At 71.4% G+C, this 224745-nt stretch carries 231 protein-coding genes, 7 tRNA genes and 1 pseudogene (1 of these 239 only partly in view); 110 read left to right on the top strand and 129 right to left on the bottom strand.

Features of this window, described 5'->3' with window-relative positions; translation table 11 throughout:
* Positions 1–340, bottom strand: the 5' portion of a protein-coding gene (locus tag LCG91_RS01195) for a metal ABC transporter ATP-binding protein (RefSeq protein ID WP_224442216.1). 287 nt of this gene lie to the left of the window's left edge; only the first 340 of its 627 coding nucleotides appear in the window; its start codon is at positions 338–340; its stop codon lies off the left edge, out of view.
* Between the two features lie 50 nt (positions 341–390).
* Here LCG91_RS01195 and aztB point away from each other — a divergent pair, with 50 nt between their 5' ends.
* Genes aztB through aztD form a run of 4 tightly spaced genes read left to right on the top strand, consistent with a single transcriptional unit; the run spans position 391 to position 4638 of the window.
* Positions 391–1323: a zinc ABC transporter permease AztB gene (gene aztB, locus LCG91_RS01190; RefSeq protein WP_224442215.1), complete on the top strand. Its 933-nt coding sequence runs from the start codon at positions 391–393 to the stop codon at positions 1321–1323.
* Positions 1320–2525, top strand: a complete 1206-nt coding sequence (locus tag LCG91_RS01185; protein WP_224442214.1) for an ABC transporter — start codon at positions 1320–1322, stop codon at positions 2523–2525. Before aztB ends, LCG91_RS01185 begins: the two co-directional genes overlap by 4 nt.
* Entirely contained in the window at positions 2522–3427 is a 906-nt protein-coding gene (locus LCG91_RS01180) for a metal ABC transporter solute-binding protein, Zn/Mn family (protein WP_411955820.1), read from the top strand. Before LCG91_RS01185 ends, LCG91_RS01180 begins: the two co-directional genes overlap by 4 nt.
* Positions 3428–3453: 26 nt before the next feature.
* A complete protein-coding gene (gene aztD, locus LCG91_RS01175; protein ID WP_224442213.1) occupies positions 3454–4638 on the top strand; it encodes a zinc metallochaperone AztD in 1185 nt (394 codons plus the stop codon).
* A gap of 76 nt (positions 4639–4714) precedes the next feature.
* On the opposite strand, the gene LCG91_RS01170 is transcribed toward aztD, so the two are convergent.
* On the bottom strand, positions 4715–5329 hold the full coding sequence (locus LCG91_RS01170; RefSeq protein ID WP_224442212.1) for a GNAT family N-acetyltransferase: 615 nt from the start codon (positions 5327–5329) through the stop codon (positions 4715–4717).
* A 90-nt stretch (positions 5330–5419) separates the two neighbouring features.
* Here LCG91_RS01170 and LCG91_RS01165 point away from each other — a divergent pair, with 90 nt between their 5' ends.
* Positions 5420–6043, top strand: a complete 624-nt coding sequence (locus LCG91_RS01165; RefSeq protein WP_224442211.1) for a TetR/AcrR family transcriptional regulator — start codon at positions 5420–5422, stop codon at positions 6041–6043.
* A gap of 34 nt (positions 6044–6077) precedes the next feature.
* Here the strand turns inward: LCG91_RS01165 and LCG91_RS01160 are convergent, their stop codons facing one another.
* Positions 6078–6338, bottom strand: coding sequence for a hypothetical protein (locus tag LCG91_RS01160; RefSeq protein ID WP_058727471.1), 261 nt, complete (start codon positions 6336–6338; stop codon positions 6078–6080).
* A 231-nt stretch (positions 6339–6569) separates the two neighbouring features.
* Here LCG91_RS01160 and msrA point away from each other — a divergent pair, with 231 nt between their 5' ends.
* From msrA to LCG91_RS01130, 6 genes are all read left to right on the top strand, one after another.
* Positions 6570–7091: a peptide-methionine (S)-S-oxide reductase MsrA gene (msrA, locus tag LCG91_RS01155; protein ID WP_058727470.1), complete on the top strand. Its 522-nt coding sequence runs from the start codon at positions 6570–6572 to the stop codon at positions 7089–7091.
* Positions 7092–7247: 156 nt separating this feature from the next.
* On the top strand, positions 7248–9266 hold the full coding sequence (gene glgX, locus LCG91_RS01150; RefSeq protein WP_224442210.1) for a glycogen debranching protein GlgX: 2019 nt from the start codon (positions 7248–7250) through the stop codon (positions 9264–9266).
* 120 nt (positions 9267–9386) lie between these two features.
* Complete coding sequence (locus LCG91_RS01145) at positions 9387–10097, top strand: GntR family transcriptional regulator (protein WP_224442209.1); 711 nt, start codon at positions 9387–9389, stop codon at positions 10095–10097.
* A complete protein-coding gene (locus tag LCG91_RS01140; RefSeq protein ID WP_224442208.1) occupies positions 10094–11110 on the top strand; it encodes an ADP-ribosylglycohydrolase family protein in 1017 nt (338 codons plus the stop codon). Before LCG91_RS01145 ends, LCG91_RS01140 begins: the two co-directional genes overlap by 4 nt.
* A 104-nt stretch (positions 11111–11214) precedes the next feature.
* Positions 11215–12699, top strand: a complete 1485-nt coding sequence (locus LCG91_RS01135) for a purine-cytosine permease family protein (protein ID WP_224442207.1) — start codon at positions 11215–11217, stop codon at positions 12697–12699.
* Positions 12696–13619 (top strand): PfkB family carbohydrate kinase, encoded by a 924-nt coding sequence (locus LCG91_RS01130; RefSeq protein ID WP_224442206.1) that lies wholly within the window; start codon positions 12696–12698, stop codon positions 13617–13619. Before LCG91_RS01135 ends, LCG91_RS01130 begins: the two co-directional genes overlap by 4 nt.
* Before the next feature lie 93 nt (positions 13620–13712).
* Here the strand turns inward: LCG91_RS01130 and LCG91_RS01125 are convergent, their stop codons facing one another.
* The gene (locus tag LCG91_RS01125; RefSeq protein ID WP_224442205.1) at positions 13713–14618 is read right to left on the bottom strand and encodes a carbohydrate kinase family protein; all 906 of its coding nucleotides are present in this window, start codon (positions 14616–14618) and stop codon (positions 13713–13715) included.
* 129 nt (positions 14619–14747) lie between these two features.
* On the opposite strand from LCG91_RS01125, the gene LCG91_RS01120 reads away from it, so the two are divergent.
* A complete protein-coding gene (locus tag LCG91_RS01120) occupies positions 14748–15167 on the top strand; it encodes a BLUF domain-containing protein (RefSeq protein ID WP_224442204.1) in 420 nt (139 codons plus the stop codon).
* Between the two features lie 90 nt (positions 15168–15257).
* Here LCG91_RS01120 and LCG91_RS01115 read toward each other — a convergent pair whose 3' ends face one another.
* The 6 genes from LCG91_RS01115 to LCG91_RS01090 form a co-directional block, all read right to left on the bottom strand.
* A complete protein-coding gene (locus LCG91_RS01115; RefSeq protein ID WP_224442203.1) occupies positions 15258–17021 on the bottom strand; it encodes a hypothetical protein in 1764 nt (587 codons plus the stop codon).
* Positions 17022–17105: 84 nt separating this feature from the next.
* On the bottom strand, positions 17106–17327 hold the full coding sequence (locus LCG91_RS01110; RefSeq protein ID WP_318010447.1) for a LacI family DNA-binding transcriptional regulator: 222 nt from the start codon (positions 17325–17327) through the stop codon (positions 17106–17108).
* Between the two features lie 77 nt (positions 17328–17404).
* Positions 17405–19327 carry a glycoside hydrolase family 127 protein gene (locus LCG91_RS01105; protein WP_058728137.1) on the bottom strand — a complete coding sequence of 641 codons (1923 nt, stop codon included), beginning with the start codon at positions 19325–19327 and terminating at the stop codon, positions 17405–17407.
* 32 nt (positions 19328–19359) lie between these two features.
* Positions 19360–20253, bottom strand: coding sequence for a carbohydrate ABC transporter permease (locus LCG91_RS01100; RefSeq protein WP_411955819.1), 894 nt, complete (start codon positions 20251–20253; stop codon positions 19360–19362).
* A 1-nt stretch (position 20254) separates the two neighbouring features.
* Positions 20255–21226, bottom strand: a complete 972-nt coding sequence (locus LCG91_RS01095; protein ID WP_224442202.1) for a carbohydrate ABC transporter permease — start codon at positions 21224–21226, stop codon at positions 20255–20257.
* Positions 21227–21288: 62 nt separating this feature from the next.
* Entirely contained in the window at positions 21289–22539 is a 1251-nt protein-coding gene (locus tag LCG91_RS01090; protein ID WP_224442201.1) for an extracellular solute-binding protein, read from the bottom strand.
* Positions 22540–22722: 183 nt separating this feature from the next.
* Between LCG91_RS01090 and LCG91_RS01085 the strand changes: the two genes are divergently transcribed.
* Positions 22723–23772, top strand: coding sequence for a LacI family DNA-binding transcriptional regulator (locus LCG91_RS01085; protein WP_224442200.1), 1050 nt, complete (start codon positions 22723–22725; stop codon positions 23770–23772).
* 876 nt (positions 23773–24648) lie between these two features.
* Positions 24649–25017: a hypothetical protein gene (locus LCG91_RS01080; protein WP_224442199.1), complete on the top strand. Its 369-nt coding sequence runs from the start codon at positions 24649–24651 to the stop codon at positions 25015–25017.
* A gap of 15 nt (positions 25018–25032) precedes the next feature.
* Here LCG91_RS01080 and LCG91_RS01075 read toward each other — a convergent pair whose 3' ends face one another.
* Entirely contained in the window at positions 25033–26157 is a 1125-nt protein-coding gene (locus LCG91_RS01075) for an N-acetylglucosamine-6-phosphate deacetylase (protein WP_224442198.1), read from the bottom strand.
* Entirely contained in the window at positions 26154–27095 is a 942-nt protein-coding gene (locus LCG91_RS01070) for an ROK family protein (protein ID WP_224442197.1), read from the bottom strand. The genes LCG91_RS01075 and LCG91_RS01070 overlap by 4 nt, the downstream gene beginning before the upstream one ends.
* Before the next feature lie 132 nt (positions 27096–27227).
* Here LCG91_RS01070 and LCG91_RS01065 point away from each other — a divergent pair, with 132 nt between their 5' ends.
* From LCG91_RS01065 to LCG91_RS01045, 5 genes are all read left to right on the top strand, one after another.
* Positions 27228–28016 carry a DeoR/GlpR family DNA-binding transcription regulator gene (locus LCG91_RS01065; RefSeq protein WP_224442196.1) on the top strand — a complete coding sequence of 263 codons (789 nt, stop codon included), beginning with the start codon at positions 27228–27230 and terminating at the stop codon, positions 28014–28016.
* Positions 28017–28210: 194 nt separating this feature from the next.
* Entirely contained in the window at positions 28211–29452 is a 1242-nt protein-coding gene (locus LCG91_RS01060; protein ID WP_224442195.1) for a Gfo/Idh/MocA family protein, read from the top strand.
* Complete coding sequence (locus LCG91_RS01055; protein ID WP_224442194.1) at positions 29449–30768, top strand: ABC transporter substrate-binding protein; 1320 nt, start codon at positions 29449–29451, stop codon at positions 30766–30768. The genes LCG91_RS01060 and LCG91_RS01055 overlap by 4 nt, the downstream gene beginning before the upstream one ends.
* A gap of 114 nt (positions 30769–30882) precedes the next feature.
* A complete protein-coding gene (locus tag LCG91_RS01050; RefSeq protein WP_224442193.1) occupies positions 30883–31836 on the top strand; it encodes a carbohydrate ABC transporter permease in 954 nt (317 codons plus the stop codon).
* Positions 31833–32741, top strand: a complete 909-nt coding sequence (locus LCG91_RS01045; RefSeq protein WP_224442192.1) for a carbohydrate ABC transporter permease — start codon at positions 31833–31835, stop codon at positions 32739–32741. The genes LCG91_RS01050 and LCG91_RS01045 overlap by 4 nt, the downstream gene beginning before the upstream one ends.
* A gap of 239 nt (positions 32742–32980) precedes the next feature.
* Here the strand turns inward: LCG91_RS01045 and LCG91_RS01040 are convergent, their stop codons facing one another.
* The 5 genes from LCG91_RS01040 to LCG91_RS01020 all read right to left on the bottom strand — a co-directional run bounded on the left by LCG91_RS01040 (position 32981) and on the right by LCG91_RS01020 (position 38551).
* On the bottom strand, positions 32981–33883 hold the full coding sequence (locus tag LCG91_RS01040) for a carbohydrate ABC transporter permease (RefSeq protein WP_224442191.1): 903 nt from the start codon (positions 33881–33883) through the stop codon (positions 32981–32983).
* Positions 33880–34830: a carbohydrate ABC transporter permease gene (locus tag LCG91_RS01035; RefSeq protein WP_224442190.1), complete on the bottom strand. Its 951-nt coding sequence runs from the start codon at positions 34828–34830 to the stop codon at positions 33880–33882. Before LCG91_RS01035 ends, LCG91_RS01040 begins: the two co-directional genes overlap by 4 nt.
* A 9-nt stretch (positions 34831–34839) precedes the next feature.
* Positions 34840–36174: an ABC transporter substrate-binding protein gene (locus tag LCG91_RS01030; protein ID WP_224442189.1), complete on the bottom strand. Its 1335-nt coding sequence runs from the start codon at positions 36172–36174 to the stop codon at positions 34840–34842.
* A 47-nt stretch (positions 36175–36221) separates the two neighbouring features.
* Positions 36222–37538, bottom strand: coding sequence for an alpha-galactosidase (gene melA, locus LCG91_RS01025; RefSeq protein ID WP_224442188.1), 1317 nt, complete (start codon positions 37536–37538; stop codon positions 36222–36224).
* A 224-nt stretch (positions 37539–37762) separates the two neighbouring features.
* A complete protein-coding gene (locus LCG91_RS01020; protein ID WP_224442187.1) occupies positions 37763–38551 on the bottom strand; it encodes a DeoR/GlpR family DNA-binding transcription regulator in 789 nt (262 codons plus the stop codon).
* A gap of 158 nt (positions 38552–38709) precedes the next feature.
* On the opposite strand from LCG91_RS01020, the gene LCG91_RS01015 reads away from it, so the two are divergent.
* The 4 genes from LCG91_RS01015 to LCG91_RS01000 are packed head-to-tail and all read left to right on the top strand — an operon-like array spanning position 38710 to position 43691.
* A complete protein-coding gene (locus LCG91_RS01015) occupies positions 38710–40041 on the top strand; it encodes a D-tagatose-bisphosphate aldolase, class II, non-catalytic subunit (RefSeq protein ID WP_224442186.1) in 1332 nt (443 codons plus the stop codon).
* Positions 40038–41171, top strand: a complete 1134-nt coding sequence (locus LCG91_RS01010) for an SIS domain-containing protein (protein ID WP_224442185.1) — start codon at positions 40038–40040, stop codon at positions 41169–41171. The genes LCG91_RS01015 and LCG91_RS01010 overlap by 4 nt, the downstream gene beginning before the upstream one ends.
* The gene (locus LCG91_RS01005) at positions 41168–42154 is read left to right on the top strand and encodes an N-acetylglucosamine kinase (RefSeq protein WP_224442184.1); all 987 of its coding nucleotides are present in this window, start codon (positions 41168–41170) and stop codon (positions 42152–42154) included. The genes LCG91_RS01010 and LCG91_RS01005 overlap by 4 nt, the downstream gene beginning before the upstream one ends.
* A 31-nt stretch (positions 42155–42185) precedes the next feature.
* A complete protein-coding gene (locus LCG91_RS01000) occupies positions 42186–43691 on the top strand; it encodes a glycoside hydrolase family 36 protein (RefSeq protein ID WP_224442183.1) in 1506 nt (501 codons plus the stop codon).
* A gap of 66 nt (positions 43692–43757) precedes the next feature.
* Here the strand turns inward: LCG91_RS01000 and LCG91_RS00995 are convergent, their stop codons facing one another.
* Positions 43758–44687: an NADP-dependent oxidoreductase gene (locus LCG91_RS00995; protein WP_224443183.1), complete on the bottom strand. Its 930-nt coding sequence runs from the start codon at positions 44685–44687 to the stop codon at positions 43758–43760.
* A 105-nt stretch (positions 44688–44792) separates the two neighbouring features.
* Between LCG91_RS00995 and LCG91_RS00990 the strand changes: the two genes are divergently transcribed.
* On the top strand, positions 44793–45305 hold the full coding sequence (locus LCG91_RS00990) for a MarR family winged helix-turn-helix transcriptional regulator (RefSeq protein WP_224442182.1): 513 nt from the start codon (positions 44793–44795) through the stop codon (positions 45303–45305).
* Here LCG91_RS00990 and LCG91_RS00985 read toward each other — a convergent pair.
* A complete protein-coding gene (locus LCG91_RS00985; protein ID WP_224442181.1) occupies positions 45229–45588 on the bottom strand; it encodes a hypothetical protein in 360 nt (119 codons plus the stop codon). The genes LCG91_RS00990 and LCG91_RS00985 overlap by 77 nt on opposite strands.
* A gap of 274 nt (positions 45589–45862) precedes the next feature.
* Here LCG91_RS00985 and LCG91_RS00980 point away from each other — a divergent pair, with 274 nt between their 5' ends.
* Both LCG91_RS00980 and LCG91_RS00975 read left to right on the top strand, forming a co-directional pair.
* A complete protein-coding gene (locus LCG91_RS00980; protein WP_224442180.1) occupies positions 45863–47011 on the top strand; it encodes a hypothetical protein in 1149 nt (382 codons plus the stop codon).
* Between the two features lie 995 nt (positions 47012–48006).
* A complete protein-coding gene (locus LCG91_RS00975; RefSeq protein WP_224442179.1) occupies positions 48007–48741 on the top strand; it encodes a hypothetical protein in 735 nt (244 codons plus the stop codon).
* 158 nt (positions 48742–48899) lie between these two features.
* Here the strand turns inward: LCG91_RS00975 and LCG91_RS00970 are convergent, their stop codons facing one another.
* From LCG91_RS00970 to LCG91_RS00960, 3 genes are all read right to left on the bottom strand, one after another.
* Positions 48900–49181 (bottom strand): hypothetical protein, encoded by a 282-nt coding sequence (locus tag LCG91_RS00970; protein WP_224442178.1) that lies wholly within the window; start codon positions 49179–49181, stop codon positions 48900–48902.
* A gap of 882 nt (positions 49182–50063) precedes the next feature.
* Complete coding sequence (locus tag LCG91_RS00965) at positions 50064–50324, bottom strand: hypothetical protein (protein WP_224442177.1); 261 nt, start codon at positions 50322–50324, stop codon at positions 50064–50066.
* A gap of 66 nt (positions 50325–50390) precedes the next feature.
* Positions 50391–50609: a hypothetical protein gene (locus LCG91_RS00960; RefSeq protein WP_224442176.1), complete on the bottom strand. Its 219-nt coding sequence runs from the start codon at positions 50607–50609 to the stop codon at positions 50391–50393.
* Positions 50610–51022: 413 nt separating this feature from the next.
* Here LCG91_RS00960 and LCG91_RS00955 point away from each other — a divergent pair, with 413 nt between their 5' ends.
* Positions 51023–51625, top strand: coding sequence for a recombinase family protein (locus LCG91_RS00955; RefSeq protein ID WP_224442175.1), 603 nt, complete (start codon positions 51023–51025; stop codon positions 51623–51625).
* Between the two features lie 516 nt (positions 51626–52141).
* Here LCG91_RS00955 and LCG91_RS16495 read toward each other — a convergent pair.
* Positions 52142–52345: a PspC domain-containing protein gene (locus LCG91_RS16495; protein ID WP_411955818.1), complete on the bottom strand. Its 204-nt coding sequence runs from the start codon at positions 52343–52345 to the stop codon at positions 52142–52144.
* Positions 52342–52833 (bottom strand): DUF6998 domain-containing protein, encoded by a 492-nt coding sequence (locus LCG91_RS00945; protein WP_224442173.1) that lies wholly within the window; start codon positions 52831–52833, stop codon positions 52342–52344. The genes LCG91_RS16495 and LCG91_RS00945 overlap by 4 nt, the downstream gene beginning before the upstream one ends.
* A gap of 102 nt (positions 52834–52935) precedes the next feature.
* Here LCG91_RS00945 and LCG91_RS00940 point away from each other — a divergent pair, with 102 nt between their 5' ends.
* The 5 genes from LCG91_RS00940 (at position 52936) to LCG91_RS00920 (ending at position 56000) form a co-directional block, all read left to right on the top strand.
* Positions 52936–53331, top strand: a complete 396-nt coding sequence (locus LCG91_RS00940) for a hypothetical protein (protein WP_224442172.1) — start codon at positions 52936–52938, stop codon at positions 53329–53331.
* 659 nt (positions 53332–53990) lie between these two features.
* Positions 53991–54299: a hypothetical protein gene (locus tag LCG91_RS00935; protein ID WP_224442171.1), complete on the top strand. Its 309-nt coding sequence runs from the start codon at positions 53991–53993 to the stop codon at positions 54297–54299.
* A 22-nt stretch (positions 54300–54321) separates the two neighbouring features.
* The gene (locus LCG91_RS00930) at positions 54322–54954 is read left to right on the top strand and encodes a uracil-DNA glycosylase (RefSeq protein WP_224442170.1); all 633 of its coding nucleotides are present in this window, start codon (positions 54322–54324) and stop codon (positions 54952–54954) included.
* Between the two features lie 76 nt (positions 54955–55030).
* Positions 55031–55354, top strand: a complete 324-nt coding sequence (locus LCG91_RS00925) for a hypothetical protein (protein WP_224442169.1) — start codon at positions 55031–55033, stop codon at positions 55352–55354.
* A gap of 34 nt (positions 55355–55388) precedes the next feature.
* Positions 55389–56000 (top strand): hypothetical protein, encoded by a 612-nt coding sequence (locus LCG91_RS00920; protein WP_224442168.1) that lies wholly within the window; start codon positions 55389–55391, stop codon positions 55998–56000.
* Positions 56001–56015: 15 nt separating this feature from the next.
* Here LCG91_RS00920 and LCG91_RS16380 read toward each other — a convergent pair whose 3' ends face one another.
* From LCG91_RS16380 to LCG91_RS00905, 4 genes are all read right to left on the bottom strand, one after another.
* A complete protein-coding gene (locus LCG91_RS16380) occupies positions 56016–56144 on the bottom strand; it encodes a hypothetical protein (protein ID WP_263480168.1) in 129 nt (42 codons plus the stop codon).
* A gap of 45 nt (positions 56145–56189) precedes the next feature.
* Positions 56190–56879, bottom strand: a complete 690-nt coding sequence (locus tag LCG91_RS00915; protein ID WP_224442167.1) for an HNH endonuclease — start codon at positions 56877–56879, stop codon at positions 56190–56192.
* A gap of 400 nt (positions 56880–57279) precedes the next feature.
* The gene (locus LCG91_RS00910) at positions 57280–58572 is read right to left on the bottom strand and encodes a HEPN-associated N-terminal domain-containing protein (protein ID WP_224442166.1); all 1293 of its coding nucleotides are present in this window, start codon (positions 58570–58572) and stop codon (positions 57280–57282) included.
* Positions 58573–59469: 897 nt separating this feature from the next.
* Positions 59470–59559 (bottom strand) — tRNA-Ser (locus LCG91_RS00905).
* A gap of 143 nt (positions 59560–59702) precedes the next feature.
* Between LCG91_RS00905 and LCG91_RS00900 the strand changes: the two genes are divergently transcribed.
* Both LCG91_RS00900 and radA read left to right on the top strand, forming a co-directional pair.
* Positions 59703–60749 (top strand): SGNH/GDSL hydrolase family protein, encoded by a 1047-nt coding sequence (locus tag LCG91_RS00900; protein ID WP_224442165.1) that lies wholly within the window; start codon positions 59703–59705, stop codon positions 60747–60749.
* Between the two features lie 9 nt (positions 60750–60758).
* Positions 60759–62120 (top strand): DNA repair protein RadA, encoded by a 1362-nt coding sequence (gene radA / locus LCG91_RS00895; protein WP_224442164.1) that lies wholly within the window; start codon positions 60759–60761, stop codon positions 62118–62120.
* A 156-nt stretch (positions 62121–62276) separates the two neighbouring features.
* Here the strand turns inward: radA and LCG91_RS00890 are convergent, their stop codons facing one another.
* Positions 62277–62660 (bottom strand): SseB family protein, encoded by a 384-nt coding sequence (locus tag LCG91_RS00890; protein ID WP_058729307.1) that lies wholly within the window; start codon positions 62658–62660, stop codon positions 62277–62279.
* A gap of 343 nt (positions 62661–63003) precedes the next feature.
* Between LCG91_RS00890 and LCG91_RS00885 the strand changes: the two genes are divergently transcribed.
* Complete coding sequence (locus LCG91_RS00885; protein WP_022904520.1) at positions 63004–63210, top strand: cold-shock protein; 207 nt, start codon at positions 63004–63006, stop codon at positions 63208–63210.
* A 320-nt stretch (positions 63211–63530) separates the two neighbouring features.
* Here LCG91_RS00885 and LCG91_RS00880 read toward each other — a convergent pair whose 3' ends face one another.
* Positions 63531–63692 (bottom strand): hypothetical protein, encoded by a 162-nt coding sequence (locus tag LCG91_RS00880; RefSeq protein WP_224442163.1) that lies wholly within the window; start codon positions 63690–63692, stop codon positions 63531–63533.
* A 269-nt stretch (positions 63693–63961) separates the two neighbouring features.
* Here LCG91_RS00880 and LCG91_RS00875 point away from each other — a divergent pair, with 269 nt between their 5' ends.
* Together LCG91_RS00875 and xerC are read left to right on the top strand one after the other, a co-directional pair.
* The gene (locus LCG91_RS00875) at positions 63962–64258 is read left to right on the top strand and encodes a helix-turn-helix domain-containing protein (RefSeq protein ID WP_224442162.1); all 297 of its coding nucleotides are present in this window, start codon (positions 63962–63964) and stop codon (positions 64256–64258) included.
* Between the two features lie 102 nt (positions 64259–64360).
* On the top strand, positions 64361–65380 hold the full coding sequence (gene xerC, locus LCG91_RS00870; protein ID WP_224442161.1) for a tyrosine recombinase XerC: 1020 nt from the start codon (positions 64361–64363) through the stop codon (positions 65378–65380).
* A gap of 67 nt (positions 65381–65447) precedes the next feature.
* On the opposite strand, the gene LCG91_RS00865 is transcribed toward xerC, so the two are convergent.
* Together LCG91_RS00865 and LCG91_RS00860 are read right to left on the bottom strand one after the other, a co-directional pair.
* Positions 65448–65630, bottom strand: coding sequence for a hypothetical protein (locus LCG91_RS00865; RefSeq protein ID WP_224442160.1), 183 nt, complete (start codon positions 65628–65630; stop codon positions 65448–65450).
* Positions 65631–65789: 159 nt separating this feature from the next.
* A complete protein-coding gene (locus tag LCG91_RS00860; RefSeq protein ID WP_224442159.1) occupies positions 65790–66365 on the bottom strand; it encodes a hypothetical protein in 576 nt (191 codons plus the stop codon).
* 106 nt (positions 66366–66471) lie between these two features.
* On the opposite strand from LCG91_RS00860, the gene LCG91_RS00855 reads away from it, so the two are divergent.
* The 5 genes from LCG91_RS00855 (at position 66472) to LCG91_RS00835 (ending at position 68983) form a co-directional block, all read left to right on the top strand.
* A complete protein-coding gene (locus LCG91_RS00855) occupies positions 66472–67026 on the top strand; it encodes a hypothetical protein (RefSeq protein WP_224442158.1) in 555 nt (184 codons plus the stop codon).
* A gap of 159 nt (positions 67027–67185) precedes the next feature.
* Positions 67186–67479, top strand: a complete 294-nt coding sequence (locus LCG91_RS00850) for a hypothetical protein (RefSeq protein ID WP_224442157.1) — start codon at positions 67186–67188, stop codon at positions 67477–67479.
* Complete coding sequence (locus LCG91_RS00845) at positions 67479–67748, top strand: hypothetical protein (protein ID WP_224442156.1); 270 nt, start codon at positions 67479–67481, stop codon at positions 67746–67748. Before LCG91_RS00850 ends, LCG91_RS00845 begins: the two co-directional genes overlap by 1 nt.
* A 118-nt stretch (positions 67749–67866) precedes the next feature.
* On the top strand, positions 67867–68598 hold the full coding sequence (locus tag LCG91_RS00840; RefSeq protein ID WP_224442155.1) for a hypothetical protein: 732 nt from the start codon (positions 67867–67869) through the stop codon (positions 68596–68598).
* Positions 68599–68671: 73 nt separating this feature from the next.
* Entirely contained in the window at positions 68672–68983 is a 312-nt protein-coding gene (locus tag LCG91_RS00835; RefSeq protein ID WP_224442154.1) for a hypothetical protein, read from the top strand.
* On the opposite strand, the gene LCG91_RS00830 is transcribed toward LCG91_RS00835, so the two are convergent.
* The 7 genes from LCG91_RS00830 to LCG91_RS00800 all read right to left on the bottom strand — a co-directional run bounded on the left by LCG91_RS00830 (position 68980) and on the right by LCG91_RS00800 (position 73731).
* Positions 68980–69453, bottom strand: coding sequence for a hypothetical protein (locus tag LCG91_RS00830; protein WP_224442153.1), 474 nt, complete (start codon positions 69451–69453; stop codon positions 68980–68982). The two genes, LCG91_RS00835 and LCG91_RS00830, sit on opposite strands and share 4 nt — an antisense overlap.
* A gap of 99 nt (positions 69454–69552) precedes the next feature.
* Positions 69553–70644 (bottom strand): SGNH/GDSL hydrolase family protein, encoded by a 1092-nt coding sequence (locus LCG91_RS00825; RefSeq protein WP_224443182.1) that lies wholly within the window; start codon positions 70642–70644, stop codon positions 69553–69555.
* A 12-nt stretch (positions 70645–70656) separates the two neighbouring features.
* Positions 70657–70869: a hypothetical protein gene (locus LCG91_RS00820; protein WP_224442152.1), complete on the bottom strand. Its 213-nt coding sequence runs from the start codon at positions 70867–70869 to the stop codon at positions 70657–70659.
* An 86-nt stretch (positions 70870–70955) separates the two neighbouring features.
* Positions 70956–71549, bottom strand: a complete 594-nt coding sequence (locus tag LCG91_RS00815) for a hypothetical protein (protein ID WP_224442151.1) — start codon at positions 71547–71549, stop codon at positions 70956–70958.
* Between the two features lie 69 nt (positions 71550–71618).
* Entirely contained in the window at positions 71619–71972 is a 354-nt protein-coding gene (locus LCG91_RS00810) for a hypothetical protein (RefSeq protein WP_224442150.1), read from the bottom strand.
* A gap of 415 nt (positions 71973–72387) precedes the next feature.
* Positions 72388–73098: a hypothetical protein gene (locus LCG91_RS00805; RefSeq protein WP_224442149.1), complete on the bottom strand. Its 711-nt coding sequence runs from the start codon at positions 73096–73098 to the stop codon at positions 72388–72390.
* A 90-nt stretch (positions 73099–73188) separates the two neighbouring features.
* Complete coding sequence (locus LCG91_RS00800) at positions 73189–73731, bottom strand: amino-acid N-acetyltransferase (protein ID WP_224442148.1); 543 nt, start codon at positions 73729–73731, stop codon at positions 73189–73191.
* Between the two features lie 145 nt (positions 73732–73876).
* Between LCG91_RS00800 and LCG91_RS00795 the strand changes: the two genes are divergently transcribed.
* On the top strand, positions 73877–74329 hold the full coding sequence (locus LCG91_RS00795; RefSeq protein WP_058729305.1) for an SRPBCC family protein: 453 nt from the start codon (positions 73877–73879) through the stop codon (positions 74327–74329).
* A 105-nt stretch (positions 74330–74434) separates the two neighbouring features.
* On the top strand, positions 74435–75244 hold the full coding sequence (locus tag LCG91_RS00790) for a hypothetical protein (RefSeq protein ID WP_224442147.1): 810 nt from the start codon (positions 74435–74437) through the stop codon (positions 75242–75244).
* Positions 75245–75528: 284 nt separating this feature from the next.
* Here the strand turns inward: LCG91_RS00790 and LCG91_RS00785 are convergent, their stop codons facing one another.
* Positions 75529–78045: an ATP-dependent Clp protease ATP-binding subunit gene (locus tag LCG91_RS00785; RefSeq protein ID WP_224442146.1), complete on the bottom strand. Its 2517-nt coding sequence runs from the start codon at positions 78043–78045 to the stop codon at positions 75529–75531.
* 202 nt (positions 78046–78247) lie between these two features.
* Between LCG91_RS00785 and LCG91_RS00780 the strand changes: the two genes are divergently transcribed.
* Positions 78248–79180 (top strand): NAD(+)/NADH kinase, encoded by a 933-nt coding sequence (locus LCG91_RS00780; RefSeq protein WP_224442145.1) that lies wholly within the window; start codon positions 78248–78250, stop codon positions 79178–79180.
* A gap of 142 nt (positions 79181–79322) precedes the next feature.
* Here the strand turns inward: LCG91_RS00780 and LCG91_RS00775 are convergent, their stop codons facing one another.
* The 22 genes and pseudogenes from LCG91_RS00775 to tilS form a co-directional block, all read right to left on the bottom strand.
* Positions 79323–80393, bottom strand: coding sequence for a sigma-70 family RNA polymerase sigma factor (locus LCG91_RS00775; protein ID WP_058749395.1), 1071 nt, complete (start codon positions 80391–80393; stop codon positions 79323–79325).
* A gap of 347 nt (positions 80394–80740) precedes the next feature.
* A complete protein-coding gene (locus tag LCG91_RS00770) occupies positions 80741–81079 on the bottom strand; it encodes a hypothetical protein (RefSeq protein WP_224442144.1) in 339 nt (112 codons plus the stop codon).
* Between the two features lie 67 nt (positions 81080–81146).
* Positions 81147–81350 carry a hypothetical protein gene (locus LCG91_RS00765; protein WP_058749396.1) on the bottom strand — a complete coding sequence of 68 codons (204 nt, stop codon included), beginning with the start codon at positions 81348–81350 and terminating at the stop codon, positions 81147–81149.
* 116 nt (positions 81351–81466) lie between these two features.
* Positions 81467–82972, bottom strand: a complete 1506-nt coding sequence (gene lysS / locus LCG91_RS00760; protein ID WP_224442143.1) for a lysine--tRNA ligase — start codon at positions 82970–82972, stop codon at positions 81467–81469.
* Positions 82973–83013: 41 nt separating this feature from the next.
* Positions 83014–83706: a class F sortase gene (locus LCG91_RS00755; protein WP_224442142.1), complete on the bottom strand. Its 693-nt coding sequence runs from the start codon at positions 83704–83706 to the stop codon at positions 83014–83016.
* Positions 83707–83762: 56 nt separating this feature from the next.
* The gene (gene wecB, locus LCG91_RS00750) at positions 83763–84890 is read right to left on the bottom strand and encodes a non-hydrolyzing UDP-N-acetylglucosamine 2-epimerase (RefSeq protein WP_224442141.1); all 1128 of its coding nucleotides are present in this window, start codon (positions 84888–84890) and stop codon (positions 83763–83765) included.
* Positions 84887–86686, bottom strand: a complete 1800-nt coding sequence (locus LCG91_RS00745; RefSeq protein WP_224442140.1) for a hypothetical protein — start codon at positions 86684–86686, stop codon at positions 84887–84889. Before LCG91_RS00745 ends, wecB begins: the two co-directional genes overlap by 4 nt.
* Positions 86679–87527, bottom strand: a complete 849-nt coding sequence (locus LCG91_RS00740) for a septum formation family protein (RefSeq protein WP_224442139.1) — start codon at positions 87525–87527, stop codon at positions 86679–86681. Before LCG91_RS00740 ends, LCG91_RS00745 begins: the two co-directional genes overlap by 8 nt.
* Positions 87527–88135: an exosortase S gene (xrtS, locus tag LCG91_RS00735; RefSeq protein WP_224442138.1), complete on the bottom strand. Its 609-nt coding sequence runs from the start codon at positions 88133–88135 to the stop codon at positions 87527–87529. Before xrtS ends, LCG91_RS00740 begins: the two co-directional genes overlap by 1 nt.
* Position 88136: 1 nt before the next feature.
* Positions 88137–89495, bottom strand: a complete 1359-nt coding sequence (locus LCG91_RS00730; protein ID WP_224442137.1) for a glycosyltransferase family 2 protein — start codon at positions 89493–89495, stop codon at positions 88137–88139.
* Between the two features lie 264 nt (positions 89496–89759).
* A complete protein-coding gene (locus LCG91_RS00725; protein WP_224442136.1) occupies positions 89760–89945 on the bottom strand; it encodes a hypothetical protein in 186 nt (61 codons plus the stop codon).
* Positions 89945–91207, bottom strand: coding sequence for a choice-of-anchor G family protein (locus tag LCG91_RS00720; protein WP_224442135.1), 1263 nt, complete (start codon positions 91205–91207; stop codon positions 89945–89947). Before LCG91_RS00720 ends, LCG91_RS00725 begins: the two co-directional genes overlap by 1 nt.
* Positions 91208–91403: 196 nt before the next feature.
* Positions 91404–92096: a Rossmann-like and DUF2520 domain-containing protein gene (locus LCG91_RS00715; protein ID WP_224442134.1), complete on the bottom strand. Its 693-nt coding sequence runs from the start codon at positions 92094–92096 to the stop codon at positions 91404–91406.
* A complete protein-coding gene (locus LCG91_RS00710; RefSeq protein ID WP_224442133.1) occupies positions 92093–93856 on the bottom strand; it encodes a PH domain-containing protein in 1764 nt (587 codons plus the stop codon). The genes LCG91_RS00715 and LCG91_RS00710 overlap by 4 nt, the downstream gene beginning before the upstream one ends.
* An 8-nt stretch (positions 93857–93864) precedes the next feature.
* Positions 93865–94386 carry a PH domain-containing protein gene (locus LCG91_RS00705; RefSeq protein ID WP_224442132.1) on the bottom strand — a complete coding sequence of 174 codons (522 nt, stop codon included), beginning with the start codon at positions 94384–94386 and terminating at the stop codon, positions 93865–93867.
* A gap of 22 nt (positions 94387–94408) precedes the next feature.
* A complete protein-coding gene (locus LCG91_RS00700) occupies positions 94409–94894 on the bottom strand; it encodes a DUF3180 domain-containing protein (RefSeq protein WP_224442131.1) in 486 nt (161 codons plus the stop codon).
* Positions 94891–95103, bottom strand: coding sequence for a hypothetical protein (locus LCG91_RS00695; RefSeq protein WP_224442130.1), 213 nt, complete (start codon positions 95101–95103; stop codon positions 94891–94893). The genes LCG91_RS00700 and LCG91_RS00695 overlap by 4 nt, the downstream gene beginning before the upstream one ends.
* A gap of 74 nt (positions 95104–95177) precedes the next feature.
* A pseudogene (folK, locus tag LCG91_RS00690) lies at positions 95178–95483 on the bottom strand (2-amino-4-hydroxy-6-hydroxymethyldihydropteridine diphosphokinase); the annotation flags it as partial.
* Complete coding sequence (gene folP / locus LCG91_RS00680; RefSeq protein ID WP_318010446.1) at positions 95480–96868, bottom strand: dihydropteroate synthase; 1389 nt, start codon at positions 96866–96868, stop codon at positions 95480–95482. The gene folP and the pseudogene folK, both read right to left, overlap by 4 nt.
* 6 nt (positions 96869–96874) lie before the next feature.
* Complete coding sequence (gene ftsH / locus LCG91_RS00675; protein WP_224442128.1) at positions 96875–98863, bottom strand: ATP-dependent zinc metalloprotease FtsH; 1989 nt, start codon at positions 98861–98863, stop codon at positions 96875–96877.
* A 165-nt stretch (positions 98864–99028) separates the two neighbouring features.
* Entirely contained in the window at positions 99029–99580 is a 552-nt protein-coding gene (gene hpt / locus LCG91_RS00670) for a hypoxanthine phosphoribosyltransferase (RefSeq protein WP_031272831.1), read from the bottom strand.
* 9 nt (positions 99581–99589) lie between these two features.
* Positions 99590–100609, bottom strand: coding sequence for a tRNA lysidine(34) synthetase TilS (tilS, locus tag LCG91_RS00665; protein WP_224442127.1), 1020 nt, complete (start codon positions 100607–100609; stop codon positions 99590–99592).
* Positions 100610–100660: 51 nt separating this feature from the next.
* On the opposite strand from tilS, the gene LCG91_RS00660 reads away from it, so the two are divergent.
* Positions 100661–101152 (top strand): inorganic diphosphatase, encoded by a 492-nt coding sequence (locus tag LCG91_RS00660; protein WP_058730187.1) that lies wholly within the window; start codon positions 100661–100663, stop codon positions 101150–101152.
* A gap of 116 nt (positions 101153–101268) precedes the next feature.
* Here LCG91_RS00660 and LCG91_RS00655 read toward each other — a convergent pair whose 3' ends face one another.
* Together LCG91_RS00655 and LCG91_RS00650 are read right to left on the bottom strand one after the other, a co-directional pair.
* The gene (locus LCG91_RS00655) at positions 101269–102729 is read right to left on the bottom strand and encodes an NlpC/P60 family protein (protein WP_224442126.1); all 1461 of its coding nucleotides are present in this window, start codon (positions 102727–102729) and stop codon (positions 101269–101271) included.
* Positions 102730–102762: 33 nt separating this feature from the next.
* Positions 102763–104028 (bottom strand): M23 family metallopeptidase, encoded by a 1266-nt coding sequence (locus LCG91_RS00650; protein ID WP_224442125.1) that lies wholly within the window; start codon positions 104026–104028, stop codon positions 102763–102765.
* Between the two features lie 255 nt (positions 104029–104283).
* Here LCG91_RS00650 and LCG91_RS00645 point away from each other — a divergent pair.
* The 3 genes from LCG91_RS00645 (at position 104284) to LCG91_RS00635 (ending at position 104557) form a co-directional block, all read left to right on the top strand.
* Positions 104284–104356, top strand: a tRNA-Glu gene (locus tag LCG91_RS00645).
* 50 nt (positions 104357–104406) lie between these two features.
* Positions 104407–104483, top strand: a tRNA-Asp gene (locus tag LCG91_RS00640).
* Between the two features lies 1 nt (position 104484).
* Positions 104485–104557 (top strand) — tRNA-Phe (locus tag LCG91_RS00635).
* A 155-nt stretch (positions 104558–104712) separates the two neighbouring features.
* Here the strand turns inward: LCG91_RS00635 and LCG91_RS00630 are convergent.
* The gene (locus LCG91_RS00630; RefSeq protein WP_058729706.1) at positions 104713–105723 is read right to left on the bottom strand and encodes an aldo/keto reductase family protein; all 1011 of its coding nucleotides are present in this window, start codon (positions 105721–105723) and stop codon (positions 104713–104715) included.
* A gap of 173 nt (positions 105724–105896) precedes the next feature.
* On the opposite strand from LCG91_RS00630, the gene LCG91_RS00625 reads away from it, so the two are divergent.
* Positions 105897–106892 carry an SDR family oxidoreductase gene (locus LCG91_RS00625; protein WP_224442124.1) on the top strand — a complete coding sequence of 332 codons (996 nt, stop codon included), beginning with the start codon at positions 105897–105899 and terminating at the stop codon, positions 106890–106892.
* 281 nt (positions 106893–107173) lie between these two features.
* Here LCG91_RS00625 and rocD read toward each other — a convergent pair whose 3' ends face one another.
* The gene (gene rocD, locus LCG91_RS00620) at positions 107174–108427 is read right to left on the bottom strand and encodes an ornithine--oxo-acid transaminase (protein ID WP_224442123.1); all 1254 of its coding nucleotides are present in this window, start codon (positions 108425–108427) and stop codon (positions 107174–107176) included.
* 2 nt (positions 108428–108429) lie between these two features.
* The gene (ddaH, locus tag LCG91_RS00615; RefSeq protein WP_224442122.1) at positions 108430–109317 is read right to left on the bottom strand and encodes a dimethylargininase; all 888 of its coding nucleotides are present in this window, start codon (positions 109315–109317) and stop codon (positions 108430–108432) included.
* A 235-nt stretch (positions 109318–109552) separates the two neighbouring features.
* On the opposite strand from ddaH, the gene LCG91_RS00610 reads away from it, so the two are divergent.
* The 5 genes from LCG91_RS00610 (at position 109553) to LCG91_RS00590 (ending at position 113444) form a co-directional block, all read left to right on the top strand.
* Complete coding sequence (locus LCG91_RS00610) at positions 109553–109990, top strand: Lrp/AsnC family transcriptional regulator (RefSeq protein WP_058729711.1); 438 nt, start codon at positions 109553–109555, stop codon at positions 109988–109990.
* 23 nt (positions 109991–110013) lie between these two features.
* Complete coding sequence (locus LCG91_RS00605) at positions 110014–110385, top strand: hypothetical protein (RefSeq protein ID WP_224442121.1); 372 nt, start codon at positions 110014–110016, stop codon at positions 110383–110385.
* Positions 110386–110413: 28 nt separating this feature from the next.
* Entirely contained in the window at positions 110414–111244 is an 831-nt protein-coding gene (locus LCG91_RS00600) for a nitroreductase family protein (protein ID WP_224442120.1), read from the top strand.
* Between the two features lie 26 nt (positions 111245–111270).
* Complete coding sequence (locus LCG91_RS00595) at positions 111271–112023, top strand: YqjF family protein (RefSeq protein WP_224442119.1); 753 nt, start codon at positions 111271–111273, stop codon at positions 112021–112023.
* A gap of 149 nt (positions 112024–112172) precedes the next feature.
* On the top strand, positions 112173–113444 hold the full coding sequence (locus LCG91_RS00590; RefSeq protein ID WP_224442118.1) for a phosphatidylserine decarboxylase family protein: 1272 nt from the start codon (positions 112173–112175) through the stop codon (positions 113442–113444).
* Between the two features lie 22 nt (positions 113445–113466).
* Here the strand turns inward: LCG91_RS00590 and LCG91_RS00585 are convergent, their stop codons facing one another.
* Positions 113467–114090, bottom strand: coding sequence for a hypothetical protein (locus LCG91_RS00585; RefSeq protein WP_224442117.1), 624 nt, complete (start codon positions 114088–114090; stop codon positions 113467–113469).
* 84 nt (positions 114091–114174) lie between these two features.
* On the opposite strand from LCG91_RS00585, the gene LCG91_RS00580 reads away from it, so the two are divergent.
* Positions 114175–115170 (top strand): SDR family oxidoreductase, encoded by a 996-nt coding sequence (locus tag LCG91_RS00580; RefSeq protein WP_224442116.1) that lies wholly within the window; start codon positions 114175–114177, stop codon positions 115168–115170.
* Positions 115167–115532, top strand: a complete 366-nt coding sequence (locus LCG91_RS00575; RefSeq protein WP_224442115.1) for a hypothetical protein — start codon at positions 115167–115169, stop codon at positions 115530–115532. Before LCG91_RS00580 ends, LCG91_RS00575 begins: the two co-directional genes overlap by 4 nt.
* Positions 115533–115548: 16 nt before the next feature.
* Here LCG91_RS00575 and LCG91_RS00570 read toward each other — a convergent pair whose 3' ends face one another.
* Together LCG91_RS00570 and LCG91_RS00565 are read right to left on the bottom strand one after the other, a co-directional pair.
* On the bottom strand, positions 115549–115761 hold the full coding sequence (locus tag LCG91_RS00570) for a hypothetical protein (protein ID WP_058729718.1): 213 nt from the start codon (positions 115759–115761) through the stop codon (positions 115549–115551).
* A 92-nt stretch (positions 115762–115853) separates the two neighbouring features.
* Positions 115854–119420 (bottom strand): proline dehydrogenase family protein, encoded by a 3567-nt coding sequence (locus LCG91_RS00565; RefSeq protein WP_224442114.1) that lies wholly within the window; start codon positions 119418–119420, stop codon positions 115854–115856.
* 118 nt (positions 119421–119538) lie between these two features.
* Here LCG91_RS00565 and LCG91_RS00560 point away from each other — a divergent pair, with 118 nt between their 5' ends.
* On the top strand, positions 119539–120003 hold the full coding sequence (locus LCG91_RS00560) for a MarR family winged helix-turn-helix transcriptional regulator (protein ID WP_161968438.1): 465 nt from the start codon (positions 119539–119541) through the stop codon (positions 120001–120003).
* An 11-nt stretch (positions 120004–120014) separates the two neighbouring features.
* Here the strand turns inward: LCG91_RS00560 and LCG91_RS00555 are convergent, their stop codons facing one another.
* The 5 genes from LCG91_RS00555 to LCG91_RS00535 form a co-directional block, all read right to left on the bottom strand.
* The gene (locus LCG91_RS00555) at positions 120015–120890 is read right to left on the bottom strand and encodes a serine hydrolase domain-containing protein (protein WP_224442113.1); all 876 of its coding nucleotides are present in this window, start codon (positions 120888–120890) and stop codon (positions 120015–120017) included.
* A gap of 7 nt (positions 120891–120897) precedes the next feature.
* Positions 120898–121647 (bottom strand): anti-sigma factor family protein, encoded by a 750-nt coding sequence (locus tag LCG91_RS00550; RefSeq protein WP_224442112.1) that lies wholly within the window; start codon positions 121645–121647, stop codon positions 120898–120900.
* Positions 121644–122159, bottom strand: coding sequence for a sigma-70 family RNA polymerase sigma factor (locus LCG91_RS00545; RefSeq protein ID WP_066651360.1), 516 nt, complete (start codon positions 122157–122159; stop codon positions 121644–121646). Before LCG91_RS00545 ends, LCG91_RS00550 begins: the two co-directional genes overlap by 4 nt.
* On the bottom strand, positions 122156–122854 hold the full coding sequence (locus LCG91_RS00540; protein WP_224442111.1) for a YceI family protein: 699 nt from the start codon (positions 122852–122854) through the stop codon (positions 122156–122158). Before LCG91_RS00540 ends, LCG91_RS00545 begins: the two co-directional genes overlap by 4 nt.
* A gap of 133 nt (positions 122855–122987) precedes the next feature.
* Positions 122988–123668 (bottom strand): hypothetical protein, encoded by a 681-nt coding sequence (locus LCG91_RS00535; protein WP_058750528.1) that lies wholly within the window; start codon positions 123666–123668, stop codon positions 122988–122990.
* A gap of 237 nt (positions 123669–123905) precedes the next feature.
* On the opposite strand from LCG91_RS00535, the gene LCG91_RS00530 reads away from it, so the two are divergent.
* The 3 genes from LCG91_RS00530 (at position 123906) to LCG91_RS00520 (ending at position 125419) form a co-directional block, all read left to right on the top strand.
* Complete coding sequence (locus LCG91_RS00530) at positions 123906–124235, top strand: hypothetical protein (protein WP_224442110.1); 330 nt, start codon at positions 123906–123908, stop codon at positions 124233–124235.
* 80 nt (positions 124236–124315) lie between these two features.
* A complete protein-coding gene (locus tag LCG91_RS00525; RefSeq protein WP_224442109.1) occupies positions 124316–124501 on the top strand; it encodes a hypothetical protein in 186 nt (61 codons plus the stop codon).
* A 45-nt stretch (positions 124502–124546) separates the two neighbouring features.
* Complete coding sequence (locus LCG91_RS00520) at positions 124547–125419, top strand: NAD-dependent epimerase/dehydratase family protein (RefSeq protein ID WP_224443181.1); 873 nt, start codon at positions 124547–124549, stop codon at positions 125417–125419.
* A 24-nt stretch (positions 125420–125443) separates the two neighbouring features.
* On the opposite strand, the gene LCG91_RS00515 is transcribed toward LCG91_RS00520, so the two are convergent.
* From LCG91_RS00515 to LCG91_RS00500, 4 genes are all read right to left on the bottom strand, one after another.
* Positions 125444–125956 carry a GNAT family N-acetyltransferase gene (locus LCG91_RS00515; RefSeq protein WP_224442108.1) on the bottom strand — a complete coding sequence of 171 codons (513 nt, stop codon included), beginning with the start codon at positions 125954–125956 and terminating at the stop codon, positions 125444–125446.
* A 102-nt stretch (positions 125957–126058) separates the two neighbouring features.
* Complete coding sequence (locus LCG91_RS00510; protein WP_058750533.1) at positions 126059–126247, bottom strand: hypothetical protein; 189 nt, start codon at positions 126245–126247, stop codon at positions 126059–126061.
* Between the two features lie 35 nt (positions 126248–126282).
* Positions 126283–126885, bottom strand: a complete 603-nt coding sequence (locus LCG91_RS00505) for a GNAT family N-acetyltransferase (protein WP_224442107.1) — start codon at positions 126883–126885, stop codon at positions 126283–126285.
* Between the two features lie 61 nt (positions 126886–126946).
* The gene (locus LCG91_RS00500; RefSeq protein WP_411955845.1) at positions 126947–127855 is read right to left on the bottom strand and encodes a DNA-3-methyladenine glycosylase family protein; all 909 of its coding nucleotides are present in this window, start codon (positions 127853–127855) and stop codon (positions 126947–126949) included.
* A 164-nt stretch (positions 127856–128019) separates the two neighbouring features.
* On the opposite strand from LCG91_RS00500, the gene LCG91_RS00495 reads away from it, so the two are divergent.
* The 4 genes from LCG91_RS00495 (at position 128020) to LCG91_RS00480 (ending at position 131810) form a co-directional block, all read left to right on the top strand.
* Positions 128020–129048 (top strand): 6-phosphofructokinase, encoded by a 1029-nt coding sequence (locus tag LCG91_RS00495; RefSeq protein ID WP_058729356.1) that lies wholly within the window; start codon positions 128020–128022, stop codon positions 129046–129048.
* Positions 129049–129224: 176 nt separating this feature from the next.
* Entirely contained in the window at positions 129225–130202 is a 978-nt protein-coding gene (locus LCG91_RS00490; protein ID WP_224442106.1) for an MDR family oxidoreductase, read from the top strand.
* Between the two features lie 89 nt (positions 130203–130291).
* Positions 130292–130984 (top strand): GntR family transcriptional regulator, encoded by a 693-nt coding sequence (locus LCG91_RS00485; RefSeq protein ID WP_058729358.1) that lies wholly within the window; start codon positions 130292–130294, stop codon positions 130982–130984.
* Between the two features lie 40 nt (positions 130985–131024).
* Positions 131025–131810 (top strand): ABC transporter ATP-binding protein, encoded by a 786-nt coding sequence (locus tag LCG91_RS00480; RefSeq protein ID WP_224442105.1) that lies wholly within the window; start codon positions 131025–131027, stop codon positions 131808–131810.
* Positions 131811–131869: 59 nt separating this feature from the next.
* Here LCG91_RS00480 and hemL read toward each other — a convergent pair whose 3' ends face one another.
* From hemL to hemE, 11 genes are all read right to left on the bottom strand, one after another.
* Positions 131870–133219: a glutamate-1-semialdehyde 2,1-aminomutase gene (hemL, locus tag LCG91_RS00475; protein WP_058729360.1), complete on the bottom strand. Its 1350-nt coding sequence runs from the start codon at positions 133217–133219 to the stop codon at positions 131870–131872.
* Positions 133216–134271 (bottom strand): porphobilinogen synthase, encoded by a 1056-nt coding sequence (gene hemB / locus LCG91_RS00470; RefSeq protein WP_224442104.1) that lies wholly within the window; start codon positions 134269–134271, stop codon positions 133216–133218. The genes hemL and hemB overlap by 4 nt, the downstream gene beginning before the upstream one ends.
* Positions 134268–134864 carry a uroporphyrinogen-III synthase gene (locus tag LCG91_RS00465; RefSeq protein ID WP_411955817.1) on the bottom strand — a complete coding sequence of 199 codons (597 nt, stop codon included), beginning with the start codon at positions 134862–134864 and terminating at the stop codon, positions 134268–134270. The genes hemB and LCG91_RS00465 overlap by 4 nt, the downstream gene beginning before the upstream one ends.
* A gap of 291 nt (positions 134865–135155) precedes the next feature.
* Positions 135156–136190, bottom strand: a complete 1035-nt coding sequence (hemC, locus tag LCG91_RS00460) for a hydroxymethylbilane synthase (protein WP_058729381.1) — start codon at positions 136188–136190, stop codon at positions 135156–135158.
* Positions 136191–136288: 98 nt separating this feature from the next.
* The gene (locus LCG91_RS00455) at positions 136289–137527 is read right to left on the bottom strand and encodes a ferrochelatase (protein ID WP_224442102.1); all 1239 of its coding nucleotides are present in this window, start codon (positions 137525–137527) and stop codon (positions 136289–136291) included.
* Positions 137524–138309, bottom strand: coding sequence for a hydrogen peroxide-dependent heme synthase (gene hemQ / locus LCG91_RS00450; RefSeq protein WP_224442101.1), 786 nt, complete (start codon positions 138307–138309; stop codon positions 137524–137526). Before hemQ ends, LCG91_RS00455 begins: the two co-directional genes overlap by 4 nt.
* A gap of 72 nt (positions 138310–138381) precedes the next feature.
* Positions 138382–138612, bottom strand: a complete 231-nt coding sequence (locus LCG91_RS00445; protein ID WP_058729362.1) for a DUF3618 domain-containing protein — start codon at positions 138610–138612, stop codon at positions 138382–138384.
* 34 nt (positions 138613–138646) lie between these two features.
* Positions 138647–139081, bottom strand: coding sequence for a phage holin family protein (locus LCG91_RS00440; protein ID WP_058749147.1), 435 nt, complete (start codon positions 139079–139081; stop codon positions 138647–138649).
* Positions 139078–139332 carry a hypothetical protein gene (locus LCG91_RS00435; RefSeq protein WP_058729364.1) on the bottom strand — a complete coding sequence of 85 codons (255 nt, stop codon included), beginning with the start codon at positions 139330–139332 and terminating at the stop codon, positions 139078–139080. Before LCG91_RS00435 ends, LCG91_RS00440 begins: the two co-directional genes overlap by 4 nt.
* A gap of 98 nt (positions 139333–139430) precedes the next feature.
* The gene (locus tag LCG91_RS00430) at positions 139431–140810 is read right to left on the bottom strand and encodes a protoporphyrinogen/coproporphyrinogen oxidase (RefSeq protein ID WP_318010445.1); all 1380 of its coding nucleotides are present in this window, start codon (positions 140808–140810) and stop codon (positions 139431–139433) included.
* Positions 140807–141937, bottom strand: a complete 1131-nt coding sequence (gene hemE / locus LCG91_RS00425; protein ID WP_224442100.1) for a uroporphyrinogen decarboxylase — start codon at positions 141935–141937, stop codon at positions 140807–140809. The genes LCG91_RS00430 and hemE overlap by 4 nt, the downstream gene beginning before the upstream one ends.
* 122 nt (positions 141938–142059) lie before the next feature.
* On the opposite strand from hemE, the gene LCG91_RS00420 reads away from it, so the two are divergent.
* Positions 142060–143379, top strand: a complete 1320-nt coding sequence (locus tag LCG91_RS00420) for a glutamyl-tRNA reductase (protein ID WP_224442099.1) — start codon at positions 142060–142062, stop codon at positions 143377–143379.
* Positions 143376–143810, top strand: coding sequence for an NUDIX hydrolase (locus tag LCG91_RS00415; protein WP_224443178.1), 435 nt, complete (start codon positions 143376–143378; stop codon positions 143808–143810). Before LCG91_RS00420 ends, LCG91_RS00415 begins: the two co-directional genes overlap by 4 nt.
* A gap of 36 nt (positions 143811–143846) precedes the next feature.
* On the opposite strand, the gene LCG91_RS00410 is transcribed toward LCG91_RS00415, so the two are convergent.
* Positions 143847–144125 carry a hypothetical protein gene (locus LCG91_RS00410; RefSeq protein ID WP_224442098.1) on the bottom strand — a complete coding sequence of 93 codons (279 nt, stop codon included), beginning with the start codon at positions 144123–144125 and terminating at the stop codon, positions 143847–143849.
* Between the two features lie 104 nt (positions 144126–144229).
* Between LCG91_RS00410 and LCG91_RS00405 the strand changes: the two genes are divergently transcribed.
* Complete coding sequence (locus LCG91_RS00405; RefSeq protein ID WP_224442097.1) at positions 144230–144913, top strand: DUF4232 domain-containing protein; 684 nt, start codon at positions 144230–144232, stop codon at positions 144911–144913.
* Between the two features lie 95 nt (positions 144914–145008).
* On the opposite strand, the gene LCG91_RS00400 is transcribed toward LCG91_RS00405, so the two are convergent.
* Entirely contained in the window at positions 145009–145302 is a 294-nt protein-coding gene (locus tag LCG91_RS00400; RefSeq protein ID WP_224442096.1) for a hypothetical protein, read from the bottom strand.
* 148 nt (positions 145303–145450) lie between these two features.
* Between LCG91_RS00400 and LCG91_RS00395 the strand changes: the two genes are divergently transcribed.
* Entirely contained in the window at positions 145451–145945 is a 495-nt protein-coding gene (locus LCG91_RS00395; protein ID WP_224442095.1) for a MarR family winged helix-turn-helix transcriptional regulator, read from the top strand.
* A 13-nt stretch (positions 145946–145958) separates the two neighbouring features.
* Here LCG91_RS00395 and LCG91_RS00390 read toward each other — a convergent pair whose 3' ends face one another.
* Positions 145959–146942: a serine hydrolase gene (locus LCG91_RS00390; RefSeq protein ID WP_224442094.1), complete on the bottom strand. Its 984-nt coding sequence runs from the start codon at positions 146940–146942 to the stop codon at positions 145959–145961.
* Complete coding sequence (locus LCG91_RS00385; RefSeq protein WP_224442093.1) at positions 146942–148906, bottom strand: M13 family metallopeptidase; 1965 nt, start codon at positions 148904–148906, stop codon at positions 146942–146944. Before LCG91_RS00385 ends, LCG91_RS00390 begins: the two co-directional genes overlap by 1 nt.
* Before the next feature lie 103 nt (positions 148907–149009).
* Between LCG91_RS00385 and LCG91_RS00380 the strand changes: the two genes are divergently transcribed.
* The 4 genes from LCG91_RS00380 to LCG91_RS00365 all read left to right on the top strand — a co-directional run bounded on the left by LCG91_RS00380 (position 149010) and on the right by LCG91_RS00365 (position 153684).
* Positions 149010–150584 (top strand): APC family permease, encoded by a 1575-nt coding sequence (locus LCG91_RS00380; RefSeq protein ID WP_224442092.1) that lies wholly within the window; start codon positions 149010–149012, stop codon positions 150582–150584.
* Between the two features lie 16 nt (positions 150585–150600).
* A complete protein-coding gene (locus LCG91_RS00375) occupies positions 150601–150972 on the top strand; it encodes a tRNA-dihydrouridine synthase (protein WP_224442091.1) in 372 nt (123 codons plus the stop codon).
* Positions 150972–152273 (top strand): glutathionylspermidine synthase family protein, encoded by a 1302-nt coding sequence (locus LCG91_RS00370; protein ID WP_224442090.1) that lies wholly within the window; start codon positions 150972–150974, stop codon positions 152271–152273. The genes LCG91_RS00375 and LCG91_RS00370 overlap by 1 nt, the downstream gene beginning before the upstream one ends.
* Positions 152274–152346: 73 nt before the next feature.
* Positions 152347–153684 (top strand): uracil-xanthine permease family protein, encoded by a 1338-nt coding sequence (locus LCG91_RS00365; RefSeq protein WP_058729376.1) that lies wholly within the window; start codon positions 152347–152349, stop codon positions 153682–153684.
* Positions 153685–153957: 273 nt separating this feature from the next.
* Here LCG91_RS00365 and LCG91_RS00360 read toward each other — a convergent pair whose 3' ends face one another.
* A complete protein-coding gene (locus LCG91_RS00360) occupies positions 153958–154620 on the bottom strand; it encodes a GAP family protein (RefSeq protein WP_224442089.1) in 663 nt (220 codons plus the stop codon).
* A gap of 91 nt (positions 154621–154711) precedes the next feature.
* On the opposite strand from LCG91_RS00360, the gene LCG91_RS00355 reads away from it, so the two are divergent.
* Positions 154712–156046, top strand: a complete 1335-nt coding sequence (locus tag LCG91_RS00355; protein WP_224442088.1) for an MATE family efflux transporter — start codon at positions 154712–154714, stop codon at positions 156044–156046.
* Entirely contained in the window at positions 156043–157257 is a 1215-nt protein-coding gene (locus LCG91_RS00350) for a lipopolysaccharide biosynthesis protein (RefSeq protein ID WP_224442087.1), read from the top strand. Before LCG91_RS00355 ends, LCG91_RS00350 begins: the two co-directional genes overlap by 4 nt.
* 50 nt (positions 157258–157307) lie before the next feature.
* Here the strand turns inward: LCG91_RS00350 and LCG91_RS00345 are convergent, their stop codons facing one another.
* Positions 157308–158399, bottom strand: a complete 1092-nt coding sequence (locus LCG91_RS00345) for an alpha/beta hydrolase (protein WP_224442086.1) — start codon at positions 158397–158399, stop codon at positions 157308–157310.
* A 195-nt stretch (positions 158400–158594) separates the two neighbouring features.
* Here LCG91_RS00345 and LCG91_RS00340 point away from each other — a divergent pair, with 195 nt between their 5' ends.
* The gene (locus tag LCG91_RS00340) at positions 158595–158981 is read left to right on the top strand and encodes a DUF4190 domain-containing protein (protein WP_224442085.1); all 387 of its coding nucleotides are present in this window, start codon (positions 158595–158597) and stop codon (positions 158979–158981) included.
* 46 nt (positions 158982–159027) lie between these two features.
* Here the strand turns inward: LCG91_RS00340 and LCG91_RS00335 are convergent, their stop codons facing one another.
* Positions 159028–160182: a LacI family DNA-binding transcriptional regulator gene (locus LCG91_RS00335; RefSeq protein WP_224442084.1), complete on the bottom strand. Its 1155-nt coding sequence runs from the start codon at positions 160180–160182 to the stop codon at positions 159028–159030.
* A 207-nt stretch (positions 160183–160389) separates the two neighbouring features.
* On the opposite strand from LCG91_RS00335, the gene LCG91_RS00330 reads away from it, so the two are divergent.
* The 4 genes from LCG91_RS00330 (at position 160390) to LCG91_RS00315 (ending at position 164554) form a co-directional block, all read left to right on the top strand.
* Positions 160390–161748 carry an MFS transporter gene (locus LCG91_RS00330; RefSeq protein ID WP_224442083.1) on the top strand — a complete coding sequence of 453 codons (1359 nt, stop codon included), beginning with the start codon at positions 160390–160392 and terminating at the stop codon, positions 161746–161748.
* Between the two features lie 9 nt (positions 161749–161757).
* A complete protein-coding gene (nucS, locus tag LCG91_RS00325; RefSeq protein WP_058730155.1) occupies positions 161758–162453 on the top strand; it encodes an endonuclease NucS in 696 nt (231 codons plus the stop codon).
* 177 nt (positions 162454–162630) lie between these two features.
* A complete protein-coding gene (locus tag LCG91_RS00320) occupies positions 162631–163296 on the top strand; it encodes an HAD hydrolase-like protein (RefSeq protein ID WP_224442082.1) in 666 nt (221 codons plus the stop codon).
* A 10-nt stretch (positions 163297–163306) separates the two neighbouring features.
* A complete protein-coding gene (locus LCG91_RS00315) occupies positions 163307–164554 on the top strand; it encodes a CynX/NimT family MFS transporter (protein ID WP_224442081.1) in 1248 nt (415 codons plus the stop codon).
* Between the two features lie 75 nt (positions 164555–164629).
* Here LCG91_RS00315 and LCG91_RS00310 read toward each other — a convergent pair whose 3' ends face one another.
* The 3 genes from LCG91_RS00310 to LCG91_RS00300 all read right to left on the bottom strand — a co-directional run bounded on the left by LCG91_RS00310 (position 164630) and on the right by LCG91_RS00300 (position 165676).
* Positions 164630–165226 (bottom strand): TetR/AcrR family transcriptional regulator, encoded by a 597-nt coding sequence (locus tag LCG91_RS00310; RefSeq protein WP_058728288.1) that lies wholly within the window; start codon positions 165224–165226, stop codon positions 164630–164632.
* 64 nt (positions 165227–165290) lie between these two features.
* Positions 165291–165464, bottom strand: a complete 174-nt coding sequence (locus tag LCG91_RS00305) for a hypothetical protein (protein WP_161968382.1) — start codon at positions 165462–165464, stop codon at positions 165291–165293.
* On the bottom strand, positions 165461–165676 hold the full coding sequence (locus LCG91_RS00300) for a hypothetical protein (RefSeq protein WP_137766105.1): 216 nt from the start codon (positions 165674–165676) through the stop codon (positions 165461–165463). Before LCG91_RS00300 ends, LCG91_RS00305 begins: the two co-directional genes overlap by 4 nt.
* A gap of 278 nt (positions 165677–165954) precedes the next feature.
* Between LCG91_RS00300 and LCG91_RS00295 the strand changes: the two genes are divergently transcribed.
* Positions 165955–166908 carry an AraC family transcriptional regulator gene (locus LCG91_RS00295; protein ID WP_224442080.1) on the top strand — a complete coding sequence of 318 codons (954 nt, stop codon included), beginning with the start codon at positions 165955–165957 and terminating at the stop codon, positions 166906–166908.
* 14 nt (positions 166909–166922) lie between these two features.
* Entirely contained in the window at positions 166923–167888 is a 966-nt protein-coding gene (locus LCG91_RS00290) for a helix-turn-helix transcriptional regulator (protein WP_224442079.1), read from the top strand.
* Between the two features lie 258 nt (positions 167889–168146).
* On the opposite strand, the gene LCG91_RS00285 is transcribed toward LCG91_RS00290, so the two are convergent.
* Together LCG91_RS00285 and LCG91_RS00280 are read right to left on the bottom strand one after the other, a co-directional pair.
* Positions 168147–168980: an NmrA family NAD(P)-binding protein gene (locus tag LCG91_RS00285; RefSeq protein WP_058728291.1), complete on the bottom strand. Its 834-nt coding sequence runs from the start codon at positions 168978–168980 to the stop codon at positions 168147–168149.
* 72 nt (positions 168981–169052) lie between these two features.
* Entirely contained in the window at positions 169053–169712 is a 660-nt protein-coding gene (locus LCG91_RS00280) for a nucleoside/nucleotide kinase family protein (RefSeq protein ID WP_224442078.1), read from the bottom strand.
* Between the two features lie 37 nt (positions 169713–169749).
* On the opposite strand from LCG91_RS00280, the gene LCG91_RS00275 reads away from it, so the two are divergent.
* The gene (locus LCG91_RS00275) at positions 169750–170118 is read left to right on the top strand and encodes a VOC family protein (RefSeq protein ID WP_224442077.1); all 369 of its coding nucleotides are present in this window, start codon (positions 169750–169752) and stop codon (positions 170116–170118) included.
* Here LCG91_RS00275 and LCG91_RS00270 read toward each other — a convergent pair.
* Together LCG91_RS00270 and LCG91_RS00265 are read right to left on the bottom strand one after the other, a co-directional pair.
* Positions 170099–170464 carry a hypothetical protein gene (locus LCG91_RS00270; RefSeq protein ID WP_224442076.1) on the bottom strand — a complete coding sequence of 122 codons (366 nt, stop codon included), beginning with the start codon at positions 170462–170464 and terminating at the stop codon, positions 170099–170101. The two genes, LCG91_RS00275 and LCG91_RS00270, sit on opposite strands and share 20 nt — an antisense overlap.
* Positions 170446–170880: an NUDIX hydrolase gene (locus LCG91_RS00265; protein WP_224442075.1), complete on the bottom strand. Its 435-nt coding sequence runs from the start codon at positions 170878–170880 to the stop codon at positions 170446–170448. Before LCG91_RS00265 ends, LCG91_RS00270 begins: the two co-directional genes overlap by 19 nt.
* 315 nt (positions 170881–171195) lie before the next feature.
* Here LCG91_RS00265 and LCG91_RS00260 point away from each other — a divergent pair, with 315 nt between their 5' ends.
* The 3 genes from LCG91_RS00260 (at position 171196) to LCG91_RS00250 (ending at position 174843) form a co-directional block, all read left to right on the top strand.
* Positions 171196–172497 (top strand): alpha/beta hydrolase, encoded by a 1302-nt coding sequence (locus LCG91_RS00260; RefSeq protein WP_224442074.1) that lies wholly within the window; start codon positions 171196–171198, stop codon positions 172495–172497.
* A 13-nt stretch (positions 172498–172510) separates the two neighbouring features.
* Positions 172511–173251: a DUF4184 family protein gene (locus tag LCG91_RS00255; protein WP_058728295.1), complete on the top strand. Its 741-nt coding sequence runs from the start codon at positions 172511–172513 to the stop codon at positions 173249–173251.
* A gap of 101 nt (positions 173252–173352) precedes the next feature.
* Positions 173353–174843 (top strand): insulinase family protein, encoded by a 1491-nt coding sequence (locus tag LCG91_RS00250; protein ID WP_224442073.1) that lies wholly within the window; start codon positions 173353–173355, stop codon positions 174841–174843.
* A gap of 50 nt (positions 174844–174893) precedes the next feature.
* Here LCG91_RS00250 and LCG91_RS00245 read toward each other — a convergent pair whose 3' ends face one another.
* Positions 174894–175478 carry a TetR/AcrR family transcriptional regulator gene (locus LCG91_RS00245; protein ID WP_224442072.1) on the bottom strand — a complete coding sequence of 195 codons (585 nt, stop codon included), beginning with the start codon at positions 175476–175478 and terminating at the stop codon, positions 174894–174896.
* A 161-nt stretch (positions 175479–175639) separates the two neighbouring features.
* Between LCG91_RS00245 and LCG91_RS00240 the strand changes: the two genes are divergently transcribed.
* Both LCG91_RS00240 and LCG91_RS00235 read left to right on the top strand, forming a co-directional pair.
* Positions 175640–176278, top strand: a complete 639-nt coding sequence (locus LCG91_RS00240) for an AmiS/UreI family transporter (RefSeq protein WP_224442071.1) — start codon at positions 175640–175642, stop codon at positions 176276–176278.
* 466 nt (positions 176279–176744) lie between these two features.
* Positions 176745–177578, top strand: coding sequence for a hypothetical protein (locus LCG91_RS00235; RefSeq protein ID WP_224442070.1), 834 nt, complete (start codon positions 176745–176747; stop codon positions 177576–177578).
* A 70-nt stretch (positions 177579–177648) separates the two neighbouring features.
* Here LCG91_RS00235 and LCG91_RS00230 read toward each other — a convergent pair whose 3' ends face one another.
* Together LCG91_RS00230 and LCG91_RS00225 are read right to left on the bottom strand one after the other, a co-directional pair.
* Positions 177649–178971 (bottom strand): carboxylesterase family protein, encoded by a 1323-nt coding sequence (locus LCG91_RS00230; RefSeq protein WP_224442069.1) that lies wholly within the window; start codon positions 178969–178971, stop codon positions 177649–177651.
* 157 nt (positions 178972–179128) lie between these two features.
* A complete protein-coding gene (locus LCG91_RS00225) occupies positions 179129–180424 on the bottom strand; it encodes an MFS transporter (RefSeq protein ID WP_058728300.1) in 1296 nt (431 codons plus the stop codon).
* Positions 180425–180676: 252 nt separating this feature from the next.
* On the opposite strand from LCG91_RS00225, the gene LCG91_RS00220 reads away from it, so the two are divergent.
* From LCG91_RS00220 to LCG91_RS00210, 3 genes are all read left to right on the top strand, one after another.
* On the top strand, positions 180677–181477 hold the full coding sequence (locus LCG91_RS00220; protein ID WP_202596780.1) for a sugar phosphate isomerase/epimerase family protein: 801 nt from the start codon (positions 180677–180679) through the stop codon (positions 181475–181477).
* On the top strand, positions 181453–182589 hold the full coding sequence (locus LCG91_RS00215) for a Gfo/Idh/MocA family protein (RefSeq protein WP_411955816.1): 1137 nt from the start codon (positions 181453–181455) through the stop codon (positions 182587–182589). Before LCG91_RS00220 ends, LCG91_RS00215 begins: the two co-directional genes overlap by 25 nt.
* Positions 182590–182934: 345 nt before the next feature.
* Entirely contained in the window at positions 182935–183387 is a 453-nt protein-coding gene (locus tag LCG91_RS00210; protein WP_224442067.1) for a hypothetical protein, read from the top strand.
* Positions 183388–183408: 21 nt separating this feature from the next.
* Here LCG91_RS00210 and LCG91_RS00205 read toward each other — a convergent pair whose 3' ends face one another.
* Positions 183409–184227 carry an SDR family NAD(P)-dependent oxidoreductase gene (locus tag LCG91_RS00205; protein ID WP_224442066.1) on the bottom strand — a complete coding sequence of 273 codons (819 nt, stop codon included), beginning with the start codon at positions 184225–184227 and terminating at the stop codon, positions 183409–183411.
* Positions 184228–184373: 146 nt separating this feature from the next.
* Between LCG91_RS00205 and LCG91_RS00200 the strand changes: the two genes are divergently transcribed.
* From LCG91_RS00200 to LCG91_RS00190, 3 genes are all read left to right on the top strand, one after another.
* A complete protein-coding gene (locus tag LCG91_RS00200) occupies positions 184374–185894 on the top strand; it encodes an MFS transporter (RefSeq protein WP_263480167.1) in 1521 nt (506 codons plus the stop codon).
* Positions 185887–186885, top strand: a complete 999-nt coding sequence (locus LCG91_RS00195; RefSeq protein ID WP_224442065.1) for an alpha/beta hydrolase — start codon at positions 185887–185889, stop codon at positions 186883–186885. The genes LCG91_RS00200 and LCG91_RS00195 overlap by 8 nt, the downstream gene beginning before the upstream one ends.
* A 100-nt stretch (positions 186886–186985) precedes the next feature.
* Positions 186986–188689, top strand: a complete 1704-nt coding sequence (locus LCG91_RS00190; protein ID WP_224442064.1) for a beta-N-acetylhexosaminidase — start codon at positions 186986–186988, stop codon at positions 188687–188689.
* 103 nt (positions 188690–188792) lie between these two features.
* Here LCG91_RS00190 and LCG91_RS00185 read toward each other — a convergent pair whose 3' ends face one another.
* The 3 genes from LCG91_RS00185 to LCG91_RS00175 all read right to left on the bottom strand — a co-directional run bounded on the left by LCG91_RS00185 (position 188793) and on the right by LCG91_RS00175 (position 190264).
* On the bottom strand, positions 188793–189410 hold the full coding sequence (locus tag LCG91_RS00185; protein ID WP_058728310.1) for a TetR/AcrR family transcriptional regulator: 618 nt from the start codon (positions 189408–189410) through the stop codon (positions 188793–188795).
* A 66-nt stretch (positions 189411–189476) separates the two neighbouring features.
* On the bottom strand, positions 189477–190034 hold the full coding sequence (locus tag LCG91_RS00180; protein WP_058728311.1) for a MarR family winged helix-turn-helix transcriptional regulator: 558 nt from the start codon (positions 190032–190034) through the stop codon (positions 189477–189479).
* Between the two features lie 47 nt (positions 190035–190081).
* Positions 190082–190264, bottom strand: coding sequence for a hypothetical protein (locus LCG91_RS00175; protein ID WP_058728312.1), 183 nt, complete (start codon positions 190262–190264; stop codon positions 190082–190084).
* 141 nt (positions 190265–190405) lie between these two features.
* Here LCG91_RS00175 and mgrA point away from each other — a divergent pair, with 141 nt between their 5' ends.
* A complete protein-coding gene (gene mgrA / locus LCG91_RS00170; RefSeq protein WP_058728313.1) occupies positions 190406–191449 on the top strand; it encodes an L-glyceraldehyde 3-phosphate reductase in 1044 nt (347 codons plus the stop codon).
* Between the two features lie 131 nt (positions 191450–191580).
* On the opposite strand, the gene LCG91_RS00165 is transcribed toward mgrA, so the two are convergent.
* Positions 191581–192372 (bottom strand): alpha/beta hydrolase, encoded by a 792-nt coding sequence (locus LCG91_RS00165; RefSeq protein ID WP_224442063.1) that lies wholly within the window; start codon positions 192370–192372, stop codon positions 191581–191583.
* Positions 192372–192899, bottom strand: coding sequence for a phenolic acid decarboxylase (locus tag LCG91_RS00160; protein ID WP_058728315.1), 528 nt, complete (start codon positions 192897–192899; stop codon positions 192372–192374). The genes LCG91_RS00165 and LCG91_RS00160 overlap by 1 nt, the downstream gene beginning before the upstream one ends.
* Positions 192900–192962: 63 nt before the next feature.
* On the opposite strand from LCG91_RS00160, the gene LCG91_RS00155 reads away from it, so the two are divergent.
* The 3 genes from LCG91_RS00155 (at position 192963) to LCG91_RS00145 (ending at position 194340) form a co-directional block, all read left to right on the top strand.
* A complete protein-coding gene (locus LCG91_RS00155) occupies positions 192963–193433 on the top strand; it encodes a MarR family winged helix-turn-helix transcriptional regulator (protein ID WP_224442062.1) in 471 nt (156 codons plus the stop codon).
* 134 nt (positions 193434–193567) lie between these two features.
* Positions 193568–194011, top strand: a complete 444-nt coding sequence (locus LCG91_RS00150; protein ID WP_058728361.1) for an Hsp20/alpha crystallin family protein — start codon at positions 193568–193570, stop codon at positions 194009–194011.
* A gap of 14 nt (positions 194012–194025) precedes the next feature.
* Entirely contained in the window at positions 194026–194340 is a 315-nt protein-coding gene (locus tag LCG91_RS00145; RefSeq protein WP_224442061.1) for a hypothetical protein, read from the top strand.
* A 99-nt stretch (positions 194341–194439) separates the two neighbouring features.
* On the opposite strand, the gene LCG91_RS00140 is transcribed toward LCG91_RS00145, so the two are convergent.
* Entirely contained in the window at positions 194440–195321 is an 882-nt protein-coding gene (locus LCG91_RS00140; protein WP_058728317.1) for a manganese catalase family protein, read from the bottom strand.
* Between the two features lie 38 nt (positions 195322–195359).
* Positions 195360–196085, bottom strand: a complete 726-nt coding sequence (locus tag LCG91_RS00135; RefSeq protein WP_224442060.1) for an SDR family oxidoreductase — start codon at positions 196083–196085, stop codon at positions 195360–195362.
* Positions 196086–196356: 271 nt separating this feature from the next.
* Here LCG91_RS00135 and LCG91_RS00130 point away from each other — a divergent pair, with 271 nt between their 5' ends.
* The 3 genes from LCG91_RS00130 (at position 196357) to LCG91_RS00120 (ending at position 199231) form a co-directional block, all read left to right on the top strand.
* Entirely contained in the window at positions 196357–197040 is a 684-nt protein-coding gene (locus LCG91_RS00130) for an SDR family oxidoreductase (RefSeq protein WP_224442059.1), read from the top strand.
* 206 nt (positions 197041–197246) lie between these two features.
* Entirely contained in the window at positions 197247–198563 is a 1317-nt protein-coding gene (locus tag LCG91_RS00125; RefSeq protein WP_058728320.1) for a sensor histidine kinase, read from the top strand.
* Complete coding sequence (locus LCG91_RS00120) at positions 198560–199231, top strand: response regulator (protein WP_058748792.1); 672 nt, start codon at positions 198560–198562, stop codon at positions 199229–199231. The genes LCG91_RS00125 and LCG91_RS00120 overlap by 4 nt, the downstream gene beginning before the upstream one ends.
* 205 nt (positions 199232–199436) lie before the next feature.
* Here LCG91_RS00120 and LCG91_RS00115 read toward each other — a convergent pair.
* Positions 199437–199523: transfer RNA gene (locus tag LCG91_RS00115), tRNA-Leu, on the bottom strand.
* A 110-nt stretch (positions 199524–199633) separates the two neighbouring features.
* On the opposite strand from LCG91_RS00115, the gene LCG91_RS00110 reads away from it, so the two are divergent.
* From LCG91_RS00110 to pknB, 7 genes are all read left to right on the top strand, one after another.
* The gene (locus LCG91_RS00110) at positions 199634–200314 is read left to right on the top strand and encodes an FhaA domain-containing protein (protein WP_058728322.1); all 681 of its coding nucleotides are present in this window, start codon (positions 199634–199636) and stop codon (positions 200312–200314) included.
* Positions 200311–200877 (top strand): FHA domain-containing protein, encoded by a 567-nt coding sequence (locus LCG91_RS00105; protein WP_058748791.1) that lies wholly within the window; start codon positions 200311–200313, stop codon positions 200875–200877. The genes LCG91_RS00110 and LCG91_RS00105 overlap by 4 nt, the downstream gene beginning before the upstream one ends.
* A gap of 7 nt (positions 200878–200884) precedes the next feature.
* Positions 200885–202249 carry a Stp1/IreP family PP2C-type Ser/Thr phosphatase gene (locus tag LCG91_RS00100; RefSeq protein ID WP_058728324.1) on the top strand — a complete coding sequence of 455 codons (1365 nt, stop codon included), beginning with the start codon at positions 200885–200887 and terminating at the stop codon, positions 202247–202249.
* Positions 202249–203697, top strand: coding sequence for an FtsW/RodA/SpoVE family cell cycle protein (locus LCG91_RS00095; RefSeq protein ID WP_058728325.1), 1449 nt, complete (start codon positions 202249–202251; stop codon positions 203695–203697). The genes LCG91_RS00100 and LCG91_RS00095 overlap by 1 nt, the downstream gene beginning before the upstream one ends.
* Positions 203694–205148, top strand: a complete 1455-nt coding sequence (locus LCG91_RS00090; protein ID WP_224442058.1) for a peptidoglycan D,D-transpeptidase FtsI family protein — start codon at positions 203694–203696, stop codon at positions 205146–205148. Before LCG91_RS00095 ends, LCG91_RS00090 begins: the two co-directional genes overlap by 4 nt.
* Positions 205145–206866 (top strand): protein kinase domain-containing protein, encoded by a 1722-nt coding sequence (locus tag LCG91_RS00085; RefSeq protein ID WP_224442057.1) that lies wholly within the window; start codon positions 205145–205147, stop codon positions 206864–206866. Before LCG91_RS00090 ends, LCG91_RS00085 begins: the two co-directional genes overlap by 4 nt.
* A gap of 130 nt (positions 206867–206996) precedes the next feature.
* Positions 206997–208820 (top strand): Stk1 family PASTA domain-containing Ser/Thr kinase, encoded by a 1824-nt coding sequence (gene pknB / locus LCG91_RS00080; RefSeq protein ID WP_224442056.1) that lies wholly within the window; start codon positions 206997–206999, stop codon positions 208818–208820.
* Between the two features lie 225 nt (positions 208821–209045).
* Here the strand turns inward: pknB and LCG91_RS00075 are convergent, their stop codons facing one another.
* The gene (locus LCG91_RS00075; RefSeq protein ID WP_058748789.1) at positions 209046–209690 is read right to left on the bottom strand and encodes an anthranilate synthase component II; all 645 of its coding nucleotides are present in this window, start codon (positions 209688–209690) and stop codon (positions 209046–209048) included.
* A gap of 82 nt (positions 209691–209772) precedes the next feature.
* On the opposite strand from LCG91_RS00075, the gene LCG91_RS00070 reads away from it, so the two are divergent.
* A complete protein-coding gene (locus LCG91_RS00070) occupies positions 209773–210027 on the top strand; it encodes a cell division protein CrgA (RefSeq protein ID WP_022907010.1) in 255 nt (84 codons plus the stop codon).
* A gap of 359 nt (positions 210028–210386) precedes the next feature.
* On the opposite strand, the gene LCG91_RS00065 is transcribed toward LCG91_RS00070, so the two are convergent.
* Positions 210387–211253, bottom strand: coding sequence for a rhomboid family intramembrane serine protease (locus tag LCG91_RS00065; RefSeq protein ID WP_058728329.1), 867 nt, complete (start codon positions 211251–211253; stop codon positions 210387–210389).
* Between the two features lie 5 nt (positions 211254–211258).
* A complete protein-coding gene (locus LCG91_RS00060) occupies positions 211259–211798 on the bottom strand; it encodes a peptidylprolyl isomerase (RefSeq protein ID WP_058728330.1) in 540 nt (179 codons plus the stop codon).
* Between the two features lie 116 nt (positions 211799–211914).
* Between LCG91_RS00060 and LCG91_RS00055 the strand changes: the two genes are divergently transcribed.
* Positions 211915–212490, top strand: coding sequence for a hypothetical protein (locus LCG91_RS00055; RefSeq protein ID WP_058728331.1), 576 nt, complete (start codon positions 211915–211917; stop codon positions 212488–212490).
* 552 nt (positions 212491–213042) lie between these two features.
* Here LCG91_RS00055 and LCG91_RS00050 read toward each other — a convergent pair.
* The 10 genes from LCG91_RS00050 to dnaA form a co-directional block, all read right to left on the bottom strand.
* A tRNA-Ala gene (locus LCG91_RS00050) sits at positions 213043–213115 on the bottom strand.
* 32 nt (positions 213116–213147) lie between these two features.
* A tRNA-Ile gene (locus LCG91_RS00045) sits at positions 213148–213224 on the bottom strand.
* 76 nt (positions 213225–213300) lie between these two features.
* A complete protein-coding gene (locus tag LCG91_RS00040; RefSeq protein WP_058728332.1) occupies positions 213301–213708 on the bottom strand; it encodes a DUF3566 domain-containing protein in 408 nt (135 codons plus the stop codon).
* Positions 213701–216379 carry a DNA gyrase subunit A gene (gene gyrA, locus LCG91_RS00035; protein ID WP_224442055.1) on the bottom strand — a complete coding sequence of 893 codons (2679 nt, stop codon included), beginning with the start codon at positions 216377–216379 and terminating at the stop codon, positions 213701–213703. Before gyrA ends, LCG91_RS00040 begins: the two co-directional genes overlap by 8 nt.
* Before the next feature lie 131 nt (positions 216380–216510).
* A complete protein-coding gene (gene gyrB, locus LCG91_RS00030) occupies positions 216511–218520 on the bottom strand; it encodes a DNA topoisomerase (ATP-hydrolyzing) subunit B (RefSeq protein WP_152998982.1) in 2010 nt (669 codons plus the stop codon).
* Between the two features lie 131 nt (positions 218521–218651).
* Positions 218652–219152 carry a DUF721 domain-containing protein gene (locus LCG91_RS00025; protein WP_058748787.1) on the bottom strand — a complete coding sequence of 167 codons (501 nt, stop codon included), beginning with the start codon at positions 219150–219152 and terminating at the stop codon, positions 218652–218654.
* Complete coding sequence (gene recF, locus LCG91_RS00020) at positions 219152–220399, bottom strand: DNA replication/repair protein RecF (RefSeq protein ID WP_224442054.1); 1248 nt, start codon at positions 220397–220399, stop codon at positions 219152–219154. Before recF ends, LCG91_RS00025 begins: the two co-directional genes overlap by 1 nt.
* Positions 220400–220432: 33 nt before the next feature.
* Complete coding sequence (gnd, locus tag LCG91_RS00015; RefSeq protein ID WP_058728335.1) at positions 220433–221320, bottom strand: phosphogluconate dehydrogenase (NAD(+)-dependent, decarboxylating); 888 nt, start codon at positions 221318–221320, stop codon at positions 220433–220435.
* Between the two features lie 69 nt (positions 221321–221389).
* Positions 221390–222535: a DNA polymerase III subunit beta gene (dnaN, locus tag LCG91_RS00010; RefSeq protein WP_058728336.1), complete on the bottom strand. Its 1146-nt coding sequence runs from the start codon at positions 222533–222535 to the stop codon at positions 221390–221392.
* Between the two features lie 743 nt (positions 222536–223278).
* Positions 223279–224745, bottom strand: coding sequence for a chromosomal replication initiator protein DnaA (dnaA, locus tag LCG91_RS00005; protein WP_058728337.1), 1467 nt, complete (start codon positions 224743–224745; stop codon positions 223279–223281).

Raw genomic sequence — 224745 nt, 5'->3', positions numbered from 1 at the left:
CGTGGTCCGCTCGTCCGAGCGATCGCCACCAGGGCCGTGCCCGCCACCGCCCCATCACGACGGTCGACCGCACGGTCAGCGGGAGCGCGGACGGCGGGACCGCCTGGGTCACGTACGCGACACCGCCGGACAGGAGGCCCGACACGCCTCCGCCGACGGGCGTCACCACCCCGGCGAGCGCGTCGAGCAGCGTCGACTTGCCGGATCCGTTGGGTCCGGTGAGCGCCGTGACGGCCCCGGCGGGGAACGTCGCGTCGAGACCGTCGAGCACCGTCCGGTCACCGCGTCGGACGACGAGACCGGAGGCCTGGAGGGCGCGGGGTTCCACGGTGGTGAGCACCTGTGCACGCTATCAGTATCGATAGTCGTTTTCATGTAGCGTCTCTCAGCGTGACCTGGCTGACCGACCCGTTCTCCGTCGACTTCATGCTGCGCGCCCTCGTCGGCGGCACCCTGGCAGCGGTGCTCTGCGCGGTCGTCGGCACCTGGGTGCTCGTGCGTGGGATGGCGTTCCTCGGTGAGGCGCTCGCGCACGGCATGCTCCCGGGCGTCGCGGTCGCCACGCTCACCGGGATCCCCGCCGTACTCGGCGCCGCGGTCAGTGCGGGCGTCATGGTGCTCGGCGTCGGCGCACTCCGTCGGCGCGCACGGCTGTCGTACGACACCTCGATCGGCCTGCTGTTCGTCGGCATGCTCGCCCTCGGGGTGATCATCGTGTCGTCATCCCGGTCCTTCGCCACCGACGTGACCGCGATCCTGTTCGGGGACGTCCTCGCCGTGACCCGCACCGACCTGGGCGGACTCGCCGTCGCCGTCGCCGTCGCGCTCGTGCTCGCCGCGGTCTTCCACCGGCCCTTCACCGCCGCCGCGTTCGACACCCGGAAGGCCGCGACGCTCGGACTCCGCCCACGCCTGGCCGAGGTCGTGCTCGTCGGGCTCGTCACCCTCGCGGTCGTCGCCTCCTACCGGGCCGTCGGGACGCTCCTGGTCGTCGGACTCCTGCTCGCACCGGCCGCCGCGGCCCGGGCGTGGACCCGCCAGGTCGGGTCGACCATGCTCCTCGCCGCCGTGATCGGCAGCGCGGCCGTCGCCACCGGCCTGCTCGTCTCCTGGCACGCCGGGACCGCCGCCGGCGCGAGCATCGCGGCCGTCGCCGTCGCCGGGGTCGCCGTCTCACGCGGGCTCGCTGCCCTGACGTCGATCCCGCGACGAGGCACGCGCACCGCCAGGACGCCCGCTCCAGCACCGGAGCCGACTCCGGCACCAACACCGGCACGAGCACCACGCACATCAGCACGACCAGCACCACGAGAGGGAGCATGAACCAGCCCACGACCCGTCGCGCACCGGCGCGACGCATCACCACCGCGGCGGTCGCCGCCGGGCTCGCGCTCGGCCTGACCGCCTGCTCGACCGAGGACACCGCCGGGCCGTCGGCCGACGGGACGACCGCCACCGCGAAGCCGCACGGCTACGTCGAGGGGGCGAGCGAGGCCCAGGAGCCGCAGGTGCGCCTCCTGGCCGTCTCCGCGGACGGATCCACCATCGTCCACGACCTGATCGCCGACGAGACCACCGAACTCGACGACGTCGAGGCACCGGACCACTCGACGACCGACGGACGCTTCCTCGTCACCAGCACCGAGGACCGCACGACGATCATCGACGGCGGGGCGTGGACGGTGGACCACGGCGACCACACGCACTACTACGCGGCCGAACCCCGGGTCGTCGGCACGATCGACGGTGGCGGCCCCGTCGAGGTGCACTCCTCGGAGACGATGACGACCATCACGTGGCTGGAGCGCGGCGAGGGCGTCGTCCTCGACCGGGCGGCGCTCGGCCAGGGCGACGTCCAGGAGACCGCCCGGGTCGACGCGACCGTGCTGCTGCCGTTCGGCGAACTGCTCGTCGCCGGGACGGGAACCGGCGTGCGGGTGCTCGATGCCGTCGGCCAGCCGACCGACGGGAAGCCGACCGACGGCGCGGCCGCGTGTGCGGACCCGGCCGGCGGCATCGTCACCCGTGCCGGCGCGGTGGTCGGGTGCGCTGACGGCGCAGTCGTCGTCAGCGAGGACGGCGAGCCCTCCACCGTCGCACTGCCCGAGGGCGCCGAGCGCCCGACGGCGTTCTCCGCCCGTGCGGGCAGGCCGACGGTCGCGGGGCTCGCCGGCGATCGCGGCGCCTGGCTGCTCGACAGCCGCGAGGGCAGTTGGCGGCTGGTCGAGACCGAGCGCCCCCTGCGCGCCGTGAGCGCCGTCGACGACGAGGACGAGCACGTCGTCGGCATCGACGACCAGGGCCGGGTCGTGGTGCTCACGGCGTCGACGGGCGCGGTCGCCACGACCGAGCCGCTGCTCGACCCCGACGAGCAGCCGCTCCTGCAGCTCGACGCCCAGCGCGCCTACGTCGCCGACGCCTCCGGGCCGCAGGTGCACGAGGTCGACTTCGCGGACGGTGCCCGCGTCGCGCGGTCGATCGACCTGACCGCAGCCCCCGTCGCGTTCGCCGAGGTCGGACTGTGACGCGCCGGTTCCGGGTCGGGGCCGCACTGGCCCTCGCCGCGGGACTCGTCACGACCACGGCGGGGTGCTCGTCCGTGGGATCGGACCGCCCGGTCGTCGCGGTGACGACGAACATCCTCGGCGACGTCGTCTCCGAGGTGGTCGGGGACGCCGCCGACGTGATGGTCCTCATGCCCCCGGGCGCGGACCCGCACTCGTTCGAGGTGTCCGCGCAGGAGGCCGCCCGACTCCGGACCGCCGACCTCGTCGTCGAGAACGGCCTCGGGCTCGAGGAGGGCGTCGCGCGGCACGTCGAGGCGGCGGCGTCGGACGGCGTCCCGGTGTTCACCGCCGGCGACCACGTCGACGCACTGGAGTGGACCACCGAGGACGACAGCGGCCCGGACCCGCACCTGTGGACCGACCCGGCGCGCATGGTCGACGTCGTCGAGGCGCTCGACGGGGCCCTGCGCGAGGCCGGCGTCGAGCCGGGCGGTACCGAGGCGTACCTCGACGAGCTCGCGACGCTCGACACCGCGATGTCGGACGCGTTCGACGCCGTCCCGGAGGACCGGCGGGCCCTCGTGACGAACCACCACGTGTTCGGGTACCTCGCCGACCGCTACGGCTTCCGCGTGGTCGGCGCCGTGATCCCCAGCGGCACGACCCTGGCGTCGCCGAGCGCCGCCGACCTGCGGGACCTCGCTGCAGCGATCGACGAGGCCGGGGTCCCGACGATCTTCGCCGACCTGTCGCAGCCCGCGCGCCTGGCCGAGGTGCTGGCCGACGAGGTCGACGTGCACGTCGAGATCCGCTCGCTCGCCACCGAGTCGCTGACCGAGGACGGAGCAGCGTCGACCTACCTCGGCATGATGCGCTCGAACACGGACGCGATCGTCGACGGCCTGTCGATTTCTAAATGAGAATGAGAATCAGTACAGTGAACGACATGACATCCCTGCGCACCACGCTCGCGCCCGCAGCCCTGCTCGGCGCCGCAGCCCTCGTCCTCACCGGCTGCTCGACCTCGCCCGCCGACGCGGAGGCCGAGGGCGGCCGCACCGCGACGGCCGCCTCGACCGACGGGGACCGCATCGTCCTCACCTACGACGGCGGCCTGCTCACCCTCGACCAGGACCTGCGGGTCGTCGCCGACGACGGCATCGACGGCTTCACCCGCGTGAACCCGGCCGGCGACGGCCGCCACGTGCTCGTCACCGTCCCCGAGGGCTTCCGGGTCCTCGACACCGCGGCCGACCCCGCCCTGACCGACGCGGTCTTCCCGGCCGACACCGGCGGGCACGCGGTCGTGCACGGCGAGAAGACCGCGCTCTTCGCCGACGGCAGCGGCGACGTGACGGTGTTCGACCACGACGACCTCGACGGCGACACGCTCCCCGACGTCGAGACGACGGAGTCCGAGGCCGCCCACCACGGCGTCGCAATCGTCCTCGAGGACGGGACGCTCCTCTCCACGATCGGCACCGAGGAGTCCCGCTCCGGCGTCCGCGCGCTCGACGAGGACGGCCAGGAGATCGCGCGTTCCGAGGAGTGCCCGAGCGTGCACGGCGAGGGAGCGGTCGAGGACGAGGTCGCGGTCTTCGGCTGCACCGACGGAGCCCTCGTCTACCAGGACGGCGCCTTCACGAAGATCGACGCCCCGACCGAGTACGGCCGCACCGGCAACCTCTTCACGACCGAGTCGAGCTCGATCGCGGTCGGCGACTACAACGACGACCCGGACAGCGAGGGCTACCTGCTCGACCAGGTCGCGCTCATCGACGCCGCGGCGGGCGAGTACCGCGTGACCGACATGCCCGAGGGCGTCGGGTTCACCTTCCGTGACATCGCGCGCGGCCCCGCTGACGAGGCCGTGATCCTCGGCTCCGACGGCGCGCTGCACAGCTTCGACGTCGCGACCGGCGAGCCGACCGACACGGTCGACGTCATCGACGCGTGGGAGGGCCCGACCGAGTGGCAGGACGCCCACCCGGCCCTGAAGGTGGCCGGTGACATCGCCTACGTCACCGATCCCGCGGAGCGGAAGATCCACGCGGTGGACCTCACCACCGGGAAGGTCGTCGCCTCGAGCGACGAGCTGCCGGGCGTCCCGAACGAGATCGCGGTCGCCTGACCGGCAGCGTCACCACCTGACGGACGGGAGGCGCGGTACCGGCTGGTACCGCGCCTCCCGTTCGTCGTCGCACGGTTCAGGCGACCGCCGGTCGCCACATCGAGACGGGCGCCGCCACACGGAAGCCGGTGATCGGTGCCCCGTCACCGAAGCCGTGGCGACGGTAGAGCCGACGGTTCTGCGGCGTCGAGGACTCGAGGTACGCGCACGCGCCGAGTCCGTCGACCCGCCGCAGCGCGTGCTCGAGCAGGAGCCCGCCGACCCCCTGGCCCCGGGCCGCGGCGGCGACGCCGATCTCGGCGAGGTACCAGTGCGGCGCGTCCGGTCGCGCACGGTCCATCCGGCGCAGGTGCCGCAGCGCGCGGAACGCACCACCGACCCCGAGGACCCGGAGGAGCTCCGGGACCTGCCGGAGGAACGCGACCGTGCCACCCGCGTGCGGTCGTGGCGCCTGCCAGAACGCTGCACCGACCACACGATCGCCGTCGACCGCGACGTCGAGCGCGCGGGCGTGCTCGGGGACCGCGCGGACCAGCGCCGCGAAGAGGGCGCCGAGCACGGCTTCCCGCTGCTCACCGGGCCGCGACGGGCGGATCTCGGCGAGGACGGGGTCGGTCGCGAAGGCCTCGGCCAGCACGGCCGCCGCTGCGAAGACCTCGGACCGGGACGCGGGACGGACGGTGATCGACATCGGGACTCCTCTGCTGGTGGCGGCACATTCGGCCGCCTGGCCAGATCAGCTTCCCGCTGCTCGCTGCAGGCGACCCGTACGCTTCCTGTGATGACGCAGGACCAGCAGACGCAGGACCAGCAGACGCGTGCGTACCGCAGCCGAGGGGAACGCCGCGACGAGCTCCTCGACGCGGCCGCCCTCGTCGTGCGCGAGCACGGCCTGCCGGGCCTCACCACGCGGGCGGTCGCCGAGCGGGCCGGCGTCGCACACGGGGTCGTGCACTACGTCTTCGGCGCCCGGCGGAACCTCGTCGTCGCGCTCCTCGAGCGACAGGCGCGGGACGTCCTGCCCCGCGTGCTCGCCGCTGCGGACCAGCACGACGAGCTGGTCGACGCGCTCGACGCCGGGGTGGCCGCGTACCTCGACCTGGTGCGCCGGGAACCGGAGCGCTTCCGCCTGCTCGAGGCCGTCAGCGGCACCGCCCTCGACGGTGACGACGAGCTCGCCGCCGCCGAGCGGACCCTCTGGCGCGACGGGGTGGCGGCCGGCATCACCCGGTGGAGCGCGCGGCACGGGGTCGACCTCGCCGAGCCGGTCCCGGTGGCTGCCGACGCCGTGCTCGCCCTGGTCGACGGCCTCGGCCGCGCGGCGTGGAGCGACCCGGACGACTCCCCCACCGACCGTGCCCGCGCGGTGCTCGTCCGCGGCCTCGCACACGCCCTCACCCGCTGATCCGGGCCGCGTCAGCGCACGACCGATCCCGCGGTCAGCGCCAGGTGCGGGCGACCACCCAGCCGTCCCCCTCGGGCACGATGTCGACCACGACCGCGTCACCCTCGGCACTGACCTGGAAGCGCCAGCCGACCGTGCGCTCGGGCGCGTGGGTCATCGCCGACGGCAGGAACTCGGCCGTCGCCGTCAGCCGCGTCGGGGTGTCGCTCACCCGCCAGCGCCGGTCGCGCCACACCATCCGGTCCGGCACGCCGCGCTCCCACCACACCGTGGCGACCTCGTGCGTCAACATCATCTCGACCTCCCGATTCGAACGTGTGTTCGAATGGTAGAGCACCGCGACGACACCGGCGAGGGCCTCCGGCATGGTGGCGGTCGGTGGACAGCGGGCACTCCGCGCGGGCCGTCGGACAGCCACCACGCGGGTCGACACGGCACGATGGACACCCGGGAACACCTGCGTCCACACGTGGGTTGCACCCGGTGATGCCGCAGCCAGCGGTACGACGACCCCCAGGAGGCCACCATGACCACGACCGAGACCGCCATCCTCGCCGGCGGCTGCTTCTGGGGAGCGCAGCAGCTCCTCCGTCGCCGTCCAGGTGTCATCAGCACACGCGTCGGCTACTCCGGCGGCGACACCCCGAACGCCACGTACCGGAACCACGGCGACCACGCCGAGGCCGTCGAGATCGTCTTCGACCCCTCGCAGATCTCGTACCGCGACCTGCTCGAGTTCTTCTTCCAGATCCACGACCCGTCCACGAAGGACCGGCAGGGGAACGACGTCGGCCGCAGCTACCGCTCGGCGATCTTCCACACCTCCGACGAGCAGCGCCAGGTCGCGCTCGACACCATCGCGGACGTCGACGCCTCCGGCATCTGGCCGGGCAAGGTCGTCACGGAGGTCGAGCCCGCCGGCGACTTCTGGGAGGCCGAGGAGGAGCACCAGGACTACCTCGAGAAGTACCCCGCCGGGTACACCTGCCACTTCGTGCGCCCGGGCTGGAAGCTCCCCCACCGTGACGAGGCGACCGCCTCGGTCTGACCACCGGCGGGTGATCGCGACGATCACGTGACGACGTGACCGGACGACGGACGGGAGGCGCGGTGCCAGCTGGCACCGCGCCTCCCGTCCGTCGTCTCGTCGCCGGGGTACGCACCCGGTCCGAGGACACAGCCGCCGACCACTACAAGTGGCGTCATGACCTCTTCCTCCCGTACGCCCCTCGGTGTCACCCTCGTCGAGGGCGGCGCCAACGTCGCCCTCTTCTCCAGCACCGCCGAGCGCGTGGAGTTCTGCCGCTTCGACGAGGACGGCACCGAGCACCGCACCGAGCTCCGCAACCGCACCGGCTACACGTTCCACGACGTCGTGCCGGACGTGACCGTCGGCACCCGCTACGGCTTCCGCGTGCACGGCGCGTGGGACCCGGCCAACGGCCTCCGCCACAACCCGGCCAAGCTCCTCCTCGACCCCTACGCCACCGCGATCGACGGCTCGTACGAGTGGGGCCAGGCGCTGTTCGGGCACGACATGGACAACCCCGAGCAGATCGATGAGACCGACTCGGCGAGCGCCATGCCGAAGTCCGTCGTCGCCGACCGCGAGTTCGACTGGGACGGCGACACGCTGCTCCACACCCCCTACCGCGACACCGTCGTCTACGAGGTGCACGTCAAGGGCTTCACGAAGCAGCACCCCGACGTGCCCGAGGAGATCCGCGGCACCTACGCGGGCCTGGCGCACCCCGCGGCCATCAAGCACCTGACCGACCTCGGCGTCACGGCGGTCGAGCTGCTGCCGACGCACCAGTTCGTGCAGGACTCGACCCTGGCCGACAAGGGCCTCCGCAACTACTGGGGCTACAACAGCATCGGCTTCTTCGCCCCGCACGACGAGTACTCGTCCTCGGGCACCGCGGGCCAGCAGGTCACCGAGTTCAAGGAGATGGTCAAGGCCCTGCACGCCGCGGGGCTCGAGGTCATCATGGACGTCGTCTACAACCACACCGCCGAGGGCAACCACATGGGCCCGACGCTGTCCTTCAAGGGCATCGACAACGCCTCGTACTACCGCCTGGTCGAGGGCGACGAGGGCAACTACTTCGACACGACCGGCACGGGCAACTCGCTCAACGTGTCGCACCCGTCGGCGCTCGGGCTCATCACCGACTCGCTGCGCTACTGGGTCGAGGAGATGCACGTCGACGGCTTCCGCTTCGACCTGGCGACGACGCTGACCCGCCAGGACGGCGAGGCCGAGAAGCACTCCGCGTTCCTCGACATCATCCACCAGGACCCGGTGCTCCGCGAGGTGAAGATGATCGCCGAGCCGTGGGACACCGCCGGGTACCAGGTCGGTGGCTTCCCGGCCGACTGGTCGGAGTGGAACGGCAAGTACCGCGACGACCTCCGCGCGTTCTGGCGCGGCGACGAGGGCACGCTCGGCGACGCCGTGCAGCGCACCCTCGGCTCCCCGGACGTGTACGAGGGTTCCCGCCGCTCCCCCCTGTGCTCGGTGAACTTCGTCACCGCGCACGACGGCTTCACGCTGGCCGACCTGACGATGTACGCCGAGAAGCACAACGAGGCCAACGGCGAGGACAACAACGACGGCGAGAGCAACAACACCTCGTTCAACGGCGGCATCGAGGGCCCGACCGACGACGGCGCCGTGAACGACTACCGCGACCGCCAGCGCCGGAACTTCCTCGGCACGCTGCTGCTCTCGGCGGGTATCCCGATGATCCTGGGCGGCGACGAGATCGCCCGCTCGCAGGGCGGCAACAACAACGCGTACTGCCAGGACGACGAGATCTCGTGGTTCGACTGGCACGCCGCCGACCGTGACCTGCTCGCCTTCACCACCGCGGCGATCGCGTTCCGCAAGGAGCACGAGGCGCTCCGCCCGGAGTGGTACCGCACGGCCCCCGGCGACTCGGAGTCCACGGTGCAGGTGCTCCGCGCCGACGCGCAGGGCTTCGAGGACGGCGACTGGGCAGACGGCGGCAACCGCGCGGTGATCCTCGTGCTGCAGCGTGGGGACGACACCGTCGCGGCGCTGCTCAACGCGTCGGACACCACGGTCGAGTTCACGCTGCCGGAGAAGCCGGGCGGCGGTTCGTGGTCGCTCGGCCTGTCGAGCGACCCGGACCAGGCCGTCGAGGGCGACGCGACGACGCTGCTCGTGCGCGACGCGTCCTTCACGGCGCTGGTGTAGCGGGGACGGCACGCAGGACGAGACGGACGGGAGGCACGGTGCCGGCTGGCACCGTGCCTCCCGCCCGTCGTGCGGGGACGAGTGGTACTGGACAGGATTTGTACATGTACACTGCTGTCCATGCCCGTCTCATCGAAGCGACGCCTCGTCGCCGACGCCCTCCGCGACGCGATCGCGACGGGTCGGTACCGCGCCGGTGAGCGCCTGCCCGGCGAGCACGACCTCGCCGCCCGCTTCGCGGTGAGCCGCGGCACCGTCCGCGCCGCCCTCGCCGATCTGGCCGACGACGAGTACATCTCGACCCACGGGGGCGTCGGCTCGGTCGTCACGTTCGACGGTGCCGCTCTCGACCCGCGGGGAGGCTGGGCGCGGTCGATCGCCGCCTCGGGCACAGTGGTGACCACCCGCATCCTGCGACTCGCCCGTGTGGACGATCCGGGCCTCCAGGCCGAGGTGGACGCTGCGGACGCGGCGTTCGTCACGGTTGATCGGCTGCGCACCGTCGTGGGCGGGCGGGCGGTGTCGCTCGAGCGGAGCATCCTGCCCGCCGTCGGCCGCCTGGCCGCTGCACCGACCGACGGACTGGTCGAGGACTCGCTCACGGCGACCATCGCCGAGGCCGGCCTCGTGCCGGCGAGCGCCGAGCAGTGGGTCGACGTCGTGCCCCTCGACGCCGAGGACGCCCGCCTGCTCGACCGCGCCGAGGGGACCCCGTTCCTCCGGAGCCGACGTGACTCGCGCACCGCCCAGGGCGCGTTCGTCGAGCGCGTCGACAGCCTCCTCGACCCAGACCGGTTCCGCCTGCACATGCGCTTCGGGACGACACGATGACGACCCGACAGGACACCGTGAACGACCAGCCCCACGCCCTCGCCGCTCTGACCGGACTCGCGATCGGCGACGCCCTCGGCATGCCAACGCAGTCGATGTCCCTCGCGCAGATCCGCGCCGACCACGGGAGGATCACCGGGTTCGCCGACGCCGGACCGCACCAGCGGATCGCCGCCAGCATGCCCGCGGGCACGATCACCGACGACACCGAGCAGGCGGTCATGGTCGCCGAGCTGCTCCTCGAGGGCGACGGACACATCGACCCCACCCGCTTCGCCGAGGCGCTCATCGCCTGGGAACGCTCGATGGAGGCCAAGGGATCGCTCGACCTCCTCGGTCCCAGCACGAAGACGGCCGTGCAGCGGATCCTCGACGGCGTCCCGGCGTCCGAGGCCGGATCCACGGGCACCACGAACGGCGCCGCGATGCGGATCGCGCCGGTCGGGATCGCCGTCGCCTCCGGTGACCTCGTCCACCTGGTCGACGCCGTGCAGGACGCGTCGCGCGTCACGCACGACACCGGAATCGGCATCGCCGGAGCGAGCGCGGTCGCCGCCGCGGTGAGCGCCGGCGTCGACGGTGCCACCCGGACCGAGGCGCTCGACGCCGCGGTGGCCGCCGCCACGATCGGCGCGGCCCGCGGTCACTGGGTCGCCGGTGGCGACATCGCGGCCAGGACCACCTGGGCGCGCGGCTTCCTGCCCACCGTGCCGGCCGACGACCGGATCGACACCGTCGCGCAGCTGATCGGCACGAGCGTCGCCAGCCAGGAGTCCGTCGTCGCCGCACTCGCCCTCGTGGCGCTCGACCTCGACCCGTGGGAGACCCTCTGCACGGCAGCGTCGATCGGCGGCGACACCGACACGATCGCCGCGATGGCCGGTGCGGTGCTCGGCGCCGTGCACGGGCCGCCCGCCTGGCCCGCCGACGCCGTCACCACCGTGACGGCCGTCAACCACCTCGACCTCGGCCCGCTGGTCGACGGACTGCTCGCGCTCCGTCACCGGGCCTGACCCGACCCCGGACTGCGGTGGTCCCCCTCCGCCGCCGTCCGGTCATCCCTCCCCGCACACCCCACCTCCCCTGCAGCACCCTTCCGACGACGTAAGAGGACCCCATGGCCCAGGACACCACCACACGCTCCGGCGGCACGCTCTCCAGCGGCACGCTGACGAGCGTCGAACAGCGCGGCATCGAGCCCGTGCCCCACGACGAGCGGAACGGCGCCCCCGGCGCGCTGTTCTGGGTCTGGTTCGCCGCGAACATCTCGATCCTCGGACTCCCCCTCGGCGCGACCCTGGTGGCGTTCCAGGGCCTGACGATCTGGCAGGCGCTCGTCGTCGCGGTGATCGGTGCCGCCGGCTCGTTCGCGGTCGTCGGCGTGATCTCGATCGCCGGGCGACGCGGCGGCGCCCCCGGGCTGACCCTGAGCCGTGCGGTGTTCGGCGTGCGTGGGAACATCGGCCCGACCGCGGTGTCACTGCTCTCCCGCCTCGGCTGGGAGACCGTGAACACCACGACGGCGGCGTTCGTGCTGCTGTCGCTCTTCACGATCCTGTTCGGCACCGACGGCGACGCGAAGGCGAACCCCGTGTTGACGATCGTCGCCATCCTGGTGTTCGTCGTCGCGACCGTGCTCATCTCCGGGCTCGGCCACGCGTTCATCGTCGCCGTGCAGAAGTGGGCGACGTGGGTGTTCGGCGCACTCAACGTCTTCGTCGCCGTCTTCCTGGTGCTCCGCGTCGACTGGGACGTCGTCGGGTCGCAGCCCGCGGGTCCGGTCGCCGCGATGGTGATCGGCATCGGCACGATCGCCGCGGGCACCGGCATCGGCTGGGCGACCGCCGGCGCGGACATCGCCCGGTACACCCGCATCTCGGTGAAGGCGGGCGCGCTCGTCAGCGCGAGCGCCGCCGGCGCCGGCATCCCGCTCGTGGTCCTGGTCGGCCTCGGCGCCCTCGTGTCCGCCGGTGACCCGACCCTCGCCCAGGCCGGCGACCCGGTGGCGGCCATCCGCGACCTGCTGCCGAGCTGGATGGCGATCCCGTACCTGGTCGCGGCGTTCGGCGGCCTGCTGCTGTCGAACCACCTGTCGGTCTACTCGGCGAGCCTCACCACGCTCACCCTCGGCATCAAGGTGCCCCGGGTCTGGGCGGTCGCCGTCGACGTGGTCGTCACCACCCTCGGGGCGATGTACTTCATGCTCGTCGCCGACGGCTTCTACGCACCCTTCATCACGTTCATCTCGGTGCTCGCGGTGCCGATCACGGCCTGGCTCGGGGTGTTCATCGCCGACATGGCGAAGCGACGCTGGTACGACCCGGTCGCCCTGCTCGACCTGCGCGCCGGGGGCCGCTACTGGTACCGCGGCGGTGTCGCGTGGGGTGCCCTCGCCGCCTGGGTCGTCGCGATCGTCGTCGGCTTCCTCTTCACCGCGGTGCAGGTCGGCGACGCGGACCCGGTGTTCGTCGGGGCGCTCTCGGACAGCTGGATCGGTGCGAACGGCCTCGGCTGGATCGTGACGTTCGTCGTCGCTGCCGTCGTCTACCTGCTCAGCGGCGGCGCCCGCGGCCAAGTGCACGCGCCCGAGGAGCGCGCGTGAGCCGCCTCGTCTCCGTCGGCAACGTGATCGTCGACATCGTCATGCGCGTGGGCGCGATCCCGGAGCCCGGTGGCGACGTCATCGCCTCGGCGTCGGAGATCACCGCCGGTGGCGGGCTCAACACGATGGTGGCCGCCGTCCGCGACGGACTCCCGGTGGTCTTCGCCGGGCAGTACGGCACCGGCCCGTTCGGTGACGTCGTCCGAGCCGCGCTCGTCGACTCCGGGGTCGAGGTCCTGCAGCCGGGGCTCGACGACGTCGACAGCGGGTACTGCGTGGCACTCGTCGACGCGACGACCGAGCGGACCTTCGTGACGAGCGTCGGCGCAGAGGGCCGCCTCGGTCGCGCGGACCTCGACCGCGTCGCGCTCCGGTCCGACGACACGGTCTTCGTCTCCGGCTACGGCCTGGCACACACCGTGAACGGCCCCGCGATCGCCGACTGGCTGACGACGGTGCCCGACGGGGTCCGCGTCGTCCTCGACCCGTCGCCGCTGGTCGACACGCTGCCTCCGGCGGTGCTCGCCCCCGTCATCGCCCGTGCGGACGTGGTCAGCGCCAACGGCCGGGAGGCGCGGCTCATGGCACCGACGGCCGCGGGACTCGCGGACGCGGTCACCGAGATCGCCGCGTCCGCCCGCGGCACCGCGCTGGCCCGCGACGGCGCAGCGGGCTGCTGGGTCGCCGAACCGGGGCGCGCCCCGGTCCTGGTGCCCGGGTTCCCCGTCGACGCGGTGGACTCGAACGGCGCGGGTGACGCCCACGGCGGGGTGCTCGTCGCAGCCCTGGCGCGCGGGGGCTCGCTGGTCGACGCGGTCCGGCGTGCCAATGCCGCGGCCGCCCTCGCCGTCACGCGGCAGGGGCCGGCGACGGCCCCGACGGCAGCGGAGACCGACGCGTTCCTGGCCGCGCACGCCTGAGGCGCGCGGCCAGGCCGGTGCGCGGTCGCGCGGGTCGACGGCCGCGCGGTCGGCGGTCGGCGGTCAGGCGGTCAGGCGGTCAGGCGATCGGGGTCAGGCACCCAGGACCTCCGCGGCGTCCGCGTCGAGCTCCGCCCGTGTCGGCGGGTCGGCACCCGGGCGGGACACCGTGACCGCGGCACAGGCCAGGGCGAGCGACGCCAGTCGGCCGAGCTCGTCGGCGTCGAGCGCAGTCGGGGCACTCCCCCGCGCCAGGACCCCCGCGAGCAGCCCCGCCATGAACGAGTCCCCCGCCCCGATCGTGTCCGCGACGTCGATGCTCGGCGCCGGCACGGTGATGCGCGCCCGCGTGGACGCCACCGCGCACCCCGCTCCGCCGAGGGTCACCGCGGCGAGCGCCGTCCCGTGGGCGAGCAGCCCGTCGAGCACCTGGTCGACGCTGCGGTCCGGCCAGAGCCACGCGGCGTCCTCGTCGCTGAGCTTGACCACGTCGGCCTCGGCGAACAGCGGCTCCAGGGTCGCGAGCACGGCGTCCCGGTCCGGCGTGATCGACGGCCGGACGTTGGGGTCGACGGACACGAGGGCGTCGACCGGGCGGACCCGCAGCGCCTCGAGCACGGCGCGTGCCCCCGGTTCGAGCACGGCTCCGATCGAGCCGACGTGCACGAGCGGCGTCCCGGCCGGCACGTGCACCGGGTCGAGCCGCCAGTCCAGGTCGAACTCGTACGACGCGCCGCCGTCCTCGCCGATGGTCGCCACGGCGGTGGACGTCCGGTCGATCCCCGTCGCGTCGACCTCGACGTCGCTCGCGCCGACGTGCGCCCGGATCGAGGCCCCGCGGTCGTCGTCGCCGAGCGCGCAGACCAACCGGGCCGGTCGGCCGAGTCGAGCGAGGCCGACGGCGACGTTCATCGGGCTGCCGCCCGGGTGTTCGACGCGACCCTCGGGGCGGTCGACCACGTCGACCAGGGCTTCTCCGATGACGATGACGGTGTCCACGGGTCCAGCGTGGCAGACCGGGTGCCCGTGCGACGTCGCACTGTCCGGTCGTCCCCCGGTGGTCCGCGGACGCACGGGTGCGGCGGAGTTGACTGACGGACCCGGCACGACCCCCACCAAGGAGCCCCGATGCTGTCCCTCATCTACTCGAGCGTCACCACCCGCCCCCTCGGCGACGACGACCTCGCCGCGCTGCTCGCCCAGAGCCGCCGGGCCAACGCCGAGAACGACATCACCGGGGTGCTGCTCTTCCGGAACGGGTACTTCCTGCAGCTGCTCGAGGGGCCGGACCAGGCCGTCCGCACGAAGATGGCGACGATCAAGCACGACGACCGGCACACCAAGGTCACCGTGCTGATGGAGGAGCTCATCGAGGAGCGGCAGTTCCCGGAGTGGACGATGGGCTACCCGGCCGAGGACACCGACGTCGAGCAGGCACCCGGGTACCGGACGACCTTCGACGACCTCGACGGCACGGACGGCACGCAGATCAGCTCGCTGCCGGCGCTCCGCGAGCTCATCCGGTGGTTCCGCCCCGCGACCAGCTGACGATCGGCACCGCGCCGCCCGCGCTGGGGACGGGCCGTCGCCGAGGACGGGCCCGCGCGGTGGTGCGCGACCCCGTCCCGGCGGTGGTGCCTACTGCAGGCGGATGCTGTCGAGCTCGGCGTAGCCCGTCCCACCGCCGTAGTTCGGCGCTCCCTTGGCGAGGCGGATCACGTTGTAGCCCGCCTTCAGCTGCACCGCGACGTCGACGCTGCCCGTGGGGTTGCCCCACCCGGAGGTGGTCGGCGGGTAGCTCACCGTGGAGAACCCGCCGCCGTTGTAGGCGAGCCCCTGCGTCGCCGTCGCGCCGGTGGCGTTCGCGTACTTGATCGTCATCGTGTACGCCTTCGCGGTGGGCACGTTGACGAGGAAGTCCACGAAGCTGTCGGTCCGAGCATCACCGGAGTTGTCGATCCGGCCGACGTAGCCGCCGTTCGACGCGGTGGACGAGGACAGGCGGCTGGCGTTGACGACGGTCGCGTTCTCCGCCTCGTACGTCTGCTGGTAGGTGGGCACGCCGGTCGTCGGCGTGATGAGCAGCTGGTAGGCGGCGACCGCGTCCATGTTCGACACCGGGACGCTGATCGAACCGTTGACGACGCTGTAGGTCGTGGTCGAGACGAGGTTCGGGGCGGCCTGGTTGGTCATCCGGCCCGTGGTGTTCGTCGACGAGAGCTGCACCGACACCTGGTTGCCGAGGCCCGCCAGTCCGTTGACCTTGACCGTGTTCGATCCGCTGTCGCCACCGAAGACGACGTTCACCTGCTTCCGGCTGGCGTCGTACGAGGCGACACCGTCGAGGTACGACTGCGGGACGGTCTGCACGACGTTGCCGGACTGGTCGCCGTACCACTTGTAGGCCCAGTAGGACGCCGTCGGCAGGTTGTTGTACAGGAGCCCGTCCATGGTGCCGGCTTCGTACCAGTACGCCCGCTCGGCGTCGTGGATGCCGGCACGTTCGAACGCTGCCATGTAGTGCACGCCGATGCTCGGCTGGTCGACCTGGCCGGGCGAAGCGTACTCGTTGATCGAGATCGGGATGTGCGGCAGCCCGAGGGAGTCCTCGATGCCACGGAAGTCGGCGACGTGTGCCTGCACGTCCTGGTAGCTGAAGTCCCCGAGCTCGTGCCAGACCGCGACCGACGGCAGCGTGTTCGTGTTCTTCGCGTTCGTCATGAACCCGACCATGAAGTCGTGGTCGTACGCGCTGGCGCCGGGTCCGATGATCGGCGTCTTGGTGTCGATCGCGCGGATGTCGCGGTAGGTCCGCGTCCAGGCGTTCAGGTAGGTGCCGGCGTTCGGGTCGTTCTTCGTGCTCTCGGCCCAGTTGGCGTCCGGCTCGTTCCAGATCTCGTACCCGGCGATGTTCGTGGTGCTGGTGGCGTTCACCCGGGCCGTGATCATCGTCCTGATCTTCGATTCCCAGTCGGACCAGCTGACCCAGTTGTAGGGGAAGGTGCTGAAGATGTCGGGGAGCCGGAGGTACTGCTGACCGCCGGCGGCGGTGATCTTGTCGGCGACCTGCAGACCGTCGCAGCAGGGGTGCGTTGCACCGTTGCCGAGCTGCTGCGTGCCGGGCGGCGGCTGCGTGAAGGTGTTGACGTGCAGCGGGTAGAGCTGCTCCAGCGGCGGGGTGTCGCCGGTGTCGACGCCGTACAGGCCGCCGGCCGCGACGTGCGTGACCGGGCGGACGGTGGTCCCGACGTTCACCGTCAGGGTGTTGCCGGCGGCGAAGGCGGGGGCGCCGAAGCCGAAGACCGCGGTCCCGGCGACGGCGATCGCCGAGAGGACCGCTGCGGTCCGGCCCGGTCGACCCCGAGTGCGCTCGGATCGGGTGGATGGTCGAAGATGCGTCATTGCTTCCTCCTCGTGGTGCTCCGGGTGGTCCCGGAACGGTGTGGTGCCCGCTCGGCGTGAGCGTCGAGCAGGAGGCTTGTGGGGTCAGTCCGCGTTGTCGGCAGTGTGCTTGTGGAGTCGGCCGAGGCGTTCGGCTTCGGTGTTGCGTTCGTAGCCCAGGTAGGCGATGACCGCGAGGACGCGGTGGCGGTTTGCGGGCCGGACGGTCTCCGGGCAGTTCAAGACACGTGAGACCGTTTGGTGGGACACGCCTGCGACGTTCGCCACGTCGTAGATGGTCGGTCTCTCGGTGCCGTCGAGCGTCATCGCTCCTCCTCTCGGCTCACCCTCCGGCGTGTGGGACCCGCAGCACCGAGCGGATCAGGGACTCGGCGCTGCGGGAGCTACTCCACCGGGATGAACACCCGCATGGTCGAGGGGCCGCGATTGCCCCAGGACGCGTAGGGGACGAGGCGCACGGTCCGGCTCTCTGCAGGCTGGGCCGAGCTGGCCCGGTCGGCCGGACCTGCTCCTTCCCGGTAGGGCAGGGACGTGGGTTCCGGTACCGCATGCACCCGCACCGCGATGCGCACGTCGTCGGACCCGCCATCGACGGGTTCGGCGTCGGCCGGCACCGTGACGTCGCGGACGTCGGCGCCGAGGTCGGTCGACTCCAGGGCGTACACCAGCGGGCCGCGCTCCACCGCGACGGTGCCGCGCACGGCGTCGATGCGGACGTCCGGCACGGTCACCCGCGCGCGGACCGGCACGTCGAGGACGACGCGGTCCCCGGCGGTGAAGGACCTCGTCACGGTCACGGTGTCCCCCTCCACGGGCACCGCCTGGTCCACCACGTCGAGCGTGGCGCCCGAAGACCAGCACGGCACCCGCAGCCGGAGGGCGACCGGCCCCTTCGAGTCGGCGGTCGCGACGACCTCGACCGTGCCGGAGTACGGCCAGTCCGACCGCACCGAGAACGCCGCACGGGTGCCGTCGCCCACCACGGTGTCGACCTCGTAGTCGCCGTACTGGTGCAGCTGCAGGCCGTCGTCGCTCACCGTCGCGAACACCGACTGCACGTTGGCGAGCGTGCGGGACAGGTTCGTCGGGCAGCACGACACCTCGAACCAGGGGGCGCGCAGGCTCGACAGGGCACGCCGGACCACCTCGTCCTCCGGCGGCACGGTGCCCTCGACCCGCTGGTGCATGGTGTTCGCGTAGAAGAACGCCCTGCCGTCCTCGCGCGGCGCGACCATCACGGCGTTGTACAGCGTCCGCTCGATCAGGTCGGCGTACTTCGACTCCCCCGTCTCGAGCAGCAGCCGCCACGAGAGCATGTTCGACGCGATCGCCGCACAGGTCTCGCCGTACTCGCGGTCCGGCGGCAGCTCGAAGTCGGCGCCGAAGGCCTCGTCCTGGTGGTGGGCGCCCATCGCACCGGTCAGGTAGGTGCGCTTGGCGACCGTGTTCGCCCACTGCGTCTCGACGGCGCGGAGCAGGTCGGCGTCGCCGGTCTCGACCGCGACGTCGACCGCGCCCGCCGCGAGGTAGAGCGCCCGCACGGCGTGCCCGCGGAGGACGTCCGCGTCGCGGACGGGCACGTCGTCCTGGAAGTACTCCTGGCCGTACTCGATCGGCGCGAGGAGACCGTGGCCCCGTCGGTCCACGAAGGTCCGCGCCAGGTCGACGTACCGGCGATCACCGGTCGCCCGGCCGAGTTCCACGAGAGCCGGCTCGATCTCCGGGTGGCCGCACACCGCCTCCCGTCCATCCGTGCCGAACACCTCGACCAGGTGGTCGGCGAGGCGGACCGCCACGTCGACGAGCCGTCCGCCACCGGCGGTGCGCAGCCGCGCGACCGCCGCCTGGATCAGGTGCCCCATCGAGTAGAGCTCGTGTCCCCACTCCATGTCGGACCACCGCGGCCGCTGCCACGGTCGACCGAAGCTGGTGTGCAGGTACCCGTCGGCGTCCTGCGCCCCGGCCACGCGCTCGACGAGCCGGTCGTAGCGCTCGGCCAGGTCGTCGTCGGGCTGCACGCCGAGCTGCCAGGCCATCGCCTCGAGGAGCTTGTAGACCTCGGAGTCGACGAACTCGATGCCGGCGTGGTCGAACGGTTCCCCGGTGGCGGCGGCGTCGAAGTTGCCGGTCCAGCCGATCCGCTCCATCCAGGTCTCGCAGTGCCGGATCACGGTGTCGGCGTTCCGCTGCTGCCAGTCGGCCCAGTAGCCGCCGGTCAGGCGGAGGTCGCCGAGCGGCAGGGGGCGGAGCGCGCCGGTCGACGGCACGACCGGACCGGCCGCGACGGTGGTGTGGGTGATGGTCACGATGTCCTCCTGGGACGTGGGGTGCGGGTACGTCAGTCCTTCACCGCGCCGGCGGTGACACCGGCGGCGACGTAGCGCTGGGCGAGGACGAGGAGCACCGCTGCGGGGATCGACGCGACGACGGCGGTCGCCATGATCGAGTTCCACTCCTGGTTGTTGTTGCCGATGTAGGCGTAGATACCGAGGGTGATCGGTTTCGCGTTCCCGCCGCCGTCGAGCGTGTTGGCGAACAGGAAGTCCGACCACGCCCACAGGAAGCTGAAGAGCGAGACCGTCACCACCGAGTTGCGGCTGACGGGCATGACGACCGCGGTGAACGTGCGCCACGTGCTCGCGCCGTCGATGCGCGCGGCGTTGAGCAGTTCGTCGGGGATGCCCCGCATGAAGGCCGTGAAGATGAGCACCCCGAACGGCACCGCGATCGTGGAGTCGGCGAGGACGAGCCCCCAGACGGTGTCGAGGATCCCGAGCTGCACGTAGATCGTGTAGAAGCCCATCGCCATGATGATCGCGGGGATCATCTGCGCGATCAGGAGCACGAAGCTCATCGCACCGCCGCCACGTGGGTTCAGCTTGGCGAGCGAGTACGCGGCCGGGGCGGACAGTCCGAGCGTGAGCACCACGGTGCCGAGGCCGACGACCAGGCTCGTCCCGAGGAACGGCAGCTGCTGGCCGAGCACGGTCGTGTACCCGTGCAGGGTCCCGTCGATCGGGATGAGGTTCGGCGGGCTCTTCCGCATGTCCTGGTCGCGGGTGAGCGAGACGTTCACCATCCAGTAGACGGGGAACAGCATCACCGCCGTGAAGACGATCCCGAGCGCGGTCCGCCACCAGCGCTTCGTCGCGGGCGGTGTCCCGATTCCGCGGGGTCGTGCGCCGCGGGCAGAGCGGGTCGTGACGGCTCGGGTGACGGTCGTGGTGGCCATCTCACACCTCCAGGCGGCGCTGGACGCGCGCGTAGATCAGGCCGACGACCAGGGCGATGACGATGAGCACGTTGCCCACGGTCGCGGCGGAGCTGAAGTCGGGCAGGAGCGATCCGAAGCCCAGTTGGTAGGACCAGATGGCGAGCGTGGTGGACGAGCCGGAGGGGCCGCCCTTCGTCATGATCCAGATGATGTCGAACACCTTGAGCGTGTAGACGAAGCCGAGCAGCAGGGTGATCGCCGTGACCGGACGGAGCAGCGGGAACGTGATCCGCCAGAATCGCTGCCAGCCGTTCGCCCCGTCCAAGGACGCCGCTTCGTACAGCTCCCCCGGGATGCCCTGCAGGCCGGAGTACATGATCACGAGGTTGAACGGGATGCCGATCCAGATGTTCGCGACCAGGACCGCGAAGAGCGACCAGTCCGGCGAGGTCAGCCAGTTGATCTGCCCGATGCCGACCGCCTCGAGGAACGCGTTGATGATGCCCGAGTCGCTGTTCATCATCCACGACCACGTGCTCGCGGACACCAGCAGCGGCAGGAGCCACGGCACGAGGAACAGGGCGCGCAGCAGCCCCGACAGCGGGAAGTGGTGGTGGAAGAACACCGCCAGGGCCAGCCCGAGGCCGAACTGCACGACGATCGACACGAGCACGAAGACCGTGGTGTGCCAGATCGCCGGTCCGAAGGTCGCGTTCGAGAACACGTCGACGAAGTTCTGCAGGCCGACGAAGGGGGCGTTGCCGGAGACGAAGGACGCCACCGTGTAGTGCTTGAGGCTCAGCTCGATGTTCTTCCACAGCGGGTACGCGTAGAAGAGCACGAGGTACAGGGCGACGGGGGCGAGGAACGCCCAGGCCGTGAGCTGCGCTCTCCGCTGCGCGTGGGCGCGGCGGCCTCGGGCCGAGGAGGTGGTCTCCTCGGCCCGGGTACGCGCAGCCGACGGTCGCAGTGACGTCGTGTCGGTCGTCATGGTCGTGTCGGCTTCCGTTCGGTGGTGCGGGTGGTGACGGTGCTGGGTGCTGCCGCTACGGGCTACTTCTGCAGCTTCGAGTCGACGGCCTGCTGCGCCGCCTGCAGCGCGTCGGACGTCGACGCCGACCCGGACTCGGCCTTCTGCACGGCCGTCCAGAGCTGCTCGGAGATGACCGGGTACTTCACGCCGAGGTTGTCCCCGGTCCGGGCGCGGGCGGCGCCGACGGCCTCGATCCAGGTCTTCAGGTCGGCGTTGCCGGACAGCTGCTGCTGCTGGAGGTCCTTCGACGCGGCGATGTAGTTGAGCGTGTTGTCGGTCTTCACGACGTTGTCGCCCGACGACAGGCACTCGACGATCTTCTTGGTCGTGGCGTAGCGGGCGTCGTCCTTCTGCACCGGGATCGTGAAGAACTCACCGCCCGTCGGCACCGGGGCGGCACCGCCGTCCTTGGCTGGGATGGTGATCACGCCCGCGCCCATCTCCTTGGCGGCGTCCTTCTGCCACGTGCCGTTCTCGCCGAAGGCGAAGTCGCCCGACTGGAACTCCTGCCAGCTGGTGGTCTGGGTGTTCTGGATGACCGAGTTCGGCGCGTAGCCCTCGTCGATCCAGCCCTTCCAGAGGTTCAGCGCTTCTTCTGCCTTTGCTGAGTCGAGCTTGGTCAGGTCGGCGTCGGCGCCCCAGAACCAGGGCAGGAACTGGAACGAGCCCTCCTCGGTGTTGATGCCCGAGAACGTGATGCCCTTCTTGCCGGCCGCCTTCACCTTCGCGAGCGCCGCCGTCAGCGAGTCCCAGTCCTTCACGGACGCCGGGTCGACGCCGGCTGCCTCGAGCACCTTCGGGTTGTAGTAGAGCGCAAGGGTGTTCGCGCCGATCGGGACGCCGTACGTCTTGCCGTCGATGACACCGGCGCCGAGGATGTTCTCGGCGATGTCGCCGGTCTTCAGACCGTTCGTCCCGGTGTCGGTGATGATGCCGGCCTGCGCCAGCGTCGAGACGACCGGGTTGTCGACGAGCAGGACGTCGGGCGACTTGCCCTGCTGTCCGGCGAGCAGCGCCTTGTTCGTCAGGTCCGAGGTGTCGTACCCGGTGCGCTTCACGGTGACGCCGGCGTCCTGACCGCACTGGGTGACGAGCTTGCCCCACGCGGACGAGGCGTCGTACTGGGGGTACGGGTCCCAGAACGTGTAGGTGCCCTTCGCGGCGTCGGACGAACCGGAGCCGGAGGACTGGGCAGAACATCCGGTGAGACCGGCGACGACGCTGGCTGCTGCCACCAGCGCGCCGATGCGGACAACAGTCTTGGTGCGCATGATCACGGGTTCCTCTCTGAATGCGACGTGATCGCCGTTCGGGTCCGGCCGCGTCCACCCCACCGAGTGCACCTCCGGGGAGGAACTCGTCGTCGAGCGGAACCGAAACCGGTTTCGGGAGCAATGTACGAGCAGGCTTGCAGCGGTGTCAAGAACTTTCGTAAACTGGTTTCGGAGGGGCCGATGGACGACGAGGATCACCGCACCGCGACGACGGTCGAGACCGTGACACTGGCCGACGTCGCCCGCGCCGCCGGCGTCTCGGTGGCCACGGCGTCGAAGGCGCTCAACGGTCGCGCCCACGTGAGCGCCCGCTCGCGGGAGGCCGTGCTCGCCGCCGCAGCCGCCCTGTCCTTCACCCCGAACCCGTTCGCTCGCGCCCTGAACCGTGCCTCGACGAACACCATCGGCATGCTCACGAGCGACCTCGACAACCGCTTCGTGCTGCCGATCCTGCTCGGGGCCGAGGACGCCTTCGGCGCCGGGTCGCTCAGCGTCCTGCTCGCCGACGCCCGCGACAGCGCGATGCGCGAGCAGCTCCAGCTGCAGTCGCTGCTCACCCGGCGGGTCGACGGGGTGCTCATCGTGGGTCGGACCACGAACCCGCGGCCCCCGCTCCAGGCGAAGCCCGACGTCCCCGTCGTGTACGTCTACGCACCCTCGACCGACGAGCAGGACCTGTCCTTCGAACCGGACAACGAGCTCGCCGGACGGATCGCCGTCGACCACCTGGTGGAGACCGGTCGGAAGCGCATCGCGATCGTCAACGGTGAGGACACCTACGCCGCAGCACGGGATCGCCTCCGGGGCGCCGCCGCCGCGCTCGACGAACACGGGCTCGAGCTCGTCGGGAGTCCCGGGCTCGTGTTCGGACAGTGGAACGAGACGTGGGGGCGACAGGCGGCCGAGCGGCTGCTCGAGCGCCATCCGGACCTCGACGCGATCGTCGCCGGCAGTGACCACATCGCCCGAGGCGTCATGGACGCCGTGCGCGAGTCCGGGCGACGCATCCCCGAGGACGTCGCCGTCGTCGGGTTCGACAACTGGGACATCCTGGTCGAGGGTGCCCGCCCGCAGCTCACCAGCGTCGACATGGACCTGCAGCAGCTCGGTCGGCTGGCGGCCGGCGCGCTCGTCGACACGATCGAGGGCACGGTGCGGCGGGGGCGGGTGCGGAACCCGGTCTCCCTGGTGGTGCGGGGGTCCACCGTGGCGGGGGCCGACGGGACCTGAGCCGTGCTTCGCTCCGCCGCGACCGGCGCGGGGCGTGCGAGGATCGGCTCGTCGGACAAGGGTCCGACGAGCGGCGGCGCGGGGTGCACGACACGACGGACGAGCAGACCGGGCTGCGGGCATGAGCGCACGTGCTCGGCGCGACGGCGATCGGCCTGGGCGCCGCGCAGCTCACGCGAGGGGCCACCCTCCTCACGCACTTCACTGCGACGGCAGCGCGGTGCAGCCGACCGGTCGAGCGCGTCACCCCCCGGTGGCGGTTCCGAGCCGGAGACGTCCTGCGCCGAGGGCGGCGAGGTCGTGCGGCGGACGAGCGAGCACGGCCACGAGGTCTTCGCGATCGTGGGCGGCGGCACGGACGGCACGCAGATCAGCTCCCTGGCGGCGCTCCGCGAGCTCATCCCGTGGTTCCGCCCCGCGACCAGCGGACGACCGCTAGCCTCGCTGCATGGGGGCCGGTCCACGGAGTGTGAGCGCGCTGCTGTCGGAGGTCCGAGCGGCGATCGACGAGGTACGTCGAGCAGCGGAACTCGACCACGACGGACCCCGCCGTCAGGCGGCTGCCTGGCTGGACGACGAGTTCGCCGAGGTCCGTACCCGTCCGGAGCTCCGTGCCGCTGCCCGGCGGGCGTCGGGGCTGTGGGGCGGCATGGGGTCGTTCTCCGACGCCGGTTCTCCGGCTGGAGGTCGTGCCGTGGACCGTCTCGGTAGGGCACTCTCGAGAGCTCGGTCGTGGTTCGTCAGCGAGGGATGACGCGGGAGCGCCGTACGGTGCGTCGGCCTCGGGTCCTCGGCTTCCTGGCTGTGACGGCCGTTGCGGTCCTCGCCGGATGTGCCGCACCGCCGAACGACAGCCCCTCGGGCGAGAGCGTCCGGGTGCGCCACACCGGATCGAACCCGACCGCGATGCGTCACGAGGACGTGATCATCTCCCAGGGACGGCAGTTCTGGCTGCGCGTGGACGACGTGACCGAAGAAGGGGTCGACGCCGGTGTGGACGCCTTCCGCGACGCCCTGGAGCAGACCGACCTGCCGACGATGAAGGCGGACGAGCTCCGCGAGCGTGCCAGCTCGCCTGCTGCCACCGCTGACACCCCGAGCACGAAGCGCATCGGTGAGAGTGTCGACCTCCCCGACGTGCAGGGAGCGACGGCGTCCGTCAGCTCCACGTTCGGGCCGCGGCCGGACGTGCTGGTCTTCCAGCTGCAGTTCTCCCTCGACTGGGACCCCGTCCCGATCCCGTGAGCAGCCGGGTCGGGGTCAGGTCGTGGACCCCGCTGGCGCGAGCGGCAACGGCCCGGCGGATCCCGAGGGACCGAGGACCACGAGGTCGGCGGCCGCCCCGACGCTGAGCGGCGGACGCAGCCCGAGCACCGACACCGCACGCACGGAGGACGCGCGCACGGCCGACGGCAGCCGGTCCGGACGACCGTCGACGAACCTGGCCACGGCGTCGGCGACCGTGATCGTGCTCCCGGCCAGGGAGGAGCCGTCGGCGAGCCGGGCGACCCCGTCGGAGACCACGACCTCCGAGCCGGCGATCCGGTAGCGGCCGTCGGCGCAACCGGTCGCCGCCATGGCGTCCGAGACGAGCACGAGCCGGTCACCGACGGCGCCATGCACCAGGTCGACGGTCACCGGGTCGAGGTGGTGACCGTCCACGATGCACTCCACCGTGAGTCGTTCGTCCGTCAGCGCGACACCGACCGGTCCCGGCTCACGGTGGTGCAGCGGAGGCATCCCGTTGAACAGGTGCGTGACGAGGGTCGCACCGGCGTCCACCGCGGCGCGCACCGGGTCGGCGTCGGCATCGGTGTGGCCGACCGCGACGACGATGCCCGACGCGACCAGTCGGCGGACGGCGTCGAGCGCGCCCGGGAGCTCGGGCGCGAGGGTGACGATCCGGAGCGCTGCACCGCCGGCGTCCACGAACAGGTCGACCTCGTCCGGGCTCGGTGGGTGGAGCAGCCCGGCCGCGTGCGCTCCCCGTCGGGCCGGAGCGAGCCAGGGGCCCTCGAGGTGCAGCCCGGCGAGGGTGCCGTCGTCGACGAGCGGTCGGAGGCGGTGCAGGGCGGCGACCGTGTCCGGGACCGTGCCCGTCGCGATCGACGCCACCAGGTGGGCGGTCCCCCGCGCGGCGTGGTGGGCGGCGGCCGCTCGGGCCTCGGCGACCGAGCACGAGGCGAAGTCGTACCCGAGTGCGCCGTGCGCGTGCAGGTCGACGAAGGCCGGCAGGACGGCGCCCGGCGCCTCGACCACGAGGTCGTGGGCGGGCGCCACACCGGTGCCGAGCGCGACGACACGGCCACGGTCGACCGCCAGCCAGGCGTCGGGGAGGTCGACCTCGGCGGTGACGATCCGTGGGGCACGGACGAGGACGGTCACGCGATCACCGTCACGGGCGCCGTCGACGCGGCGCGCGCCTGACGCCCGAGCAGCACCGCACCGATGGCCCCGGCGGCGTCGCCGTGGCGCGCGCCGACCAGCTCGGGCAGCCTGACCCCGGTGAGCCGGTCGGCCACCGCGGCGCGCAGCGGGTCGAACAACAGCGGCCCTGACCGGGCGAGGCCACCGCCGACGATCACCGTGTGGCAGCCGGCCACGGCGGTCAACCACGCCAGGGTGTCGGCGAGCACCTCGACGCAGTCGTCCCACACTGCTCGCGCCACCGGGTCCCCCGCCACGACGCGGAGCACGGTGTCGTGGGCGCTCGGGGCCCCGCTGCGACGGGCCACGGCTCCGGCCGAGGCGACCTCCTCGATCCGGAGGCCCGCGTGCACGCCGTCGCGGATCCGGACCTGGCCGACCTCGCCGGCCCAGCCGCCGCCGGGCACGACGGCGCCGTCGACCACCAGGGCACTCGCCAGTCCGGTGCCCACCGGGACGAAGGCGACGGTGCCGTGGCCGAGGGCGGGGTCCGCCGCCTCGGACCGGACCTCGGCGAGCGCCCCGGCGCGGACGTCGTGCCCGAAGGCGAGCGGCACGTCGATCCCGGCGTCGTGCAGGGTCCTGGTGACGCGGTCACGGACGGGCACGTCACGCCACCCCAGGTTCACGGAGAGCACCGACCGCCCGGATGTCTCGTCGACGACGCCCGGCACCACGAGCCCGACGGCGTCGAGGTCACGGCCGGCACGTCGGGCCGTCGCACGCGCACCGACCGCGAGGCCGGCGACGAGGTCGGCCAGCGCGGTGGCCTCGGGGTCGTCCCGTGGGGTGGGGACGCGCTGCTCCTCGAGCACCCGCCCGTCGTCGGCGGCCAGGCGCACCTTGATGCTCGTGCCCCCGACGTCGATGCCCAGGACGGTGTCGTCAGCGGTCATCGCGGGCCCTCTCGATCACGCCGACCAGCACCGATCGGACGCCGTCAGCCTGCCGACCGATCATGATCAGTGCAAACAACGCGCATCAATTCCGCTCACATGACGGCGGAAGCCCGCCCGTAGGATGACGTTATGACCCCGCAGCAGAGGCTCAACGCGCTCCTCGAGCTGGTGAGCGACCGCGGGAACGTCTCCATCGCCGAGATCGGTGAGGCGCTGGGCATCTCCGCTGCGACCGCACGACGCGACCTCGCGACCCTGGCCGACCAGCGGCTCGTCACCCGCACGCACGGTGGCGCCGCGGCGCTCGGCGCTGGGTACGAACTGCCCCTGCAGTACAAGATCGCCCGACAGGCCGAGGCGAAGACCGCCATCGCCCGCGCGACCGCCGCACTCGTCTCGCCGGGTGACACGGTCGGCCTGAACGGCGGGACGACGACGACCGAGGTCGCGCGGGAGCTCGGCAAGAGCGAGCGCTTCATCCGCGCCGACGGCGAGTGCGGCATCACCATCGTCACGAACGCGCTGAACATCGGCTACGAGCTGTCCGTCCGCGCCAACGTCAAGATCGTCGTGACCGGCGGTGTGGCCCGGCGGCAGTCGTACGAGCTCATCGGTCCGACCGTGCGGGACACCCTCGACGGCTTCGCACTCGACGTCGTCGTGCTCGGCGTCGACGGCCTGACGAGCCAGTACGGCGCGACGACGATGCACGAGGGCGAGGCCGAGGTCAGTCGGCACTTCGCGTCGGTCGGTCGCCGGGTCGTGGTCGTCGCCGACTCGACGAAGATCGAGCGCGCCACCTTCGCGCGCATCTGCCCACTCGAGCGCATCGACGTACTCGTCACGGACCAGGCGGTACCGGCGTCGTTCGCCGCCGAGCTGACGTCCGCCGGCGTGGAACTCGTCGTCGCGAGCTGACTCGCGGGGACCGCCCCGGCGATCCCACGGTCACGGCCGCAGCCGTCCGTCGCCGCGCCACGAGCACCGCTGTCCCGACGTTGCCGGCGTGTAACAACCTCAGATGCACGCTTCCGTGATCGAGCCGTGCGTGCTTATTGTGCACTCATGATCGATTTGGCATCATTGCCGTCACATTCACGCAAGGGAGCGAGATGACCACCACGAGCACACGCCTGCTCCGGGTCGCCGTCGTCGGCATCGGCCAGCGATCGGCCATCGCCGACCACGTGTCCGCCGCAGGCCTCGACGCCGACGGGGTGGACGCCCGGATCACGGCCGCAGCAGACACCACCGCCGCGGGACGCGAACGGGCCGCAGCGCACTGGCCGGAGGCCGAGGTCGTCGCCGGCCACCGGGCACTGATCGGCACGGACGGCGCGCCGAACCTCGTGGACGCGGCGATCGTCACCACCCCGGACTGGACCCACGCCGAGATCGCGATCGACCTGCTCCGCGCCGGCATCGCCGTCTACCTCGAGAAGCCCCTGGCGATCACCGTCGAGGACGCCGACGCCGTCCTGAACGCTGCCGCCGAGACCGGTACGCCCCTGTACGTCGGCCACAACTTCCGGCACGCAGCCGTCGTCCGCCTCATGCGCGAGGTCATCGCCCGCGGGGAGATCGGCGAGGTGAAGGCCGTCTGGGTCCGCCACTTCGTCGGCAACGGCGGCGACTACTACTTCAAGGACTGGCACGCCGACCGCAGCCGTGTGAACTCGCTCCTGCTGCAGAAGGCGAGCCACGACCTCGACGTCGTGCACGCCCTCGCCGGCGCGTACACCAGCCGGGTCGTCGGGATGGGGTCGCTCTCGGTGTACGGCAACGTCACCGACCGGCGTGACCGCAGCGACGAGCTCATGACCGACTGGTTCTCGTTCGACAACTGGCCGCCCGCCGAGCAGACCGGCCTCAACCCCGTCGTCGACGTCGAGGACGTCTCGATGGTGATGATGACGCTCGAGAACGGCGTGCAGGCGAGCTACGAGCAGTGCCACTTCACGCCCGACTACTGGCGGAACTACACGGTGATCGGCACCCACGGCCGCCTCGAGAACGTCGGGGACACCGGCGGCGGGGTCGTCAAGGTGTGGAACCACCGCCGCAACTGGGACGTCGCCGGTGACGTCGAGTACCCGATCGACGGCGTCGAGGACGGCCACGCCGACGCCGACCTGCTCACCATGACCGAGTTCCTCCGCTCCGTCGCCCTCGGTGAGCCGACCACCCTGTCCCCGATCGCGGCGCGCGCCGCGGTCGCCGCGGGAGCGCTCGCGACGCGTTCCCTGCGGAACGGCTCCGTCCCGCTCGACGTGCCGCCCCTCCCCGAAGCCACCATCCGTCACTTCACGGCCGCAGCCGGCCACGACGACCCCTCCGGAAGGAACACCCGATGACCCTCCCCTCTCCCCGCCACGGCGGCGGCCGCGGCCGCCGCCGTGCCCTGCTCGGTCTCGCTGCCGCGGTCAGCGCCGTCGCCCTCCTCGCGGGGTGCAGCAGCGCGTCGTCCGCCGGTTCCGACTCCGGGACGGGCACGGTCGCGAAGGACACGAAGGCCGACCTGACCTACGCCGTCTGGGACCAGAACCAGGTCGACGCGATCAAGGCGAACATCAAGGGCTTCAACGAGGAGTACCCGGACATCACGGTCAACGTGGACGTGACGCCCTTCGCCAACTACTTCACGAAGCTGCAGACGCAGGGTTCCAGCAACACGCTGCCCGACCTGTTCTGGATGAACGGCCCGAACTTCCAGCTCTACGCGGCCAACGGCAAGCTCGCGCCGATCACCGGCGCGGTGGAGTCGGGCGCGATCGACCCGTCGAAGTACTCGAAGGCGCTCGACGACCTGTACACCTACGACGGGACGCAGTACGGCGTGCCGAAGGACTTCGACACCATCGGCGTCTGGGTGAACAAGGCACTCTTCGAGAAGGCTGGCGTGCCGCTGCCCTCGAAGGACTGGACCTGGCAGGACTTCCAGGACACCGCCGCCGAACTGTCGCAGAAGCTGCAGGGCGACGGCGCGTACGGCGCCGCCGGCGGCATGGACGGCCAGACCACCTACTACGACACGATCTTCCAGGCCGGCGGTTCCGTGGTCGACGACGGGAAGTCGGAGTACGACACGAAGGCCGCGCAGGAGGGCATCCGGTTCTGGACCGACCTGATCGGCTCCGGCGCCTCGCCGTCGATCAAGCAGCTGACCGACACCACGGCGGACCAGTGGTTCACCTCCGGCAAGCTCGCGATGTACCAGGGCGGCAGCTGGTTCCGGTCGGCGCTGATCGGCACCGACATGGAGCAGGACGTCGTCGTCTACCCGCTGCCGAAGGGCAAGGAGCAGGCGACCGTGATCCACGGTGTCTCGAACGTCGTCGCCGAGGGGTCGAAGAACAAGGCGGCCGCCCAGGCACTGCAGGCGTACCTCGCGAGCGAGCCGGCCCAGCAGCAGCAGGGCGACATGGGTGCTGTCATCCCCGCTTACGAGGGCACGCAGGGCGCCTTCACGAAGACCATGCCCGACGCGGACCTGCAGGTCTTCCTCGACGCGGTCGACTACGCGAAGCCGCTCCCGGTGTCGAAGAACACCGCCGCGTGGAACACCCTCGAGACGAACCTGCTGCCGAGCGCCTTCGACGGGTCGCGCCCGGTCGACCAGGTGACGGCCGAGCTGGCGAAGGAGATGGACGCCGCGCTCGCCAAGGAGTGACAGTCGCGCCGATCGGCCGGGTCCGCCCCGGCCGATCGGCGCTGTCCGTCCCACCGGACACCCACACCCACACCCACACTCTCGATCCGCCCGCCCCGGCGTAGGAGCGACCCGATGACGACCACCACCCGGCAGACGACGGCGACCCGCCCGCCGTCCCGACCCCACCACGACGAGCGGCCCAGGCCGACCCGCGCCCACCGCACCGACGGCATCTGGCCGTGGCTGTTCGTGCTCCCGCTGCTGATCGGCGTCGGCACGTTCTTCATCTGGCCGATCCTGCAGACCTTCTGGTACTCGTTCACCAGCTGGGGCGTCTTCGGCGGCGCCACCTTCACCGGGCTCGCGAACTACGTCCGCCTGCTGACCGACCCGCAGCTGTACCAGTCCCTCGTCAACACGATCGTCTACACGGTGATCGTCCTGCTCGGCATCCCGATCGCGGTCTGGCTCGCGAGCCTGCTCAACACACCGGGCCTGCGGTTCGCGCAGTTCTACCGCGTGCTCTTCTTCCTGCCCTACGTCGCGATGCCGGCTGCGATCGCCCTGGTCTGGCGGATCATGTTCAACGGCGACTTCGGCATCGTGAACTGGTTCCTCGGGCGCTTCGGCATCGACGGCCCGTACTGGATCTCCACCCCGGGCTTCGCCCTCGTCGCGGTGTCGCTCGTCGGCCTGTGGTCGTCGCTCGGCTTCTCGATGATCATCCTCGGCGCCGGGCTCAAGGACATCCCGCCCGAGCTGTACGAGGCCGCCGAGCTCGACGGCGCGAGCCGCTGGCGCCAGTTCCGCTCGCTCACCGTGCCGCTGCTGACGCCGAGCATCTTCTTCGTGCTCGTGGTCACCACGATCTCGAGCTTCCAGCTGTTCGACCTGCTCTACGCCATCCTCGGCTCCACCAACCCGGTCATCCCGCAGACGACGTCCCTCGTCTTCTACTTCTACAACGCCGGGTTCATCGACAACGACAAGGGATTCGCGGCTGCGATCGCGATGGTGATCTTCGTGCTCATCGGCATCATCACCGTCGTGCAGTTCCGGGTCCAGCGGAAGTGGGTCCAGTCATGACCGGCATCATCGACGCACGCGGCAGCAGGGTCGCGGCAGCCACGAAGGCGGCGGGCCGCACCCGCGCGACGACCGCAGCTCGTCCCGGTCGCCGCGGCGGCAGCCACTGGTGGATCCACGTGGTGCTCGGCATCGGCGGGTTCGTCATGGCGTTCCCGTTCCTGTGGCAGATCGTGATGGCGCTCTCCACGAACGCACAGGTCACCTCGCCGACGCCGACCTTCTGGCCGGGCGAGCTGCAGTGGGGGAACTTCGCCCGGGTCTTCGAGCGGCTCCCCTTCCTCGACCAGCTGGCGACCTCGATCTGGGTGACCCTGATCCGCACCCTGGCGCAGATCGTGCTGTGCACCCTGGCGGGCTACGCGTTCGCCCGCATGCGGTTCCGCGGACGCGCGATCATCCTCGGCATCGTGCTGTCGATCCTGCTGGTGCCGTCACAGGTCTACCTCATCTCGCAGTACCAGATCGTGCAGGGCCTCGGGTGGCTGGACACCCTGGCCGGCATCGTCGCGCCCGGCCTGTTCAGTGCCTTCGGCACGTTCCTGATGCGGACGGCGTTCCTCAACATGCCCGCCGAGCTCGAGGAGGCCGCGCGCATGGACGGCGCGAACCCGTTCCAGACCTTCTGGCGGATCATGCTGCCGCTCGCACGTCCGTCGATCAGTGTGCTCGCGATCACGACGGTGCTCTGGTCGTGGAACGAGCTGCTCTGGCCGCTGGTGGTCTCCACCCGCGCCGAGGACATGCCGCTCGCCGCCGGGCTCGCGACGCTCTCCAGCGACCGCACCATCGACTACCCGCTGCTCATGGCGGCGAGCCTGATGGCGATGGCGCCCGTCCTGGTCCTGTTCATCGTGCTGCAGCGGCGGGTGATCGACGGGCTCGCGTCCTCCGGCCTGAAGTGAGCGGTGGCCGGGACGGCCACCGGACGACAGCGCCCCTCGGGATCCGAGGGGCGCTTCGTCGTGCCCGGCGGAGCGTCCGGACGGGAGGCACGGTGCCGGACCGCCCCGCGCCTCCGGGCCGACCGCACACACGACGGGAGGCACGGTGCAGGACCGCCACGCACCTCCAGGCCGACCGCACACACGACGGGAGGCACGGTGCCCATGGGCACCGTGCCTCCCGTCTGCTGCGACCCGCTTCAGCCCTTCAGGCCGGCCGACGCCATCGTCGCGACGAACTGCTTCTGCGCCACCAGGAACAGCAGGATGAGCGGCAGCGTCGCGACCACGTTGCCGGCCATCAGCAGCGACCAGTCGGTCCGCCGTGCCCCCTGGAAGTTCGTCAGACCGAGCTGCAGGGTGAAGGAGTCGGCGTCGTTGATCGCGACGAGCGGCCAGACCAGGTCGTTCCAGGACCCGAGCAGGGTGAAGATCGCGAGCGTCGCGAGCGCCGGACGGGCGAGCGGCAGGACGATCCGGAAGAACACCTGCAGGCGGGTGCAGCCGTCGATCTGACCGGCCTCCTCGAGCTCGGCGGGCAGGGACAGGAAGAACTGCCGCATGAGGAAGATGCCGAAGGCCGACGCGAGCCACGGCACGATCGCCGCACCGAGGCTGTCCACGAGGTGCAGCCGGGCGAACATCACGTAGGTCGGGATCATGAGCAGCTGCGACGGGATCATGATCGTCGCGAGGATCGCCAGGAAGCCGAACGTCCGTCCCGGGAACCGCAGCCGCGCGAACCCGTAGCCGGCCAGCGAGCACAGGACGAGGTGCGAGACGATCGCCGATGCCGACACGACGACCGTGTTGAGGAGCCAGTGCAGGATGTCCGACTCCGCGAACAGGCGCGTGTAGCCCGAGAACGTGAACTGCGTCGGCAGGAACGACGGCGGGAACTTGTTGATCTCCGACGCTGGCTGGAGCGAGGTGAGGAACATCTCGACGAACGGCAGCAGGAACAGGAGCGCCACCGGAGCCAGCAGGAGGTGCCACGGACTGAACGGCAACCGACGTCGGCGGCGGGGCGCCGTGCGCGCGGCGGGAGCCGCGACGGCGGCCGGCCGGTTCGGGGTCTCGAGTACGCGGGTCTCGACGGTCATCGGGACGCCTTCCTTCCGGCTCGGCGCTGCACGACCGTGACGATCACGGTCGCGGTGAGGGTGACGAAGAACATGCCGTAGGCGATGGCCGACCCGTAACCGAACTGCAGGTTCTGGAAGGCCGTCTTCCACAGGTAGTAGACGATCGTCTGCGTCGCGTCGAGGGGTCCACCACGGGTGGTCGCGTAGACGAGGTCGAAGAGCTGCACGGCCTGCAGGGTCTGGTAGATCCCGACGAACGCGGTGACCGGTGCCAGCTGCGGCCACACCACGCGCCAGAACGTCTGCCAGTTGTTCGCACCGTCGATGCGCGCCGCCTCGAGCACGTCGCCCGGGACGTCCTGCAGCGCGGCGAGGTAGATCACGGTCGTGAAGGCCGCCTGCCCCCACAGGGACATGATCACGATGACGACCATCGCCTCGGCGCGGTCCTCCAGCCACCCCTGCGGTGGGACGTGCAGCACGCGCAGGACGTTGTTCACGATGCCGAACTGCGGGCTGAACAGGTAGGTGGTCAGGATGCCGGTCGCGGCGGCGGACGCCACGAACGGCACGAAGATCGCCGTGCGGTACAGCCCGATGAACCGGATGCGCCGGTTCAGGGCGACGGCCAGGGCGAGTCCGAGCAGCAGGGACGCGGGGACGAAGAGCACCGTGTAGAGCAGGGTGTGCACGGCAGCCGCGAGCGCACTGGCGTCGGTGGCCAGGTCCTGGTAGTTCTCGATGCCGGCGAAGGACGGCGGACTGAAGCCGTCCCAGCGCTGGAACGACAGCACGAGCGCCCAGACGCCGGGGAAGATCGTGAGGCCGAGCACGACCGCCAGCGCCGGGGCGACGAAGCCCCAGCCGGCGAGGCCCTCGCGGGCGGCGGCGGACCGGCGTCGGCGCCCGGGTCGCGGCGGCTCGGCGTCGGTGGTCGGACGGGTGCGGAGTGCGGGAGTGGTCACGGGGGCCTCCTAGCCCTGACGGAGTGCCTTGTCGGCGGCGACGGTCGCCTGCCGGAGTGCCTCGGCCGGTTCGCCCTCGCCCTGGAGCACGCGGGACACCGCGTCACCGAACGCCTCGGACAGGCCGTTGTACCCGGGCAGGGTCGGGCGGACCTGCTTCGCCTCAGCGGAGTTCGCCTGGATGACGTCGAGCCCGGGCAGGGCTGCGACCTGCTCGCGGAAGGCCGGGCTGTCGGCCTCGCTCGACCGCAGCGGCAGGTTGCCGACCGCGACGTTGAACCGTTCGTCCTGTTCGGGCGAGGTCAGCCACTTCGTGAAGTCCTTCGCCCAGTACGCCCGGTTCACGTCGTGGTTGTCGAACAGGGTCCAGAGGTCGGGCCCGGACACCGTCTGGTGGTCGCCGTCCGTCCCCGGGAGCCGCACGACGCCGTACGAGGTGCCCGCGGTCTTCAGGGCGGAGAGCTCCCACGGGCCGGAGGTGATCATGCCGATGCGGTCGCTCTCGAACAGCTGCGCGAACTTCGTGTCCGTCTGGTCGAGGTAGACGCTCCGGTCCGTGACGGCCATCGACCGCATGAACGTCAGCGCGTCGACGCCGGCCTCCGAGTCGAAGGCGGCGTGCTCGCCGTCCTCGGACAGGATCGAGCCGCCGTTCTGCCAGAGGTGGGGCCACATCTGCCAGGTGGTCTCCTCGCTGCCGGACACCGAGTAGCCGTACCCGAAGGTCTGGCTGTCCCGGTCCGTCAACGCCTTGGCGGCCCGCCGGAAGTCGGACCAGTCCCAGTCCGCCGTCGGGTAGGGCTCGCCGGCGGCGTCGAACACCGTCTTGTTGTAGAAGAGCGAGATGTTGTCGACGACCGCGGGGAAGCCGATCACCTTCTTGCCGGTCGGCTGTGCGGTCCCGCGGGCCGCCGGGGAGAACTCGTCCCAGCGGGTGTCCGGGTCCTCGGCCTCGGCGCGCAGGTCGAGCGTCCGTCCGGAGCGCTCGAGCTGGCTCGCCCACGACCCGAACGTGTACGAGATGTCCGGCGAGTCGTTCCCGGCGAACGACGCCGCGAGCTTCTGCAGCAGTTCGTCGGTCGACGACGCCCCGGAGGACATGTCGATCGTCACGTTCGGGTGCTCGTCCTCGTACTCGTCGACGAGCCCCTGCAGGAGCTTGGCCGCCTCGTCGCTCTGGCCCGACCACATGGTGAGGCGGACGGGCGCCGCGGTGTCGAGGACGGTTGCGCCCTGCGGGGCACAGCCGGTGAGGACCGTGGCGGCGACCGCGATCGCGACGGCGAGCGCCGTGCGGGTGGTGCTGCTGGTGCGTGTCCTGGTGCTCGTCCTGGTGCGTGTCACTGCGGACTCCTTCGTCGTCAGTGGTGCGTCGTCGGCGATCGGCCGGGTCAGATGCCGCGTGCGGGGACCGTCGCCCGGAGCGGCTCGGGCAGCAGGTCGCCGTGCGCGACCACCAGCTCGTCGCACAGCTCCCAGATCTGCTCCGGCGTGAGCGTCGAGGACGCGTTCGGGTCCATGAGCACCGCCTGCCGGATCGCGACGGGGTCACCCGTCCGCGCGGCGTGCACAGTGAGCTCGTTCACGGAGACGTACGAGCGGTTCAGCGCCGCGGCCTGCACGGGGAGCGCCCCCATCGGGATCGGGGCGATGCCGCCGGCGCCGACCGTGGTCGGGACCTCGACGACGCAGCCCGCCGGGAGGTTGTCGATCAGTCCGGTGTTCGGCACGTTCGCGTGGACCTCGCGCTCTGTGCCGGTCACCAGGGAGTGGATGACCTGCGGGGCGTACTCCGACGCGCCCTCCTCGAGCTGCACGGGTCGACCGGCCGCCAGGTCACGCTCGGCTGCCTCGAACTCCGCGACGTTGTCCTCGGAGATGCCGACGTACTCGAGCGGACGCAGGCGGAAACGGTCGACCTGCTCGGGAGACCGGAGGAACCACGACAGGTACTCCGACGAGTGCTCGCTCGTCTCCGTCGGGTAGAAGCCGATCCGCTTGTACACCTCGACCCGGACCCGGCGTTCGAGTTCGGGGTCCTGCCGGATGCGCTCGCGGAGCCGAGGGTAGAGGTCCTCGCCCTCGTGCGTCCACTCGAGCAGCCACGACTGGTGGTTGACGCCCGCCGCGCGGAACCGGGTCTGCTCGACGTCGAGGCCGACGAGCTCGGCGAGGTCGTGCGCGGTCCAGTAGACGCTGTGGCAGAGCCCGAGCGCGGTGATGTCCGGCGCGACGGTGTTCGCCCACCAGATGTTCATCGCCATCGGGTTCGTGTAGTTGAGCAGGACCGCGCCCGGGGCGACCTCGCGCATGTCCGCGGTCAGCTCCATGAGGAACGGGAAGGTCCGGAGCGCCCGGAACACGCCGCCGACACCCGTGGTGTCACCGATCGTCTGGTGCAGGCCGTACCGCTCCGGGATCTCGAGATCGGTGCGGGTCGCGGCGATCCCGCCGATCTGCACCATGTCGACGACGAAGTCGGCGTCGGCCAGGGCACGACGGCGGTCGGTCGTCGCGGTGACGGTGACCGGACGCCCGAGGCGCTCGCTCACCTGGTGCGCGGTGGCCTCGGCGACGGCGAGGCGGCGCTCGTCGACGTCGAACAGCCGGAGGTCCAGCTGGGGGAGGTCGTCGTAGCGGAGCAGGTCGGCGAGCAGCTGTCGGGTGAAGACGACGCTGCCGGCGCCGACGAACACGATGCGGGTCACGGGAAGCCCTTCGTTCGGGGTACCGCCGAGGGTCGGCGGACGGAACCACCTGCGGTGGCAGAAGGCACGGAGGGGTGGGAGGGCGCGCTACCCGACACGGTTCCCTGCGGTGCGCGGCCTCGACGGGGTTCGCCGGCCGGGCCCCACGGTAGGGCGCACCGGCCACGACCACCACGCGACCTGGTGAAACGCGCAGGACGGATGCGCGTTCGGGCACGGGCCGTTCAGGCGATGAGGACCTCGACCCCGGCCGCCGCGATCTGCTCGAGCGCCTCCCGCGGGGCGTGCTCGTCGGTCACCAGGACGGACACATCGCCGATGTCGGCCATCCGCGCCATCGTCTGCCGGCCGACCTTCGACCCGTCGCACACGACGACCACCCGGTCGGCGTGCGTCACCATCACGCCGTTCGTCCGCGCCTCGGTGTCGTCGTGGGTCGTGACGCCGCCCGCGGCGCTGATGCCGTCCGTGCCGAGGAACGCCGTCGTCACCCTGAAGGCCGAGAACGCCGCCTCGGCCAGGGGGCCGACCGCCTCGAGCGAGGTGGCGCGGAGGGTCCCGCCGGTCAGGATCGTCTTCACCCGGGGGCTGCGCGAGACCTCGAGCGCGATGGTGACGGCGTTCGTGATGACGGTCAGGCCGTTCCGGTCGCCGAGCGCCCGGACGACCTCCATCGTCGTGGTCCCCCCGCTCACGGCGACGGCCTGGCGTCCCGACGGCAGGAGCCGCGCGGCCAGCCGACCGACCGCGCGCTTGGCGGCGTCGGCCGCGGACGCGCGCATCACCACGGGCAGCTCCGGGAGCACACCGACGGCCTCGACCCGGCCGTAGCTGCGCTGGACGAGCCCGCGCGCCTCGAGCTCGCTGAGGTCGCGCCGGACGGTGGCGGCGGAGACACCGCACGCGCGGATGAGCTCGTCCGTGGTCGTCGACCCCTGCTCGCGCACCCGCTCGAGGATGTCCCGCATCCGGTCCCGCCGCTTCCGGCCGACGTCCGGGGTGTCGTTGTCCATGGACCCATCATGCGGCAGAACGATCACTGCGAATGACCGGAGTGATCGTTACGGCAGCGGAAGTGATCGGTCGTTGCCGACACTGAGACCGGACGCGGCGCCGGACGGTGCCGCGTCGGCAGCGCCGCCGACCGCGGCGCACGCACCAGGAGGACCACGTGAACCCCATCACTGCGCTCGTCGCTCGTCACCGTGCCGGATCCGGTGAGGGCATCACCTCGGTCTGCTCGGCGAACCCCTACGTGCTGCGGGCCTCGATGCGCCAGGCGCTCGAGGACGACGCACCCCTGCTCGTCGAGGCGACCTCGAACCAGGTCGACCAGTTCGGCGGCTACACCGGCATGACGCCCGCGGACTTCCGCAGGGCGGTGCTCGACCTCGCCGACGCCGAGGGCTTCCCGGCCGAGCGGTTGATCCTCGGCGGCGACCACCTCGGCCCGAACACGTGGCAGGACCGCCCGGCCGTCGAGGCCATGCCGCTCGCCGTCGACCTCGTCCGCGCGTACGTCACCGCCGGCTACACGAAGATCCACCTCGACTGCAGCATGCCGCTGCAGGGCGAGACCGCTCCGCTGACCGACGCCGTCGTCGCCGAGCGGGCCGCGGTGCTGCTCGCCGCCGCGGAGTCCGCCGCGACGGACGCCGGGATCGACCGCGACGGCATCGTCTACGTCATCGGCACCGAGGTCCCGACCCCCGGCGGTGCAAAGGAGACGCTCCACGACCTCGAGCCGACCCCGGCGACCGCGGCGGTCGGCACGCTCGACGTGCACCGTGCGGCGTTCGAGCGTGCCGGGCTCGCCGACGTGTGGCCGCGCGTCGTCGCCCTCGTCGTGCAGCCGGCGGTGGAGTTCGACCACCTGCAGGTCATCGACTACGTCCCTGAGGCCACGGCCGCCCTGCAGGAGGTCATCGAGGCGACGCCCGGGCTCGTGTACGAGGCGCACTCGACCGACTACCAGACGCCCGAGGCGCTCCGTGCGCTGGTCGACGACCACTGGGCGGTGCTCAAGGTCGGCCCGGGTCTGACCTTCGGCCTCCGCGAGGGCCTGTTCGCCCTCGACGCCCTGGAGTCGGAACTCGTACCGGAGGGCTCCGCCACCGACCTGCGCGGTGTCGTCGAGCGCCGGATGCTCGCCGAGCCCGGCCGCTGGGAGCGCTACTACGAGGGCGACGAGCACGAGCAGCGCATCGCCCGCACCTACAGCTACAGCGACCGCATGCGCTACTACTGGCCGGACCCGGAGATCACCGCCGCGACCGAGGCGCTCCTGGGCAGCCTCGACGAGGTCGGCATCCCGCTCCCGCTGCTCAGCCAGTACCTGCCCGTGCAGTACGAGCGCGTCCGCGAGGGCCTACTGCCGAACCGTGCCGAGGACATCGTGCTCGACCGGGTCCGCGACGTCCTGCGCCCCTACTCCGCCGCCGTCGCCCCGCGCTCACGCGTCGCCGACGCGGTCCCCGCCACCACCAGCAAGGAGTCCCTGTGACCACCTCCGCCCCCGCCCGCGCCGACGAGACCGCGACCCACCGCGAGATCGTGCAACAGCCCGACAGCTGGCAGCGCCTCGTGGTGTCGCTCGACGACCGCCGTGCCGAGCTGGACGCCTTCCTGCAGCCGCTGCTCGCCGACCCGGAGCTGCGCATCGTGCTCACCGGGGCCGGCACCTCGGCCTTCGTCGGGGACATCGCGAGCGTCGACCTGCGCCGTCACCTCGGCCGTCGCGTCGAGTCGATCGCCACGACCGACGTGGTCGCCGACCCGCACGGGTCGCTCGGTGCCCCGGGCCGGGTGCTCCTGGTCTCCTTCGCCCGCTCGGGCAACAGCCCGGAGAGCGTCGCCGCGACCCGCGTCGTCGACGACGTCGCACCCGGCGCGCACCACCTGGTCGTCACGTGCGACCCCGCGGGCGCCCTCGCCCGCGAGCACCGGGGGAAGGAAGGGTCGTTCGTCCTCGAGATGCCGTCGGAGACGAACGACACCGGCTTCGCGATGACGTCCAGCTTCTCGACGATGCTGCTGGCCGTGCTCCTGGCCTTCCGGCCGGAGCTCGTGGCCGGCACCGGCGCGCTGGTCGCTGCGGCACGGACGATCGCCGGCCTGGAGGCACGGATCACCTCGCTCGCGGAGGGCACCGAACGCGTGGTCTACCTGGGCAGCGGTGCGCTGCAGGGCCTGGCACGCGAGTCGGCACTGAAGCTGCTCGAGCTCACCGCCGGCGGGGTCGTGTCGTTCTTCGACACCCCGCTCGGGTTCCGGCACGGTCCGAAGGCCGTCGCGGGTGCCCACACCCTGGTGGTCGTCTACGGCTCGGCCGACCCGTACACGGCGCAGTACGACGCGGACATCCTCCGTGAACTCCGTGCGGACGGGGCCGTCCGGGTCGTCTCCGTCGGCGGCGACGCGGACGACGAGCGCTCCTTCCCGCTCGACGACCTCGCGGGCCTCGACGATGCACTCCGGAGCGTCGCCCTCGTCGGCTTCGCGCAGCTCCTGGCCCTCGCCACGTCGGTCGCGCACGGGTGCACGCCGGACAACCCGTTCCCGGGCGGCACGGTCAACCGCGTCGTCCAGGGCGTGACCATCCACGACCACCGCGAGGGAGCCGCCCGACCATGACCGTCTTCCTCGGCATGGACGGCGGCGGCACCAAGACCGCGTTCCTGCTCACCGACGGCGAGGGCACCACGCTCGCCGAGTCACGGCAGCCGACCTGCTCCTGGTTCGACGCGGGTACCGGTCTCGTCGGCGACGTCGTCCGAGCCGGCGTCGACGCGGTGACGGCGGCGGCCGGCATCACCTCGGCGGACATCACCTCCGCGTACTTCGGGATCCCCGGACACGGGGAGTCGAGTCCGGACACCCCCGTGCTCGACGCCCTCCCCGCGGCGGTACTCGGCCACGACCGGTACTCCTGCGGCAACGACATGATCGGCGGGTGGGCCGGCTCCCTGGCGGGTCGGGACGGCGTGAACGTGATCGCGGGCACCGGCTCGATGGCCTACGGCGAGCGCGGCGGCAGCGCCCACCGCGTCGGCGGCTGGAGCGAGGTCTTCGGCGACGAGGGCTCCGCGTACTGGGTCGCCGTGCAGGGGCTCAACGCGTTCTCGCGGATGGCGGACGGTCGGCTCCCCCGGGGTCCGCTGCACGCCCTCCTGCGCGAGCGGGTCGGGGTGTCCGAGGACCTCGACCTGATCGGCGTCGTCATGGAAGAGTGGGCGGCGGACCGCGGCACGGTCGCCGACCTGGCGAAGGTGGTCGTCGCGGCCGCCGACGCCGGCGACGAAGCCGCTGCCGACGTCCTGCACCGTGCCGCGGCGGAGCTCACGACCCTGGTCGTCACGACCGTCCGCGCGCTCGACTTCCCCGCCGACGAGGCCGTCCCGGTGTCGTACTCCGGCGGGCTCTTCCGGGCGCCGCGGCTCCGCGAGGAGTTCGCCACCGCCCTGCACGCGCAGGACGCGGCCGTCGAACTCGTCGAGCCGCGCCACGACCCGACCGTCGGCAGTGTCCTCGTCGCGATGCGCCGCGCCGGGGCACCGATCCCCGAGCGGTTCGCCGCGGACGCGACCCCGGCGATCAGCTCCGCCCCGGCGCGCTGATCCAACGACCCGACACCACGAGGAGACCACCGTGCAGACCACCTTCGCGTTCGACGGCCTCCGGGTCCCCGCGAACGTCTCCGGGCCACCCCGCCGGACCACGGGCGGGTGGATCGTGCCGGCGGGTCCCGTCGCGCTGCTCCACCCGTTCGGTCCCACTGCGGAGTTCTACCGGCACGGCTGGAACTCGTGGAGTCCGAGCGGGTGGACGCGGCTCGACGGCGACACGATCGGGATCAAGGACAGCCCCGAACGCCTGCTGACCGCCGACGACGCCGCGAACGAGACCCCCCACGCCCACTCCGGCAGCGCGGTGGGAGCGGTGACCAGCCCGGACGGCGGCACGCTGCTCGTCGGATCGCTCGGGCTCGGCACCCCGCGGGTCGGCGCCGACGGCAACGTCCTGTGGGCGAGGAGCGAGCACGACGACGCGGAGTGGTTCGTCGCACACGGCACCGAGCAGGACGTCTTCGCCGCCTACGCCGACCAGGTCGCCGAGCGGCTCGGCCGCCGGACCGCCCGCGCCGGCACGGTGTGGAGCAGCTGGTACTCGTACCACGAGGACATCACCGAAGAGCGGATCGCCCGTGCGGCAGCCGACCTCGAGGGGTACCCGGTCGACGTCTTCCAGATGGACGACGGGTGGGAGCCGATCGTCGGGGACTGGACGGCGGGACCCGACTTCCCGAGCGGGATGACGGCCACGGCCCGGACCATCGCACGGCACGGTTTCCGCCCCGGCATCTGGCTCGCGCCGCTGATCGCCCTGCCCGGCTCGACGATCGCCACCGAGCGCCCCGACCTGCTCGTGGCCGGTGCCGACGGCCGTCCGCTCGTCACCGGGCACAACTGGGGGTCGCACTACCACTCGCTCGACACGACGCACCCGGAGGTGCTCGACCACCTCCGCGGGGTCTTCGACCGCATCACCGCGGACGGCTACAGCTACCTGAAGCTCGACTTCATGTACGCCGGCGCCGTCGCGGGACACCGACACGTCGACCTGCCCCGCGAGCAGGTCTACCGGCGGGCGATCGAGCACGTCCGGGCCACCGTCGGCGACGACGTCTACCTGCTCGGGTGCGGGGTCCCGATGATCCCCTCGGTCGGGGTGTTCGACGGCGCTCGCGTCGGCCCGGACGTCGCACCGTTCTGGGACAACGCCGAACGCGTGGGCGACCCGTCCGGCGAGGGCGCCCGCAACGCGCTCGTGTCCTCGATCAACCGGGTGTGGATGCGGCGGCTGTACGAGGTGGACCCGGACTCGGTCTACTTCCGGAGCGAGCGGAACCTGCTCGGGCCGGACGAGCGTCGAGCACTGCAGGACACCGCGGCGGTCCTCGGGTTCCGGTCGACGTCCGACCCCGTCGAGTGGCTCCGGCCGGAGGAGCGGGTCGAGGCCGCGAACTGGCTCGGCGGGACCGCGGTGGTCGAGCAGCTCGGCCGGTACGTCTTCCGTGTCGACGACCGGCTGGTCGACCTCACCCCGTCCGTCACCGGCGAGCGGGCGGTCGACGCGGCGTCGTTCATCGGCTGACCCGCTGGCGGGTGCTGCTGCGTGCGACCTGCAGCGCCCGTCCGGTGGCCGTCGTCGGGCGTCGTCTCAGACGGTGACGACGACCTTGCCGGCGATCCGGCCTGCAGCGCCCTCGGCGTGCAGCGCCGGGAGCTCCGCCAGCGGGACGCGTCGGGTGACCTCGACGGTCAGCTCGCCGGCGTCCACGAGCGCGACGAGCTCCGCCAGTCGCTCGCGGTTCGGCAGGACGAACACCGTCGCGGCTCGGACGCCCCGGGACGCGTCGTCCGGCGTCGCCATGAACGCCGTGGTGCTGACCACGGCGCCGCCGTCACGGACCGCCGCGACGAGCGCCCGGAAGCGCTCCGGCTCGATCGGCGCGAGGTTGAGCAGCACGTCGACCGGCTCGTCGAGCGCCGCGAGGACGTCCGTCGTGGTGTGGTCGACGACCTGCTGGGCGCCTGCTGCGCGGACCGCGTCGGCGCTCCGCGGGCTCGCGGTGGCGACCACGTGCACGCCGGCGCGGACGGCGAGCTGGATCGCGTACTTCCCGACCACCCCTCCGGCGCCGTTGACCAGCACACGCTGGCCCGCCTCGAGGTGACCCTCGTCGAACAGGGCCTGCCACGCGGTCAGCGCCACGGACGGCAGTGCCGCCGCATCGACCAGCGGGACGGTCGTCGGGGCGGTGACCAGTGCCTCCGCGGGCGAGACGACGTACTCTGCGGCACCGCCGTCGCGCTCCATCGGCAGGAACCCGACGACCGCGTCGCCGACGGCGAGGCCCTCGACGCCCGCGCCCAGCGCGGCGACCGTGCCGGAGACGTCGTAGCCGGGGACGTGCGGGAGCTGGACCGGGATCGGCAGGAAGCCGCCGCGCATGCCGTTGTCCGCGGCGTTGTAGGCGGAGGCCGCGACCTGCACCAGGACCTCGCCGGCGCCCGGCTCGGGGCGCTCGACGTCCTCGATCCGCAGGACCTCCGGTCCGCCGACCTCGTGGAACCGGACCGCCTGCATCGTGTTCTCGTTCATGGTCTTCCCCTTCGTAATGTGCTTCGAATTCGAAGCGATGAGGCAACCGTACACCTACTTCGAGTTCGAAGCAACGGGTAGGATCGATCCATGACCACTCCCCCGTTGGCACTCACCCGGACCCAGCTCGACGCATACCTGTCGTTCACCGAGGTCGCGGCGCTGCTCCGCCCCGCGGTCGAGCAGCAGCTCCGGAACGCCGGCGAACTCAGCTACGTCCAGTTCCAGCTGCTGGCGCGGCTGGGCGATGCGCCGGACGGGCGGCTGCGGATGACGGACCTGGCGGACGGGGTCGTCTACAGCCGCAGCGGGCTGACGTACCAGGCGCAGGTGCTCGAGCAGCGCGGGCTCGTCACGCGGGGGCCGTCACCGGACGACGAGCGGAGCACTGTCGTCTCCCTGACGGAAGCCGGGCGTGACATCCTCACGGCCGTCTTCCCGGGCCACATCGCGACCGTGCACGGGCTGCTGTTCGCGCAGATCAGCGACGACGATGCAGCGACGTTGGCAGACGTCCTCGGGCGCGTCAGCGGGCACCTGCGACAGCACCCGCCGCGATCCGCTGGTCGGGGGCGGCGGAAGGCGACGCCGCCCACTGGTTGAGCGGCCAGGACAGCGCCAGCACCGTGACGACCGAGACGATCGAGACGAGTGGCACCCACCAGAAGCGCAGACCCTTGCTGCGACGAGCGAGTCCGCCCCACAGCGGCAGCACGATGCTCGAACCCACCGCGAGGACGAAGGCGACGGAGATAACCTGCTGAGCTCCCAGCGAACACGTCCCCGCTCCCCCGCAGGGCGTGTAGACCATCAACGTGAACTGGTAGAGGTACCAGACGATGACCGCCGTGACGACCGCCACGAGCTCCAGGAGAGCGAAGGTCACGTCCTGCCACGGAGCGGTCGCTGTCTCGCCCCTCCGCTTCATCGTCGACCCGTGTGCATGCAGGAAGCCTGTCGGCTAACCGGTCGCCGCACCAGTCCGCCTTGTCGGGGACAGGGCACCGCTCGCGGTTGCAGCCGTCTCCGCCGCGTCCGGACGGGAGGCGCGGGGCGGGCTGGCACCGCCCCTCCCGTCCGGCAGTGGCGAACCGGCACGCGTGCGGTCCGTCCCGAACAGGGGCCTGCGGCGGCGAGCGCCGCTTCACTAGCCTCGCCGCGTGAGTCACCTGCCGATGAGGACGTCCGTGCGGGTCATGCGCGCGCAGATGCCGTCGCGGCGGCCGATCGAGGTGGCGCGGTGGGTCGGTCTCGGTCTCGTGGTGGCCGGCGTCCTGCTCAGCGTGGTCGGGTCGGGCGTCGTCGCCCTCCTCGGTGCGCTCCCGATCGTCGCGGGTGGCGCACTCTACGTCGTGGCGACCGTCCGCTGGTGGGACCGCGCCGTCGACACCGCACTGGTGATCGGCGCTCGTGACGACCGCTCCGCACGTTCCGCGGGATGGCGCCCGACGGTCTCCGTCACCGATGTGCGCAGCGCCCGCCGTATCGCCCTGTGGCTCGCCGCGGTCCTGCCGGCCCTGGCACTCGTCGCCGGGATCGGCAGCTGGGCGATCCCGGCAGTCGAACCGACGCCGGCGCCGGCGATCCCGGCGGCCGCACCACCCTCGACACCTTCGCCGACACCGGCCACTGCCGCTCCGCGCGGGGCCCGCGGTCTCCCCGTCGCACCGTTCACCGTCGAGGACGGGGCCGTGCACATCGCGCAGATCGACGACGAGGACGCCTGGGCCGCCGTCTGTGAAGCAGCGATGGGCGACTCCGACTGCCAGGCGTGGGGCGTCGCCTCCTCGATCGAGTGCGACCTGCGGATGACGATCAGCTTCGCATCGACCGAGACCGGGCCGGTCACCCGCACCCAGGAGCGCTCGGTCCGCGTCCGGCCCGGGACACCCGCGTACCTGGCCTCCGCGGCGGCGGAGCCGTGGAGCGGCGTCGAGGCCGCCCGGTGTCAGCCGAGGCCGGAAATCGACGACCACGTCGCGACCTGGTTCGCCACGCAGGACTACGAGGCCCAGCCCGAGGGGTGCTGGAGCCTCGGCTGCATCGGGTTCGACGTGATCCCCGAACGGGACTGCCCGGCGGCGGACGTGCAGTACTCAGTGTTCGACGACTACGGGCGGCTCGGGAACCCGCACGATCTCGTGGTCCCGGTCGAGCTGCACGCGGACGAGCTCGTCACTGTTTGGGCGGGTGGGGTCGAGAGCTTCGCGGGCGACGCCGTGCTCATCCGGATCTCGTGCCCAGGGGCCGACGACGACAGGACGACCTCTGCCGCGAGTTCGCGGAAGCAGGCGAGCGGCTCGCCGTGACCGCGTCCGGACGGGAGGCGCGGGGCGGGCTGGCACCGCTCCTCCCGTCCGGCAGTGGCGAGCGTGCTCGCGCGTCAGGTGCCCACCCGGTCCGGCGGCGCGGCTGCGCTCTTGAGGTGTGGGGGTCAGGTACGGATCGCGGTCGACCGGCTCGGAGCGGGCGCAGCACCTCCAGGAACACGAAAACCCCGCCGAAGCGGGGTTTTCTGTGGCGGTACCAGTGGGATTTGAACCCACCCGCGAGGCCCCGAGCGGCTCTCATCAGGCGTCCAATCCCCCTGAGTACGGGGCTTCCGCCGACCGGTCCGGCCAGGCTGAGCCATGTCGAGCCAACTGGCGGTGCACCAGAATGCACCACGAGCACGCCTCGACGACGCTGCCCCAGGCAGCTGCGATCGTAACTGCTTGCGGACCACCTATATGAGACGGGTGTCACGAGCCGTGCCGGTGCGACGTGGCTCGTATGCCGAAGGACCAATCAACGCCCTTGGCCGCTTGACAGCAGGGCATGGAGACTTTGTTGAAGTCGGGTCACGAGACCGGTGGGGCCGGTGGAAGCGCCGCAACGCGTCGGGCGTTCGGGCGGCTGATTGCGATGCCGACCAGCAGATCGCAGCGAGGTACCGGCGCCACCTTGCGCCTCGCCAGGGCTGCCACCTCTTGCGGTGCGACCGAGCGCAAGGGGCGCTCAACTCATGCCAACCTGCGAACGGTGATCCGCAGCGCTGTGCAGGAGGAAGAACGCGCAGGGGCAGCGGAGCCGTCATGCGGTCATCGCACGGAGCACCCGCGACTGGACACGAGCCCTCACTTCTTGGCGGCCGCTGACAAATCGCCCTGACCGGTAGCAACCGCCCGTCGTCGTCGGTCGCTCGTGCGAGAGTGGCCGCGTGAACGCCGATGGCCTCGGACCGAAGACGCCGAACGCTCTCGACATGTCCAAGCTCCTGCCCGCGCTCGACGTGCTCCGCGACTACAAGGCCCCGACGGTCGACATGTCCAAGCTCCTGCCCGCGCTCGACGTGCTCCGCGACTACAAGGCCCCGACGGTCGACGTGTCCCGACTGCTGCCAACAGTCGACGTGTCGCGACTGCTGCCAGCAGTCGACGTGTCGCGGCTGCTGCCCGCTCTGGACATCATGCGGAACGTGAAGGCCCCGACCTATGACGTGTCGCGGCTGTTGCCGGCGCTCGAGGCGATGCGCGGGGTGATGGTTCCGACGTTCGATGGGACCCGTCTCCGCCTGCTCGACGGCTACAGCCGACTTACCGGCACCGGGCTAGACGCCGTCGGTGCCCTTTACGCGTCGCTCGACAGTACGCAACTTCTTCCGCACCTGGACGACGCAGCCGGCGCGCTCGCCCATCGCGGCGCACTGCGCTGGAAGTACGACGAGATTCACGCCGCCGCCGGTGCACTCGTCGAGGACTTCCACACCCTTGAGCCGGCAGTGCAAGCAGAGCTCGAGGACCGCACCGAGGGCGCTCGTGACGCGCTCTCCGTCACCGACAGCCAGCTCGAGCAGAGCCTCGACCTTCTCGGCGTCCGCGACGCCCTGCGCTTCTACGGAGCAGCAGCGCGGACCCCGCTGGCAACGTTCGCCGCCATCTTGGCGGGCAGCGGCTGGTACCTGCTGAGCTGGGGTTCCGCGGGCGACGCGATCCTGGTCGGCGCCGGCGTCTTCCGCGAGGCGCGGAAGCGACTCGGAGCACTCGATCCCGACAAGTGAGGTCGAGGCGCCCGGCGCCCACCCAGATCACGGCCGCTTAAGAGCTCCATCCCCCCGCAAGAGGAGGCACCCCCGAAGATGGGGGTGCGCCCCGAATCTAGACCGGGCCTCCGACGCCACCGGCGCTTGCGAGGGCGCGTGCCCCTCGCGCTCCCCCGCTACCCGAAGAGCGAGGCTTGGACCACGCGCAGCACCAGCAGACCCGCGATCGCAGCAAGGTATACGGCTACGAGGTTGAGCCCTTGGAGTACGAATTGCCACCACTTCCGGTTATCGGCGAGGTACAACGATGCCGTCGCCGTCGCCGCGGCGATCAGGCCAGCAGCGCCGACCAGGTAGAGCGCGAGCCCCGAAACCACGCCGTTGAGCTCGTCGCCGGGTTCCGACGACACCGGCGGCGGGTTCAGCGCTTGAAGCCCCACAGTGATCACGACGCTCAAGAACAACGCGACGAACGGGGTCAGGACTCGGTACCGCAAAGCGACTCGGTCCGATTGATTGGGCATGGGTTCCTTCCAGGGCTGACACCGAGGGAACCACTCCGCTCCCCCAGCGGGCGTCACGGCTTGATGAGGGAAGCCATGACGCGGTCGCGCGGCCGCACGCCCCCGCGTGCGCCTCGGCGCCGCCCTATCGGCCGGCCGCGCTCCGTCCGACCGAGGCACATGAACGCTGTCGGACAGTAGGCGGCCGTCGTTAGTCAAAAGTCGGTAGCTGCGGCCGCGATACCGCGGCGAGCATTATGTCGACGCAGGTGAGCGGAGCTCGCGCCACCGACGACAGAGGTCAATGGATAGAGCCGGCACAGCTGACCGGCTCAAGAACTGGTCATCGACCTGCAACGGCAGTGCTCGTCGTGGTCGTCGTGCTAGCCGCTCTCGCGTTCTTGCAGGTGCTCACCGTGGGCTGGTGGTCACTCGGCGTCGCCGGGACCGGGGCGCTTGTTTTCGACGCAATTTGGCTGCTACGGATCACGCCGGCGTACGTCCGGCTTGCAGCAGATCGATACGCCGATGCACTCCTGGGGACAGCTAACGAGCCAACCGCAACGATCTGATCGGAGCGGGTCGCTGATAACGCAGGCGCTGGCGCAAGGAATCCACGGCTAGCTCGCTGATTGACGGATCCGCAGGCCTCGAACCGAGACTGCTGGTCCCCGCCTGTTGCATCAGCTCTAAATCCGCGCCAAAATTTGCCCCGGAAGCCTGTTCCTGAAGGGCGGGCGAGGTGGTCGGCTGCTCAGCGCTTCCGAACCGGCATCCGTAACGCAGCAGAGCCGCTCGCGCGCGGGGCGCTGAGCGGCTCTGGTGCATCACACGCGTTCAGGTCTGCAACGACTGGATCCAGTTGATCAGGCGTGTGAAGAAGTTGTCGTCCGGGTTTTGTTCGATGTCGTCCATCGCTGTCTCGACGAGGCGCTTGCCTCCGGAGAACGCAACGCCGTTGGCGAGGTGCTTGCCGAGTTCACGCGCAGCCTGCAGCCGCGGGTCCCTTGGGCTTGGGTTCTGGGTTGGTTCGTCTGGTTCGGAGTTGTCTCGCTTTCGGATTGAGGGTGGGTCGAGGGGTTCGTTGGCGCCGGTCATGGCTTTCTCCAACGCGGGTACCCGGCACGGTCGTGCGCGGGGACGCAGCCTGCGCGGGCTGCACCTCTAGTCCGACTGCTCACCTTCGCTCTGCTGGTGCCGGTAGCCATCGATGAGGGCTAGGAGACCGGCCTTCGCAAGAGCAGGCTTGGTGATGTTGAGTTGCTCCGCGATGCGTTCTGCTTCACGGTCGTCCTCAGCGGACAGTCGGAAGGAGATGGGTGGGCCGCTGGTGCTGCGCCGCTGCATCTCCTTGATACGTGTTTCGGTGAACGAGTCACTCATCGGTACTGAGCGCCCCCTCCCGAGGGGGCTGAACTCTGTTAGTGCTCGTTGTGATGTTCGCCATGTTGACCTCCTTCGATCGATTTCTCGGCAGTCCTTCTGCCATCTCTGCCCCTGAGTCGGCGGCTCGCGCCTCTGTCACGAGATGCAAGCTTGCCGACTGTGGGCATGACAACAGTCTAGCACACTGTTTACGTTTGTAAACATTCGAGTGATTCGCTGTCAGCGAACCGACGACAGCGACCTCGAGTGGAAGCTAGGTCCACGCGTGCCGAATAGGACCGTTTGTGGCACAAGCGGGAGGCCTGAGCCGGTGAGGGCTCCTCAGGCGGCGAGTCGTGTAGCGATACTCAGTGCCGGTATCTATGAGTCGTTACCAGCTGTGCGCGGCGAGTTCCGCTACGTTCTCGAGCATGGGAGAGCTCCTCGGGTACGCGCGAGTGTCGACGACCGATCAAGATGCGTCGCTGCAGCTTGATGCGTTGAACGCAGCGGGCTGCTATCGAGTGTGGGTCGACACGATGTCAGGCTCGCTCGAGCATCGCCCCGAGCTGACGAAGCTCCTCGACCAGCTCCGCCCAGGCGACACGCTCGTCGTCTGGCGTCTTGATCGCCTGGGCCGCTCGATCCGGCACCTCATCGACCAGCTCCAGGCGCTGGGGGAGCGGGGTATCGGCTTCCGGTCACTACAGGAGACCATCGACACCACCTCGCCTGGCGGTCGACTCGTGTTCCACGTCTTCGCCGCACTGGCCGAGTTTGAACGGGACCTGATCCGTGAGCGCACACACGCCGGTCTCGCCGCCGCGCGAGCACGCGGGCGGACCGGTGGCCGACCCCCGCGGCTCTCCGTGGAGCAGGTGCGAACTGCTCGGCGCCTCTACGAGCAGCAGGACATGACCGTCGCCCAGATCGGTGACGTCCTCGGCGTCAGTCGCACCACGGTGTATCGAGCGCTCCGCCGGGAGAGCGAACCTCTCACGGGGCGGCGACGGAAGTCGGGTGAGGCGCCGTGAAGAAGCGACCTGGACTGAGCGACCGGCCTGAGGTTGCTCAGCACCTCCACGACGACATCGTTGTCACTCGCGAGAAGCTCAACGCCTTCATACGCGATGACGACGCCGTTCAGCTGCTGGTCCTCGCCGAGCTCCGCTCTCGCGCTGCCGATCAGGAGACGACCCTGGTTCTCACGCTCCAAGCAGCGACGGTCACGATCCTCGCTGTGATGCTGCCCCGGATCCCTGTGGGATCCGCAGCACCGAGTTCGAGTGGATGGACGGGGTCAGTCGCATTCGCGATCGCAGCTCTTGTCCTGGCGGCCTTCGCAATCCTGCTGATCATGCCGTCTGTGAGGAATGCCGTGATCGGAAACCGAAACCGGCAACGAGCAGTCGTGTGGCTTGCCGCCTACGAGCAAGCACTCTCCGAATCCGCTCCTGATCGGGTAGCCCCTGCCGTCCGATCGGAGCTTCGTCGTCTTGTGCGTGCGCTGAGTCGGGCTCGCTCCCGCCATCCGTCCGGTTGACCACTGGCTATAGAGATGAGTTCGGTTCCCCGTCGATCAGGTCTCGGTATTCGGACGCTGTTGCGATCCGAGGTACGAAGAGGAGCGCGATCAGGTACGCGAGCCCGAGCAACCCGCCGGTGAGCAGCAGTAGGAAGAACGCGATAGTGCGGAGCCAGTCGACTCGGAGCTGGGCTCGGGTAGCGAGGCCCAGGCAGAGGCCGGAGATCATGCGGCCCTGGTCGATCCTGCACAACCTGCGTGGGCGATGTCGCGGACGAGCACAGCGGACGAGTTTGTGTGCTCGACTCGACGGCCGAGAGACTGCGTCTCGTCGCGATCGACCTCGCGCGCCCACACCAGGTCGTACGTCGCAGCATCGAAGAGCAGGAACAGCGCAGCGTCGAAATCCCACGAGCGCACGGCCGAAAAGTTCTGCGTGCGCTTGTCGTCGGCGCGCACAGTGCGCGCCTTGACCTGGATGCGGCGGCCGTCGTCGGCGACGAGGTCGTAGCTCTTTTCGGAGTTCGGCGCGAGCGATCCGCCGTAGGCGCGCACGGCGAGGCTCTCCGCGAGGTCACCGAGTGGGGAGTTGCGCGTCCGGACCAGGCCGCGTTGCATGAGCTCGTCGAGGATCGCGACGTAGCTCGCGAGGAGCTCCCGCACCGACAGCGTCGTGGGATCGAACGGCGGCCGCGGCACAGGGGCTGGTGCAGTCATGGTCGCAGCCTACGAGTGCGGGCGAGAGCGGCGAGGGACGACGGTCGAGGCGAGCGATCTTCACCGATAGGCTCCTGCTGATTCAGTTCGACAGGGGGCGTCGTGGCCAAGTTCTCCGAGTACCAGTGGTTCTCAACCATCGCGCCGAATTTCGGCGGTCCGAAAGGCGTCCTCGCCGCCGCCGCGTTGGTCGGCATCGCTCTCTACAAGGGCGGCGAGTTCGGGTGGAAGAAGCTCAAGGACGCCTCCCAGCGCACGAAGAAGAAGGTCGACGACGCCGCGGAGAGTCCCACGTATACGTTTCGGCGCGACGCCGAGGACGGCCACGGCCTCGTCGTGAAGGAGGGGGACCAGTTCCGGGTGCTGAGCGACATCGGCAAGACGGACTTCGGTGAGACCCGCGGGATCGAAGTGATCGGGGACGAACGGTTCCACTACGTCGAGGCCGCCTTCCTCGAGAGCGTCTCGGACTGGCGGCGCGGCAGCCACTCGATCTGACGGAGTGACTCGCGCCCCGACGAGAACACCCCGCAGCCGACGAGGCTGCGGGCGTTCTCGTTGTTCAGGCAATCGTGGTCTCGCGTGCACCCGCTCACGCCACGAGGTCGTGGCGCAGACGGCTCGGCCCGCCGGCCGCGCAGCGGGCGCTCTCGCACCGGCTCGTGCACGATCGGTGGCGCTCGTTCGTTCCGCCGGCGAAGCGCCCTTGCGTCAATGGCCGGTCCCGCCCCGGCGAACAGGACAGCGCTCCCGCGGCCGACGAACGTCGCCTGGGATCATCGACACATGGGGTGGTTGCGACGAGTGTCCGGCGGGACGTACAACGACCGCGACCGGAAGCAGCAGCTGCGACGGTACGTCGCTGCGGCCGAGCGGCTCGTCGCGTTCCTCGACGAGCACGGCGACGAGCACGCCGCGGGGATCCGCGAGCGGGCGGCGTTCACTCGCGAGGTCCTCGAGCGCGGCTGGACGCGCGACGACCTGCTCGCGCTCGCGTACCCGTGCGCCCGCCGTGGCCCGCCGGCAAAGGGCGAGACTTCGGCGCCGTCGCGCCGGACTACGCCGATGAGGGCGACCACCTGTACGCCCGGGTCAACGACGTGGCGCTCGAGCTCCGTGCACTTGGGGAGTGGCCGGCTCGTCGGTACGCTCGCAGGATGGGGAACCAGCCACGAACCGTCAGCGCTCTGCTCGCCGAGGTCCACGGCGCGGTCGACGAGGTGCGCGCTGTCGCGAAGGCCGAACACGACAGCGCGCGCCAGGGCGCCGCGAACTGGCTCGACAGGCTGTTCGGTGACGTTGGGACGCGCGCGGAGCTCCGGGTCGCCGCGAAGATGGCCCTCGTCCTGTGGGGCGGCATGGGCTCGTTCTCCGACGCGAACACCCGCGAGGACGGAGCCGCGATCGACCGCCTCGGCAGGGCGCTCACGCGCGCCAGGCGCTCCTGGTTCGTCCGGGAGGGCTGAAGCCCGTCGGTACGCTCGCGTCATGTTCCTCGACGCACCCCGCGGCTTCCGTGATTCTGCTCGCATCGCTGAGCGGAATGAGCTGCTCACTGTGGCCGAGGACACCGTGCCGCTCGAGGCGTGGGCGCGCGACGTCGAGGATCGTCGACGAGGGCGGCAGCCCGGCATCGTCGTGCCGCACTTCGACCCGGCGGAGACGGGCGTTCGGTCGCGGGCGCTGCTGCTCCTCGAAGCGCCGGGCCCGAAGACGGTGCCCGAGTGGGGTGGATCGGGATTCATCTCGGTCGACAACAACGACCCGACGGCGGAGAACGTCTGGCGGACCCGCAACGACGTCGGCCTGCACGGAGGCGTGCTCGCCTGGAACATCGTGCCGTGGGTCTTGGGTCGGGCGTCGGTGAAGCCGTCGCCGGCGGATCTCGCGCAGGGCGCGGTCGAGTTGCGGGGGCTGCTCGAGCTGCTGCCCGACCTTCGCGTCATCGTGCTCGCGGGCCGGAAGGCGGAGGCCGGTTGGGACGCGCACCTCGACCTCGCGGTCGGGGACCGGTACCGGGTGCTCCGCACGGTGCACCCCGCAGGTCAGTCCTTCGCGCAGGCGGGTGCGAAGCAGCGGTTCACTGCGACGCTCGCGAAGGTCTTCGAGCTCGTCGCGTAGCCGCCGGTCGTCGCAGAAGCCCCGACGCCCGAAGGCGGGAGCGCGGCAGCCGCTGACCCCTCCCTACGCTGGGCGCATGGGGAAGATCGACTGGCGCAGCCTGCTGCGCCTGCGTGGCCGCCGGGGGACTGAGCCACGCGAGAGCATCGAGCCGCCCGACCACCATCTCGGTACCGAACTCATCATCCGAGCCGCCCGGCATGTGGTGACGACGCGGGTGGCAACCACCGCGAGCGTCGCCCGCCACCTTCACGTGTCACCGGTTGTGGCGGATCGGCTCCTTGCGCGGCTCGAGCACTGCGAGGTCGTCGGACCGTCGCAGGCAGGGGAGCGACGGCCGGTGCTTCCGACGTCGGGTCAGTTGCCGGGCATCATCGAGGAGTTCCGGCGCCGTGGGTGAGCAGCGAGGCCGAGGCCGGATGACGCGCGTGGTCTTGACCTCGTACATCGCTGTCTCAGTCGTTGTCGCCGTCGCAGCTGTCGTGCTGGCCGGACTGCCGGGTGCTCACTCCACTGCGACGGAACAGGTCCCCATCACCAAGTCGTCGCCGAGCCCGACGGTCACGTGCGTCGATGCGACGTACCTGACGGCGGCCGTCGACCATGTCATGACGGCGGCTGCCACGACCGAGCCGGTGCAGGTCTACGGGCCTCCCGGCGGTCGTCACTCTCGCATGCTCGCCGACGCTCGACGCGAGAACCTCGCGGCAGAGCGCAACCCACGCGGCGAAGGCGTGCTGGTGACGCTCGTCTACGGCGGTGATGGCGTCTTCGCAGCCTCGTCTGCGCATCGAGCCGGCTGGCTCGTAGTGCATGGGTCGATCTACCCCGCCGACGTCGATGCGGCTCAGGCGTTCGGCCGACTGTACGACGGGTACCCGGCCGACGTGCAGGCAGCCGCTGGCCTCAGCTCCAGCGCCTTCGGACTCGACGCGTTCGGCGTGGAGGACTTCATCACCTACAACGCCGACACAGTCGAGCAGTTCCGTGCGTTCGTCGACGCGGGGAACGATCTCTGCGGTCCGAGGGCCGTCTGGGGCTCGTAGCGCCCTCGCTGGCCCTCAGTCCGCTACGAACCCGAGGTCCTCGTCCAGCATGATCCGCGTGCGTTCGAGCAGATTGATCGTGCCGCGAAGGCGGAAGACCTTCTCGTCGCCGTCGGCGCGACGGGCGGCGAGCTTCTCCTGCATCCGGCGCGTCACGGCGTCGAGCTCGAAACGCTCGTCGTGCAGCGACTAGTCGATCTTCCGTGAGCGCGCCTTCGGGTAGCACCAACGAGCCCGGGCCTCTGCGTATCGCGCCCATGCCGCGGCGGCCGCGGGACCCGCCTCCGCGATCTCCCGCTCGACCTCGGGGCGGTAGTCCTCCCACTCGAGGTCCGTCATGCGGAGCCTGGCACGGCCAGTCGGCCGATCGCCGAGGCGGAGCGTCCGCTTGCTCTCGTCGAGCGCCTCCTGTGCGTCCCTGGCACGACGCAACGCGACTGCGGCGGAGCTCTCGTGGATGAAGAGCGCGTCGGCGAGCTTCTGTCGGTAGATCGCCGGCTCGCGGGCGCCGGCGCGGAGGTCGTTCTTCGACGAGTTGCACGTCCGGTGCGCGAGGGCGACGTTGCCCCAGGTGTACGAGCCTCCCGCCGACTTCGGAGTCAGGTGATCGATCTGCGGAGCGCCGGGATGTTCCACTGGGAGCGTCATGTCGATCGGCTGATCGCAGAGGTGGCACGTGGCACTGAACAGACGCGCGAGGTACTCCCGCGTCTCCTTCGCGGTGCTGGTGATCTTCTTCGCACGCCAGACCGCGAGACGAGCCTCATCGCCCGCTGGGTAGGGCGGGAGCTTTGCGATCTCGAGCTCGACATCGATCGCAGGGACGGCGCTCAAGCGCACCGTCTTCCCGCCCAGCGTGATGTCGCCCCGGTCGTTCATGCGCTCAGCCTAAGGAGAACGGGTGTCATCGGCTGCCGAGCCGGCCCCGTTACAGCGGCTCCTCGGTCACGATCTCGATGCGAACGTTTAAATTCGTCCTTCAAGGACGGGACGAGCGGGCCCGAGTCTGGTCGCTCTGCATTGGAGTTCGGTGATCCGCCGCGCGACGTGGGACGGAATCTGCTCAAATGCGTGCTCCCGGCCTCGACGAGCTTCCGCAGGGCCGTGAGAGCGTCCTCATCCGAAATTGACTGGACGTATCGGAGCAGGTCTGGGACGTCGACGTGGTCCCGGACCAGACGTTCAACGGACACGGGGTGCACAGTCTGCGGCTACCATCCGCCGGAGCGCCGAGAGTTCGTCGCGAACCTGCAGGGCGAGTCTCTGGAAACGTCGCGGTTCAGAGCGGAGCAGGGATCACCTTGACACTGTTCGGGTCCAACTCGAGGACCGTAGCATCATCAGCAAATCCAAGATCGGACATCCTCTCATTTGGGGCGAAAATGACGCAGTTCTGGACGGACGGGTCCTTCGATGACGACCAGAGCAGACCAGTCACCAGGGCCCCGTCGAGACGCAATGAGTAGCGGAAATGCTCGGCGACGATCTGCGTCGGGATGTATTCAAGATTTTGGAGATCCGAGGGCGATGCCACAGCCGAGACATCACGGATGAAATCACGCATGAAGATCGCGGCAGCGCGCCGATGCCGGTTCAAAGCATCAAAAAGGGATGGGACCCCCATGAGACGGCTGAGGTCGACCACCGCGATGTCATGTCGAAGAGTGAACTGCCCCACTGTGCCGTCGAGCCCACCAGCCGCGTAACCGGCAACCTCGGCTCGCGCCCCAACTGCCGTCGAGGCGCCATAGAAGGCTCCGACTCCCTTAGGGCTCATACGGTTGTCTCTCGCGACGCCGTCGGGTGGAGTGCCAAGTTCCTTCGCGGTCCGATAAACCTCGCCGGGGGCGTGAGGGCGTATACGCCACCACTGGGTGCCGGCAGACAGGACTCGGACTGCCCCAGCGTCACTAGCAGCCTTGGTGAGCGCGGCGGGAATGGCGGACATCGAGAACTCGCCACCCGCGGGTGCCACGCCGTCGCCGGCCAAGAATGTGAAACGTCGGCGATGCTTCACGAATGTCCGGAACTCCGCCCACCCCCAGCGAAGCGCGTCAGCCGGCGAGGCGGCGTACGGGTCGCGTTGTACCCACTCGGTTTCTTCGATGGCGTCCGCAAGTGCTTGCATCAGTTCCGGATTATCGGTGACCTGCTCGTGCTCGAGGAGATCCGCCGTGTCGGACGTTCCCATCTGATAGCCACCGTCGCGTGACGACCAGGCAACCTGATCGACCGGGGGCTCATACTCGTATCGGAGACCATCGACGATGAGCGCGAGGATCACATCAACATCGGCGCTCGCATCAGGGACCACCGGCAAAGTTCCGCAAAAACTGCATCGCTCCTGACCGGCTGCAGATCGAATCGCTGACTGAAGTTCGGCATCAATCACGCACTGGGAGCACACCACCCCGTCAATGCTCGACCACCCTCGCTCTTCAACGGCTTCGAGGTATCGCTTCGCGTGTCCCACAGGACCAATATAGGGCTCACCTCGTTCGATCTGCCTTGGAAGCGCTTGCTGTCGACGGCGTACTTCATCGCTGATGAGGATCTGTAATGGCTTGCTCATAGCCAGCATCACAGTCGGCGTCTTCGGGGCCGCCGCGGTCGTGTACGCCGAACCTCACCAGAGGCGCACGCATTGGCGCCGGCGACGCGCCGGCCTGGACCCGCTATTGAACGTCGTGGACGTGTGACGCGATGACGACACCCGCCCGCCACGGCGTACACGCAAGCAAAAGCGCACTGACTCGGGCGAGAGCGACGCGGGAGCCGATATAGGCTATTCACCCACCCAGTGCTCCATGACCAAGGCCACGTCGGTCGCTAGCGACGGGGGCCTTCGTCGTGGAAGCGCGTCACAACGGCAGCCACCCCTCGAGGGCAGGCCGCTGCCCTGGACGCTCAGCTCGACGCCCTTTCGCTCGGCGTCCTGCCGCAGCAGGTTCATGCCGGTGTTCGGCACGTCGACAGGGTTCGTGCCGACTGCCTCGAGGTCGGCGTCGACGATCTGCTCTTCGGGATGCCAAACAGCGACAGGGCGGTGTACTGCGGTACTGCGGGATCGCGGCTGTCACGACTGATGTGGTGCGCTCCCCCGAGACTCGCGATCACCGCCCTCGTGACGGTGATGCCACGCCATCCTCGGGGCAGCCAGATGATCCGCTTCGGCAGGTGCCGGTTTCCGAAGTGGTCGCGTTGGTAGAACGTGTGCAGCTCTACCTCTGTGTGCAGCGCGAAACAGCGGTGAGATTCGTGCCGTCGGCCACGAGAGACAGAGACTTCGCTGCGCACGATCGTGGAACGGATGGGGCGCCTGAAGCACGGCCCGAGGCGAACGTTGGCGTTCATCTGCCGAAGAAGAGGCAGCCGCGGCTCGGAGCGGTGCCCTCTGGAAAGAGCACCAGATGTGCACCAGCGACGCTCCTTGAAACAAGAAAACCCCCGCGTGAACGGGGGTTTTCTGTGGCGGTACCGGTGGGATTTGAACCCACGGTGGAGTTGCCCCCACACATGTTTTCGAGACATGATCCTTCGGCCGCTCGGACACGGTACCGGGAACGAGTTTACACGACTCCGGCGGTGCTCACGACCACCGGCGGGTGCCTCCCCCCTGCACAGACCGCACCTCCGCAGCGCTCATCCACCGGCAAGCTCCGACAGAGTCCGAGATGAGCGGGGCCGCGTACGGTCTCCGGCATGAAGACCCGCACCCTCGTCGCCCTGCTCACCTCCGTCATCGGCGGACTCGCCGTCGTGGGTGGCGGCGCGTTCGGGGCTCGCGCGGGGATCCGAGGGCAACGAGCCGCGTCCCAGCGTGTGGTCGACATGCTGCCCGTGCACGCGGACTGGTGGCGGGAGCGACTGCAGCACGAGGGCCAGCTGACGTACCTGGCGATCGGCGACTCTGCTGCCCAGGGCGTCGGTGCCACGGCGCCGGGGCGGGGGTACGTCGGGCTCCTCGCCCGAAGGATCCGGCACCGGTCGCGCATGTCGGTGCGGGTCGTGAACCTCAGCGTCTCGGGCGCGACGACCTGGGGCGCGAAGCAGGACCAGCTCCCGAAGCTCCGGCAGTACTCGCCGGACATCTGCACCGTGTCGATCGGCGCGAACGACATCGCCGACTTCCACCCGGACAAGTTCGAGCGGAACATCCGGGCGATCTACAGCGCCGTGCCGTCGCACGCGATCGTCGCCGAGCTGCCGTGCATGTTCGTGCCGGACCGGGAGCGCAAGGTCGCGCTTGCGAACGAGATCGTGCACCGCGTCGCCGCCGAACTCGGGCTCACCGTGGCGCCGCTCCACGTCATCACGAAGCGCGTCGGACTCCGTCGGACCTTCTTCAACAGCTACGGGGACCTGTTCCACCCGAACGACCGCGGGTACGAGATCTGGGCGAGCGCGTTCGAGCCCGCCGTCGACGCGCGGGTCGACACCGTCGCGGCGATCCGGCACTACCTGTCCGCGCGCGAGGCCGAGGACCTCGGTCGCGACGCAGGTGCCGTCGCGAGCGCCCGCGCCGAGCAGGACACCGAGCACGCGGCGGAGCTCGACCACGGCGACCGGCCCGGTCGCGTCGAGCGCCTGCGCCAGCGGATGACGGGCGGGATCCCCCTGCCCGAGCAGGCACGCGGCCGCGACCGGGCGCCTGAACACGACGAGGACGACGAACAGCACGCGGAACACCAGCACGACGCGCACACCGGGCACGCGTCGCGGCACCGCGGTGTCGGCGGGGCGCTCTAGCCTCGAGCCATGGCCCGCACCCAGTCCCTCTACCGCTGCACCGAGTGCGGCTGGACCAGCATCAAGTGGGTCGGCCGCTGCGGCGAGTGCCAGGCCTGGGGCACGGTCGAGGACACCACCGCAGCCGCTGCGAGCTCGCGCGGGACCGCCGCGGTCTCCGTCGCCGGTACTCGGGTCGCCCGCCCGATCACCGAGGCCCGGGGTACCGCCGTGCAGCGCTGGAACACCGGCATCGGCGAGTTCGACCGCGTGCTCGGCGGCGGCATCGTCCCCGGAGCCGCCGTGCTGCTCTCCGGCGAGCCGGGCGTGGGCAAGTCGACACTGCTGCTCGAGGTCGCGTCGCGCGCTGCGGCGACCGGCAAGCGCGTCCTCTACGTCAGCGCGGAAGAGTCGGTGGACCAGGTGCGACTCCGCGCCGAGCGCACCAACGCCATGCACGACCAGCTCTACCTGGCGAGTGAGGTCGACCTCGGCGTCATCCTCGGGCAGATCGATCAGGTGCAGCCGGACCTGGTGATCGCCGACTCCGTGCAGACGATCTCGTCGAGCACGGTGGACGGCATCGCCGGTGGGACGTCCCAGGTGCGCGAGGTCGCCTCCACCCTGATCCGGGTGGCGAAGGAGCGGTCGCTCCCGGTCCTGATCGTCGGTCACGTCACGAAGGACGGCACGATCGCCGGTCCGCGACTGCTCGAGCACCTGGTCGACGTCGTGTGCCACTTCGAGGGCGACCGACAGACCGCACTCCGCTTCGTCCGCGCCCTCAAGAACCGCTTCGGTCCGACGGACGAGGTCGGCTGCTTCGACATGGCCGGCGACGGCATCCACGAGGTCCCCGACCCGAGCGGCCTCTTCATGTCCCGCAACGGCACCCCGGTGTCCGGCACGTGCGTGACGGTGGCGCTCGAGGGCCGCCGTGCGCTCCCGGTCGAGGTGCAGGCGCTCGTCGTGCCGAGCTCGGCACCGCAGCCGCGCCGGGTCGTGAACGGTGTCGATGCGTCGCGCGTCGCGATGCTGCTCGCGGTGCTCGAACGACGTGCCGGCCTGAAGCTCTCCGACGCGGACGTCTACGTCTCGACGGTGGGCGGGATGAAGCTCACGGAGCCGGGCGCCGACCTGGCGATCGCGCTGGCCCTGGCGAGTGCGGCTCGCGACCGTCCGTACCCGCACACGCTCGCGGCGGTCGGTGAGATCAGCCTGGCGGGCGAGATCCGACCGGCGACCGGTGCGAAGCAACGGGCGAACGAGGCCTCGCGACTCGGGTTCACGACCGTGCTCGGCGCGGACGCCGAACACCTGCGCGAAGCGCTGCGCGTCTCGTTCTCACTGACGCAGTCGGTGCGCGAACGCGAGCTCGACCGCGCGTTCTGACCCGCCGCCACGAACCCGGCCACCAGGGACGGTGCGCAACCCGGCCACCGGACACGGTGCGCAACGCGGCGGAAGCGACCAACGCCTCCAGGCCGGAGCAGCGGCGGACGACCGCGACGACGGAGCAGCGGGGCGGACGAGGGAGACGGAGCGCGACTACGCGCGGAGCGCCGCCAGCAGGTCCGACGGAGTCGCCTGCATGGTGTGCGGGCCGGCGATGTCGAAGAACACGCCCTCGAGCGAGTCGAGGTGCGCGGCCAGGAACTCCTCGAGCCGCGGCCCGTCGTAGACCATGACCTGGCGGATCTTCTCGTCCGGAACCATCGCCGTGTAGGCATCGGCGGAGGAGAAGAGCAGCAGGATGCGCTTGTCCGAGCCCTCGCGGCCGAACACCCGGACCTGCATGTCCTTCTTGCCGGTGACGAGCCGGGGGACGATCACGATGTCGTTCCGCAGGGCGAACGCGACCGCTGCGACGTCCTGCTTCGCGAGGGCCTCCTCGAGCTGCTCGCTCCGGAAGCGCTGTTCCTTGTCTGCCATCGCCCCTAGTCCACCAGACTTCGACGCCGTCGGCGAACAGGAACGGCTGCGGGGCGGAGATGATGCACAGAAGTGGGCGCTGCCTCTTCCATTGCGGCCGCAGCACGGTAGGTTGGTCTCAACCGCTTCGGCGGGAGTCCATCGTTCTTCCGGTGCTCTGCACCTTCGAGCGCCATCGGTCACTGATCTTCCCAGGTCGCCTGGCCCCGAACCCGTCCCACCGGCCCATGCCCGCGGGACGCACTGATCTGACGACAACCGTCGGTGGATCGGCGGCAGCAAGAGCCGTCTCGCAAGACAGGCAACGAACGTGGCCTGGCAAGAAAGTTAAGGAAACGCCATCATGGCAACTGGCACCGTCAAGTGGTTCAACAACGAAAAGGGCTTCGGCTTCATCGCTCCGGACGACGGCAGCGCCGACGTCTTCGCGCACTTCTCCGCGATCGCTGGCAACGGCTACAAGTCGCTCGAGGAGAACCAGAAGGTGGAGTTCGAGATCACCGAGGGCCGCAAGGGCCCGCAGGCCGAGAACATCTCGGTCATCGGCTGACCTCAGCTGCTCGGAACGGGCTCGTCGTCTTCGGACGGCGGGCCCGTTCACATGTCCAGGCCCCTTCGTGTGCTGGCCCGGCCGGTCGTCGCGACCGGTCGCATGCGTGCGTGGGAGATCACTCCACTTCTGGACAAGTCGCTAGACAACCTAGCGATGTGACGTACCGTTGTCGTATGACTTCCACGCACCACGGACCGGAAGACAGCGCGCAGCCGTTCGACATGCAGACGTTCCTCGACGACTTCATGACCGGACTCGAACCGGGGTCGGTCGACGAGAAGGCCTAGGCGACAGCCAGGGTCAGAGGCTCGACGCTGCTACTCGCTGCGGACGCCATCCGACCAGATCGTGTCGCTGGCGGGCTCGAACAGACCGCGCTTGGCGCGCTTCCGCAACCCTTTGAGCGTCGCGATCTTCACCGGTTCGACACCGCGGTCGCGCTCGTACGCCGACTCTTGCACGATTCCCTGATCCGACACTCTGTCAGCATGGCGCAGAGTGGACCGCTCCGACGGCAGAGTGCGGTGAACGGATGACCGCCGGGCGCGGCGTGCGGTGGTGCTCAGTTCAGCACGAACGGTCCGCCGGTCGCAGTGTATTGGTGTGGGCGGGAGTGAGGCCCGCAATTTAAGGGAAGTGGTGGCAGCCCTAGGGTGCCCCCCTGGGCGCCGAAAGGCCGTTTTGCGGACTCGCTGCGGACTGCCACCCTGCGGGTCAGACTGACATCAAGAGCATCATCCGGACCGTCGTGCGCGAAGAACTCGAGCGCATCACCGGCGGTCAGCTCGAGCCGCCCGCCGAAGGGGTACGCAAATCTGAGTACCCTCCGCTCGGCCGCCGTCCGACGTCGGCGGGCGTCGGCGGCGAGATCCTCGCGCAGCTTGCCCGGATGCGGCAGACGCAGACCTGGCTCGCCGAGCAGACCGGCATGCCGATCGCGACGTTGTCCCGTCACCTACGAGCGCCCGGCCGGTTCCGGCTTGAGGAGCTGCTCGCGATCGCTTATGTGCTCGGGCTCGAACCGGCGGCGCTGCTCGCCCGATGAAGGGTACTCACCAGACGAGTGCCCCGGGGGTCCGCACCAGACGCGGACCCGCGAGGGGGGGTGGGCGTCCCGTGCCTCCCCCTCACGGCGCACGCTGGCCCCATGACCGACCTCGAGACCACCGTCCGACGCATCGTCCGCGAGGAAGTGGCTCGCGCGCTCCACCCCGCTCCCCTGCCCGGCGGCCCGACATTCGCCGACGCCGGGGACGCCTGGCTCGCCGACCTCGAACGGCTCCGACGCCCGGCGAACACGCTGCGTCGCTACGAGGAGCAGCTCCGTCTCCACCTCTACCCCGACCTCGCAGACCAGCCGATCGCCGCGATCGATCGGCGTCGGCTGCAGGAGATCCTTCGCCGGTACGTCACCGCGGACCGCCATGCGCGAGCACGAGGCATCCGATCGGTCATGATCTCCGTCTGCGAGTTCGCGTTGCAGCAGGAGTGGGTCGATCACAACGTCGCGCGCACGACGACGTCGATCCGAGTGCCGCGTCACCCCGTCTCCGTCCCCTCCGCCGCCGACGTGGCCGCTCTCCGCCGGGCCGCAGGCGCCCGCCACGACGATCCGCGTGCGACGATGCCGCTCGGCCTCATGATCGACGTGATCATCGGCGCTGGCGGGCTCCGCCTCGGTGAGATGCGCGGCCTTCGCTGGGCCGACGTCGACCTCGCAGGAGCGGTGCCGTCCGTCGTGGTCGCCGGCACCGTCGTGCAGGTGCGTCGCGGCGACCGGGCATGGGAGCGGGGCCTGCACCTGCAGCCGACGCCGAAAACGTCGACGTCTCGCAGGCAGATCGCGATCCCAGCCTGGCTCGCTGAGGAACTGCGCCCGCTCGAGCAGCCGGGCGTCCTCGTCTTCCACACCCGCGGCGGCGGACCCTATTCACCCGCCAACGTGCACTCCCGCTGGCGACAAGCCGCTGCTGCAGCCGGCGTGCCCGAGCTCGGCCCGCACGACCTCAGGAAGTACGTCGGCACCCTAATCGCGGATGCGCTCGGCGTCGATGTCGCGTCGCGTGTGCTCGGTCATGCATCCGGGCAGGTCACCGAGCGGCACTACATCGCGCGTGCGACCGCCGTACCGGACGTCACTACCTTGCTCGACCAGCTCCGGGGCTAAGCTGCGCCGGAGTACGGCTGCTGATTCTCCCGGCCGAGACGACTCGCGCCCTGCCCCGGGAACCACCTCAGACGCGACGGAGAATCACGACCGGACATCCTGGGCCTTTCACCCAAGACAGCACTCCGCCGCCATGCACCGGGACGCTCGCGATCCCCTCGCCGGAGAGCAGCTGTTCGGGGACCTCATCGAACGGGATCGCGTCGATCTCGTACTCCGAGCCGTTGACCAGTGCGAACAGTTGAGTCATACCCGCACGCTACCTACGAGGACCCTCCCCTGGCCGGTCTGCCCCTTAACACCGATTTCAACGCCGCCGCCGCTCTCGCTGACTGAGGCTGTGCGGACGATGATCGCGACCGCGGCGATCGCGTCCGACAAGGTGACGAAGTACCTCGAGAAGGACACGTCATGGGTCGCGACGGCTCACTCGCTGCTCGACACCCTCGCCGCCGGCTTCGCTGCCGCCGCTGCGACGTACGATCCGCCAGCGACGGAATAGGCCTCGCCGCTCGATCACCGGCTCCGACGCAGCGGCAGGGGCGAGTTGATCGGCGAGCCGGGCCGTCTGTCGCTGCTGAATTGCTGGTCCGGCAGCTAGTCCCACGAGGAAAGCGCCGACGCCTGCCAACGCGCCGACGGTGTAGATGATGCCGTTCCCCCAGTCCCAGTATCGGTAATGCTCCACCGCCTGGAACGCCGAGATCACACCGACAACCGCGACGACCGTCATCGCGGTCCATCCCCAGACCCCAAGTCCAGGAGTCAGCTCCGCGACGACCACGCGTCGCACCAGGTGCTGACGAGCGGATCGGAGCAGGAAAACGTGCTCATCGTCCAGGTCAGTTCCGCGGAGAAGCTGGTCGATGCGCTCGAGGCGCTGCAACACCGCGCGGTCGCGAAGTGGAAGCAGCGCGGTGATGAGCAGCGCCGGCACCCCGAGGAGCGCTGCTAGGCCCGCGAGGTCCATCCCAGAGAGATCCACGGACCGATCGTAGGGGACAGCGCAGACGCCCGGTCCGGCGGTGTTCGGGTCGCGGCCGGATCGGTGCACGACCGGACGTGTCTGCCGCGCTGTGTACCGTCGCCACATGAACTGGTGGTCAGAGCCATGGTGGGCCGGCGTGCAGGGCGTCTGCTCCGTGATCGGCGTCCTTGCGATCACAATCGCCGTCGCCGACTTCCTCATCCGCATCAACCACGAGCCACCAACCGCCATGGCGTTCGGGCTCAAGCGCGAAGGCGAGTACGTACGGGACGAGCGGCATCCGTACGTGACCGTGACCCTCACTGCTCGCCCGATGGGCGCTCACGTGCTCTACGAGCCAGAGTGGCGCGTGTGGGGCACTGACGCCGTCACGATCCCTGAACTCCCGCCGGTTCTCGACGTCCGCTCCGACCCCGCGAGCATCACGCTCTACCTGCCCCACGACGTGGACCTCGCGAAGGTGCATGTCGGCGTGCTCTGGGTCGTCCCTCGACGCTTCGGCCCCTACGCTGCCGGAGCGCGCACGACGCTCGATGCCGACGCCGAGTACGAGCGGTGGCTGATCTTCCGATGGCGATACTGGCCCCGCAAGACGAACGGTCGGTGGGTCACAACGAAGGAGGCCGGCAAGCGAAGCCCGATGCGCGGCCCGTTCTGATCCCTTCGAGGAGGTGCCGTGTCCGCCCCGGCGCTCTCCCCGAAGCAGGTCTGGTCGATCACCGCCTCCACAACCCGGAAGCTGGCCCTCTAAGCTGACGCCGACCGCGAGCGGATGCTGCAAAGAGCAGATGTCGGACCGGCCCCCGATGATCGAGGGGTGAGCGAGCACCGTTGGGCACCTCCCGAGCATCCGGACCTCGCGGTCGCCGCTGCCGACTCGCTGCCCCTCGGCCAGATCGGCAGCCCGGAACCGGTCGACCCGCCGCAGCCGGTCACCGTGCACGGCCTCCGCTTCGACCAGATCGGGGTGCTCGCCGAGGTAAAGGCGTTCGCGGTCGCCGGATCCGACGTCGCCGTGTTAGTGGAGATCTCCTGGCAGGGACGGCTGCAGCGCGCGTGGGTGCCTCGGGACGCCGTCACGACCCGCACGTTCCGGCCGCGGTACCGCTGATGGCGAAGCGTCGCCGCGACCGTTGGGTGATCGGCGATGCCTACTCCCTCCCCGAGCTCGCGCGCGGCGGCCCCGAGGTCGACCTGCTCGCGCCCGACCCGGTGCTCGCTTGGGTGCAGTTCCCCGACCGGGTGCTCGAGGTCGAGGCTCGGGCGCTCGCGTACACGGAGCAGGCCGTGCTCGTCGAGTGGGGCTTCGGGCAGGGTGCTGACACGGCGTGGGTGTGGCGTGACGCCGTGCGGCGGAGGAGCTGCATTCCGAGCAACTAAGGTGGAATCAGACATGTAGGAGGGGGGCGCAGTGCCGTACGATCTCGTCGTTCGGGGGCAGCTCAACGTCAACACCCTCCATCAGTGCCTGCGCCCGTCCGATAACCAGGATGCGGCAGTGATCGACCTCCGTGATGCTACCTTCGTCACTCCCGCGGGTCTGCTCGCCATCGTCTCGTTCGCTCACTCCTGCATGAAGGACGGGCGGAACGTGCGCTTCCACCGTCCGAGCAGCGTGTCCGTCGCGTCCTACTTGTCGCGAACCAGGTTGGGCCGCAGGCTAGGCGCGGTAGGAGTGCAACATGACCTCTTCGCCGTAAACGAGCACGCCGTTGGCCTAGGGCTGCTCGAGGTGACCTCGTTCACCAGCACGTCAGGCGCGGACAGGCTCGCGCAACACGTCGAGAGTGTCGTGTCGAAGACAGATGGTGAGACGGCACGCACGATCTACAAGGCGATCGTCGCCTTGGGGGAGAACGTGGAGGCGCACTCCGAGCAGACTTACGGTTACGCCGCAGCGCAGCAGCTCCAGAACAGCTTTCACTTCGCCGTCGCCGATCCTGGCGTCGGGTTCCGTCACGCGCTCCGCGCACACTCGCCAGAGACGGACAGTGCTGCGCTCGAGCTAGCGCTGCAACCCGGCATCAGCGGGCTGAGCGCGGCGGGGCGCGGGTACGGACTCGAGGAGCTGAGGCGAGCTATCCAGAAGCTCGGTGGTTCCTTCCGCCTGCGGTCGGGAACCGGCGTGGTCGACGTTGGCCCCCAGGGGGGGCTAGCAAGAACAGACCGGGTGGCGTCGCTAGCTGGATCCGTGCTCGAGGGCAGCATCCCGACTGGCCCGACGCGATGATCGCTTTGCGCGTCGCTTCGTGGAACACTTGGGTGTATAAGCGCGTTGGAGCAGATGGAAGGAGACGCTGGTCATGACAGTCAAGATCACGCTGCCTCGTCTGGTAGGCACCCGCGAAGCAGCAGACCGGATCGTAGGAGACTCGATCGGTCAGGGCGTTCGTGAGGACAATGATCGTCGCGTTCTGGTGCTGAGCAGGGCCCTTGCTGCCTCGACGATCTCTTTCGCGGACGAGCTCGTGTCGAAGCTTGAGCAGGAGGGCTTCAACGAGATCCTGGTGGTCGGCGCTCCTGAAGAGTTCACCGAACAGCTTTCGCAAGCAACGTCCCGACGCACGACCATCACCTGGCGCAAGGCGACTTCCGACGAACTAGCCCTGGCTTAGCGGGCGGACTTCCTCGCCTTCGCGATCAATAACATAAGCGCGCGGAACTGCTGCGCTTCGCTCATCGCGCTCGTTTCTGGATCGTGAATCGCGAACCGCTGTGCAATCTCGGTGTACGAGTCCAACGCGGAGACGATCTCCTCGCCGTCGATCAGAAGGCACCGAGCGTAGGCGTCGTTCTGACGGGCGGCCAGCTTCCGGTCTCGAGCATCGTCAGGCGAACCATCCCCCTCCTGCGCGTACTTGAGGACAACGCCTCTGTATCGGCGCAGGGCTTCGGTCGCTGTGGACGTGTCTTCGTAGCGACGGGTCTGCTTCACGGCTCGCCGGTCGCGAAGCCCGACGATGAACGAGCTGAACGCAGCTGAGCCGATCAGAGTCGCGATCAGCCACGGCAGCAGACTCACGAGGTCGATCGCGTTCGATCCTGAGCCGGGGGAAGGTGGCTCGGAGGGCACAGCGATGACCATGCCGCAAGACTAATGCGAGCCGCGACAATCTCGGCTTCAACGACGAAAGACCCCCTCGAGCTCCCAAAGGAACCCGAGGGGGTCTTGTCGTTCTGGGCTTCAGACGAGCGACTGCGCGGTGAGGTCGTACGCGGTGAGCTGCCCGACCGCGATGGTCGCGGTTCCCGGCTGCACGGCCAACTTGATGTCGATGCTGTTGGTGTTCGCCGGCACGGTCAGCTCCATCGAGAAGCGTCCGCGCGTGACTGCTTCCGTGACGTCGAGGAGCTGGTTGTACGTGTCGGTCTGGTTCGAGGTGTTGATGTACGCCTGGAAGCCAGCAGCGCCCGTCGTCTTCGTGACCGTCCCGGAGATGACGATGCGGTGTCCCGGCGTGGGCGTGATGCGCTTGTAGAGCGTCGCGCCGGCCGTGGTACCCGCCAGGGCGAGCTGCTGCATCTTCCCGGGCACCATCGGGTCCGTGACGACTGATGGGGTCGCGCCTGACGGCAGAGTGCCGTACACCCCCCACGGGGCAGCGAGGCCGCTTGAGACGGTGCCGAAGTTCAGGCCGTCCGGGACGAGGTTCAGCGAATCCGTCCCATCCGACGAGACCCGCGTTGCGGGTGCTCCAATGAGCGGGCCGAGTGTGTCCGCGACGTACTTCCCGAGGAGGGCGTTGCCTACGTTGCCCGGGTGCGTGCCGTCCTGGTTCCCCATCGCCGACTGCAGCAGGTTCCCGGTGGCGGGGTCCACGCTGAGGGCGTAGTAGTCCAACAGGGGGATGCCGTTCTGCGCGGCGAACCGGCGGAGCCACGCGTTGTAGTTACCGATGGTCCGACGCTGCGGGGCCGAGTTGATCGTTGGGATCGTGCACAGGACCGGAGCGATACCGGCCTTCCACAGGGCTCTGACGATGCCCGTCATGTTCGCGGCGAAGTCCTTCAGCGAGACCGGTGATGCGGAGTCGTTGGTCCCACCGAGCACGACACACATCGACGGGTTGTAGGCGACAACGTCGGTCTGGATCCGGGCGAACATCTGCGCCGTCGTGTTGCCGCTGATGCCCGCGTTCGCCGTCTTCGCAAGCTTGCCGCCGGAGTAGAGCATGGCGTAGGTCGGGATGCTCTCGCCGGCAACGGCGATTGTCGTGCCCGTGAGAATTGGCGGCCACGAGTCGCCGCGGCTTGTCGCGCCGAGGCCACGCGTGATCGAGTCACCCAGTCAGGCGACCCCAGAAGCGAGACGGGCCTTCGGGTCGGCGGTCTGCAGCGCGGACCACAGCGCGTTGAAGTCGCTCGTTCCGTCTCCGGCGAGCAGGTCCTTCGTGTCAGTGACGTACGCCGGCTCACCAGCTGCGAGGACAGGATTGGCGGCCTGCCAGTTTGCGAGGGTGTCGCGGCGGAAGAGGATCTGGACGTCGTTGATCGTGGCCATGCGGTGCTTTCCTGGTCGGGCACCTCGGTGCCGGGTCACCTCCAGCGTGACGGGGCACCGGGCCCTGGTTCCCGTAGCGGAACTCGCTACCGGAGGCTGGAGGGCAGCTCGCGCTCACCGACCGTGACGACCTGCTGGCTGTAACCCGCTGTCTCGCCGTCGTCTTGATATGTCACCTGGAACTCCCACTTGGCGACCCACCTCGTGGCACCAAGTGTGCTGCCGTACTCCACTTCGAACCGGTCCGTTCCACTAACCGGACCAGGCGCAGGTTCCACCTCGAGCGTGACACCCGGGCCCTGATGGCCAAAGCTCAGGCCTTCGCTCTGGAGCGTGTCCGCCCGAAGGTCACCGAGGTTGCGTCGCTCTGAGCGGCCGTCTCGGAGCCGCCACCGGACGACGACGTCGACTGCAGGCTGCAGCGAGCCGTTCGCGACGTACACAGTCAGCTCGCCGGTCGTCGTCGTGCGTACATCCAAGGAGAGCGTCGGCTTGGTGGCGTAACTCAGCGCGCGAACGGACTCCCGGGCCGCAGTGGAGCTCGACGACGCGGAGGCGAACGCGGCGATCGCAGCGATCGCGGTTGCCACGGCGGAGATGGCGTTGGCGTTCAGCCCTAGCAGCGTCAGCGCCGAGTAGCCAGCGACAATCACCAACAGTGCAGCCAGGGCGACGAGCACGGTGCGGAGGACGGGATCTGCTCTCAACGCACTGCCGAGACGGAGGAACTTGTCGGGCGGGGCACGGGCTTAGCTAGTGGGCGCCTCAGGACCTTGCGGAGGCTGCTGTTGACCCTGGCTCTGTCCGAACCCGCCGAGCATCTGCTGCATCAGCATTGCGCCGAATTCTTGACCCTGCGCGTCGTTCGCAATGCGCTGGTCAAGGATCTTCGTGATGCGTTCATTGATGTCGCGCTTGAGGTCCGCCAGTGTCTGATCTGACTGCCGAGAGAGGGTCCGGATCTCCTCGAGCGCTCGCTCCGTGCGGCCCTCAGTGTCCCTCGCCAACTTGAGCTGGTCGCGTGCCATGACGCCTTGCCAGATCGCTATTGCCACCGACACCAGGGCAACGATGAGAGCGGCGACTCCGATGGCGATATCCACACGATCAGAGTAACGCGAGATCGATGTCCGTTTAAAGGCCGGGCTTGCTCCGTCCCCATGACGCACAACCCCGGCCGGTCTTCGATCAGGCCTGGGCCGGCTCCCCGAGCTCGGCGCCCGCCTGGTGTGCCGCGTACTTGATCCCCATCTGCGTGCTCGCGACAACCTCGTTCCGCGGGATGCCACTTCTACGCGTCGGGCCTGATCGCTGCCGGCTGCGACGTCGTCACGGTGCAGCGTGCGCTCGGTCACTCGTCCGCGTCGATCACGCTGTCGACGTACAGCCATCTCTGGCCGGACGCCGGCGACCGCACCCGTGCCGCGGCTGCCGGACTGATTCGCGCAGTTTCTGCGGACTCCTCGCGGACTGAGCAGACCGATTCGGCTGCTGTAGCCCGGTTCTAGGCGGGTCGCCTCAGTTCAGCACGAACTGCGCCGACTCCTTCGACTCCAGGCTCCCCACGGCCACCTGCAGGTGGTAGCTCGCCCCGCCCCCGGGCACCGACGGCCGCGCACTGTCGCACGTGGTGGTCGACGAGCGCGTGCGGTCCCAGGCGATCGCCGGCGTCGTGAGCTCCTGCCCCGCCTTGATCGTGACGTCCTGGTTCGTCCCACCGGTCTGGCAGTCCTTCGACGACCAGTACTGCTCCTGGCCGGAGCTGATCGTCAGGACCTGCTGCGCGGAGCCGAGGTCCATGTGGCACGCGTCGGAGCCGGTGTTCTTGATCGACATGGCGATCTGCGGGTCCTCGGTCGGCCCGTAGGTGCTCTTGTCGACGACCGGCGTCAGCTCGATCTGGTCCTTCGAGCACGTCGCCGCGTCACCAGAGGACGACGCAGCGGCCGACGAGCCCGAGGACGGTGCGGCGGACGGCGACGCCGACGGGTCAGCCGAGCTGGACCCGGACGAGGACCCGGCAGCCGACCCAGCACCGTCGGCGGCCGCAGGGGCCGACGGAGACGCCGACACCCCAGGCGCAGACGCCGATGAGGCCCCGCTCCCCCGGCCCACGACGATCAGCACGACCACCACGACGACGAGCAGCAGCACGCCGGCGACGAGCGCACGACGGCGCCAGTAGACGCTGGACGACTCGGGTCCGACGGGGTGACGGAACGACGACATGCGCACAGGGTAGGGCGAACACCGCGCCCGACCACGGAGCGACGCCGCGGCACCCGCGAAAGCGTCAGACGATCCCCAGGTGACCGGCGATCAGAGGATCTTGAGCATGCGGGTGTTGCCGAGCGTGTTCGGCTTCACCCGGGCGAGGTCGAGGAACTCCGCGACCCCCTCGTCCGACGAGCGCACGAGTTCGGCGTAGACGTCCGGCGACACGACCTGCTCGCCGATCTCCAGGTACCCGTGCTTCGCGAAGAACCCGACCTCGAACGTCAGGCAGAAGATGCGCGCGACGCCGAGCTCGCGCGCGTCGTGCTCGAGTGCCTCGAGCATCCGGTGTCCGACGCGCTTGTGGATCCAGTCGGCGTCGAGGGCGAGCGTGCGGACCTCGGCGATGTCGTCCCAGAACACGGCGAGGGCACCGCAGCCGATCGGCACACCGTCGGGCCCTTCGGCGATCCGGAACTGCTGGATCGAGCCGTACAGCGCGACGTTCTCCTTGCCGAGCAGGATGCGCCGGTCGACGTACGGCGCGATGAGCCGCTGGATGTGCGGCACGTCCGACGCCAGGGCCGGACGCACCCGGATGCCGTGCTCGTCCCGCTCGTCGAACGCGTGCTTGCCGTGACCAGTCATCCCGTCGAGCATACGGCGCAGCAGACGGGCACCGCCCAGAGGGCAGCACGGCGCAGCAGGGGGACACCGCCCTGGAGGGCCTCCAGCCACACGGGCATAGCGTCGGTCCCGAACCCGAAGAGCACGACGAAACGAAGGAGCGAACATGCCCCAGATCATCGAGACCGTCGACGTCAACGTCCCCGTCCGCCAGGCCTACGACCAGTGGACCCGGTTCGAGGAGTTCCCGCACTTCCTCGACGAGGTCGAGAAGATCGTCCAGGTCGACGACAAGACCACCGACTGGACCGTCAAGGTCGCCGGTCAGGAGCGCGAGTTCCGCGCCGTCATCACCGAGCAGCACCCCGACGAGCGCGTCGCGTGGACCGTCAAGGACGGCGACGTCGACCACGCCGGCGTGGTGACCTTCCACAAGCTGTCCGACAACGAGACCCGCGTCACCGCGCAGATCGACTGGGAGCCCTCGGGCCTGCTCGAGAAGCTCGGCTCCGCCGTCGGCGTCGGCGGTCACGCCGTCAAGAAGGACCTGCAGAACTACAAGGAGCGCGTCGAGAACGCCCCGACCGAGCCGGGCTGGCGCGGCGACGTCCAGGCCTAGGACACAGAACACACTGACGGGAGGCGCGGTGCCAGCTGGCACCGCGCCTCCCGTTCTGTCGTGGGCCGCACCGTTCGCACACGTCCCGCTGGCAGGGTGGGCACCATGCAGCTCGTCCGCACCGCCGTCACCGGCACCGTGATCGCCACCGCCGGGAGCGTCGCCCTCGGGGCCGCCGCCGCACGCCGCCTCCTCCGCCCCGCTCCCTTCGTGCCGCCGGAGTCCGAGCTGGTCTGGACCGACGAGCACGACGTCCCCGGTGAGGAACCGGACGGCGTCGTCGGACGCACCCACGTCGTGCACGTGCACGGGCAGTCGCTCGGTCCGCAGCAGGTCCTCCGTGGCCTCCGGGTCTGGCGGGAGCTCGGCGCCTCGAACCAGGTGGTCGACACCAGCGCGCTGCCGCTGCGGTCCCTCGACCCCGCCGCCGTCGACCGGGTCGCCGCCGCCGCGCACGCTGCCCGGGCACGGGGGGCCGAGCGCGTGGTGCTCCAGGGCTGGTCCGCCGGCGCCCTCGCCGCCTCCGCTGCCGCGGCACGCACACCGGTCGACGGCATCGTCGGGGTCGCACCCCTGCTCGACGTCCGGTCGGCCCTGCGCGGCGCCGTGCGGACCGCTCGCTTCCCCGCGGCCGTCGGCGTCGTCGCCGGACGCATCGCGACCACGCCGGGCCTCAGCCGCCTGGCCGGTGTGCCCTACCCGCTGTCCGTCACGCGCTGGCAGGACGAGCGCACGCCGACGCTGCTGCTGCACTCGGCCGCCGACCCACTCGTGGACGCAGCCGACGTCGCCGCACGACGCGCACGTGGCGCGCGAGTCGAGACGTTCACGGACGCCCGGCACACGCTCGAGTGGAACGAGGACCCGGAGCGCTGGGAGCGTGCCGTCCGCGACTTCGCCGCGACCCTCGACTGACCACGACCACAGCGGGCGAGGCTCCCCCGGAACGAAGCGGCCCGGAACGAAGCGTGGCCCCGGTCGGGGGAGACCGGGGCCACGGACGTCCGACCTGTTGGGGGAACCAGCCGGACGCCGTCCGCGAGGTGTTGGGGGAACCCTCGCAGCAACAACGGTACCCCCCGCCCGGGGGTCGCGTCCGCCGCGCACGCCGGAACCCGCACATGTGGTCGCCACCACGAACGGACGGGAGGCGCGGTGCCAGCTGGCACCGCGCCTCCCGTCCGTCGTGTGGAGGAGTCCTAGGACTCGATCTCGCCCTGCGTGGTCTCCGCGGCCTCGACCGCGGCAGCCCCGGCGAGGACCTCCTCGCGACCCGGCTGACGCCCGGTCTCGAACTGGAACCCGCCCTCGGCGAAGTCGACCTTCACGTGGTCACCGGCGTTGAGCTCACCCTGCAGGATGTGCTCGGACAGCTGGTCCTCGACCTCGTGCTGCATCGCGCGACGCAGCGGACGAGCGCCGAGTGCCGGGTCGAAGCCGACCTTGATGAGCTGCTCCTTGGCGGCGAGCGTGAGCTCCACCGTCATGTCGCGGTCCAGCAGGCGGTCCGACAGACGCTTCACGAACAGGTCCACGATCTGCAGCAGCTCGGACTGCGAGAGCTGCGGGAACACGATCGTGTCGTCGACGCGGTTCAGGAACTCCGGCTTGAAGTGCTTCTTGAGCTCCTCGTTCACCTTCGAGCGCATGCGGTCGTAGCCGACGGCCGAGTCACCCTCGACCTGGAAGCCCACCGGGCCACCGGCGATGCCCTGCGAACCGAGGTTCGTGGTCATGATGATGACGGTGTTCTTGAAGTCGACCACGCGGCCCTGACCATCGGTCAGGCGACCCTCTTCGAGGACCTGCAGCAGCGAGTTGAAGATGTCCGGGTGGGCCTTCTCGATCTCGTCGAACAGGACCACGGAGAACGGCTTGCGGCGCACCTTCTCGGTGAGCTGGCCGCCCTCCTCGAACCCGACGAACCCGGGAGGGGCACCGAAGAGTCGCGAGACCGTGTGCTTCTCGCCGAACTCCGACATGTCGAGGGAGATCAGCGCACCCTCGTCGTCGAACAGGAACTCGGCGAGCGCCTTGGCGAGCTCGGTCTTCCCGACGCCGGTGGGGCCGGCGAAGATGAACGAGCCCGAGGGGCGGTTCGGGTCCTTGAGGCCGGCGCGGGTGCGGCGGATCGTCTTCGAGAGGGCTGAGATCGCCTCTTCCTGACCGATGACGCGCTCGTGCAGGGCCTTCTCCATGAAGACGAGACGCGAGGTCTCCTCCTCGGTGAGCTTGAACACCGGGATGCCCGTGGCCTGCGCCAGCACCTCGGCGATGATGCCCTCGTCGACGGTGCCGGACGCGGCGACGTCACCCGCACGCCACTGCTTCTCGAGGCGCAGACGCTCGCCGAGGAGCTTCTTCTCCTCGTCGCGCAGGCTCGCGGCCTTCTCGAAGTCCTGCTCCTCGATCGCGGCTTCCTTCTGCCCGCGGACCGTCGAGATCTTCTCGTCGAACTCGCGGAGCTCCGGCGGCGCCGACAGGATCGACAGACGCAGGCGGGCGCCGGCCTCGTCGATCAGGTCGATGGCCTTGTCCGGCAGGAAGCGGTCCTGCACGTAGCGGTCCGCCAGGTTCGCCGCGGCGACGATCGCGCCGTCGGTGATGGACACCTTGTGGAACGCCTCGTACTTGTCGCGGAGGCCCTTGAGGATGTTGATCGCGTGGGGCAGCGACGGCTCGTTGACCTGCACCGGCTGGAAGCGGCGCTCGAGTGCGGCGTCCTTCTCGAAGTGCTTGCGGTACTCGTCGAGCGTGGTCGCACCGACCGTCTGCAGCTCACCGCGGGCGAGGAGCGGCTTGAGGATCGACGCGGCGTCGATCGCGCCCTCAGCAGCGCCGGCACCGACGAGCGTGTGGATCTCGTCGATGAAGACGATGATGTCGCCGCGGGTGCGGATCTCCTTCGTGACCTTCTTGAGGCGCTCCTCGAAGTCACCGCGGTAGCGGGACCCGGCGATGAGCGACCCGAGGTCGAGCGAGTAGAGCTGCTTGTCCTTCAGCGTCTCCGGGACGTCTCCCTTGACGATCGCCTGGGCGAGGCCCTCGACGACCGCGGTCTTGCCGACGCCCGGCTCACCGATCAGGACGGGGTTGTTCTTGGAGCGGCGCGAGAGGATCTGCATGACCCGCTCCATCTCCTTCTCGCGCCCGATGACCGGGTCGAGCTTGGCGTCGCGCGCGGCCTGGGTGAGGTTCCGACCGAACTGGTCGAGGACCTGCGAACCCTGCTGGGCGTTCTGCTGCTGCTCACCGCCGACGGCGACCGCTTCCTTGCCCTGGTAGCCGGACAGGAGCTGGATGACCTGCTGACGAACGCGGTTGAGGTCCGCGCCGAGCTTGACGAGGACCTGGGCGGCGACGCCCTCGCCCTCGCGGATCAGGCCGAGCAGGATGTGCTCGGTGCCGATGTAGTTGTGGCCGAGCTGCAGCGCCTCGCGCAGGGACAGCTCGAGCACCTTCTTGGCGCGTGGCGTGAACGGGATGTGCCCGGTCGGCTGCTGCTGGCCCTGCCCGATGATGTCCTGGACCTGCTCGCGGACGGCATCGAGCGAGATGCCGAGCGACTCCAGCGCCTTGGCGGCGACGCCCTCGCCCTCGTGGATGAGGCCGAGGAGGATGTGCTCGGTGCCGATGTAGTTGTGGTTGAGCATCTTCGCTTCTTCTTGAGCGAGGACGACAACACGACGGGCTCGGTCGGTGAATCTCTCGAACATGTGCTCTCCCTTGCCGGGCTCGTGGGAGCTCGGTGACGTACATCGAGACTAACCAGCGGACCCCCGGAGGGCTGCCCCTGTTCGCCGTGGGCGTGACCTCGTTGCGCACCGGGCACAGCGCCCGGCGACGGTGCCCGCAGCGGACCGCCCGTCACGGCTCCCCGCCAGGAGTCGACTCGGCGTCGCCGGGTACGATCTGGGCATGGAGCAGCCCGTCGTCGGCCTCGTCGTCCACCCCACCAAGAACGTGCGTGAGTCGATCACGACCCTGCAGCGGTGGAACGCATCGGGTGCCGGGCGACTCGTGGCCCGACGGGCGGACGCCCAGCGCATCGGCGGCGACGTCGAGGTGATCGGCGACGACGACTTCACCGACCAGGTCGACCTCGTCGTCGCGCTCGGCGGGGACGGCACGATGCTCGGCGCGATGCGACTCGTGGCGAAGCGCCCCGTCCCCGTGCTCGGCGTGAACTACGGCAACGTCGGGTTCCTGGTCGAGATCGAGCCGCCCGAGCTCGAGGCCGCACTCGACCGACTGTCCGCCGGTGAGTACCAGCTCGAGCCGCACCACGCGCTCGAGGCCCGGCTGTCCTGGAGCGGCGCCCGCACGGACTACCTGGCGTTCAACGACCTGACGATCGTGCGACGCCCCGGAGCCGGGCAGGTCTCCGCCGACCTCAGCGTGAACGGGCTCGGCTACGGCTACTACCGTGCCGACGCGATCGTCGCCGCGACCCCGGCGGGCTCCACCGCGTACAACTACGCCGCCGGCGGACCCGTGCTGTCCCCGGCGCTGTCGGGTTCGGTCGTGACGCCGGTCGCCCCGATGGCGGGTATCGACCGCGCCGTCGTCCTGGCGGCGCGCGAGCGCTACCGCTTCGACATCGCCGAGGGGACCCGGAGCGCCGCCCTCGAGGTGGACGGGCTCGTCGTGGGCGAGGTCGCGACCGGGGCGCAGATCGACATCAGGCTCCGGAAGGACGCCGGCAGTGTCGTCCGCCTCGACGCCGAGCGCCACGGACGCACCGGCCGGGTTAAGCTCAGCCTGCTCGACCTGCCGGTCCGCCCGGACCAACTGATCGAGCTCATCCCGCAGGACCTGCGCCAGAAGCTCGGCCGCGAGCTCGAGGACTAGCGCCGACCGGCGCCCGGACAGCGGAGTGGCCCGCCCAGGCAGTGCCTGGACGGGCCGTCCCATCACCCCACCGGACCGCCTTCCCACAGGACGGCCCGGTTCCCCGTGCCGAGGTCGAGACCCCGGCCGAAGCCTGCTGACCTCAGTCGGTCAGGTACAGCTGCATGTCCTGGCTCACGGCCTTCGCGAACAGGCGCAGCTTCGCACGCGACTCGACGCGGCTGACCGCCTGGCGCGTGGTGTGCACGATCTTCGAGATCTCGTCGAGCGTCATCGGCTTGTCGTCGTCCAGGCCGTAGCGCATGCGGATGACGTTGGCCTCGTCGCTCGGCAGCTCGGCGACGATGGAGCGGATGTCGCGGTGCAGGAGCGTCGTCTCGGTGAGCTCGTTCGGGCTCGCGGCGTCCTCGTCCTCGATGAAGTCGCCGAGCTCGCTGTCGTCGGAGTCGCCGACGACGGTGTGGATCGACACCGGCTCGTGCGAGCGGCCCTTCAGGTCGAGGAGCTCCTCGGTGCTCATGCTGAGCTCGGCGGCGACCTCGTCGGGCATCGGCGCGCGGCCGAGGTCCACGGTCAGGTCGCGCTCGGTGCGCGAGATCTTGTTGATGAGCTCGACGGTGTGCACCGGGATGCGGATGGTGCGCGCCTTGTCGGCGAGACCACGCGAGATCGCCTGGCGGATCCACCAGGTGGCGTAGGTCGAGAACTTGTAGCCCTGGGTGAAGTCGAACTTCTCGACCGCACGGACCAGGCCGAGGTTGCCCTCCTGGATGACGTCCATGAACGGCAGGCCGCGCTGCGAGTAGCGCTTCGCGATGCTCACGACGAGGCGCAGGTTCGAGGTGATCATGCGCTCCTTGGCGCGCTCACCGTCGCGGACGAGCCAGCGCAGCTCGCGCTGCAGGGTCTTGTCGATGCCGGCCTCGGTGGCGAGCTTCTCCTCGGCGAACAGGCCGACCTCGATGCGGCGGGCGATGTCCGCCTCCTCCTCGGCGGTCAGGAGCGAGAGGCGGCCGATGTGGCGCAGATAGTCGCCGACCTGGTCGACCGAGGCGCCGCGGACACCCGCGAGCTGCTCGTCGGCCTCGACCTCGGTGTCGAGCGTGGTGGTCTCCACCGCGGCGTCCGCGGTCTTCGCGGCTGCGGTCTTCTTGCTGCGGCGCGCGGTGGTGCCAGTGGTCGTCGTCTTCGGTGCTGCGGTCGCGATCGTCATGGTGACTCTCCCTGCGGTTCGACGGTGATGGCCTCGTTGGGGGGTGCTGACGAGTAAAGCGGTCCCGAGGTGTACCCCACAAACCGATCGGATCGATTCCCAGGGAACGTCGTGCTTCACCCGTCGCGCTGTCCCCCGCGGGGTACATGCTCGACGTCAGCATGGACCCGGCCGATGCCCGCGCGCAAGGGGGTGTCGCCGTGTTTCCGGTGTTGCAGGGATGTTTCATCACCGATCGCAAGTGTGTACCCCGGGGTGCAGCGCGGAGCGGACACGAAAAAGGGGTACGGCGTTCCGGATCGTCGTGATCCGGGCGTCGTACCCCGAAGAGCGTCAGGAGTTCGGTGTCACCAGGAGGGTTCGAGCCACCCGTCCCGTCGCTTGGAGGTCTCGAGATCGGCGTCGCGGTCGAACTCGTCGTACTCGCTCTCGATGTCGCCGACGAGGCTGCGGCCGGTGAAGGCGTGCGTGGTGGACATGCGGACGATGCTCACCCGGTCCGGCGACGCCACGGTGAACGGCCGGTGACCGACGACGGACGCTCGGACGTCGATGTCGTCGTCGTCCTCGTCGCCCCACACGGCATCCCGCGCCGCGTCGGGCAGGACCGAGTGCCCGAAGGCGTCCTCGGGATCGAGGTCGGCCGGTTCGGCCGGGTGCGTGCGATCCGTCGGTCGTGCGTCCACGCGCACGAGTGCACCACCCGTCGGTGAACGACGGGTGACGCGCGACAGCGCGAGCTCCTGCGCGGGACTACTCCGCGGAGGTCGGTGCGGGAGCGGGGCGGCCGTGCTCGCGCTCGTAGCGTGCGCGCTCCTCGGCCTCGACCTTCGCGTACGCGGACCGCTCGGTGCGGTCGGCACGCATGATCGCGCGCATCACGAACCAGAAGATCAGGCCGACGACGACGGTCGGCGTCACGGCGAAGATGATCCCGGTCACGACTCCATCTGGCACCGGAGCATCGTACCTCGCCCCGGTGACCGCCACCTGCTCGGAACGGCACCGGTGGACGGACGGGAGGCGCGGTGCCAGCCGGCACCGCGCCTCCCGTCCGACGACCGGTCGCGTCCCTACTTGACCAGCGGGAACAGGATCGTCTCGCGGATGCCCAGGCCGGTGATCGCCATGAGCAGGCGGTCGACGCCCATGCCCATGCCGCCCGACGGCGGCATCGCGTGCTCGAGGGCGCGCAGGAAGTCCTCGTCGACACGCATCGCCTCGGGGTCGCCGCCCGCGGCGAGCTTCGCCTGCTCGACGAAGCGCTCGCGCTGCACGACGGGGTCGACGAGCTCGGAGTAGGCGGTCGCGAGCTCGAACCCGCGGACGTACAGGTCCCACTTCTCGACGACGCCCGGGCGGGTGCGGTGCTCGCGGGTCAGCGGGGAGGTGTCGACCGGGAAGTTCATCACGAAGGTCGGCGCGTGCAGGTCGTCCCCGTGGAAGTGCTCCCAGAGCTCCTCGACGTACTTGCCGTGGGTGGCGTGCGCGACCTCGACCCCCTCGGCCTCGGCGAGCGCCACCAGCTCGGACAGCGGGGTCTCCGGGGTGATCTCCCGCCCGGCGGCCTCGGACAGCGACCCGTACATGTCCATCCGGGCCCACTCGCCACCGAGGTCGTACTCGGTGCCGTCGGCGAGCGTGACGACGAGGGAGCCGCCGGTCACCGCCTTCGCCGCGTTCTGCACGAGCTCCTGCGTCAGGTCGGCCATCTGCTCGTAGTTGCCGTACGCCTGGTAGGCCTCGACCATCGCGAACTCGGGCGAGTGCGACGAGTCGGCACCCTCGTTCCGGAAGTTCCGGTTGATCTCGAAGACCCGGTCGATGCCACCGACGACGGCGCGCTTGAGGAAGAGCTCCGGCGCGATGCGCAGGTAGAGCTCGGTGTCGAACGCGTTCGAGTGCGTGATGAAGGGCCGGGCCGAGGCGCCGCCGTGCTGGGTCTGCAGCATCGGGGTCTCGACCTCGAGGTAGTCGTGCCCGGTGAACGTCTGCCGGAGCGACGCCATGACCGCGGCGCGGGCGCGGACGGTCTCGCGCGCCTGGTCGCGGACGATCAGGTCGAGGTAGCGCTGGCGGACCCGGGTCTCCTCGTTCAGCTCGTTGTGCAGGTTCGGCAGCGGCAGGACGGCCTTCGCCGCCATCGCCCATTCGTCGACCATGATGCTCAGCTCGCCGCGACGCGAGGAGATCACGCGCCCGTGCACGAACACGTGGTCGCCGAGGTCGACGAACTCCTTCCAGCGCGCCAGGGACTCGTCCCCGACCTCGGCCAGGGAGACCATCGCCTGGACGCGCGCGCCGTCGCCGGACTGCAGCGTCGCGAAGCAGAGCTTGCCGGTGTTGCGGGAGAACACGATGCGCCCGGCGATCCCGACGACGTCCTGCGTCTCCTCACCCGTCTCGAGGTGCGCGTACTGCTCGCGCACGGCGGGGATCGTCGTGGTGATCGGCAGTTCGGCGGGGTAGGCCTCGATGCCGGCGTCCAGGAGCCTGGCCCGCTTGTCGAGCCGCACCTGTCGCTGTTCGCTGGTCTCTTCGGCGGACAGGGCGTCTGCGGCGGGGGTCTCTTCGCTCATTGCTGGTGCGGCTCCGTGGGGTCGTGGGGGATGTGGAGATGCTACCCGGACTTGCCCTCCGCACCGGTCCGGGCGGTAGCTGCACCCGGCGTCCCGGTGGGAGCGGCCCCGTCTGCGAGCCGGGCTTCGACGACGAAGTTCTCGCGGGACGGGCCGCCGTCCGGTCGCTCCAGGCACGTGATCACCACCAGGCGCCCCGGGACGTCCGCCCAGACCGTCGCGTCGCCGCTGATGGACGGCTTCGGGACCGTCCTGGTCCCGGTGACGACGTACCGCACCCCCGCGACCTCCACCGCGTCGCCCGTCGCGACGCGCGCCGCTCCGGTCGCCGTGTCGTAGAGCGCGTTGCCCGGGCCGACGCCCCCACCACGGAGCGAGTGCATCGCGACGAAGACCGTGCCGGCCTGCGGCGCACGGACCGAGGTCCCCAGGTCACGGATCCAGAACGCATCCGTGAACGTGGGCGGCTGGACCTCGTCGTCGACGGTCACGAGCGAGCGGAGCGGGACCTCGAGCCCGACCCCGGGGACGCGGAAGGTCGCACCGCCGACGGACTGCACCTCCATCCGGCGGACGGCCGCTGGCGACGGTGCGAGCCCCAGGGCGGCGTCGACGCGGTTGCCACGCAGGTCCGGCAACGTCGGCGCCGCGGCGGGCCGCTGGCCCTGCTGCACGATCCCCACGACTCCGGTGGTGACGAGACCCGCTGCCAGCACGAGCGCAGCGAGGGTCACGACGGTCCGACCTCGTGCCCGTCCCGCAGGTCCGCCGCGAGCCGTCCGGTCCCGCATCACCTGTCGGGTCCGCCGAGCACGGCGCGCAGGACGTCGTGCACTCGTTCGGCCGCGCGTCCGTCGCCGTAGGGGTTCACCGCTCTGCGCATCGAACGGTACCGGTCCTCGTCGTCGAGGAGCGCCGCGAGCTCGGCCCCGACGACGGCGCGGTCGGTGCCGATCAGCCGGGAGGCACCGGCCTCCAGCGCCTCAGGACGCTCCGTCGTGTCGCGGGTGACGAGGACCGGCGTCCCGAGGCTCGGTGCCTCCTCCTGCACGCCGCCCGAGTCGGTCACGATGCAGTGCGCCGCCTGCATCGCCCGGCAGAAGAGCGGGTAGTCCAGCGGTGCGTCGACCAGGACGCGGTCGAGACCGGCGAAGGCGGGCTCGATCGCCGCCCGGACGATCGGGTTCGGGTGCAGGGGCGCCCAGACGAACACGTCCCTGCGGTCGCGGACGGTGTCGGCGATGCCCGCCGCGGTGTCCGCGAGACCGCTCTCCCACGACTCGCGACGGTGCCCCGTGACGAGGACGATGCGCTGCCCGGCGTCGACCGCGGCCTGCACCGGTCCGGGCAGCGGCGGTGGGGACGTCTCCAGCGTCTGCAAGAGCGCGTCGATCACGGTGTTGCCGGTCACGTGCACCGTTGCCGGGGCGGCGCCCTCGGCGAGCAGCTGCTCGGCAGCGCGCTGCGTGGGAGCGAGGTGCACCGAGGCGAGCTGCCCGATCACCCGGCGGTTCGCCTCCTCCGGCCAGGGCGACCACAGGTCCGAGGAACGGAGCCCGGCCTCGAGGTGCGCGACACGGACGTGCGCGTAGTGGGCGGCGAGCGCCGTGACCGCGGCCGCCGACGTGTCGCCGTGCACCAGGACGAGGTCCGGCCGACGCCGGGCGATGACCGAGCCCACCGCCGTCATGGTGCGGGTGGCGAGGGCGGTGAGGTCCTGTCCCGGTACGGCCACGTCGAGGCGCACGTCCGGATCGACGCCGAACGCGGTGAGGATCGGCCCGAGCAGACCGGCGTGCTGCCCGGTGTCCACCACGGTGGTGTCGAACGCGGGGTCCGCCCGGAGGCGCTGGACGACCGGGGCGACCTTGATGGCCTCCGGTCGGGTCCCGAAGACGACCATGACGTGTGGGTTCACCGTGTGCCTCCCGAGGCGGTCGGTCGGGGTCGGTCGAGTCGACGGGGCGCCCGGTGTGCGGAGCGGCGCACGGCTCCCTGCGGCTCGAGGTGCGTCGCACGTCGGACGGGGGCGGTGCGGCGTCGCGCTCCGCGAGCGGACCCGCTGCGCGGGGTGGCGATCCTGCGCGCGAGGAGCGCGGCGGAGAGCGGGATGCTCACGAGCAGGAGCATGTTGAGCAGGTCGGTGACGAGCAGGTGCTTGTAGATCTCGGACGCCCCCTCGGAGAGCATCACGGCCCAGAACTGCGCCCACGTCGCGACCGTGGTGACGACGACCGTCGCCCCGAAGGCCGCTGCACGGTCGCCGAGCTGCCTGCGGCGGAACGCGAGACCGAGTCCGAGCGCGAGCGCGACGATCTGCAGCAGCACGATGGCGAACGGGACCGTGCCGAGCAGCGCCGACAGGACGACGACGAACGGGAAGCGGTGCTCCTGCTGCCACGGCTCGGCGCCGACGTCGGGAGGGTACGCGCCGACGTAGCCGAGCACCGGCTGCGTCATCGCCTCGAGCCCCCGGTCCGCCATCCCGACGAGCCGGGCAGGGTGGGTGACGTAGAACAGGGCGATCCTGCCCTGCGAGACCTCCTCGGTGAACCGGGGGAAGTCCGGCCGGTGGACCGCGGCGTTCTCCGAAGCGACGGTCGTACCGCTGCTCGACGCCCAGTCCGCCGGCAGGCCGAACCACCGGAGGTCGCCCTCGGGGTCCGGGCTGTGCGGGAGCATCTCGACGAACACCGCGTTGTAGGTGTTGAGCAGGGCGAAGTGCCGCGGTTGGACGGCCGCGTACCCGACGGCGACCGCGGCCAGGACCACGACGAGGGATCCACCCACCAGCCGGGGGACGACGCGACCCCGGGGCCGGGGCGCTCGTTGGCTCCGCGAGCGCAGCGGGGACCAGAGCAGTGCGAGGGCCGCGGCGGGGAGCAGTGCGACCATCTGGGTCTTCGCGGTGATCGTGAAGGCCGTCGCGAGCGCGAAGAGCAGCATCCCCCACCACGTCGGATCGCCTCGCCGCCACATCGCCAGCAGGCTGACCACCATCGCCAGGACCCCGAGGAAGCACGCGGCCTCGGAGTACGGGGAGACGAAGAACCGGGCGAAGACGCCGTCACCGACGACCGCGACGACGAGCGCGGCAGCGATCAGCCGGAACAGGGGACGACCGGGCAGGAACGCAACGAACAGCGCGATCAGCACCCCGAGGAGGAGCACGCAGACGATGCCGACCGCACGCGTGTCGATCCCGTCGCCCCACCCGAACAGCGGTGTCAGCACGACGGCCGGCCACACGAGCAGCATCTGCGACGACACGTACGGCTCGCCGGACCCGCCCGCGCCGCACGCCTCCCCGGCCCACCGGTGCGGGACCCACTGCGTGAACACGTACTGCGTGCTCGCGGTGTAGTCGTACGGAGCCGCGTTGGCGACCCCGAACGCGCACATGAGACGCTGCCCGTCGCCCTGGTCCCCCATCCCGACGACGGTCGGGACGAACAGGTGCAGGAGCAGCACCGCGACGGTGAGGCACCCCGCGACCACGGCGGTGGCCCACCGGGAGCGCGGGTCCTCGGCCGGGCCACCGGGTGCGACCCACCGCCAGACGAGCAGCAACCAGGCGCTCGCGGCACGCCGGGAGCCCCGGGTGGGCGCGGCCGGGGTGGTCGTGCTCGGCGCAGCAGGTCCCGCCGCCGCGGATCCCGCCGCGATCGCGGTCGGCGCCGTCGGGGTCGGCGCCGTGGGGGCCGCGTCAACCATCGCTGGTCGGGAGGAACGCTCCCGTGGTGAGTCCGGCACGACTGTCTCCTCCGACGGCGCAGTGCAGTGAGTAGGTCCCGTTCGTCTGCTGCACGGCCACGCCCGTGACGAACGTCGTCGGGTAGTCACCGACGTAGGGGCCGCACATCCGCTCGACGTCCTGCTGGGTCGGGGCCCCGGTCGAGACGTCGAGCCAGGCGTTGACGTCCTGGCTGCTGTGCGGCGCCGAGCAGGGCACGGCCGTCCCGGTCGGCTGCCACGTGCCGTCCGGCCGGGCCTCCTGTCGGTAGCACTGCCGGACGGCGGCGGACGAGCGGGTCGGGAGCACGCCCTCGAGCGAGCGGGTCACGGTGCGCGGACCGCCACCGCCGCCGGTGAGTCCGACCGCGCACGTCACCCGACGGTCGCCGTCCGCCCACTCGGCGGCGGTCGGCCAGTACGCCCACGTCGCGAGCGGGACGACCCCGTCACGTTCCGCGGCCCCCACGAACGACCGCGCCTGCTCGTACCCGCACGAGCGGCTCGCGATCCGCTGCAGGACCTGCTGCGTCGGGCGTTCCCGTTGGTCGGCTGGCGACCCCGTCAGCTCGGTGGTCGAGGAGACCTGCAAGGTGTGCTCGTCGTCGCAGTCGACGGCCGGAGCACCCAGACTGACCGCGGTGACCTCGGCGAGGTAGCGGAGGTCGAAGCAGGTCCCGACGGGTGCCGGCGTCGAGGCGGTCGGCGGCTGCCGGTCCAGCACGGCGCACCCCGCTGTCGCGGCGACGACCACGACGACCGCCGCCGACGCGGCGGCTCGACCGACCGCGCGGGCGATCGACGCTCCGGTCCCCCGTCCCATCAGGCCCGCCGCCGCCCACCGCGACGCACACCCGCGGCGCGCCCCGCGCCGACGTCGCCCTGCGGCACCGGACCTCGGGCCCGGCGCCGACCGCGGACCGACACGACGACCTGCATCAGCACCGCACCGGCGAAGCCGAAGATCACGAACAGCGACCCGACGTACTCGTGCACGACGTCGAAGCCCGCGGTGCCCCACCGCTGGAGCGCCACCGAGGACCCGACGTACCGGATCACGTTGCAGACGACCGCGATCGCCAACGCCCCGGTCAGGGCCAGGGCCGCGCGGTGGAACGGCACCGAACCGAGCAGCATGAGCACGCCGCCGAGTGCGAGCAGCGGGACGAGCAGGACCACCGTCGAGCACATCGGCGTGATCTGGATGCCGTGCACGTCCTGCGTCCCGATGCCGAAGTAGATGACGTCGACGGCCGCGTTCGACCGGCCGTCCGTGAACTGACCGACGACCCAGGCCGTGATCTCGGCCTCCACGACGCGGAAGGTCGGTTGGACGACGAGCAGCGTCGCGGCCAGCGCGAGGAGCAGCAGACCGACGGCCCGGCGGGGGCCGGCGGACGAGACGACGGGGGCGGTCACGGCGTGCGACACGTCAGGCCTCCTTGGCGACGAACAGGTGGTCGGTCTCCGCGTTGCGACGGGTCTTCGCCCAGCCGTTGCGGGAGGTCAGGATGCGGGTGAAGGCCCGCGGCACGCAGACGTAGCTCTGGTACATGTAGATCCAGTAGCCGAGGGCCCAACCGAGCGTGGTGCCGAGGCCGGTCCGTCCGCCGATGTGCCGGCGGTAGATGAGCGGCCAGAGCGCGAACGGCGCGATGCCGGTGATGACCACGAGCGGCAGGAGCCACCAGGCCTCGGCGAACCAGGCCCAGAAGGAGCCCTCCGAGACCGAGCCCTGCGCGATCATCGCGATGAACACGGTCGGCCAGAGCAGGACGCCGGCCATCTGCAGGTACGGCTGGACCAGGAAGTAGCTGGCCTCGAGCGCCCCTGCGTTGGTGACGTGCGGTGAGGTGAATATCCGCAGGAGGTACCGCGCACACTGCATGCCGCCCTGGCACCACCGCGTGCGCTGCGTGAGCAGGCGTCGTGTGCCGGGGAGGGCCTCCTGTTCGACGTGCGTGTCGTGCAGGTACACGTTCCGGAACCCGGCGAGCATCACGTGCACACCGAGCTCGTAGTCCTCGAGCAGCGACCCGTGCCACGGCGTCCGTTCACCCTGCGCGATGGCGTCGAGTGCGCTGAGCCGGGTGAACTGCCCGTTCCCACCGAGTCCGACGGAGAGTGTCCGGCCGCGCAGGCACTGCATGGCCGCGATGGTCGTGCGGAACTCGATGTCCTGCATCCGGATCAGGTACCGGGACCACCAGCGGCCGAGCCGACCGGGGGCCGCGCCGGCAGGGTCCCGGTCGTCGCGGTTCGACATCCACACGGCCGCCTGGCAGGCGCCGGTCGCAGGGTTCCCGAAGGCGTGGCGGCCAGCGGCCTGCCGGAGGGCGTTCTCGGCGAGGATCCCGTCGGCGTCGACGACCACGACGACGACCGCCGCACGGTCGGTCCCCGCCGGGAGCCACGCGTCGAGCTGCGCGTACGCGGCGTTCAGCGCGTCGCCCTTGCCGGTCCGCGCGGCCGGGCGACGGCGCTGCACGAGGTGGACGTTCGGGTCGATCGCCGCGCGCGCGGCGATGATCTCCGCGGACCGGTCGTCGCTGTCGTCGTCGATCACCCAGACGTGCATCGCCGGGAACCGGGAACGCATCCGCTCGATGGTCGCGCCGATGACCACCTCCTCGTCCCGGCAGGGCACGAAGGCGTGCCACGTGAACGCCTCGGCGTCGCCCTCGCGGTCAGGGCGGCGGCGGAGGAACGGCACGAGGATGGCGAGGACGTACGCCAGGAAGATCACGAGCAGGACGAAGGCCAGGATCTGCGCGGACTCGGTTGCGGTCACGGTCGACGGCTCCAGGGTGGTCGAGGCCCGTGGCACCACGCCTCGGGAACGGCGCGGTGCCACGGGAGGGGCCGACCGTGGTGAGGGGTCGACCGCAGGTGCCGGACGGGGCAGGAGCCCGTCGGCGGGGCCGGAGCCGCCCGTGGGGCGACGACCGGTGGGGACCGCTGGGCACGAACGCTGTCGTGTGACGGTTCCCGAGGGGCGCGGCACCGTCCCCGGACGGTGCCGCGCCCCGAGCGGTGCGGCGGCGGTCCCGGCGCGCTACCCGAGCGGGCCGGAACGCTGCTGGCGTCGTCGGTAGAGCGTGCGGATGCCGATGAAGGCCACGATCGCGATGCCCACCGCCAGCAGGAGGAAGGGGCCGAAGGTGGTCTGCGACCCGGCGATGACCGCGCCGCCGGTCAGCACCGCGGGTCCGACGATGCCGCTGCCGCTGCCGGTGTACATCAGCGAGCGACCGCGAGGGCCCGACGACGACGGACGATCGTGAGGGCGAAGGCCGCGGCGACGAGCAGACCCACACCGCCCGCGATCCCTGCCGAGGCGGGGTTCGCGATCGGCACGGCCGCACGACCGGCGTTCGGGCCGACGGTCGCCGAGGCGAGGTCGACCGTGGTCAGTGCACCGGCGTTCAGCAGGCCGACGCGGAGCGCGGTCTGCGTGAAGGACCCGTCGGCACCGTTGGCCTTGACGTTCACGTTGAGCTGCGCGATCCCGTCGATCGCGGTCCCGAGCGGGCCGGTGAGCGTCGAGTTGAGCCCCGTGAGGACCGGCGTCAGCGTCGCGGTCGCGATGCTCAGGACGCCGGACAGCGTTGCGCCGAGCACCGGCCCGAGTCGTGTGACCTCGGCCTGCGCCTGTGCGAGCACGCCGTTGACAGCGGACGTGACCTGCGTGGTCACAGCTGCGGGGACGAACTGGAGCAAGTTCGTGTTCGGCGGCAGCTGGTTGACGTCCGACACTCCGGCGGCCGTGAGCAGTTCGGCCAGCGAGACCTGGACGGTGCCGTCAGCCGAGATCGGGTTGGCGATCCCGAGTGCAGCGGTCACGGGCTGCAGCGCTCCGCGCAGTGTCGACAGCGTGTTCGACAGCGTCGTCCCACCGACGTTCACAGTGAGCGCGCCGACCGTGTACTGGCCGGTCTGGGCACCGTCGACGGTCTGTCGTGCAGAGGCGGCGAGCGCTCCGGCACGGACGTCGAGGCTGACGGCGGACGCCGGCGCTCCGACCGTGATCTGCGCGCTGCTGTTGCCCGCAGGCGCCCCGAGGTTCGACGCCGAGACCTGGTTCGACGCGACGCCGACCAGGCTGGGTGCCTGGCTGACCGCGCCCGAGAACGCGGCGGAGGACCCGTCGGCGTTCGCGACCGCGTACTGCCCGACCGCGCCGAGCTGGATGATGCCGTTGTTGCCGAACAGGTTCACGCCCCCGCTCTGCAGCCCGACGGACTGCAGCGCCGTGGCGTCGAGCGGGGTGTTCGCGACGACGTCGGTCGAACCGTCTTCGTTGATGGCCGACGCGCCACGGAGCGACGCGATCGAGTCGAGGGTGCCGGTGGTGAGCAGCGTGGTCGACACGAGTCGGCCGTTCGCCTGGGAGACCACGGGCGCTGCCTGCGCCGCGGTCGGGATGAGGAGGGTGAGCGCGACTCCGAGAGCGGTCGCCGAAGCGAAGCCCGCGGAGGTCGCGGCAAGGGTGTGCCGCGGCATGGGGGAAACTCCATCTGATCTCTGGATGAGGACCCGCCTGGTGAGAGCGAGCCGTACGGATCCGCCTGGTGAGGACGGATCCTGGCCCCGTTCCGCTGGTGAGACGGAGTTGAGGCGATCTCGACGCTAGCAGGAAGCACAGGAAGAGCACGACCCTCGGTTCGTGCCCCTCTTCGGGGGTCGACGGAGGGTTCCGCTACAGCGCGGCCTGGCCGTCGGCCGCGGCGAGCGTGTTGTCGACGGCGGAGCGCACGAGGGCACCGAGCACGCGGCCGGGGTGCTCCACGCCGATGCCGGAGAGCGTCCCGGCGGACTGGTCGACGATCGCGGTCGAGAACGAGACCGCGGCACGCACGGCGTCGGCGTACGCGGGGCGGTCCTGCTCGGTGACGACGAACGGCTCCGCGCCCATCTCGACGACGAGCGCCTGCGCGATCGGCAGCACGGGCGCCGGAGCGGTCACCGCACAGTAGGCGTCCCGTAGCCGAGCGAGGTCGACGCTCGTGCCGGTGAAGGCCATCGCGGGGTGGATCGCGAGCGGGATGGCGCCTGCGGTCAGGGCCGGCCGCAGCACCTCGACGCCGTGGTCCGGGCTGGTGTGCACGACGAGCTGCCCGGGCTGCCAGATCCCGGCGTCGGCCAGGCCCTGCACCAGTCCGGCGAGCTGGTCGTCCGGCACCGCGAGCAGCACGAGCTCGCTCCGCTCGACCAGGTCGGGGGTCGCCAGGACGGGTGCGCCGGGCAGCATCGCCTCGGCCCGGTCGCGGCCGGCGTCGGACACGGCCGTCACGCCGACCACCGCGTGCTCGGCGTTCGCGAGGGCCGCCCCGAGGACGGGCCCGACCTTCCCCGCGCCGACGATGCCGACGCCGAGTCGTCCGGCCCTCACCGCACCGCTCCGGGCGGCGGGACGTCGGACCAGCGGCCTGGAGGCGCGCCCTGCGACCCACCGTCGGCCCGCCACGTGCCCGTGGGGGCCGGACCGGCGGTGGTCGGCACCGTCCGTCCGTGCGGGGCGTGCGTGGCGGGGGCGCGGTGGGCCTCCCGGGCGCGCCAGCGGTGCGTGGTGTCGGCCGCGGCCGCCTCGACGGCGCGGTGCGCGGTCTCCGACCACAGGCGTTGCGCGTCCAGCGCGTCCAGCGCGCCGATGCGTGCGGACACCGGACCGGCCACGGTGTGGACGTGCGCGGTCGCGAGCCGGAGCAGCCGCTCGAGCGGGCCCTGCTCGACCTTCACGCTCTGCACCCGCGGCAACGGCACGATCACGAGCGACCGCCAGACGGCCCCCAGCCGGAGCAGCACCGCACCCTGCACGAAGCGGTAGCCGTTGCGGCGGAACGACAGCGGACGGAGCCAGGCACCGCGGCGCGGTGAGTGCACGAAGCCACCGCGGTCCCCGGTCGTGGTGAGGCTGTCGTCGACGACGTTGACGGCCTCGGACGAGCCCTCGCGGAGTTCCTCTCGGGACGCCGTCGGCCCGGCCACGGCGGTGCCGACGAGCCCCGGCAGGATGATGTCCAGGACCTGGCGGACGTCCTCGGCGCGGCCGACCGGCAGCACGATCGACGAGACCTGCTGGTTGGTCGATGCGCCGTTGCCGGCGTTCGTCGCACGGTTGATGCGGACGTCCCACCAGCCGAACGGACGCCACAGCAGCGGCTGTGCGACGCTCACGGCGTGGATGCGGCCCGGCGGCAGCGTCTCGTTCGAGGTCGAGACGAGCCCGAAGCCGATGCGGATGCCGTCGCGGGTCTCGGCGATCGTGTACTGCAGCGAGCGCGAGAACTTCCGGACCGTGTAGCCGCCGGCGCCGATCACCACGGGGAACAGGCCGATCAGGATGCCGTACTCGCCGGTGATCGCGATGCTGACGATCATCGCCACGATCACCACGACGAAGAAGACCGTGGTGCCGGAGAGCAGCATCGACCCGATCAACCGACCGGGGTGCACCTTGACGACGCGCGTCGCGTGCACCGCGGCCGGGTCGAGCTCCGGCGAGAACAGCTCGTCGACGCGGTCCTGCAGCACACCGTTCGACGCTCGTGCGTCGGTCCGCTCGTCGTCCTGCGCCCCGGAGGCGAGCACGAGGATGCGCTGCCGCAGGTCGTCGGCCGCCCGGGCCCCGAGGTACGCCAGCTGCACGTTGGCGTCGTTGCCGGCCTGGGCGATCTCGAGCTTCGCCGTCCCGAAGATCCGCGGGACCACGGGCCGCGAGATGTTGATGCCCTGGATGCGGTCGAGCCGCGCCTTGCGGTGACTGCGGAACAACACGCCGGAGCGGACCTCGACCACGTCACCGGTGACGCGGAACTCGTGCATCCGCCAGGAGACGTAGAAGAGCCCGATCAGCACGACCAGGACCACGACCACCCCGAGCAGCACCCAGCCGACCGCGCCGTGCTCGTACACGTAGCGGACCGGGTCGCCGTCCTCCTGCGGGGCCGGGCCGGGGACGAAGAACTCCAGCAGCTGGTCGCGCAGGTTGCTCAGCGTGTAGCCGAGCACCACGATCAGGAAGATCCCGCCCTTGAGCAGCGGTGTCAACGGGTGCAGGCGGTGCCACTCGCCGTCCGTCAGCGGAGCCGCCGCGGCGGCGTTGCCCTGCCGCGGCGGCGCGGGCGGGGGCGGTCCGGGTCGGAACGTCACGACGCACCCTAGAGCCCGGCGCGGCGGGACTCGGCGAGCTCGACGAGCCGGTCGCGCAGCTCGTCGGCGTCGGCGGCGGGGATGCCCGGGATCCGGACGTTCGTCGCCGCGGCGGCGGTGACGAACTTCAGCTCGCTGAGCCCGAGGACCCGGTCGAGCGGCCCCCGGTTCACGTCGACCAGCTGCATGCGCCCGTACGGCACGGCGGTGAAGCGCTGCCACATCAACCCGCGGCGCAGCACGAGGTCGTCGTCGCGCAGGGCGTAGCCGATCGCACGGACCCGGCGGGGCGTCAGGACGGCGGTGACGAGCGCGACGAGGGCGACCACGATCGCGATGCAGCTCCACACCGTGCCGGCCGCACCCCCGAACCCGCCGAAGAGCACCGCGAACAGCACGCACCCGGCCGTCACGATCACCCCGATCACGATCGTGCTGACGAGTTCGGTCCAGACCAGCTTCGACGACACCCGCGTCCACGTGGTCCCGGTCAGGCCGAGGCCCGGCTCGTCGAGTCGTTCGAGCGGCATCTCGGCCTCCTGCGGTCGTCGGTCAGTTCGCCGTCGTCCCACCCCGCGGCAGGTCGTCGTCGTCCTGTGGTGGCGGTGCCATGCACATCCGCTCGGCGACGAGCGCACACACCACGAGCACGAGACCGCCCCCGACCGCGACGGCGTTCGGCAGCACCGAGCCTAGCGGCGGCAGGGCGGAGCGGGTCAGGAGGTACAGCAGCAGCCCGGCGGCGAACGCACCGAACAGTGCGCCGGCCAGGCTCGAGGCCTTCGCCAGCACGACCACGCGGGTGGCGTACAGCGGGTCGACGGGGTGCTGCCGGCCGGCACCGTCGCGCGCGTGCCGGCGGACGGGCCGGGCCATCGCGACGACCGCGACACCGATCAGCGCGAGCGTGATGCCGAGCGGGGTCGAGAGCAGCAGGGTCGGCGACTGGCGCGAGGCCAGCACGGCGTCGAGGGCGAACCCGGCGACGGCGGCGACGACCGCGACGCTGATCAGGGTGGAGGCTCGGGTCGGCTTCACGCGGGCGTCTCCGACCCGGCGGCGCGCGCGGGCGCGGGCGCGGGCGCATGCGCGTCGGCTGCGGTCGCGTCGGCGACGGGCGCTGCGTCGAACAGCCGTGGCTCGTCGACACGCTCGGTGTCGTCGCCGAGGGCGTCGAGCAGGTCCGCGACCCGTCCGATCCCCGGCAGGACGGCGTCCGGGTCGGCGTCGAGCCACGGGGCGAGCACGAACGCCCGCTCCCCGCGCGCGGGTGCGGCACGGTCAGGGTCGCCGTGTCGATCCGGAGGTCGTCGACGGCGATCACGTCGAGGTCGAGCGTGCGATCGCCCCAGCGGACCTCGCGGGTGCGCCCGTGGTCGTCCTCGATCCGGTGCAGGGCGTCGAGGAGGTCGTCCGGCGACAGGTCGGTGTCCACCACGACCACGCCGTTGCGGTACCGGGGCTTGGAGTCGTCGAGCCCGTCGAGCGTCAGGGCGACGGACTCGACCTCGTGGCTCGACGCCACCGGTCGAATGCCCGGCGCCTCCGCGATCGCCTGCGCAGCGGCCCGGAGGGTGCTCCCACGGTCGCCCAGGTTCGCTCCGAGGGCGATGACCGCCCGGCTCACTCTTCTTCCTCGAGGGACACCGACCCACCGCGGGTGCGGCGGATGGTGATCGAGACGTCGGTGAAGGGCACCGTGATCGGCGCCTGGGGCTTGTGCACGGTGACCTCGACCGCGAGCGCCGCGCGGTGGGTGAGCACCGCGGCGGCGATCCGCTCGGCGAGGGTCTCGATCAGGTCGACCGGCCCGCCCTCGATCTCGGCGACGACCTGCTCGGCGACGACCCCGTAGTGCACGGTGTCCGCCAGGTCGTCGGACCCGGACGACACCCGGGCGTCGACCTCGACCGCGACGTCGACGACGAAGTCCTGGCCGTCGGCGCGCTCGTGGTCGAACACGCCGTGGTTCCCCGGGCACGGACCCCGGTCAGTCGGATGGTGTCCCTCACGATCGTGCTGCCCTCCAGGCATCCCAGACGTCGAGCACCGCACGCGTCGGTGCGGGGTCGTGCACGCGCACCCCCACGCGCCGCGTTCGGCGGCGAGCAGGCTGATGGCGGCGGTGGCGAGGTCGCGGTCACGGGGCGGTGCGCCGGCAGCGCTGCCGACCCCGTCCAGGAACCGCTTGCGTGAGGCGGCGACGAGCACCGGCAGTCCGATCGAGGCGAAGCGCTCGTAGCCGGCCAGGATCTCCCAGTTCTGGGCACCCTGCTTGGCGAAGCCGAGGCCGGGATCGATGACCACCTGCTCCTGGCGCACCCCCAGCACGATCAGCTCGGCGACGCGGAGCTCGACCTCGCGGCGGACCTCGTCGACCGCGTGGGCGTACTCGGCGTTCCGGTACATCCGGTCGCTGTGCCCGCGCCAGTGCATCACGACGAACCCGGCACCGGTGTTGCGGACGACCCGGGCCATGTCGTCGTCGGCCAGGCCGCCCGAGACGTCGTTGACGATCGCGGCGCCTGCCTCGACGGCGCGCTCCGCGGTCGAGGCGTTCATCGTGTCGACGCTCACCGCGATGCCCTCGGAGACGAGCTGACGGACGACCGGCAGGACGCGCTGCTGCTCGACCTCGACGGGCACCCGGTCCGCGCCGGGACGGGTGGACTCCCCGCCGACGTCGACCAGGTCCGCTCCGGCGGCGACGAGGTCCCGGGCGTGCGTGACCGCCGCGTCGACGGCCAGGTGCAGGCCGCCGTCGCTGAACGAGTCCGGCGTGACGTTGAGGATGCCCATCACGCGCGTGCGGTCGTCCGACCCGTCGGTGGTACCGCCGGGAGCGCGGTCACGCCGACGGCCGGTCACGATCTCCGGCACCGGAGCCGGTGCGCGGAGATCGATCGCGACCGTCGGCGGCTCCGCTGCGGCGGCCCGCGCCTCGTGCTCCGTGGCACGGGCGCGGTCCGCCTCGGCGAGGCGACGGGAGCGTCGCGTCGGCAGGTCGGTCATGCCGGCCTACGCGGGGGCGATACCGGGGTTGCCGAACGGGCGACGACGGGGCTTCGACGACGACTCGGTGTCGCCCTGCTCCGCCGCGGTCGACGCGGCCTTGCCCGGGAACTCGATCGCGGGCAGGTTCGACACCGGCCGACGGTCGCTCGACAGCCACTGCGGGCGCTCCGGGAGCTTGCGGACGTCCTTGAAGATCTCGACGAGCTCCGGCGCGTCGAGCGTCTCCTTCTCGAGGAGCTCGCCGGCCAGCCGGTCGAGGATGTCGCGGTTGTCGTTGAGCACCTGGTAGGCCTCGTCGTGCGCGGCCTCGAGCAGGGCACGGGTCTCGGCGTCGACCGTCTCGGCGATGTTCTCCGAGTAGTCGCGACCGCTGCCGCCGCCCATCTCGCGGCCGACGAACGGCTCGCTCGAACCCGAGCCGAGCTTGACGGAACCGACGGCACGGCTCATGCCGTACTCGGTCACCATCTTGCGTGCGGTAGAGGTGGCCTTCTCGATGTCGTTCGACGCACCCGTGGTGGGGTCGTGGAACACGATCTCCTCGGCGACGCGGCCACCCATGGCGTAGGTGAGCTGGTCGAGGAGCTCGTTGCGGGTCACCGAGTACTTGTCCTCGAGCGGGAGCACCATCGTGTAGCCGAGGGCCCGGCCGCGCGGCAGGATCGTGATCTTCGTCACCGGGTCGGTGTGGCGCATCGCGGCGGCGGCCAGGGCGTGACCACCCTCGTGGTACGCCGTGATCAGCTTCTCCTGGTCGGACATGATGCGCGTGCGGCGCTGCGGGCCGGCCATGACGCGGTCGACGGCCTCGTCCAGCGCGCGGTTGTCGATGAGCTGCGCGTTCGAGCGGGCGGTGAGCAGCGCGGCCTCGTTGAGGACGTTCGCCAGGTCGGCACCCGTGAAGCCGGGCGTCTTGCGGGCGAGGAGCTCGAGGTCGACGCTGGCGGCGAGCGGCTTGCCCTTCGCGTGCACCTCGAGGATCTGCTTGCGGCCACCGAGGGACGGGGCGTCGACGCCGATCTGGCGGTCGAAGCGGCCCGGACGCAGGAGCGCGGGGTCGAGGACGTCGGGACGGTTCGTCGCGGCGATGAGGATGACGTTGGTCTTGCCGTCGAAGCCGTCCATCTCGACGAGGAGCTGGTTCAGCGTCTGCTCGCGCTCGTCGTTGCCGCCGCCGATGCCGGCACCGCGGTGACGACCCACGGCGTCGATCTCGTCGATGAAGACGATCGCGGGGGCGTTCTGCTTGGCCTGCTCGAACAGGTCACGGACGCGGCTCGCACCGACACCGACGAACATCTCGACGAAGTCCGAACCGGAGATCGAGTAGAACGGCACGCCGGCCTCGCCCGCGACGGCGCGTGCGAGCAGGGTCTTGCCCGTGCCGGGAGGGCCGTAGAGCAGCACGCCCTTCGGGATCTTCGCGCCGACCGCCTGGAACTTCGCGGGCTCCTGCAGGAACTCCTTGATCTCGTGGAGCTCCTCGATCGCCTCGTCCGAACCGGCGACGTCGGCGAAGGAGACCTGCGGGTTCTCCTTGTTGTTCATCTTCGCTCGGGACTTGCCGAACTGCATGACCTTCGAGCCGCCGCCCTGGGCGCTCGAGAGCAGGAACCAGAACAGGGCGCCGATGATGAGGAACGGCAGGATGATGCCGAGCAACGACAGGAACCAGTTGCCCTGCTGCACGGTGTCGTTGTAGCCGTCGGGCAGCTTGGCGTCGTTGACCGCCTGGATGACCTCTTCGCCGCGCGGCGTGGAGTAGTAGAACTGCTCCTTCGCGTTGCCGTCCTTGAGCGTGAGGTCGACGCGCTGCTCGGTCGAGTTCACGACCACGGACGAGACCTTGCCGTCGGCGAGCTGCTCGAGACCCTTCTGGGTGTCGATCTGCTGCGTGCCGGACTGTGCGATGACGCTCCAGCCGATGAAGATGCCGACCAGCGCGATGAGCACGTAGAGGTACGGGCCGCGGAAGATGCGCTTGAAGTTCATGTGATCCGGGCGCGAGGGCCCGACACCTTTCTCTGCCGGAGTTGCGTGGAGGTCAGCATACGGCGGTGACTCTGTGGCGAGAATGGGTGTCCTCTGCGGGCGAACTCCACCCGTGCCCGGAGGGAGCCGTACGGGCCGCCCGGTGCTCGGACGGCCCGGTGGGCGTCAGGAGTAGACGTGCGGCGCGAGCACGCCGATGCCGCGCAGGTTGCGGTAGCGCTCGTCGAAGTCCAGGCCGTAGCCGACCACGAAGGCGTCGGGGATCTCGAAGCCGGCGTACTTGACGTCGACCTCGACCTTGGCGGCCTCCGGCTTGCGGAGCAGCGCGACGATCTCGACGCTCGCGGCCCCACGCGACTCGAGGTTCTGCTTGAGCCAGGACAGCGTCAGGCCGGAGTCGATGATGTCCTCGACGATGATGACGTCGCGGCCGTGCAGGTCGGTGTCGAGGTCCTTGAGGATCCGCACCACGCCGGACGACTTCGTGCCGGAGCCGTACGACGAGACCGCCATCCAGTCCATGCGGGCCTGCATCTTGAGGTGCCGCGAGAAGTCCGCCATGACCATGACGGCGCCCTTCAGCACGCCGACGAGCAGCGGGTCCTTGCCCGCGTAGTCACGGTCGACCACCGCGGCGAGTTCGGCGAGCTTCTCGTCGATCTGCTCGGGGGTGAAGAGCACTTCGGACAGGTCTGCCTGGACGTCGGAGAGTTCCACCGCACAAGCCTAACCGGCCGAGAACGCGATCCGCTCGCCGGACCGGGACGCCCGGACTCCCGGCAGGTCGATCGGTCCCTGCCCGCGCCAGTCGGTGACCAGTCGGCAGACCTCGAGCGTCTGCATCCGCGACAGCGTCACGCCGAACTCCCCCTCGACGGCCAGCCGGACGAGTCGCTGGCGGAGCGCCGGCGGGTTCGCCTGCAGTTCGGGCACCGAGAGCGAGATGCCCGCCTCGGAGTGCTCGGCGAGGTCCTCGGCCATCTCCTCGGCGAAGTGGTCGAGGGCCGCGGCGTCCTCGCGGAGCTGCTCGGCGGTGCGGGCGAGCGCCTCGGGCACCCCGGCGCCGAGCTCCCGCTCCAGCACCGGCATGAGCGCGGTGCGCACGCGCACGCGCACGTACGCGGGGTCGTCGTTGTGCGGGTCGTCCCACGGCACGAGCCCCGCGGCGACCGTAGCCTGCCGCGTCGCGTGCCGACGGACGCCCAGGAGCGGTCGCCCGTACGCCGGTCCGGTCGCGCGCCGCGCGAGCGCCGGCATCCCGGACAGCGCGTCCGGCCCGCTGCCGCGCAGCAGGCCGAGCAGCACCGTCTCGGCCTGGTCGTCGAGGGTGTGCCCGAACAGCACCAGGGGTGACCCCGTGTCGGCGGCGACCTGCGCGATCGCGGTGTGCCGTGCCTCCCGGGCGGCGCCCTCCGGACCACCGTCGGAGCCGATGTCGACCCGACGGACCGTCACCGGGTCGAGACCGAGCGATGCGGCCGTCCTGGAGGCGCGGCTCGCCACCGCCTCGCTGCCCGCCTGGAGCGCGTGGTCGACCACGACCGCGCCGGCACGCAGGTCCTGCTTCGGCGCCTCGAACGCGGTGGCCGCGGCGAGCGCGAGCGAGTCGGCTCCGCCGCTCAGCGCGACCGTGACCAGGTCGCCGGGCTGCAGCAGTCCCTCGTCGCGTGCCTGCGACAGCAGCGTGCGGACCGCCAGCCGGGTCGCGGCGACGGCCGGGTCCAACCGGGGACGCGGAGTGTTCACCCGGTAACGTTAGCCGCGCTTTCTTCCCGCACATGAGACCAGGAGCGCACCATGACCGCGTACGACGTCGTCGTCGAGATCCCCAAGGGCAGCCGCAACAAGTACGAGGTCGACCACGAGACCGGTCGCGTGTACCTCGACCGCGTGCTGTTCACCTCGTTCGTCTACCCGACCGACTACGGGTACTTCGAGAACACGCTGGCCGACGACGGCGACCCCGTGGACGCGCTGCTGCTGCTCGAGTACCCGGTCTTCCCGGGCGTGGGCGTCAAGGTCCGTCCGGTCGGCGTCTTCAAGATGAGCGACGAGGCCGGCAACGACGCGAAGGTCCTCGTGGTCCCCGCGAAGGACCCGCGCTGGCAGCACATCCAGGACATCTCGGACGTCGACGAGCAGACCAAGGCCGAGATCGCGCACTTCTTCGAGCGCTACAAGGACCTCGAGCCGAACAAGTGGGTCAAGGCCGAGGGCTGGGGCGACGCCGCCGAGGCAGAGGCCATCGTGCAGGCCGGCCAGGCTGCGTACGTGCCCGCCGGTCACTGACGCTCGCACACACGACGGCGCCCGCGCTCCCCTCGGGGAGTGCGGGCGCCGTCGTTCGTGCGGGTCGCGGGTCGCTGGTCGCCGGTCGCTCGTCCCCGGTCGCCGGTCGCCGGTCGCTACAGCGAGCCGCTCGGGCGGGCGACGTAGGGCAGGAGCTGGTTCGGCAGCCAGATGCCGCGCTCGACGACGCCGACGCCGGGGCGCGCGGCCTCGACCATGGTGCCGTAGCTCGTGACGATGCTGTCGTGGTAGGCGCCGGAGACGCTGCCGTTCGACGAGTAGAACAGGATGTCGCCGGGCTGCCGCTGCGACAGCGGCACGAGGCGCCCGATCGACTTGAAGTAGTTGTACTGCCAGACGACGTTGTGGCCACCGGTCGCGATGCCCTGCGAGTTGTACGCCATCATCACCAGGCCGGAGCAGTCCCACGTGTTCGGGCCCGCGCCGCCGAGCACGTACGCCTTGCCGAGCTGGTTCCGGGCGTAGGCGATGGCACCGGCAGCCTTCGACGGGCTCGAGACCGGCTTGGGAGCGGGTGCGGGCGCAGGGGCCGGGGCGGGCGCCGGTGCCGGGCGCGACGGGGTCGTGCTCGGCTGCGTCGTGCTCGGACGCGACGGGCTCGTGTTCGGCTGGCTGGTGCTGGGCTGGCTGGTGCTGGGCTGGCTGGTGCTGGGCTGGCTCGTGCTCGGCTGGCTCGTGCTCGGCTGCGATCCGCTCGACTGTGAGCCGCTCGGGCGCGACGGCACCGCGGACGACGAGGGGTCGGCACTGCTGCCGGAGCCGCTCGAGGTCGCCGCGTCACGCGCTGCGAGCTGCTGCTGCGCCCGCTCCGCCTGCTGTGCGTTCCAGTACGCCGTCTCGGTCGCCGTACTCGTGCCCTTGAGGAACGCCAGCTGCTCGAGCACCTCGGACTGCTGGTCCTGCTGCTCCTGCACCCGCGCCTGCGCCGAGGCCGATGCGTCGTTGGCCTCGTCGAGCGCCCGCTCGGACTTCGCGGTCGCCGCGGCGAGGGCCTTCGTCGCCGCCGACTGCTGTGCGGCGATCGACTCGACGGTGTTCTGGTCGGTCTGCGCCTGGGCGAGCACCCGCGCCGAGCGCTCGGAGAGGTGCGACACCGTGCCCACTCGGTAGAGCAGGTCCTTCGCGTCCGAGGCGTCGACGAGCATCGAGGTCGACAGGTCCCCACCGCCGGTGCGGGAGAGCTCCACGACGAGCCCCGCGACCTGCCCCGCCGACTCGTCCGCCCGCTGCTCGGCACGCTTCGCCTGCGCCGTCAGGTCGTCGAGGGACGCCTGCGCCTCCTGCTGCTGCGACACCGCCATCGCGTAGTCCTGCGCCGCCCGGAGCTCGGAGACCTCCGCGCTGTCCGCGGCGTCCTGCAGCGTCTGCAGCCGGGTGCTCAGCTCGTCCACCGTGGCCTGGGCCTCGGCGGTGTCGGCCTTCGCCTGCCGCACGTCGTCCCAGCTCGGGGCGGACGGGGCTGCCTGTGCGGGACCGGCGACGACGACCGACAGGCCGATGCCGAGGACGGCGACGACCGCGGTGCAGCCGGACAGGGTGCGGGAGGAGGGCTTCATGTCTCGCTCAGGGCCTCTCGACGGCGCTGTTGCTCATACCGAGATCCCCCGCGCTGCCATGAAGGGGACCGGGTCGACGGCGGAACCGTTCACCCGGGTCTCGAAGTGGAGGTGGCACCCCGTCGACCAACCGGTGGAGCCGATCTTCGCGATCTGCTGCCCGGCCTCGACGTGCTGCCCGACGGAGACGAGGATGCCCCCGTCGACGATGTGCCCGTACGCGGTGGAGATGCCGCCGCCGTTGTCCAGCACGACCTCGTTGCCGTAGCCGCCGCCGTTCGCCGCGAACGTCACCGTGCCCGAGTGGGCGGCGTAGATCGGCGCGTAGCAGGCGGGCGCCAGGTCCACGCCGGCGTGCAGGGCCCGGTAGTGCGTGTACGGGTCGACGCGGTAGCCGTAGGGGCTCGTCTGGTACCCGCCGGCGGGGCGGACCCAGCCGGAGGAGTTCGGCGCGCCGCCGCCCGTGCCGCCCTGGCTCGTCGCCGCGGCCTTCGCGGCCGCCGCAGCGCGGGCCGCCTCGGCTGCCTTCGCGGCCGCGACGCCCTCGTCGTACTTGGCCTGGACGTCCTGCTCGTTGGTGGTCAGCAGGGTGAGCTGGGCCTCGAGACGGGCCTTGTTGTCCGTCTGCGCGTCGACCGCCGACTGTGCCCGGTCGGCCGCGTCCTGGGCGGCCTGCATCTTCGCCTGGGCCGCGTCGGCGAGGGCACCGAGCGCGTCCTTCGCCTGCTCGGCACGGTCGGCGAGTCCCTGCGCGACACCGCGGTCCTGCGAGGCCTGCGAGTAGATGCCGTCGGCCTGCTCGGTCAGCTTCGACATCGCGCCGAGCTCGTACAGCAGGTCACCCGAGTCGGACGGGTGCGTGAGGATGTCGGTGGTCACGTCGTTCGCACTCGCGCGACCGAGCTGCGCGGCGAGCTGCCCGGCCTGCTCCTCGGAGCGCTTCGCGGTGCGGTCGGCCTCGTCCGCCTGCTGTTGCAGCGTCTGCTGCTCGAGCGTCGCGGCGTCGTACTTCGTCTGCGCCGTCTGGTAGGCCGTGCCGGCGGCCTCGGACGCCTGCTGTGCAGCCGATGCCTTCTCGGTCAGGTCCTGCAGCAACGCCTTGATCTCGGTGACCTTGGCCTGCTGGGCGTCCTTCGAGGCCTTGGCCTGCTGGACGTCCGACCAGCTCGGGTACTGCGCAGCCGATGCGGCGGAGACCGGGCCGACCGCGGCGACGGCACCGGCCGAGAGCACGACGGCGACCGCGGCGGCGAGGACGCGGCGGCGGGGGCGGGGGAAGCGGTGGGATGCAGGCGACATGGTCTCGATCTCGTAACGGTGCGGCGAGGCTCGGACACGCCACACTGTCAACAGACGCAACAGTAACAACACGGGTCACGGCAGGGACACCCCCGAGCGAGGGTCCGGACCGTCCACGATGGTCGCACCGGACACGGACCCGAGCAGCATCGGTGGGGCGCGACACGCCGGGGATGCACGCTCGAGGGCGCTCGATTTGTGCATCACGCAGACCGTCCGTATGCTTGACTCCCGGTAGCGCACGGCGCAGCTTGCGGCCCTATCGTTTAGTGGCCTAGGACACCGCCCTTTCACGGCGGCAGCACGGGTTCGAATCCCGTTGGGGTCACTCCACGTGAGTGAGCAAGCAACCGAGCACCACCACACAACACAACACATGGCCCTGTAGCGCAGTTGGTTAGCGTGCCGCCCTGTCACGGCGGAGGTCGCGGGTTCAAGTCCCGTCAGGGTCGCCACGGCTGGATAGCTCAGTTGGTAGAGCGTTCGACTGAAAATCGAAAGGTCCACGGATCGATGCCGTGTCCAGCCACGGTGAAGAGCCCCTCACGAGAGTGAGGGGCTCTTTTGCGTTCGCGGTGGGTCCGTGCATCCGCCAGTCCGGCATCGAACCAGGTTCCCGGCGTCGAACCAGCGCGTGCGGCTGGTTCGACGACGGAATCCTGGTTCGACCTCGCTGCGCCCCGCTCAGACCTCGCGGGTCTTCGGGCTGCTGTCGTTCGTCTTCGCCGGGTCGCGCTCGACGACGGACCCGAGGGCGTCGTCGATGCGGGACATCAGCTCCGCAGGGATCTGCACCCCGGCAGCGCCGGCGTTGTCGTGCACCTGCTCCGGCCGCGAGGCGCCGATGATCGCCGACGCCACGTTCTCGTTCTGCAGCACCCACGCGACCGCGAGCTGCGCCATCGACAGGCTCAGCTCGTCGGCGATCGGCTTGAGCTCCTGCACCGCGGAGAGCACCTCGTCGTTCATGAAGCGCTCGATCATCTTCGCGCCGCCCTTGTCGTCGGTGGCGCGCGAGCCCTCGGGCAACGGCTGACCGGGCTGGTACTTGCCCGTCAGGACGCCCTGGGCGATCGGCGACCAGACGATCTGGGAGATGCCGAGCTCCTTCGACGCGGGGACGACCTCGCCCTCGATGACCCGCCAGAGCGCCGAGTACTGCGGCTGGTTCGAGATGAGTTGGAACCCGAGGTCCTTCGCGAGCGCGGCGCCGGCACGGAGCTGGTCCGCGGTCCACTCCGAGACGCCCACGTACAGGACCTTGCCCTGCCGCACGACGTCGGCGAACGCCTGCATCGTCTCCTCGAGCGGGGTCTCGTGGTCGTAGCGGTGCGCCTGGTACAGGTCGACGTAATCGGTCTGCAGCCGCTCGAGCGAGCCGTCGATCGACTCGAGGATGTGCTTCCGGCTCAGCCCGGTGTCGTTGTGGCCCTTCGGGCCGGTGGGGCCGAAGACCTTCGTGGCGATCTCGAGCGACTGGCGACGCTCCCCCTTGAGGGCTTCGCCGAGGACGGTCTCAGCGCCGGTGTTCGCGTAGACGTCCGCGGTGTCGAACGTCGAGATGCCGACGTCGAGCGCGGCCCGGACGCAGGCGATCGCCGCGTCGTTCTCGACCTGGGAGGCGTGGGTCAGCCAGTTGCCGTACGTGATCTCGGACACCTTGAGGCCCGAGTCGCCGAGGTAGCGGTACTCCATGTGCGTGTCACTCCTGTCGTGGAGCGCGTCGGTGCGCCCCGATCCGCGACGCTAGTCCTGCCGCGACGAGCGACGATCCACCTGGCCGTGCTCGATGCCCGACCCAGCCCGTGAGGGGCAGGATCGGAACCACTGCGGTGCACAGCGGCACCGCCGGGAGCGAAGGAGCATCCATGTCGGGACCGAGCGTGCTGTTCATCGGCGGCAGCGGCATCATCAGCGCCGCCTGTGTCCGCGAAGCCGTCGAGCAGGGGTTCGACGTGACCGTGCTCAACCGGGGTGAGACGGACAAGCGGCCGATCCCGGAGAGCGTGACGCGCCTCCAGGCCGACGTGTCGGACCGCACCGCGCTGGAAGCCGCGATCGGCGACCAGCGGTGGGACGTCGTCATCGACTTCGTGGCCTTCACACCCGACCAGGTGCAGCGCGACGTCGAGGTCTTCACGGGGCGGACCCGGCAGTACGTGTTCATCTCGTCGGCCTCGGCGTACCAGACGCCCGCCACGCACCTGCCGATCACCGAGTCGACCCCGCTGAAGAACCCGTTCTGGCAGTACTCACGGGACAAGATCGCGTGCGAGGACCTGCTGGTGCGGGCCTACCGCGAGGACGACTTCCCGATGACGATCATCCGGCCGTCGCACACCTACGACGAGACGCTCGTGCCGTTCTCGGGCGGGTGGACAGTGCTCGGGCGCATGCGGGCGGGCAAGCCGATCGTGGTGTGCGGCGACGGCAGCTCGTTGTGGACGATCACGCACGCGCGGGACTTCGCGGTCGGCTTCGTGGGGCTGCTCGACCGTGCCGAGGCGATCGGCGAGGCGTTCCACATCACGGGCGACGAGGCACCGACGTGGAACCAGATCGCGCACGAGCTGGCTGCTGCGGCCGGGGTCGACGACCTGCAGCTCGTCCACGTGCCGGCGGACGCGATCGACGCGCTCGACGCCGACTGGGGCGCGAGCCTGCTCGGGGACAAGGCGAACACCTCGGTCTTCGACAACACGAAGGTGCAGACGCTCGTACCGGAGTTCGCGCAGACGACGTCGATCCGGCAGGGGGCGCGGGAGATCGTCGCGTGGTTCGACGCCGACCCGTCGCGCCAGGTGACGGACGAGCGGCTCGACGGGCTGATGGACCAGCTCGTGGAGCGGTGGCAGGTGCGCTGATGCGCGGGCGCGGCGCACGGCGCGCGGGTGCCGCGCCGGGGCACGGCGCGACGCGCTGGTGCACAACGGAAAGCACGTCGCGCCACGGAAGCGCGTGGCGCGACGTGCTTTCCGTTGTGCTGACGGACGCCGGCCGGGCGCCGGCCGGGCTCCGGCCGGGCGCGCCGGGCGCGGTCCGGCACGGCGGGCGTGACCGGCGCGGTCGACCGCGGCCACGACGGACGGGAGGCGCGGCGCCGACCGGCACCGCGCCTCCCGTCCGAAAGGTGGTCGCGTCGCGTCTAGCGCGCGGCCAGCACCTCGCCGAGGGTCCCGATCGCCAGGCGCACCTCGTCGTCGGTGACGACGAGCGGCGGCGCGAAGCGGATCGTCGACCCGTGCGTGTCCTTCACGAGCACACCCCGGTCGGCCAGGTCGTGCGCGATCTCCTTGCCGGTGCCGAGCGCGGGGTCGATGTCGATCCCCGCCCAGAGTCCGGCGACGCGGTGCGACACGACCCCGTGCCCGACGAGCTCGTCGAGCAGTCCGCGCAGGAGCGGTTCCCCGTCGAGCGCCCGCTGCTGGAAGGTGCCCTCGCCGAGCATCGCGACGACCTCGGACCCGACGGCGGCCGCGAGCGGGTTCCCGCCGAACGTCGACCCGTGCTCGCCCGGACGCAGGACACCGAGCACCTCGCGCGAGCCGACGACGGCCGACACCGGGACGATGCCGCCACCCAGGGCCTTGCCGAGCGTGACGAGGTCAGGGCGGACGCCGACGCGCTGCACCGCGAGGGTGTGGCCGGTGCGCCCGAGCCCGGACTGGATCTCGTCGGCGACGAACAGCGCGCCGAACTCGTCGCAGACCGCGCGGACCGCCGGTAGGTAGTCGGCGGGCGGGATGACCACGCCGCCCTCGCCCTGGATCGGCTCGAGCAGCACGGCGACGACGGTCTCGTCCATCGCTTCCCTGAGCGCGAGGGCGTCGCCGTACGGCACCGTTCGGAAGCCCGGCGTGTACGGCCCGAAGTCCTCGCGTGCCGAGGGGTCGTCGGAGAACGACACGATCGTCGTGGTGCGCCCGTGGAAGTTCCCGGATGCGACGACGATCGTGGCCTGCCCGGCGGGGACGCCCTTGACGCGGTAGCCCCAGGCGCGCGAGACCTTGATCGCGGACTCGACGGCCTCGGCCCCCGTGTTCATCGGGAGCACGAGCTCGGTGCCGGTGAGGTCGGCGAGCGCCGACGCGAACGGGCCGAGCCGGTCGTTCACGAACGCGCGGCTCGTCAGGGTCACGCGGTCGAGCTGGGCCCGAGCGGCGTCGAGCAGCCGGGGGTTGCCGTGGCCGAAGTTCACCGCGGAGTACGCGGCGAGTCCGTCCAGGTAGCGCTTGCCGTCGACGTCGGTCACCCACGCGCCCTGGCCGGACGCGATGACGACCGGCAGCGGGCTGTAGTTGTGGGCGAGGGAGCGGTCCTCGACGGCCAGGGCAGCTGCGGTGGCGTCGCCGAACGCGCCGGTCCCCGCGTGGGTACCGGCTCCGGTCGCGGTGCTCACGGCTACCGCGCGACCGAGGTGCCGGTGCCGACGGGGTGCAGGTCGAGCGTGCAGCACTTCACGCCGCCGCCGCCGAGCAGCAGCTCGGACAGGTCGACGCCGATCGGGTTGTAGCCCTTCTCCCTGAGCTGCGAGGCGAACGTGGTGGCCCGCGAGGCGATCACGACGTTGTAGCCGTCGGAGTACGAGTTGAGGCCGAGGATCGCGGCGTCCTCCTCGGTGGCGATGATGGCGTCCGGGAAGCGCTCGCGCAGGATCGCCAGCGAGGGCTCGTCGAAGGCGCTCTCGAGGTACGCGATGTTGCTGGTCCCGTCCGAGGAAGGCTCCGGGTCGAGCACGGCGATGGCGGTGTCGAGGTGGTAGAAGCTCGGGTTGATCAGCTTGAGGGTGACGACCTCGCGGCCGTAGAGCTCGGCGAGCTCCTCGTGCGAGGTGCTGTCGGAGCGGAACCCGGTGCCGGCGAAGATCGTGTCGCCGACGAGCAGGAAGTCGCCCTCGCCCTCGTTCGTCTCGCGCGGCTCGGCGACGGTCAGGCCGGCGTCCCGGAACCAGTCCATGTACGCGGGGCCCTCGGGCTGGCGCTCGGGGTACTGGAACTTCGCGCCGTACGCGATGCCGTCGAGCACGAAGCCGCCGTTCGCCGCGTAGACCATGTCGGGCAGGCCCTCGATCGGCTCGATGTACGAGATGTCGAAGCCGAGCTGCTCGTAGACGTCCACGAGGGACTGCCACTGCTCGACGGCCTTCGACGTGTCGGTCGGCTCCTCGGGGTGCATCCACGGGTTGATCCGGTAGCTGACCGTGTAGTGCGTCGGCTTGCACATCAGGATCGTGCGCTTCGTGGCGACACGTGCCGGTGCGGCCTGCGGTTCGGTTGCGGTGTTCGACATCAGTCCTCCTGGGACCGGGGCCCGAGCCTGCCAGGAACCACCACGGGTGAAGCACTCCGATGAGATGCAGGCTCACTCACCGCAGCGGACCAGGTCGACGCCAGCAGCAGTCTGACACGAACGGTCCGATCGGTGCAGTACCTCCTTCGCGAGCGCATGGCACCCGTTCGGGTGACGCACGATTCCTGCGTCGGACCCACCTGGCTCGCAAGAACCCCGCGTACGATTGACGAACATGGACACGCTCGACCACCGCATCCTGGACCAGCTCCGGGAGAACGCCCGCGCCGGCTACGGCGACATCGGGTCGGTGGTCGGTCTCTCCGCGTCCGCGGTCAAACGTCGCGTCGACCGGCTGGTCGCGGACGGCGTGATCCAGGGCTTCACGATCAAGGTCGACCCCGCGGTCGAGGACCGTGGTACCGAGGCCTGGGTCGAGCTGTACTGCCGCGGCACGGTCTCCCCCGACGAGCTCCGCACCCTGCTCGACACCGTGCCCGAGGTCGTCGACGCCGGCACGGTCACCGGCAGCGCCGACGCCGTGGTGCACATGCGCTCGCGTGACCTGCCGGCCCTCGAGCTGGCCCTCGACCGGGTGCGCCTGGCCCCGCAGGTCGACCACACCCGCAGCGCGATCGTGCTGTCGAAGCTCGTCTCCCGCGAGTCCGCCTAGCCACGGCGCGTAGGGTCGCGTCCGTGGGACGAGAGCGGACAGCCGGGAGGCACGGCGCGCCTCCCGGACGACCGCCGGCGGCCCGCCGACTGGTCACCGCAGCAGCTACGGCGTACCTGGCCAACTGCCTCTGGGGCACCGCCGTCGCCGTCCGGCTCATCCGGACGAAGAAGCTCCGCGTCGTGCACCACGGGCTCTTCGTCGTCACCGCCACCCTCACCGGTGTCGCCGCGACCACTCCGGTGTGGACCCGCGACCGCTCCGCGCTCTTCCTGCTGCCGGCACTCGTCCCGCTCGCCGTCGCCCCGCGCACGAACCCCCGCTCGCGAGCACACTGGAGAGTCGCGGTCGCCGCTGCACCGTCCTACCTCGGGGCGCTGCTCGCGCGGCGCTGACCACGACGACGAGACACGAGGGACGTGAGTGGAGCTCTTCGAGGCGATCCGACGCCGACGCACGACCAACGGGGCGTTCCTGCCCGACCCGGTGTCCGAGGAGCACCAGCGGTTGCTGATGGAGCTCGCAGGACGGGCGCCCTCGCAGCTGAACAGCCAGCCGTGGCGGTTCGTCCTGGTCGAGGAGCGCCCGACGATCGACCGCATCGCCGAGATCAGCGGCAGCTCGATGACCCGGACGATGGCGGCGGGCACGTTCTTCGAGCGCTACAGGCCGTACTTCCGGTTCTCGCAGGCCGAGATGGACGAACGCCGCGACGGCATGCTGTTCGACAAGCTGCCCCGACCCCTGCGTCCCTTCACGAAGCAGGTGTTCACGAAGCGCGGGCAGCTCATGATGAACGCGCTGCGCGTGCCGCAGACCCTCGGCGAGGAGAACCGGAAGCTCGTCGCCGGCTCGCCGCTGCTGCTCGGCGTGATGCTCGACCGGCACGAGTACCGGAAGGAGGAGCTCTCGGGCTTCTACTCGGTGTTCAGCATGGGTGCCGCGATGGAGAACGTGTGGCTCGCGACGGCGGAGCTCGGCCTCGGGATCCAGTTCGTGTCCTTCCCGATGGAGACCCCCGGCGCGTGGGAGGAGATCGAGGGGCTGCTCCGGGTCCCGCCGGAGCTCGAGCTGATGGCCGTGTACCGGATCGGGTACCTGCCGCCGGAGCGTCGACGCCCCGCGATCGATTGGACCTCGAGCGAGCGGAAGCGCCCGTCGCAGTACGTGTTCCGCGGGACCTGCGACACCCCGCAGCAGGGGTGGGACGACGTGCCGGACGCTGCCCGCACCACCGACGGGACCGACTCGTGACCGCCGGCCGCCGTGACGGAGGTGGGGTGGGCCTCCCGGCCGTCTCGCCGGAGGCACCGCCGCTCCGCGGCACGCCCTGGATCTCGCAGGACTGGCTCGACGTGGTGTTCGTGCACTGGCGCGTCGACGTGTCGGCGGTGGCGCCGCTGCTGCCCGCAGGCGTGTCCCCGGACACGATGGCGCCCGACGGGACGGACGACGGGACGACCACCTGGGTGGGTCTCATCGGGTTCCGGTTCACGGACACGCGCTTCCCGCCGCTCGGCCGGCTCGGCCGGGCCGGCAGCGTCGGCGACTTCGTCGAGGTGAACGTGCGGGTCTACACGCGCGACGACCAGGGTCGACGCGGGGTCGCGTTCCTGTCGCTCGACGCCGGGAAGCTCCTGCCGACCATCGGCGCGCGGGTGGCCACGGGTCTGCCGTACTGGTGGGCGCACGCGGCGATCCGCAAGGCGGACGGTCGCGTCGGGTACGCGATGCGTCGACACGGGACGCACCTGCGGTCGACCTTCGACGTGCGCGTGGGCGACGTCGTCGCGGACCCGACGCCGCTCGAGACGTTCCTGACGGCACGGTGGGGCATGCACGTCCGGCGGGTGGGCGCGACGCGGTACTGGCCGAACGAGCACGAGTCGTGGCCGCTGCACCGGGCGTCGCTCGTGTCGCTGCGGGACGACCTGGTCGCGGCGGCGGGGCTGCCCTTCGGGCTGTCCGGGCTGGAGCCGGACTCGGTGCTGTACTCGCCGGGGGTGACCACGCGGTTCGGGCGGGGGCGCTGACGGCGACGATCGCGTCGGTTCCGGCTGCGGCGTGCGCTGCGCGCGTTGCGTCCTGTGTGCGCTGCGCTGCGCTCCGTGTCGCGTCGGCCGGGAGGCGCGGCGTCGGCTGCTGGGACCCGTCGCGGTGCGCGGTGGGTAGCGTCCACCGCGTGACCGGTGGAGCGCAGCAGCAGGACGTCCGACGCCGAGCGGGATGGCTCCCGCAGGACCAGAGCGGGCTCGAGGCCTGGCTGCGCGGGCGCCGCGAGCGGCACCAGGAGCGCGACCCTGATCGCGCGCTGCACCCGGCGGTCTCCGCCCTGCGCGACCTCGTCGAGGGCGATCCCGTGCTGCGGATGCACGCGCACCAGATGATCGAGCAGGTGCCCGTCGGTCGGCGGTACCAGGACCGGCACCTCGACTCGTTCGGCGAGCTGCTCGAGCTCGTCGACGAGGTGGTCACGACGGCGCCCGAGTACAGCGACGAGCAGATGGTGATGACGCCGCTCGACGGGGTGCTCGACTGGACGAAGGCCACGCCCGCGGGCTCCGCCTTCTACCGGGACCCCCGCGTGAACGACGCCCTGCGGACGATCCTGCAGGGCTGGTGCGACTTCCTGTCGAGCGACAAGTCCCTCGAGGTGCTGGTCGACGCCCCCTCCGGCTGGTGCAGCGACGCCGCGCGCCGGGCGGTCGGCATGGACCGGTTCGAGCACGACGCCGACGCCGAGCACTGGGGCTTCACGTCGTGGAACGACTTCTTCACCCGGCGCTTCCGGGACGGCGAGCGACCCGTCGCCGCACCCGACGACGACGCGGTCGTGGTCAGCCCGTGCGAGGCCACCCCCTACCGGATCGCCAGTCGTGTCCACCGACTCGACGAGTTCTGGGCGAAGGCCGAGCCGTACTCGGTCGAGGAGCTGCTCGCCGGGGACGAGGCCGCCGACCTCTTCGTCGACGGCACGGTGTGGCAGGCGTTCCTCAGTGCGCTCGAGTACCACCGCTGGCACAGCCCCGTGGCCGGGACCGTCCTGCGCGCCTGGGTCGAGCCGGGCACCTACTTCTCCGAGGCCTCGTCGCAGGGCGCCGACGCCGCCGAACCGCAGCTGTCGCAGGGGTACCTGGCGCACGTCGCCACCCGGGCGATCGTGCTCATCGACGCGGACGACCCCACGATCGGCACGATCGCGGTGGTCTTCGTCGGGATGTCCGACGTGTCCTCGTGCGTGATCGGCGAGGGGGTCGAGGCCGGTGCTCGCGTCGGCAAGGGCGACGAGCTCGGGTACTTCCAGTTCGGCGGGTCCTCGGTGTGCGTGCTGTTCGGGCCCGACGTCGTCGAGTCGTTCTCCCTCGGGGCGCTGCCGCAGGCGCCGGAGGAGGAGCCGTCGGTGCTGCCCGTGCGGTCGCTCCTGGCGACGGCGCGGCGGCGATCGGAGGACTGAGGTCCACGGCGGCCCGTCCGCGTCACCGCAGAGGTGCTCGCCGCGCCCGTCGCGCGTGCACCAGGGCGAGCACCGCGGCGAACACGGCGCCCGCGGTACCGCCGCCGACCCAGACCGTGGCGCGCCACCCGGTCAGGACGGTCTGCTCCGGGACCGTGAGTCCCAGCACGACGAGGACGGCGCAGCCCAGGACGACGACGAGGAAGGCCCAGGCCACGGCCGAGAGGTCGAACCGCGGGACCGACCGGGCGTACCGTCCGATCTGCGAGAAGCCACCGAAGATCCCGATCGACGCCGCGATCGGGAGTCCGACCACGAGACTCGCGACCATCAGCGCCGCTCCTGCGGTGACGCCGACGACGACGCGGACGCGGTGCAGGTCCCAGGACGCACCCCACGTCTGCTCCAGGTACGCCCGCCGCGCCGCGACGAAGAGCACCACCGCGCTCACGACCCCGAACGCCCCGGTGGCGGCCCCGGTACCCATGGCGAGCTCGTCACCGATCGCCGTCCCGACCACGACGGCGACGGCAGCCAGCACGAGCGCGAGGACCGGGAGGCCGATGACCTCCCGGTACCGGGTCGGAGTCCGCAGCACCCAGCCGGGCGGCGCCTCATCGACCTGCTCCTCGTCGTCCGTCTGCACCCCGCCATCATGCTCCGCCCCGGACCGCGCCCGGGGGACACCGGCTGGACCGACGTGGACGCGGACCTGCGTACAACGGACAGCATGACGCGCGTTGCAGTGGTGACCGGTGGTTCAGCAGGGCTCGGACGGGCGACCGTCCGCGAGCTCGCGGCACGGGGTTGGGACGTCGCCGTCCTCGCCCGGGGTCGTGACGGGGTCGACGCCGCGGTCGCCGAGGTCGAGGCAGCCGGACGCCGTGGACTCGCGCTGATCGCCGACGTCGCTGACCGCCAGGCCGTCGAGGCCGCCGCCGAGCGCACCGAGCAGGAGCTCGGGCCGATCGACCTCTGGGTGAACTGCGTGATGGTCGGTGTCTTCGGACGTTTCACGGACACCGGACCCGACGACTTCGAGCGCGCCGTGGACGTCAACTTCCTCGGCTTCGTCAACGGCACCCGCGCGGCACTCGCCCGCATGGTGCCCCGTGACCGCGGCCACGTCATCCAGGTCGGTTCGGCGCTGGGCTTCCGCGGCATCCCGCTGCAGGCGGCGTACTGCAGCGCCAAGCACGCCATCGTCGGCTTCACCGAGTCGGTGGTGTCCGAGCTCACCGAGCAGGGCAGCGAGGTGGCCGTGAGCCGCGTCGACATGCCGGCGCTCAACACCGTGCAGTTCAACTGGGTGAAGTCGCTCCTGCCGCACCACCCGCAGCCCGTCGCGCCGATCTACCAGCCCGAGGTCGGTGCCCGCGCCATCGCCGTCACCGCTGAACGGCCCCGCCGTCGCACGTGGGTGGGCGAGTCGACGGTCTACACGATCCTGGGCAACCGGGTCAGCGGCCGGTTCGCCGACTGGTACGCGGCGAAGACCCTGGTGAGCGGGCAGCAGGCCGAGCAGAAGGACGGGCAGTCCCTGCCGACGAACCTGCACGAACCCGTCCCCGGCGACCACGGGGCGCACGGTGTCTTCGACGACTCGGCGCACGCCTGGTCGCCGCAGACGTGGTGGGTGGAGCACCGTCGGCTCGGCAACGGGATCATCGGCGCTGCCGTCGGTGTCGCGGGTGCGATCGCCCTGGCCGCGGGGAAGCGTCGGTGAGCCGCCGCAGCCGCCGCGACCGTCGGCAGCGAGCCCGCTGGGTCGAGGGGCTGCGGGCGGTCATCGGCGTCGCCCACCTGATCGCCTCGCGCGGGTCGACCGGTCGGGTCGCCGTGTTCGGCCGGGTGCTCGGCGCGCGTCAGCTCGTGCAGGCCGCGCTGCTCACCCGTGCGGCGTCACCGGAGGCCCACGTGCTCGGCGCGGCGGTCGACGCCACGCACGGTGTCTCGATGGTGCCCCTCGTCGCCCTCGACCGGCAGACGCGCGGGTTCGCCGCCCGGCAGCTCGTGGTCGCGGTGGTCCTCACCGCGCTCGAGGTCGGGCTCGTCGGCACGGGACGCAGACGCCCGCACCGACGCTGACCCCGTCCGGAGCCGGCTACTCGACCTCGTCGCTCGGGTGCTCCTCCTCGACACCCGTCTCGTCCATCCGGTCGCGCAGGTGGTCGGCCATCGCGCCGGCACCCTCGTGCCCGTGGTCGTGCTCGACCTGCTCGACCAGGCCGTGCAGCTTCTCCTCGTTGGTGGCCTCGGTGGCGCCGTCCATCACGGGGGCGGTCTGGACCTCGTCGTCGTTCGCTCGTGCGTTCATGCACCGGACGCTACGCCGACACTCGGTGCGCGGAGCCGAGGACGGTCAGCCAGCGTGCAGGCGCGCCGCTCGAGCGTGACCGGCCCGGTCCGTCAGAGCCGCATTCGGCTGAACGACCGCGAGACGTCCCCGTGCCGGTGCGCCGCGACCGAGACCGTCTGCTCCCGCAGGAAGTGCAGCATCTCGACGATGCCGGACTCCACCACGGGGTCGTCGTGGATGGTCGTCTCGGTGCCGGCACCCAGGGCCTCCTCGAGCGCACGGGCGTCACCGCCGAGCAGCCGCACGCGTGACCCCGGTCCACCGAACGCCACGTTGCGGCGCGGCTCGGCCCCCTGCGCGAGGACCAGGTCGATCGGGTCGAGCTCGGGCTCCGTCCCGTCCGACCACCCGTCCTGCAGCAGGGTGCCGGCGGCGGCACGGCCCAGGAACGTGGCGTCGTCCTCGACGACCTGGTCGACGACGTCGAGGGGCGACCGTGCCCTCGAGAACAACGGCAGGAGTTCTGCGGGCAGGGGTCCGGCGGTGCTGAGGAGCACGTGCGCGCGGGCAGCCGTCGCGGCGACGAGCACGCGGACGAGCTCCCCGGCCCCGACACCCGAGGACTGCCGGACCACGACCGACTGCGGGCGGAAGCGGATGACGTTCCGCTCGACGACCAGGTCGGCGGTGTCCCGCGACCGGCCGTACAGCGACGCCCGGGCCGCGGCGTCGCTCTCGGCTCCGGCGCGCACGCGGTCGAACTCCTCGAAGGACAGCCCGGCCCGCGCCGCCTCGATGACGGCGGTGACCCGGTTGCCGAGACCCTGCAGCTGGATGCTCCGGTGCGGCTGGCGTCGGGTCGGGTCCCACCGGTCCGCGCCGATCACGGAGAGCGGGCCGCCGCGGTGCACCGTCGGCCCGACCGCGGTCCCCCGCCACCCGCCGACGGGCTGGCGTCCTGGTCGCGCGCCGGTCGTCGGCCGGTCGACCACGAGCACCCCGGTCCGGGTCCGGTCGGACCAGATCGCGACCTCGTCGGGGTCGAGCGTGTGGAGTGCCGCGACGGAGCCGCCGTCGACGGAGTGCTGCAGCGCGATCGCCTCGTCGAGGGTCTCCACGCGGACGACGTCGAGCACGGGTGCCGGCACCGCGGACCGCGACAGGTCGGCGGCGGCGCGGACGCCCTCGCGGACACCGGGTGACCAGAGCCGCCCGGTGTCGTCGAGCGCGACCGGTTCGACGAGCCAGGACTCCCCTGGACGCAGCTCGGTCAGCGCGGTGCGCACGGCGCCGGTCGGCTCGGCGACGAGCGGCCCGACCTGTGCGGCCGCGTCCGTCGGCCACGCGGTGCGGAGGCCCCGGACGGCATCGGCGAGCTGCTCACGGAAGCGCTGACTCTCCCCCACGGAGCCGACGAGCACGAGCAGCGACACCGCCGACGACGACTGTCCGGCGCGGTCGAACGCCGACGCGACGACGTCGCGCACCGCCTGGTCGAGGTCGGCCGAGGGGGTCACGACCGCCGTGACCACACCGGAGGTCTCCGCCACGAGGGGCAGGTCCGCGCGCCACCACCGGTAGGAGCGGGCGGTCTCGGGCGTGCCGCTGAGCACCACGCGGTCGACGGCCGGGTGCGCGACGAGGTCGCGTGCCAGGTCGCTGCCGTCGAGGTCGACGAGCTGGAGCAGGGAGTGCGGCACCCCGGCGTCCCAGAGCACGTCCGCGAAGACCGCACCGGTCCGTCTGGCTGCGGTGGCCGGCTGGAGCACGACCCCGCTGCCCGCGGCGAGCGCGGTGAGCACGCCGTCGGCGGCGTCGAGGAGCGGCGCGTTCCACGACGGCACGACGACCGTCAGGCGCGGGGGTACCGGCACGGCACCGTTGACGTCTTCCAGGTGCCGCGTCCGGTCGGCGGCGTGCGAGGCGGCGTCGACGGCCCGGCTGACCTCGCCGTCGGCCTCGGTCAGGGTGAGGCCGACCTCGGCGATCATCGTCTCGACCAGGGCACCCCGGTTGGTCTCGAGCGCGTGGCCGATCAGGTCGAACAACTCGGCGCGGTCCTCCGGGTCCTGCCGGCCCCAGTTGACGCCCGCCTGGGCGGTGCGGGCGACGAGCCGCTCGAGTCGCCCACGGTCGGTGATGCGGGCCGCGCGGATCGTCCGGACGCCGCGCTGCGACTCCGGGACCCGACCGAGCAGCTCGGCGGCCCAGGCGCGGTTGCCCGGTGTCGAGGGATCGGTGTCGGGGGTGTTCTCGGCGGCCGATCGCAGCACCGGGTCACCCGGCGGCCGGCGGCGGTCCTGGGTACGTCGGGCGGGTGGCGCGGGACGGACGAGGGCGGCCACGGCGTCGACGTGCTCGGCGGTGGCCCGCTCGACGGCGGCGGTTCCACCCGCCGGGCCGGTCGTGCCCACCGCGGCCGGACCGGTCGCCACGGACCGGGGGTCCGCGACCTCGCGCAGTCGGCGGGCGAGGTACGGGACGGCGGCCTCGAACTCGTCGGGCCGCACGAGCGGGACGCCGAGGACGACGCGACCGAACGCGCTGCGCAGGACGTCGGCGTACCGGGTGGTGCCGAGGAGCACCTCCGGCTCGACGGCGCCGAGGACACCACGACGCTCGGCGAGCACGTGCCCGGTCGCGAGGGCGAAGGGGTCGTGGGTGGCGACGCCGACGTGCACGGCGTCCGTCCGTTCGGGATCGATCGCCGTGTCGAGCAGGCGCAGGAACGCGGTGTCCGTCGTGCGGGTGTCCGCGGTCACGGCGAGCGGTCGGCTCCCGAGCACGGCGTCGACCCGCTCGGTGGCGAGGAGCGTGCCCTTGGTGAACCGGACCCGCACGGGTGCACCGCCGGACGCTCGGCGCTCGCGGGCCGCCGCCGTCACCCGGTCGAGCAGGTCGAGCGACTCGGGCAGCTCAGCGGGCAGGGTCACCCCGAGGGTGGTCCCGGCGGTGCCGTCCTGACCGAGCAGCGCCAGCAGCACCGCGACGGTGCGCTCGACGTCCTGCGCCCGGCCGGACTGCAGGGTGACCACGGGCGGGGCCGGTCGGCTCGCCGCGGTGCGCAGGAGCGGTGCGAGGTGCTCGACCGCGTCGGTGACGGCGGCGTCGAGGTCCCACGGGGACACCGGTGGCAGCACGGCGTCGAGGTCGATCGTGACGGCGGCGACGTCCTGGTGCAGGAGCTCGTCGATCGCCGCGAGACGCCGGTCGCGACCGGCCGGTCCGAGGACTGCGGGGCCGAGCAGGGCGACGTCGACCCGGGTGTCCGGACCACCGACCTTGGCGAGCGCTGCCGGGGTGCGGGCCGGCGTGGCGTCGACGACGAGGTGTCCCGCGAGCCGCCGGAGCACCTTCCGCGCCGAGGGGACGACCGCCCACGGCGCCATGGTCGCGAAGCCGCCGCCGACCGTCACCGCGCCGCGGAGGTACCAGGCGAGGTCGTCCGGCACCGCCCGACTCGCGCGCTCGAGGTTCCGGGCGACGACCTTCGGGTCCTCCGGCCGGACGACGACGTCCACGAACGTGCGGGCGAACTCCGCGCCGCGCGCGTCCGCCAGCAGCTCCGCCAGGCGCGCGGCCGCGGGCTCCGGCTTCACCCCGCGCGCTGCCTCGATCCACCCCTGTGCCAGCGTGACCACGTCGTCGGTGCAGTCTCGGAGGTGCGGGGTCGGCATGGAGTGATCGTATTCCGGGCGTCCGACGTGACCTCTGAGCGCGCCGAGTGCCGCCCAGGAGTCAGCCGAACGGATGATCCTCGTGCCCGTGACACCGCCGCTGGATACGCTGGCCGTCATGGCGGAGCAGGGCGGCGAGGGGCACGACTGGGCGACCTGGGACGCGTTCCACGACGTCTGGCGCCGGCTCGACCGAGCGCTCGACCACGCCGTGCAGCAGGGCGCGGGCATCTCGATCCCCGAGTTCGAGATCCTGATCGGTCTGCAGCGGGACCCGGACCACCGGCTGCGGGTCCGCGACGTCGCTGCCGGCATCGGGTGGGAGAAGTCGCGGGTGAGCCACCAGGTCACCAGGATGGTCGCCCGCGGGCTGGTCGCGCGGGCGGACTGCCCGACCGACGGCCGCGGCAGCTGGGTGACGATGACGAGCGAGGGTCGTCGCGCGGTGCTCGCCGGGATCCGCGCGCACACCGCGGCCCTCGAGGAGCTGTTCTGGAGGCCCGTGGCGGCGGATGCGGACACCCTGCGGTCCGTCTCGCACCGCGTCCTCGACGCACTCGGCCCGGTCGACCCGCAGGACTGAGCCGAGTCGGTTCAGCGGACCGCCGCGAGGACGTCCGCGACGGCCGCGGCCGTCGTGTCGGCACGGTCGTGGTCGTCCGCGGTGAGGGTCACGACGGCGTCGGCGACCGGGTCGATGAGCACGAGCTGCCCGTACGCCCCGTGCAGCCGCCACGTCCGTCCGGGGCCGCCCCAGCCGGCGAGGGCGTACCGGTCGTACGCCGGCGACGACCCGGCCCCCACCCAGTCGGTGTGCATCGCGTCGACGATCGCCGCGGGCACGAACTGTCGGCCGTCCGCCACGCCGCGGTCCCGCAGCAGCCGCCCGATCCGTGCGACCTCGGCGGTGCGCAGCCACAGCCCACCGCCGGCGACGACGTGACCGAGCGGGCAGCGGTCCCACCGGACGTCGTCGATGCCGAGCGGGCCGAGCAGGCGCTCCTGCACGTACGCGCCGACGTCGCCGACCCGGGCGGCGAGGGCCCGAGCGGCGGTGTAGGTGCTCGCGTTGGCGTACTGGAACGAGCGCCCGGCGGTCGGCCGGCCGAGGAACTCCCGCGCGAGGTCCGGCCAGTCGGTCGTCTCGGTCGGCGACCACGGCATGTCGATGCCGCTCGTCATCGTCAGCAGGTGCCGGAGCGTGACGTCCTGCACACCCGGGCCGAGCGCGACGTCGGGCAGCAGCGCCCCGACGGGCTCGTCGAGCGAGAGTGCCCCGTCGTCCTCGGCGATCCCGACGGCCAGGACGACCACGCCCTTCGCGACCGAGTGCACGTCACGGCGGACGTCTGCGGACCAGTGGTGGTCGGCGGTGTCGTCGCCCACCAGGACGTGCAGGCCGTGGGCGCGGAAGCCCGTCCGCTCCACCTGCCGGACGACGTCGTCGAGGACGGGTGCGGCGCGGTTCACCACACCATCATCCCGCGTGTCCGGAGAGGTCGGTGCTCGCCAGGGACCCGCGTTCACCGCGCAACCGGACCAGCACCGCGGCGATGTCGTCGCGCCGGACGTCGGTCGACGCGGACAGCCCGCGGGCCTCCGCGCCGGAGGCCGACCACGACGCCACGGTCTGCTCGGAGCCGTCGCGCCGGACCACCACGAGGTCGTACATCACCGAGCCGTCCGACGACCAGTCCTTGCCGCCGTACGAGCAGCCCCAGTCGAAGCGCGTACCCCACTGCTCGCCGCTCACCGCGAGGTCGACGTCGAGCCCCTGCGACCCCGTCAACGTGTAGCGGTCGCCAGCGGTCGTCGGGACGGAGGTCGACGGCGCTCCGCCGGCCTGCACCGGTCTGCCGCGGTCGGCGGCGGTACCGACGGCGAGCCCGCCGAGCACGGCGACGACGACCGCCAGCCCCGCGGTGGCGGCGACCCAGACCCGGCGACGGCGGCGACGGTGTCGGACGCGGTGCGCGACGGCGGCGAGGGTGCCCTCGGGACGGGTGTCGGGCCTCCCGTCCGGTTCCGCGATCTCGACCGCCTGGTCGGCCGGGAGCTTCGCGAGCAGGCCGGGCAAACCGACGAGCTCGGCGACGGCCGCCGTGCAGCGAGCACACGTCTCCAGGTGCCGCTCGTACTCGAGCCGTTCGTCGGGCGGCAGCGAGCCGAGGACGTACGCGGCGTCCCACTCGGCGTAGTGGTCGTGCGCGGTCGGGTCCACGCTCATCGGGTCACTCCTCGTTCCTGCAGTGCGAGCCTGAGTGCCCGCAGCCCGTAGTGCAACCGCGACTTCGCGGTGCCCTCGGGGATGTCGTGTCGTCGTGCGATCTCGGGCACGGTGTGACCGAGCCAGTAGGCGTCCACCACCACGCGGCGGTGGTCCGGGCTGAGCGATGCGAGCGCGTCCGCGACGACGATGCGGTCGAGGACCGCGTCCGTCCGGTCGGCCTCGGCACGGTCGACCGGGTGCTCGGAGCCCTGCTCCCGTCGGTTGCGTGCCGAACGGGCGTCGTCGACCACCAGGTTCCGGGCGACCGTGAAGAGCCAGGCCCGAGCGCTGTCGGGTGCTCGCTCGAGCACGGCCGGGCGCTGCCAGGCGCGGACCATCGTCTCCTGCACGACGTCCTCGACCGTCGAGCCGTCCCGCGTCAGGTGCCGGACGTAGCGCGTGAGCGCGTCACCGTGCTCGCGGTACAGCGTCGCCAGCAGCTCGTCGGCGGAACGGCTCGTCACGGTCACTTCGCCAGGTCGAGGGAGAACTCGACGGAGCCCTTCCCGTCCACGGTGACGAAACCGAGCGACGGCGCCTCGACGCCGTAGTCGGCGAACGTGATCGGGACCGAGCCGACGACCTGGACGCCACCGTCCTTCGTCACGGCGACCTGCGCGTCGGCCGTGACGGGCTTCTCGACGCCGTGCAGGTCCATCGTGCCGGTGAGCGTGACGTCCTGCGTGCTGCCGTCGAGGGCACCGGAGACGTCGACGGGCTCGGTGAGCGCGAACGTCGCCGTCGGGTACCGGTCGGTCTGCAGGGCCTGGGTCCGGAAGTACTCGTCGCGGCGGGACTCCGGCGTGCTGATGGACGCGACCTGCACCGTCACGGTCGCCTTCGTGAGGGACCCGCCGTCGACCGTCGCGGTGCCCTGCACGTCCTTCGTCCGTCCGACCACGTTCACATCATTGCCCTGCAGGACCTCGTGCACGCGGTACCCGGCGTACGAGCTGCTCGTGCTCGTCCAGGTGCCGTCGGCCTGGGCCGCGTCGAGCGTGCCGCCGGAGCCCGACGGCCCGGCGCTCAGCGAGGGGGCTGCGGCGGCCTGGCCGTTGACGGTGTTCGCGTAGATGACCGGGCCGGCGACGACTGCTGCGGCGCCGATGACGACGACGCCGGTGGCGATGCCGATGATGACCTTCGTGCGTGTGCGGAGTCCCATGCCCTGACAACGAGACAGGGGGCCGGATCGTTCACCCGGACGTGCGGAAGGCGCCGTCCCCGTGGTCGGGGGCGGCGCCTTCTCGTGGTGGTGCTGGTGCGGGTCGTGCCCGCGGGGCTTACTTGACCGGTGCTTACTTGATCTGGGCGGTGATGGTGGCGGTGCCGACGAGGAGGCCGGCCTTGACGGCGTCGGTCTTGAAGGTCTGGTTCAGCAGGCCCGCAGCGTCCGAGGACACGTGCACGGTGGTGCCGGTCAGGATCGCGTTGTCACCCTCGAGCTGCAGCGGCTTGAGCGTGCCACCGTGCAGCGAGAACAGGTACGCGTTCGACGCGGCGACCTGACCGTTGACCAGGACGTCACCGTAGAGCTTGGACGAGCCCGGGTTCACGACGAAGTTCTCCAGCGTGACCGTGGTGTCACCGGCCTTGAGGGTCAGGCCCGAGTCGTCGTGGTTCAGCAGACCCTGCACGTAGGGGCGGTAGTTGCCGTCCGGCGACCAGTACGTGACCGACCCGGCGGTGATCGGGAACGACACCGACCCGTTCTCGAGCTTGGCGTTGCCGGACACACCCGGGGTCAGCCCCAGCGAGGTGAGGGCGTCGGTGAAGCCCGAGTCGAGCGCGACGGCGGTGTTGCCGCCCTTGACCTCCGGCACGGACGCGACCGGGGCGGGGATCTTCGACGACGAGGACGACACCGTCTGCACGTTCGGGGTCGACGCGTTCGCGGTGCTGATGCCGAACGCGGCACCACCGAGGACGAGGGCGCCGGTGGTGGCGAGGGTGATCGAGGTCTTCATGGACTTGCGCATGATGGTTCCTTCCGTTGTCGCGCTCGGCGCGATTCCCTGAGTGCGCGCCGAACACACCCCGCAAAGGGGTGGAGAACCAGCTACCTGCGGCTGGTGAGCGCTCCGGGTGTTTCCCGGTTGATGCAAGGGATTCGGGACCCTCCACGAAAGGGTTTGGACGAGTTCGGAGTCGTTATCTCTCCGTTACAAACTCGGGGGACGGGCTGCTCCGCCGCCCCGCAGCGCTACGCTCCGACCGTGCCCGAGATCATGGAGGTCCGCGACGTGCTCGCGGTGATCCGACCGGCCGTGCTCGCGATGCTGCATCCGCACGAGGCCGCCACCCTGCAGCTGTTCCTCATCGACGCGGGGGACATGGAGCTCACTCCCTTGCAGGACGACGATGTCGTGATCGAGGGCAGCGCGATGGCGCGCTGGCGGATCCGGAGGGAGGACGGCGGCTCGAGCTCGCTGCGGATCGACGGTGGTGTCGACCAGCTCGTCGTCGACGTGCAGAGCGACCTGCAGGACTTCATCGCCGGGAGCCGCCGCACCTGGGGCGAGCTCCGGCCGCTGCCGCCCCGCTGACCGCCCGGCCCCGCTGACCGCTGCCGCCCTTCTCCTTCGCCCGGGTGGCGGTGGAGGGGTACCCGCGTACCGTGCGCCGCATGAGCGATCAGCAGCACGAGAACACCCCGACCGACGGCTCGACGGACGCCCCCGAGCGCGAGTTCCAGCGCACCGAGGACCTGCCCGACGGCTCGTCCACCGGCAACGCGACCGAGGACCCGCAGCAGGACAGCGACGTCGACTCCGGCGGCGAGCCCGAGTCCCCGGACAACGAGCAGGTCTGAGTCGTCCGGCCCGAGCCCTCGCGCTCGGGCCACTCCGACCGGCACCTGACAAGCTCGGAGCATGCAGCACCGCTCCCCGTCGTCATCGCCGGCTGCGGCGACCTCGGCACCGAGGCCGGCCTGCGCTTCGCGGCGCTCGGCCACCCGGTCACCGGACTCCGCCGTCGCGCCGAGCTGGTCCCGTCCCCGATCACGGGGCGGAGCGTCGACCTCCGGCGCGAGGTGCCGTCGATCGACGCGGACACGGGCGTCGTCGTGGTGGCGTTCGCCGCCGGCTCCCGCGACGTCGACGAGTACCGCGCGACCTACGTCGACGGCCTGCAGAACGTGCTCGACGGCATCGACGCGTCCGGCGCATCGCCGCGGGTGGTCGTCGTGTCCTCCACCGCGGTGTACGACGTCGAGGACGGCAGCGAGGTCACGGAAGAGACCCCGGCGCGCGCGGGCACCCCGACCGCGGGTGTCCTGCTCGAGGCCGAGGCACTGCTGCGCGACCGGGCGCCCGGCGCCGTGCTCGTCCGGCTCTCCGGCATCTACGGGCCCGGCCGCGAGCGGCTGATCAACCAGGTGCGGTCCGGGCAGGCCCGGCTGTCGTCCGGCACCTCGCCACACACGAACCGCATCCACCGGGACGACGCCGCGGCAGCACTCGTGCACCTGGCGGGCATCGACGATCCCGCACCGACGTACCTCGGCACCGACGACGAACCGGCCCGGCTCGACGACGTCCTGACGTTCCTGGCCGACGAACTCGGCGTCGAGCGGCCGCCGGCCGCCGAGCCCGAGGGTCGGCAGGCCGGCGGCGACAAACGACTGTCGAACGCCCTGCTCCGGTCGACCAGCTGGGAGCCGCGCTACCCGACCTTCCGCGAGGGCTACCGCGCAGTGCTGGCCGGCGAGGGCACCCGGCACCCGTAGGCCTCCTCGGCCCCGCGGACGCCCCTACGGACGGGATGCACCGAGCGGTGCGCCCATCTGCACCCTGCGCCCGTACCGGTCGAGGCCGTGCCGCGCCTCGACCTCGAGCAGGGACCGGTGGAAGCACGTGACCGGTTCCTCCTCGGCGAAGCCGGCCGTGGCGTAGAACGGCGCGTTCCAGGGAACGTCCGCGTAGGTGCGGAGGGAGATGCGATCGTGGCCGCGAACACGCGCGCGGTCCTTCGCCGATTCCACGAGCGCTCGCCCGAGGCCCCGCCGCGCCCGCGGCGGTCGGACCGAGAGCTGCTCCAGGTGGCAGACGCCCTCCACCTCGAGGACGTGCACGAAGCCGGCGACCTCGCCGTCGACGTCGGCCACGAGCAGGAAGCCGGGCTCCGAGAGTCGTGCACTGCCGTGTGGAGCCGGAGACCAGACCTCGGGGTGGAGACGATCGATCAGCAGCTGGTCGGCATCGTCCTCGATCCGCTGGACGGCGTCCGCGTCGCTCGACCGCGCGGTGCGGATGATCGTCGCCATGCGGCCAGCGTAGGAGGTGCGAGACCGCACTGGCGACGGCCGGGAGGCCCGTGGCTGCTCCGCCACGTCCCTCCCGGCCGCCATCGGTCGCGTCAGCGACGCTCAGTGCTCGTCGTAGTGGTCCTCGTGACGCGCGTGGCGGTGACCGTCGTGCACGAAGTCGACGTGGTCGCCGTGCTCGACGGTCTCGTGCTCGCCGCCGTCCTGCTCGTGGTCGTGGTCAGCGACGTCGTGCTCGGCGACGCGGTGCTCCTCGGCCTCGGCGGCGGGGGTGGTGTTCGGGTCCGACATGGTTCCTCCTCGTGAGATCGGTTCTCACCTGGAGCCTACGTCCCCGCGTCGGTGCTGTCCGGGGCCGTCAGCGTGACCCACTCCTCGTCCTGCACGTACCCGAGCGCGGCGTTCGCACGCCGGATCGCGACGTTGTCGGCCGACCCTCCCGTGCGGAAGCGCCGCACACCCTCGCGCTGCAACGCCAGGACCGACCAGGCCTCGAGCGCCGTGCCGATCCCCCGACCGCGGTGCATCGGGCGGACCACGGTGAAGTCCGTCTCGGCGTCGGCTCCGTCGACATCGACGTAGGTCATCGCGACGAGCGACCCGTCGGCAGCGAACGCTCCGGAGGCGCGACGGACCGCGGTGGGGGTGGCCGCGTCGCGGTCCATCTGTTCGTGCCGGGTCGCGACGCTGCCCGGGTAGTCGTCCGCCGTCAGTCGGTCGAGGGCGAGCACCGCGTCGACGTCGTGGGCTCCGAGCGAGCGGAACACGAGTGCCGGATCGATCGCGGAGACGAACGCGGTCAGCAGGCCGACGTCCAGGCGCTCGGCATCGAGCTGGGCGCCGAACGACCGAGCGCTGACCGACCACCCCTCGCGCTCGAGGCGCTCGCGCCGCGGATCCCCTGCCTGCACGACGACGACGTTCCCCACGCCCCGATCATGGCACGCACCCCGGCCGGGCCGCACCGGCGACGACCACGATGTGTCGGGCTCAGTGCCAGCGGTGGTCCTGGATCGTCATCCGCGGGCCGAACGCCGGCTTCCGGAAGCCCGAGCCTCCGATCAGCCGGACGACCCGCTCGCGGTGCCCACGCCAGGGTTCGAGGAGTTCGAGCATCCCGTCGTCGTCCACCGGGCCGCCGGTCAACGCCCACCCGACGAGCGCCGGCACGTGGTAGTCCCCGACGCTCGGCGAATCAGGGTCCCCGTGCGCCCGCTGCGCCGTCTCGGCGGCGGTCCACTGCCCGATGCCCGGCACCGACTGCAGCCGCTGCGACACGACCGTGCCACCGCGACCGAGCGCCAGCGTCCGCTCGAGCGCCGGCGCGACCTTGACCGCTCGCATCACCGTCGCCGAACGGCCGGGCTCGATGCCGGCCCGGTGCCACTCCCAGCTCGGGATCCGTGCCCACTGCTCGGGGGCCGGCGGGACGAACATCTCCACGGGCACCGGACCGGGCGCCGGTTCGCCGAAACGCCGGAGCAGGTACCGCCACGCACGCCAGGCCTGCCGCGAGGTCACCTTCTGCTCCATGATCGCCGGCACGAGCATCGCCACGACGGTGTTCGTCCGGAGCAGCCGCAACCCCGGCTGTCGGTGTCGCGCCTCGGCCAGGAAGGCGTGCGCGCTGACGTCGAGCTCGGACCAGTCGTCGCCGCGCCCGAGCAGGTCCGGTGCGTGGGTCACCGCCCACGCGGCGCCGTCACCCCACGCGGAGACCGCGATCGTGTCGCTCCCCGCACGGCGGACGAGCACCGAGGCCCCTCCCGTCGGGGTGCGCAGCGCGAGCCACGTGTCGGACCCGACCACCTGGAAGGCGGGGTCGCCGGAGCCGCGCTGCAGGGGCCGGAGGGTCGCGCGGACGTCCACCGCGCCTCCCGGCCGGTACAGGGTGTCCACCCGGCCGACCGCAGCGGTCGCGCCGGACGCCCCGGGTCGCCGACCGGACGCACCGGGTCGACCGGTGGCGGAGGAGGACGGCAGGGACACACGGGGATGGTAATGCCACACCACCGTCAGACATGATGGGGAGGTCCCCGCAACCCGACGACGTTGGAGTCTCCGTGCGCATCGGCATCCTCACCTCCGGAGGCGACTGCCCCGGCCTCAACGCGGTCATCCGCGGCATCGTGCTCAAGGGCATCGCGATCCACGGCCACGAGTTCGTCGGGTTCCGCGACGGCTGGCGGGGCGTCGTCGACGGCGACATCGTGCCCCTCGGCCGCAAGGACATCCAGGGCATCGCCAAGCAGGGCGGCACGATCCTCGGCACGAGCCGCACCAACCCCTTCGAGGGGCCGAACGGCGGCGTCGAGAACATCACGAGGACGCTGGAGCGGCACGGCATCGACGCCATCGTCGCGATCGGCGGCGAGGGCACCCTGGCCGCCGCGAAGCGCCTGACCGACGCGGGCCTGAAGATCGTCGGCGTGCCCAAGACCGTCGACAACGACCTGGGCGCCACCGACTACACGTTCGGCTTCGACACCGCGGTGGCCATCGCGACCGAGGCCATGGACCGACTCCGCACCACCGGCGAGTCCCACTCGCGCTGCATGGTCGCCGAGGTCATGGGTCGGCACGTGGGCTGGATCGCACTGCACTCCGGGATGGCCGCGGGTGCGCACGCGATCCTGATCCCCGAGCAGAAGACGAGCATGGAGCAGATCGCGGCGTGGGTGCGTGCCGCCTACGACCGCGGACGGGCACCGCTCGTGGTCGTCGCCGAGGGGTTCGTCCCGGACCACGAGGACAACGCGCACACCGAGCGCGGGCTCGACGCCTTCGGGCGTCCGCGGCTGGGCGGGATCGGGGAGCGCCTGGCGCCGATGATCGAGGAGATGACGGGCATCGAGACCCGCGCCACGACCCTCGGGCACATCCAGCGCGGTGGGACACCGACCGCGTACGACCGGGTGCTGTCGACGCGGCTCGGGCTCGCGGCGATCGACTCCGTGGTCGAGGGGCGCTGGGGCCGGATGGTCGCGCTCCAGGGCACGGAGATCGTGCACGTGTCGTTCGAGGACGCCCTGGGCGAGCTGAAGACGGTGCCGCAGGCGCGGTACGACGAGGCCGCCATCATGTTCGGCTGACGCCGCAGGCGCGGCCCGGCCCGGTCCGGCCCGCCTGGTCGGAACGGGCGTACCTGGTCGGAACGGGCGTACCTGGTCGGACGGGCGTACCAGGTACGCCCGGTTCCGCCAGGCATCGCAGCTGTTCTGGGAACGAACGAGCATCCGGCCGGGAGGCACGGGGTAGCGTCCGACGCATGACGCGCGCAGTCCTCGTCTCCCGTTCCGCCCCGCCCGCGATCACGCAGGTCGACCTCCCCGACCCCGCCGAGGGCGAGGCCCTCGTCGACGTCACGTACTCGAGCGTGAACTACAAGGACGGGCTCGCCCTGGCGGGCAACCCCGGCGTCGCCCGGGTCGACCCGCTCGTCCCGGGCATCGACGTCGTCGGCACGGTGTCGGCGCTCGGTCCGGGGGTGCACGACGTCGCGATCGGCGACCGGGTGGTGTGCAACGGCGCCGGCCTCGGCGAGACGCGGCACGGCGGGTGGGCGGAGCACGCAGTGGTGCCGAGCGGGTCCCTCGTCGTGCTGCCCGACAGCGTCGAGGACTCCTTCGCGACCGCGATCGGTACGGCCGGCTTCACCGCGATGCTGTCCGTGCTCGCCCTCGAACGCACGGTCTCCCCCGACGACGGTCCCGTGCTCGTGACGGGGGCGTCCGGCGGCGTCGGCACGGTGGCGATCGCGCTGCTCGCCGCCCGCGGGTACCGCGTGACCGCCTCGACCGGTCGGCGGTCGAACGAGGCCTCGCTCCGGGCGCTCGGTGCGTCGGACGTGGTCGACCGTGCGACGATCGCCGAGCTCGGCAAGCCGCTGCAGCGCGCGACCTGGGCCGGCGCGGTCGACAGCGTCGGCGGTGCGACCCTGGCGAACGTGCTCGCCGCGACGAAGTGGGGCGGCGCGGTCACGGCGTGCGGGCTCGCGCAGGACTCCGCGCTGCCGACGACCGTCATGCCGTTCATCCTGCGCGCGGTGTCGCTGCTCGGCATCAACTCGGTCGAGGCTCCCCTGCCGCTGCGTCAGCGGGCGTGGGAGCGACTCGCCACCGACCTCGACCCGGCGCTGCTCGCCGACGTCACCCGCACGGTCGACCTCGAGCACGCGATCGCGGTCGGTGCCGAGGTGGTGGCCGGTCGCGTGCACGGCCGGACGGTCGTCGACCTGCGTCGCTGAGCCTTTCCCTTTCAGGTGATTTCCCGAACGCTTGCCAACTGACACGCTAGGTTTGGCACGCGGAACACCCGAACCTGTGAGGAGCAGCCATGCCGGTACCCAAGTCGTCGGTCGAGTCGTCACCCCGGAAGCTCCTGCGCGACGTCGTGCTCGAGAAGATGCTCGCCGCGATCCAGGACGGCACGCTCCAGGCCGGTGAACGCCTCAACGACGACGAGCTCGTCGCGTGGCTCGGGGTCAGTCGCACGCCCATCCGCGAGGCCATCGCGAAGCTCGTCGACTACGGCCTGGTCGAGATGGAGGCGAACCGGTACACCCGCGTCGCCTCCCCCACGCGCGAACAGTACGACGACGCGTTCCAGCTCCTCTTCGGCTTCGCCGAGCTCGCCGCCCGCTGGGCCGTGCCGAACCTCGACGACGCCGCGCTCAAGCAGCTCGGCAAGCTCCTCGACCAGGCCCGCAAGCACGCGGACGCCGAGGACCGCGCCCTGAACGACGACGTCGACGCGCTCATCGCGTTCCTCGTCGCGCACTCCGGCAACGAGCTGCTCGTCAAGACCGCCGAGGGCATCGTCAACCGCGCGAAGTTCGTCCGCATCGGGCAGCCGGAGTTCGTGTTCTGGGACGTCAAGCACGGGCTCGACTCGTTCCGCGCAGCCGCGAAGGGCCGCGACGGCGAGGCCGCCGGTGCCGTGATCCGCAGCATGTCCCGCGCGATGGCCGAGCACCTGTCGGAGATGCGCGCCGCGCACGCGAACGCCGACGCGACCGCTGACGCCTGACGTTCTCGGGCCGGGGCACCCGACCGGGCAGACTGGTCGCGTGACCGACGTCCTGCTCCGCGCCGAAGCCCTCCGTGTGACCCGCTCCGGACGGGACCTGCTGCACGACGTCTCGCTGACGGTGCGCAGCGGGGAGCACTGGGCGCTGCTCGGTCCGAACGGCGCCGGCAAGTCGACGTTGCTCGCCGTCCTCGGCGCGAACGGGCACCCCACCGCGGGCACCGTCGAGCTGCTCGGCCGGCGGCTCGGGCGGGTGGACGTCCGGGAACTCCGCGAGCACATCGGGCACGTCGACCCGCGGCACCGGATGCTGTCGCCGTTGACGGTCACCGAGACGGTGCTGACCGGGCTCACCGGCACGACCGACCTCATGATGCGGTGGGAGCCGACGCCGGAACAGCTCGAGACCGCCAGGCGGCACGTCGCGGACGTCGGACTCGCGGGCCGCGCCGACGCCCGCTGGCCCGTGCTGTCACAGGGCGAGCGGGGTCGGACGCTCATCGCACGGGCGCTCATGAGCGAACCGCGCCTGCTGCTGCTCGACGAACCGGCGACCGGGCTCGACGTCGCCGCGCGCGAGCACCTGCTCGAGACCGTCGACGCGCTGCGGCAGCGGCACCCGGACCTCGGCAGCGTGATGGTCACGCACCACCTCGAGGACCTGCCCGCGTCGACGTCGCACGCGATGCTGCTGCGCGACGGCGCCGTGGTGGCCCAGGGCCCGGCGGACCAGGTCGTCACGTCCGAGGCGGTGTCGCACGCCTTCGCGTTCCCGCTGGCCATCGAGCGGACCGGGGGCCGCTGGCACGCTCGTCGAGCGCGGTAGCCGCCACGGGCCTCCCGTCCGACCGGTCTCGCCGGCCCCCGCGGGAGGGAGCGGGCGCGCTACGCCGTGGCCGCCGCCGCTGCCCGCGCTGCCGCCGGCAGGGCGTCGAGCACGCGCCCGACGGCCTCGTCGTCGTGCGCTGCCGTGACGAACCACGCCTCGAACACGCTCGGCGGCAGGGTCACACCCTGGTCGAGCATGCTGTGGAAGAACGGCGCGTAGCGGAAGGCCTCCTGCGCGCGCACGTCGTCGTAGTTCCGCGGGGCCTGCTCGACGAACGCGAACGAGAACAGGTTCCCGGCGTGCTGCACGGTGTGCGCGACGCCCTCGGCCGACAGCGCGGCGCTCGTGGCGTCCGCGATCGTCGCAGCGGTGCGGTCCAGGTGCGCGTACACGTCCGGCGTCGCGGCTCGGAGCGTCGCGGTGCCCGCGGCGACCGCGAGCGGGTTCCCGGACAGCGTGCCCGCCTGGTAGACGGGGCCGAGCGGGGCGAGGAAGTCCATGACCTCGCGCCGACCGCCGAGCGCGGCGAGGGGCATGCCGCCGCCGATGACCTTGCCGAAGGTGACGAGGTCGGGCTTCCAGCCGGTGCCCTCGGGGACGGCGCCGGCTGCTTCGAGGCCCCACCACCCGGCCGGGCCGACGCGGAAGCCCGTGAGGACCTCGTCGACGATGAGCAGCGCGCCCTGCGCCCTCGTGATCTCGGCGAGCGCACGGTTGAACCCGGGCTCCGGGGCGAGCACGCCCATGTTCGCGGCGGCGGACTCGACGATCACGGCGGCGATGCGCTCGGAGTGCTCGTCGAACGCGGCGCGGACGGCGTCGAGGTCGTTGTACGGCAGCACCAGGGTCTGCGCGGCGGTCTCGGCGGTGATGCCCGCGCTGCCCGGCAGTGCGAGCGTCGCGACGCCCGAGCCGGCCTCGGCGAGCAGCGAGTCCGAGTGCCCGTGGTAGTGCCCGGCGAACTTCACGAGCAGGTCGCGGCCGGTGTACCCGCGGGCCAGGCGGATCGCGGTCATCGTGGCCTCGGTGCCGGTGGACACCATGCGGAGCTTCTCGATCGGGCCGTCGCCGTCGACCTGCACGCGCTCCTTGACGAGTTCGGCGAGCTCGGTCTCGCCCGGGGTGGACGCCCCGAACGACAGGCCGCGCGACGCTGCCTGCTGCACGGCCTCGACCGTGCCCGGGTGTGCGTGCCCGAGGATCGCGGGACCCCACGAGGCGACGAGGTCGACGTACTGCCGGCCCTCGGCGTCGGTCACGTAGGGCCCGGAGGCGGAGGTCAGGAAGCGCGGGGTGCCGCCGACGGAGCCGTACGCGCGGACGGGCGAGTTCACGCCGCCGGGGATGCTGTCCTTCGCGCGGCCGAACAGTTCGTCGTTGGAGACGGGGAGCGTGGTGGTGGTCATTCGGGGGCCTTCCCGGTCGTGGCGACGCCGGACACCGCCGCGGTGCTGCCGGACGTGCGCAGGCCGGCCTCCTGGTTGAGCTTCCTCGCGATGTCGACCGCGAAGTAGGTCAGGATCGCGTCCGCACCGGCACGCTTGATGCCGACGAGCGCCTCCATCGCGGCGGCGTCGCGGTCGATCCAGCCGTTCTGGGCGGCGGCCGTGATCATCGCGTACTCGCCGGAGATCTGGTAGGCCCAGACGGGGACCTCGGAGACGTCGGCGGTGCGGGCGAGGACGTCGAGGTAGCTCATCGCCGGCTTCACCATGACGATGTCGGCGCCCTCCTCGATGTCGAGCAGCACCTCGCGCAGCCCCTGACGGCCGTCCGCGGCGTCGATCTGGTACGTCCGCCGGTCGCCCTGCAGCGTCGAGGCGACGGCCTCGCGGAAGGGGCCGTAGAACGCGGACGCGTACTTCGCCGAGTACGCCAGCAGTGCGGTACCGCTGTGCCCGGCGGTGTCGAGCGCGTCGCGGGCAGCGGCGATCTGGCCGTCCATCATGCCGCTCATGCAGACCAGCTCTGCGCCGGCCTCGGCCTGGGCGACCGCCATGTCGCGGTAGCGCAGGAGCGTGGCGTCGTTGTCGACCGAGCCGTCGGCAGCGAGCACACCGCAGTGGCCGTGGTCGGTGAACTCGTCGAGACACAGGTCGGACTGCACGACGAGCGCGTCGCCCACCTCTTCCTTCGCGACGCGGATCGCGACGTTGAGGATGCCGTCCGGGTCGGTCGCGCCGGACCCCTCGGCGTCCTTCGACGTCGGGACGCCGAACAGGTTCACACCGCCGACGCCCTGCTCAGCAGCCTCGTTCAGGGCACGGCGGAAGGAGTCGAGCGAGTGCTGCTGCACGCCCGGCATGCTCGAGATGTCGATCGCGTCGGTGGCGCCCTCGCGGATGAACATCGGCAGCACGAGCTCGGCGGGGTGGATCCGCGTCTCGGCGACGAGGCGTCGCATGGCGGGGGTGGCGCGCAGCCGACGGGGGCGGACCTGCGGGAAGCGTCCGGTCACGATGACCTTCCTGTTCTGGGGTTCGGGTGGAGGGTCTCGACGACGGCGTCGAGCAGGGCTTCGGCGGACCGACCGGCGGCCACGACGTGTACGGGGAGTCCCGCGGCACGGGCGGCGTCGGCGGTGGACGGTCCGATGCACGCGACGTGCGTGCGCGGGTCGAGCGGGGTCATCCGCGCTGCGACCTGTCGGGCGACGCTCCCGCTCGTCACGAGCACGGCGTCCGGCGGGGGGTCGAGGACGATCGGGTCTCCGCCCGTCCCCACGGTACGGTACGCCACCACCTCCGACACGACGATCCCACGGGCGCGCAACCGGTCGATGAGGGTGGTCGCGGCGATCTCGGAGCGTGGAAAGAACACGGGCCTGCCATCGGCCGGCAGGGCTGCGGCCAGTCCGGCTGCGGACTCGTCGTCCGGTACGAGGTCGACGGGCCAGCCCGCCTCGCGCGCGGCACGGGCGGTCGCCTCGCCGACGCAGGCGACACGGACCCCGGCCGGGAGGCGCGGCACGCGCCCGGCGACCACGCGCACGGCCGTCGCACTGGTCACCACGAGCCAGGCGGCCCCGGTGCCGGCCCCGTCGGGACGCACGCGTTCCGTGGGAGACGCGTCGCGCCTCCCGACCGCTGTGCCGTCCACGGTCGCAGCCGCTGCGCCTTCGGCGGACGAGCCCGCTGCGTCGGCGAACCGGGCGAGGGCCGCGTCGAGCGCTGCCGCGTCGGCGGGCGGGGCGTCCGTGATGAGCGGGACGATGACGGGCTCGAGCCCGCGCTCCCGCGCCGCCGCGGCGACGGCGTCGCCCCACGCACCGCCGCGTGGGACGAGGACGACCGGGGGCCGTGCCTCGTCCGCGACGCGAGCGGTGTCGTCCGTGGTGACCGCCTACGCCGTGGTGGTCGTGGAGCCGTCGTCCGCCGGCTGCTCGGCCGCGGGGGTGGCCAGACCGGGCCCGGCGGAGTGGTCGCCCTCGGCAGGGGCCGCGGACACGGATGACGCCAGGTCCGCCAGCTCGGCGGCACCGTTCTCGAGCAGTTCGGCGGCGACGCGTCCGGCCACCTCGAGTGCCTCGTCGAGACGGTCCTGTGCGGAGCCGTCCAGGTGCGCTGCGTGCGACGCCGTGCGGTACTCGGAGCCGTCCGGGCGGTAGACCGTCGCGGAGACGAGCAGGAGTTCGGCGTCGACGACCGCGGTCGCACCGATCGGGGCGGAGCAGCCGGCCTCGAGCTTCGCGAGGACCTCGCGCTCGGCCGTCACGGTCAGGCGCGTCGGGGCGTGGTCGAGCTTGCGGAGCGCGGCGAGCAGGTTCCTGTCCGTCTCGTCCGCCCGGATCTCGACCGCGAGCGCACCCTGGCCGGGAGCGCTCGGCCAGAAGCCGAGGTCGAGGAGCTCCGTCGCCGCGCTGAGCCGGTCGATCCGGCCGAGCCCGGCGGCGGCCAGCACGACCGCGTCGAGGTCGTCGTCCACGCGCCCGAGGCGGGTGTCGATGTTGCCCCGGATGTCGATCACGTCGAGGTCGGGACGCTTCGCCTTGAGCTGCGCGACGCGGCGGGGCGAGCCCGTGCCGACCTTCGCGCCCTCGGGCAGGGTGTCCACCGTCGCGCCGTTCCGCGCGACCAGGACGTCACGGGCGTCGGCACGCTTCGGCACCGACGCGATCGTGAGTCCCTCGTACGGAGCGGTCGGCAGGTCCTTCAGCGAGTGCACGAGCACGTCGACCTCACCCGCGACCAGGGCCTCGCGCAGGGCACTGGCGAAGACGCCGGTGCCGCCGAGGCTGGCCAGGGACGCACGGTTCGTGTCGCCCTCGCTCGTCACCGTGACGAGCTCGACCGGGCGTCCCGCAGCCTTGGCCAGGCGGTCGGCCACGTCCTGCGACTGCGCGACCGCGAGCCGGCTGGCACGGGTGCCGAGCCGGATCGGGGCCGGGCCGTCGGCCGGGGTCGACGCGGTCGTGTCGCTCGTGACCGTCTCGGTCGTGTCCGGTCCGCCGTCGGCCGTCGTTCGGTGGCCGTCCGTCACGGAGCGACCCCGGCAGCGGCCGGCTTGAACCCGGCGCGCACGTTCTCGCAGCAGCCCGGGCGGCACACGTCGTACCAGGGGCCGATGTCGGTCAGGTGCGGACGCTCGCTGGTCGGGGTGCCGTTGACGCGCTCGAGCACCAGGTCGACGAGTCCGGCGACGTAGGCCGGGTCGACGCCCGGCGTCTGCGTGCGGAGCGACCAGAAGCCGAGCTCGCCCGCGGTCTCGGTCGCCTCTTCGTCGAGGTCCCACATGACCTCCATGTGGTCGCTCACGAAGCCGAGCGGCACGATGAGCACCGCGCGGGTCGGGCCGCCCTTGAGCTCCTCGTTCATGTAGTCGTTGATGTCGGGCTCGAGCCACGGCTGCGTCGGCGGGCCGGAGCGCGACTGGTAGACGAGCTTCCACGCCGGCTTCGACGTGCCCTGCAGGTGGGCGAACTCCGGCTGCTCGAGCAGCTCGGTCCACGCCTGCTCGAGGACGACCTCACCCACGGCCAGGTGCTGCGCCTCGTACGCGCCGTGCTCGTCGAATCCGCGGTAGTCCGGGCCGGACTTCGCCGCGTCGGTCGACGGGATCGAGTGCGTCGAGAACAGGATGCGGAGCTCGGTCGCGACGTCGAGGCCCTCGTTCTCGCGGATCGCACGGGCCATGCCGTCACGGACACCGTCGACGAACGGGCGCACGAAGCCCGGGTGGTCGAAGAACTGCCGGACCTTGTCGACCTGGATCGTGTCGATCAGGCCGGTCTCGGTGAGCACGCGGGCGTAGTCCTCGCGGTACTGCCGGCAGCTCGAGAACGACGAGTAGGCGCTCGTCGCGATGGCGATGAGCTTGGTGTAGCCCTTGTCGGCTGCCTCGGTGAAGGCCTCTTCGAGGTAGGGCGCCCAGTTCCGGTTGCCCCAGAGCACCGGCATGTCGATGCCGCGCTTCGCGAGCTCGCCCTCGAGCGCGGCCTTGAGCGCGCGGTTCTGGGCGTTGATCGGGCTCACGCCGCCGAAGTGGCGGTAGTGGTGCGCCACCTCCTCCAGGCGCTCGTCCGGGATCCCGCGGCCGCGCGTGACGTTGCGGAGGAAGGGGATGACGTCGTCCTGGCCCTCGGGGCCGCCGAAGCCGGCGAGCAGGATCGCGTCGTACGCGGTCGGGACCTCGACGTGTTCGGGGCCGTCCGCCGCGGCAGCAGTTGCGGCGAGGACCTTGCCCTGCCCGTTCGTGATCTGGCTGGTGTCGGTCACGACAGCACCTCCGGCAGTTCGGCGGTCGTCACCCGACGACCGGTGAAGAAGGGGACCTCCTCGCGCACGTGCAGGCGCGCCTCGGTGTAGCGCAGGTCGCGCATGAGGTCGACGAGGTCGACGAGCTCGGGGCTCTCGAGCGGCAGGATCCACTCGTAGTCGCTGAGCGCGAAGGTCGCGATGGTGTTCGTCAGCACGCGTCGGTACTTCGCGCCGGCGATGCCGTGGTCGCGGAGCATCTTCGAGCGTTCTTCTTCCGGCAGGAGGTACCACTCGAAGGACCGGACGAACGGGTACACCGTGATCCAGGCCTCGGGGTCCTTACCGCGCAGGAACGCCGGCGTGTGGCGCTTGTTGAACTCGGCCTCGCGGTGCATCGCCATCGCGTGCCACACCGGCTCGGCGTCCTGGAACAGGGCCGTGCGGCGGACGTCGCGCAGCGCCGCCTGGATCGCCTGCGCGTCGTCGCCGTGCAGCCAGATCATGACGTCCGCATCGGCGCGGAAGCCGGAGACGTCGTAGAAACCGCGGATGGTGACGCCGGCGTCGGCCGCACGGGCCACGGCGGCGTCCAGCTCGGCGACGGCGTCGTCACCGACGCGGTGGATCGGTCCGAGCGGCCGACGGAACACGGCCCAGAGCGCGTACGCGGTGAGCAGGTTCGGGTCGATCCCGCTCGCCGGGTCGGTCTCGTGCGCCGAACCGGCGCCGTGCGCTGCGGCACCGGCGGCGGCGTTGTCGGGGACGTTCTCGTGCGGGGCTGCGTGCACGTCGGAGCTCATGGTTCCTCGTCTTGTCGGTTGCCTGGGTCGTGGCTGCGCGCCGCTTCCGGAGGACCACCGATCAGAGGCGGTCTACCGCCGTCGGAGCACCGCTACGACGATACTCCCGACCACCGCCACACCGGCTGCGAGCCCGGCCAGGTAGGGCACCGGCTTCTCGTCGATCCCCTGCTTGACCTTCGACGCGGCGATGCCGAGCTGCTTCGGCACGTTGAGCTTGTCCTCGATCGCGTCGAGCGTCTCGAACAGCTGCGTGCGGGTCGCAGCGACGCGGTTCGCCAGGTCGTCGTGCTGGTCGGTCACAGGGGTCCTCCGGTGGGGGTGTCGGTCGTCCCGCTCAGGAGCGGGTGATCCGGTCGTGCTGGCCGGGCTTGTTGCCCAAGCCCTTCACGGCGTTGATGTCGTCCTTGACGCTGTCGATCGTGCGCTTCGGCGTGAGGGGCAGGCCCTTCTTGAAGCGCTTCCAGCCGACGAACCCGAGGATGCCGGCGACGATCAGCATGACGACGGCGAGCAGCAGGGCGGCGAGCCACGCCGGCATCACGGTCGCGAGGCCCATCACGGCGGCGGTCAGCAGCACGCCGATCGCGTAGAGCACGATGACGAGCGCGCCGATGAGGAGCCCGGCAGCGAGTCCGAAGACCTTCGCCTTGGCGATCATCTCGGCCTTCAGCAGGTCGATCTCGCCCTTGACGAGGTTCTTGACCAGCTTCGGGATGTCCCCGACCAGACCGAACAACGATCGCGACTTGCGGTCGCGGGTGTCGGTCATGAGGAGGCGGCGTCCTTCTTCTGGCTGACCTTGCGGACGACCTTCTTGGTCTGCTCACCGACGAACTCGGCCACGTCCGGGCCCTTGTCCTGGATGAACTCCTCGGCCTGGTGCACGCCCTTCTGGACGTTGCCGTTGTTCCAGATCTTGCCGCTGACGGTCTTGATCTGCTCGTACCGCGCCCGTCCGGCTCGCGATCCCAGGACGTACCCGAGTGCGGCGCCGGCGACGAACAGGAGCTTGCCTCGCATGTGCGATCCTCCGTTGTTGAGGGTGTGCGGTGGTCATGCGCCGAACGGAATACGTCCGGCGTTCATCCACAGTAGCCCTCGGGTGCTCCCCGGTCCGCTCAGGATCCCAGGATGCGTGCAGCGGACGTCCGGGCAGCGGCGACGATGCCGGCCAGGCCGCGGCCGGAGGAGGTCTCCCCGATGCCGACGACGCCCTCGGCCAGGCCCGCGGCGGTCAGGTCGGGCCCGTACCAGCGCACCCGGGCGGCACCGAGCACACGGTCCGCCGTCACGGGGACGCCGAGCAGGGCGGTGGCGTCGCGGGTGGCGCGGGTCCCGACGGCGTCGTCCGGGTCGACCGGGAGGCTCGTCCCCGTCCCCGCCGGTCCCGTCGCGTCGGCGTCCGGTCGTGTCGCGCCGCCGCTCACGTCGTCCCGGCGGCTCGCGTCGTCCTCGGGCCGCGTCGCGTAGCTCAGCCGCAGGACGTGCCGCCCGGACGCGGCCTCGGCGAGCCACGGCCACTTCACGGTCGCGTGCGTGAGCGCCTTCGCCCGGACCCCCTCGGCGTCGGGGTGCACGAGCATCCCGGTGCCACGGGGCCCGGCGTCGAGCTCCGGCTGGTCGACCACGAGCGTCACGAGCTCGATGCCCGTGCGGTCGGGTGCCGCCGTGCGGGTCGGGTCGGCGGTCGAGGCGAGGACGTGCTGGGCCGGCAGGCGCTCCCGGGAACCGTCCGCGCGCTCGGTCTCGACGGCGAAGCGCTCGATCGCGGTGGCGCGGGTGGCGAGGCGGACGTCGACGCCGTAGGTCGTCACGTCGGCCACGAGCTCGTCGACGAGCCGGGCGATCCCCCCGCGGATGCCCTGGACCGCCGACCCCGCGGTGGCGCGGGACCGCAGGGCGAGCACGGCGCGGGCGAGGGATCCCTCGCGCTGCAGCGCCGCACGGAGCCCGGGGGCCACGCGGTCGGGGTCGAGCTGGTCCGGGTGGGTGGAGTAGACACCGCCCGCGACCGGGACGACCAGGTCGTCGAGCACGCGCTCCCCCATGCGCTTCCGCACGAGGGCGCCGAGCGACTGCGCGCGGGCACCGACCGGCGAGGGCAGCAGCGAGTCCATCTGCGCGCGGAGTCCGCCGCCCTGACCGACCACCGCGAGGACGTCGGCGGCCATCGGGCTCCCCGGGATCCCGAGGAACCCGGTCTGCGGGATCGGGGCCGTCCGGCCGTCGCGGGTCATCAGCCACGCACCGCGCGGGTCGGGCGACACGACGTCGTTCCCCAGCCCGAGCTCGATCGCGAGCCGCTCGACGGCGTCGGTGCGGGTCGCGAAGGACTCCGCCCCCAGGTCGAGGTCGATCCCGGCGACGGTGTGCCGCCGGATCATTCCGCCCAGGCGGTCCCCGGCCTCGACGAGCACGACGTGCGCGCCGCCCTTCGCCAGGTCACGGGCGGCGACCAGTCCGGCGACCCCGCCGCCGACCACGACGACGTCGGTCACGCCGCGGCTCCCGTCCCGTCGCCCTTGCCGTCGCCGAGCCCGTGGAGCAGCTCGACCACGCGCGTGAGCACGGTGGGGTCGGTCTCCGGCGGGACACCGTGCCCGAGGTTGACCACGTGTGCCCGGGCCGCACCACCACGACGGACGACGTCGCGGACGTGGGCCTCGAGCACCTCCCACGGGGCGGCGAGCATCGCGGGGTCGATGTTGCCCTGCACGGTGACCCCGGTGCCGACGCGGCGGACGGCCTCGTCGAGCGGGACACGCCAGTCGACGCCCACGGCATCGACGGCGACGGTGTCGGCCGGGTCGCCCAGCGTGGTCATCTCGTGCAGGACCTCGCCGCTGCCGACGCCGAAGTGGATGCGCGGGACGCCGAGGTCGGCCACGTGCGACAGGGCCGTCGCCGAGTGCGGTGCGACCGAAGCGACGTAGTCGGTGCGGGACAGCGAACCGACCCACGAGTCGAAGAGCTGTGCGGCCGACGCACCGGCAGTGACCTGCGCCCGGAGGAACGCTCCGGAGACGCCGGCGGCCCAGTCGAGCAGGCGCGCCCAGGTCTCCGGGTCGCTGTGCATCAGCGTGCGGGCGCGGATGTGGTCCTTCGAGGGGCCGCCCTCGACCAGGTACGCGGCGAGGGTGAACGGCGCCCCCGCGAACCCGATGAGCGGGGTGTCCCCGAGCTCGGCGACGGTGCGCTGCACGGCCTCGGTGATCGGCGCGAGGGCCGCGGGGTCGAGCGGGGCGAGCGCGTCCACGTCGGCCGCCGTGCGGATCGGGGAGCCGAGCACGGGACCGCGACCGGGGACGATCTCGACGTCCACACCGGCGAGCTTGATCGGCACGACGATGTCGCTGAAGAAGATGCCGGCGTCGACCCCGTGCCGACGGACGGGCTGCAGGGTGATCTCCGACGCCATCGCCGGGTCGAGGCACGCGTCGAGCATCGCCGTCCCGACCCGCAGCTCCCGGTACTCCGGCAGCGACCGACCGGCCTGCCGCATGAACCACACCGGCAGCGTCTCCGGACGGTCCCCGCGCAGCGCCCGGACGAGCGGCGAACCCGACGTCCTGCCGGTCACGAGCGGGTGGCTGTCGGGCAGGGCTGCTGGTGCGGCGGTGGTCACGCCACGATCATCCCATCCGTGGCCGGACACGAGCCCCTCGTACGCGCTGCGCGACCGCACAGTCTGCTGTGCACGCGGAGGGCGAACAGCCGGTCGGCCGAGCGCGAGTTACGATGGAAGACGTGCTCATCTGTCTCACGGCGTCGCACCGCAACGCCAGCTTCGACCTCCTGGAGCGACTGAGCATCGGCGCACCGACCGCCGCGAGCCGTCTGGTGACGGACTCCGACGTGCTCGACGGAGCCGTCGTCCTCGCCACCTGCAACCGCTTCGAGGCCTACCTCGACATCGCGGGCGACGACCGCGACTCCGCCGTTTCGGCCACCGTCGACGCCGTCGCCACCGCCAGCGACCTCGTGCCCGCCGAGGTCCTCGACTCCGTCAGCGTGCTCGGCGGCGGGGACGTCGTGCAGCACCTGTTCGCCGTGTCGAGCGGCCTCGAGTCCGTCGTGGTCGGTGAGACCGAGATCTCCGGGCAGGTCCGCCGAGCGCTCGAGGACGCCCGCGCGAACGGCACCACCACCTCCGACCTCGAGCGCCTCTTCCAAGAAGCGGCGCACACCTCCCGCGGCGTGAAGACCCGCACACGCATCGGCGCGGCCGGTCGCTCGCTCGTCCGACTCGGACTCGAGCTCGCCTCGTCGCGCATCACCGACTGGGCGCAGACCCGCGTGCTGCTCGTCGGCACCGGCAGCTACGCCGCCACGACCATCGCGGCCCTGCGCGACCGCGGTGCCGCGAACATCCAGGTCTTCTCGCCCTCCGGCCGCGCACCGTGGTTCGCCGCGAAGCACGACCTCGTCGCCGCGACCGACCTGCGCCGGGCCATCGGCTCGAGCGACGTCGTCATCACCTGCACCTCGAGCGAGGTGCCGGTCGTCGAACCGGCCGACCTCGACGACGGCCAGCGCCGCATCGTCATCGACCTCGGGCTCCCCCGCAACGTGGACCCGGACGCCGCCGGCGTCGAGGGCGTCGAGCTCCTCGACCTCGAGACGATCAGCATCCACGCACCGATCGCCGAGCTGAACGCCGAGTCCGAGGCCCGCCAGATGGTCGACGACGCGGTGTCGCGCTTCCGGGCGCAGGCGCTCGAGCAGTCGACGACACCGGCGCTCGTGGCCTTCCGCAAGCACGTCTTCGACATCCTCGACGACGAGATCGACCGCGCGAAGCGCCGTGACGCCGACCCGGAGTCCGTCGAGCAGACCGAGCGGGCGCTCCGGCACCTGGTCGGCGTCCTGCTGCACCGCCCGTCGGTCCGCGCCCGCGAGCTCGGTCGCGCCGGTCGCGGCGAGGAGTTCGTCGGGGCGCTCGACGCCCTGTTCGGCGTGCACCCGGAACCCGAGGCGGAGCTGCCGTCGCCGATCGTGCCGCTCGCGGAGCGCACCGCGCCCGAGCGGGCCGCGACGGACCGCGCCGACGAGGCGGACGCGAGCTGAGCCTCCCGTCCGACCGTCCCCGGACACTGCGTGTCAGCGCGCTGCTGCTGGTCCGTGACCGCCGGGTCTTGATGGTGCGCGCCCGCGGGCGCGACGTGCTCTACCTGCCCGGCGGCAAGGCGGAGCCGGACGAGACCGACGTGCAGGCCGCGATCCGCGAGGCACGCGAGGAGACCGACCTGCGCCTGACCGAGGCGGACCTCGAACCGTTCGGCACGGTCACCGAGGCCGCGCACGGCCAGGGCGAGGGCACCATGGTCGCGATGACCCTGTTCCGGGTCCGGCCGGGAGGCGCGACCGACGCCGCCTCGCCCGTCGCCTCCGCAGAGGTGGACGAGGTGGAGTGGGTCACCTCGGCGGACGCGGACCGGTGTCCGCCGGCGGGCGTCGAGACGCTCCGCCGGCTGGTCGCCGCCGGTCTCGTCGACTGAGGATCCGGACAGCGTCCTCCGATCGCCCCTGGTGCCTCACTCGTCCTTGTCGACGTAGTGACCGGTCTCACCGTCCGTGGTCGGTTCGGCCTCACCCGGGATGTCCGACTCGACGTACTCACCCGTGTCAGCGCCCGGAGCGCCCTGGGGCCGCGTCTCGCCCGGGATGTCGCTGGAGACGAACTCCCCGGCGGGTTCGTGCGACTCGACGCGGTGTTCGCCCGGGATCTCGCTGTCCGTGAAGGCTCCGGCGCGGGGCTCGACGCCGTCCGCCCGTCCCTCGTCTCCGCGTGCCTGCTCGTGCTTGCCTGCCATGTTCCGACCTCCGTCGCTCGTGTGCCTGGCTGTGCCGCGAGTGTGCCCGGGACGACTGGACGCTCCCCGAGTCCCGCGGGCCGGGTCGGGTGTTGCGTCGGGGCATGCACCGCAGCACACGTTCACCCATCGTCCTCGTGAGCACCGGGATCGTGCTCGCTCTCGCGCTCTCCGGCTGTTCGTCGGGCGGTCCGGACGACGCAGCGACGCCGACCGCCACCGAGACCGTGACGGCGACCCCGTCTGCGTCCTCCTCGTCCGTCGCCTCGTCCGTCCCGTCGTCGGGCTCGGCCTCGTCCTCGTCGGCGTCCGGTGGCTCGGCGAGCGGTGGGTCGGGGGCCGCCGGCGAGCGGTGTGCGACCGGGTCGCTCACCGGCAGCATCGAGCCCGGCAGCGGTGGCGCCGCCGGCAGCACGATCGTGCACCTCGCACTCCGCAACACCGGCTCCACGACCTGCACGCTGCAGGGCTGGCCGGGGGTGTCCTTCGTCGGCGGCGGCTCGGGCGAGCAGATCGGCGCGGCAGCCACCCGCGACGAGTCGTCGGCGCACCCGACCGTGACGCTCGCACCCGGCGCGACGGCCGTTGCACCACTGAAGATCACCCAGGCGGAGGACTACCCGACGGCGAAGTGCGACCCGGTGGCCGCCGACGGGTTCCGCGTGTACCCGCCCGGGTCGACCGAGTCGCTGTTCGTGCGCGACGCCGGTGTGACCGCGTGCCGGTCCACCGATGCGGGGTTGCTGAACGTGCAGGGGCTCGTGCCTGAGGGGCAGGCGGCGGCCTGAGTGCACGCCGAGCACGGCGGCGCGGCCCGGACGCCGCGACGGGCGGTCACCTCACAGGGTGACCGCCCGTCGCCGGTGCTCGTGCGTGTGTCCCGTCAGACGGCGCGGCGGTCGTCGTCGCGGTCGTCCGACTTGTGGACGCCGGCCTTCGCGATGCCGCGGCTGAGGATGTAGGCCACCGTCACGAGGGCGACGTACGACCACGCCTTGTCCGCGCCGAAGCCCTGGCCGTCGTCGCCGTTGTCCACCACGGCCGACGCGATCAGGATCGCGATCGACACCACGAGCCAGGCGTAGAACTCCGTCGTCTTCGTGGCGGCCTTGGTCTCGGTCCACGTGCGACGGACGACGGAGTCGTGCCGGGCGGTGGTTCCTGCTGCGTTCGTCATGCTGATCCTCCTCGTCGTGCCCACCGAGTGGTCCCGGTGGATCGCCCTGCACGGTTGTCGTACCTGGTTGACTACTTCCACGGTTAGGACGTTCAGCGCAGCGTGGCAGGATGCTGGCCGCGGACATCGGACAGTCGAGGGGCACAACATGGACGAGAACGGACGGATCCCGGCACGACCCCACCTGCCGACGCGCCCGAGGACCGCTGCGGGGGCCGAGGCGATCGCGGAGCTCGAGGCGCTGGGCGAGAGCGTGCACGAGGCCGACGACGAGGCTCTCCGGAAGCTCGACCTCCGCTCGACGGACGCCCTGGCACTGCTGCACGTGGTGCAGGCGGCCGCGGCCGACCGACCGCTCAGCCCCACCGCACTCGCGGCGCGCCTCGGGATCACGACCGCCGCGGTGACGAAGCTCGTCGACCGCCTGAGCCGTGCCGGGCGCGCCGAGCGGCGTCCGAACCCGCGGGACCGCCGGGGCATCGTCGTCATCCCGTCGGCCGACGCCGCGGCGGACCTCGAGCAGGCCTACGGGCACATCACGTCGCCCCTCGTGCAGGTCGTCGACGAGCTGTCGGACGCCGAGGCCGAGGTCGTCGCCCGGTTCGCGAGGCGCCTCGGGCTGGCGATCCGGCTCGGCCTCTGAGCGTCGCGCTCGGTCAGCGGTACGAGGGGGCGTGCACGACCTCGAGCACCTCGGTGCCGAGGGTCCGCAGGGCCTCCACGACCGCCAGACGGCGCTGGAGATCTGCGTCGTCGAACGTCACCGTGACCGCGTAGCTCACCGACGAACCCGGTCCGCGCAGGATGCCCGCCTCGGCCCGGACTCCCGTCGACGACCCCGTGACGACGACCGCCTGCAACCCGTGGTCGAGCGCCCGGTGCGCGAGCGGGTCGAGACCGAAGGCGCCGGCGACCAGGCTGAGGTCGCTCGCCAGGGAGAGCCACCCGAGCACCCGGTTGGACACCGGTTCGTCCACGACCTCGCCGAGCGCCAGGCCGCGCATGAGCCAGGCGAGCTCGCCGGCGGGTGCGACCGACGCGTCCGGGGCGTCGTCAGGGCCCCTGCGGTCCCGGACCCGGTCGATCAGCGCGGTCCGCTCGATGCCGAGCGCCTCGGCACGCTCGCGCACGGCGTCGATGCCGACGGCGGAGAGCAGCGCGTTCGTGGCCCAGGCGTCCGCCGAGGCCCCGACGAGCGTCGCGAGGTCCGGGACCTGCATGGTCGACTCCTGCAGGAACTGCCAGAGGCCGGCGCCGGTCGCGGTGTCCCGGGCCATCCGCTGCAAGCGGTCGCCGTGCAGGCGACCGTCCTCGAGCTGGGCGGCCGTCTCGATGAGGAGCAGCACCCGGCCGAGACTCGCCACCGGCTGGACGAGCGTGTCGTCCACGGCGAGCAGGGCCTTGCCGGTCGAGGTGTCGATGACCGAGGCGCTGACGGACGCACCGTCCCGCGCCAACGCACCCAGTGCCTCCAGTCCGGCGCTGAACCGCTCGTCCGCGCCACCGCGGTGGCGGCCACGCACACGGGCGCCGTCCGCGGCGTCGACGTGGTGTCGACGCCGCGGACGGCGGGACGGGCCGGTGTCGGCCCCCTGCTCCGCGCTCGGATCGGACGACGGAGCCGCGTCCGGCTCGGTCATCACCAGATCGCGACGCGCTCGGCCGGGTCGAGGTACATCGCGTCCGACTCGGTGACGCCGAAGGCCTCGTAGAAGCCGTCGATGTTCCGCACGATCTGGTTGCAGCGGAACTCGTTCGGCGAGTGCGGGTCGATGCTCAGCAGGCGCGCCGCTTCTTCCGGGCGGATCGCCATCCGCCAGGCCTGCGCCCAGCTGAGGAAGAAGCGCTCGGCGCCGGACAGGCCATCGACGACCGGGGGTTCCTGGCCGCCGAGGGAGAGCAGGTACGCCTTCCAGGCGATCGAGAGACCGCCGAGGTCACCGATGTTCTCGCCGATCGTCAGGGCGCCGTTCACGTGCCCGTCCGGCACCTCGGTCGGCACGAGGGCGTCGTACTGCGCGATGAGGGCCTTCGTGCGCTCCTCGAACGCCTGGCGGTCGGCCTCGGTCCACCAGTTCTGCAGCCGGCCGTCGCCGTCGTACTGCGAGCCCTGGTCGTCGAAGCCGTGGCCGATCTCGTGCCCGATGACAGCACCGATCGCGCCGTAGTTCGCGGCCGCGTCACGCGAGGCCTCGAAGAAGGGGAACTGCAGGATCGCCGCGGGGAACACGATCTCGTTGAAGCCCGGGTTGTAGTAGGCGTTGATCGTCTGCGGGGTCATGAACCACTCGTCGCGATCGATCGGCTTCCCGATCTTGCCGAGCTCGCGGTCGACCTGGAAGCTCGCAACGGCGCGGACGTTGCCGATCAGGTCGTCGGGGCTGACCGACAGCGCCGAGTAGTCGCGCCACTTGACCGGGTAGCCGATCTTCGGCGTGAACTTGTCGAGCTTGTCGAGGGCGCGGGCGCGGGTCTCGTCGGTCATCCAGTCGAGCGCGGTGATGCTCTGCCGGTACGCCTCGACCAGGTTGGCGACGAGGTCGTCCATCTCGGCCTTGGAGGTCTCGTCGAAGTGCTCCTGGACGTAGATGCGGCCGACGGCCTCGCCCATGGCGCCCTCGACCAGCGAGACGCCGCGCTTCCAGCGCTCGCGCTGCTTCGGGGCGCCCGTGAGCGCCGTGCCGTAGAACGAGAAGTTGGTCGCGGACATCGCGCTCGTCAGGTACGCGGCGGACCCGCGGATGACCTGCCAGCGCAGCCAGTCCTTCCACGCGTCGAGCGGCTGCGAGCGCAGGAGCTCGGCGAGCCCGGTGACGAACGACGGCTCGCGCACGACGACGGTCTCGAACGCGCCGGCCGGCGCACCGATCGCCTGCCACCACAGGCGCAGGTCGGCGCCGTTCGCCAGCGCCGTGACCTCGTCCCAGGCCATCTTGTTGTAGGTCTTCTGGCTGTCGCGGGTCGTCACGTTGTCCCAGTGCACCGCGGCGAGCGCCGTCTCCAGCGCGATGACCGCCTCGGTGCTCTGCCCGGCGTCGGCGAAGCCCGCGAGCGGGAACATCGACGCGACGAACTCGCGGTACTTCGCCCGGATGTCGGCGAAGCGCTCCTCGCGGTAGTACGACTCGTCCGGCAGGCCCAGGCCGGACTGCTCGAGGAACACGACGTACGACTCCGGGTCACCCGGGTCGTTGTCGACGAAGAGCTGGATGAACCCGGGCAGGCCCAGACGCTCGAAGCGGCCGACCATCGCGATGACGTCGTCGGTCGTCTCGACGGCGTCGATCTCGCCGAGCAGCGGGTCGATCGGGCCGGTGCCGAGTGACTCGAGCCGTTCCTCGTCGGTGAAGGACGTGTAGAGGTCACCGACCTTGCGCTCCTCGGTGCCGGGCTCGGCCTGCTGCGAGCGCTCGACGATCGCGCGCACGGCGACCTCGGCGTCCTCGGCGAGCACCGTGAACGAGCCGTACCGGGCCTTGTCGTCGGGGATCGGCGTCTCGGCGATCCACGTCCCGTTCACGTGCCGGTAGAGGTCGTCCTGCGGGCGGACGTCCGGGTCGAGCTCGTCGGTGTGGATCCCTGAGGTGCGTGCGACGTCGGTCATGCGCTCCACGATAGCCACCGGTCCCCGGTCGGGACGGAGACCGGACGCCCCGATGACGCACCCGTGGTTCGAGACCCGCGCCGGGATCGTGCAGAGTGCAGGCATGAGTGACCGCACCACGACGGCCAAGGGCCTGCGTCCCGGCGCCGTCGGCCTGGTCGGCAGCATCGTCGTCGGGCTGTCGTCGACCGCGCCGGCGTACAGCCTGGCGGCGAGCCTCGGCCTGGTCGTGGCGAGCGGGGGCGTGCTGCTCGCCGGGGTCAAGGCGCCGGCCGTCCTGCTGCTCGCGTTCGTCCCGATGTGGATGATCGCGGTCGCGTGCAAGGAGCTGAACCGCCTCGACCCGGACTGCGGGACCACCTTCACGTGGGTGACCCGCGCGTTCGGGCCGGTCGCCGGGTGGATGGGCGGCTGGGGCATCATCGCCGCGGACGTCATCGTCATGGCGAACCTGGCACAGGTCGCCGGGTCGTACGGGTTCACCTTCGTCGGCACGATCACCGACGACCCGGCGATCGCGGCGCTCGGGCACGACGTGCTCTGGTCCACCGTGGCCGGTGTCGCGTGGATCGGCGTCATGACCGTCGTCTGCCACCTCGGCGTGGAGGTCTCGGCGCGGCTGCAGGTCGGGCTGCTCGCCGTCGAGGTCCTGGCGCTGCTCGTCCTCGCGGGCGTCGCTGCGGTCCGGGTGATCACCGGGACCGGGGCACCGACGTCGTCGACGCCCTCGCTCGACTGGCTCTGGCCGGGCGGACTGGACCTCGGGTCGGTGGTGGCCCCGGCGATGCTCACCGCGCTGTTCATCTACTGGGGGTGGGACACCGCGCTCTCCCTCAACGAGGAGACGACCGATCCGCGCCGGACGCCGGGTCGGGCAGCGGTCACGAGCACCGTCCTCCTGCTGGTCGTGTACGTGCTCGTCGCGACCGCCACGATCGCCTTCGCCGGGGTGGGCACGGACGGCATCGGGCTCGGCGCGCCGGGCAACGCCGACGACGTCTTCGCGGCGATCGCACCCACGCTCTTCGGCCCCTCCGTCCTCGGGCACGCGGCCACGGCGTTGCTCGCGTTCGCGATCCTCACCTCGGCAGCGGCCTGCACGCAGACGACGATCCTGCCGACCGCCCGGACGGCGCTCTCGATGGCCGCCCACGGTGCGCTGCCCCGGCGCTTCGCCCGGGTGCACGAGCGCTTCCGCACCCCGACGTGGTCCACGTGGGGCATGGGGATCGCCTCGGCAGCCTGCTACGTGCTGTGCACGATCGTGTCCGGTGACCTGCTCAGCGCACTCATCGGCTCGGTCGGCCTGCTGATCGCCGCCTACTACGCGCTCACGGGCTTCGCGTGCGTCTGGGTCTTCCGGAGGACGCTGTTCGACCGTGCGCGGAACCTCCTCGTGCGCGGGGTGCTGCCGCTCGTCGGTGGCGCTTCGCTGGCCCTCACGTTCGGCTACGGGCTCGCGCAGTTCGCGCGACCCGACTGGCTGCAGGACGACGGCGGCCACGACGTCACCGTCCTCGGGGTCGGTGCGGTCGCGGTCGTGGGGGTCGGGTCGATCGCCGTCGGTGTCGTGCTGATGGTCGTCCAGCGCTTCCGCGCACCGTCCTTCTTCGTCGGACGCCCCGTCGCAGGACCTGCAGCCGGGAAGGACGGCGCGGCGCAGCACGTGGGCCGATGATGACTACAGTCGTGCCGTGAGTGTTCGTCGTCGCGCGTCGCGCGTGGTCTCCATCGGGGTGGTCGCGGCCCTGGCCGCATCGTTGACCGGGTGTGGTGAGGGGTCCGGGGTCGACGCCGACTACGCGAAGATCTGCCGCGACAACGCGACGCAGAAGCGCCTGCCGGACGACGACTGCAACAACCACGGCGGCCATGCGGGTTGGTACTACCTGCCCGTCAGCAGCAACCGCAGCACGACGGTCCCCGCGGTGGGCGAGAAGGTCTCCGGCGGCACGAGCTCGCTGCCGTCGGGGAAGACCGCGAAGTCCGGCATCTCGTCGCGCGGCAGCTCGGTGTCGAAGGGCGGGTTCGGCGGCTCGGGCGAGCACGGCGGGTTCGGCGGCTGATGGAGCGGGTCGAGTTCACCCCGCGGAGCGACTGGCGGCGGAAGATCCAGCAGACCGGACTCGTGTACTCGCACTCCGTGCGCGAGGACGGCACCGAGGTCGAGTACTGGAACGAGGGCGCCGCCTACGTGTTCACGCTCCCCGAGGTCGAGGCACTCGAGCAGCAGACCGAGGAGCTGCACCGCATGTGCCTCGAGGCCGCGCGGTACATGGCGTCGGGCGCGCTCGGGACCCTGGGACTCACGCGCGAGGGCTTCGAGCTCGCCGCCTGGTCGCTGGAGCAGTCCGAACCCGACGTCTACGCCCGCTTCGACCTGGCGTACGCCGGCGACGGGTCGCCCGCGAAGCTCCTGGAGTACAACGGGGACACCCCGACCGGGCTGATCGAGGCGTCGGTGACGCAGTGGCACTGGATGCGCGAGCGCGTCGAGTCCGGCGAGCTGCCCGCCGAGACCGACCAGTGGAACGGCATCCACGAGGCGCTCGTCGCCCGGTGGCGCACCCTCCTGCACGAGTCGCTGCGGTCCGAGGACGGCGGCCGCCTGTTCGTCGCGCACTCGGACCTCGACACCGCCGGCGAGGACTGGGACACCGTGGCGTACATGCGCGACCTCGCGGGCGAGGCCGGGTGGGAGCACACCGGCATCGAGATGAAGGACATCGGCTGGCACGGCGTCGCACGACAGTTCGTCGGGAACCAGGAGCCAGCGGGCTCGGCGCGCAGCGTCTTCACGCTGCCCGGCGACGAGCCGGGGACGCAGTGGCCGGTGATCCGGAACCTCTTCAAGCTCTACCCGTGGGAGGACCTCGTCTCCGGCGACGACCGCGCCACCGGTGACCAGGAGTTCGGCGCGTTCCTCGTCAGCGACCGGGGTCGGCTCGGGCACTGGTACGAACCGGCCTGGAAGATGTTCCTGTCCAACAAGCTCCTGCTCGTGGCGCTCTGGCGGCTGTTCCCCGGGCACGAGAACCTGCTGCCGTCGTACGCCGACGGCCCGAACGGCATGACGGACTTCGTCGTGAAGCCGGTGTTCGGGCGCGAGGGCGACGGCATCACGGTGCACCGGGCGGACGGCTCGGTGACGTCGAACGGCTCCGAGTACCGTCGCGCCGGGACCGCCGGGGAGCGCGTGTGGCAGCAGTACCACGAGCTCCCGGACTTCCCCGGGTCGGAAGGGCACAACCACCCGGTGCTCGGCTCGTGGGTGGTGGACGGCGAGTCGTTCGGCGTCGGCATCCGCGAGTCCGACGGCCCGATCACCGACTACTGGTGCCGCTTCGCGCCGAACCTCATCCGGTAGGCCTGGACCCCGTCCGGGAGAGCTGACCAGCCGCAGCCCGCGCTGAGTGCCCCGCAGCCGCTACGGTGCTGCCATGGGACTCGGCTGGAAGCTGCACGGTGACGGCGCGACCGTCTCCTCCTCGACCATCGTGGCGCCGGACGAGCGCCTCTCCTGGGGCCGCACCATCGGGCTCGGCGTCCAGCACGTCGTGGCGATGTTCGGCGCCACCTTCCTCGTACCGCTCATCACGGGGTTCCCACCCTCGACGACCCTGCTCTTCAGCGGCATCGGCACGATCCTCTTCCTGCTGATCACCGGCAACCGCCTGCCGAGCTACCTCGGCTCGTCCTTCGCGTTCCTCGCCCCGATCGGAGCCGCGACGAAGATCGGCGGGATCCCGCTCGCGTTGTCCGGGATCATCGTCGTCGGTGTGCTGCTCGCCCTGGTCGGTGCGATCGTGCACCTCGCGGGCGCCGGCTGGATCGACCGGCTGATGCCCCCGGTGGTGTCCGGAGCGATCGTCGCCCTGATCGGCTTCAACCTGGCGCCGGCCGCCCGGGACAACTTCACGAAGGCCCCGGTCGTCGCGCTGATCACGCTGGCCGCGATCATCCTGGTCACGGTGCTGTTCAAGGGGCTGCTCGGTCGCCTGTCCATCGTCATCGGCGTGCTCGTCGGCTACGTCGCGGCGCTGATCGCGGGTCAGGTCGACCTGTCGAAGGTCGCGTCCGCCCCGTGGATCGGTCTCCCGACGTTCACCGCCCCGGCCTTCGACCCGGGCCAGCTCGCGATCTACCTCGGCTTCGTGCCGGTCGTGCTCGCCCTGGTCGCCGAGAACGTCGGGCACGTCAAGGGCGTCGGACAGCTCACCGGCCGCGACCTCACCCCGCTGACCGGCCGCGCGCTCTTCGCCGACGGCGTCTCGACCGTGCTCGCCGGCGCCGGCGGTGGTTCCGCGACGACCACCTACGGCGAGAACATCGGCGTGATGGCCGCCACCCGCGTCTTCTCGACGGCCGCGTACTGGGTCGCCGCCATCGTCGCGATCCTGCTGGGCCTGTCCCCGAAGGTCGGGATGGTCATCTCCTCGGTGCCGGCCGGGGTGCTCGGTGGTGCGACCACCGCGCTGTACGGCCTGATCGGTGTCATCGGCATCCGCATCTGGGTCGAGAACCGCGTCGACTTCGCCAAGCCGAAGAACCAGCTGACCGCCGGCATCGCGCTCATCATGGGCATCGCCGACTTCACGTTCTCGTTCGGGGGCGCGACGTTCGGCGGGATCATCGTCGGGACGGTCGCCGCGATCGTCGTGTACCACCTGATGGACCTGGTCGGTCGGGCGCGCGGGACCGATCCGGCGACGCCGCCGGCGTCGGACGAGGCACGCGCTGCCACCGGGGCGATCCCGGCGGAGCCGCGCGCGGACTGAGACACGGGACCACCGGACGGGAGGCCCGTGGCGACGCCGCCACGGGCCTCCCGTCCGTCGCGTCCACGGTCCCTCCGCTGGCCCGCCCAGGCCCGCGGGCCTGCCACGGGCCGTCGCGTCCACGGTCCCTCCGCTGGCCCGCCCCGGTCTGCAGGCCTGCCACGGGCCGTCGCGTCCACGGTCCCTCCGCTGGCCCGCCCCGGTCTGCGGGCCTGCCACGGGCCGTCGCGTGCCCGGTCCCGTCGCGGGCTCGCTCCGTCCTGTCTGCCCGCGTCAGCGGAGGCCGACGACGCCCACGGTGAGCTGGACCACCGCGAGGACGGCGAGGACCGCGACCAGACCGACGGAGCCCCACCGGGCGATCCCCGCACGCATCGCGGCGAGGGGCCGGCGGGCTCGTGGACCGGCGGCCAGCACCAGGACCACGGGCAGCACCGTCGTCGACGCGGCGACCACGACGAAGGCCGCACCGGCCGCCAGTGCCTCGCCGGGGCCGGGTCCGGCGTCCCCGAAGGCGAGCCCCGCGGTCAGCGCGAGGACGATCGCCTTCGGGTTGCAGAACAGCAGCACTCCGAGCCCGAAGCCGTGCACCGAACCGACCCGCTCGACCACGTCCGCCCAGCGGGTGCTCGACGGGGAGCCGTCCGGCAGACGGCGGACCCGCCACTGCCAGACCGCGAGCGCGGCGAGCACCGCTCCGGCGGTCAGGGCGACGATCGCCTGGACCGACGAACCGCCAGCCGTCTGCACGGGGAGCCGCTCCCCCACCACGACCGCCAGGACGAGGGCCGCGGCGACGGCGACGACCCACCCCGCGGTGCAGGCGATCGCCGACGCGTACCCGCGGCGGTGCCCGAGCAGGACGACCACGGAGGCGACGGGGAGCGGACTCAGCGCGATCCCGACGGCACCGGGCGCGAGGGCGAGGAGGTCCACCGCCGCAGCGTACCGACGGCGAGACGAGCCGGTGCTGCTCGGACTCCGGCAGCACGATCCGGCGCCGCTCGGACTCCGGCAGGATGGTCCGGTGCCCCGACCGACCTCGCCCGCCGCGTCGACCGAGCGTCGATCGGTCGACCGGGACATCGTCCGGCTGGCACTGCCGGCCCTCGGCGCGCTCGTCGTCGAGCCGCTCTTCCTGCTCACCGACACGGCGCTCGTCGGGCACCTCGGCGCGACGGCGCTGGCGGCCGTGGGACTGGCGAGCGTCGTCCTGCAGACGGTCACGGGCCTGCTCGTCTTCCTGGCGTACTCGACGACCCCCGCGGTGGCGCGCGCCCTGGGCGGAGGCGACCGCCGGGGCGCGGTGCACGCCGGCATCGACGGGATGTGGCTCGCGCTCGGGCTCGGCGTGGTGCTCGCGCTCGTCGGGTGGCCGCTCGCCGGACCGCTCGTCGACCTGTTCGGCGCCTCGGCGGAGGTCTCGGCCGCCGCGACCGCGTACCTGACCGTGTCGCTCGTCGGGCTCCCCGGCATCCTCGTCGTGACCGCCTCGACCGGGCTGCTGCGCGGGCTGCAGGACACCAGGACACCGCTGGTCGTCGCGACGATCGGCTTCGTGGCGAACGGGCTGCTCAACGCCGCGCTCATCTACGGCGCGGGCTGGGGCGTCGAGGGGTCCGCGGCCGGCACCGTGATCGTGCAGTGGGCGATGGCCGTCGTGTACGTCGTCATCGCCGTCCGGGCAGCCCGGTCGTCGGGTGCACCGCTGCGGCCCGGGGCGTCGGGCGTGGTGCGGGCGCTCCGCTCCGGCGCGTGGCTGTTCCTCCGCACGGCGTCGCTGCGCGTCGCGATGCTCGCGACCGTCGCCACCGCCTCCGGGCTCGGCACGACCGGCCTGGCGACGACGCAGGTCGGCCTCACGGTGTTCTCGACGCTCGCCTTCGCCCTCGACGCCCTGGCGATCGCGGGCCAGGCGCTGGTGGGCCACGGCCTCGGCGCGCGCGATCCAGACCGGGTGCGGCTGGTGACCCGGCGGCTCGTGGTGCTCGGCATCGTCGGCGGTGTGGTCCTCGGCGTGTTCGTGGTGCTCGTCAGCGGGGTGCTCGGCCCGGTCTTCTCCGACTCCGCCGCGGTGCGCTCGGCCCTGCCGCTCGTGCTCGTGCTCATCGCCGTCGGGATGCCCGTCGCCGGGTACGTCTTCGTGCTCGACGGCGTGCTCATCGGTGCCGGGGACGCGCGGTACCTGGCCCTGGCGGGGCTCGTGAACCTGGTCGTCTACCTGCCGCTGCTGCTCTGGGTCGGCGGGACGCTGGCGGGGCTCTGGGCCGCCTTCGCCCTCGGCTACATCGGTGTCCGGGCGGTGACCCTCGGGGTGCGGGCGCACCGGCGGGGCTGGGTCGAACAGGCGCTGGCGCGGTGAGCGGGCGCTCGCGCGTCGCGTCGTCGGCACTGGCCGCCACGATCGGCATCGGGGTGCAGGGGCTCGCGAAGCTGCTCGTCACCGTGGTGGTCGGACGGGTGTTCGGCACCGAGACCCTCGGCCAGACCACCGCACTGCTGTCGCTGTCGGTCTTCACCGCGCTGCTCTGGCCGAACGCCGCGGGAAACACCGCGGCGCGCGTGCTCGCGATCGCGCTGCGCGGCCGACGGTCGGACACCGCGGTCAACCGGTTGCTCGGGGCGTCGATGGCGGTGTCGAGCGTCGTGCTCGCCGCGGTGACCGTTCCCGTCGCCCTCGCCTGGGGCTCCAGCCCAGGGATGGTCGTCGGTGGCGTCGGGGTCGTCGTCGGGTACGGCCTGTACTGCTACGCCCGCGGCGCCCAGCTCGGGTACGACCGGGCTCCACGGGTCGCGCTGTGGGACGCGGTCACGAGCCTGCTCGCCCTCGGGTTGCTCGTCGCGGCGTGCGTCGCCCGGCTCGAGCCGCTCGTGCTGCTGCCGCTGGCGATCGGGTACACCGTGTTCGCGATCGCGTGTTGGCCGCGGGGGAACCGGACCGACGACCCCGGGACGCCCGCCGAGCCGATCTCCGGGCTGCTCGCGTTCGCGGCCTGGAACGTCCTGGCCGTCACGACGTCGAACGGGCTGCTGCAGCTCACGATGATCGCGGCGCAGGTCTCCGTGTCCGCGCGTGAGGCCGGGGTCTACGCGGCCGCGTTCACCCTCGCGACGCCTGCCTCGATGGTCGGGCAGGCACTGGGTCAGGTGCTCGTGCCGGCGTTCGCGCACCGGTCGGACGGCGGGTCGCTGCGCTCGCGCGGAGTGCTCCTGCTCGTCGGGGGCTTCACTGCGGGGACCGCCGTGGTGTTCGGGCTCGTGGCGTGGCTCGCCGGGTGGTTCCTGCCGCTCGTCTACCCGGCAGAGGGCGCCGAGGCCGTGGCGGACCTGCGGTACCTCATGGCAGGCGTGTGGGTGTTCACGGTCGGACTCGTCCCCGCGGCACTGCTGCTCGCGTCGGGGCGGTCACGGCAGGTGGCGCTGGCCTCGGTCGCGGGGTTCGTCGTCGGGGTCGTGCTCATGGCGGTGCTCGCGCCGACGTGGGGGGTGGCCGGGGGCAGCACGGGGTTCCTGGTGGGGAGCGCGGTGAACCTCGTCGCGGTGGTGGCGCTGGGGCTGCGTCGGGCGCGGTAGTTCGTCATGAAAGACGACTTTCATGACAGATCATTAGCACGCGGTCCTCGTCAGTCGGACGCAGCGAGCCCAACGTGCGGCTCCAGCCACGACATGCCTGCCGCGATCGCCTCGCTCGCCATCGCCCAGTCGTGCCGCGCCCCCGGCAGCACCCACGTCGTGACGTGCATCCCGACCGCCGCCGCCCGCCCGGCCACGACGGGCATCGCCGGACCGTACTTGCGGTCGAGCGCCGCCGCGGTGAAGAAGGCCCACGTGGCGGGGTAGCGCCCGTGGCGCGCCATGATCGCCAGCGGTTGCGCCGCCCGGTACGCCGCGGCGTTCCCCGAGAACCCGAGGGCGATCGTCCGCGCCTCGTTGCCGAGGGAGCGGCTGAGCTCACCCGAGACGTCGACGATGTTGCCGTAGCGCGCGGGGTCACCGGCGCCGAGTTGGATCGCGCAGGTGCCGCCCTGCGAGAACCCGCCGATCGTCCACGCAGCCGCTCCCGTCTGTACGCGCAGGTGGCTCGTGATCCAGGCGGGGACGTCGTGCTCGAGGTACGTGCTGCTGTTGCCGAGCGGACCGTCGATGCACATCGGGTTGCCGGACTGCGGCCCGAGCTGGTCCGGGACGACGACGATCGGTGCGAGTCCGCGGTGCAGGGACGCGATCGCGTCCATCGTCTGCGCGATGTGCCCGGCGGTCTCGAGGTCGTCCGGCCCTGCTCCGCGGGACTGGCCCGCCATCAGCACCGCCACGGGCAGCGGCGGCGGGTCGGCGACCAGTGCCGCCGGCGGGAGCCAGAGGAGTGCGTCCCGTGCGGCGAAGTGCGACGTGGTGCCCGGGACGGCCACGCGGAGCAGGCGCCCCTGCTGCGGCAGGTCAGCTGGTGGCGTCCAGGTCGTCGCGAGGTCGACGCTCGACGGCTCGTTCGCCTCGGGGCGCTCCCCCGGCGGGATGCCGAGGGTGCTCGTCGTCGCGTGTCGCTCGACAGCGGCCGACGCCGACGGTGCGGCAGCCGGGGACGTGCCAGCCGCCGAGGTCCGAGCGGTCGACCCGGACGACTGCACGGCGACCAGCGTCAGCGCCACCGACACCGCCGCCACCACGAGGACGACGACGATCCACGTCACCACCCCGGACCGTCGAATCTGCTGCACGACACCGCAGCGTAGGCACGCCCGCTCCGCGGCAGGGTTCCGTCGGGGCAGGACGCGCTGAGGGATTCCCCAGTCGGTCATCAGGTTCGAGCGGGCACGCCGTCGACACGGTGTCGAGGGCCGGGGCCGCTGCGTTCGGGTGGTCCGCTACCGTGGGAGGACGGCAGTCCGTGATCTCGACGTGGGGGAAGACCGATGAGCGACGACCAGTACCCGGGCCAGGGGAACCAGGGCCAACACCCGCCGCAGTACCAGCAGCCGCAGCAGTACGCACAGCCGCAGCAGTACGGCCAGCCGACGCACGTGACGGTGGGCTACCAGCCCGCTCCGCCCCGTGGGATGAGCATCGCGAGCATGGTGCTCGGCCTGGTGTCGATCGTCCTGGGGTTCACGTTCCTCGTACCGCTGGTCGGGTTCGTCCTCGGCATCATCGGCGTCCGGAAGGAACCGGCCGGGCGCGGCATGGCGATCACCGGTCTGGTCCTGAACGGACTGTTCGTCGTGGGGTGGGCGCTGTTCGTGATCCTCGTGATCGGCGTCGGCGCTGCGGGCATCGCCACGAGCGGTACCTCGGGCTCCTAGCCCACCATCGGTCGCGGACCCATCACGCCGGTCCGACCTCGGCCGCTCAGCCGCCGAGCGCCCGACGCACCGGGCCCGTCGTGTCGCCCACCCGCAGCTCCGACCGGAAGGCCGCCGGCTGCGGCTCCGCGCCCTCGAGCATCGCGAGCGCGGCGCGGGCTGCAGCCCGTCCCTTCTGCTCGAACGGCTGCGCCAGGGTCGTGAGCTGCCGGATCGGCGACCGGTGGAGCAGGCTGTCGTCCACCGTGATGCCGTCGAACCCGATGACGCTGACGTCCTCGGGCACGCGGAGTCCGGCGTCGAGCGCAGCCGAGACCACCCCGACGGCGAGCAGGTCGCTCTGCGCCACGACGGCCGTCGGCACCGGACCGTCGCCGGTGAAGAGCGACTGTCCGGCGATGCGGCCCTCCTCCACGGAGCTGCCGGCGGCCTCGACCGCGACGGCGTCCGGGTACTCCTCGCGGACGCCGCGCAGCCGCTGGAGCGTGGTGTGCGCGACGCCCTCGGCCTCGCGCGCGGCATCGACCGGGCCGCGACGGCGCTCGGCATCGAGCGGGAGCGTGACGACCGTGACCGCGGTGTGGCCGAGGTCGCGCAGGTACGCAGCGGCGCGGGCCGAGGCCTCGCGGTTGTCGAGCTGCACGGGGACCGCGCCCTCGATGTCGTCGGCCTCGATGGCCACGACGGGGATCTGCCGGCGTCGGAGCACGGCGACCGCGGGATCGATCCGGACGTTGCACCCGACCAGGACCACGGCGTCCATCGGTGCGTCGACGATCGGCCCGGCGCCCTGCTCGTCATCGAGGGGGCTGCGCACGAGGAGCAGGGAGGCGCCCGCCTCGCCGGCGACCTCGGCGATGCCGTCGAGCGTCAGGACGTTCACCGGGTCGCGGAAGGCGTCGCTCAGGCGCTCGTCCATCACCACGCCGATGACCCCGGAGCGACCTCGGCGGAGCGAACGCGCCCGCGGGTCCGGGCCCCCGTAGCCGAGCTCGGCGGCGGCGGCCAGCACGCGGGCCTTCGCGTCGTCGGACACCGGCCCGGCACCGCTGAAGGCGAGGGAGGCGGTCGAGGGTGCGACCCCGGCTGCTCGGGCGACCGCGGCGAGGGTCGGCCGGGGTCCGCGGCGCGCGGGACCGTCGGCGTGGTCGCGGGGGTTCGTCGCCCCGGAGGCGCCGGGTGCTGTTGCCGGGTGGTCCATCGCCCGTTAGCGTAGTCACACGAACCGGTCGAATCGATTCGACCGGACAGCCGGAAGCAGGATGTCGACCACGGACGCCCGCAACGGCGACCGATGGCACCACCAGACCGGCGGCACACCAGACCGGCGGCACACGAGACCGACGACATGCCAGACCAACGACACGCCAGACCGACGACACCACCCGCACGAGACCGGAAGCCCCGCATGACGACGACGTCCACCCGATCCGACCCGACGACCCGCACCTGGATCACCGCGGTCTTCGTGGCCTTCACGCTGTCCGGCCTGGCCATCGCCACCTGGCTCGGACGCATCCCCAGCGTGCGCGACTCCCTCGGTGCCACCACGTTCGAGATGGGCCTGCTCGTGCTCGGCATGGCCGTCGGCTCGATCGGCGGCCTGACCTTCGCCGGACACATCGTCGCGAAGGTCGGTGCTCGCAGAGGGGTCCAGGTGGCCTCGGTCTGCCTGGCGGTCGGCCTCGTCTTCGCGGGCTTCGCCGTCACCTACGGGTGGGGCTTCGTCGCGATCTGGATCGGCCTGATCGCGTTCGGGTTCGGCAACGGCCTGGTCGACGTGTCGATGAACGTCTCCGGCGCCGCCGCCGAGAAGGCCGGCGGCCGCACGATCATGCCCCTGTTCCACGCCGCGTTCAGCGTCGGCACGCTCGCCGGCGCCGGGCTCGGGGCGCTCACCGAGGCGCTCGAGGTCCCGGTCGTCCTGCACTTCGCGGTGCTCGGCGTCGTGGTGTGCCTCGTCATGCTCGCCGCGGCATCGCGCTTCGGTGACGAGCACCGGTACGAGGAGCACGAGTCCACCGCGACCAGCCCGACGCCCGTGCAGCTCACGCGCTGGCAGGTGTGGGCGCAGCCGTCGACACTCCTCATCGGCGTGATCGTGCTCGGCATGGCGCTGGCCGAGGGCTCGGCGAACGACTGGCTGCCCCTCGCGATGATCGACGGTCACGGGCTCGACAACGCCGCCGGCTCCGCCGTGCTCACGGTGTTCCTCGCCGCGATGACCGCAGGACGCATCGCCGGCAGCCCGCTCATCGACCGGTTCGGCCGCGTGCCCGTGCTCCGCGTGAGCGCCGCCGTCGCCGTGGTCGGCCTCGGGCTGCTCATCTTCGTGGACGTGATCCCGATCGCGATCGTCGGCGTGGTGCTCTGGGGGCTCGGTGCGAGCCTCGGCTTCCCGATGGGCATGTCCGCCGCGGCCGACGACCCCCGCTCGGCAGCGCTCAACGTCAGCGCGGTCGCGACGATCGGCTACGTGGCGTTCCTCGCCGGTCCGCCGCTGATCGGGTTCCTCGGAGAGCACATCGGCCTGCTCGGTGCCCTGCTCGTGGTCTTCGTGTTCATCATCGCCGCCGGCCTGGCGTCGGGCGCGGCGCGGGAGACCGGCGCAGCCGCGGAGACGCTGCGGAAGCGGCGCGAGGCGAGGACCGGCCACGCTCCGGGACGTGACGCAGCCGACGGGGGCGAGCTGCGCCTCCAGGACGAACCGACGGACGACACGATGGCGGACCCGGCCGCGTCCGGTGGGACGCGCACCGACCGTTAGGATCGCCGGGTGCGTCTCGTCATCGCCCGCTGCTCCGTCGACTACGCCGGACGCCTGTCGGCCCACCTGCCGCTCGCGACCCGCCTGCTCATGCTCAAGGCGGACGGCTCGTTGCTCGTCCACTCGGACGGCGGCAGCTACAAGCCGCTGAACTGGATGAGCCCGCCGTGCTCGATCGAGATGACCGAGCCCGACGAGGAGCAGGCGAGCGCCGGCATCACCCAGGTGTGGACGGTGACGCAGAAGAAGACGCAGGACAAGCTCATCGTCAGCCTGTACGAGGTGATCGCGGACGAGAGCCACGATCTCGGCGTCGACCCGGGCCTGGTGAAGGACGGCGTCGAGGCGCACCTGCAGCAGCTGTTGGCCGAGCAGATCGAGCTCCTGGGCGACGGGCACACCCTCGTCCGCCGCGAGTACATGACGGCGATCGGGCCGGTGGACATCCTGGCGCGGGACGACGCCGGTGCGAGCGTCGCCGTCGAGATGAAGCGCAACGCGAACATCGACGCGGTCGAGCAGCTCACCCGGTACCTCGAGCTGATGAACCGCGACCCGCACCTGCGGCCGGTGCAGGGCGTGCTCGCCGCGCAGACCGTCGCCCCGCAGGCCCGGACGCTGGCGGAGGACCGCGGCATCCGCGTCCTCGTGCTCGACTACGACGCGATGCGTGGCATCGAGGGCGGGCACACCCGCCTGTTCTGAGCGGTCGCGTCGCACTCTGCGACACCGCGCGCGTCGATCGACGCGTACAACGTCGCGGCTCCGACACCGGCAGCGGCACCGGCGCCGGCACCGGCCTGGAGGCTCGCCCGCCCCCGCCGTGCGCCGACCGGCCCGCCCCGTGGCCGGTCCCACCGCCCCGACTAGGCTGGTCAGGACATGACGCGCCCCTACACCGCCATCCTGTTCGACCTCGACGGGACCATCAGCGACTCCGCTCCGGGGATCCTCGAGAGCATGACGCACACCTTCCGCACGGTCGGCGTGCCCGTGCCGGACCACGCGACGCTGATGTCGTTCGTCGGTCCGCCGATCATGGACACCTTCAAGACCGCCATGGGGATGGACGACGCCGGCACCGAGCGCACCCTCGCCGTCTACCGCGAGCACTACCTGTCGCACGGCGCCCTCGACTCGGCGATGTTCCCCGGCATCGACGTCGTGCTGCGCACCCTGCACGAGGCCGGGCTGCCGATGTCGACCGCGACGAGCAAGCCCGAGACCCCGGCCACGGTGATCCTGGACCACTACGGCCTGACCGGGTACTTCGACTTCGTCACCGGCGCGAGCGACGACGAGGTCCGGAGCGCCAAGGCCGACGTCGTCGCCGAGGCCCTGCGCCGCCTCGAGGCCGCCGGCCACGACGTCAGCCGCCCAGTGCTCGTCGGTGACCGGCTGCACGACGTCGAGGGCGCCCACGTCCACGGTGTGCCGGTCGTCTTCGCCGAGTGGGGCTACGGCTCCCCCGCCGAGGCCGAGGGCACCGTCGCCAGTGCCGCCTCCCCGCTCGACCTGCTGCCGATCCTGCTGCCGGACGCCGCGTGAGCGAGGACCGGTGACCGCCGTCGCCCGACGCGGACTCCGCGGGGCGGCCTGGCTGCTGCCGGCGGCGATCGTCCTCATCGCACTCAACCTGCGCGGGCCGATCGTGGCGCCCGCGCCGGTGATCGGTGACCTGCGCGTCGACCTCGGGCTGACCGCGACGATCGCCGGGCTCCTCACGACGATCCCGGTGCTCTGCTTCTCGCTCGCGACGCCGTTCGCGAGCTGGGTGATCGCGAAGGCCGACCCGGAGCGTGCGGTGTCCCTGGCGCTCGTGATCGTGCTCGCGGGCACCGTCGTCCGCTCGATCCCCTCGACCGCAGGGCTGCTCGTCGGCACCGCGGTGATCGGGATCGGCATCACGATCGGCAACGTGGTGATCCCGGTGGTCATCCGGCGGGACACCTCTCCCGAGCGCGTCGGCCTGGTCACCGGCGTGTACACGTCGGCGCTCAACGTCGGGTCGATGATCACCTCGCTCGGCACCGCACCGATCGCCGCAGCGTGGGGGTGGCCCGTCGCGATCGCCGTGTGGGCGGTGTTCGCGGTCGTCGCGGGACTCGCGTGGACGTACGCCGTCGGGGCCCGGGCGGCATGGCTCCGGCCGGTGCGGTCCGAGCCCGTGGTGGCGACCGGGCCGGTCGAGCTCCTCACCGAGACCGGGTCGGTCCGGTCGGTCCCGGCGACGGCGGAGCCCGTCCGACCCGCGCGTCGACTCATCACCTGGGGGCTGACGCTGGCGTTCGGGGGCCAGGCGTTCTCGTACTACGCCCTGACCGCCTGGATCCCGACGCTGCTGCACGACGAGATCGGCTTCTCGGCGGAGTCCTCGGGCGCGAGCTCGTCGGTGTTCCAGATCCTGGCGGTCGTCGGTGCGCTCGGTGTACCGGTGCTCGCGACCCGATGGCGACCGCGCGCGATCATCGCCCTGGTCGCGTTCCTCTGGCTCGCGATGCCGCTCGGCCTGCTGTTCGCGCCGCAGCTCTGGCTGCTCTGGTCGGTGCTCGGCGGAGCCGCGCAGGGCGGCGGCATCACGGTCGTCTTCATCATCGTCGTGCGGATCGTCACGAGCGACGACGACGCCCGCCGGATGTCCGCGTTCGTGCAGGGCGGCGGGTACCTGATCGGCTCCGCCGGGCCCCTGGTCGCCGGGTCCCTGCACGGCGCGACCGGTGCCTGGACGGCACCGCTCCTCGTCGTGCTCGTCGCGGTGCTGACGCTCGGTGTCGCGGGGACGCTCGCAGCGCGCCGCGTGGGCTGACGAAGCGCAGCACCCGACGCCGGGCGGACCGGCGGGGCGGAGACGTGCCGTGCCTCCCGGCCGCGTCGCCGTCGGTCAGAACGCCGGACGCGCCTCGTAGACGGACATGAGCATCGCCGCCGTCAGGCGGGCGGCGCGAGCCGGCTGCGACGACCGGTGGACGGCCGACTCGACCCGTGCCCCCTCGACCAGCAGGGCGAGCCCCTGTGCGACGTGCGCGGGCATCCCGCCGCGTTCGCAGACGAGGGTGAGGTGCCGCTCGACGTCCTGGAAGTGCTCGCGCGCGAGGGCCGCGATGTCGGGGTCCTGTCGCCCGAGTTCGGCGTGCCCGTTGATGAACGCGCAGCCGCGCCAGCCCTCGTCCTCGAAGCACTCCTCGAGGTACCCGAAGACACCGAGCACCTCGTCGCGGGGGTCGGAGGAGACCGCGGTGATCCGGTCCAGGGCGCGACGCCAGGAGCCGTGCCACCGCTGCAGCACCGCGACGACCAGTGCGTGCTTCGTCGGGTACGCCGCCGTCAGCTCCTCGAGGCTCAGGTCCGCGCGGTCCGCAACCTGCTGCAGGGTGACCGGGATGACACCGTGCTCGGTGAAGAGCGCGTCGGCGGCGCCGGTCGCGGCGCGCTGCGCCGTGGTCTCCCGGGTGCTGGGGGTGAGGGTGAGGAGTGTCATGTGCTTCCCGGTGTCGAGGCTACCGGTCGGGGTCGTGACCGGCTCTGCAGTGTCGCTGCCCGGGTCAGGCAGCGACGAAGAAGTCGGCGTAGGAGGGTTCGGTCACCCGGACGCTGGTCGTGTACCGCGTACCGAGTCGGTCGGCCACTATGCGGTCGATGTCGCCGGGGGCGCTCATGCCACGGCGGTGCCACTCGGTCGGGTCACCGCGGAGCTGGTCGAGGAGTGCAGCGTTCATGCGGAGAGCGACAGGACGATCGCAGCCGAGGCGGCGACGGTGACCGACAGGATGCCCGTGCTGACGGCAGCGACCTGCAGCGTGTGCTGCCGTCGGGCCTCGACGACCTCGCTGAACGGGCTGCGCTGGGAGGGACGGCGGCGGCGGAGCGCCACGACGTCGTGGGCGGTGCTCGGGGCGACGCGGAGGTCGCCGGCGGTGATCGTGGTCAAGGTGTCGTCCTCCTCTGCTCGGTACCGGTCGGTGGTGCCGGGCGGTGGTCCGACGGTACGAGCAGGCCGGTCGGTGCCGCCAGCGGTCACCGCACCTCCGTCGATTTCCGGACGTCCGGGGCCGCGACCTGTCGCTGGACGACCGTCGGACCGGTACCGGGTGCCCCCGTCGCGGGTCGGCACGGGCAGCACGGAATGCGCGGACTAGGTCAGGTCCTGACGTGTTCTGGACATCTCTGGTCCACGTCCCACTCCTCCTGCACACTGCTGTCGATCACATGAACGACCAGCAGCCGTCCCGCATCCAGGAAGCGACGCAGAGCACCGACCTCGACGAGGCCCGCGACTTCCTGGCCTCGGCGTACGCGGGACAGCAGTGGAGCGCCGACCAGACCCGGCAGCCCTTCTCGTTCCGCTACACCGCGGTCGGTGACCAGGCGATGACCCTCAGGACGATCCGGTTCGACGGGCACCTCGAGGGCGTGATGACGCCGTCCGAGGACTTCGTCGTGCAGTGGACCAACCGCGGGACGGCCACGATCGGCTCCGGGAAGGACCGGATCGTCATGGAGACGGGCCGGCCGCAGCTCTGGCCGCAGCAGGGCGCCGCCTTCTCGTACGACGACTACGACCAGCGGATCGTGCAGGTCAACCGGAGCGCCCTGGAGACCGTGGCCGGGGAGCGCGGGATCGCGCCGGGGAGCCTGCGGCTCGACCACACCGTCCGACCGGACGACCGTGCGCTGCAGGTGTGGCGGAGCAGCGTGCAGCTCATCTCGCACACCGTCATGGACGGTCGGGCGTCGCCGCTGCTGCAGGCCGAGATGGGGCGGCTCGGGGCGCTCGCACTGCTCGAGCTCTACCCGGTGGTGTCCTCGTCCCTGCCGCCCGAGCTGCTGCTGCCGAAGAACGGGCACGTGCGCCTGGCCGTCGAGTACGTGCACGAGCACGCGCACCTGCCGATCACGACGAGCGACCTGGCCCAGGTGGCGAACCTCAGCCTGCGGGCACTGCAGCACGCGTTCCAGCGTGTCTTCGGGACGAGCCCGAACGCCTACCTCCGCCGCGTCCGTCTGGACCGGATCCGTGACGCCCTGCTGCAGGGCGACCCGGCGACGACGAACATCGCCGAGGTCGCCCGACTCTGGGGCTTCGCCCACGCCGGACGCTTCGCCGCCGCCTACGCCGAACAGCACGGGGAGTACCCCCGCGAGACCCTCCGCCGCCCCTGAACGAACGACCACGCATGATCGAGAACGACACCGCCACGGCCCCCTCGGCGACGCTCACCCGGACACGCCTCGTGACGAGGACCCGCGAACCGGCGACCGCGAGGAGTGCGATCCAGCACACCTTCACGGTCCGAGGACTCGAGGTCACGGGCAGCAGCGACTTCCTGTTCGAGGAGACCCTGACCGGCACCTCGCTGCTCACGCTCGAGTCGACCAACTGCACCGGCACCGTCCGGGGCGAGGTGGACGCGTCGTCCGCGATCGTCGTCACGTGGCTGAAGTCCGGCACCGCCGTCGTCGGCGGTCAGCAGCTCCCGATCGGACGGCCGGTCCTCTACACGCCCGGTCGCCAGCAGGTGCAGTGGGACCGGTTCCAGAAGGACGTCATGCGGATCGACCGCGAGATCGTCGAGCAGGTGGCGGCTGCCCGCGGCGGGTGGGAGCCCGGCCCGCTCGAGTTCCAGCCGAACCACGTGCCCGAGGGCGCGCCGCTGGCTGCGTGGTGGCTGATGGTCCGTGCCGTGGCCGCCGAGATCCTCGGTGCCACGGGTGAGGTCCCCCTCGACCGCGAGCAGGAGCTCGCCGGGATGGCCGCCGCGGGCCTGCTCACGGCGATCCCGCACTGGCCCGTCGAGCAGCCCGCGGAGCGGACCGCGCACGCCGGGCTCGCCGACGCCGAGACCTACCTGCTGGAGCACGTCGCCGAGCACGTCACGGTCGACGACGTCGCGGCGGCCGCCCGGATGAGCACCAGGGGACTGCAGAGCGCGTTCCAACGGATCCACGGCACCACCCCGATGAGCTACCTGCGGAACGTCCGGCTCCTGATGGCGCGTCAGCAGCTCGAGACCGGCGAGCCGAGGTCCGTGGCCGACGTCGCGCGATCGGTGGGCATCACCCACATGGGCCGCTTCTCCGGGGCCTACCGGGAGGAGTTCGGCGAGCTGCCCGCCGAGACGCTGCGCGCGGCACGCCGCTAGCGGCACCGTCCGGGACCACGCCCGGGGATGCGAGGGCGTCCGCCGTCGGCTCGGGTCCGGGACGGCCGCCCCCGCGCCACGGCGCCGTCGGGTCGACGCTGGGTCAGACGAGACCAGCCCGGGAACAGGGATCCGGGCTCCCGCGGTCAGGGTCCCGCGGGGTGGCCCGACCGACGGTACGCGGGTCCGCCGCGGTGCTCACAGGAGGAGCGCGATCCGGACCGGTGGGACGGACGCGGGGCGCGCCTCCCGGCCGGGTCAGCCCGCCTGCAGCACCTCGCGCAGCGACAGGGGACGACGACCGGTGACCCGCTCGACGTCCGTCGAGACGTGCGCCAGCGCACCCTCGGCGATCGCCGTGTAGGTGCTCACCCACGCGTCCGCCTGCCACGGCTCCGGGTTCCACCGCGCACGCGAGGCGTACGCCTCCGCCACCGTCTCCGGCTGGTACGTGACCGCGCGACCGCGCACCTCCGAGACCGTCGCGGCCGCCTGCGCGAGGGTGATCGCCTCCGGCCCGGTCAGCTCGTACGTCCGGTCGACGTGGTCCGCCGGGTGCAGCAGCACCTCGGTCGCGACCCGCGCGACGTCCGCCCGCGCCACCGCGGCCATCGCTCCGACGCCCGCCGGTCCGCGGATCACGCCGTCCTCGCCCACCAGGTCCTCGACGAAGTCCAGGTAGAACGAGTCCCGGAGGAACGTGTGCGCCATCGGGGTCTCCTCGATGGCGCGCTCGGTCGCCCAGTGGTCGCGGCCGAGCGTGAAGGTCGCGTCCGGTGCCGCCCCCACGAACGACGTGTAGACGACGTGCCCGACGCCCGCCTCCGCTGCCGCGGCCACGAACGCGCGGTGCTGGTCGAGGCGGTCCTGCGCCTCGGCGCCGGAGACCATGAGCAGCAGGTCCACGCCCTCGAGCGCGGCGCGGGAGGCGTCGACGTCGGCGTAGGTGGCGACCGCCACGTCCGTCGCGGGCAGCTCGGGGGCGCGCGCTGCGTCGCGCACCACCATGCGGAACGGCGTGCCCGCCGCGGCGAGCGCGCGGGCCACGGCACCGCCGACGTTGCCGGTGGCTCCGGTGATGGCGATGGTCATGGTTGCTCCTGTCGCTCGGTGCTGCTGGGCTGGTCGCCCGTGCGGGGGCTCGGTCGCCCGGGCGTGTGCTGGTCAGGTCCGGATCGTCCTGGAGGCCCGTCCCACCGTGGCAGCGACCCTCGCCGCGTTCACGCCGTCGACCTCCAGCGCCCAGGTGCGGGCCGCCTCGTGGTCGCGTCCGTGCCGCATGTGTCGACCCACCAGACGGTCGACGCGGACCCGGTCGTCCACGACGCACGCCCAGGTCTCGGTGAACAGGTCGACCAGGGCGGACCAGGGCGCGGCGGTGTCGAGCAGGTAGTTGCCCTCGGAGACGACGAGCCGGGTGGTCCTGGGGACGGCGATGCTGCCCGCGATCGGTTCGTCGACGCGGCGGTCGAAGTCCGGCGCCCAGACCACCCCGTCGCCGGAGGCAGCCTCGTCGTCCACGCTGGCGAGGCGACGGACCAGGGCGACGTAGCCCGCTGCGTCGAAGGTGTCGATCGCACCCTTGCGGTCGTGCCGCCCGAGGGCGTCGAGGGCGGCGTTCGCCAGGTGGAAGCCGTCCATCGGGACCTGCACCGCGGTACCGGTCCCGTGCGCCGCGTCGACCGCCGCGACGATGCGTCGGGCCAGGGTCGACTTGCCCGCTCCGGGCGCGCCCGCGATGCCGAGCACCGTACGACCGGGACGGGCGGCGAGCGCCACGGCCCGCTCGACGGCGTCGTCGACGGACAGCTCGGTCGTGGTCACCGTCCCATCCTGACAGGAGGGGTGGTCCACTGACCGCATGGTCGATGCGGCGACGGCGTTCAGCGGGTTCTCGGTGCGGGACGTCCCCGAGGCTCGGGCGTTCGACGAGGGCGTGCTCGGTCTGCCGGTGAGCGAGGACCACGGCATGCTCGTGCTGCACCTCGGCTCCGGGCCAGGGGTGCTCGTCCACCCGGAGGGGACCGCCCACGAGCCGGCGTCGTCCACGGTCCTGGACTTCCCGGTGCCGGACGTCGACGCCGCCGTGGACGAGCTGTCCGCGAAGGGCGTGACGATGCTGCAGTACGACGGCGTGACCGACGAGCGCGGGGTGAACCGGCACGGCGGACCGCTCATCGCGTGGTCCACCGACCCGTCGGGGAACGTGCTCAGCGTGCTCGAGGACTGATCCGGTCCCACGCGTCGCGCAGGGGCCCGGGAGGCAGCAGCGTGTCGACCTCGGCGACCAGGGCGGTCAGGGCCGCCCGGTGCTCGGGCAGGATCAGGTCCCACGGCGGGGGCGCGACGCGCTCGAGGGTCCGGAGCGTCGCGGCGTCGGGATCGGTGCCCCACCGCTCGGCGAGGGCGTGCACGAGGACGTCCTGCTCGAGGTGCAGCTCGCGTAACCGGTCGAGCAGGTGTCGGGTGTGGTCGGGGTCGACAGCGACCGTGACCAGGTCGCCGAGCAGTGCCCGCTCGTCCCAGAGCCGGGCGGACAGGTCGGTGGCCTCGCCGTTCACGGTCGTCGTGCCCACTCGAGGGCGATCGGCACGAGCAGCCCGTGCCGGCGGTGGGGCAGCTCGGCGATCGGTACCCACGCGGCCTCGTCGGTCGAACCGCCGGTCTCGTTGCGGAGCTCGCCGCCGGTGAGCGTCACCCGGAACACGACCTGCACGGCCTTCATCGGTCGTCCGGTGTCGTGCATCCGGCGTTCCTTCGGCACGATGTGGTGCCGGATGCCGAGGAGCGGACCGCACGACGCCTCGTACCCGGTCTCCTCGCGGACCTCGCGGACGACGGCCTGCTCGACGGTCTCGTCGAACTCGACGCCACCGCCCGGCAGCGTCCACGTGCCGGCCTCGGGGATCCGCAGTCGGGCCAGGAGCACGCGGTCGCCCTCGGTGATCACGCCGTAGGCGGCGAGCCGGGTGTCGTAGTCCGTGTACTCCATCCGCTGACCTTGCCAGGACGGGCTGGAGGGCACACCCAGACGCGCCGCCGTCGACCGTCGGGTGCGGGGTCGGTGCGAGTCGGTGCGGTCCTCCGCACGTCCGACGGGCCATCCGGGGCTGGCCGGTCGGACAGGCTCCGCCCGTCGGGAGACCACCGCGCGTGCAGGATCGCTCAGGATCAGCCGGGAGAGCACCGGGGAAGCCCCTGCCGGTGCCGATGCGGACACCTCGGCTCGCTACGGTCGCTGGACAACGCCGCTCCTGACCCGTCACCCGTCGGATGCCCGAGAGCGTCCCGACCGCCGGACCCGCCCGTGACCACCCTGCCGCTCCTGTCCGCCCACGTGCTGCTGCCGCTCTACGCCCTGACGCTGCTCGCCGCCGTCCTCGTGCTCACCGCCGTCCGTCGGTCCTGGCGTTGGGCAGCCCTCGCGATCGCCGCGGGTGCGCTGGTCGGAGCGTTCCTGTCCTGGTACCTCGGCGACGTCCTCGATGTGCTCGGAGTGCCGCCGACCTGGGTCGACCGGGTCTGGACCGGGGTGGTCTGCGCCCTGCTCGGAGTCGCGGTCGTCGGACTCGTGCGCGGCGGACGGGGGCGCCGGGGCCGACGGCTGACCCGGGTGGTCGCCGCGCTGCTGGTGCCACTCGCGCTGGTGTCCGGCGGACTCGCGGTGAACCGGGACGCCGGGCTCTTCCCCACGATCGCCGACGCCCTGGGGCAGTCCCACGTCCCGCCCCTCCGCCTGCCGGACGACCCGGACGCGGGTTCGGGCCCGATCGACGCCGCGAGCTGGCGACCGCCGCACGACATGCCGTCCCACGGCCGGTACGGGTCGGTGCGGATCCCCGGCGACGTCTCGCACTTCCACGCCCGACCCGCGATCGTCTGGCTGCCCCCGGCCGCCCTCGTCGAGCACGCCCCTGCGCTCCCCGTGGTCGTGATGCTCTCCGGGCAGGGCCCCGGTGCGGCGCCGGCGAACATCATCGAGGCCGGTCGGATGGCCGCCCGGCTCGACGCGATCGCCCGCCGGGACCACGGGCTCGCGCCGATCGTCGTGATGCCGGACCAGCTCGCCCGGGCCTCGAACAACCCGATGTGCGTCGACGGCCCGCTCGGGAACAGCGCCACCTACCTGACGAGCGACGTGCCGACGTGGGTGCGGACGCACCTGCACGCCGCCACCCGCGCGGAGGACTGGGCGATCGCCGGGTTCTCGCAGGGAGGCACCTGCGCCCTGCAGCTCGGGGCCGGCCGGCCGGACCGCTTCGGATCGTGGATCGACGTCTCCGGGCAGATCGGGCCGATCCTGCAGGACCGCGATGACACCATCTCGAGGGGTTTCAACGGTGACCGGGCGGCGTACGAAGCGGCCCAGCCGCTCCGGGTGCTCGCCGAGGGAGCGCCCTACCGCGACTCCACCGCCTTCGTCGCGGCAGGCGCCGACGACAGCCGGTACGGTCCGGTCGTCCCGGTGGTCGTGGCCGCCGCCCGCGCTGCGGGCGTCCGGGTGACCGAGCGGATCGTCGAGGACGGCGGACACGACTGGCACACCGCGGGCGTCGCCCTGGCCGAGGGCGTCGAGTGGTTCATGCAGCGCACCCACCTGACCCGATGACGAGGACCTGATCGTGCCGTTCACCGTCAGCCACGCGGTCGTCGCCCTGGCCGCGCGCCGGACACCCCTGCCGGTGGCCGCCGTCGCGGTCGGGGCGATGGCGCCCGACGCCGTGCTGTTCGCACCGTTCCTGCCGCCCTACCAGGACGCGCACTCGTGGTGGGGCATCCCGACCATCGACCTCGCGGTCTCCCTCGTCGTGCTCGCCACGTGGTGGTTCCTGGTGCGTCCGGCCTGGTCGCCGGTCGTCCCCCGACTGCGACGACGGCTCCCGCTCGACTGGGGTCGTCGACCCTCGTTCGCTGCTCGGGACGCGCTGCCCGTCGTCGTCGGGTGCGTGCTCGGCAGCGTGACGCACGTGGTGTGGGACGGCTTCACGCACGAGCACGGCTTCGTGGTCCTGGCCTGGCCGGCGCTCCGCGACACCACCGTCGGTGGGTACCCGCTGCCCTTCCTGCTGCAGGACCTGTCGAGCGTGCTCGGACTGCTGGCCCTGCTCGTCGCCGGAGCCGTCTGGTGGCGACGGACCGACGCCGGGGAGGTCGAGCCGCTGCGCCCCGTCGAGCGCGTCGTGCCGGTCGTCGCCGTCGGCGTGGTCGTCGTGCTGGCGCTGGCCGTGGGTGTGCGGGCACTGCTCGGGGGCGCCGGGGTCGGGGGTACCGTCACCGCGCTGGCGTTCCGGGTGCCGGCGCTCGTCGCGGCGGCGCTGGTCGTCGGCGCCGGCGTGCTGCTGGTCGCTCGCGTCAGGCGGTGACGGCGGCCGCTGCCCACCCGGCCCGCATGCGCGCGACCGCCCGATCCCGCTCCCCCGGACTGGGGAGCCGGAGCAGCACCGCCCCCGTGCCAGCATGGCGTGTGCCCGAGCAGACCCATGCCGTCCCGATCGTCCACGCGCCGGCCGCGGGACCGGTGGTGGCGCGCCTCGTCCTCGGCGTCGGCACGTGTGACGAACCCGTGACGGTCGCCGGCGTCGCGCACCTCGTGGAGCACCTGGTCGTCCGTGCCGCGCTGCCGATCGCCGCTCCGCACAACGCCGTCACCCAGGACTGGGTCACCGCGTTCGAGATCGTGGCGGCCACCACGGAGGACGCCCTGGGGCACATCCGTCGCTTCGCGGACGCCGTCCAGGCCGTGCTCGACACCTCGGAGGAAACCGTCGAGCGCGAGCGTCGGATCCTCGCTCGCGAGGACCGGCTGCGCTACGACGAGATGGTCCCGTCAGTGCACACCGCGCGCTTCGGTCCCGCCGGGCCCGGTCGCTCCGGTGCCGGTGCCGCCCCCGTCGCAGGTGTCACGCCCGCGGAGGTGCGGGAGTGGGTCGAGCAGCACCTCGTCGCCGGCAACGCGATCGTGACCCTCGCCGGTGGGACGCTCCCGTCCGCGACCGTCGACCTCGCACTCCCGCCCGGACCGCCTGCAGCACCGATGCCGTCGTGGACGGGGCCGATGCGGAGCGCCGCCCTCGTCGAGTCCCCGCTCGGTGGCCTCGCAGCGTCGGTCGTCGTTCCGGACCACGTCGCACCCCTGCTCGAGGCCGTCCTCGAGCACGAGGTGTTCGACGCGCTCCGGAGGGACGCGGGACTCGCCTACGCGGTCGACTCCCACTCGGTCGCCCTCGACCCCGAGCGCACGGTGGTCGTCGTCACCGCAGACGCCGACGAAGCCGACACCGAGGCGGCGGCGACGATCGTCGTCGAGACCCTGCGACGTCTGGCGTCGAGCGGGCCGGACGCGACGACGATCGCCCGCGTCGACGCAGCCCGTGCGGTCAACGCGGCCGACGAGGTGTTCCGCGCGGACGTCACGGTCACGGCCGCGGCGCTCACACACCTCCGGGGCCTGCCCGCTCCTCCGCCGGCGGACGGTCCGGTCACGCAGCACGAGCTCGACGACCTCCGCGGCGCCCTCCGGGATGCGCTCGGAACCCTGGTGCTGTGCGTCGACCAGGACGCCGACGACGACTTCGCCGCCCTGGCCGCACGACACGGCCTGGCGCACGTCAAGGGCTCGGCGGGAGAGCCGGCACCCGAGCGGGTCTGGTTCCCCCCGCGCCCGGGAGCGGGGCGGAGCGTCCACCGCACCGCCCTCCTCCCGGCCTTCGCCGACGCGCACCTCGAGATCGTCGACACCCGCATCACGCTGCGGGTGCGGGGACGGCCGTCACGGATGATCGACCTCGCCGAGGCCGCGGTCGTGGGCCGGCGCGGCGACCTCGGCGTGACGGTCGTCGACGGCACGGGGAACACCATGCAACTCCGTGCGGACGAGTGGTGGCGCGGTCGTCGCACCGTGGCCGCCGTCGTGCGCGCGACACCGCCGCACCTGCTCCGGGACTTCTCGTACTGACGACCGGTCGGCGCTCGATCGGGGCCGGTCGATGACGGCGGTCGCTCGCGTCAGGCGGTGACGGCCGCCGCCGCCCACCCGGCCCGCATGCGGGCGACCGCCCGATCCCACCCGGGGAGCAGGTCGGCGTCGTCGCGGAGCATCGCCTGCAGCTGGAGCCCCTCGAAGAGCGCGACGAGCTGCTCGGCGGCGTGCCGCGGTGCAGCGCCGCGGGGCTCCCGACCGGCGACGACGTCACGCACGAGCGCGAGCGTCACGTCCTCGAACAGCGTCGTGTACTGCTGCCGGAACCACCCCGACGCCGGGTGACCCGGGGTCGAGGTGGCGCTGAGCAGCGCGATGCGGACCCGGACGATCGCGGGGTGATGCTGACCGCGGTCGAGCCGTGCTCGGAGGTACGCGACGGCGCCCTCCTGCTCGGCCACCCCGCGGAGCGCCTCGCGGCCGGCCTTCGCCCACCGGTCGACGACGGCCACGACGAGCAGCTCCCACGACGGGAACACGCGGTGCACGTCGGCCACCGGGACGTCGGCAGCCCGGGCGACGTCGTCCGGTCCGACCGCGTGGAAGTCACCGTCACGGAAGGCATCGGCGGCACCGGCGACGATGCGGGCGCGGAGGTCGGCGTCGGGCATGTGGTCGATCCTGCCGACCGTGCGGATCGCGCGCGACCTCCCGTCCGGGGGCGAGCGACGTCGGGAGGGGCGGCGAGCGCTCGACGTCACGGATCGTCACCGTCGGACACAGTCCGACACAACCCTTCCGCAGCGCTCTCACCGCTGCCACGGTCATCGGCATGGCGTACATCTGCTTGGTGCTCTCCGGAGCGGCACTGCTCATCAACGGGCTCACCCTGCTCGGTCGGGTCCCCGGCCGCGACAGCGGTGTGTTCAACGTCCTGATCGGCGGTGTGCAGCTCGTGCTGTGCACGGCCGTCGCGGTCACGGCCGAGGGATCCCTGTCCGTCCTCCTGTCGATCGCAGGGACGTTCCTGTTCGGCCTCACCTACCTGTACGTGGGGCTCGACGCACTCGCCGGACTCGGCTCGACCGGTCTCGGTTGGTTCTGCGGCCTGGTCGCCGCGATCGCCGTCGTGTTCGCGGTCACGAACGTCACCGCCGACCCGGTCCTCGCCGTGCTGTGGGCGACCTGGGCCGGACTCTGGACGCTCTTCTTCCTCCTGCTCGCCCTGGGGCGCGACATCGGCCGGTACACCGCCTGGGCGCTCGTCCTCGCCAGCCAGACCACCACCACCGTGCCGGCCCTCCTCGGTCTCGCGGGACGGTGGCCGGCCGGGCCCGCGTGGACCGCCGGTGCCGCCCTCGTCGCGGTCCTCGTCTTCGTCGGCGCGGCCCTGCTCTCCCGACGCGGCGGGCGACGGGCACTGCCGGCCGCCGCCCAGTCCCCGGTCGTCGCCCCGACGGCCGCCGCCTGAACAGCACCAGCACCAGCACACGGAACACCCGACCGCACACCGGAAGGCACGACCCCATGACCGACACGACCACCACCCAGCCCGACACCCGACCGGCCGACGCCCCCGTCGACTACGAGACCCTGGCCGCACGCTTCCGGCCGATCTTCGACCGCATCGCCGCCGGCGCCTCCGAGCGGGAGCAGGACCACCGCCTGCCCTCCGACGAGATCCGGGACTCGCCGCGGCGGGCTTCGGCGCGGTCCGCGTCCCCGTCGCGTCCGGGGGTGCCGGCGCGACGCTCCCGCAGCTCTTCCGCCTGCTCACCGAGCTCGCGGCCGCCGACAGCAACATCCCGCAGGCACTGCGCGGGCACTTCGCCCTGGTCGAGGACCGTCTCGTCGGCCGTTCCGGCGAACGTGACGCCTGGCTCGAGCGGTTCGGCCGCGGCGAGATCGCGGGCAACTCCTGGACCGAGGTCGGCACCGTGCAGATCGGCGACGTCATCACGAAGGTCACCCCGCAGGACGACGGCACCTTCCGCATCACCGGACAGAAGTACTACTCGACCGGCAGCATCTTCGCGGACTGGATCGACACGTACGCGGAGCGCACCGACACCGGCGAGCGGGTCATCGCGATCGTCGACGCGCACCAGCCGGGGGTCGCCCACTCCGACGACTGGGACGGCTTCGGCCAGCGCACCACCGGCTCGGGGACGAGCACGTTCACCGACGCCGTCGTGCAGGCCGACGCGGTCGTGCTCTTCGACGACCGCTTCAAGTACCAGACCGCCTTCTACCAAGCGGTGCTCCTCACCGTCCTCGCCGGGTCGGTCCTGGCCGCCGAGCGGGAGATCGCGCTGCAGGTCCGGAACCGCAACCGGGTGTTCTCGCACGGCAACGCCGACACCTTCGCCCGGGACCCGCAGATCCTGCAGGTCGTCGGCGAGGTGTCCGCGGCGGGCTTCGCGGCGAGCGCGATCGTCGACCGGGCGGCCGAGGCCCTGCAGGCCGCGTACGAGGGTGCGGCCCTCGACGAGGCCGAGGACGAGCGGCGCAACGACCGCGCCGAGCTCGCGACCGCGCAGGCGCAGGTCGCGCTCACGTCGCTCGCGACCACGGCGACCTCGCACCTGTTCGACGCCCTGGCAGCATCGGGCGTGAGCACGACGAAGAACCTCGACCGGCACTGGCGGAACGCCCGCACCGCGGGCAGCCACAACCCGTGGGTGTTCAAGGCGCGGATCATCGGCGACCACGCCGTGAACGGTGTCGAACCGCCACGGGTCTGGGCGATCGGGGCGACACGCCGCGGCTGAGCGAGGCCGTGACGGAAGTGCAGGAGCCGGGAGGACGGTCCCGGCTCCTGCGTGCACCACCGGGAACCCCTCACGCCCGGTCGAACACCAGTGCCTCGTCGTCGACCGCGGTCACCCGTCCGGTCCGAGCGAACTCCGCCCAGATCGCCCGCAGCGCGCGCCCGCGCCGCTCGACCACCGGCCAGTCCCGTTCCGGTACGAACCGGCTTCCGACCCACGCCGACCGTCCGCCGAGCAGCAGCGGCAGGTCGCTCATGTGCACCGCCCCGACCGGCGCCACCGACGGGTGCCGCAGCAGCCGGTGCACCGTCGCCCGACCGCCGGCCTCCCGGTGCCGCGCAGCGAAACGCCGGGCGTCACGCCCGTAGATCACCTCGGACAGCGGCCGGACGAGCAGCCACCGCAGCAGCGACCGGAGCGGCCGCCAGCGCGCCACCGTCCGGAGCCCGGGGACGAGCGGCACGTACATGCCCGCCTCGTCGGACCCGGACCCGATGAGCACGTCCACGTCGGGCGCGACGGACCGCCAGGCCCGGTCGGTGTCGCGTTCGGCGGGCAGCGGCGCGAAGCCGTACTGCGTCCCGAACGGCATCCCTCCGGCCAGGCCGTACCGACCGCCGGCCGTCGTCGCGCGGGCCTGCCGCTCGAGGACCTCGTCGAGCGGGGTGTCCGCCGCGACGGCGCCGACGGCCCGGACCATCGCCCGGTTCATCCGCGCCCGACCTCGTGAGAGCCCGAGCGGTGCGCTCTGCACGATCGCGCGTCGGAACAGGCCGCGCGCGCCCTCGCTGATCATGAGGTGCGCGATCGCGTCGGCCCCGGCGGACTGGCCGAACGCCGTCACCGACCCGGGGTCGCCGCCGAACGCCGCGATGTTCCGCTGCACCCACCGGAACGCCTCGATCAGGTCGAGCAGCCCGAGGTTCGCCGGCACCGTCTCGCCGTCGCCGAGGAACCCGAGCACCCCGAGTCGGTAGGTCACGGTGACGACGACCACGCGCTGCTCGGTCACCAGGTCGTGCGCGTCGTGGATCGGCAGGTCCCCGCCGCCGAGCACGTAGGACCCGCCGTGCACCCAGACCATCACCGGCAGGTGCTCGTCGGGTCGGACGTCGGACGGCACCGTGATGCTGAGGCGCTGGCAGTGCTCGTCGACCCGCAGGTGGTCCATCGACGGCAGGAGCTGGTCGACGAAGGTCGCGCTCGGCTGCGGCGGGACGGGTGCCGGCGTGTCCGCGCGGAACGGTGCAGTGGACGGTGGCTGCGGCGTCGGCGGTGCGAAGCGCTCGGCCTGTGCGTAGGGGATCGCGAGTGCGCGGGTCACATCGCCGTCGACGACCGCCTCGATCGTACCGGCCGGGGTGTCGAAGGAACGGGTGTCGGTGGATCGCACCGTCCCACGCTAGCGACGTGACCTGGAACGGACCGACCGACGGACGGGAGGCGCGGTGCCAGCTGGCACCGTCCTCCCTCGCAAGCTCGGTCGGCGCGCCCCGCACAACGCTTCGCGTTGCCGCTGAGCGGGGCGCGCCCGTCCGTCGTTGCGGTGGCTACCGGACCCGCTTGATCGGGATGACCACCAGCGCACCCACCAGGGCGACGATGCCGGCGGCCCAGCACATGAGCTCGTAGTTGTCGGCGTGGTCGCTGCCGATCTTCAGGAAGAAGAGCGAGATCGCCGGGGCGAGCGACTGCGGCAGCGCGTTGGCGATGTTGATCACCCCGAGGTCCTTGCCCGGACGGTCCGCGTTCGGCAGCACGTCCACGACCAGGGCGGTGTCGATCGCCGAGTAGATGCCGTAGGCGAAGCCCATGACGACCTCGGCGACGTAGAAGCCGGTCACGGTGTCGGCGTGGGCGAGGATCACCAGACCGACCGCGAACAGCGCGGTCGACCCACCGACGAAGACCTTGCGGCGCCCGATCTTGTCCGACGCCCAGCCCGAGAGCGCTGCGCTGACCAGGAGCGCGACCGTGTAGAGCAGCACGCCGAACGCGACCGCCTCGGTGGCGGCCTTCGCGTCGGCGATCCCCAGGTGCTCCTGCATGTACAGCAGGCGGTACGTCGTGAACATGAACGTCGCCAGGATGATGAGGAAGCGCGACCACCACGCGAACGCGAAGTCGGGGTTCTTGATCGGGTTCGTCCAGAACGACGAGATGAGGTTCAGCCAGGTGAACCGCTTGAGCCGGTAGGTCGGCAGGTCGTCACGGGCGACGACGGCGTACACCGCGATCAGGACGATCGCCAGGATGCCCGGAGCGATGAACAGGACGGGCAGGTTCGCGACGAAGAACACCGACAGGTACGTGCCGGCGAGCACGGCGATGTTCTGCGCGAGGGCGATGATGCTCGACGACCGGCCGCGCTGGAGCTGCGGGACGTTGTCGGCGAAGCTCGCGAGCAGGGTGGCGAGCGTGGCGTTCGCCGCGAGCTGGGCGAGCAGCCATCCGAGCGTCAGGTTCAGGACGTCGGGCGCGTAGGCGATCCAGGCGAGCGCGATCGCGAAGACGACGACACCGCCGAGCAGCCACGGTCGGCGACGGCCCCAGCGGGTGCGGGTCCGGTCGGACAGCGCACCGGCGAGCGGGTTCATGATGAGCGCGCCGAACGCACCGATCGGGAGCACGGAGCCGATGACGTTCGCGGCGTCGTCTCCCACCAGGGCCTGCGCCTTGAGCTGCATGCTGACGTAGACCGGTGCCATGAGCGCCACGAACAGGCCGAACTGGCCGAGGAACAGGGCGACCTGGTAGCCGATCCCCACCTTGACGGTGCTGACGGGCTGGGTGATGCCCTCTTCCGGGTTCAGCAGTGCGGGGCTGCCGGGTTCGGGTGTGCTCATGACGCCTCCTTGAGTCGATCGGAAACCTTGCGTTGCACGGTTTTCCGTCGGCGAGCATACATCGCCGGAGCCGGGAGCGACACGTGTCGTCCAGATCGACCCACCGTGCGTGTCGTGGCGCTGCGCGACCTTCGCAACGACAAAAACTACACAGCGGGTGGTTTTTGGGGTAGCGTCGGTCTCGATCTCGCCGGGGAGCATCGATCCTCGACGGGCCCCGACAACCTGACAGGACCGAAGGAGCCCTCTGCCATGCCCACCACCTCTGTGCAGCTGTACTCGCTGCGCGACGCCATCGCCGAAGACCTCGACAAGGCCATCGCCCGGGTGCGCGAGATCGGCTACGAGAACGTCGAGCCGTACGCGTTCGTCGAGCGCGCCGCCGACCTCGAGAAGGCGTTCGCCGCCACGGGCCTGCAGGCTCCGTCCGGTCACGTCGCCGTGATCGACGCCGAGGACACCGCCCCGATCTGGGACGCCGCCGAGCGCCTCGGCATCCAGACCGTCATCGACCCGTTCATCCCGACCGACCGCTGGCAGACCGCCGACGACGTCGCGAAGATCGCCGAGCGCGTCAACGAGCTCACCGCCGAGGCCAGCGCCCGCGGCCTGCAGTTCGGCTACCACAACCACCAGTGGGAGTTCACGAACAAGGTCGACGGTCGCACCGTCTACGACCTGTTCGTCGAGCAGCTCTCGCCGGAGACCGTGCTCGAGGTCGACACCTTCTGGGCCACCGTCGGCGGCGCCGACGCGCCGGCCGTCCTGAAGGCGCTCGGCGACCGCGTCGTCGCGATCCACGTCAAGGACGGCAAGGTCGACGGTGACATCCTCACCGCGCTGCCCTCCTCCGAGAGCGCCCTCGTCGTGCCCGAGGCCCTCCAGCGCGCCTTCGAGAACCAGACCCCGGCCGGTCAGGGCGACGTCGACGTGCGGGGCATCCTCACCGCCGCACCGCAGGCCATCCGCGTCGTCGAGTTCGACGCGTACTCGGGTGACGTCTTCCAGGGCATCACCGAGTCGCTCGCATGGCTCAAGGACAACGACAAGTGAGCCGCGTCGGAGTCGGCGTCATCGGCGCCGGCAACATCTCGGACCAGTACCTCACCAACCTGACGCAGTTCGCCGACGTCGAGGTCCTGATGGTCGCCGACCTCATCCTCGAGCGCGCTGCCGCGCAGGCCGAGAAGTACGGCGTGCCGTCGTCGGGCACCGTCGAGGAGCTCCTGGCCCGCGACGACATCTCGATCGTCGTGAACATCACGATCCCGGCCGAGCACGCGAAGGTCGGCCAGCAGATCATCGCCGCCGGCAAGCACACCTGGAGTGAGAAGCCGGTCGCCACCACCGCCGAGGACGCCCAGGCGCTCCTCGCTGCGGCCGAGGCCGCCGGCGTGCGGTACGCGACCGCTCCCGACACCGTGCTCGGCGCCGGCATCCAGACCGCGATCCGCGCCATCGCCCGCGGTGACATCGGCACGCCGCTCACCGCGACGACGATGTTCCACGTACCCGGCCCGGACCAGTGGCACCCGGACCCCGAGTTCCTCTACGCCGAGGGCGCCGGTCCGCTGTTCGACATCGGCCCGTACTACGTCACGACCCTGCTCCACGCGTTCGGCTCGGCCTCGCGCGTGCAGGCCGTGTCGTCGAAGTCGCGCGAGACCCGCGTGATCGGCTCGGGCCCCCGCGCCGGTACGGAGTTCGCGGTGGAGGTGCCGACGCACCACGCCGCGCTGATCTCCTTCGCCGACGGCCAGTCCGCGCAGACGACGCTGTCGTTCCAGCACGCCCTGCCCCGCAACGGCTTCGTCGAGATCAACGGCTCCGAGGGCACGATCGTGCTGCCGGACCCGAACGTCTTCGACGGGGACAGCACGCTGTGGACGCTCGGCAAGGACGAGCCGACGACCCTCGAGCACAAGGGCTCGACGTGGGGTCGCGGCACGGGCGTCGTCGAGATGGCACGCGCGATCGCCGCGGGCCGCCCGGAGCGTGCCTCCGGCGCCGTCGCGTCGCACGCGCTCGACGTCATGCTCGGCATCCGGGACGCGGCGGAGTCCGGCCAGGCGGTCGAGATCGCCTCGCGCATCACGAAGCCGGAGCCGCTGCCGGAGGACTTCGACCCGGCCGCCGCGGTGCTGTCCGCGAGCGTCGACGCGTAGGTCGCCACCACACGACGGACGGGAGGCGCGGTGCCGGCTGGCACCGCGCCTCCCGTCCGTCCCGAGGTGCGTCCGGGTCGCCGAACGGGCCAGATCTGTCGCATTCCGAGCTGCGCGCCGACGTCCTTCGCCCTGCGGGCGAAGAACGGACGGCGTGTCCTGCCCACTCGGGCGGAGCAGGACGCAACCGACCGGCCATCCGGCTTCGTCCCGCGGGCCGATGCCGATGGGCGCCGTGCCGTGTCAGGGTCGGACCAGGAGGGGATCCGACCGCTGTCGAAGGAGGCACCCACGGACACCGCACACGACCGAGCGCCACGACGACGGGTCCTGCCGACGGTCCTGGTGACCGCCGCCGTGCTGGTCGTCGGGACCGGTGCCGCTGTCGGCGTGCACCTCGAGCACGCTGCCGAGGTCGCGCGCCGGCTCCCTCCGGCGAGCGCCACGTCGGAGCAGGTCCTGCGCGTCTACCTCCACGCCGCCGAGGCCCACGACTGCGCGGTGACCGAAGCCCTCACGGCCTCGAACGCGCCAGGGTCACCCGGTCAGTCGTGGTGCGGCCAGCGGCAGCCGACGTCGTGGTTCGACGAGCACCCGGACCTGCTGGCCCACCGGAACGTCGGCGCCGTCGAGCGGATCCCGGCCGACGAGCGCGGCGGGGTCGCCGAGGAGTGCATCCCGGTCGACGTCACCGAGACGAACATGACGGGTGCCGAGCCCGGGACCCTGCGGGGGTGGCAGTTCTGCTTCCACCACACCGAGGACGGGTGGCGTCTGTCCGACCAGGGCTACGGCTGATCGGTCCGTGCCCCTGGTCGGTCACTGCCGTCGGCCACCACCGCCGCCGGTGGCCACCTCCGTCAGCCGTGCCATGAGCCCGCGGGGGACGAAGCGGTGCGCGTTGGCCGTGACCACGTTGCCGAACCCGGAGACCACGGTCGGCCCGCCGGACCGGGCGAACGCGCGGAGCCCGACGGCGGCGACCTGCTGCGGGGTCTGCCGACCGCGCTCCAGGATGCCCGCTGCACCCGGGTGCCGAGCGGCCTCGTCGAAGAACCCGGTCTCGGTCGCCCCGGGACAGAGCGCGAGGAACCGCACGCCGCTCCCCCGGTTCTCCTGCCAGATCGCCTCGGTGAACGACAGCAGGAACGCCTTCGTCGCGCCGTAGACGGCCATCCCCGGCGTCGGTTGGAACGCGGCGACCGACGATACCGTCATCACACCGCCGAGGCGGCGCTCGAGCATGCCCGGCAGGAACGCGTGCACGAGTCGGACGACGGCGGTGCAGTTCAGGTCGATCTGGGTGCGGATCCGCTCCGGGGTGGCATCGACGAAGGGGCCGTGGTCGCCGACGCCGGCGTTGGCGACGAGGACGTCGACCCGGGACCCGGAGAGCGCGGTGACGACCCGGTCGACGCCGTCCGGGGTGGCCAGGTCGGCGGCGAACACTTCGGCAGCGACGCCGTGGTCGCGGCGGATCCGGGCGGCCAGGGCGTCGAGGCGGTCGGCCGAGCGGGCGACGAGGACGACGTCGGCCCCGGCGGCGGCCAGCCCGAGCGCGAGCTCCTCGCCGATCCCGCCACTGGCACCGGTGACGAGGGCGCGGAGGCCTCGGAAGGGACTGCGGGGACGGCTCATGGACCCTGCGTACACCCGGCAGTGGCGTGATCGACCGTGATCGCGGTACAGTGCCGTCCAGAGGGAAAAGACCCGCGCCGCTCGTCGGCCGGGAGCGTGCACGCGTCTCACGGGAGTCGCCACTTCTTCATCGAAGGAGTGCACCCGTGTCTGCACACACCCCACCCGCCCGTCTCCGTGACGCGTGGATCGCCCTGTCCGGGCTGTCCGCCGTGTTCCTGTTCGAGATGCTCGACAACTCGGTCCTCACCGTCGCCCTGCCGACGATCGGCCGGGACCTCGCGGCCTCCACCGCCTCGCTGCAGTGGGTCTCGAGTGCGTACTCGGTCGCGTTCGGCGGCCTGATGCTCCTGTTCGGAGCGGTCACCGACCGGTTCGGCCGCCGTCGCACCATGCTCGTCGGGCTGACGGTGCTCGCGGTGGCGAGCGCCGCGACCGTCCTCGTGACCAGCGTGGAGCAGCTCGTCGTCGTCCGGGCCCTCATGGGACTCGCCGCCGCGATGACCACCCCGGGCTCGATGGCGCTGACCTTCCGGCTCTTCTCTGGCGAGGACCTGCGCGTCCGGGCCCTCACGGTGGTCTCGACCGCGGGACTCGTCGGGCTCGCGGTGGGTCCGACGATCGGGGGCTTCGTCCTCGCCGTGGCGCCGTGGCAGGTGCTCCTGGTCGCGAACGTGCCGATCGCCCTCGTCGCACTCGTCGGCATCCGGTCCGGCGTCGGTGCTGACCGGCCGGAGGACCTGCACCGGCACCCGCTCGACCTCGCCGGCGCGGTGCTCGGGACGGCCGCGGTGATCGGTGTCCTGGTGACCCCGACGCTCGTCGTGTCCACGGGGGGCTGGTCGGCCTGGGCCGCAGCGGTCGCCACCGTCGCGGCCGTCGCGGGCTTCGTCGTCCGTGAGCGCTCCGCCCGGTACCCGCTGCTCGACCTCGCCCTGGTGGCACGGCCCCTCGTCGCGAGCGGCCTGGCGTACAAGGCCGCGGCGGGCCTCGCCACCGCCGGGCTGTCCTACGCGGTGACCCTGCAGCTGCAGGCCGCGTGGGGCTGGCCGCCGGTCCTCGCCGCGATCGGGACCCTGCCCCAGGTCGTCGTGCTCCTCGTGAGCGGCCGGTTCGTCGGGCCGTTCGTCCGACGGGTCGGGCTCGAGCGCGCCGCGTGGACGAGCGCGACGGCCGTCGTCGTCGGGCTCGCCGTGTTCACGCTGGCCGGTCGCACCGGCTACCCGGCGGTCGCGGTCGCGCTCGCGCTCGTCGCAGTCGGGATGCGCGTCGTCGGAGCGGTCGCCGGCGCGAGCGTCCTGTCCGGGCTGCCCGCCGACCGCACGTCGATCGGTGCGGCGCTCGTCGACACCGCGAGCGAGCTCGCCACCGCGGTCGGGATCGCGGCGACCGGGACGGTGCTCGCGGCGTTCGTCCCGGGCAGCGTCACCATCGCGCAGACCACGGCGGCCCACACTGCTGCCGTCGTCGGTGCACTGCAGGTCGCCGGGGCCGTGATCACCGCGGTCGCCGCGCTGCTCGTCGCCGTCGGGGTGCTGCGCGCGCGTCGCGGCGCCAGCACACCGGAGCCGACCGCGACCCAGCCGACCCCGACACCGGCGCTCCCGACGTCGTCCGCTGCTCCTTCCTCGTCCGTCGACCACCACCAGGAGTCCTCCCGTGCTTGAGACCACCACGCCCCGCCCGCCCTTCGACCCCGAGCTCGCCGTCTTCCTCACCGCGCTCGAGGCCCGTGGACCGTTCACCATCGACGCCGCGGCCCTGCCCCGGATGCGCGCGCTCGACGTCAGCGAGCAGGAGCTCGACGACCGGCTGCGCTCCCGCGGCCTGGAGCGACGGAGCACCACCGTCCCCGGCCACGGCGGCGACCCGATCGACCTCGCGGTGATCCGACGCACCGGCCGGACCGGTCCGACCACGTGCGTCTACACGATCCACGGCGGTGGCATGGTCATGGGGCACCACCTCGGCAACCTCGACTCGTACGACGACTGGCTGCTCGACCACGACGTCGTGCTGGTCAGTGTGGACTACCGCCTCGCTCCTGAGCACCCCGACCCGACCCCGGTCGAGGACTGCTACGCCGGCCTCGTCTGGGTCGCGGAACACGCCGACGAGCTCGGCATCGACCCGGCACGGATCGTCGTCGCGGGACAGAGCGCGGGCGGGGGCCTGGCCGCGGGGACGGTCCTGCTGGCCCGCGATCGCAGCGGCCCCGAGGTCCTCGCGCAGGTCCTGGTCTCCCCGATGCTCGACGACCGCGACGCGACCGTGTCGACGCGGCAGATCGACGGCGTGGGGGTCGCCGACCGGCAGGCGATGCACTTCAGTTGGGGCGCCTACCTCGGCGAGCGCCGTGGCACCGACGACGTCTCCCCGTACGCGGCACCCGCACGTGCCGAGGACCTCTCCGGGCTCCCCCGGACCTACGTCGACTGCGGCAGCGCCGAGGTGTTCCGCGACGAGACGGTGGCCTTCGCGAGCGCCCTGTGGGCGGCCGGGGTCGACGCCGAACTGCACGTCTGGCCCGGAGCGTTCCACGGCTTCACGAGCATGGTGCCGGGAGCGGCGGTCTCCCGGTCGGCGGTCGCGGCCCTCGCCGACTGGACGACCCGGCTGCTCGGCGAGCCCGGCCCGGTCCGGACACCAGCCGCCTGACGGCGGGCACCGGGGGCGGGCAGCGACGAGGATGGGGCGCACCGCCACGACGGCGGCGGCACCGGCACGTCCCCGCCCTCCCCCGGAAGGACCGCTCCGCATGCTCATCCCCCGCCCCCGCTCCCGCGCCGACGGCACCGGCTCGTTCACCCTCGACGAGCGGACCCGCGTCACCGCCGACCCCGCGGCCGAGCCGGTCGCGCAGTACCTCCAGCAGGTGCTCCGCGCATCGACCCGACTGCCCCTGTTCGGCGCCGCCGGCGCGACCGACGTCCCGGTGATCGCCCTGCGGATCGCTGCCGACCCGGACGACCTGCCGGCGGGCCCGGGCGGTGACCGGTCCGAGGCCTTCCGCCTCGAGGTCACCACCGACGGCGTCGTCGTCACCGGTGGTGGCCCGGCCGGCGTGTTCTACGGCGTCCAGGCACTCCTCCAACTCCTGCCCGCCGACGTGTACCGGCTCGGCCGGGTGCGCACCGACGGGTGGACCCTCCCGGTCACGGTCGTCGAGGACGCCCCGGCCTTCGCCTGGCGCGGCGTCATGCTCGACGTCGCGCGGCACTTCCGCACGAAGGCCGAGGTCCTGCGCCTCGTCGACCAGCTCGCGGTGCACCGGATCAACCGCCTGCACTTCCACCTGACCGAGGACCAGGGCTGGCGCATCGAGATCACGGAGTACCCGCGGCTCACCGAGGTCGGGTCGTGGCGCACCGAGTCGCAGGTCGGCGCGCACGTCCCGGACGACGACGGCACGCTGCGGGTGGCGGGGAGGGACGGTCGCCCGCACGGCGGCTCCTACACGCAGGACGACGTCCGCGAGATCGTGGCCTACGCGGCCGACCGGTTCGTCACCGTCGTACCGGAGATCGAGACGCCCGGGCACGTCCGTGCCGCCCTGGCCGCGTACCCGGAGCTCGGCGTGCACCCGGACCTGCAGCTCGACGTCTGGACCGAGTGGGGCATCGCGCACGACGTGCTGAACGCCGAGGAGCGCACGGTGCAGTTCTTCCGCGACGTCCTCGACGAGGTGATCGCGCTCTTCCCCTCGGAGTACATCGGGATCGGCGGCGACGAGTGCCCGAAGGACCAGTGGGAGGACGACCCCCGCACGCAGGAGCGCATCCGCGAGCTCGGACTCGAGGACGAGGAGCAGCTGCAGGCCTGGATCGTCGGACAGTTGGCGGCCCACGTCGAGTCGCACGGCCGGCGGGCGTTCGGGTGGGACGAGATCCTCGAGGGCGGCACGCTCTCCCCGTCGGCGACCGTCGTCTCGTGGCGCGGACTGCAGGGCGCGGTCACCGCGGCCCGGCGCGGACACGACGTCATCTCGACGCCCGACGACCAGGTCTACCTCGACTACCGGCAGAGCGACCTGCCGAACGAGCCGATCCCGGTGTCGATCGTGCTCACCGTGGACGACGTGTACGCGTTCGACCCGGTGCCCGCGGAGCTCACGGAGGCGGAGCGCGCGCACGTCATCGGCGGGCAGGCGAACATGTGGACCGAGCACGTCGACTCCGTCCGACGGCTCGACTACCAGCTGTTCCCCCGCGTGGTCGCGCTGGCCGAGGCCCTGTGGTCGGCCGACGTCGCCGGACCCCGCGACGTGGGCGACTTCCGCCAGCGGCTGCAGCACCACCTCGCCCGGCTCGACGCCCTCGGTGTCGAGTACCGGCACGGGTCGGGTCCGCGACCGTGGGAGGAGCGGCCCGGTGTGCCAGGTCGCCCCCAGACGCGCGCGGAGCGCGCGGCGTACATCGACGCGGTCACCGCGAACATCGCGGACGGCGGTCCGACGCCGTAGCCGCGGCCGGACGGCGGACGGGAGGCCCGTGGCGCGCCCGCACCGCGCCTCCCGTCCGACCCGTGTCCGGTCCGGGACCGTGGTCGCGTCGCCGGGACGGGCGTCAGTCGTCCGCGGCGGGGATGATCGACTCGAGCAGGCGGAGCACCCGCTCGCCGTCGACCGCGTCGGGGTCGAGCAGCCACTGCACCTGCAGGCCGTCGGACGCGGCGATGCCGAGACTCGCCAGGTCGACGGGATCGAGGTCCGCACGGATCCGACCGGCCGCCTGGTCCGCGGCGATCAGCTCGGCGAGGTCGGCGCGGAGTCGGCTGAACCGCTCGCGCATGAAGTCGCGGGTGGCCGGGTGCCCCTCCTGCACCGCGTCGGCGGCGAGGGTCGTGTAGAGCTGCACGAGTCCGGGGACCTCGCGGTTCCGCGAGGCGCTCTCCCGCATGTCACCGATCGCCGACCGCATGCGGTCCGGGGCGTCCTGCTCGCGGACCTCGTGCTCGCGGTAGACGGCGAGCAGCAGTTCGTCGCGGCTCGGGAAGTAGTGCCGCAGTGCCGCGTGGGTGATCCCGAGCGCGTCGGCGACCGACCGCAACGAGGACGCGTCGACGCCCTGCGCGGCGACCATGCGGATCATCTCGTCGAGGATCTGCGCACGGCGCTCGGCGCCCTTGCGGTACCCACCGCGTCGGGGCGGGGTCGCGCCGTCGTCGTCGACCTCGTGCGTCATCCCTCCAACTTACCGCTGGAAGGTTTTCGCGCCACCCCGCAGTGGCCGCGACGGACGTGGTCGCCGTCAGGAGTCGTTCGGCTCCGGGGCACCGTCGGGGTCGACCGTGTACTCGTCGACCGGCGCGGGCGTGCCGTCGGCGAGCGCGTCGGTGATCTGGGAGAGGCAGCGCGCGAGCACCTCGTTGTCCTCGCTCGACAGGTGGTCCATGACACCCACGACGGCCTCGTGGAACCGGGCGTACGACGAGTCGATCTTCTCGGCGGCCTGCACCGTCGGCTCGAGCACCTGGGCCCGACGGTCGGTGGGGTGCGGCACGCGGACGATGTCGCCCTTCGCCACGAGCCCGTCGACGATCTTCGTGACGGATGCGTTCGAGACGTTGAGCATGACGGCGAGGTCCTTCGGCCCCATCGCCCGTCCGTCCCGGTGCGCCTGCAGCATGTACCGCACGGTCAGGAACTCGTTCTTGGTCAGCCCGCTCTCCGCTCGGGCCTGTTCGAGCTGCTGCTCCTCGGCGTGCTGCAGCTTCAGGAGCGCGTCGACGGCGACCTTCGCAGCCTTCGACCGTGGCTCCCGGGCGTAGAGGTGGACGTGCTCGCGGCGGACGACGGTCAGGGGCATCGGCGGGTGGTGTCTCTCTGTCGGGCGGATCCGGTCGGAGCGGGTGGCTACGCGGTGGGCGCCGTGAAGAAGTCAGCGTACGACGGCTCGCTGCGCGACGACAGGAGTGAGGGGTCCTGGATGCGGCGCGACACGTAGGCGTCGATGACGGCCGGGTCGGTGAGCCCGACCCGTGTGTGGGTCGCGGAGAGCCGTGACGACCGTGGCATCCCGGTGTACGTGCTGTGCATGGGTGGTCCCGCCTTCCTGCGTCGCTGCCGTCCTGGTCGGACGAGGGAACTGTTTCACGACGCGAACGATCAGTGCAACGAACCTTTCGCGTTCTGTACGGTTCGCGCGGCACCCGACCGGGCGGGGCCAGGATGGGAACCATGGCCTACACCGCCGCGGACGACCGCTACGACTCCATGCCCTACCGCCGGACCGGCCGATCGGGCCTCGACCTGCCACTGCTCTCGCTGGGCTACTGGCACAACTTCGGCGACGACAAGCCGTTCGAGACGCAGCGGGCGATCAGTCGCCGGGCGTTCGACCTCGGCATCACCCACCACGACCTCGCCAACAACTACGGCCCGCCCTACGGCGCCGCCGAGGTGAACTTCGGCCGCCTCATGCGCGAGGACTTCCGCCCGTACCGCGACGAGATGGTGATCTCGACGAAGGCCGGGTGGGACATGTGGCCCGGGCCGTACGGGCAGGGCGGTGGGTCGCGGAAGTACGTCCTCGCCTCGCTCGACCAGTCGCTCGAGCGGATGGGTCTGGACTACGTCGACGTCTTCTACTCGCACCGCCTCGACGCCTCGACGCCGCTCGAGGAGACGATGGGTGCGCTCCACACCGCCGTGCAGCAGGGCAAGGCACTCTACGTCGGGATCTCGTCCTACGACGCCGAGCGCTCCCGGCAGGCCGTGGAGATCCTGCGCGACCTCGGTACGCCACTCCTCATCCACCAGCCCTCGTACTCGATGCTCAACCGCTGGATCGAGGACGAGGGGCTCCTCGACGCGGCCGGCGAGCTGGGCTTCGGCGTGATCGGCTTCACCGCGCTCGCACAGGGGCTGCTCACCGGGCGCTACCTGGACGGCGTGCCGGAGGACTCGCGCGCTGCCGCCGGCAAGTCCCTCGACGCCGGCACCCTGACGGACGAGGTCGTCGGACACCTGCGGGCGTTGGACGACATCGCGTCCGAGCGCGGCCAGAGCCTCGCGCAGCTCGCGCTCGCGTGGGCGCTGCGCGACGAGCGGGTGACCTCGCTCGTCATCGGGGCGTCGCGCGTCGAGCAGCTCGAGCAGAACGTCGCGGCGCTCGGCAACCTGTCCTTCACGGACGACGAGCTCCGTCGCATCGACGAGCACTCGGTCGGGGTGCTCGACGTCGACCTGTGGTCGGGCGCCCGCTCCGGTCAGGTGAGCTGACCCCGGACCCCTTCGCGAAACGCAACGTGGGCGAGTGCTCGCAGCGGTAGAACCCTGCGAACGGCCGCCCACGTTGCGTCTTGCGGAAACCCGCGGGCCGTCCTGCCCTCCGGACGGACAGGAGAGGACGGTCAGGCCAGGCCGAGCCGCTCGTCGAGCAGCGACAGGAGCCGCTCGCGGAACGGCACCGACGACCAGCCGTGGTCCGCGCCGTCGACGACCGTCAGCCGCGCTCCGGGCAGCAGCTCGGCGTAGCGGCGACCGTACGACACCGGCACGATCGCGTCCTCGGTGCCGTGCACGACGTCGGCGGGACCGGTGTAGCCGGACACCGGACCGTAGACGTCGAGCCCGTCCTGGACGTCGGCGATGAACGCGCCGCCGAGGGGCATCCCGCCGAAGTCGAACCACCCGCGCTCCCGGACCGGGACGAGCGGCTGCCCCTGGATCTCGTCGTGCTTCGTGATGTCGTCCACGACGACCCCGGCGGGCGACCACAGCGTGAGCGTCCGGACGTGCGAGGGCTCCCGCGCCGCGGCGAGCGCCGACTCCACCGCACCGAGGCTGTGCGCGACGACGTGCACGCCCTGCCCACGGTCGGCAGCGTGGATCATCGCGACGACCTGCTCGACCTCGTCGCGGATCGTGATGTCCGCGAACTCCCCGTCGCTGACGCCCTGGCCCAGTCGGTCGTGGCTGCGGACGACGGCCCCGCGCGCGACCAGGTGTCGTGCGGTCTGCACGAAGAGCTGGTGCCCGCCGAGCGCGCTGTCGCTGAAGCCGTGCACGAGCAGCACGACGGGAGCGTCGTCGGCGGCGCCGTCCTGCGGCTCCCACTGCCAGCCGCGGACCGTGCGGCCCTCGTGGTCGAGCGTGATCGGCGTCGTGCGGGGATCGACGCCCCGCAGCGGCACGGTGGCCATCAGTTCGTCCGGTCCGCCCAGCCGGCCGGCAGGTCGCCGGGGGCGGTGTCGATCACGGACTCGTCGTCCTCGCCGACGTGCTCGAACAGGGTGATGTGCGCGAACTCGGGGACGACGTAGATCGGGTAGGTCGGGCCCTCGTCGCGGAAGCGCTGCATCTCGTCCAGGTGGTCGTTCTGGAAGAGGACGGTCTTCGACCCGTCGAGCTCGATCCACCGCGGGAAGAAGATCGTGCCGTGCAGGACGCGCTGCTCGGGGATGACGTTGACGACGACGCTGGTGCCGGTCGGCTCGTTCCACGACACCTTGTAGACGCCAGCGGCCAGGGCGACGAGGTCGACCGTCTGGTCCTTCACCCAGCGGCCGCCGACGTGACCGGTGTGGATGCGGTAGTCGATGGTCGTCGCGTTCTTGACGTACATCTCGTACTGCCAGCCGTTGGCGTAGGTGTAGACGAACCGGTGGCCGACGATGCCGGTGAGGTCCTGGGGCGGTTCGGGGTGTTCGACGGACGTCTGCGTGCTCATGCGTTCGAGTTTGCTCCCGAACTGGTTTTGTTGCAAACAGTCCTCGCTGCTAGGTTGCCGTGTGTGCAGGGTACGGACGGGTCGGACGGCACGACACAGGTCGCGCGCAGGCTGAGCGACCGCATCGGACCGTTCCGCCGCGCCCTGCTCCGGACGTCGCGCGAGGTCGCCGACCTGCCGGACATCCCCGACGCACAGGTCGAGGTGATGCGCGCACTCGCGGCGGGGACGACCACACCCTCCACCCTCGCCGGCCGCCTCGGACTCGCCCGCTCGACGGTGAGCAACCTCGTGTCGGCGATGGAGTCCGCCGGACTCGTCGAGCGGCGCCTCGCCGCCGGTGACGGTCGTCGGACCGAGCTCCGCCTGACATCCCTGGCCGAGGAGCGACTCGCGGCGTACGACGAGGCGTCGACCACAGTGCTCGTCGAGGCACTCGGACGGCTCGCTCCCGAGGACCGTGCTGCGCTGGCCGGCGCACTCCCGGCGCTCGAGCACCTGCACCGCGAGATCACGCACCGCGCGGACCACTGACTGCTGATCGCCGTCGATCCCCGCGTTCTCAGCTGGTTCTGAGCGCTCTTTTGGCACTCCCGAGGGGAGAGTGCTAGAACGAGTGGCAGTTGAGTCGAGGGGACTCAACGAAGACCACGAAGGAGTTGATCTCGATGACGATGCAGTTCGACCCGTTCCGCGAGCTCGACCGACTCGCCGGCTCCCTGCTCGGGGCCGGGGCCGGTGCTCCCCGCTCCATGCCGATGGACCTGTACCGCACGGGTGACCACTACGTCCTCGACGTCGACCTGCCGGGCGTCGACCCCGGTTCGGTCGACGTGGACGTCGACGGTTCCGTGCTGACCATCCGCGCGGAGCGCACGCTCGGCGCTCCGGAGGGCTCCCAGTGGCTCACCCGCGAGCGCCAGCCGGGCACGTTCGTCCGGCAGCTCACACTCGGTGACCACCTGGACACGGCACGCATCAGCGCCGCCTACGACAACGGCGTGCTGAGCGTCACGATCCCGGTCAAGGAGTCCGCGAAGCCGCGCAGGATCGACGTCACCACCGGCGGCGGTGCGCAGCACCTCGCGGTCGGCAGCGGTTCCGCCGAGTAGTCCGGAGGGCGCCGGTGACGACAGTCCTCAACGCACTCCTCGCCGTGGTGGTCGTGACCGCGGCCCTCGTCGCCACGAGCCTCGACCGCCGCACCGCCGCCCTGTTGGGCGCCGGCGGCAGCACCGTGGGCAGCTTCCTCACCTGGGTGCTCGCCCCACGGGCGTGGACCGACGTGGCGATCGTGCCCTGGGTCGCCGCCGTGGCCGGGACGGTCGCGTGCATCGCGCTCTGGAGCGCGGTGCGCCTGTACTCCGGCATCTTCGAGCCGATGCGCGCGCCGCACGACGACGACACGGCCGCGCTGGCGACGGTCGGCGCGGACAGGTGACGACCTGACCACCTGGCGGACGGGAGGCCCGGTGCCAGCCGGCACCGGGCCTCCCGTCTGCCGTCGCGTCCCGTCACCGACACACGACCGGCGCGACCGTCACTCCTTGTTGAGCGTGTCCTGCACCAGGCCGGCGGTCTTCTCGACCACGTTCGGCAGCTCCGTGGTGCCGTAGAGCCGGACGTCCGGGTGCGTGGGCGGCGGCATCGGCACCGACGTCGTCGGTCCGTCGTGGTACGAGTACTCGCCCTTGCCGTCGAACGACGGGCCGCTCGCCCACGGACCGTCCGCGGCCGCCTTGCCGTCGGAGAAGTTGAGGTACTGGTAGTTGACCTCCTGGTTCTCCTTCGACTGCGGGAAGTTGCTGGGCACGGGGAACCCTTCGACGCCCTTCTCCCGGAGTTCCGCCGCGGCGGTCGCCCACATGTTCTGGTGCATGGTGTCGCGGGCGATCAGGAACGAGAGCAGGTCCCGCACGCCGTGGTCGTCGGTCATGTGGTACAGCCGGGCCGCCTGGACACGCCCCTGCATCTCGGCGTTCTCGTTTGCCGTGAAGTCCGCGAGCAGGTTGCCGGAGGCGGTGATGTAGGAGCCCTGCCACGGGTTCCCGTTGCTGTCGACGGGACGGGCACCCGCCCCCGCGACGATCGCGTGCTGCACGTCGGTGCCGCCGACGATCGCCGCGACGGTCGGGTCGTCCTGGAGCGCATCCTCGGTGATGCCGAGCGGGCTCTTCTCGAGCAGCTGCGCGATCATCGTCGCGAGCATCTCGACGTGGCCCATCTCCTCGGCGCCGATGCCGAACACCATGTCGCGGTACTTGCCCGGGATGTGCATGTTCCAGGCCTGGAACTGGTACTGCAGCGCGACGGAGATCTCGCCGTACTGACCGCCGAGCACCTCCTGCAACTTGCGCGCGTACACCGCGTCCGGCTTGTCGGGGGTGGCCTTGAACTGGAGCTCTTGCTTGTGGAAGTACAACTCGTTCTCCTGTCTCGCTGGTGGTGGTCGGTGGTCGGTCAGAGGATCGGTGTGCCGCCGGTCACCGCGACACGGGCGCCGGACACGTAGCTGCCGTCGTCGCTGGCGAGCAGCACGTAGACGGGTGCCAGCTCCGCCGGCTGCCCCGGGCGGCCGAGGGGCGACTGCTTGCCGAACTGCTCGACCTCCTCCGGGGGCATGGTCGAGGGGATGAGCGGCGTCCAGATCGGGCCGGGGGCGACGCTGTTGACGCGGATGCCGCGCTCCCCGAGCAGCTGCGCGAGTGCGGCCGACAGGTTCGCGACGCCCGCCTTCGTGACGTCGTACGGGGCGAGGTCCGGCTTCGGGTTGTCGGAGTTCACCGAGCTGGAACCGATGATCGACGATCCCGGGCCGAGGTGCGGCAGCGCCGCCTTCACCAGGTGGAAGTAGGCGCTGAGGTTCGTGGCGAGGGTGTGGTCCCACTCCTCGTCGCTGATCTCCTCGATGGTCTCGTGGGTCATCTGGTACGCGGCGTTGTTCACGAGGACGTCCAGGCCGCCGAGTTCCTCGACCGCCGTGGCGATGACCTGTCGGCAGTATGCGGGGTCGCTGACGTCGCCGGGGAGCAGCACGGCCTTCCGGCCCGCCCCCTCGACCCAGCGCTTCGTGTCCTGCGCGTCGTCCTCCTCCTGCGGGAGGTAGCTGATGAGCACGTCCGCTCCCTCGCGGGCGAACGCGATCGCGACGGCCTTGCCGATGCCGCTGTCACCACCGGTGATCACGGCCCGCTTGCCGGTGAGCTTGCCGGATCCGCGGTACGACTGCTCGCCGTGGTCCGCCGTCGGCGTCAGGTCCTGGTCGCTGCCCGGGGGGCTGCTGCTGGTCGGTCATGTGACTCCCTGTCGTCGCAGTGCGCGGTCGGACCGCTCGCGGCCGGTCCGCTCACGACGGTCGGCGTCGGTGACTGAGCGCACGTCCGGGGTGGACGGATCACGCGGTCGGGCTGACCGGATCACGCGGACGGGGCGTGCCGAGCGGCCTAGCGTGTGCGTCATGGACCTCGAACTGCGTGACCGTGTCGCCCTCGTCGTCGGCGGACGGGGGACCATCGGCTCCGCCGTCGCCGAGACCCTTCGGCGCGAGGGCGCCCGGGTCGTCGTCGCCTCGCGGAGCGCCGTCGGCGACGACGCCGTGGCGATGGACACCGCGTCGCAGGAGTCGGTCGACGCCGCGGTCGCCCGGGTGCTCGACCAGCACGGACGCATCGACGTGCTCGTCGTCACCGCGGCCCCGGCTGCGGGCACGCTCGACCCCGACCGCGCGTCCGACCCCGAGCAGGTCGCCGCCGCGATCGACGGCAAGGCCCTCGGCTTCCTCCGGGTCGCGAACGCCGTGCTCCCGGTGCAGCGCGAGGCGCGCCGGGGTCGCGTGGTGGTCGTGAGCGGGCAGAACGCGTACCTGTCCGGCAACGTGACGACCTCGCTGCGGAACGCGGCGACGAGCATCATCGCCGGGAACCTCGCCGACCAGTACGCGGGCACAGGCGTCGCCGTGAACGTCGTCAACCCCGGCCGGGTCACGGACGAGCCGTCCGCCGCGGTGCAGCCCGGCACCGGCGGCGAGTCCAGCCCGCAGCAGATCGCCGACCTCGTGGCGTTCCTGTCGTCCCCGCGCTCGGTCGTGAGCGGCGAGTCGGTGTCGATCGCACACAAGGTGCTGGGACAACTGACGATCTGACGGGTTCGTCCTGCAGGACGACCCCGTTCGTCCCGCCGGACGATGCCCGACGACGGGGTCACCCGTCAGGCTCGGTGGCATGGAGAGCTCGACCAAGCACGTGATCGCCACCCTCGCCACCTGCGCCGCGATCGTCGTCGTCACCGCGGTGGCCCTCGTCGCGATGTCCCCGATGCCGTGACCACCCGTCGTGCGATGATCGAACCGTGACGGACCGGCGGACGTTCATCCGGCCCGTGCGGGGCCGGTCGATCGTCGTCGACCTCGTCCTGGCCGGGTGCGCGGCGCTGCTGTTCGCCGCGCCGATCGACCTCGAACTCGAACACGCCAGCCCCCTCGCCGTCGCGGTCGCCTGCGTCGCGATCGCCCTCCGGCGCACCTCCCCGAGCTCGGCGATGGTCGCCACCGTCGCGCTCGGCCTCGTGCAGGTGGCGGGCGGCGAACGGCCGTCGCTGGTCGACCTCGCCATCGCCGTCGTCATCGGCACCGTCGCCGTCGTCGGGACGCGGTTCGAGGCGGTGCTCGCCGGCCTGCTCGCCGTGGTGGCGGGAGCCTCAGCGTCGATGTACCTCTCCACCACCGGTTACCGGTACGCCCTGCTGCTGAACGGGCCGCGCGACCAGGTCGTGCTCGTGCTCGTCGCGCCCGCGCTCGTGCTGCTCTCCGTCTGGGCCGCCGGGCTCGCCGGACGGGCCGTCCGGTCGCAGAACGCCGAGGCCGTCCGCCGAGCCGACGCCGAGGCGGCGGCCAGCCGGGCGGAGGCCGTGGCCAACCGCGCCGAGGCCGTCGCCACGCGCGCAGTCGACGAGGCCGAGGCCGAACGCATCCGCGCCGACATCGCCCGCGACGTGCACGACGTCGTCGGCCACTCGCTCGCGGTCATCATCGCGCAGGCGGATTCGGTCCCCTTCCTCGACGACGAGGCCCGCATCCGCGAGGTCAGCGCCACCATCGCCAGCACCGCCCGCAGCTCCCTGGTCGAGGTGCGGCAGGTGCTCGGGCACATCGACGGCTCGGACACCGCGAACGACCCGACCTCCTTCGAGGAGATCGTCCGCGGCATCCGCGACGCGGGGGTCGACGTGGAGCACGCCGTCCGCGGGGTCGCCCGGCCGCTCGGCGCGGTGCACGGCACCGCTGCCCGCCGGGTCCTGCAGGAGATGCTCACGAACGCGCTCCGGCACGGGGCACCCGGCGGCGCCGTCGAGGTCCGGGAGACCTGGCGGTCTGCCGACCTCGTGCTCGAGGTCGAGAACGCCGTCCCGTCGAGGGCACTGCCCGTCGGTGCAGGCCTCGGGCTCGAGGAGCTCGCCGCAGCGGCGACCGGCGCCGTGCCCACCCGGGCTCCGGTGACCGGCGAGCAGCCGACGGTCTCGTCGACCCGGGGCTCGGGACGGGGCCTCACCGGCATGCAGACCCGACTCACCACGATCGGCGGGTCCTTCGACGCCGCCGTGCTGGACGCCGTGTTCGTCGCGCGCGCCCGCATCCCGTTCGACGTCCGAGGGGGGACCACTCGATGACCGACCCGATCCGCATCCTGCTCGTCGACGACCAGGCACTCTTCCGCGCGGGACTGCGCGTGGTGCTCGACGCGCAGTCCGACATGCAGGTGGTCGGCGAGGCGTCCGACGGCGCCGAGGCCCTCGACCGCGTCCGCGACCTCCGCCCCGACGTCGTGCTCCTGGACATGCGGATGGCGGGGATGGACGGCGTCGAGACCGTTCGTCACCTGTTCTCCGGCACGTTCCCGGGGCCGCTCCCCCGCGTGGTGGTGCTGACGACGTTCGGCCTCGACCCCGCGGCCGCAACGGCGATCCGGCTCGGCGCCAGCGGCTTCCTGCTCAAGGACACCACGCCGCCCTTCCTGTTCGCGGCCGTCCGCGCCGTGCACGAGGGCAGCTCCGTGATCGCACCGAACGACCTGTCGCAGCTGTTCGGTACCGACGTCGACCGTGCGCCCGCCCCGCAGCCCGAGGCGTTCCAGGCCCTGACCGACCGGGAGCGCATCGTGTTCGGCTGGGCGTCGCGCGGGCTGTCGAACGCGGAGATCGCGGCGAAGGAGTTCGTGACCGAGTCGACCGTCAAGACGCAGATCTCGAGCATCCTCGGCAAGCTCGCCCTCCGGGACCGGGTGCAGCTCGTCGTGTACGCGCACGACCACGGTCTGGCGGGCGCCCGCGAGGCGTAGGCCGACGTGCGCGCCGGTTGCGTCGCGTGCGCCGACTGCGGGACGGCCCGGAGGCGCGTGGCGGCGGTGATCCGCGCCTCCCGGCCGACACGGGGCTGGCTCCGGCGCGCGGCGGCGGCGACCAGTGTCTGCCGGCCGGCCCGCAACCACTCGACGGTGGGAACGCGAGAAGGCCCCCGGATTCCTCCGGAGGCCTTCTCTCACCTGGTGCGCGAGGGGGGACTTGAACCCCCACGCCGTTTCCAGCACACGGACCTGAACCGTGCGCGTCTACCAATTCCGCCACTCGCGCCAGCCCGGCAACACTAGCACGCGTCGGAGGGTGCCCGTGACCACGCACAGACGGGCAGGAGCGCCACCCACTACCATGCAGTGGTCCCTGACCGACGAACACGGAGACACATGGGCCTCTTGGACAGCTTCGAGCGAGGGTTGGAGCGCGCCGTCAACGGTGCCTTCGCGAAGACCTTCCGCTCCGGCGTGCAGCCCGTCGAGATCTCCAGCGCCCTGCGGCGGGAGCTCGACACGAAGGCCGCCGTGGTCTCGCGTGAGCGGATCCTCGTCCCCAACGAGTTCACGGTGCGCCTCGCCCCGCCGGACCACACGCGCATGGCGGACATCGGTCGACCGCTCATCGACGAGCTGTCGCAGATGGTGCAGCAGCACGCCGTGGCGCAGAACTACTCGTTCTCCGGGCCGGTCTCGATCACCCTGCAGCAGGACGGCACGCTGTCCACCGGGATCCTGCAGATCGACTCCTCGACGGTCCAGCGGGACGTGGCCTGGGTGGCCGTGCTCGACATCGGGTCGCAGCGCCACCGGCTGCACCGCGGGCGCACGGTCATCGGGCGCGGCACCGACGCGGACATCACCGTCGCCGACACCGGGACGAGCCGGAAGCACGTCGAGGTCATCTGGGACGGCAAGCACGCCCAGGCCAACGACCTCGGGTCCACGAACGGGTCGAAGCTGAACGGCGAGCGCTTCCAGCAGGCGATCGTCGAGCCGGACTCCACCATCGAGATCGGTCGTACCCGTATGGTGTTCCGGGTGATCCCGGAGAACGACGGAGGTGCACGATGACCACGGGCCTGACCCTGCTCGTCCTGCGCTTCGCCTTCCTCGCGGTGCTGTGGCTGTTCGTGTTCGTCATCGTCTTCGCGCTGCGGAGCGACCTGTTCGGCCAGCGCGTCCGCACCATCCCGACCGACCCGAAGGCCGGAGCGTCGTCACCGACGACCCCGGCCGTCCCCGCGGCCGCTGCTCCCGCCGCAGCCGCACCGGGTGCCTTCACCGAGCTGATCGGCCAGCCGTCGGGACCGACGCAGCAGCAGGCCGGCGCCGTGCAGCAACCCGTCGCGACGCGCCTCGTCATCACCGAGGGCTCACGCGAGGGCATGGAGATGCCCCTCGGGGGTGGTCCGATCACGATCGGTCGCTCCAGCGAGTCGAACGTCGTCATCCGCGACGACTACACCTCGACGCACCACGCCCGCCTCGACCTCCGCGGCGAGGGCTGGGTCCTGTCCGACCTCGAGTCCACGAACGGCACCTTCGTCAACGGTCAGAAGGTGACCGGACCCGTCACCGTCGCGGAACGGACGCCGATCACGATCGGGACGACGACGTTCGAGCTGCGGCGGTAGCCGGGACATGACGGCTCGCACGCTGAGCGCCGCTGTGTCCCACGTGGGGCGCATCCGTGCCAACAACCAGGACTCCGGCTACGCCGGCACCCACCTGTTCGCGGTCGCGGACGGCATGGGCGGGCACGCCGGTGGTGACGTCGCCTCGGCCATCGCCATCCGACGCATCCGCGAGGTCGACCGCGAGTTCCCGTCGGCGCACGACGCCGAGTTCGCCCTGCAGTCCGCGCTCATCGCCGCGAACCAGCTCATCACCGAGACGGTCTTCGAGCACCAGGAGCTCACCGGCATGGGCACCACGGTGTCCGCGCTCATCCGGGTCGGCGAGCAGATCGCGATCGCCCACATCGGCGACTCGCGCATCTACCGCATGCGCGACGGCGAACTGCAGCAGATCACCTCGGACCACACCTTCGTGCAGCGCCTCGTCGACAGCGGACGCATCACGCCCGAAGAGGCAGCGGTGCACCCCCGGCGCTCCGTGCTCATGCGCGTGCTCGGCGACGTCGACGCCGCGCCCGAGGTCGACACCGCCGTCATGGACATCCGGACGGGTGACCGATGGCTCCTGTGCTCGGACGGTCTGTCGTCGTACCTGGCCGAGGAACGGATCCGGCACGCGCTGGCCTCCAACATGGACGCCAACCAGGTGACGCAGCGCCTGGTCAAGGAGACCCTCGACCACGGAGCTCCCGACAACGTGACCGTCGTCGTGATGGACGTCACCGACACGGAACCCGAGGACGACGACGCAGCAGCGACCACCGTCGGTTCCGCCGCAGCCCCGCTGACCTTCGAGGCGTCGACCGGCCGCAAGCCGATCCGCCTCCCCACGATCCTGCTCCACCCGCTCAAGGTGAGCTCCGTGCCCGAGGACTCCCACTTCGAGCCGGAGTCCGACCAGTACTTCGCCGAGCTGATCGCCGAGGACCGCCGGCGCCGCATCCGGCGCCGCGTGGCGTGGTCGATCGCGCTCGTCGTCGCCGTCGCGGCGCTGGTCGGCGCGGTGTTCCTGGGCTGGCGGATCACCCAGGCCCACTACTACGTCGGCACCGACCGCGGCACCGTCGCCATCTACCAGGGCGTGCAGCAGTCGATCGGCCCGATCGCACTGTCGGACGTCTACGAGGACACCGACATCGCGGTCTCCTCGCTGCCGGACTACACCCGCGAGAACGTCCGGTCGACGATCAACGCCACGTCCCTGTCGGACGCACGCGACATCGTGGACCGGCTGCGGAAGGCCGCCGAGACGGGTCAGGACCAGGCGGGCACGGGCGGCGACACCGGCTCGTCGCCGTCGCCCACCCCGAGCGGATCGGCATCGCCGACGGACGACGCCTCGCCGTCCGACAGCCCGGGAGCCACCTGATGAGCACCGCGACCGCGCAGTCCTTCACGCAGGCGATCACGATCAAGCTGCGTGAGCCGGCCCGTGCCCGCAACCTCGAGCTGGTGCTCCTCGTCATCGCGTGCGGCATCTGTGCCGGCGCGATGGTGCTCGTGCAGCTCGGTACCAAGGGCCGGATCTTCGACACCGGGGTGCTCTGGGTCGGTGGCGGGATCCTCGGGCTCGCACTCGTCATGCACGTCGTGCTCCGGGTCGTCGCGAAGCACGCCGACCCGTTCGTGCTGCCGATCGCGCTGGTGCTGAACGGCATCGGCATCGCCGAGATCTACCGCATCGACGTGCACAACGGCCTGACCGGCTGGGACGCCATCGGGGTCAAGCAGATCGTCTGGACGATGCTCGCGATGGTCCTGGCGACCATCACCGTCGTCGTGGTCCGCAACCACCGCTTCCTGCAGCGCTACCGCTACATCTTCATGTTCGCGACCATCGCGCTGCTGCTCCTGCCGATGCTGCCCGGCATCGGGGAGAACATCGGCGGCGCCCGGGTGTGGATCCGCATCGGTCCGTTCTCGTTCCAGCCCGGCGAGCTCGCGAAGATCACCATGGCGCTGTTCTTCGCCGGGTACCTCGTCACCGCGAGGGACTCCCTGTCGATCGTCGGCAAGAAGTTCGCGGGCATGACGTTCCCGCGCGCCCGCGACCTCGGCCCGATCCTGGTGATGTGGGCGTCGGCGATGGCCGTCCTCGTCTTCCAGCGCGACCTCGGCACCGCGCTGCTGTACTTCGGCCTGTTCCTCGTGATGATCTACGTCGCGACCGCCCGGCTCGGCTGGGTCGTCATCGGCCTCGGGCTGTTCATCGGCGGTGCCCTCGTCGCGCAGTCGGTGCTGGTCTACGTGCGCGGGCGCTTCGAGCAGTGGCTCGACCCGTTCAACCAGGAGATCTTCGACCGCCAGACGCAGGGCAGCTACCAGCTCGTGCAGGGTCTGTTCGGCTTCGCGAACGGTGGGATCACCGGTACCGGTCTCGGCCAGGGTCGCCCCTACATCACGCCCGTCGCCAACGCGGACTACATCGTCGCGTCGCTCGGCGAGGAACTCGGCCTGATCGGCGTCTTCGCGATCCTCGCCCTGTTCATCGTCCTGGCGTCCCGGGGCCTCCGAGTTGCCTTCATGGCGCAGGACGACTTCGGCAAGCTGCTCGGCGTCGGCTTCGGCTTCATCATCGCGCTGCAGGTCTTCGTCGTCGTCGGCGGCATCACCCGGATCATCCCCGTGACCGGCCTGACGACACCCTTCATGGCCGCCGGTGGGTCGTCGCTCATCGCGAACTGGATCATCGCGGCGATGCTGCTGCGACTGACCGACTCGATCCCCGCCGAACAGCGCGTCCAGCAGGGCGCGGTGCCCGCCGCCCGCGGCCGTTCCGGACGCGGCGCGACGACCAGGAAGGAGCGCTCCCGGTGAACCGACAGCTCCGCGGCGTCTCGACCGTCATCGTGCTCATGTTCGTCGCGCTCTTCGTGTCGACGACGTCCATCCAGTTCTTCGCGGCCGACTCCCTGCGGGCCGACTCGCGGAACTCCCGCACGATCCTCGACAGCTACTCGACCAAGCGCGGCGCCATCCTCGTCGACGGCAGCCCGATCGCCGAGTCCACCCCGTCGGACGACCAGTACCAGTACCAGCGCAAGTACACCAACGGTGCGCTGTACTCCGCCGTGACCGGCTACTTCACGATCGGCCAGGGCAACACCGGCATCGAGAGCGCCGAGAACGCCGTGCTCTCCGGCAACTCCGACGCGTCGTTCTTCCAGAACCTCAACGCGATCCTCACCGGCCAGGACGTCCAGGGCGACAACGTCAACCTGACCATCGACCCCGCCGTGCAGCAGGCCGCGTACGACGCCCTCGGCGAGAACAGCGGCGCCGTCGTCGCGATCCAGCCGTCGACCGGCAAGATCCTCGCGATGGTGTCGAAGCCGGCCTACGACCCGAACGCGCTGACGTCGCACGACACCGCGCAGGTGAAGCAGCAGTACGACGCCCTGCTCCAGCAGACCCCGACCCCGCTGCAGAACCGCGCGATCGGCGGCGACCTGTACACGCCGGGCTCGGTCTTCAAGCTCGTCGTCGCGTCCGCCGCGCTGAAGGACGGCAAGTACACGCTCGACTCCGAGTTCCCGAACCCCTCCCGCCTGCAGCTCCCGGGGACGAGCACGTACATCAGCAACGCCGAGGGCGGCTCCTGCGGTGGTGGCGAGACCGTGCAGCTCCGCACGGCGATCCAGTACTCGTGCAACATCCCGTTCGCCGAACTCGGTCAGAAGCTCGGCTACGACACGATCAAGTCCGTGGCGGACGAGTACGGGTTCGGCGACGCCATCGAGGTGCCGATGCGCGCGACCGCGAGCCAGTACCCCGAGGTGGACTCGACCGCGCAGCTCATGCTGAGCGCCTTCGGCCAGGCCAGCGTGCGGGTGTCGCCGCTGCAGATGGCGATGGTGTCCGCGGGGATCGCGAACGGCGGGAAGGTCATGCAGCCGTCACTCGTCGACTCGATCACGACGAGCGACCTGAAGACCGTCGAGTCGTTCTCGCCGAAGCAGTACAGCGACCCGCTGTCCGGCTCCGAGGCCGCCGACCTGACCGAGGCGATGCAGAGCGTCGTCAGCGGCGGGACCGGCACCAATGCCAAGATCGACGGAGTCGACGTCGCGGGCAAGACGGGCACGGCGGAAGGCGGTACGGGCGACCCGTACACGCTGTGGTTCACGGGGTTCGCCCCGGCGAAGGACCCGGAGGTGGCCGTTGCGGTCGTCGTCGGGAACGGTGGCGGACTCGGGCAGTCCGGCGTCGGCAACACGGTCGCGGCTCCGGTCGCGAAGAAGGTCATGGAGGCGGTGCTGAACAAATGAGACCCACCAGCGGACTCACTTTCGGTGGGCGGTACCAGCTCTCCTCCCGTGTCGCGATCGGCGGCATGGGCGAGGTGTGGCAGGCGACCGACCTCGTCATCGGCCGGACCGTCGCACTCAAGATCCTGAAGGACGAGTACCTCGGTGACCCGGGCTTCCTGGAGCGCTTCCGCGCAGAGGCCCGGCACGCCGCGCTCGTCAACCACGAGGGCATCGCCAACGTCTTCGACTACGGGGAAGAGGACGGCAGCGCCTACCTCGTCATGGAGCTCGTCCCGGGCGAGGCGCTGTCCACCATGATCGAACGGGAGCACACGCTGCCCGTCGACAAGGTGCTCGACATCGTCGCCCAGACCGCGAACGCCCTGCAGGCCGCACACGCCGTCGGCCTGGTGCACCGCGACATCAAGCCGGGCAACCTGCTCATCACGCCCGACGGCCGCGTGAAGATCACCGACTTCGGCATCGCGCGCATCGCCGACCAGGTCCCGCTCACCGCGACCGGCCAGGTGATGGGCACCGTCCAGTACCTGTCCCCGGAGCAGGCGAGCGGCCACCCGGCCTCGCCGTCGACCGACATCTACTCGCTCGGCATCGTCGCGTACGAGTGCCTGGCCGGGCGTCGACCGTTCACCGGCGAGTCCCAGGTCGCCATCGCGATGGCGCACATCAACGAACAGCCGCCCGCGCTGCCCGGCGACGTGCCCGAGCCCGTGTCGGCGCTCGTGCTGTCCTGCATCGCGAAGAAGCCCGCGGACCGTCCGGCGACCGCGGCGAACCTCGCTCGTGCGGCGCAGGCGCTGCGGCGCGGGGACGTCGCCGCCGCGACCGTCGCCGTCCCCGCTGTCGGTGGCGCAGGTACCGTCGCGTTCAACCCGCCGCAGCGCCCCGGGGACGACGCGGCGACCGCGCTGATCGGGACGCAGGCCGGTGCGGTCGCGGGCCCGCCCGGCACCCCGCGGTCGCCGGCGGCCCCGGAGGACGACGAGCCGAAGAAGAAGCGCGCCTGGATCTGGTGGCTCGTCGGCGTGCTCGCGGTGCTCCTGATCGGCGGCGTCATCGCGGCGTTCGCACTCGGCGGCGGCTCGGACGAGCCGACGCCGGCACCGACGTCCTCGTCGCCGGCGCCGACCCGGTCCACGCCGACGCCGACCCCCACGACGACCCGGGTCTTCCTGAACAAGAGCGACTACGTGGGCCGGAACGCCGACGAGGTCCGGGGCGAGCTCGAGGGCCGCGGCTTCGAGGTCACCGTGCAGGACGGCAGCCCCGCACCCACGGCGCAGCAGGCCGAGACGGTCGCGGACATCACGCCGACCGGCAGCGTGGTCGAGGGGACGCTCGTCACGATCACCCAGTACACGACCCCGCCGACGGCCAACAAGCCGAACACCCCGAACGCCGGAACGGTCTCGGAGTCCGGCCAGGTCACCTTCAGCTGGTCCGCCGCGACCTGCCCGGACGGGTACACGGTGTCGAAGTACAGCTGGACCGTCTCGGGCGGCAAGGACGCCTCGGGGGCGACCTCGGGTGACACCAGCTCGACGGCCGTCACGATCCAGGCGGACGCCGTGGGTGCCCCGGTCTCGTTCTCCTACACGGTCACGTGCGGCTCGCTCGCCGCCTCCGAGGCCTCCGACGCGGCGACCGCGACGTGGGAGCAGGCCACGCCGACGCCGACGGAGACGCCGTCGGCCACGCCGACCCGGGCTCCCTAGCAGGACCGATCGCCACCCGAACGGGGGCTGTCGACACCGTTGTGTAACGGTTCGTCGGCAGCCCCCGTCGTCAGCGTTCGGGCAGGAACCCCTGCCGTACACTTGCCCGGACGGACATTCGGAGGAGTACGTGCCAGAAGGTGTGACCGCGGGGATCACGCTCCTCGCCAACCGCTACGAGATCGGTGAAGCCATCGGTCGCGGGGGCATGGCGACGGTGCACGTGGGGACCGACACGCGACTCGGTCGCAAGGTCGCGGTGAAGCTCCTCAAGCCGAGCCTCGCGACGGACCCGACGTTCCGGATCCGCTTCCGGCAGGAGGCCCAGGCCGCCGCCCGCATGGCGCACCCGACGATCGTGCGTGTCTACGACGCGGGCGAGGAGACGGTCACCGAAGCCTCCGGCGCCCAGGTCCAGGTGCCCTACATCGTCATGGAGCACGTCGACGGTCGTGCCCTGTCCGACGTGCTCGACGACGGCCCGCTCGACCCGGCAGAGGCCGTCCGCATCACCGAGGGGATCCTCACCGCCCTCGAGTACTCGCACCGCGCCGGCGTCGTGCACCGCGACATCAAGCCCGCGAACGTCATGGTGACGCACGGTGGCCAGGTCAAGGTCATGGACTTCGGCATCGCCCGGGCCATCACCGACACGTCCGCCACCGTCGCGCAGACGACGTCGATCCTCGGTACCGCGTCGTACTTCTCCCCGGAGCAGGCCCGCGGTGAGACCGTCGACGCACGGACCGACCTGTACTCCACGGGCGTGCTGCTCTTCGAGCTCCTGACCGGCCGCCCGCCCTTCGTCGGTGACTCGCCGGTCGCCGTGGCCTACCAGCACGTCAGCGAGCAGCCGGCCGCGCCGTCGACGCTCGCCCCCGAGGTGTCCCCGGCGCTCGACGCCGTCACGCTGCACGCCCTGGTCAAGGACCGCACGCGCCGCTTCCAGACCGCGGCGGACTTCCGGACCGACCTGCAGCAGGCCGCTGCCGGGAAGGTCCCGGTGTCCACGCGGACGCTGCAGCAGGACGCCGCGCACGACGCGTCGACGATGCTCTTCGGGGTCAACCCCCGCACCACCTCGAACCCCGCGGTCGCGTTCCGTGAGCTCGACGACGACGCTGCCGACCACCGCCCCCAGCGCACGCAGAACCGCCCGCCGGTCGCGTGGATCTGGCTCGGCATCATCCTGACCGCCGCTGTGATCGCGGGCGTCGTGTTCTTCGTCGCGAACCTGCAGCCGGGCAAGGCTCCGGTGTCGTCGTCGGTGTCCGTGCCGAACGTCGTCGGTGCCACGTGGGACTCGGCGCGCACCGAACTCGAGAAGCGCGAGCTCAGTGCCGTCGAGGTCGGTGAGAACTCCGACGACGTCGCGAAGGACACGGTGATCCGGACCGAACCGGGGTCCGGCACGAACGTGGCGCGCAAGCAGAGCATCAGGGTCGTCGTGTCGCTCGGGCCGGAGCAGGTCGCCGTGCCGGACGTCGCGAACCAGACGCAGGACGCTGCCGAACAGTCCCTGAAGGACGCCGGCTTCGCGGTGGGCGCGATCAACAGCGGCTACTCGAACGACGTACCCGAGGGCACGGTGATCAGCACCGATCCCGGGAGCGCGACGCAGTTGACGAAGGGTTCCGTCGTGAACCTGACGGTCTCCAACGGCAAGGTGCAGCTGCCGGACGTCACGCAGCAGCCGATCAGCGCCGCCAACGAGGCGCTGGCGAACCTCGGGCTCGACGTGGTCGCGTCCCCGACGTACACGTGCACCGGGAGCATCGTCGTGCAGCAGAGCGCGCCGAAGGGTGACGTCGCGCAGGGCAGCACGATCACGCTGACCTACTGCGCGGCCTCGGCGCAGCGTCCGTCGCAGGCGCCGTCCGCGCCGGCTGCTCCGGCTGCTCCGGCCCAGGGTGGCGGCACCGGGAGCGTCGGCAACGGGGACAGCGGGCAGTAGCCCGGTCCGCAACGGCGGCGGTCCTCGGTCCGCGGGCCCGTCTCCGTCCACCGGCCTGGAGGCACGCGGCACGATCCGCCCCGCCGGTCGCGTCGAGGGACGGAACGTCCCGAACGACGGGCAGCATCCGGAGACGGGCAGCGTCGGCCGGACCGTGCTGGCGGCAGGGCGCCGGTCAGCGCCGGCAGCGTCCGGTGCGGGGCGGTACACGCCCGCCCGGCAGCGTCAGGAACGGTGTTCGGCGATCAGCGGGTTGAGCGCCGCCGCCCGCTCGGCAGCACCGACCAGACCCGTGGTCTCGAGCCAGTTGCCGACCATCCGGTACCCGCCCTCGGTCAGGACGGACTCGGGGTGGAACTGCACGCCGTACACGGGGTGGTCGCGGTGCTCGACGCCCATGATCACGCCGCCGCCGGTCCGCGCCGTCACGGTCAGCTCGTCCGGCACCGTGCCGTCGACGATCGCGAGGGAGTGGTACCGCGTGGCCGTGAACGGGTGCGGGACGCCCGTGAAGAGCACGCTGTCGTCGTGGTCGACCTGCGACGTCTTGCCGTGCATGAGCTCCTCGGCGTGGGTCACCGTCGCGCCGAGCGCCTCGGCGATGGCCTGGTGCCCCAGGCAGACCCCGAGCAGTGGGGTCTCAGCGTCGATCGCGGCCCTGACGGTGGGGATCGAGACGCCCGCATCCGCCGGAGTACCCGGCCCCGGGGACAGCAGCACACCGTCGTAGTCGGCGATGCGTTCGGCGATCTCGGCCTCGGGGAATGCGTCGTTGCGCACGACGTCGGTGTCCGCACCGAGCTGCTGGAGGTAACCGTTGAGCGTGTAGACGAAGCTGTCGTAGTTGTCGACGACGAGGATCTTGGTCATGGTCGGATCACCGTACTCGTGGGGGATGTGCGCGGGCTGCTGAGGGTCTTCCCACAGACGTGGTCACGGTAGGATACCGGCCATGGCCAAGGACAAGGACCGCACCAAGCCCGCCCGGAGGACCCGAGCCGACTCGGTCGACACGGCGGGCGACCAGCCCAACCCCGTGTGGTTCAAGCCGGTCATGTTCGGCTTCATGCTGATCGGACTCGCCTGGGTGATCGTCTTCTACATCTCGAACACGACGCTGCCGGTGCCGTCGCTCGGCTCGTGGAACATCCTGATCGGCTTCGGGATCATGTTCATCGGGTTCCTCATGACCACCCGGTGGCGGTAGCCGCCACACCGCACTTCCGACGCCCGTCGTACCAACAGGTACGGCGGGCGTCGTCGTTCGTCGGGGGCACCCCTGCGCAGCGCTCTCCACAAGCTGAGTACGGTCAGTCGTCGTTCCTCCACACCGGACCGCCGGTTCTCCACAGTTGTCCACACTTTCCACACGGTCATCCACACCCGCATCCCCGAGTTGTCCACAGGCCCGTCCACAGTGGGGATAATCACACGCGTGTAACTCACCGAGTTGTCCCCAGTTGTGGAGAACACCCGCATCCGCTGTGGAGAGCACCGTCCGTGCACGCAGAACGCCCCGCCGCTCGCAGAGGAGTGACGGGGCGTTCGTGTCGGTTCGAGCGTCGATCAACCGATCGCGTAGCCACCGATGCTGATGTACGCGGCACCGATACCGGCCACGAGCAGCACGGCCTCGGCGACCAGCAAGCCGATCTGCAACCCGCGCTGTCGGACGTTCCGGGTCTTCGAGAAGACGAACCCGGTGATGAACCCGAGGACGATGCCGCCGACGTGGGCCTGCCACGAGATGTTCGTTCCGGGCAGGAACCCGACGACCAGGTTGAGTCCCATGATCACGAGCAGCTGCACGGCGTTGTAGCCGAGGCTGCGCTGGATCACGAAGAACGCCGCGAAGAGGCCGAAGATCGCTCCGGAGGCACCGACGACCGGGGTTCCTGGTGTCAACAGGGAGACCGCGAGGTCACCGCCGAGGCCCGCGAGCAAGTACAGCGCGACGAACCGCCACGTCCCGAGCAGGTTCTCGAGGATCCGCCCGAAGATGAACACCGCGAGCATGTTGAACCCGATGTGGAAGATCGACGAGTGCACGAAGAGCCCGGTGACGAGGCGCCACGGCTGCGTCCCGACCAGCGGCGTCCAGTAGCTCAGCCACTGGTTGACGACGCCACCGGACAGCAGGTTCAGCAGCCAGACGACGACCGACACGGCGATGATCACCGTGGTCGCCTTCTGGTCCATCATCGCGAACCGACGCCGTGCGACCGTCAGGCCGCCCGGTGCCCCCGAGGCACGACGGTTCGCCTGGAACTGCGCACGCTGCTCACGCACGCACTCCGGGCAGTGCACGCCGACGGCCGCCGGCGTCTGGCACTCGGTGCAGATGGTCCGTCCGCACCGCTGGCAGAGGATGAAGCTCTGCCGGTCCGGGTGCCGGTAGCAGTAGTTGTCCCGCCCCGAGGCCTGGTCGGTCACCGGGTTCAGACGTCCTCGACGTCGATGCTCTCGATGACGACGTCGTCGAGCGGCTTGTCACGGCCGTCCGTCGGCACGCCCTCGATGGCGTCGACCACGGCGCGCGACTCGTCGTCAGCGACCTCGCCGAAGATGGTGTGCTTGCCCTGCAGCCAGGGAGTGGCCACGGTGGTGATGAAGAACTGGGAGCCGTTGGTGCCGCGGCCACCCTGGATGCCGGCGTTCGCCATCGCGAAGATGTACGGCTTCTGGAAGGTGAGCTCCGGGTGGATCTCGTCGTCGAACCGGTAGCCCGGGCCGCCGATGCCCTGACCGAGCGGGTCGCCGCCCTGGATCATGAAGTCCTTGATGATGCGGTGGAAGACGACACCGTCGTAGAGCTTGTCGGTCGAGACCTTGCCCGTACCGGGGTGCGTCCACTCCTGCTTGCCGGTCGCGAGGTCGACGAAGTTCTTGACGGTCTTCGGAGCGTGGTTGCCGAACAGGTTGACGCGGATGTCGCCCTTGTTCGTGTGGATCGTTGCGACAGCGGTGTGCAGAGACATGTTCCGATTCTCGCATGTACTCCTGACGGTGAGACGGATCACACAGCCGACGATCCGTGACCTGTCAGGGTGCTCGGTGGCAGGATGGGGTCACGCCGATCCGATGGAGGTACCAGATGACGACGATCGAGATCCCGCGCAAGCGTCGGAAGCAGATCAAGAAGCTCAAGGGCAAGACCGCCTCGCTCCTCGGCGAGCAGCGCAAGGTCCTCGAGCACGCGAACGCGATCCTCGCCGAGGCCCGCTCGCACGCTGCCGACGCAGCCCGCAAGGACATCGCCCCGCGCGTGCAGAACGCGATCGACAACGGGATCCGTCCCGCCGTCGCGACGGGTGTGCACGCAGCGACCTCGGCCGCCCACAGCGCGTCGCACCGCTTCCAGACCGAGGTCGTCCCCGGTCTCGTCGCGACCGCCGGTTCGGTCATGAGTGTCAAGGACCTCGCGAAGGACCCGCGCGTCAAGAAGATCGTGAAGGACGCCCAGAAGAAGGGCAAGAAGGCGAAGAAGGCTGCCGCCAAGTACACGCCGGGCCACCAGAAGAAGGGCCTGGGCTTCGGTGGGGTCGCCCTCATCGTCGTGGGTGTCGTCGCCGTTGCCGGTGCCGCCTACGCCGCGTACCAGACGCTCCGCGCCGACGACGACCTGTGGGTCGCCGACGACGCCGACACGGCGGGCAAGCCCGCCGCCTGACCTCCCGGTTCGTACGAAGGGCCCCGGCACACCGCCGGGGCCCTTCGTCGTCTGCGCTGCCGCTCGGTCGATGGGCCGGCGCGTGCCGATCACCGAGCGGGCACGTTCCGTCCCCCTCGGCGCTTTCCAGCGACGAGGAACACCCGGTCGGCGGTACACCCGCGGCATGTCCTCCCCGCTCGGGACGGCGGCAGTACCGACGGACGAGCGGCACCGGTCACCGCAGGCCGCCGCCCCGATCGCACGCCAGGCCGCACGCAGCCGCGCCAGTCGCACGCCGGGCCGCACGCAGCCGCGCCAGTCGCACAACATGCCGCACGCGATCGGCCAGGTCGCACGACCTGCCGTCCGGTCGCTCAGCGAACGGCATGTCCTGCGACCAGAACGGCCACCGCGATCACGGGACAGCCCCGGCAGAGGCGACCCCGCGGCAGAGGCGGCGCTGTCGACGGAGCCGACCATCGCGGAGCGGCGCGCCGAAGGCGCAGACGAGCACGACGGCCGACGCCGGCGAAACGAGGAACGAGTGGAGCAGAGTCCGCCCTGAGGGAGTGGAGCCTGGGAGAATCGAACTCCCGACATCCTGCTTGCAAAGCAGGCGCTCTACCAACTGAGCTAAGGCCCCGTGAGGACCAGCGTACCGGCCCCGGAGGGAAGTGGTGGGGCTACAAGGACTTGAACCTTGGACCTCTTCGTTATCAGCGAAGCGCTCTAACCGCCTGAGCTATAGCCCCTCAGACCAGATGAAAGCCTACCGTACCGATCTCGCAGAACGAAATCGAGGGGCGACTGCCGTCCGGCCCGGGTGTGTCAGTTGTTCGTGAAGCCCACGAGCAGGCCGCCCGTGATCCGCACACTGAGGTTGTAGAGGACGCTCACGATCGCGCCGAGCACGGTGCCGACGACCACGTTGAGGATGCCCACCACGACGGAGAACCCGAGGACCTGTCCCAGCGAGAACTGGTCCATGATCGAGTAGCTGTTCTGCCCGGTGACGTCCTTGAGCAGAGCGTCGATCTGGGTGAAGACGCCGGTCTGGTTCAGGATGATCCAGACGAGCGCGGTCGCGACGATGATCACGATCGAGCCGGCGAGTGCGATGAGGAAGCTCAGCTTCACCATCGACCAGAAGTCGAGGTACACCAGGCGCAGGCGGACCTGCCGGGTACCGGTGGGACGTTTCGCCTTCTTCTGGAGCTTCTCGGCGACACTACTCATTGTTCGACTGGTCCTCTCCGGCCTCGTCCTCGACAGGCTCGGGGTTGGTGGGCGCGTTGTCGGCAGGATCAGCGGGTTCCGGCGCAGCTTCCGCAGGGCTCACCGTCTCCACCGGGCCCGCAGGCTCGATCTCGGGGTCGGCGTCGTCCTGGTCCTCCAGGTTCCGCTCGCTGTTCCGGGCCACCGCGATGATCCGGTCGTTCTCCGCGAACCTCGCGAAGACCACACCCATCGTGTCGCGACCCTTGGCGGGCACCTCGGACACGGCAGACCTTACCACCTTGCCCGACTGCAGCACGACGAGCACCTCGTCGTCCTCGCCCACGATGAGCGCACCCACCAGGTCGCCCCGGTCGGCGGCGAGCTTCGCGACCTTGATGCCCAGACCGCCACGGCCCTGCACCCGGTACTGGTCGACCGAGGTGCGCTTGGCGTAGCCGCCCTCGGTCATCACCCACACGTAGCCGTCGTCCGAGACGACCCGGGCCGCGAGCAGGGCGTCGTCGCCGCGGAAGGACATGCCCTTCACGCCGGAGGTCGACCGACCCATCGGGCGGAGGGTGTCGTTCGTCGCGGTGAAGCGGAGCGACATGCCGTGCTTCGACACGAGGAGCAGGTCGTCGGTCTCGTCGACGAGCAGCGCCTGGCGGAGCTTGTCGCCCTCGCGCAGGTTGATCGCGATGATCCCGCCGGTACGGTTCGTGTCGTACTCGGTCAGCGCGGTCTTCTTGACGAGACCCTGCTCGGTCGCGAGCACGAGGTACTGCGCGGCCTCGTAGTCGCGGATGTCGAGCACCTGCTGGATCTGTTCGTCCGGCTGCATGGCGAGCAGGTTCGCGACGTGCTGGCCCTTGGCGTCGCGGCTCGCCTCCTGCAGCTCGTACGCCTTGGCCCGGTACACGCGACCCTGGTCGGTGAGGAAGAGCAGCCAGTGGTGGGTCGTCGTGACGAAGAAGTGCTCGACGATGTCGTCAGCACGGAGCTGCGCGCCCTTCACGCCACGTCCGCCGCGGTGCTGGGAGCGGTAGTTGTCGCTCCGCGTGCGCTTGACGTACCCGCCGCGGGTGATGGTGACCACCATCTCCTCTTCGGGGATGAGGTCCTCGATCGACATGTCGCCGTCGTACCCGAGCATGACCTCGGTGCGGCGGTCGTCACCGAAGCGGTCGACGATCTCGGTGAGCTCGTCGCCGATGATCGTGCGCTGACGCGTCTCCGAGGCCAGGATGTCCTGGAAGTCGGCGATCTTGCGCTCGAGCTCCTCGGCCTCGTCGTGGATCTTCTGGCGCTCGAGGGCGGCCAGGCGACGGAGCTGCAGCTCGAGGATCGCGCGCGCCTGGATCTCGTCCACGGACAGCAGGTCCATCAGACCCGTGCGCGCCTCTTCGACGTCGGGCGAGCGGCGGATGAGGGCGATGACCTCGTCGAGTGCGTCGAGTGCGGCCAGGTAGCCGCGCAGGATGTGCGCGCGCTTCTCCGCCTCGCGCAGGCGGAACCGGGTCCGGCGGACGATGACGTCGATCTGGTGGTCGACCCAGGCGGAGATGAACCCGTCGAGCGCCAGGGTGCGGGGCACCCCGTCGACGATCGCGAGCATGTTCGCGCCGAAGTTCTCCTGCAGCTGCGTGTGCTTGTACAGGTTGTTGAGCACGACCTTCGCCACGGCGTCGCGCTTCAGCACGATGACCAGGCGCTGACCGGTCCGGCCGGAGGTCTCGTCGCGGATGTCGGCGATGCCGGCGAGCTTGCCGTCCTTCACGCCCTCGGCGATGCGGATCGCCAGGTTGTCCGGGTTGACCTGGTACGGCAACTCGGTGACGACCAGGCACGTGCGTCCCTGGATCTCCTCGACGTTCACGACCGCTCGCATCGTGATCGAGCCACGACCCGTGCGGTAGGCGTCCTGGATGCCCTTGGTGCCGAGGATCTGCGCGCCGGTCGGGAAGTCCGGGCCCTTGATCCGCTGCATCAGCGCCGCGAGGAGCTCCTCGCGCGTCGCGTCGGGGTGCTCGAGCGCCCACTTCGCACCCTCGGCGACCTCGCGCAGGTTGTGCGGCGGGATGTTCGTCGCCATGCCGACCGCGATGCCGACCGAGCCGTTGACGAGCAGGTTCGGGAAGCGCGCGGGCAGGATCGACGGCTCCTGGGTGCGACCGTCGTAGTTGTCCTGGAAGTCGACGGTGTCCTCGTCGATGTCCCGGACCATCTCCATGGCGAGCGGCGCCATCTTGGTCTCGGTGTACCGCGGGGCGGCCGCGCCGTCGTTGCCGGGCGACCCGAAGTTGCCCTGACCGAGGGCCAGCGGGTAGCGGAGCGACCACGGCTGCACGAGGCGGACGAGCGTGTCGTAGATCGCCGTGTCACCGTGCGGGTGGAACTGCCCCATGACGTCGCCGACGACGCGCGAGCACTTCGAGAACGCCCGGTCCGGCCGGTAGCCGCCGTCGAACATCGCGTAGATGACGCGACGGTGCACCGGCTTCAGCCCGTCGCGGACCTCCGGCAGCGCTCGTCCGACGATGACGGACATCGCGTAGTCGAGGTACGACCGCTGCATCTCGAGCTGCAGGTCGACCTGCGAGATGCGGTCGCCGGAGACCACGATGTCGCCTACCTCGCCGTGCACGATCTCCGGCTGCTCGTCGGCGCCGTTCTCGTTGTCGTCAGCCATGTGGCTTGGTCACCTTTCTGGTGGCCCTCCGGTCGTCGGCCGGGAGGCACTGGTTCCGTCGGCCGCGCCGGGCGCGACCACAGGGGATCGGGACTGGTCGACGCGGCTGGCACCGCGCCTCCAGGCCGGGACTAGATGTCGAGGAAGCGGACGTCCTTGGCGTTCTGCTGGATGAACTGGCGACGCGACTCGACGTCCTCGCCCATCAGCGTCGCGAAGACGCTGTCGACCGCGGCGGCGTCCTCGAGCGTGACCTGCAGGAGCGTGCGGGTGTCCGGGTTCATCGTCGTGTCCCAGAGCTCCTTGTAGTCCATCTCGCCCAGACCCTTGTAGCGCTGGATCCCGTTGTCCTTCGGGATGCGCTTGCCGGCGGCGAGACCCGCCTGCAGGAGGGCATCGCGCTCACGGTCGCTGAAGACGTACTCGTCGGCGGCGTTCGACCACTTCAGGCGGTACAGCGGCGGCTGCGCGAGGTACACGTAGCCGCGCTCGATGAGCGGGCGCATGTAGCGGAACAGCAGCGTGAGCAGCAGGGTCGTGATGTGCTGGCCGTCGACGTCGGCATCGGCCATCAGCACGATCTTGTGGTACCGGGCCTTGTCGGGGTCGAAGTCCTCGCCGATGCCTGCGCCGAACGCCGTGATCATCGACTGGATCTCCTGGTTGGCGAGGGCACGGTCGAGACGCGCCTTCTCCACGTTCAGGATCTTCCCGCGCAGCGGCAGGATGGCCTGGGTCATCGGGTTGCGGCCCTGGACGGCGGAACCGCCGGCGGAGTCACCCTCGACCATGAAGATCTCCGACAGCGTCGGGTCCTTCGACTGGCAGTCCTTGAGCTTGCCGGGCATGCCGCCCGACTCGAGCAGGCCCTTGCGGCGCGTGGTCTCGCGCGCCTTGCGCGCCGCGAGCCGGGCCTGCGAGGCCTGGATCGCCTTGCGCACGACGTCGCGTGCCTGCGCCGGGTTGCTCTCGAACCAGTGGGTGAGCTCGGTGCCGACGACGCGCTGGACGAACGACTTCGCCTCGGTGTTGCCGAGCTTCGTCTTCGTCTGGCCCTCGAACTGCGGCTCGCCGAGCTTCACGGAGATGACGGCGGTCAGCCCTTCGCGGATGTCGTCACCCGTGAGGTTGTCGTCCTTCTCCTTGATGATCTTGGTCTCGCGGGCGTACCGGTTGACCAGGCTCGTCAGGGCAGCGCGGAAGCCCTCTTCGTGGGTCCCGCCCTCGTGCGTGTTGATCGTGTTCGCGAAGGTGTGGACGCTCTCCTGGTACGAGGTGTTCCACTGCATGGCGATCTCGAGCGCGATCTTGCGCTCGGTGTCCTCGGCCTCGATCGCGATGACGTCGGGGTGGACGAGGTCCGCCTTCTTCTGGGCGTTGAGGTACTCGACGTAGTCGGGCAGCCCGCGCTCGTACCGGAAGGAGTCCTTCCGCGACTCCTCGCCCTCGTCCGGGGTGCGCTCGTCGGTGAGCGTGATGCGGAGGCCCTTGTTGAGGAAGGCCATCTGCTGGAAGCGCGTGCGCAGCGTCTCGTAGTCGAACTCGACGGTCTCGAAGATGTCAGCGTTCGGCCAGAACGTGATCGTGGTGCCGGTGGTGTCGGTGGCCTCGTCCTGGGAGACGGGGGCGACCGGGACACCGTCGGTGTAGCTCTGGCGCCAGACGTGGCCCTGGCGACGGACCTCGACGTCGAGCTCGGAGCTCAGGGCGTTCACGACGGAGGAGCCGACGCCGTGCAGACCGCCGGAGACCGCGTACCCGCCGCCGCCGAACTTGCCGCCCGCGTGCAGGACGGTCAGCACGACCTGGAGCGTCGAGACGCCCTCGGCCGCGTGGGTGTCCACCGGGATGCCACGGCCGTTGTCGACGACCCGGACGCCGCCGTCCTCGCGGATGGTGACGTCGATGTGGTCGCAGTACCCGGCCAGGGCCTCGTCGACGGAGTTGTCGACGATCTCCTGCACCAGGTGGTGGAGACCGCGCGGACCCGTCGAACCGATGTACATGCCGGGGCGCTTGCGGACCGCCTCGAGCCCTTCGAGCACCTGGATCTGATCTGCGCCGTACGATGGTTCCGACTGCGGAGCCTGTTCGGTCTCGCCCTGCGGGATCGTCCGGTCGTCGTCAGATTCTGCTGCCATGTCGAAGGTGCTCCTGCCTGCGCGCGGAACACCCGCACACTGCACTTCCCAGTCTACCGCAGGACCCCCGTCCCGAGGGCTTGTCCGGCCTCCAGACGGGCTTTTTCGTTCCCGAGGACGATTTCGTCTGGCTAGCCGTAGGTGTCGCGGGGGCCGCGCCCCTGGACGGTCCTGGGGCCGCGTTTCCACGTGGGGGCGTCCGGCCCGGAAACCCTGATCGACTGCACACCCGCTCCCGGGTGCCGCTCGGCGATCGTGGTCGTGACGGTCGCGCGCATCAGCCGGAGCTGCGTCGCCCAGGCCGTCGAGTCGCAGCGGATCACGAGCGTGCCGTCGTCGATGGTCATCGGGCGGGAGTGCTTCGCGAGCTCGTCACCGACCACCGCCGGCCAGTCCACGAAGAGCTCCGACCGCGCGAGTGGCTCCGACCAGCCGAGCTCCTGCGCGAGGGCGCCGACCACGTCGCCGAGGCCACGGGGTTCACGCCCCTTGCCGTAGGGGACGGTGTCGGCGTCGAGTTCGCGGGAGCGCCGACGTCGGGCGTCGACGGTGCGGAGCGAGGGGTCGCCGAAGACGGCCCGCAGGTGGCGGTACACCCGCGCGGGCTCGGACGGCTTCCAGGGCTTCGGCATCAGGCGGCGTCCGGGTCGGCTGCAGGCGCCGGGCTGGCTCCGGGCACCGGCGCGGGCACGGGCTCGGACTCGGACTCGGACTCGTCGTCCACGATCGTGCCCGCCTCGATCCGGACGGTGTGCGCCGCGAGCTGCTCCGGCACGTCGCCGAACACCGCGGCGGTGATGAGGACCTGCTCGTAGTCGGCCACCGCGCCGGCGAGCCGCTCGCGTCGTGACTCGTCGAGCTCGGCGAAGACGTCGTCGAGGATGATGATCGGGTCCCCGAGCGTGGACTCGGCGCGGAGCACCGCGGCTCCTGCGAGCTTGATCGCGAGCGCGAACGACCACGACTCGCCGTGACTCGCGTAGCCGCGCGCCGGTAACCCGTTCAGCTGGAAGAGCACGTCGTCACGGTGCGGCCCGACGAGGGTCAGCCCGCGGTCGAGTTCGTCCCGACGGCGGCGCTCGAGCGCGCCACGGAAGGCATCGGCCGCAGCGGCGACGGTCACGGGTTCGTCCGGCGTCCCGAGCACCGGGTCGGTCGCCGCGGCGTCCTCCGGGTCCCCGCCTCGGACGCTGAGCACACCCGAGATCGTGGCCTCGTGCCGCTCACCGGCGACCGTGGCGTAGGCCTCGGTGACGAACGGCGCGAGCCGCCGGGTCAGGTGGTCGCGAGCCGCGATGATCTCCGCGCCGAACGCGACGAGCCGGTCGTCCCAGACGTCGAGCGTGGCAAGCGATCCCGACCGTGCACCGGTCGCGCGGGCCGACTTCAGCAGGGTGTTCCGCTGCTTCAGGGTCCGGTCGTAGTCGGCGAGCACGCCCTGCATGCGCGGGGCGATCTGTCCGAGGAGCTCGTCGAGCATCCGTCGGCGGCCGGACGGTTCGCCGCGGACGAGGGCCAGGTCCTCGGGGGCGAAGAGCACGCTCGTGCAGTACCGAGGCAGCTCGCGGGGCTTGATCGCCGCGCGGTTGACCTGCGCACGGTTGGACCCGGTGCGGTTGATCTGCACCTCGGCCAGGATGCTGCGGTCCTCGTGTGCCAGACGGGCACGGACGATCGCCGCGTCGCAGCCCTGCCGGACGAGGGCCGCGTCGGTCGGCACCCGGTGCGAGCCGAGCGTGGAGAGGTACCCGATCGCCTCGACCAGGTTGGTCTTGCCCTGGCCGTTCCGTCCGACGAACAGGTTCGGCCCGCGTGCGAGGTCGACGTCCGCCTCCCGGTAGTTCCGGAAGTCGGTGAGTTGCAGGTGGTCGACGTGCACGCGGGCCGGGACGAGCTCAGGTGGTGACCTGAACTACGCCTTCTTGACGGCGTGGCCGCCGAACTGGTTGCGCAGGGCGGCGACGGCCTTCATCGTCGGGGACGCGCTGCCCTGACGCGAGACGAAGCGCGCGAAGATCGACGCGGAGATGGTCGGCATCGGCACGGCGTGCTCGATGGCCTCCTCCACGGTCCAGCGACCCTCGCCGGAGTCCTCGACGTAGCCCTCGATCGCGTCGAGCTTCGGGTCCTCGTTCAGCGCGAGGACCATGAGGTCGAGCAGCCAGGAGCGCACGACGGTGCCGCGCTGCCACCCGGCGAAGACCGCGGGGACGTCCTTGATGATGTCCTTGGCCTCGAGGAGCTCGTAGCCCTCGCCGTACGCCTGCATGATCGCGTACTCGATGCCGTTGTGGACCATCTTGGCGTAGTGACCGGCACCGACGGGGCCGGCGTGCGAGAAGCCCTCCTCGCGCGGGCCCTCGGGGCGGAGCGCGTCGAAGACCGGCATCGCGAACTCGACGTCCTCGGGGGCGCCACCGACCATCAGGCCGTAGCCGTTGTCCTTGCCCCAGACACCACCGGACACGCCGGCGTCCATGTAGCGGATGCCCTTGGCGCCGAGCTGCTCGGCGTGGACGGTGTCGTCCAGCCACTTCGAGTTGCCGCCGTCGATCACGAGGTCGCCCTCGGACAGGACGCCGGCGAGGTCGGTGATCACGTCGTCGGTGATCTTGCCGTGCGGGACCATGACCCACACGAGCTTCTTGCCCTCGGGCAGCGCCGCGGCGAGTGCGCCGAGGTCGGCGACGTCGGAGACGGCGGGGTTCGCGTCGTACCCGGTGACCTCGATGCCTGCGTTGCGGAGACGGGCACGCATGTTGTTGCCCATGCGACCGAGGCCGACAAGACCGATGTGCATGATTTCCTCTTCTGTTCGTCGTCGCGCTGGTTGCCAGTGGCGCGTCAGCGCAGTGGTACGGCTGTTGCGCTATCGCAGCAGGAGATTGGGCTGCAGCAGGTACCGGTATCCGTCCGTCGCCGGGGCCTCTTGCGAGGTCTGGCCGGTGATGAGCACCGGGCCCGGCTTGTTGGGGTTCTCCGTCTTGGTGAAGGAGATGCGGACGAACTCGGAGTGCACCGCGTTCAACCCGTCCAGGAGGAAGGCGGGCTTCAGCGAGACCACCGTTTCCTCCCCGGTCAGCAACGCACTGATCGACTCTGACGCCTGCGCTTGTTCGGAACCGATCGCCTCGAGCGTGAGCCCGTCGACCGAGAAGGAGAACCGGAGCGCCGCTTCGCGCTCCAGGACGAGGGAGACCCGTCGGACGGCCTCGACGAGCTCGGCGGTGTTGATCACCGCGTGGTCGTCGACCGTCTCGGGGAAGAGCCGGCGCACCGGCGGGTAGTTGCCCTTGATGAGCAGCGACGTCACGGTCTTGTCGTCGGCGTGGAAGGCGATGAGCTCGCGGTCCGACGAGCCGCTGATCGACACCGACACGGTCGACGCCGAGCCGAAGGTGCGACCGACCTCCTGCAGGGTGCGGGCCGGGACGAGCGCGTGCAGCGGGTCCGACCCGACGCGGCCGGAGTCCCACGCGATCGTCCGGACCGCGACGCGGTAGCGGTCGGTGGCGATGAGCGACAGGTCGTTGTCGCCGACCTCGAGCTGCACACCCGTGATGACCGGGGTGACGTCGTCGCGGCTCGCGGCGACGGCGACCTGGGACACCGCCTCGGAGAACGCGTCGCCCGGGACCACGCCGGTCTGCTCACCGATCTCGGGCAGGGTCGGGTACTCCTCGACCGGCATGGACAGCAGCGTGAAGTGCGCCGAACCGCAGGTGACCGAGATCTTCGTGTCCTCGGTGGTGAAGGTCACCGGGGCGTTCGGCAGTCGGCTCGAGATGTCGTTGAGCAGTCGGCCGGAGACGAGCACGGTGCCCGGTTCGTCGATCTGCGCCGTGATCGAGGTCTGTGCCGAGACCTCGTAGTCGAACGACGACAGCGTGAGCCGGTCGCCCTCGGCGTGGATGAGGACGCCGGACAGGATCGGGAGGGTCGTGCGCTGTGGGAGGAGCTTCACCGCGAAGGAGACGGCTTCGGAGAAGACGTCCCGGTTGACCTCGAACTTCACAGCTGGGACCCCTGTCGATCGGTTGGACTGTCCGGCCGCCCCATTGTGGCACAGCGGAGCAGGGCCCGGATTTCTTGTCATCCCGCCGTCCACAGGGTTGGCCCGCGGAACTTCATCGTTAACCAGGATCAATGGTGTTAACGCCTGTGCACAGTGTGGATAACTCTGTGCATCCCGCTTCTCCACAGGGAACTACACACGTGTGAGTTGTGAGTCGCGTGTTGACGGCGTCTGGATGAAGGAATCTCATCTATCCGCTTCCATCCCCAGTCTCCACAGGTGGGGTCAGAACTGTGAACAACGGGACCGCGTGTCATCCACAGTTATCCACAGGCTTTCCACACTGGGGGAAACTCGGCGCATGGAACCGTCTCAGATGGTGGATGCATCCCTGGGTGGGCCGATCCGCGGGCGTCTGACGGTCTGTTCCGGTGCACGACGACGGACGGGAGGCGCGGTGCCGTCCGCACCGCGCCTCCCGTCCGTCAGCTGGTCACGTCCTCGTCGGCTGCTCGCTCCGGCGTCAGCGGTAGCGGCGGTCCTGCTTGATGCGGCTGGTCAGCTCGGTGACCTGGTTGGAGATCGACCGACGCTCCTTCGCGGGCGTCGGCGGTACTGCCTCGGTGATCTGCGTCAGCGGTAGCGGCGGTCCTGCTTGATGCGGCTGGTCAGCTCGGTGACCTGGTTGGAGATCGACCGACGCTCCTTCGCGGGCGTCGGCGGTACTGCCTCGGTGATCTGCGTCAGCGGTAGCGGCGGTCCTGCTTGATGCGGCTGGTCAGCTCGGTGACCTGGTTGTAGATCGACCGACGCTCCTTCATCAGCTCGGTGATCTTCTTGTTCGCGTACATGACCGTCGTGTGGTCGCGGTTGCCGAACAGCTGCCCGATCTTCGGCAGCGACAGGCTCGTCATCTCGCGGCACAGGTACATGGCGATCTGCCGGGCCGTCGCGATCGCCTGCGACCGGGAGGAGCCGTAGAGGTCGTCGACGGAGAGCTTGAAGTACTCCGCGGTGTGGTTGATGATGTCCGTCGGCGCGATCACGTTGTCGTCGTCGAGGGTGATCAGGTCCTTGAGGACCGTCTGCACCAGGGCCATGTCGACGGCCGTCCGGTTCAGGCTGGCGAACGCCGTGACGCGGATGAGCGTCCCCTCGAGCTCGCGGATGTTGCTCGACACCTTCGACGCCATGAACTCGAGGATGTCGTCGGGCACCTGCAGGTGGTCGGACTGCGCCTTCTTCCGCAGGATCGCGATGCGCGTCTCGAGGTCCGGCGCCTGCACGTCGGTGATCAGGCCCCACTCGAACCGCGAGCGCATCCGGTCCTCGAAGCCGGTGAGGTGCTTCGGCGCGACGTCCGACGTGATGACGACCTGCTTGTTGTGGTCGTGCAGCGTGTTGAACGTGTGGAAGAAGGCCTCCTGCGTGGAGTCCTTCCCCTGCAGGAACTGGATGTCGTCGATCAGCAGGATGTCGATGTCGCGGTAGCGCTGCTGGAACTGGTTCGACCGGTTGTTGGCGATCGAGTTGATGAAGTCGTTGGTGAACTCCTCGCTCGACACGTAGCGGACGCGGATGCCCGGGTACAGGCTCTCCGCGTAGTGGCCGATCGCGTGCAGCAGGTGCGTCTTGCCGAGGCCCGAGTCGCCGTAGATGAAGAGCGGGTTGTACGCCTTCGCCGGCGCCTCGGCCACGGCGACCGCGGCGGCGTGCGCGAAGCGGTTCGACGAGCCGATGACGAAGTTGTCGAAGTTGTACTTCGGGTTGAGCCGCGATTCCGGGCGACCGCCGGTGCCCGGGGAGTCGATCTGGCTCGGCACGAACGGCGCCTCGATGTACTGCCGCGGTGCCGCGCTCTGCTCCACCGGGGCCTGCACGGGTTCCGCGTACTCGGGGACGTGGCTCGCGACGACGGGGTCGACCCGCGGCTCGGACGCCATGTCGGGGTTGACCGTGATGGCGAAGTTCGCGACCGAGTCGTCACCGACCCGCGAGACGGCCTCGGTGATGGGGACCCGGATCCGCTGCTCGAGCATGCCGCGCGTCAGGTCGTTCGGCACCTCGAGGTAGAGGGTGCCGGCGAGCACGCCCTTCGGCTCGACCAGGTTGAGGAAGCCGTGCAGCTGCGGGGTGATGCGGTCGTCCTCGGAGAGGAGGCCCAGGACGGAGGACCAGAGGTCCTCGACGGGGTCGGCCGGCATCGTCAT

It is taken from the genome of Curtobacterium sp. TXMA1, assembly GCF_020162095.1.
Taxonomy (GTDB): Bacteria; Actinomycetota; Actinomycetes; order Actinomycetales; family Microbacteriaceae; genus Curtobacterium.
The sequence above is the reverse complement of the archived record's forward strand: the minus strand, read 5'-3'. Positions and strand labels throughout refer to the sequence as shown.

Excerpts from the sequence above, each read along its gene's own strand:
- LCG91_RS01040 (WP_224442191.1), bottom strand. The coding sequence starts at position 33,883 with ATGACCGTCGAGACCCGCGTACTCGAGACCCCGAACCGGCCGGCCGCC.
- LCG91_RS00485 (WP_058729358.1), top strand. The coding sequence starts at position 130,292 with ATGCCGGTACCCAAGTCGTCGGTCGAGTCGTCACCCCGGAAGCTCCTG.
- LCG91_RS00105 (WP_058748791.1), top strand. The coding sequence starts at position 200,311 with ATGACCACGGGCCTGACCCTGCTCGTCCTGCGCTTCGCCTTCCTCGCG.
- LCG91_RS00490 (WP_224442106.1), top strand. The coding sequence starts at position 129,225 with ATGACGCGCGCAGTCCTCGTCTCCCGTTCCGCCCCGCCCGCGATCACG.
- gyrB (WP_152998982.1), bottom strand. The coding sequence starts at position 218,520 with ATGGCAGCAGAATCTGACGACGACCGGACGATCCCGCAGGGCGAGACC.
- xerC (WP_224442161.1), top strand. The coding sequence starts at position 64,361 with ATGACCGACCTCGAGACCACCGTCCGACGCATCGTCCGCGAGGAAGTG.
- LCG91_RS01065 (WP_224442196.1), top strand. The coding sequence starts at position 27,228 with ATGACCCCGCAGCAGAGGCTCAACGCGCTCCTCGAGCTGGTGAGCGAC.
- LCG91_RS00305 (WP_161968382.1), bottom strand. The coding sequence starts at position 165,464 with ATGAACGCTGCACTCCTCGACCAGCTCCGCGGTGACCCGACCGAGTGG.
- LCG91_RS00340 (WP_224442085.1), top strand. The coding sequence starts at position 158,595 with ATGAGCGACGACCAGTACCCGGGCCAGGGGAACCAGGGCCAACACCCG.
- LCG91_RS01135 (WP_224442207.1), top strand. The coding sequence starts at position 11,215 with ATGGCCCAGGACACCACCACACGCTCCGGCGGCACGCTCTCCAGCGGC.
- LCG91_RS00110 (WP_058728322.1), top strand. The coding sequence starts at position 199,634 with ATGGGCCTCTTGGACAGCTTCGAGCGAGGGTTGGAGCGCGCCGTCAAC.
- LCG91_RS00320 (WP_224442082.1), top strand. The coding sequence starts at position 162,631 with ATGACGCGCCCCTACACCGCCATCCTGTTCGACCTCGACGGGACCATC.
- LCG91_RS00965 (WP_224442177.1), bottom strand. The coding sequence starts at position 50,324 with ATGACCGGCGCCAACGAACCCCTCGACCCACCCTCAATCCGAAAGCGA.
- LCG91_RS00560 (WP_161968438.1), top strand. The coding sequence starts at position 119,539 with ATGGCGGAGCAGGGCGGCGAGGGGCACGACTGGGCGACCTGGGACGCG.
- LCG91_RS00725 (WP_224442136.1), bottom strand. The coding sequence starts at position 89,945 with ATGTACACCGGCAGCGGCAGCGGCATCGTCGGACCCGCGGTGCTGACC.
- LCG91_RS01115 (WP_224442203.1), bottom strand. The coding sequence starts at position 17,021 with ATGACGCATCTTCGACCATCCACCCGATCCGAGCGCACTCGGGGTCGA.
- LCG91_RS01055 (WP_224442194.1), top strand. The coding sequence starts at position 29,449 with ATGACCCTCCCCTCTCCCCGCCACGGCGGCGGCCGCGGCCGCCGCCGT.
- LCG91_RS01085 (WP_224442200.1), top strand. The coding sequence starts at position 22,723 with ATGGACGACGAGGATCACCGCACCGCGACGACGGTCGAGACCGTGACA.
- LCG91_RS00370 (WP_224442090.1), top strand. The coding sequence starts at position 150,972 with ATGGAGCGGGTCGAGTTCACCCCGCGGAGCGACTGGCGGCGGAAGATC.
- LCG91_RS00995 (WP_224443183.1), bottom strand. The coding sequence starts at position 44,687 with ATGCAGGCGGTCCGGTTCCACGAGGTCGGCGGACCGGAGGTCCTGCGG.
- LCG91_RS00535 (WP_058750528.1), bottom strand. The coding sequence starts at position 123,668 with ATGCGCAAGTCCATGAAGACCTCGATCACCCTCGCCACCACCGGCGCC.
- LCG91_RS00805 (WP_224442149.1), bottom strand. The coding sequence starts at position 73,098 with ATGTCGTCGTTCCGTCACCCCGTCGGACCCGAGTCGTCCAGCGTCTAC.
- LCG91_RS00795 (WP_058729305.1), top strand. The coding sequence starts at position 73,877 with ATGCCCCAGATCATCGAGACCGTCGACGTCAACGTCCCCGTCCGCCAG.
- LCG91_RS00275 (WP_224442077.1), top strand. The coding sequence starts at position 169,750 with ATGGTCGATGCGGCGACGGCGTTCAGCGGGTTCTCGGTGCGGGACGTC.
- ftsH (WP_224442128.1), bottom strand. The coding sequence starts at position 98,863 with ATGAACTTCAAGCGCATCTTCCGCGGCCCGTACCTCTACGTGCTCATC.
- LCG91_RS01145 (WP_224442209.1), top strand. The coding sequence starts at position 9,387 with ATGCCCGTCTCATCGAAGCGACGCCTCGTCGCCGACGCCCTCCGCGAC.
- LCG91_RS00740 (WP_224442139.1), bottom strand. The coding sequence starts at position 87,527 with ATGGGACGGGGGACCGGAGCGTCGATCGCCCGCGCGGTCGGTCGAGCC.
- LCG91_RS00655 (WP_224442126.1), bottom strand. The coding sequence starts at position 102,729 with ATGAAGCCCTCCTCCCGCACCCTGTCCGGCTGCACCGCGGTCGTCGCC.
- LCG91_RS01045 (WP_224442192.1), top strand. The coding sequence starts at position 31,833 with ATGACCGGCATCATCGACGCACGCGGCAGCAGGGTCGCGGCAGCCACG.
- hemQ (WP_224442101.1), bottom strand. The coding sequence starts at position 138,309 with ATGAGCTCCGACGTGCACGCAGCCCCGCACGAGAACGTCCCCGACAAC.
- glgX (WP_224442210.1), top strand. The coding sequence starts at position 7,248 with ATGACCTCTTCCTCCCGTACGCCCCTCGGTGTCACCCTCGTCGAGGGC.
- LCG91_RS01170 (WP_224442212.1), bottom strand. The coding sequence starts at position 5,329 with ATGTCGATCACCGTCCGTCCCGCGTCCCGGTCCGAGGTCTTCGCAGCG.
- LCG91_RS00150 (WP_058728361.1), top strand. The coding sequence starts at position 193,568 with ATGACGATGCAGTTCGACCCGTTCCGCGAGCTCGACCGACTCGCCGGC.
- LCG91_RS00945 (WP_224442173.1), bottom strand. The coding sequence starts at position 52,833 with ATGACTGCACCAGCCCCTGTGCCGCGGCCGCCGTTCGATCCCACGACG.
- LCG91_RS00290 (WP_224442079.1), top strand. The coding sequence starts at position 166,923 with ATGATCGAGAACGACACCGCCACGGCCCCCTCGGCGACGCTCACCCGG.
- LCG91_RS00085 (WP_224442057.1), top strand. The coding sequence starts at position 205,145 with ATGAGACCCACCAGCGGACTCACTTTCGGTGGGCGGTACCAGCTCTCC.
- LCG91_RS00790 (WP_224442147.1), top strand. The coding sequence starts at position 74,435 with ATGCAGCTCGTCCGCACCGCCGTCACCGGCACCGTGATCGCCACCGCC.
- LCG91_RS00580 (WP_224442116.1), top strand. The coding sequence starts at position 114,175 with ATGACGCGCGTTGCAGTGGTGACCGGTGGTTCAGCAGGGCTCGGACGG.
- LCG91_RS00160 (WP_058728315.1), bottom strand. The coding sequence starts at position 192,899 with ATGAGCACGCAGACGTCCGTCGAACACCCCGAACCGCCCCAGGACCTC.
- LCG91_RS00240 (WP_224442071.1), top strand. The coding sequence starts at position 175,640 with ATGGCGTACATCTGCTTGGTGCTCTCCGGAGCGGCACTGCTCATCAAC.
- LCG91_RS00885 (WP_022904520.1), top strand. The coding sequence starts at position 63,004 with ATGGCAACTGGCACCGTCAAGTGGTTCAACAACGAAAAGGGCTTCGGC.
- LCG91_RS00435 (WP_058729364.1), bottom strand. The coding sequence starts at position 139,332 with ATGCGAGGCAAGCTCCTGTTCGTCGCCGGCGCCGCACTCGGGTACGTC.
- LCG91_RS01140 (WP_224442208.1), top strand. The coding sequence starts at position 10,094 with ATGACGACCCGACAGGACACCGTGAACGACCAGCCCCACGCCCTCGCC.
- LCG91_RS00095 (WP_058728325.1), top strand. The coding sequence starts at position 202,249 with ATGAGCACCGCGACCGCGCAGTCCTTCACGCAGGCGATCACGATCAAG.
- LCG91_RS00845 (WP_224442156.1), top strand. The coding sequence starts at position 67,479 with ATGGCGAAGCGTCGCCGCGACCGTTGGGTGATCGGCGATGCCTACTCC.
- LCG91_RS00955 (WP_224442175.1), top strand. The coding sequence starts at position 51,023 with ATGGGAGAGCTCCTCGGGTACGCGCGAGTGTCGACGACCGATCAAGAT.
- LCG91_RS00925 (WP_224442169.1), top strand. The coding sequence starts at position 55,031 with ATGGGGAAGATCGACTGGCGCAGCCTGCTGCGCCTGCGTGGCCGCCGG.
- LCG91_RS00800 (WP_224442148.1), bottom strand. The coding sequence starts at position 73,731 with ATGACTGGTCACGGCAAGCACGCGTTCGACGAGCGGGACGAGCACGGC.
- LCG91_RS00820 (WP_224442152.1), bottom strand. The coding sequence starts at position 70,869 with ATGGCCACGATCAACGACGTCCAGATCCTCTTCCGCCGCGACACCCTC.
- LCG91_RS00165 (WP_224442063.1), bottom strand. The coding sequence starts at position 192,372 with ATGGCCACCGTGCCGCTGCGGGGCGTCGATCCCCGCACGACGCCGATC.
- LCG91_RS00525 (WP_224442109.1), top strand. The coding sequence starts at position 124,316 with ATGAGCGATCAGCAGCACGAGAACACCCCGACCGACGGCTCGACGGAC.
- LCG91_RS00855 (WP_224442158.1), top strand. The coding sequence starts at position 66,472 with ATGAACTGGTGGTCAGAGCCATGGTGGGCCGGCGTGCAGGGCGTCTGC.
- LCG91_RS00385 (WP_224442093.1), bottom strand. The coding sequence starts at position 148,906 with ATGACCGACGTCGCACGCACCTCAGGGATCCACACCGACGAGCTCGAC.
- LCG91_RS01020 (WP_224442187.1), bottom strand. The coding sequence starts at position 38,551 with ATGGACAACGACACCCCGGACGTCGGCCGGAAGCGGCGGGACCGGATG.
- LCG91_RS00175 (WP_058728312.1), bottom strand. The coding sequence starts at position 190,264 with ATGCACAGCACGTACACCGGGATGCCACGGTCGTCACGGCTCTCCGCG.
- LCG91_RS00395 (WP_224442095.1), top strand. The coding sequence starts at position 145,451 with ATGGACGAGAACGGACGGATCCCGGCACGACCCCACCTGCCGACGCGC.
- LCG91_RS00565 (WP_224442114.1), bottom strand. The coding sequence starts at position 119,420 with ATGCCGACCCCGCACCTCCGAGACTGCACCGACGACGTGGTCACGCTG.
- dnaA (WP_058728337.1), bottom strand. The coding sequence starts at position 224,745 with ATGACGATGCCGGCCGACCCCGTCGAGGACCTCTGGTCCTCCGTCCTG.
- LCG91_RS00075 (WP_058748789.1), bottom strand. The coding sequence starts at position 209,690 with ATGACCAAGATCCTCGTCGTCGACAACTACGACAGCTTCGTCTACACG.
- LCG91_RS00245 (WP_224442072.1), bottom strand. The coding sequence starts at position 175,478 with ATGCCCGACGCCGACCTCCGCGCCCGCATCGTCGCCGGTGCCGCCGAT.
- LCG91_RS00070 (WP_022907010.1), top strand. The coding sequence starts at position 209,773 with ATGGCCAAGGACAAGGACCGCACCAAGCCCGCCCGGAGGACCCGAGCC.
- LCG91_RS00410 (WP_224442098.1), bottom strand. The coding sequence starts at position 144,125 with ATGGCAGGCAAGCACGAGCAGGCACGCGGAGACGAGGGACGGGCGGAC.
- LCG91_RS00335 (WP_224442084.1), bottom strand. The coding sequence starts at position 160,182 with ATGGACCACCCGGCAACAGCACCCGGCGCCTCCGGGGCGACGAACCCC.
- mgrA (WP_058728313.1), top strand. The coding sequence starts at position 190,406 with ATGGCCTACACCGCCGCGGACGACCGCTACGACTCCATGCCCTACCGC.
- LCG91_RS01060 (WP_224442195.1), top strand. The coding sequence starts at position 28,211 with ATGACCACCACGAGCACACGCCTGCTCCGGGTCGCCGTCGTCGGCATC.
- lysS (WP_224442143.1), bottom strand. The coding sequence starts at position 82,972 with ATGAGCGAAGAGACCCCCGCCGCAGACGCCCTGTCCGCCGAAGAGACC.
- LCG91_RS00830 (WP_224442153.1), bottom strand. The coding sequence starts at position 69,453 with ATGGTCATCGCTGTGCCCTCCGAGCCACCTTCCCCCGGCTCAGGATCG.
- LCG91_RS16380 (WP_263480168.1), bottom strand. The coding sequence starts at position 56,144 with ATGCAGGAGAAGCTCGCCGCCCGTCGCGCCGACGGCGACGAGAAGGTC.
- LCG91_RS00310 (WP_058728288.1), bottom strand. The coding sequence starts at position 165,226 with ATGACACTCCTCACCCTCACCCCCAGCACCCGGGAGACCACGGCGCAG.
- LCG91_RS00705 (WP_224442132.1), bottom strand. The coding sequence starts at position 94,386 with ATGCCGCTCGAACGACTCGACGAGCCGGGCCTCGGCCTGACCGGGACC.
- LCG91_RS16495 (WP_411955818.1), bottom strand. The coding sequence starts at position 52,345 with ATGATCTCCGGCCTCTGCCTGGGCCTCGCTACCCGAGCCCAGCTCCGA.
- LCG91_RS01165 (WP_224442211.1), top strand. The coding sequence starts at position 5,420 with ATGACGCAGGACCAGCAGACGCAGGACCAGCAGACGCGTGCGTACCGC.
- LCG91_RS00570 (WP_058729718.1), bottom strand. The coding sequence starts at position 115,761 with ATGAACGCACGAGCGAACGACGACGAGGTCCAGACCGCCCCCGTGATG.
- LCG91_RS00330 (WP_224442083.1), top strand. The coding sequence starts at position 160,390 with ATGACGACGACGTCCACCCGATCCGACCCGACGACCCGCACCTGGATC.
- LCG91_RS00400 (WP_224442096.1), bottom strand. The coding sequence starts at position 145,302 with ATGACGAACGCAGCAGGAACCACCGCCCGGCACGACTCCGTCGTCCGT.
- gnd (WP_058728335.1), bottom strand. The coding sequence starts at position 221,320 with ATGCACATCGGTCTTGTCGGCCTCGGTCGCATGGGCAACAACATGCGT.
- hemL (WP_058729360.1), bottom strand. The coding sequence starts at position 133,219 with ATGACCACCACCACGCTCCCCGTCTCCAACGACGAACTGTTCGGCCGC.
- LCG91_RS00265 (WP_224442075.1), bottom strand. The coding sequence starts at position 170,880 with ATGGAGTACACGGACTACGACACCCGGCTCGCCGCCTACGGCGTGATC.
- LCG91_RS00960 (WP_224442176.1), bottom strand. The coding sequence starts at position 50,609 with ATGAGTGACTCGTTCACCGAAACACGTATCAAGGAGATGCAGCGGCGC.
- LCG91_RS00780 (WP_224442145.1), top strand. The coding sequence starts at position 78,248 with ATGGAGCAGCCCGTCGTCGGCCTCGTCGTCCACCCCACCAAGAACGTG.
- LCG91_RS01110 (WP_318010447.1), bottom strand. The coding sequence starts at position 17,327 with ATGACGCTCGACGGCACCGAGAGACCGACCATCTACGACGTGGCGAAC.
- LCG91_RS00990 (WP_224442182.1), top strand. The coding sequence starts at position 44,793 with ATGACCACTCCCCCGTTGGCACTCACCCGGACCCAGCTCGACGCATAC.
- LCG91_RS00890 (WP_058729307.1), bottom strand. The coding sequence starts at position 62,660 with ATGGCAGACAAGGAACAGCGCTTCCGGAGCGAGCAGCTCGAGGAGGCC.
- LCG91_RS00215 (WP_411955816.1), top strand. The coding sequence starts at position 181,453 with ATGGCTCAAGGACAACGACAAGTGAGCCGCGTCGGAGTCGGCGTCATC.
- LCG91_RS00180 (WP_058728311.1), bottom strand. The coding sequence starts at position 190,034 with ATGCCCCTGACCGTCGTCCGCCGCGAGCACGTCCACCTCTACGCCCGG.
- LCG91_RS00720 (WP_224442135.1), bottom strand. The coding sequence starts at position 91,207 with ATGCCGCGGCACACCCTTGCCGCGACCTCCGCGGGCTTCGCTTCGGCG.
- LCG91_RS00745 (WP_224442140.1), bottom strand. The coding sequence starts at position 86,686 with ATGGTTGACGCGGCCCCCACGGCGCCGACCCCGACGGCGCCGACCGCG.
- LCG91_RS00900 (WP_224442165.1), top strand. The coding sequence starts at position 59,703 with ATGAAGACCCGCACCCTCGTCGCCCTGCTCACCTCCGTCATCGGCGGA.
- LCG91_RS00025 (WP_058748787.1), bottom strand. The coding sequence starts at position 219,152 with ATGCCGAAGCCCTGGAAGCCGTCCGAGCCCGCGCGGGTGTACCGCCAC.
- LCG91_RS01070 (WP_224442197.1), bottom strand. The coding sequence starts at position 27,095 with ATGACCGCTGACGACACCGTCCTGGGCATCGACGTCGGGGGCACGAGC.
- LCG91_RS00055 (WP_058728331.1), top strand. The coding sequence starts at position 211,915 with ATGACGACGATCGAGATCCCGCGCAAGCGTCGGAAGCAGATCAAGAAG.
- folP (WP_318010446.1), bottom strand. The coding sequence starts at position 96,868 with ATGACCGACCTGCCGACGCGACGCTCCCGTCGCCTCGCCGAGGCGGAC.
- LCG91_RS01095 (WP_224442202.1), bottom strand. The coding sequence starts at position 21,226 with ATGACGACCGACACGACGTCACTGCGACCGTCGGCTGCGCGTACCCGG.
- LCG91_RS00285 (WP_058728291.1), bottom strand. The coding sequence starts at position 168,980 with ATGACCATCGCCATCACCGGAGCCACCGGCAACGTCGGCGGTGCCGTG.
- LCG91_RS00440 (WP_058749147.1), bottom strand. The coding sequence starts at position 139,081 with ATGACCGACACCCGCGACCGCAAGTCGCGATCGTTGTTCGGTCTGGTC.
- LCG91_RS00190 (WP_224442064.1), top strand. The coding sequence starts at position 186,986 with ATGCTCATCCCCCGCCCCCGCTCCCGCGCCGACGGCACCGGCTCGTTC.
- LCG91_RS00405 (WP_224442097.1), top strand. The coding sequence starts at position 144,230 with ATGCACCGCAGCACACGTTCACCCATCGTCCTCGTGAGCACCGGGATC.
- LCG91_RS01090 (WP_224442201.1), bottom strand. The coding sequence starts at position 22,539 with ATGCGCACCAAGACTGTTGTCCGCATCGGCGCGCTGGTGGCAGCAGCC.
- ddaH (WP_224442122.1), bottom strand. The coding sequence starts at position 109,317 with ATGTCGAACACCGCAACCGAACCGCAGGCCGCACCGGCACGTGTCGCC.
- LCG91_RS00365 (WP_058729376.1), top strand. The coding sequence starts at position 152,347 with ATGGGACTCGGCTGGAAGCTGCACGGTGACGGCGCGACCGTCTCCTCC.
- LCG91_RS00775 (WP_058749395.1), bottom strand. The coding sequence starts at position 80,393 with ATGACGATCGCGACCGCAGCACCGAAGACGACGACCACTGGCACCACC.
- gyrA (WP_224442055.1), bottom strand. The coding sequence starts at position 216,379 with ATGGCTGACGACAACGAGAACGGCGCCGACGAGCAGCCGGAGATCGTG.
- LCG91_RS00630 (WP_058729706.1), bottom strand. The coding sequence starts at position 105,723 with ATGGAGTACCGCTACCTCGGCGACTCGGGCCTCAAGGTGTCCGAGATC.
- LCG91_RS01160 (WP_058727471.1), bottom strand. The coding sequence starts at position 6,338 with ATGATGTTGACGCACGAGGTCGCCACGGTGTGGTGGGAGCGCGGCGTG.
- LCG91_RS00220 (WP_202596780.1), top strand. The coding sequence starts at position 180,677 with ATGCCCACCACCTCTGTGCAGCTGTACTCGCTGCGCGACGCCATCGCC.
- LCG91_RS00060 (WP_058728330.1), bottom strand. The coding sequence starts at position 211,798 with ATGTCTCTGCACACCGCTGTCGCAACGATCCACACGAACAAGGGCGAC.
- LCG91_RS00295 (WP_224442080.1), top strand. The coding sequence starts at position 165,955 with ATGAACGACCAGCAGCCGTCCCGCATCCAGGAAGCGACGCAGAGCACC.
- LCG91_RS00040 (WP_058728332.1), bottom strand. The coding sequence starts at position 213,708 with ATGAGTAGTGTCGCCGAGAAGCTCCAGAAGAAGGCGAAACGTCCCACC.
- LCG91_RS00865 (WP_224442160.1), bottom strand. The coding sequence starts at position 65,630 with ATGACTCAACTGTTCGCACTGGTCAACGGCTCGGAGTACGAGATCGAC.
- LCG91_RS00835 (WP_224442154.1), top strand. The coding sequence starts at position 68,672 with ATGACAGTCAAGATCACGCTGCCTCGTCTGGTAGGCACCCGCGAAGCA.
- LCG91_RS01005 (WP_224442184.1), top strand. The coding sequence starts at position 41,168 with ATGACCGTCTTCCTCGGCATGGACGGCGGCGGCACCAAGACCGCGTTC.
- LCG91_RS00120 (WP_058748792.1), top strand. The coding sequence starts at position 198,560 with ATGACCGACCCGATCCGCATCCTGCTCGTCGACGACCAGGCACTCTTC.
- LCG91_RS00515 (WP_224442108.1), bottom strand. The coding sequence starts at position 125,956 with ATGGCGACGATCATCCGCACCGCGCGGTCGAGCGACGCGGACGCCGTC.
- aztD (WP_224442213.1), top strand. The coding sequence starts at position 3,454 with ATGACATCCCTGCGCACCACGCTCGCGCCCGCAGCCCTGCTCGGCGCC.
- LCG91_RS00625 (WP_224442124.1), top strand. The coding sequence starts at position 105,897 with ATGTCGGGACCGAGCGTGCTGTTCATCGGCGGCAGCGGCATCATCAGC.
- LCG91_RS00510 (WP_058750533.1), bottom strand. The coding sequence starts at position 126,247 with ATGTCGGACCCGAACACCACCCCCGCCGCCGAGGCCGAGGAGCACCGC.
- LCG91_RS00975 (WP_224442179.1), top strand. The coding sequence starts at position 48,007 with ATGTCCAAGCTCCTGCCCGCGCTCGACGTGCTCCGCGACTACAAGGCC.
- LCG91_RS00390 (WP_224442094.1), bottom strand. The coding sequence starts at position 146,942 with ATGACCGAGCCGGACGCGGCTCCGTCGTCCGATCCGAGCGCGGAGCAG.
- radA (WP_224442164.1), top strand. The coding sequence starts at position 60,759 with ATGGCCCGCACCCAGTCCCTCTACCGCTGCACCGAGTGCGGCTGGACC.
- LCG91_RS01185 (WP_224442214.1), top strand. The coding sequence starts at position 1,320 with ATGAACCAGCCCACGACCCGTCGCGCACCGGCGCGACGCATCACCACC.
- LCG91_RS01100 (WP_411955819.1), bottom strand. The coding sequence starts at position 20,253 with ATGGCCACCACGACCGTCACCCGAGCCGTCACGACCCGCTCTGCCCGC.
- LCG91_RS00100 (WP_058728324.1), top strand. The coding sequence starts at position 200,885 with ATGACGGCTCGCACGCTGAGCGCCGCTGTGTCCCACGTGGGGCGCATC.
- LCG91_RS01120 (WP_224442204.1), top strand. The coding sequence starts at position 14,748 with ATGCTGTCCCTCATCTACTCGAGCGTCACCACCCGCCCCCTCGGCGAC.
- LCG91_RS00610 (WP_058729711.1), top strand. The coding sequence starts at position 109,553 with ATGGACACGCTCGACCACCGCATCCTGGACCAGCTCCGGGAGAACGCC.
- LCG91_RS00785 (WP_224442146.1), bottom strand. The coding sequence starts at position 78,045 with ATGTTCGAGAGATTCACCGACCGAGCCCGTCGTGTTGTCGTCCTCGCT.
- LCG91_RS00935 (WP_224442171.1), top strand. The coding sequence starts at position 53,991 with ATGGGGAACCAGCCACGAACCGTCAGCGCTCTGCTCGCCGAGGTCCAC.
- LCG91_RS00915 (WP_224442167.1), bottom strand. The coding sequence starts at position 56,879 with ATGAACGACCGGGGCGACATCACGCTGGGCGGGAAGACGGTGCGCTTG.
- LCG91_RS00910 (WP_224442166.1), bottom strand. The coding sequence starts at position 58,572 with ATGAGCAAGCCATTACAGATCCTCATCAGCGATGAAGTACGCCGTCGA.
- LCG91_RS00205 (WP_224442066.1), bottom strand. The coding sequence starts at position 184,227 with ATGAGCCGTCCCCGCAGTCCCTTCCGAGGCCTCCGCGCCCTCGTCACC.
- LCG91_RS00380 (WP_224442092.1), top strand. The coding sequence starts at position 149,010 with ATGAGTGACCGCACCACGACGGCCAAGGGCCTGCGTCCCGGCGCCGTC.
- LCG91_RS00930 (WP_224442170.1), top strand. The coding sequence starts at position 54,322 with ATGTTCCTCGACGCACCCCGCGGCTTCCGTGATTCTGCTCGCATCGCT.
- msrA (WP_058727470.1), top strand. The coding sequence starts at position 6,570 with ATGACCACGACCGAGACCGCCATCCTCGCCGGCGGCTGCTTCTGGGGA.
- LCG91_RS00185 (WP_058728310.1), bottom strand. The coding sequence starts at position 189,410 with ATGACGCACGAGGTCGACGACGACGGCGCGACCCCGCCCCGACGCGGT.
- LCG91_RS01050 (WP_224442193.1), top strand. The coding sequence starts at position 30,883 with ATGACGACCACCACCCGGCAGACGACGGCGACCCGCCCGCCGTCCCGA.
- LCG91_RS00660 (WP_058730187.1), top strand. The coding sequence starts at position 100,661 with ATGACCGCGTACGACGTCGTCGTCGAGATCCCCAAGGGCAGCCGCAAC.
- LCG91_RS00225 (WP_058728300.1), bottom strand. The coding sequence starts at position 180,424 with ATGAGCACACCCGAACCCGGCAGCCCCGCACTGCTGAACCCGGAAGAG.
- LCG91_RS00550 (WP_224442112.1), bottom strand. The coding sequence starts at position 121,647 with ATGAGCGTGGACCCGACCGCGCACGACCACTACGCCGAGTGGGACGCC.
- LCG91_RS00130 (WP_224442059.1), top strand. The coding sequence starts at position 196,357 with ATGGACCTCGAACTGCGTGACCGTGTCGCCCTCGTCGTCGGCGGACGG.
- LCG91_RS00650 (WP_224442125.1), bottom strand. The coding sequence starts at position 104,028 with ATGTCGCCTGCATCCCACCGCTTCCCCCGCCCCCGCCGCCGCGTCCTC.
- LCG91_RS00540 (WP_224442111.1), bottom strand. The coding sequence starts at position 122,854 with ATGGGACTCCGCACACGCACGAAGGTCATCATCGGCATCGCCACCGGC.